A 230,686-nucleotide genomic window follows, 5' to 3' on the forward strand; every position below is an offset into this window, starting at 1 on the left:
GGGGAGAACAGTTTCATCGACGGGATCTGCGTCCCTAAAGATGCTTCGTTTTCCCGGCTACCACCATCGTATAACACTTACAAAAATAGGCCAACCAGAATTCTCTGGCTGACCTAATAATACGAAAGATGCCTCCAAAACCACTTTTCCTTTTCAGTGGTTTTGGAGGCATCCCTTCACATCATTTGGGACTGACTTATTGGATATTGGACTGCTGGTTGCTGGCTATAGAATGCGCTCTGCTCCGCAGTGCCGGTAGACCGCTTCGACGATGCCGCTTCTGGTGGGATCCGGGCCTCCATTGCCGCCCCCGGCACCCGTCTCGACACCGACTACATAGCCGCCGCCGACAATGACATCTCTGCACAGGCTTGCCTGACTGCCATTCAGCCCTAAAGAAATGAGCGCTTCCTCTATATTGCTGTTCTCATTGATTCTGGCTCTTCCTGCCAGCAGATTCATGCCTCCATAAGGAGCCCCGCTGCCCATCATTCCTGCCACGCCCGCTCCATATACTCCGCCGGGAGATTGCGTCATCGTACCGGCAAACAGAATATCGTTCGCAGCCTCTTTATCGTCCGCTTCCGACCGTGTTTCCACCAGCTCGCGCAGTTCATCGGCATGCACATCGGTTTGCCTCTCGATCCGGCGTGAATGCTCACTATCCTTAACCAGCACCTTGAGCTCATTGCGCGTGAAACCTTCCTGCTCCAGTGTCTCAATCGCATGGATAACCTGCTGCTCCGTCTGGAAAATGCCCAGCTTAATAGCCATTATGGCGGCCTCCTTTTTACCTTGCATTTCTTACTCTTGGTATACCCTGTTTCTGTAAAAATCAATCAACTTTCAACATTCTGTTTCAGACCCCGGGCGCACGGGTATACAATGTTATTAGCATACTGCTTACATAAGTAGGTCAGGTAATGACATCATTAACTTTGGTAACAGGAGAGGACTTTGTATGAAGCAATCCGACAAATTATTTCTTCGCACCGAGAATAAAGAGGGCAAGTGTACTGTATTCGTCGGAGGGGAGCTGGACTTGGAATCTGCAGCGCAAATGCGCGCCGTAATGTCGCCGCTCGTCGAGCTCTCTGACCGTGAACTTGCGCTCAATCTTAGAGAACTCCGTTATGTTGACAGTACAGGCATCGGCATTCTCGTCTCCGTGCTTAAAGCCCGCCATGCCAAGAACGCACCGTTCGTAGTAGAAGCTGTACCGCCAAATATTCGCAAACTGTTCGACATGACGGGCATTACGCCGTTTCTGCTCAAGCAAGCCGGGCAAGCATGATCGTCACGAAGAAAGGAACGAGAACGCTATGAAAGCGAATGAAGAAATCGTAACCCTTAAAGTACCAGCATCCGCAGAATATATTGACCTTGTCCGGTTGACACTGTACGGACTCGCTGTCAAAATCGGCTTCTCTTACGAGGAAATCGAGGATATGAAGGTAGCCGTATCGGAAGCCTGCAACAATGCAGTCCTTTATGCTTATGGAGACCTGCCATCAGGATCTACTGTATCCGCCCCGGATGTTGCCCCTCATATCGAGATCCGGTTCATCAAGCAGACAGATGCGTTGTCCATCGTAGTTAAGGACGATGGCCGCAGCTTTGACGCAGCAGCGGCTGCGCAAAGAGCAGCGTCGCTGCATGGCAAGTCGGTTGATGAACTGCAGGCGGGAGGCCTTGGCCTTTATCTCATGCAGGCGCTGATGGATCAGGTGCAGGTCAATAGCGACGCAGGAACAGAGGTTGTCCTGACCAAACGTCTGCTCAAGAGTGGTGAGATGGCATGAGTGTCCACCCGGCCAAGCAGCCGCCATTATCCAGTACGGAGCTCATTCTGACTTACCAGAATAACCCGAACAATGATACGGCGACTTTGCTTATAGAGCATTATGAGCCGATGGTTCGAATGGCGGCCGGAAAAATATCGCGAAATCGCCCGGATTTATACGAGGATCTGATGCAGGTGGGACAAATTGCGCTGCTTCGCCTGTTCAGCCAATTCGATGTTTCACTCGGTGTCCAATTCGAACCCTATGCCATGAAAAGCATTATCGGCCATATGAAAAACTACCTGAGAGACAAATCATGGTACATTCAGGTGCCCCGCCGCATCAAGGAAAAAGGAATCGCCGTCCAGCAAGCGGTTGATGAGCTCACCGTCAGGCTGGAACGCTCCCCCAAGATTGAGGAAATCGCGGAATATATGGAGCTGTCCATAGAAGAGACGACCGAAATCCTCGGCGGCCGGGAGCTGTACCACTATGTCTCGCTGGATACACCGATTTCCGAGGAAGAGAACACGACCACGCTTGGCGATTTGATCGGCTCACCTGCCGATGACTTCGACACGCTGGATAAGAAGCTTGATCTGCAGGCGGCGATCTCCCAGCTTAAGCCGCAGGAGCAGCAGGTGCTGCTGCTTGTGTATGATGAGGGACTGCCCCAGCGGACCATCGCTGACCAGCTTGGCGTCTCGCAGATGAGCATCTCCCGCATTCAACGCCGCGCGATTGAGAAGCTCAAGCAGCTGCTCAGCGACAATGCGGACAGGCCCCCCGAGCAGGATGGCCGCAAGCTGGAAGGCAATTAGTTATGCATATCGACCCAGGAATAGACTGAGGCATGCCCTACCCGGACACCTTTCCGAGAAGCGGCATGTCTTTTTGATAGCGCCGAATTGCCATGAATCTGTGCCGCGCAGTTGTGCAACAGGCTTGTTCGCGTTATGATGGTAGCAATAGACAGTAGCAGGAACGGATTAGCAGGAGGATCACAAACTATGATGCATCGAATGCTGCGCTTCTCGCCCGACTGGGAGTGGCATGTGCTTCTTGAGCAGCGCCCGGCTACGACCGGATTAAGCCGCCGCCATAGAACGAATGAGATGGATACCAACGCAGCTGCCGTTCATACCGATGCACAGGCGGATCGCATGGAATCCATCCGGGCAATTAAAGCCGCTCATCCTGAGGTTGCCAATTGGCTGGATGACTCGGAGAGCTGCCAACATAATCATATTGTCGTATCCGAGCTGCCAGGCGGAGAGCCTGTCCTTCATGGAACATTGCTGTATCAAGCATCTGATGAGCAGCAGGATGTCGTCCCCCTTCATTTCTGGATGAACAATGATAAGCTCGTCACCCTTCATTCCGATATGCGGCTGTCCATCCGGCTGCAGCTTGAGCCATGGGAAGAGAAGCTGAACCGCTGCAAGACGGCGCCGGAAGCCTTCTTTGTTATGCTTGGCGCAATTCTGGAGACCTTCCATACCGGACTGGATGATTTCGAGAAGCGTCTTGGCGAGCTGGAGCAGACGATGCGCCTTAGCAATGGCAAAGGGCTTATGAACTCAATTTTTGAACGCCGCTATGACCTGCTGCATTGGAATCATCTGTTCATCGCCATCTATGAAGTCCATGGAGCCGCCAAGGAAGCCTTCATGGAAGCGTTGACGGAGCAAGAGGAATTCAAGCGCATGGCCTTCAAGCTGCAGCGCATACAAGCTCTGCTTGATCAATACGCGCTGGAGATCGATACCTTGCTGACGATGGATGACGCCATCTCTAATTTTCGCGGCAATGATATTATGAAGACACTGACCATATTCACGGTCCTGCTATCTCCGGCCACGGTAATCGGCGCAATGTGGGGCATGAACTTCGAGCTTATTCCGTGGGCGCGGCAGACATGGGGATTCGTGGCGATGTGCCTCATCACTGTCATGATTACAATCGGGATCTACTGGTGGCTGCGCCGCAAGGGCTGGACAGGCGATCTTCTTAATTCCACGGCCTCCAAGAAGGAAGCCCGGAAGAAGCTGCGCAGCACCAGAGCCATCGCTGCGCCCAAGCAGACGGGAGATGCGCCTCTAAGCAGGCGTGGCCGTGCAGCATCCCGCGGCGGGGATGACGATGACAGCAATAAGGGAAATTCGCATATTGGATAACCGATGGAGAGCTGTGCTCCACGATCCAAAGCGAATTTCCCTTTGTTATTTGATGTCGATCATGACCAGACATCTGTCGTCTGACCGATTGGAATCATGCTGCGGATGAAACAATGCCTCTTCCAGCTTCTCTCTGGATATGCCGCTGCGGAAAGGCTGCAGAGCCGCCCTCAGCCGCTCCATCTGATTCTGCTCAATCTCGCCGACCAAGTCCAGTATGCCGTCGGTTACAAGCACGATGCGGTCACCGCTGTTGATTGGCAATGTATGCTTCTCCACCTCAATCTCCTCGAAGATCCCGATCGCCACACCGCCTTGCGCGAATGTTTCCACTTCATCGCTGTCGCCTCTTATCAGAAACCCGGCAGGATGGCCTGCATTCACATATTCCACAATTCCTTTATCCAGGTCGATAAGCAAATATAGCGCTGTAAAATAATACTGGATCAGCTGGTCGGCAAATTGTAGCTGTCCCGTCCGGCGGTTCAGCTCGCTTATTACACGCTCCGGCTGGATCTGCTTCGTCATTGCCTCTTTCAGTACAGATGCGATGAACATGCAGACTAACGAGGACGAGATACCGTGTCCCATCGCATCGATAACCGCAACGCCATACCGGTGCTCATCAATCCGATGCCATGCGTACAGGTCGCCAGACAGCTCATCAGAAGGTCTGTAGATCGCATCGACGGATATGCCTTCATCATCCACCGGCTGCGGCAGCACCGCGCTCTGCACCTCACGGGCAAGCTGCAGTTCCTCCCGCACTCTCCGGTCGCGCTCCTTATGCCAGTCCTTCTGTTCCTTCAATCGCAGGGCGACTCTAATGCGGGCAAGCAGCTCGATCCGGTTAATCGGCTTCGTTACATAATCTATCGCACCGGCATCAAGCGCTTCGGCCAGCTTCTTCGAGTCTCCAATTGCGGTAACCATAATAATCGGAATATCTCTAAGCCGCTCTGCTTGCTGGATGGAATGGCATACGGAAATCCCATCCACACCCGGCATCATCATATCGAGCAGAATTAAATCGATGTCATTCCCGCTGCTGCTCGCGGGCATATCCGGCTCATTGCCGAGCGAGGTGAGCCCAAGCAGCGCAAACAGCTCCATGCCCGACGCCGCTGTTGCTATATCTGTATAGCCTGCACGCTTCAAAATTTCCTGCACAACGGTTATATTCATAGGATTATCGTCAACAATTGCAATACGCATCTTCCATCTCCTAGCCAAGCTTCTCTTATTCTTCTCACATTCTACTTCTAACAATGCCCCGTACACAAGCAGAAACGGCTAAAGCCGTCATCTGACGGCCCGCAGCTTCCCTTGACAGGACTTCTATTCTATCGTCTTGCAAATAATCGGGCGACATGAACCCCTGTCTCCATCCAATCCAGCCAAGCCGGCGTTTGCTTCGCTGCGGCAGTCTCGGCCATTACGATCGGATCTCCTCCGGCAGCATAACGCTCGACACGAACATTCCTTCCGTTCGCCTCTGCCAAGGAAGCAGCCTGCATGCCTGCTATCTCCCTCTCATCAACTCCATTGAGGAAGCCTTCTGTCGAAGCTGCCGCATATGCCGCCTGCCGCTCTGCTTCTTCAGCGCGCACGGCCTCCTTCGCGGCAGCAGCCTCCTGACGTCTGCGAAGCCGCGAGGTCCACACCGATGAGAAGCCGTGGGCAACGCTGGCGACCTCATGGAGCGCTTCTCCCGCTTCTTTCACCGTTGCCATCAACGGCTCCACTGCGGCAAGCTGGCCATCGGCACGATCAGCAATTCTGCGGGCGCTGCCGACGAGCTCCGCCACATCACCCTTCCAGGCATGAATGGTATGCTGAAGCTCCACGATTGTTTTGCTTGCTGCATCAATCGATGTTTGCGCCTTGCGCAGTGTCTGTACCAGCACAACTACAAGAACAGCTACTGACAATCCAATTATGATCATTGCTACATCCATCATCATCGTTATCCCTCCGCTACTTATAAATTGCTGTGCGCATGCTTCTCCGACCTGACAACCATGCGCCGCGTTCTGTAATTCGTATACCCGCTGCTGGCTGCTTTGAATCCTTTGTTTCAACCGAAACGGCTTGCGGTTAAAGTCCCCTCAAGCACGACGGAAGGCAGTTTGTCCCCTCCCCCGCTAACGGATGCAGGCAGGACAAGCCCGTCAAATTGAAGGATGAAAGGATTGTGATCGCTATGTTACGCTGGGCAGCTATCTTCTTTGTTATTGCGATTATCGCGGCTGTGTTCGGATTTGGGAATATCGTAGAAAGTGCGGCGACCATCGCCAAGATCTTGTTCTTCGTATTCCTCATTCTATTCGTAATCTCTCTCATTACAGGGCGCAGAAACAGCTTATAACGGGAGTCATCAGCCCTCGATAAGCCATATCTCCAAGATTGGGGCTGGCTTGAAGCCCTATTGGGATTTGCCAGCCCCCACTTAGATCCAAGTTACATTGCGAACAGAAGCCTCCTCTCCCACTTCCCAACTTCCGAAGTCGGTTTGGAGGCTTCTTATTCCTGCGGCCCGTCGGCGGCGGCAAACTTTCCTGCGAATCAGCATGCTTTTTCTCTTATCAGCCTGCTGAGGAACGAATGCCTGCCAACGCGCAGGCTTTTCGCCCTGTTTGCCCGATAGCGGCCCAATCCGCCATATATTCCTGCCTAATCGCAGGCATTCTACCGTCAAAGGCTACTTTTAGCCGAAATTCCTGCTCTTTCGCAGGCTTCCTCTCACTCTACTAGCCGGATCTGTTGCAGTCAGTCGCTCCCACTTTCCAAGTCGATTTGAAGGCTTCTGTCAGCTTATTTTGGGGATCGGATTTGCTGGTGTTGCTCATTTGGGACATCCCCGCTGCGTGAGGTGACTCTGAAGTCATCCCAGCGGCCCAGCGACCCGACGGCCCGTCGGCGGAGGCAAACTTTCCTGCGAATCAGCATGCTTTTTCTCTTATCAGCCTGCTGAGGACCGAATGCCTGCCAACGCGCAGGCTTTTCGCCATGTTTGTCCGATAGCGGTCCATACCGCCATATATTCCTGCTTAATCGCAGGCATTCTACCGTCAAAGGCTACTTTTAGCCGAAATTCCTGCACTTTCGCAGGCTTCCCCTTCCCATTCCCCTTCCCTTCTTCTCACTCTACCAGCACGATCTGTTGCAGTCAGTCGCTCCCGCACGTTGAATCCTAGTTTGAAGCCTGGTTGGAAGCCCAGTTAACAGGAAGCCCGCCGATTCTTTCCATGAGCGAACCAGTCTCCAGCAGATACGGGACATCCGCCTAAAGCATATCCGCCTACACCCGCATACAATGCTGCAGGAGCGTGAGCTGGAATGAGCAAGAGCAATGAGATGGACATTCGAACCGCATTATTTCTCTCTGCTATCTGTGAACAGACCACGACGCAGTTTAATAATGCCCGTCACTGGTTTCTTGTCCCCTCTACCTACAGAATCGTCGGCACATTTGAAGCAGATGTCTACAGCAATATGAAGGAGCTGTTCGGCTTTCTGCTGGAATCCGATAAAGCGGCCATTCTTGCCTTTCGCGGATCTGGCTCTGCTGTAGACTGGGTTAATGATTTTATTGCCTATCAAGTGAAATTCACCCCCGTGAGCGGCGGCGGCAGCACACACTGCGGCTTTACCAATGTCTATATGTCCGCGCGCGACCGTATTATGGGGCTGCTGGACAATATTCCGCGCGATAAGCCGCTCTTCATTACAGGCCACAGTCTGGGCGGCGCTTTGGCTACCTTGGCCGCTCTTGATATTGCCTCCAACCGCGGGCCCGAAGGAATTATCGTCTACACATTCGCCTCTCCGCGGGTTGGCGATCCCCAATTTGCGCGCACCTATAACCGCCTCCTCCCCAACACCTTCCGTATCCAGAATGAGCATGATATTGTCCCCCATCTCCCGCCGCTGATCTATCAATCGCCAACAACCAAAAAGAATTACTTGTATATGCATGTTAAAGGAGACGTTAAACGAAGTTTTCGGATGGGGTCCGTTGCGGGTAATCATATTTTGTACAGTTATTTTGTCGATTTGGCTCAGGATGCGCCGCATATGGCCACCGCTATATGTGCGTACCCTCCGGGGTGGTGTCCGTCCTCTGACTAACGAGGTTTCGCAAGCAGTTTATGGCATGCACACCCCTATTTCTACCTGTCGACTTCCAAAAATGAAACATTTATACTAGTTTTAGATCAAAAAATAGGTCTAAGTACTTACTTCAGGCTGTGAGGAGGGAAATATGAAGATCATCCTTCTGTCCGGTGGTGCAGGCAAACGACTGTGGCCTCTGTCCTCCCATTCACGATCCAAACAATTTCTTCAGGTGCTGCAAGACGATTCCGGCAGGCAGCTATCGATGGTGCAGACGACAATGGAGCATCTGAAGCACCTTGGGCTTGAGGGAGATGTTATTGTTGCCTCTACCAGCGATCAGATTCAGCAGCTTCACATGCAGCTGGGAGCCCATATAGAAACCGTCATCGAGCCGGAGAGAAGGGATACTTATCCCGCTATTCTCCTGTGCGCAGCTTATTTGCACGCGGTTCTCCATGTTGATCAGGATGAAACCGTCATTATACTGCCTGTTGACCATATGACCGATTCATCCTTCTACAATATGCTGTTCCAACTAGATAAGCTTGTCCAGTTGGAGCAAGCGGCAATTGGCCTCATCGGCGTGAGGCCGACCGAGCCCTCCAGCAAATTCGGATATATGGTGCCTTCAACAGGGCAAGCTCACGAACCGGGCCCAGGCTCAGGCTCATCCCCTCTGCATCTCATTGAACGCTTTGTCGAGAAGCCGGATGAGCAGACCGCCATATCCCTTATTGCGAAGGGGGCGCTATGGAACTGCGGTGTATTCGCCTTGCGTCTGTCCTATTTAATCGAGCTCATTCAGGATCTGGAGCTTGAGGCTGACTATGAGTGGCTCCGCAGCCGGTACAGTCTGCTGCCTGCCATCAGCTTTGATTACGCCGTTATTGAGAATGAGCGTGAGCTGATGTCTCTTGTATACAAGGGCCTCTGGTGGGATCTCGGCACCTGGGATGCGCTTTCGCAAACGCTGGAGCATCCTTTGTACGGGCGGGGAATAGTAGCTCCTAACTGCAGGGACACGCATATTATGAATGAGCTGCCCATCCCTGTTCTCGTATCCGGCATTGACAATGCCGTCATTGTTGCTGGCGACGAAGGCATACTTGTGACAGCAAAGCATACAGCAAGCGAGCTGAAGCCTTTAATCGAGCAGACACTCGAGGAGGCGCAGCAGCCGGACCGCACAGCCGAATACGGCTGGTCGAGAACGGTCGATCGCGTGGACAAGCGCGGACAAGCCGCCTCCATTACAAGGCGCATGCATATTCGTTCCGGCCAGCAGCTCTGCTGCAAGGAGACGAAGGGCGAGACCATCTGGATTATATTAGCCGGACAAGGCTTGTACAGAGCCGGAGACGAAGATCTCAGCATTAAGGAAGGCAGCACGGTCAAACCCTACTATAACTGCTCCTACGAAGCTGCAGTATCAACGGAGCTGCTTGAAGTTGTTCTCACCGGCACATGAGACAGCGCATACTACCCTCGGAGGAGGTATTCTTATGTCCAAGCAAAAGCGTTCTCTCGGAGGATATCGTCCCCAAGAAGTTCAACGTTATTTGGAGCTGCTTCGGCTGGAGCTGACCATTATTAAAGACCAGCTCGCGAGCGAGCAGGCCAAATTCGAGGAACGGCTTGCAGCAAGACTCAAGAACAATGAGCAAATAAGAGCCGAGCTTCAGGATGCCCTCGCCCAGGAACGGCGAATCATTGAAGATGCTGAGCCTGAAGCTCCCAATCCATCATGAAAAGATTGCCTATAGCCCTGCTCGGTGTAAGCCGGCGAAGGGCTAACCGTCAAATAGATCGGGAACGGGCGCTTCTGGAGCAAGCCAGAGCGCAGCTTGAGATACAAAGGGCGGAGCATGAGCTTGCGATCAAGCGGCTGGACACAGAGACGGAGCAGTTGCGCAGCCGCTTGGCCGAAGCAATCGTCCGGATTAGACATCTGGAAGCTGCCCGCCTCGTTAATCCGGAACAGGCGGATAAGACCGTGCCCGCCTCTGACATGGGCCTTGCTGCAGCAGCACCCCATCCTTCAGTGCCGCTGCGAATGGGCGACTCCCTGGTGAATGCGGGAATAATTACAGCCGCACAGTTGGAGACCGCGATGACCGCACAGAAGCAATTCGGCGGCAGACTTGGTGATATTCTCATTGATATGGGCTTCGCTACTGATGAACAGGTGAGCCGGCTTATGTCAGACCAGCCTGATAAGGGGCGTCTTGGCGATCAGCTTGTGGAAGCCAGGCTTATAACAGAGAATCAGCTCCGGCAAGCGCTCCAGTTTCAACAGCAGAGCGGCGGCCTGCTCGGAGATATCTTGCTTTCGCTGCAGCTCCTTGAGCCTGAGGATCTCTATAGAGCAATTGCCACTCAGAACAATATCGGACGCATCGGCAGCGAGCTTAGTATCAACACCCCGGTACGGCTGCCGGAGACCCTTGCGCGCGAGCTGGAAATTGTCGTCATTCACCAATACATTAACCGGTTCCTCGTCGCGATCAGCCATCCTCTATCGACGGAGCAAGTGGAAGAGGTGGAGCAGCATCTGGGGATGCCTATAGAGCAGGTGCTTGCAACCAAGGATGAGATGGAGCGGTTCTGGCGCGATGTCTACGGCTCTGAAATGCTGCACGAGAGCACCTCGAAGCTTGCCGACGAGCAGCCGCATAATTCAGCGCTTCAGACCTTCACCCGCATGCAGCTCGGAGTCTTTATAGCAGCTGTAATGATACTTGCTGCCGGCCTATCCTTTCAATTCTGGGCCACGCTGCTTACGGTGAACCTTATCATTCAGCTCTTTTATTTTGTCATGTCGATGTTCAAGTTCACGGTCATTCTCGTCGGCTCCAGGCGCGGCGCCCAGTTCCGGTATACTCCGGAGGAGATCGCCCAGATAGATGAACGCGAGCTGCCGGTCTATACCATCCTTGTGCCGATGTACAGGGAGGCTCAGGTTGTTCCCCATCTGCTGCACAATCTGGAGCGGCTCGATTATCCCAAGGCCAAGCTGGATGTGCGGCTTCTTATTGAGGAAGATGACGACGAGATGCGGACCCTTCTGGCGGAAATGAACCTGCCGCCCTATTATACGGTGCTGATCGTGCCCGATGGATTGCCCAAGACGAAGCCTAAGGCATGCAATTACGGCCTTATCCGCGCACGAGGGGAATATGTCGTGATCTATGACGCAGAGGATCAGCCCGACACGGATCAGCTTAAGAAGGTATTCCTGACCTTCAAGCAGTGCCCGGAGGAGTATGCCTGCATTCAGGGCAAACTCAACTATTTCAATAGCGACCAGAACCTGCTGACCCGCTGGTTCACGCAGGAATACAGCATGTGGTTCGAGCTGCTCCTGCCTGGCATTATGCAGCTGAATGTGCCGATTCCGCTTGGCGGAACTTCGAATCATTTCAAGATGTCGGTGCTCAAGGAGCTCGGTGCGTGGGATCCGTACAATGTCACTGAAGACGCCGACCTCGGCATTCGGTTGTACAAGCACGGCTATAAGACAGCTATCGTAGATTCCCGCACATGGGAGGAGGCCAACAGCAAGACCGGGAATTGGATCAGGCAGCGGTCCCGCTGGTTCAAGGGCTATATGCAGACATGGCTTGTCCATATGCGGAACCCTTTCAAGCTGATTAGAGAGATTGGCTTCAGAGGCTTCGTCGGTTTTCAAGTGATGATCTTGGCTACGCCCCTGCTGCCGCTGCTCAACCCGATTTTCTGGCTTATGCTGGTGCTGTGGTTCGGCTTTCAGGTAGGCATTATACGGGAGTTTTTCCCCGGCTTTATTTATTATTTGGCCAGCTTCGAATTTTATGTTGGCAATTTCCTGTTTATTTTCAGCAATGTTGCAGGTGTCTATTGGGTTATTCAGGAGCTTGAGCGCAGAGGCGACCGAAGCTTCTCCTACAAGCTGGTCCGCTATGCGCTGCCAACGCCGATCTATTGGGTGCTCATGAGTATTGCCGCACTCAAGGCAGCCTGGCAGCTCATTACGAAGCCCTTCTATTGGGAGAAAACAGAGCATGGATTAACAGAGCCGCCAGCCATGCCGACATCGGATTCCATTGGAATCCCGCACACTGTCCCTCAGCCTCAGCAGAGGGGAGAGCAATCGGCAAAAACGGCCTCACCGCCGCAAAGCTAGCAGCCAAATCAGCCAGCTGCAGCTATGCTCGCTGCGGCGGCACTAGCTGCGGCAGATGGCACCCGCCATTCATGCGAGAATGCAGCAGAAGCTTACGGACAAGGGGGAATGGTCAATGAAAGAAAGGATGCCACTGCCGGAGATTTCTGTCATTGTACCGGTATATAACGAAGCCGGACATATTGCCGCTTCTCTCCGCGTCATAGCAGCTGCTGTCGCAGCCATGACGGCCCGTTTCGAGCTGATCGTGATCGATGATGGTTCAAAGGATGGGACGTGGGAGCAGGTCGCCGCCCTCTCGCATGAGCTCGAGCAGCTGACAATTATGCGGCTTAGCCGAAATTTCGGCAAGGAGCTGGCGCTATGTGCGGGGCTGGAACATGCACAAGGGCAAGCGGTCATTCTGATGGATGGAGATCTCCAGCATCCCCCTGAGCTGATTCCGCAAATGATAGCTATGTGGCGAGAGCAAAAGCTGGAAGTCATTGAGTGCGTGAAGGAGAGCCGGGGCAAGGAATCTGCGGGCAAGCGGCTCGGCGCCTCCCTTTTCTATTATGTGCTGAACGGTCTGTCCGGATTCAATCTGAGAGATGCATCGGATTATAAGCTGATGGATGCCAAAGTGGTCGCCGCATGGCGGTCCATGCCGGAGAGAATCCCCTTCTTCCGCGGCATGTCGGCTTGGCTCGGGTACAAGCGGGCCACAATCTCGTTCCGCGTCCCTGCAAGGGAAGAAGGAAGCAGCCGCTTCGGCCTCCATAACCTGACGAAGCTGGCCGTTCATGCGATCGTTGCCTTCTCGACGATCCCGCTGCGGCTTGTCAGCCTGGTCGGCATTCTTTTCCTGCTGGGCTCCGCCCTACTCGGCATCAATACGCTTGTCCAGAAGCTGCAGGGAGTGGCCGTTACAGGCTTTACGACGGTTATTCTGCTGCTGCTTATCATCGGCAGCTTCCTGATGATCTCGCTTGGCATTATCGGCGAATATATTGCCGCCATCTATCATGAGGTCAAGGGACGTCCCCGTTATCTGATTGCGGAGCAGCATGAAGGGGCATACTCAAGCACGACTGGCAGAGAAAGGCTGCAAAGCGATGCTTACTTTTCTGCATCATCCCATCGTTAAAGGAGGCTGCCTGCTGTGCTTAAGCGCCATCGGATAGCGCTCATCCTGTTTGCTGCTATCTTCTTTGCAGAATTCGCACTTGGCTACTATTACAGCTCCATTGTCGGATACATACATTCCGATGCGATAAGCCGGGTGGCGAATGCATTCTATGTGCTGTACAGCCGCGACCCTCATCTGGGTGCAATCGGCTTCGTCTGGAATCCGCTGCCGAGCCTCGTGGAGCTGGGCATATTAGCCTTTTACCCTCTATTCCCTGCTCTTGCCTCTGAGGGACTTGCAGCTGTGCTGCAATCCTCTCTATTCGCCGGGCTGTCTGCCGTCATGCTGTATCATGCAGGCAGACGCTTCGAGCTGTCTGCGGCAATGAGCATTCCTTTCGCCCTGCTCTACAGCTTGAATCCGTTTATATTCCTGTTCGGGGCCAATGGACTCAGCGATTCGCTCTATGTCTATTTCCTGATGATGACGGTCATCCAATTCTCGCTATGGCTCAAGGATCGGGGGACGCATTCACTTATTGTAGCCAGCTTTGCCCTTGCGCTTGCATTCTGGACGCGGTATGAGGCCGTTCCCTTCGGCTTATCGCTGGCATTCGCTGTTCTGATTGCGCTTCTGTGCATACGGCATGCAGCACAGAATAACACCAGACCATGGAGGGAGAAGCTGTACAAGGTAGAAGCGACCTGGGTTCTGCTGCTCCTCCCGGCTGTATTCTCCGGGCTGTTGTGGATTTTCTTTAATTATCTTATCATGGGCAATCCGCTGTACTTTCTCAATTCGGAATACTCCAATGTGGCGCAATCAGAGGCGCTTAAGAACGACGCGGCCTTCCGGCAAATTTTCGATAGCCCGCTGCTTGCCTTAGCGTTCGTTGTCCGCAAAACCTTATGGTTCTCGATCCCGCTCCTTGCCATTCTGGTTCTTCGCTTATTCAGCCGCAGGCTGCTGAGATGGGATACAGTCATTCTGCTGCTGCTGTTCGCTGCCGTACCCGGATTGCAGTATGCACTCTTGCTGCGGGAATCATCCTTCGGATGGTTCCGTTATTTCATGTATGTATTTCCGGTAACGGTCGCCTGGATTCCTTATGAGCTGTCCAGATTCCGCAAAGGTCCGAGGCAACGGCTAGCCTTCACAGCCATGGCCGCAGCCATGCTCGGGACAGCGGCCTTGCTTTCCTATGCCATGACTGATCCTCTTATCGCGCCGGATGAGAATAACTTCTTGAAGCCGCAAAGCCAGAACGAGCATTATGTGGCACAATCACGGGAACGGAGCATCGCCGCCTATATGGATGAGCATTATCCCGATGCTACCGTGCTGACAGATTCCTATTCTGCCTATAACATCCTGATCAGCAGCCGCTATCCCAAGAAGTATCTCATCACCAGCGATTACCTGTTCAAGCAGGCTCTTAACGATCCGCCAGGCAATAATATCGACTATATTCTCATCCCTAAGCCGCTGCCCGGTATCCCTAAAAGTGCGGTCAATGCACGATATCCGGATATGTTTCAAGGGGGCATCTATTGGGCGACGCTTGAGCATGATTTTGAAGGCCAATGGAAATTATACAAGGTGAAAAAATGGCAGCCAAACGCTCAATAATACGATTGCGCTACGAATTGATCGTGGAGGACTGTTTGGAGACGCTAATCCGATTCCTCTCGACCTTCGTCAATCCCTTGAACACAAGGTCATAGGAGTGGCTGATCATGTCTTTCAACTCCTCCTCAGGAATTGATCCGTCAATTGCAATCGTATTCCAATGCTGCTTGTTCAAGTGATAGCCAGGCTTTACCGCTTCGTATTGCTCCCGCAAATTCGCTGCGATGACAGGGTCGCATTTTACAGAAATGCCGCCCTCCGTAATAAGCGCAAACATTCTTCCGCCAACCTTGATCACCATCGGCTCCGGCCCGAACGGATAAGCCTTCACAGCCCCCTTCTTCGACAAACAAAATTCCATTAGCGATTGCATCGCTTCTTCCCCTCTCTCCTTCTCCTCCTCAGCACGAGACTTGTGCTGCAAGCGGGATTGCTCCACCCAATATAACACAGCACGCTTCTCAATTCTCCATCCTCTCTCCAACAGGAACAGCATTCCAAACAAAATTACACCCGCAACAATAATGAACTTAGGATCTATCCCATATGCCATAATCATGCTTTCATCTCCTCTTCTTCTCGATTAGTTAAAATCTTATCCACCCGTAAGTTCATGATACATGAACTTTGTCTTCTATTTTACCGTCTATTCCCAGCGATTTCAACCCATAATAACATGTATCGTGAAGTCACTCCCTTTATCGATTACGGTCACTCATTATGCGTGTACAATTGAGGAGGAACAACCCAAATCCATTTCATTAAGAAGAGTTGATGGACCATGATTGGTAAACAATTGCGAGAGCTGCGCAAAAGCCGCTCCATGACGCAAGTGCAGTTGGCTACCTTGTTGAATACAGCCAAATCGACCATTTCTCAATATGAGAATGATATAAATGAGCCTGACCTTGAGACGCTGATTCGAATAGCTGACTTCTTCGAGGTGACCCTTGATGAGCTTGTAGGACGCGAGCTGCCTTATCCAACGCAGAGAGATCGAAGCTCTGGATTTCAATTGATGGAATCCTTGACTGAGGAAGAAGCTCATTACTTGCAGGATAGCCTGTCCATCTATCGCAAATGGATAGCTGCTGCCAAGAAGCAAGAATAATTTCCTTACGGGATACTTACATCGTACAAAGTTCAACCTCATTTGGGGAGGACTAAAAACATTCCCCTTCCAGAAATAACGAAATTTATATGATGTTTTGGTAAACGTCCTCATCATCCACTTAGACACAATTAACATTGCTTTTACTAACTCCCTCCTTCTTTTCAGATTATACTGGCACCCAGTTCAATTCCCTCCCTCCGCATGGACAGAACACCAACAGATCAACGAAACTACGGGCACCGAGCCTAGAGTCGCAGAGTACCTGCAGTTACCGTGCATTATCGTGCAAACACAATTATCATACACTTACAGCTAGTTTTCTCCTGTAGGACGGTTTTTTCGCGTCTCATGCGGAAGAAGAGAACTGCTGGCTCTCTGCAAGCGGTTTTCGTCCCTTTTCAGCTTGGGAGAATACAAAACGTATGGCTGGTTTTCCTCTCCAAGAGCAGCTTTCACCAAGTTCCGCAGGGGAATTCGTCATGTTTCGCCGAGCTTCACCAGGTCTCACCGATGAACATCTCAACTGGTTACAGGTGATTCGGCCCATATCCTGCACCGCACACAACGTATATCTCCATGCCGGCAGGATGGCGATATGTATTTAAAATTACACCCGCAACAATAATGAACTTAGGATCTATCCAAATGCCATAATCATGCTTTCATCTCCTCTTCTTCTCGATTAGTTAAAATCTTATCCACCCGTAAGTTCATGATACATGAACTTTATCTTCTTTTTTATCTTCTATTCCCAGCATTTCAACCCATAATAACATGTATCGTGAAGTCGCTCCCTTTATCGATTACGGTCACTCATTATGCGTGTACAATTGAGGAGGAACAACCTAAATCCATTTCATTAAGAAGAGTTGATGGACCATGATTGGTAAACAATTGCGAGAACTGCGCAAAGGCCGCTCCATGACGCAAGTGCAGTTGGCTACCTTGTTGAATACAGCCAAATCGACCATTTCTCAATATGAGAATGATATAAATGAGCCTGACCTTGAGACGCTGATTCGAATAGCTGATTTCTTCGAGGTGACCCTTGATGAGCTTGTCGGACGGGAGCTGCCTTATCCAACGCAGAGAGATCGAAGCTCTGGATTTCAATTAATGGAATCCTTGACTGAGGAAGAAGCTCATTACTTGCAGGACAGCCTGTCCATCTATCGCAAATGGATAGCTGCTGCCAAGAAGCAAGAATAGTTTCCTTACAGAACACTTACATCGTACAAAATCCAACCTCATTTGAGGAGGACTAAAAACACTCCCCTTCCAAAATAATGAATTATATTATGGTTTGATAAACCTCCTGATTTTATTAACTCCCTCCTTAATCTCAGGTTATACTGATACCCCGTTCATTCTCTCCCCTCCGCATGAACAGAACATCAACGAAACTGCGGGCACCGAGCCTAGAGTCGCAGAGTACCTACTTCCCACTTTCGCAGTGCACTACAGCTACTGAGCAATTCATCTACTGAGCAATTCATCTACTGAGCTCTACAGCTACTGAGCTCTACAGCTACTGAGCTCTACAACTGAGCAATTCGTCTACTGAGCACTGACAGGGGCTAGCCTTGTTCTGTAAGACGGTTTTTCCGCGTCTCATGCGAGGAAGAGAGCGGCTCGCTCTCTGTAAGCGGGTTTTGTCCCTTTTCAGCTCGAGAGAACACAAAACGTGTGGCTAGTTTGTACTCCAAGCGCAGGTTTCACCAAGCTTCGCAGGGGAAGCCGTCACGTTTCGCCGAGCTTCACCAGGTCTCGCCGACGTACATCTCAGCTGATGCAGGGGTACCCGCCCATATCCTGCACCACACGCAGCATACAGCATACAGCGCGCAGCTCCAGTACCAGCAGAACGGCGATACGTACTGACAGATGTGCTAGCCAACCAACAACCAACATAATCCCACACACTCATCCAAAATAAAAAGAACTGAGGCCTAATGCCTCAGTTCTTCGTGGTTGTCCTTTACTACACACCCATCTTTTTGCGTTGATTGTTGACTTTCTTCGTATTCTGGCTCTTCATGACTTGCTGGTTGCCGCCAGGGCCGTGCTTCTGTTTGTTGCCGTTAGCCTGCTCTTGCTTCTTCTGAGCCAGCTTCTGCTTCACTGCCTCAGCAAGCGAAACCTTCTTAGGCTCCTGCTTGGCTTCTGTTATTTGTTCTGTTTCTTTCTCTGACACGAGATCACCTCATTTATGTGAACTACTTGTATTGTATCCCTTTTTCGCTTCTTTTTCCAGCCATGAAATGATAGACATCCGCTATTCCCTAAGCGCATCCTTCAACCTGGTGGACATTGTATGTCCATCACGGCTTCGAAGAAGACCGCGTAATTTGGCTGTTTCCCGTTTAAGCCCGTCATTCTCCGCCTGCAAGGCTGCTATTAGCTGCTTGGCCTGCTCCAGCTCGTCTATCAGCAGCGCTATCTTCTCCTCCATTTTCTCCATCCTCCTTACCACTCACGATTACTTAATCAGCTTCACCCGCATCTAGAGGCAGCCGAATAATTGCCTCTGTTCCTACACCCTTCTCGCTCTTGAACTCCAATGTGCCCTCCATAGCCTCAATAATCCGGAACGTCACCAGCAGGCCAAGACCGGTACCCTTCGACTTATTAGAGAAATACGGCTTTCCTAAAAAGGCCAGTGTGCTCTCCTCCATCCCTTCTCCGGTATCATGGATATGAATGACGGCATTTCCTTTATCCTCATAGGCCCATATGCGAACTTTGCCTGTGCCGTTCAGCGCTTCAATGCTGTTCTTGATCAGATTGATCAAGACCTGCTTCATTTTCGAGGAGCTTCCCCTCACATACAGACTCTCCGCAATATGAACATCAATGATCCCGCCATGCAAATTGGCAAGCGGCCCAATCATATTCACGATATGCCTTAGCTCTTCACCAAGATCAAACACCTGAATATCCTCAAGCTGCGGCTTTGCAAAATTCAAAAAGTTCGTAATAATCGACGACGCGCGATCCAGTTCCTCAACAGCCATACCAAGGTAAGCAGCTTCTCTCCCTTTAGTCCCGAGCTTCTGCTCCAGCAGCTGCAGGAAGCCTCTTGTCACTTGCAGCGGATTGCGGATTTCATGAGCAACCGAAGCTGCTAGTTGACTAATTATCTCCCGTTTCTCGGATTGCTGCATCTCCTCATTGTAATGCTCCAGTTCCTTGGAGTATTGAATGACAAGCCGATTCTGATGCGCATACCGTCTTCCAAGAAGCATGATCAGCGACAGAATGAAGGCCACAAGCCCCCATTTCCACAGAAACAGATCGTATGCTTGCGAGGACAAATAGTACCACATCAGCTCTCCTGCCCCTATCGTTGCGAATATGCCGAACCCGAAGCAAAGAATAAGGGAGTCCCGCTTTCTCTGCACGATATACAGGACAGTCGAAATCGAAATAATGATGAATAGCGTTACCAAAGCAAGATTGGCTAAAGTGACCGAGATGAAAATATAGACGGATAAATATTGATCATCTGTCGCCATGTTGATAATCGAGCTGCTGAGATAGATAAAGGCATACACCAGAAGTGCTATGCGGAATAGCCGCACAATGCCAAATATCCCCTTGCCAAAAACAGCTTCAAAGAAGTATATAAACGCCGGCATAAAAACAGCCATCGCGATGTCAAAGAACAGCTGGAACAGATCATTGTACTTCCCATAGAACGTGTACAGGAACGGTGAATAGAAGATCATAATACCGCCGATGGACAGCACAACCAGACAAAGCGGAACCCAGCTCCTGCGCTGGCTTTTCTCCAAGAATAGCGAGCTTATCAGCATAACGACAGCAGAGAATATTAATGCGCTGCCCAGAATGATATCCGTTATATCTTTTATCGTATGCGCTTTTGCAAGATCATAATAATCCCCGATGACAGTTCCCGGGCCCAGGCCGAGGTTCTCCGTCGTGGATTCCAGCCGAATGAGCAGCGTTTGCCCGGAATCGGACTCCTTGAGCGGCAGCAGAATCCGGTTCAAATCAATCCAATAGATGCGCTCTGACTGGAATTTCAAGTCGTTATTCATGTACACTGCGACCTTCTGCGCATACAGCTTCTCCAGATATAGACCTGCTTGGCCGTCAACGTCAGGCAGCACCAGCTTGATCCACATGATTGTTACCCCATCCGGCCGCTTCGTGGCCGCTTCATTCCTGCCAACCGTAATCCAGTCTCCTTCGTCCCCTATTCCTCGGCCCAGAGCACTAGGTTCGGAGTCCTCAGCCAGATACCTTATTTGCCAACTTTCAATAGGCCCTGAGAAAACAAGCTCAGAGCCGTCAGCATGGACGGTTAGATTGGGCAATAGCAGTGCAGCAATTATGAATACTGCAATCATGTACCGTTGGGATAACGCTTTCATATGACACCTCAGACTGTCTTGAAGAACATTAAACTATTATACCACCATGATTCCTGATTAAACATATGCCCGATCACGTTTTTCAGACAACCGAATGTTTGTTACAGTTTAGAAACAATCTCAATATATTAACGAAATAGTTGCCTACTAGAATGGGTAATAGAGAGTAAGTCATTATTCATTCTAGGAGGCTGAAACTATGAAGCGCACATTGGCTTCTATCGCTGTCATTACAACTTTGACGGCTTCTCTGGCATTATCTGCTGCTGCTGGGCCGGTCAGCAAGTCCAGCGGTTCATCACTATCCAGCTTTCTTCATCAAAATGCACCTAGCCGAACGATCAAGAACAGCTCTTCCGGCAAGGCTGTTGTGACGAATACAGGAAGCACAGTCGTGCTGGTCAATAAGAAACGGCCGTTGTCCTCCCTGTACAAACCAGGCGATCTTGTCGTCCCGAATGTCCCCTTCTCCTTCTCCGGCAATAGCGAGAAGAAGCAAATGCGCAACATAGCAGCTGCCGCGCTGGAGAAGCTGTTTGCGGGTGCCAAGGCTGACGGCATATCGATAAAAGCAGTATCCGGATTCCGCTCGTACAAGACGCAGGAAGCCATCTTCAATCGCAATGCTAAGATTAAGGGAGCAGCCGTAGCGAACAAGACTAGCGCCCGTCCGGGTCAGAGCGAGCATCAGACCGGCCTGGCAATGGATGTATCCAGCGCCAGCGTGAAATATGGACTTGAGCAAAGCTTCGGATCAACGAAGGAAGGCAAATGGCTGAAGGCACATGCCGCAGAATATGGCTTTATTATCCGCTATCCGCAAGGGAAAGAGAAAATTACCGGGTATTCCTATGAACCATGGCATATTCGATACGTAGGCGTCTATATTGCAGGGCAAATAACGAAGCAGCAATTGACGTTGGAGGAGTATATGGCCAAGCAAGAGTAAACAGTGTGACTATGATCAGGCCACAGGCTGCACAAGGAAAAAACCGTACGATAAGTTGCGATTGCACTTACCGTACGGTTTTTGCTATACTTTGCTGCTATTATTTGCTCATGATATCGACAACAACTTTGTCGAGTTTCTCAAGCAATTGGTCTCTGTTGATTTGCTTGCTTTGGTACTCTTGCATTGCAGCACCCCAGCCTTGAGTCGTTCCGTCTGGGAAACGATCCCAGTGCCAGCCAAGTGCGTCACCTGCTTTTTCACTTACGCCTACTGCTACTACGCCGATATCAGCTGCAGTTGCTTCGATGTCAGTCATAGCTGGCATGAACTTGAATTCTTTCGTGATGAAGCTCTTACCAGTGTCGGAAGTAACCATCCAGTTCAAGAATGCTTTAGCTTCTTCAGGGTTAGCGGATTTGCTGTTAACGATCCAGTTGTTCGGAACGCCAACATATACGTGACCAGGTTGGTCGTTGATAGGCATTGGAAGTACGCCAAGGTTCATGTTAGGCGTTACTTTGTCGATATCGCCTTGTGTCCAGTTACCTTGTTGCATCATAGCAGCTTTACCGCTAGCGAAGTTAGCAACTTGAGTTGCGTAGTCCGTCGTCAGCAGGTTGTCTTGTGCATTGTTGAATACAAGGTCAACCAGGTCAAGCCATTGTTTGAAGATTTCGTTGTCTTTGATTTTTACAGTACCAGCTTTAAGATCTTCTGCGAATTTAGCAGGATCCGGCTGGTTAGCGAATGCTACGTTAAGGAAGTGAATACCAAGCGACCACCACTCGTTAGTGGACATGAAAGGCGTGATACCAGCAGCTTTCAGCTTCGCTACAGCGTCTGTCAACTCAGGAAGAGTCTTAGGCTCAGTCGTGATGCCAGCTTTAGCGAACAGGTCTTTATTGTAGATGAAACCATAACCTTCAGTGTTCATCGGCATACCGAACAGTTTGCCGTCTACAGTTGTTGGAGCTTTCGCTGCATCAACCGTGTTGCTTACCCATGATTCGCCGGAAAGATCAGCAGCGCGGTCCATGTAAGGAACCAGACCAGTGAATCCGCCGTTGTTGTAGATTTCTGGCTCGCCGCCGCCTGCAAGCTCAGCTTTCAGCAATGCAGAGTAGTCTTCGCCGCCACCATGCGTTTCGATTTCTACCGTTACGCCGGTTTCTTCTTTATACTTCTCAGCCAATTTGCCGAGAGCTTCAGCAATTTCCACTTTAAATTGGAACATTTTGATCGTTACATCTTTTTTAGGCTCTTCTTTGTTCGTGTTCGTTCCTGTGTTCGTTCCTGTTTCTTTCTTAGGCTCATTAGCGTTATTGCCGCCACAAGCAGCTGTAATAAGCAACAATGCTGCAACTAACGCCAGTAATGTAAACCTTTTCATTTGAAGACCTCCCTATGTTTGTTTGAATTCATACCTTCATTATAGGTTGTGTTTTATTGTCTCAAAATAGACGATGTTGACCTAAAAGGTGGAACTTGTTGATTATTTCCACCCCTTTTGTCGAACACCGGTCTATCCTTTAACCGATCCTGCGGTAATTCCTTCAACAATATGCTTCTGTAAGAAAAGGAAGAAGATAAGGATTGGAGTGATGCTGACTGCAAGCGCGGCAAGCGCCAAGTCCCACTGCTTCGTATATTGTCCGAACAATCTTGTTATAGCAAGCGGCAGGGTCGTCAGATCCTTGTTGCTTCCTATAACGAGCACGGGCAGCAAGTAGTCGTTCCATATCCATAACGTATTGAGAATAACTACAGTAATGATAATCGGCTTGAGAAGCGGGAATACAATCTTCCAGAATACCCCGAGCGGCGAACAGCCATCAACGACGGCTGCCTCTTCAATCTCAAGCGGCACAGTCTTAATAAAGCCGTGGAACAAGAAAGTGGATAGTGCTAAGCCGAATCCGATATAACAGGCGACGACACCATAGAAATTGCCTCTTAGCTCCAATAGACTGGTAATTCGAACCAGCTGCAGCATGATCGATTGAAACGGAATGATCATGGATGCGATGAGCATCGAGAACAGGATTTTGTTGAACAATGTCGCTCTGCGCACGAACCTGTAGGCAGTCATCGTACTCACAACAACGATAAGCGATACACTGACAATTACAATGGATACGGAATTGAACAGTGCTTTCGGGAACTTGATGACTTCCCATGCTTTGGAATAGTTTGCCCAGATGACTTCTGAAGGAAAGGATGCGGCGTCGACCAGAATCTCCCCGAGTGTCTTAAGTGAATTGATCGCTACGAAATAGAAAGGAACCAGGAATAGCAGGCCCAGTATGATCGCAACAATCTCCATAACGAATGTACTGCCGCCGTATTTCTCTTCTTTTTCCATTAGGCCTCAACCTCCTTGCGCTTAGTTAACCAGACCTGAGTAACGGTTATAAGCGAAACAGCGAAGAAGAAGAGCATCGCTTTGGCAGTTCCTAACCCGTACTTATTGTTGATCAGAGCCTCGGTATAGATGTTATAAGCCAGTGATTGTGTCGATGTTCCCGGACCGCCTTTGGTCAGCGTCAGGTTCAAGTCGAACATCTTGAATGCACTCGAGATCGTCAGGAACAAGCAGATCGTAATCGCCGGCATAACCATTGGCACCAGAATGCTGCGCAGCAGTTGTCCGTAGCCTGCACCATCGATTTTGGCCGCTTCGATCAAGTCCTTAGGCAATCCTGCGAATGCGGCTATGTAGATAACCATCATATAACCGGCTGTCTGCCATACGAATACAATGATCAAACCCCAGAAGGCGGTTTGCGGCGTTCCAAGCCAAGGCAATTCGAAGAAGGAGAACCCTGTCTTCTCGCCCACCGTGTAGAAGCCTTTAGTAAATATAAACTGCCAAATGAAGCCGAGAAATATACCCCCGATTACGTTCGGCATGAAAAATACTGTCCGCAGTATCTTTCTTGACTTGAGCGGTCTTGCAAGCACCAAAGCCAGCAGGAAAGCCAGTACATTGGTGGCGATCACCGTAATCACCGTAAATTTCAAAGTAAACCAAAGCGAATCCCAGAACTTCTCATCGTTCGTAAAGATTTTGCGAAGATTGTCCATCCCAGTCCATTGCGCCTTGTCCATATCAAGCCCGTTCCAGTCCGTAAAGGAATAATAAAAGCCAAGCACGAAGGGAATAAGCACAATCACAGTAAAGAACAGGAACCCCGGGCCCACAAATATCGTCTGTTGGAGCCACTCACTTACCCTTTTCTTTCTCATCGTTTTCTCTCCTTTCACACAACGATCATTCTAGAGCTGTACAAACAGTATAAAATTGCAAACCCTCCGATACCACCGATATTGATGATGGTTATGGTGGAATTTATTGATCTTTGCTTGTAAAATGGGGAGTGAGAGCGCTTGTAGAAAGGATGCCGCCGACTATATGTTCAGAACAAGCATACGCAACAAACTGATTGCACTTCTACTCGCAGCTACAATTATTCCCATTATGACCTCTATAGCCATATCCTATTTCTACACGAAAAGCACGGTATCCGAAGAATCCATTCAAGAGAACCTGGATCTCATTCAGCTTGGAACTGACAACATTGAGAACTACCTCACCGTCATCGAACAAACGTCCAAAAGCGTGTACCGCTCCATGAATGAGCCTGAATCCCTATTCGGCATTATTGAACGCGAAGTGAACAAGAATGCTGAAAGGCAGGATTTCTCATCCATATATAAGACCAGCATATACGGCCATTTGCTTAACATGTACCAATCCATGAGGGATATTAGTCAAATCCATCTGCATACGCTTGCCAACGACCAATCCTATCTGATCGCACGGGGACGCTTCCGCGATCCGGATACGATCCCATACACGCCGCCCTACCCGCCTGGCGCGGATAAATTGCGTCCCTTCCTGGAAGCGACCCATGAAAGCCATACCTTTGGCGTGCCATGGAATGTTTACCTGCCCAGCACGAATGTGTTCACGCTCCATCTGCCCATTGTTGCTGCGCCTTCGACCAAAGTGCTTGGCTATCTGTCCATCGATGTGAAAGCGAATGAGCTGTTCAAGATCAGCAAGCAGCTGTACCGTAACGACGAGGAGAATCTGTACATTATCGACAAGCAGGGAATCGTCGTCTTTGCGCAGAATCCGGAGCTGCTTGGCAAGCCGCTGGAAGAGAACTGGGTGCCGAGCGTTCTCGATTCCAGCTCGGGGAACGGCTATCTGGAATGGAACACGAAGGACAAGAACAACTTTACCGGCATTATATTTTACGACCAAATCAAGTCAAATTATTCGGAGTGGACGATCGTCAAGATGCAGCCTTACTCCTATTTACACCGAAGCGCGAATCAAATCACACAGATTAATGCGATAATCGCTGCCATTTTTCTTGTTATCGTCGTTGCTGCGACGCTATATATCTCCTATCATTTTACAAATCCGATCAAGAAATTGATCAGCTCTATGAATCAGATCCAGTCCGGCAATCTGAAAGTGGATATTGAGGTCAAGGGCAATGACGAGTTCAGTATTCTCGCTCGCAGGTTCGACTCCATGATGCAGACGATAACCGACCTCATTATGCGGGAATATAAGCTGGAGATTGCCAACAAGACGAACCAGATGAAGGCGATGCAAGCGCAGATCAACCCTCATTTTCTCAATAATGCGCTGCAATCGATCGGAACGCTTGCTCTTCACCATCAAGCGCCCAAAGTATATTCCCTCATCTCATCACTTGCCAAGATGATGCGCTACGGCATGAACACGAATGAGGCGATTGTGCCGCTCTCTGAAGAGATCAGCCATGTCAAGGCTTATATGGAGCTTCAGAAGCAGCGTTTCGGCAACAAGCTGATGGTGAGCTTTGATATCGAAGAGGGAACATTAGGGATACAAGTGCCCAAGATCATTCTTCAGCCGCTCGTCGAGAATGTATTCAAGCATAGCTTCGAGCCGCTTGGCGAGGTGGGCGAAATTCTGATCCTATCCAAATGGTCAGCTGAGCATGAATTGGTCATTATCGTTCAGGATGATGGCCTTGGGATGGAAGCCGGGCGGCTTGGAGAGCTGCAGCAGAAGCTCGATAAGCCTTCCAGCCAAATGATGCCAGACGGTCAGGACAACATTGGACTTAGCAATGTCCTGCTTCGTCTGCGCTTGCACTTTAGCGAGGATGTGCGGATGATCGTTGCCAATCAGCAGCCAAGAGGCTTCTCCGTCACCTTGCACATTCCGTATCCTATAGGAGGACAAGAACATACATGAACGTGCTACTCGTAGATGATGAACAGCATGTCCGGGAAGCGATCAAGCTCCTGGTTGATTGGGACTCCCTCGGAGTCGAACGTATAATTGAAGCGGAGAACGGCTCCCTTGCCATCGAGCTTGCCAAGCAGTACCGGCCAGCCATTATCGTAACCGATATGATGATGCCCGTTGTAGGCGGTGTTGACCTGATGGCGTGGATTCATGAGCATCTGCCATCAACCCGCACGATCGCGATAAGCGGGCATGACGACTTTGATCTGGTGCGCGGCACGATGAAGTACGGGGGACTTGATTATATTCTCAAGCCGATAGATCCTGAGGTGCTGGGCGAAGCGCTCAAGAAGGCCAAGCTCTCCTGGGAGCAGGAGGAATCAGCCCGCCTCTACCAGAACCTGCAGAAGATTGAGATGAACCAATTGAAGCCCGTTTACTGGGACAAGCTGTTCTCCAATCTGATCTCCGATGTGAATTACTATTATTCTGTGAAGGATGTCCTCCACAATGAGTTTCAATTATCCAGGGAGCAGATGCCGCAATGCCAGATTATTATTATCGGACTGGAGTTTGTGGAGCGCAAAATAACCGAGAAGTTCAACAATCATCGCGATCTGCTCTTCTTCGCGCTCACCAATATATGCAATGAGCTGCTCAGAAGCCGCCACGCCGGGTATGCCTGCAGATATTGGAACAGCGAATCCGAGATCGTGATCTTCTATTGGGACCGGTTCGATGAATTAAATGACCTATTGGCCGAGATTAACAGCTGCTTCTACCGTTCGCTTCGAGCCCGCTTCGATTTCGGCGCCGGCTTGGCCCACCCTTTTCCGGAAGGCTTGAAGAACTCCTATGATGAGGCCAAGAGCGCTCTTAAGCAGCGGAATATGCTTCAGAATATTAACTGGCTTCATGTCTATGAAGCATCAGGAATGCGGACAGATGCCAATGCCGGCAAGCTGCACCTCTCGGACTACGAGGAGCCCTTCCGCATGGCGCTCCTCAGCAGCAGCGAAGCTGAGATAGCGGTAGCCGTTAATGACTGGCTGGAGGATGTGAAGCTGCTCCCCGCCATCTCGTTCGAGCAGGTGGAGCTATGGCGCCACGAGTTCACAGTAATGCGCTCGCAGTGGGCCAAGCTGCTGAGCAGCGATGCGGGCAGCGGCTCGGCTGCAGAGCTGCCCAGCCTTGCGCTGCCGATCCCGCTTGATGATCAAGGCAGGCTATCGCTCTCCCTGTGGCAGACGGAGCTGTCCGACGTCTTAATGAAATATTCTGACGTATTGACATCGTCGAGACAGAAGGATCGCAGCCCGATCAACGACATCGTCAAATATATCGAGCAGAATTACAATCAAGGCATTACGCTGCAGGATATCGCCAGCCGCTTCCATTTGAGCCGGGAATACATCTCTCGGCGGTTCAAGCAGGAGACCGGAGGGAACATGTCCGATTTCCTTGAGAAAACCCGGATAGACAAAGCGAAGATGCTGCTGCAGAACCCGCATCTGAAGATCATCCAGATTGCAGAGATGGTGGGATATCCGGACGAGAAATATTTCAGCAAAGTATTTAAGAAATCAACAGGCTGCTCTCCAGGACAGTATCGCAAGTCCGTACAATGAGTACGGTCTGGACCGCAGGCAGACGCTGCCCGCCATATGAAAAAGCGTAGATGCCGCTTGGCTCTACGCTTTTCTTTTCGTTGGAGGATGTGGTTTTTTCAGCTCCCAACGTGCGTTGTTTTGCTGCATAGCATGACGGCGGTCGGTGGCCACATCAATGTGCAGCTAGCTGGCTTGCCGCTATGCTACTAATAGACTGGTTGGATTTGTGCGCTATGAACTGCATGACTTGCCGTTAATGTAATACGCTGATTCCTGATAGACCTTGAATGCGACCTCCACTTCTGACAGTCCCAACGATAGGACATGCTTCGTCAGCGCCGCTGCGAACCGGTCACGTATCTGATCCCCACGCTCGAACCAGCCAATCTCAATGAAGGGATAGGTAGGCACCTTCTCCCCGCCGAATACAGAGGTTGTTGCCAGACAATCAATGGTGAAGTTGTCATTTCCGCACTCGCATATCCCTGCTAACTCTTCCACAAGCGCGCCGCTAATGAGCGCCATCCGATGAGGCTCAATACCTCGAACAAGCAATTGTGGCATGTTCTCTCTCCTTTGCTCTTTCATTCTGCGTAAATCGATTCCACTACGAGTATACCATCCACCCCGCCAAACGAGAGGGAAGCCTGCGAAAGTGCAGGATTTTCGGTTAAAAGAAGCCTTGAAAGGCAAAGTACCTGCGATCAGGCAGGCATTTAGGGCGAAAATGGTTCATTGGGCCATATACAGCGAGAAAGCCTGCTCTATGGCAGGCTTTCTCGCTTCAGAAGGCTGGGACGAGAGAAAGGCTGCCTTTTCGCAGGAATTCTCTCGCCTCGCACGGCTTTGCATCGACTGGCATGGCCTGGATTTGCACCGCCTGGCCTGCATGGCTTCGCACGGCTTTGTACCGCCTGGCCTGCATGGCTTTGCACGGCTTTGCATCGTCTAGCCTGCATGGCTTTGCACCGCTTTGCACCGCTTTGTACCGCCTGGCCTTGCACGACTTTTCATGGCGGCGGTTGACCCGCCTTCAATCTTTCAACAGCCTTCGCTGCTAATGATAGATTTGTCTCGGAATATATACAAAAATATTAAAGTCTCTATACGTTGTGCCATCGGACACAGTGACGGTAAGCATCGCGTTTCCATAAATCCGATTGCCATGGACGGATTTCGCGGTGAGTGACAGCATAGAGCCGTCTATATCATAAGAATCTATAATTGAGCTTTCGGATACCGAAACCGTGTACGGTCCTGTCAATCCATTCAAGTGGGACGCGATATCAACGGTTGAAGTTAGCTCCTGACTCTCCCCGTGAGCATCGGCAAACCTCACATAATCCCCCATACTCTCCAGTACAGCGAGCGGAACACCAAAGTAATGAAGGGAATAGGGAGTAGAATGGCCATCGTCGGCATTCAAATGAATCATGGTTTCCCCCACCTCTTCCCCAATGAGCGGTATAATCGATCCGTTAGCTGGTTTAACGGTTACATTGTTTGCATCATCTACTTCGGCGCTAAACGTCATCTCATGGCCATCCGCGTCCTCGAACCGGACAGGATCATTCATATTCAGCAGATAGGTCTGGCCCTTGATGACGATAATCGGTTCCACGCCGCCGACATATTGAGGCGAATAATTCATTATAAAATGGAGCTCGTACTCCGATTCTTGTCCGAATTCATTCCTTGCCCGCACGGTTACCGAAGCCGGATCCGCAGCCGTAGACATCACTCTCAGCATACTGCCGTAAGCAGACCCGAACCAGTCGTGCAGCGGCCTGTCCGTAGTGACATGATTGACATCCTCAATCCCGGTCACTTGATATTCAACCGCACCGTAGAAAATCTCGCTAAGATCTATATCCGCAAAAATACCGACCTCATAATCATCGTTCAAGTATTGGGTGCCGATATCATGCGGCAGCCATTCTCCGACATAGACGATGATTTCGTCCATGATCACGCCGCCATGTCCATCGTCGACATTCACACTAAGTTTCGACGCGCCGTCCGCGAGGCCGCGAAGCGTGAGAGACGTGCCCGCTAACGATGAGCTGAGGCTGCCATTGTCTGCATCCTTGCTCGCCACGGACAATGTCCAATCATTCAGCCCGCCAAGGTCGAAATATTCGGCCAGATCCAGATCAACCGGCGACTCCGGGTCCGGAGTTATCCGCATATTGGCCAGGTCATCCTCCTCAGTAACAACCACTCTAATGGGATAACTGAACCATTCACTATTTTCCACGTTCTCTTTAATTTTAAGATTAACAATAAAGGGACTCTCTGACACTTCATGCCTTCCAGCAATGGTCAAGTAGTTACCCTCCATAGAGACATCCAGCCGGTCGTCATACGTATAGCCGTATTCCACACTCTTGTTGTCCGGATTGCTGAAGATGCGCTCCATATCAATTTCGATCTTCTGATTCAATCTGAGCGTTACTGCCCCGTCATTGTTGATACCGACTTTGTACTGCGGATGGACGACAATATGATCCTCGACCGGTTCAATGTGTACACTGACTTGAGCCGCCGCTGAATAAGCCGTGCCATCACTGACCTTGAACGTGAACGTATCGGGACCATTGGCATTAGGGTTCGGCACATAGGTGTACGCTCCCGTGCTTGAATTGGTGATCGTCACCGTTCCCTTGTTTGCCTGGCTCTCGAGACTATAAGTAATAGCATCACCATCAACATCTGTACCAGACAGCGTACCCGTTGCGGCCGTATCCTCTGCTAAGGACAGCGTTCCGGCATGTGCGACCGGGGGATGATTGCTTTTGAGCACCGTTATTTGAAAAGTCCTCGCCGTCGCTGCTGTGCCGTCACTGGCAGTCACAATGGCATTCACAGGCTGCTGGCTGTAGTTCAAAGCTTTAACCTGGAGCATCCCGTTACTCTCCATAAGCAGCTCTACGATGCCATTATTGAGAGGCTGAGCTTCCACTGTGAAAGTCAGCTGGTCCCCGTCCTCATCCTGAAATAATTCATTCATGTCCAGCCTGGTTTGTCCTCCCTGGAATAAGTACAATTCCGACAGGGCGCCATCCCTCTTGGCCGGAGCATGGTTAGGCATGGTTACCGTGCTGCTTACCGCGGCCTGCAGCAGATTACGGTAGTCTTCAATGCGGCTGAACTTCTCCGGATGCGCCTTGAAGTATTTTACGACCTCATCAATCCCCGCCCCATCTCCGTTCGCATCCAGACTCGAATTCGCACTGGCTGTAAGACGGAACTTCTCGACGAAATGCTGCCCCTGCTTTTTGGCCGACAAAGTAACCATTGTCGTTCCTTGCTTCTTGAGACCGATGCGCAGATTGGTTGTATCATCCGCTACCTTCACATCCGCAACGCTGGCATTCTGCACCACAACGGAATATTCCAGCGCCCCCGGCTCATCAAATATAGCATTCAAATCGATCGTGAGATTATCCCCCGCCCGCAGCGTGCCAGAGAAGTGATCATCGAGATAGTCCTGAACGCGCTCATTCTCGATTAGAATCGTCCCTCCTCCCCCGCCAGGAGGAAGGGATGCAGCCGCAATGGCCGGAATTCCTACCGCCAATGCCGCTATACCCGCCGAAGCAATCATTAATTTGGCGAACCTGCTAATGGATCCCTTGTGCTTCTTTTCCGTCTTCATAGCTAATATCCACGCTCCCTTGCAATATATCGATCAGAAGACCCGCTAATAAAATGCTATATATAAAAAAATATGTAATAAAATCACTGCTGCTACAACACTATGCTACTCTATGAATACTCTATGAATACTCTATGAATACTCTATGAATACTCTATGAATACTCTATGAATACTCTACGAATACTCTATTTTCTACTTTAACATACCCTGTTATATTGTGGAACGAATTTGATTGCAATTTTTGTCGAAGACAAGTGGAAATTAGCGAAAATTTGCCCTGCAGATGCAGACAGCTCCCCGGCAGCTTACCCCAAAGTTAGCTCATCATGGTGGTACTGCACATCTGTTAGCTGGTTTTTCGGTTTACAGCATGTTGCTCCCGATTTCCCCCTCCCTGTAGCATGGATGTTTCTGTTTACAACATTGGCGAAATGGTGATTTTGCGACACCCTCCCACTTGTAAAATGGTTGTATCGGTTTACAGCACATCGCTCCCCTGTTTTCCGCACTGTAGCATGAAATTATCCGCTTACAGCGATTGCCTAAGTTGGATTCTGCACAACACAGGCATGAGGCTGCCCCAAATAGTCATTTTGGGCATACTCAGCTCCTGCTCTTCAAGTGATGCTCGACTAAAAAAGGAACCCTCATCTCCACTTTCAAAGTGGTTTTGAAGGTTCCTTTGCATCCTTTATGGGATTCGATCATCATTATTAAGATCAATACACAGTACGCAGAAACTGAACCGTCTCTGCAAAGGCTTCGTCCAACTCGCGAGTCGCCCCTTCATAAGGATGCACTGCACCAAAAGTATGATCGCCGCCTGCAATGGATACGAAATGCTGATCGGGCGCGATTTCCTGCAGCCGCTTATTGTGGGCCAGCAATCGCTCGTTGTCATTCGTCCCTTGCACAAGAAGAGCTGGCACAGACAGCGATTGAAATTTATTCGCAACATCAAATCTCGCTTCATTGCTCTCTATGTCCGCAATAATCGCCTGATCGTGATAGGAAAGCTGTTCGCCATTCCCGCCCGCCGGAAGAGCCGGTGTGCTGCCGCCGTTCCATACAACTACTGCGCCGACTCCGGGATGCTCGGCAGCATAGATAATGCTGCTGCTTCCCGACCGGCTGTGTCCCAATATCGCCAATCGTTCCGGATCAGCTTCATTCGCAAACGGCAGTTCGCCTTTACGCACTGCATTCACTACAGCCTCTATGTCGCGCACCTCGCGGCTAACGGTACTGACTGCTGCCACTACACGCTCGTCTTGTCCTTCATTGCGTGCATGAATTCTCGCAAAGTCATAGCTTATCGTATAAAAGCCTTCCTCTGCGAAGCGCCGGGACACCTCCGGCCAGAACCCCCAATCCTTATGACCCTTGAAGCCATGGCTGAGAACTAGAACAGGCTTCACCGTTCCATCATCTACTGCTTTCACTTCACCATGAATGAAATGTCCGCCTCCCAGATCGATTCCAAAACGCTGTGCCGCAATAACTTGATTGCTCATGGCCATCTCTCCTGTCTATTCTCTATTTGTATACAAGCTCTCCACTCTCTCTATTCCACGTGGGGTACAGCCGTCCCACAAGCAACCTTCTCCGCCCGTTGGTCTGCTGTACAACAAAGAGACATCCTCGTATAGAGAATGTCTCCGCATGAACGGTTGACCGTTATTCCAATTCATATATATCCAATAAGTTAAGTCGGATATATTGCTATTATAGCACCTTCTCTTGTGCTGTCAACTATAGATTATTGCTTGCTGGTTGGCTGGTTGGATTATCGTTGGCTGGTTTATCGCTCGCTGGTTGGATTGCCGCTTGCAATAACCTCCCGTAACACGACAGCCTTCGCCGCGAGGTTTGACCGCCGAAGTGTGACCGAGCACCGCATGCTGCTGCGATGGCACCGCACACCTCGATGGCACCGCATGCTGCTGCGATGGCACCGCACGCCGCGATGGCACCGCACGCCGCGATGGCGCCGCATGCCGGGATGCACCGCATACCGCGATGGCACGCATGCCGCGATGGCACCGCGCGCCGGGAGGTGCGCACGGTTCACGCGCAGCTCGCAGCACGCGATGCGACGATCATCCTTTACGGGATACACGCCTTCCGGCCCTTCGTCCTACTGCCACTTCGGATAGCCGGTGAACCGATAATCCACACCTACCTTGCTCATATCAACATCAGCAAATTCAACGGCATCCTTCATCTTGTCAATCCCGGCCCCTTCCAGAAATGTAGGAGCGCCTCTGCCTCCGATAAGCTTAGGCGCGATATAGAGGATGAGCTTGTCCACGAGCTTGCCCGCCATGAAAGACGCATTCACTTCTCCTCCGCCTTCTACTAGCAGGGAAGAAATATTACGGCTGCCCAGTATGTCCAGCATTTCGGACAAATCGACGGTATCGCTGCCTTTGGTTGCAAAGACGGATACGCCAAGAGCCTCAAGTTCCGCTCTTCTATCCTTGGAATGATTGGCGCTTGTGAACACCCATGTATCCGCCTTGCCATCTGCAACTACCTTGGCATCCAGTGGAATACGCAAAGTGGAGTCCACAATAATTCGCAGCGGATTGCGACCGCCTTGAAGCCGTGTTGTCAGCTCCGGGTCATCCTTCATAACCGTGTTTACTCCCACCAATATGGCTCCGTTCTCATTGCGCAAACGGTGCACGTCAGCTCGCGCGTCCTCGGAGGTGATCCATTTGCTGTCAGATGAGGCCGAGGCGATTTTGCCATCCAGCGTGGTCGCAGCTTTCATCGTCACGAAGGGACGCCTCTGGACGATAAAGGTGTTGAATACTTCATTCATTCTCTTGGACGCTTGCTCGCAGATACCAACCTCAACCTCGATGCCCGCTTCCTGAAGAATGCGGATGCCCCGGCCGGATACGAGCGGGTTCGGATCCAACGTGGCTACTACCACTCTGCTGATTCCTGCCTCGACTATCGCTTCCGCGCATGGCCCTGTTCTGCCATGATGGGAGCAGGGCTCAAGCGTAACGTAGATCGTCCCGCCGCGCGCGTACTCCCCGGCCATTCGAATGGCATGAATTTCTGCATGCGGCTCTCCTGCTTTCAGATGAGCGCCAATTCCTACGATGCGATTATGATTGACAATAACGGATCCGACCAGCGGATTCGGTTCGGTCTGGCCTTTGGCCGCTGCGGCCGTCTGTAACGCCAGATTCATGTATATTTCATGATGGGTACTCATTTCATCTTCCTCCGATCCACTAACAGAACCTTAACATATACACGTAATATACACGTATTGGAAAGGCTAGTCCAATGCTTGCTGCGCCATGCTGGCGGGGCAATCCTTACAAACTCCGCGCAACACCAACAAAACCAGGGGAATCGCCACTGTTTTCGCCCATTTTTCTCACCTGCTCCTAATACCAGCCTTTAGATAACGAAGACTAGATTTGTAGGTTCCCGATACCATGAAAGACGAGAAGAATGGGTTCTTTAGTTGGAATTGACTTCTTTTGGAAGACGATTCTATAATTAAGGCACACCTTGTAGCAGACTACCTTGGATGATAATTTGAGGGAAATGCTTTGAAACCTTCGCGGTTTTGAACAACCCCGGGATTCCTAATCGGAAGCCCGGGGTTGCTTGCATTCAAAGGAGGGATAGGCGGCAAAAGAAGTGCCCTATTGTATTTTGCTGGGAGAGGATGGACTGTCGCGTTTTATAGACTATAAAAATTTAGGAGTGATGAGAAATGCAAGCTACAAGAAAAATGGGAACTTTATTTATTGCTTTTGCTCTGTTACTAAGTTTTGGATTTAGCGCTTCATTCAGTGGTGAAGCCAATGCTTATGACCCTAACGTCCAGCTGTCCTATGCACATACGAAAACCATAATAGCAACTCCAAATAATCTTTCCCGTCTATCGGGCAGCGTGGAAGTGACGAATTTGTCGCCAACCAAGCAAGTCAAGGTTGTGTACACGACAGGCGGCGGTATATGGCAGGAGCAATCCGCTTCCTATACAGCCACTCTTGCCAGCGGAAACGAGGCTTGGAATTTTAATATAGATGCCCCGCTCTCTACAACATTTGAATTTGCTATTAAATATGAAGTCAACGGCCAGACTTACTGGGACAACAATAATAGCAGCAACTACAAGGTAGGAGGAGCTTCCGAGCCTGACAAGATTCTGAGCAAAGCTGCTCTGAAGCTGTATGAATCCTCCTATTACTCCAACCGTTCCGGACTCTATGTTGGCGGCAAAATCTATCTGAAGAACCTGGCGCCGACAAAAACCGTTACAATCGTCTATTCCTATGACAACTGGGCCACAACCCAGACAGCGAACGCGTCTTATGACAGCTTCGTTGCCAACTCCGGCAATGCGTTCGAGAATTGGAATTTCAACTTTGCTGCCACCGGACAGCCGATTAAATTCGCAATCTCCTACACGGTCAATGGCGTAACCTATTGGGATAACAACAATGGCGCCAACTACTCTTTAGTGTTCTAATCTTAGGAACGGACGAGGGGCTGTGAGGAAGTCCTTCTTGGAAATCCTCAGCCCCCGCTTTAAAGAAGCTGAACGATGCAGAATGCCTGCAATCATGGGACTGTTGACGTCTCCTCGCCAGAGGACGATCCATCATTCAAACGCCAAAACATGCGCGATGCGAGCCATGATCTAGACGAAACATGCGAAACGGCATGTATTTGCTCGTTTCTGGCCCCATGAAGGTGAAATACCTGCAAGAGTGCAGGTATTTCACCTTCATTTCTCCTTAACGGCCGATTCCCCCCAAAATTCATGCATGATTGCAGGCATTCTACCATTATCGTGTCTTGCAACCGAAATTCATGCATATTCGCAGGCTTCTTACTCCGTCACGCTACCGTCAAACCACGCTTGGAGAAGGGGTTGTCCGGAAAGTTATTGGATGATTTCAGAATCCCCGCCAAGTCCCCCGTAGATAATGAAAAAGATGCTTCCAATCCCTTTTTAGTGGTTTGGAGGCATCTTTTCACATCATCCGGGACTGACTCAGGCAGCTCCCTGTTCAGTTCTTGTCGTAATGCTCCGCGCAGAAAGCAGCTACAGCCGTTTCTTCCTCAGGGTCCAGTACGAAGTCAAGGTACCGGTCTGTCGTTCGCTCATACAGATCATACTTGACGATTTCCCTCCGGCTGTCATCCACTAGATAAATAACCTTCGCATACACCCCGTTCTCGGAATACAGCTCATCATCCTCCGCGATTTCCAGATCCAGTACAAATTCAAACCGCTGGCCCGTTAATATCCCGAACGGATCTTTAATCAATTCCACACTGTATTCGATTACCTGCAATGTTGTCATCCTCCAATTTGAGTCCGTCCACCCGATGCCATATATCGTATTGCATTCCAGGAGAGATGTAAAGCTTGGCCGTCTCTTCCCGGCTTTGCCGCATGTCCGGCAGCGGAGCACTCGCCTATTCGGTCCCTTTTGTTGTACCATAAACGGTAGTTATGGCATCAAGCCGAAAGGACGGATCACCGCAATGAGCTTCCAACTGACTGAGCAGGCCATCAAAAATTTATGCGGTCACGCTTCTTATAATAAAGGTGCCGCCTATTACCGCTCGGGTAAAGTCACCTTGAATCACTATCAATCCGAATCGGGCATCTATAGAGCAACCGTTAAGGAAAACGGCAGCTACCAGGTCAGTGTGGAAATCGCCCGGGACGGCAGTGTGGATGCGGAATGCAGCTGCTCCACCTTCTTCTCCTATGACAAGCACTGCAAGCATATTGCTGCTGTCCTGCTTAATATCCGCGCTGCAGGGCAACTGCCGGTTCATTCGGCCAACCTGGAGCAAGAGAACTCTGCAGCAGAGCTTGCGAGCAGCATGGTGGCATTATTCGCCGATAGCCGCACACCCGTTCTTCCAACCACCGCGAGAACCCATTTTGAATCCAGAGCTGATCTTAATGTCACCTTCACCTGCATGCCCCTGCCATATGGCAATGGCAAGTACATGTTCGGCCTTGAAATCAAGCTCGGACTCAAGCGGCCGTATATCGTGCAGCATATAAAAGATTTTCTGGAACAGATCGACCGCCGGGAGGCCTATGTATTCTCCAGCCACTTCACATACGATCCGCAGCTTCACAGCTTTCGCAAGGAGGATCATGCTGTCATCGCGCAACTGATCGGAATCTACCGCAACGAGCAGATCTATCAGGAGGCTGCAAGCCTCAACACTGCAGCTGCCAAGAGCAGCAGGAAGAGCAGGAACAACGACCGGACACTGATCATCCCTCCCGTCTCATGGAAAGCGCTCCTCCCTCTTCTTGCCGAGGCTCCATCCTCCCAGCTGGAACAGGACGGCCTTCTGTCAGACGGGCTTCATCTCTCGAACGAAGCGATTCCGCTGGCTTTTCATGTTGATCAGGCACAGCATAAGGGGGAATATCAGCTCGACATCCACGGCTTCGAACGGATTATTGTGATGGAATCCTACGGGCTTGTCCTTGCCGGCGGCAAGCTGCTGAAGCTGCCCATCGAACAATGCAGGCAGCTATCGGAGCTGAAGGGCATGCTTGAAGATTCCCGCGAGCGCCAGATTCGAATTCCGCCCCAGCAGATGGAGCCTTTCATGGAGAAGGTCGTACCCGGCTTGATGAAGGTCGGGAGGGTTCATATCGCCAAGTCGATCGCCGACCGAATCGTGCAGCCGCAGCTGAAGGCCAAGCTCTATCTGGATCGGGTGAAGGACCGGCTTCTTGCAAGCGTGGAATTTCAATACGGCGACATCATCATTAATCCGTTGGAGGACGCAGGAAAGCGGCGCGGCGAGGAACGGATTCTCATGCGTGACGGGGATGCGGAGCGGCAGATTGTGGAGCTCATGGAGCAGGGCGACTTCGCCAAGACCGAGAGCGGATATATTATGAATGGCGAAGATTCCGAATTCGAGTTTCTGCACCATATCGTACCCCAGTTGGAGAAGCTGCTGGATGTATATGCTACCTCTGCTGTGAAGGCAAGAATTCATCCCGGCCCCCTCTTTCCCAAGGTAAAGGTTGATGTGGATGAACGAACCGAGTGGCTGGATTTCAAATTTGATATCGAGGCTATTCCAGAAGGAGAAATCCGCAAGCTGTTGAAGGCGCTCGAAGAGAAGCGCAAATATTACAAGCTGCCAGGCGGGGCGATGCTGCCGCTGGAGACGTCGGAGTTTCAGGCGATCATCCGGTTCATGAACGAGGTAGGTCTGCACAATTGGGATCTGAGAGGGGGAGAATTCCGTCTTCCGGTTGCGGCTGGCCTCCACCTGATGAATTCCCCTGAAAGGGGCAATACCGTCAAGCTCGGCCGGTCATTCCGCAAATTATTGGATCACATGCGAAATCCCGATCATCTGGATTTCCCTGTGCCAGGCACGCTGGTTCACGTCCTTCGGGATTATCAGGCCTATGGCTATCAATGGATGAAGACACTCGCCCACTATCGCTTCGGCGGTATTCTTGCGGATGACATGGGACTGGGCAAAACCGTGCAAAGCATCGCGTTCCTTCTCTCCGTACTTCCGGAGATTAGAAGCCAGGCGCTGCCTGCTGTAATTGTCTCTCCCGCTTCTCTCATCTATAACTGGAGCAACGAGCTGGCGAGATTCGCGCCGGAGATCCGGACGGTGATTGCTGACGGCAGCACCGCCGAGCGGGAACGGCTGCTGAGCAATGCGTCTTCGGCAGATGTGATCATCACCTCCTATCCGCTTCTTCGCAAGGATATTAAGCTGTATGCCCGTCAATTGTTCCATACGCTTATTCTCGACGAGGCGCAGGCCTTCAAAAATTACACGACACAAACAGCACAGACCGTGAAGGGAATCAGGGCCCTGCATCGTTTCGCGCTTACCGGCACTCCGGTAGAGAACAGACTGGAGGAGCTGTGGTCCATCTTCGACGCTGTATTCCCGGCGTTGTTCCCAAGCAGGAAGGACTTCAATGAGCTGTCGCGGGAGGTTGTCGCAAAGCGAATCCGCCCGTTTCTGCTGCGGAGACTGAAGACAGATGTGCTGGAGGAGCTGCCGGAGAAGATCGAGATGCTGCAAGTATCCCAGCTGCTGCCGGAGCAGAAAAAGCTGTATATCGCTTATTTGGCCAAGCTGCGCCATGAAACGGTGAAGCATCTGGACAAGGAGACCTTCCAGAAGAACCGGATCAAAATTCTTGCAGGCCTGACCCGGCTTCGCCAGCTCTGCTGCCACCCTGCCCTGTTCGTCGAAGGCTATACCGGAAGCTCCGCCAAATTCGAGCAGCTGATGGAAATAGTAGAGGAGTGCAGGAGTGCGGGGAAGCGAATGCTCATCTTCTCGCAATTCACCGAGATGCTGGGACTGATCGGACGGGAGCTTGGCTATCGCGGCGTATCGCATTTCTACCTGGACGGCCACACTCCTGCCAGGGAGAGGGTCGAGCTGTGCAGCAAGTTCAATGAAGGTGAACGCGAGCTGTTCCTGATCTCGCTTAAAGCCGGGGGCACCGGACTCAATCTGACCGGAGCGGATACCGTCATTCTCTATGATCTATGGTGGAATCCCGCCGTAGAGCAGCAGGCCGCAGACCGGGCACACCGGATCGGACAGCAGAATGTCGTGCAGGTGATCCGCCTCGTCTCCCAAGGGACTGTCGAAGACAAGATGAATGAGCTGCAGCAGCGGAAGAAGGCTCTCATCGATGAAGTGATCCAGCCCGGGCAGGAGGCATTATCCTCCCTCACGGAGGCGGATATTCGGGAGATTCTCATGATCGAATAGGTTCAATCTGCACGCAAGAAGGGCTGCGCCGACGGTAGTACGAACATCTACCATGCGGTGCAGCCCTTCTTGTCGAATAAGGATTAGCGGTTATCGATCTTCTCGGGATAGAGATCATGATTCATGAGGCGATATTCCGCCATCTCCTCATATTTGGTGCCCGGCTTGCCCCAGTTGCAGTAAGGATCAATGGAGATCCCGCCCCGCGGCGTGAATTTCCCCCATACCTCGATATAGCGGGGGGCCATTAATGCAATGAGATCATTCATAATAATGTTCATGCAATCCTCATGGAAGTCGCCATGGTTGCGGAAGCTGAACAGGTACAGCTTGAGCGATTTGCTCTCCACCATCCGCACATCGGGAATATAGGAGATATAGATCGTAGCAAAGTCCGGCTGGCCAGTGATCGGGCACAAGCTGGTGAACTCCGGACAATTGAATTTGACGAAATAATCCCTGCCTGGGTGCTTATTGTCGAACGCCTCCAGAATGGACGGACTGTATTGGAACAAATAGGCAGTGCCTTGATTGCCCAGATGTGTAATGCCGTTAAGCTCTTCCTCTTGTCTACCTGGCATGGATGCATTGCTCCTTCTCTATATAAAGGGATCATGAACCGTAGAATCGCACGTAGTATACCATGATTGGAGGCAGAGGTCTAATGGTTTCCATATAAATTGGAAGGACATGCGACAGCCCTCTCAGCCGTGCAGGGGTGCCGGATTCATATCCTATTGAAAATATTGGCAGTAAAAATAGCAAAGGGATTCCGCTCCATCTCCACTGACCGTAGCTGTCAGTGAACCTCCACTATAATACAAGCTAAGAACGACAATCACACGATTAATGGAGGAATGCGGTATGTTTAGAACCGTTAACGATTTCACTCAGGAATGGGAGGCAGAGTTTGCGATTACAGCGCGGGTGCTGGACACCCTTACCGATGAGTCGTTGGGGCAGACTGTTGCGGATAATTATCGTTCCTTGGGCCAGATCGCCTGGCATTTGGTGAAGACCATTCATTTTCTGACATCCACGGGACTCACCTTCGATGAGCCGCCAGCAGAGGAGCTTCCTCCTGCATCAGCCGCCAGGATTGCAAGTGAATATCGCCGATTGGGGCAAGCTTTGCTGCGTGCTGTGAAGAGCCAGTGGACCGATGAGACAATCAGGCAATCCGTAACGATAATGGGCGAGGAATGGCAAAATAGTGCCACCGTACACTACTTCCTCAAACACGAAATTCATCACCGCGGGCAGATGACCGTGCTTATGCGCCAGGCAGGCCTGCCTCTGCCCGATGTGCTGGGACCAACGCGCGAATCCTGGATCGCCAAAGGCATCGAGCCTCATGCCTGACCTGCATCCTCTGATGCAATCGCCACGGTGACCGCGGCGGAGCTCCTATTCCCGCTGGAGCAGCAGACGGAGTAAGAAGCCTGCGAATGTGCATGAATTTCGGTTGCTAGACGCCATACATGGTGAAATGCCTGCGATCATGCATGGATTTTTGGGAAAATCGGTCGTTGAGGAGAAACTGAGGTGAAATACCTGCTCGCTGGCAGGTATTTCACCTTCATTGGGCCAGAAACGAGCAAATACATGCCGTTTCGCAGGTTTCGCCTGGCTCGCAGCTCGCTTGTCACTTTTTCCGTACCGTGCATGTCTCCGGGCGGCGTTTGAATGACGGATCGTCCTCTGGCGAGGAGTACGTCATCAGCCCATGATCGCAGGCACTCCACATCGTGCAGCTTCTTAAAATGGGAGCTGTCATTCCTAAAAATTTCTGGACAGCCCCTTCCCGTCGTTATGCTTTCTCGGCCTTGAAAGTAAATTTCCAATGGGCCGTATTACCAGAGTAACGGCCTCTGTTCTCCACTACCTCGACATTCAATACATATTCTTTGGTACCCGATATTGAAGAAGCCTTGATCGACTTTTCCGCTGATCCTGTATCGGGAATTTTATCCTGCTCCTCTGCCGATGCTTTGAGCTTGAAAGATCCAGTAGATTTAATGCTGAACGTCTGACTTCCGCCTTCTTCCATAGCCTTGCCGTTAACTGCAGCAGCAGTAGCCCAATCATTGCCTACATGATTGTTTTCCACAAGCTCTACACTCACCAGTGTTACTTTGACCTTCACATCACTTGATTTCTTCGCAGCAAATGCCGGTTGGCAAGAAATCGCGATGATGAGAAGCATACATAGCCATACTTTAGCAGCATGATGACGCATATTCCCACCCCTTAATAGATAGATAGATAAATAATGAATATTATACTTAAATAAACTATATTTATCCATAAATATAAACAATCTCTAGCGTACTGAAATTCATATTCCGCTGTTTGCTCAGAATCCCCGCTTAAAGTAACCGTACTGCTCTTTTTATCTCAAGCAATAGCCAACTGATAATAGTCGGCAATCGATTTAAGAGGAAGGTATATCCTGCCTTTGATTAAAATAATCTCGGAGCCAAGTTCAACCTTCTCTCCATTGGCAATAAAATAGTCTCGCTCCGACTGAAACTGTAAGTAATTGCTTTGATCCCCCAAATCGGGATAAATTGATAGTGTTTTCGAATCCGGTTCCCAACTGACACCTTTAGCATTCACTAGAAACGGAAGACAATTCAACAAACCGAATAGATCGACATACGTCCGATTATTAATCACTTTACCCGTAAAGGTCCTGTCTTCGAGAACCAAGCTGTGAATCATAATCCCATTATGAACCGCAGAATTAGCCTTTGCAGGTGCAATCCATACAACACCTAGAAATACAACCGCTACCAGCGACAACACCATCTTCTTCATCATGCAGCACTCCCTGGCATATATTGTTGCTTAAACTATGGACTCTAGAAATTTCGCAAAAGTTGCAGCATTGCATCCGGTAATGATACTCACTAGCAGTAGCTTGTTCCGGCAACAATACGGATGGAATTTACCTCGAAGGCACCCATGTAAAATTATTTTTTATATTTACTATAAATATACTAGTTATCATATAAACTTAGTGCTACTATATGATCACGGCGTTTGGTAGAAACGCCAACAATAGTAAATAGAATGGAGTGTTGTAGAGATGAGAAGAATTTGGTTAATGGTATTGGCGGTGCTTATTAGTGTGAGCTTATTGTCCGGTCAAGGAACTGCTGAGGCAGCGACGACAACAACAAGCGGTGCGATTGATCGGACCGAAGGAGGAACGATTGCGGTAAGCAGCGACCAAAGCCCGGATTTTGAGGGCAAGGAAAAGGCATTTGACAACAATCCCTACACCAAGTGGCTGGTGTTCTCCGGTACCGCCTGGATTCAATACCAATTTGCCGGCAGCCAGACTTATGCTATCAACAGCTACTCGATCACTGCGGCAGATGACAGTCCCGAGAGAGATCCGCTCAATTGGACCTTGAAAGCCTCGAATGACGGCACGAGCTGGACGACATTGGACACGCGGCAAAATGTGGATTTTGACTATCGGTACAAGACCTTGTCCTTCACCTTTACGAATACAACGGCCTATAGCTACTATAAGCTGGAGCTTGTGAACAACAGCGGGTCCATCCTCCAACTGGCGGAGATCAAGCTTTATGACGGAACGCCATATACGACCATTCACCCTACCGTTACAGCGAGCGGGGAGAATGCACCTAATGAATCCAAAGAAAAGGCAGTAGACGGCACCAGCACGACCAAATGGCTGACTTTCCAGAATAGCGGCTGGCTGCAATTCGATTACGGCACCCCTGTCACGATCGACGGATATGCCATCACCGCTGCCAATGATGCGGAAGAGCGGGATCCTAAGCAATGGATTCTGAAGGGCTCCAATGACGGCATCCAATGGACTGACATCGATACCAAAACCAATGAAAATTTCATTAAGCGGCATCAGCGCAACCATTATTTGTTAAGCCATAACACTGCCTACCAATATTACAAGCTGGAGCTGCAGAACAACAGCGGGTCCATCCTGCAAGTAGGAGAAGTAGAGTTCTCCCTTGTGAATGACATCTGGCATCTCGTTAATCCGGTCGTACAAGTTCAGAATCTGGACACTGCCGGCAACGGTTATCTGTTCGAACAAGCACTGCCCAATCCGGAACAGCATGTAAAAGCAATTGTGCGTAAGCTCGTCAGCATTCTTTATGCGAATCCGGGTGAATTGCCTTTCCATCTCCAAAAGATTGTCATCAAAATTGTGGATGAGCCGGGCGTCGCATGGAAGTCCGGCAGCGCAACCGAGGCTCACATCGGTTTCTCCTCCGGATATCTCAAAAGCTACTATGACTCCGGCCAGCCGCTAAGAGAGGAAATTATCGGCATTCTCTATCATGAGCTGACCCATGCCTATCAGTTGGATGACAGTCGCTACGGTGAGATTGGCTATATGGTGGAAGGAATGGCCGACGCAGTACGTTTCGAGGTCGGTTATCATGATCGTTACCATCAGCAGACGCTAGGAGGCAATTGGCAGGGCAGCTACGGGGTAACGGGCAACTTCCTGCGCTGGATCAGCGAGCATAAGCATCCGGGATTTCTCCGCGACATCAACGCCAGCCTGAGTCCGTTCGATGGGGTCAACTGGACGCCGGACGCATTCCAGACCATTACGGGAACTCCAGTAAACACCTTGTGGAATGAATACCAAGGGTTGGATGCGCAGGCTCCGACAGCACCAACAGCGCTAGCATCTCCTTCTCATACGGATACAACGGTGAATCTCTCCTGGACAGCCTCGACCGATAATGTCGGCGTGACGGGCTATGACATCTATCGTGATAACGTGAAGATCGATTCAGCGGCAGGCACAACTTATACAGCGACAGGATTAACGGCGGCTACAGCGTATAGCTTTGCGGTCAAGGCGAAGGATGCTGCCGGCAATGTGTCGGCGGCAAGCACTGCAATTACAGTAACGACGAACCCGACTAGCAGCCAAACAGCAACAATCTATTACAAGCGCGGCTTCGCAACGCCATATATCCATTATCAAGTGGACGGCGGCTCCTGGACGACTGCCCCGGGAACAGCGATCGCCGCTTCGGAAGTGAACGGCTACAACAAAGTTACGATCAATCTGGGCTCAGCAGCAGGCTTGACGGCCGCTTTCAATAATGGCAGCGGCACCTGGGACAACAATAACGGACAGAACTACCGTTTCACGGCGGGAACCTGGACCTTCGTCGGCGGTACGATTACGCAAGGCGTGCCGCAAGCCGACAGCCTGACCCTCGTCGTAACCGTTCCATCGAATACGCCAGCCAATGCGGATGTCTATCTGGCATCCAGCTTGAACAGCTGGACTCCGAATGATGCGAGCTACAAGCTGACCAAAAATTCGAATGGCACGTACAGCATCACACTCAACATCGCCGCATCCACGTCGATCCAGTACAAGCTGACCAAGGGCACATGGGCATCCGTCGAAGTATACAGCAGCGGAGCGGAGCGCCCTAACCGGACGCTCACAACGACCGGAGGCACGCAGACCGTGAATCTGACTGTGGAGCGCTGGAAGGATCAATAGTACGAATGAGCTAAACAAATGAAGCAGCATTAGCAAAGGACCGTCCCCTCGAGCATCATTGCTCTTGGGGACGTTCCTTTGTCATTTATTCCGTTTCATCTGCAAGATGCTTAATCTATTCTACAAAATCAAGCTCTTTCAAGGCTCTAAGCAGTATAACAGCCCCCTGCGCACGGGTTGCATTGTCCGCCGGAGCAAACGCGCCCGCAGTGCTGCCCTGCATGATGCCTTTATCCACTAGCAGCGCCGCTCCTTCTGCCGCCCACTGCGGGATAGCCGAGGCATCCTTGAATTTGCCCAGAACGGATGCACGGCTGCCAGCCTCCGGCTTGCCCTCGGATTGAACGGCCGTAATGGCACGGGCGATCATAACGGCCATCTCTGCCCTTGTAATCCATGCGTCCGGTGCGAATTTGTCCGCCGTCTTGCCGTTTATGAGACCGAACTTCACCGCTGCGCTTACTGCCCCGGCATACCAGGCATCTGGCGCAACATCCGTGAACATCGCGGCTTCACTGCTCAAGCTTAGACCCAATCCGCGAACGACCATCGCAGTAAATTCCGCTCTTGTTACCGCCTTGCCTGGAGCAAAATCGTTCTCATTGACGCCGTTGACAATGAGCTTGGAAGCCATCGTCTCAACATCTTTCTCCGCCCAATGGCCGCTCAGATCAGCAAAGTCCTTCTTGAAATGAATGACCGAGTAGATGCTGTTCCCCGGACGCTTCATCTCCATTGCAGGCTTGCCATTCACTACAGCCGCGACACCTGGAACGAATACCCATTGGCCTGCAGCTTCATCATACATGACTGCCGCAGCCCCAGCGGGGTTCGCAGAGGATGGCAAGTAGATGAAGCGGGAGACATAGGTTTTGCCGAAATCCTTCAGCTCCTTCTCTCCACCGCCGGTCGCTATCGCAACCTTGAATTCCAGCACCGCTTCAAGAGCGGCATCCGCTCCGAGCGCCTGAGCCTTCGCCTTCAGCGTCTCAAGCTTGCTGCCTTCGACAGGTGTGATGGATACTTTGACGCTTGTACTGCCGAGGCTTCCGCTTTCCGCAGTGTTCAGGTTAAGAACGCTGAGCGGAAGCTCGTAGCTTGCAGCTCCGGTATGAATTACGATCACAGCTTTAATCGTTCCGCCAGCCGCTGCCGCCAGCGCTTCTGCTGGAAGCTCGACCTCTGCCGCTCCAGCCGCTGCAGGCACATTGACAACAACCGCCGCCGCTCCACCGGATGACGTCCCGGCAAGAGCTTTCGTTAACGCCGCTTTCAGCTCTTCCGCTTTGACCGCGACTTTATGAATCGTTCCACCCGCTTGGTTCTTGGTCTCGGTAATTTGCAGCGCAGTGCCGGACAGCTCAATTGTACCTGTACCGCTGCCAGTATCCGGCTTGGGATCTGGCTTCTGCTCCGGATTCGTGACCGGAGGATTAGAACCGCCATTACCATTGCCATTGCCGTCTCCGGAAGACTTCGCTTTCTCCACAATGCGGCCTTCAACGGCAGGAGCAATGGTGCCTCCCAGCGAGCTTACATATTCCATGAATATTTCATAGTCGGGATAACCGAGATCCTCATGATAAGCGCCGCTTGCAATCGACTTGGCGAAGGAGGCATAGCCGTCCCCGCCGCCTGCAACAAAGCTGTTCGTCGCAAGGCGGTAGGTTGCTGTGAGATTAATCGGCGTGTAGCCGCTGCCGCTCTTGATCTCTACATCATAGACCTTGCTGCCCGCAGGCTGGCTCGGATCCCACTTGAAGCGCATCCCCGCCACTTGCGGGAATTTGCCAGGCAGATCACTCAGCTTCGCGCCGCTGATCCCGTTCTCCAGACCATCCTTGAGCGCTTGGCCCGTCACATCCAACACATAAAGCGTGTTGCCGAACGGCATTACAGTACGCAGCTCGCCCATCGTAATATCGCCTTCGTCAATCGAAGCGCGGATGCCTCCGCCATTCATAATCGCAACATGCGCATTTTTTAATGCCTTTGCTCTGGCCAGCATGCCATCCGCGATGAAGTTGCCGAGATTCGTTTCTTTGGCGCGCACATTTTTGCGTTCACCATCCAACACGACAGCCGCGCTGCCGATAACCTGCTTCTTCAGCACTTCCAGCTCCGCATCGTACGGCGCCAGCATGCTCTTGGCGGTCTCGTCCTCTGCTACCGAGCTGTTCACTGGAAGCAGACTTCCCTGCAATTGTCCGTCGCCCGTGAGCAATATGCCCTTGTTGTCGAATGACAGATCGACACGTCCGAGAAATTTGCCCCATTCATTGGCCTGCACGACTACCGTCGGCGTACCGAACACGCTGTCTGTAATTATATCCGGCGCATCCAGCTTCGTGTGCGTATGTCCCCCGACGATGAGGTCAATGCCTTCTACGACATTCGCCAATTCCTTGTCTCTGCTGTAGCCCAGGTGGGACAAGGCAATAATCATGTTAATGCCCTCTGCTTCCAGAGCAGCAACCGTATCGGCAGCTGAGGCCGCGGCCTCGTTGAACACAACATCCTTGCCTGGGCTGGAGGTCTCCTTCGTATCCTCGGTCGTCAGACCGAATACCCCAACCTTGCGGCCATTCACATCCAGCACCACATAGGGATACACTCCCGCCACATCCACTGTTCCAGAAACGCCCGCACGGATCGTTCTCGGTGCCTTGAGCAGCGGGCTCATATGGCTGTCCTTCGTAAGGTCGACATTCGAGCTGACAATCGGGAACTGCGCTTGGGAGACGAAACTAGCCAGCACTCCCGTTCCCTGGTCAAACTCATGGTTGCCGAACGTCATTGCGTCATAACCCATGTAATTCATAAAGGCCAGATCGGCAAGGCCGAACCACTTCGTAAAATACAGATCGCCGGAGAACACATCGCCAGCATCCAGCAGCAGGCTGTCTCCCGCCTCTTCGCGCACCTGCTTCACCAGCGTCGCCCGTCTCGGAGCGTCAGCCAAATGCGCATGCGTATCATTCGTATGCATAACCGTCAGCTTCCACGGGCCTACCGTAACGGCTGCTTCAGCCACGCCGAAGCCATCGGCGCTTACCGCTCTAATAACAGCGGTTCCTTCTGCAACAGGCGTTACCCTTCCGCTTGCATCAACGACTGCCACATGATCATCTGAAGAGGACCATGTTACAGACGATGCGCTGCCAGCTGCAGGAATGACGGTGGCATTGAGCTGTACGGGCGCGTCCCCCGGCGACAGCCAGAGCGACTCCTTATCCAAGGCCACCTTCGTTACGTTCAACTGCAGCACGGTAACCGTGCCGCCTACCTCGTTCGCTACGAGCAGCAGCGGCAAGCCTGTCGGACTGTCCTGTGCAGGAATGAATTCGAGCCCTTCCGGTCCTGTATCGGTGTTAATATTATCCTTGGGCGCAAACACGCGCGTATTGATGTAATTCGCAAACACCGGATGATTCGGGTTCGTCACATCATAAGTCATGACGCCGCCTATGCGCTCCAGCCCTACGAACGCGAGCACTTTATTGCCCACCTCGCCGACGGCCACATATTCCGGTTCAGGACCTTTCTTGCCGCTTCTGTCATCCATAGCGGTCTTGCTGTTGCTGGCATTGAAGCTGCCCGGCAGGCGCTGCGCGGTAATGGTCTCCAGATCATTGCCGCTGTCATAGACCTGCGCCATCGTGTCCGCATCCCAGATGGAGAAGGAGCGTCCGCCGTACATATATACAGCATCCTTGCTCATGTCTCCGGCAACCTCGACTTTATCGTACGCAGTCTTGCCATTCAAAAAGACAGCAGCGGGCGAAGCAGGATCGAGGCTTGCCTTCAGATCCTTGATCGTCGTACCGCCTTCTCTGCCCGGCCATTCCGTTACATCTCCTTCATTGGCACTGAACAGGTAAGTCTTGCCGTTATAAGTATGGGACGCAATGCCGTCCGGCATATACATGCCGAGGAAAGGAACATTTTCGAACTTGATGGCGTCATCCTTCACCAGATCCAGCGTATTGGCCGGGTCGTTCAGATTCTTATAGCCAAGGCCTTTGACAGCCGTAACCGACTTGGCCGGAATATCGATGACTGCAATCGCGTTGTTCTCCTGAAGCGAGACGTAGGCGACCGTATGGTCCGCCGAGAGCGTAATATATTCCGGCTCCAGATCGAACAGCGCATCCGCCTTATTGGTGCTGCTGCCCGTAATCTTGCCCGTCACAGGATGGGATGCGCCCCGGATGTGAACAAGATCGTCAATGACGGTCGGATCGTCAAATTTCACATGTACAACCGCATCTGTCGTTGTATCAACAATCGTCACACTGCCCTCCGGGTCGCCCGCTGCAGTGCGGGGCTCCGCTTCATTGGCGGTCAGCACATATTTGCCATCGGGGGTTGCCTTGATCATGTCAGGCTGAACGCCCGTCTCGTAGGTCTTGAGCAGATTGCCCTCGTAATCAAGAACGAGTATTTTCCCGTTCGCCATATGATCGGCTTCCTGCACAGCAAGGAAAATTTGCTTCGTGCTCGTATTAATATCAACGCTGGTCAAATCGCCGAATGTGAACCCGCTCGTCTCCGCAAGCGGCTTAACGTCAACGGACTTCTCCTTCTGGAGCGATTGATCCGCGGCAAGGGTAACAATATCCAGTGTCGGAGGCACTGTCGCTCCGTTCACCAGATAGAACTTCCCGTTGTCTTTGTTATACTTCACAATCTCGGCAACACCGCCGTCCTTGTTGGTGACACCTACCGAATAGCGGCCAATCTGCTCGACGCTCAAAGTGTCAGCAATGCCCGCAGGCACGGCTGGCTTGACGTTCAGAGATAATGTCCGGCTCGTTGCCGCAGGAGGAGCACTACTATCGGTTACATGAATCGTAACCGCTGCGATTCCCTCCGTCCCCGGAGCAGGAGTCCCCGATATAACCCCTGTCACCGCATCGATTGCAATACCGGCCGGCAGTCCGGTGCCGCTATAAGAATACGGCGCAGTACCGCCATACACAGCAGCAGCAACCGTATACGGCGTACCTACATTGGCATCAGCCAGCGTCTCTGTCGAAATGCCGAATGCCGGCGCAGCTGCGGTCCATGGGCCGTCAGAGCTGCTTCTCGGTCCCTTTGCGCTCAGTACGGACGGAGTTGCCTCCAAGTAGTCGATTTGTTCAAAATCGGCCTTATTGTTGTCGGTATCCGCCAACGTCTTGCGGACGATCCCCTTCTTCTTGGACTTGCCCTCCGCATCCCCGGTCGGGTAGGCGTATTCATAGCCGTCAATCGCACAGCCCGGATCATTGCCGCCTGTGCCCACCATATCCACATAGCCCTCCGGCCTTGGACTTGCAGCGAACGGATTAGCTTCTGACAGCGTATTCTGATTGCTCATCAAAGCAACCTTCATCGACTTGCTGTAGATCATGCGATCAAACGGCTGGTCGCCCTTCGTCAATAGATGCAACGCAGGAGCGCTTGCTCCGGTTGCTTTGCCTGTAATTAAATAAGAAGAGTGCGCTTTAATCGTACCCGTCAGCTCCAGCTTCTCCCATGCGCCAGTCGTTCCGGCAGCATTCTCATCGGCATTCGCCGCATAATGGAGCGACCATCCGTCCAGTACGACATCACTTTCAGTCGGATTGTACAGTTCGATGAAGCCATTGGACACAGATGCTCCGGTATCCAGCGAGCTGTTCTTATTGCCGCCGTACACTTGGTTGATGAAGATGTGAGGAACAGTAACGTCATAGCTGCCATTCGCTGCATAAGGCGTTCCTGCAAGAGGCGAGGCCACTGCCATAGCAGTGCCTCCGGCCAATATAGAGCCCGCCAGCAGCTCCGCCGCCAACAGCAGCGAAAGAATTCTTTTTCCTCTCTTTTTCAAACCGCAACCACTCCCTATATGTTTTAATTCTTGTCCATTGTACGGAGCAATTGTTAACGTTAGCACCCGGGTACTATTTAGTTATTGTAAAAGCTGTTCCAGGAGTCTTGTCGGGGTATGCAAATGACAAAAGAAGCCTCCGTTCCACCTTGGTCGTGGTTGCGGAAGCTTCTTCATAGCCATTTCCTCATGCATTATGTTCTTATTAGGATCGAACGCATCTGAATTGCTACCTGATACGATCCCTCTCAAGCATAAACAACTTCGAATGATAACAAGAGTTTATCCACAACCTCTTCTTCCATTTTCTTCACCGTAAAAAGTTCCTTTAAATTTTCAACAAGTTCAAGATCAACCGCACTCTCTGAAGCTTTTCCGGTATGTAACTTCATTAATACTTTAAGATGTTTATTTCTAATGGCCAGTAGTTTTCTTTCAACCTTAGCGTACTCGTTATAAATAGATTCACCGTCTCGAATTACTTGTTTATTGGTAAGATGTTTTATCCGCAGCAGCATCATTTTCTTATGTTCCCATAGTACATGAATTATTCTTATATCCTTTAATACTACACTCGCACTTGTTGCTTTCTCAAAAATGTGATCGTACACATTTAGTCCAAACACAGCTTCTGAAGGATGATATAGCACCTTGAAACTATTTTTTGATTGTCTATAATCCTCTAGAGATTGGTATATTTTATCGACATTTAATTCAAGGTCATGTTTATAGCAATGCAAATAGAAACCTATATCATATCTATTGAGAGTTAAATACGGCTCTGGCTCGGTGTTCTGATATGCTAATTGAAAATCTTCAAAACCAATATCTAAATTATCAAATACTCCCAATTTATTAAAACCTAACGCTTTGAACAGCTTGTTTTCTTTATCATATCCATATACTAGGTTTTGATGGTTATAATTTTTAATTTTATAAAACTCTTTATTCGGAAGATAGTACTCATTCAAATGAATCTCACAGTAACACTTATCGTCTATACAATTCATAATATAATCGATGATATTATCTTTCATCTCGGAATTTACTTGATAATTAATCATATATCCTTTTAGTCCAGGATATTTCAACCCGTATTTACCCTCAGGGGCATAAAAATCAACTCTGAAATCAAATCCTTCAGAATTATAATCGCTATACAATTGAATGAAATTACTGAAAACCCAATCATTATGATCACCGTTTGACATCGTCATAGCTAATTGGTATCCGTAATGAAGCAAGCCATGGATCGGCGGAGTAACCATCGGTAATATAGTAGATATCGTAAAAACCTCACTTTCATGGAATAATATAGACAAATGAAACGCTGCCGATTTCGTTGTTTCCTTCCCCTCAATCACCTTCCAATTATTTGATATATATATTACTTCTATCAATCTTTCATATTTCCTGTAATTAATATAAAAAAATACCCTCCAAAATGGAAGATTTCTCGCTATCTGGTTCTGGATCACTGCAATACGACGGATGGAACCATGGCGCGTGATCCTAATCCAATAAAATAAATCGCGATTGCTATAAAACACCTCAACAACGAAAAACCGTCCTCACAGGACGGTCCCTTCAACAAATTTTATATCCATTCTATCGCTGCTCCACTCCAGTAACATGATCTCCCTGAATCATTCTGGGCGCACCCGAGAAGGTGACGGATATCGCTTTGGAGGTGAAGAGATCCGGGCCATCCGATACTTGAAAATGCAGATGAGGCTCGCTGGAATTGCCGGAATTGCCGCACAGGCCTATCTCCTGTCCCTTCTTGACGGTTTCCCCTTTCTTAACCTTCACCGTACCCTTCTTCAGATGCGCCAAGTAGCTGTACTCCCCATTGCCGTGGTCGATGACAACATAATTGCCCGCAGGCTGGCTGCTGTTCATCGTGCCCACCGGTTCATTGTCGGCAATATCGTTCACCGTGGCGGCAACCTTCCCATCCGCCGGAGCCAGCATGGCCTCTCCGAACGCATAATAGCTCTCGTTCTTGGTGCGGTCTCCCTCGTAGGATTTCCCGTCCTTCTCCTTCACCAGATCATAAGCATATCGCTGGCTCTCAAGGGCGTAATGATAATTGTGCATTTCATTATCGCCACCCCAGAACACAAGCCACTCCCCCTTAAAAGGTAAACCGTAGCTGATTTTGGTTCCGGCCTCATCGGTCTCCGGGTGGGATGTTACATTCTGAATCTGAATGCCTACGATTGTATCTGATTCATCGTAGGTGGCTGTCAAACTTTTTGTCCCCTCCGTATTCATCCAGACATAGCGGGCCATACCATTGAGCGCAAGTACAGACGGTTCCCGAAACGCCTTAACATCGTTCAAAAACTCCCTGCCCATCGCTTTGAAGTCGGCTGCCGGTACAGCATCCTTCAGTTCCTGGCTGAACTGGGTATACAGACGCTCATACTCCCCCTTCATCATCGCATTCGCTGTCTCCTCCGGCTGTATCCGCTCCTTTGTTCCTCCCTGCACGTCATTCCCCTCCTCCTCCGTTTTGTCCCCACGACGAGTACCGTTAGTTTTATCCCCATGATTAGTCCCATCGTCACCGCCAGATCCACCAACTTCTACGCCGCCGTTGCCGCTGCTATCTCCATCAGTCTTCCCGCCGCCGTTGCCACTGCTATCCGTCTTGCTTGCAGGCCCATTCGCTCTGTTAGCACCATTCTCGTTGCCCCCACACGCTGTCAGCAGCACGATCATCACCAGCAATCCCACTCCAAGTTGATTTACAGCGCCGGCAGCTTTCGTCGTTCTTATCCTCATTCTCTTCGGCCTCCAATATGTTATGAATGAAAACAGGGCTCAATTTCATTAACAGGGGTCGATTCAAATCTAGCAGCGGAATCCCGTTCCTATGATGACTGGTCTAGAGGAGAGATTCCTCAAACTGTGAGAATTCCTGCGAAAACGCATCCTTTCACCCGCAGAAGCATGCTCAGGACCAAATGCCTGCCAAAGCGCAGGTATCTCACAGCAATTGGCCCATTTCGGCCGATCCGGCTTCATATTCCTGTAGAATCGCAGGCATTTCCGATATTATGGCTTCTTTTACCCAAAATGCCTGCACATTTGCAGGCTTCCCTTCGCAATCTGCCGAACGGCGAGAGTCCTGCAGCGCGAAGCGCCAAATGTTGCAAGTAGCAAGCGGCGAATCAAGCCCCCGATTTTGTTTTGAGCTCCTGTAATTGTAACCTTTGAAGCTTGCCACAGCCGAAACGGCAGGTTACTGGAAGCTTAATTTATCCCGAGTATGCGGGAGCAAATTAAGGTACTCTTAAGATTCTGTTTATTCACAGTCAACTATTACATGGTACGATTACTTTGGAAACAAACAATCTTCTCTGAGGTGAAGCATGTTGAATGATGCCAAAATACTGCTAGTCGATGACGAGGCAACGATCCTACATATGTTAAAAACAGTGCTGCACAAAGAAGGATTCGCTCAAGTGGATACCGCTACGAGCGGAGAAGCTGCTATCTCCTTCTGTGAGAGCAAGCACTATGATCTCATTGTGCTTGACGTCATGCTCCCGGGACAAAGCGGGATTGAGATCTGCCCTTTCCTGCGGAAGACGACGGATGCGCCGATTCTATTCCTTACAGCCCGCACCTCCGACTTTGATATATTAACCGGATTTGCCGTTGGCGGGGATGACTATATTACGAAGCCTTTTAATCCGCTGGAAGTTGTAGCCCGTATCAAATCCCAGCTGCGGCGGCACTTGAAGCAGCCTGCTGCGGCAGAGCCCCGTCCGGACACCGCCTTTGATTTCGGCAGGTTTCAGGTCGATGAGAAGACTGGCGTGCTGACGGTAGACGGGGAGGAATCACACTGTCCCGCGCTCGTATTCCAACTGCTGCTCTTCCTATGTCGGCATCCGAACCGGATCTTCAGCAAGAACGAGCTCTACGAGCGCGTATGGGGCGACGGAAGCGTGAATGACGACAACACGGTCATGGTCCACATCCACCGGATTCGGGAGAGGATTGAAGCAGATCCCAGCAAGCCTGAATATCTCGTGAATGTACGGGGGCTTGGCTATAAGCTGATCCGCAAGGGAGAGGCTCGATGAGCATTAAGCGGCGGCTCACCATCCGCTATATTCTCCAGTTGGCCCTTGCAGGCCTGTTCATTCTCATATTGGCCGCGCTCACGATGTACTGGATGTTCCAGAAGCTGACTGATATCGAGATAAAGCGTGATTTTGCTTCTGTCGGGCTGTCCATGCTGATCTCCACCTCCACCATAGGGCCGGATGGGCTTCAATTCGATCCGGAGCTGCTGAACCAGGTGAAAGCTTCCGGCAGCTGGCTCCAAAGCATGGATGAACAGGGACGCATAACGAAGAGCTACTTCACGCCTGGCGATGTGCCCTCATCCTATGCTCCCGGCGAACTGATCGATTACTGGAACGGGGCCAAGCCCTTCCCCTACCAGCTATCCCTATGGATGGAGGAAAAGGAGGGCCGCAACTATACGCTGATCTACGGCTCCCGCTCCAGAGCTTACAGCATGCTGCAGGAGATCGTGACGCAGTATGAAACTCAAGGGTCTCCTGTCATTAGCTCAGGCACAGCTCTGAAGCTGCCGGAGCAGCTGACTGCGAATATTGACCGCTTGCGTGCCTGGGTTCAATTGCTTGACAACAAAGGAGAGGAGATCGCTTCTTATAATAAGCCGGGGGACGCCCTCACCCGTTATAACGCTCAGGAGCTGGCGCTTCGCACCCAGTACAGAGACAACTACGGCATAGAGCTGGCTTCGCATTATGACGCGGAGACTGGACAGACCTGGGTCTTGAATATACCTGAGCCTGACAATATAGGGCGGTCTTCCCCGTCCTTCCTGCTCTCTCCCGAGCTGAAGGTGCTTCTGATCGGATTGGCTGCGCTGATCTCCACATCTTTTATCGTGTTCGTTCTGCTGTCCTTGTGGTATGGACATCGATTCGGCGCGCCTGTGCTGTACATGATGAATTGGATTCAAGCTCTTGGACGGGGCAATTACGGCGAACCTCCCGATCGCAAAGGAACCAGGAAGAGAAGCAGCGGCAAGCGGAATGGCTGGGACAGGCGGTACCGCGTATATTCGGAGGTGCTGGATTCACTGGAATCACTGTCGAGCACACTGCGCAGGGACGAGGAGCATCGCCGCATCGCCGACCGTACAAGAGAGGAATGGATCGCGGGCGTTACTCATGATCTCAAGACACCTCTTTCTTCAATTATGGGCTATGCCCACATGCTCGAAGCGGAATCGTACAGCTGGACAGAGACGGAGGTCCGGCAATTCGCTCATACGATCACGGAGAAGTCTACCTATATGGATGTGCTTATCAATGATCTTAGTCTGACGTACCGTCTGCGCAATGGCGACATCCCCTGCGAGAACACTCAGGTAGAGATGAGCGCATATTTGCAGGAAGTGGTCAATCGCGCGGCTTCGAACCCAGCCTATGGCGGTGATCGGGTCATTTGCCAGACAAGTGATAACCCTCATATTGCCTTCATTCATCCCGCATGGTTCGAGAGAGTCGTGGAGAATCTTGTGGCCAATGCACTGCTTCACAATCCCCAAGAGACCGTTCTTGTCGTGACCCTTCACACAAGGAGCGGCGGGGGCATGGCAGTGACGTTCAGTGATAACGGGAATGGCATGGATGCAGAGACAGCGGATATTCTGTTCGAACGCTACTACCGGGGCACCAGCACAGACATCTCTCCCGCAGGCAGCGGACTTGGAATGGCCATCACCAAGGAGCTTGTACAGGCGATGGGGGGCAGAATCGAGGTCAAGACTAAGCCCGGAAAGGGCACGAATATTTCCCTTATTTGGGATTAATGTTCAGACCTTAGTCCAGGCCCGAAACAAGCCTCAAGCCTGAATTTTTCCGGAGATGAAACCTTTAGGATAATAGAGACGGATGGAACAGCTATCCCATCGTGCTTTTCAGGAGACCTGGATTCCTGTTTGACCTATATAGACTGCCAACGATGAAGGAGGTGCAAGCTTCGTTATGACAACTTTAACGTGTGAGAGATTGTATGCCATAGAGGGCTCGCAGCAGGAATATGAAGCATTGATTACGCCCCACTTGAGCGCATTGCACAAATACTGCTCTTATTTGACGCAATCCAAATGGGATCAGGAAGATCTGGTACAGGAGACGCTGTACAAATCGTATGCCTATTACTTGCGCAATCCGCTGATGAAGGATGCCAAGTCATTCCTGCTCTGCATTGCCCGCAATACATGGATTGATCAATATCGGCGCGTAAATAATCAGAGAACTTCCACCGTCTTCTGGCATGAGCCTGCCACTTATATCGATTCCGATTATGCTGAGGTCATCAGCATGCTGGAATGGTTATCGGAGCGGCTGCCCGAGCGCAATATCCGGATGTGGCTGCTTGCGGAATATTTTGACTACTCGATGCAAGAGATCGCCGACGAGATGAATACGACCATGCCGACTGTCAAATCCGTCCTCTTCCGCACCCGCGAGCTGCTGCGTGGCAAGAAGAAGTACGGGCGCCACAAGGTTATACAGCTCAATGTGGAACGATGGTGCAAGGCAGTTATGCAAGAACGCCCGCAGGGCATTGTTCAAGGAAGCTGACACAGCAAGCCTGATTCCTGCCAGCAGGTACATAATCATGAGGATTCATTAGAAGCGGAACGGGAGGATAACCGATTGAAAGCATTAATTAGCTTTTCTATGAGCAAGATAGCGGCGATGCTTATTATCATTGCTATTTTATTCGGAGGCGGTCTCTATTCAGGGAGCTCATTGAAGATTGAGAACATGCCTGATGTATCATTTCCAATTGTTATGATCACAACCTCCTATCAAGCCTCTCCACAGGATGTTATGAATCTCGTTACTAAGCCAATCGAAGACAAAATCGCCAATATCGCAGACCTCGACACGATCTCTTCCACTTCAAGCGACAATATGTCCGCCATCATCGTTCAATTCAAGCAGGATGGCGTCGATATCGATAAGAAAAAGCAGGATCTGGAGAGTCTCGTACAGGAGGTCTATCTGCCCTCCAAGGCTGACAGACCGAAGGTATCAACACTTGGCTACGCCTCTATCCCGGCCTATTATCTATCCGTTAATGCCGAGGAAGGCATGACCCAGTCCGAGCTGGACCGGATTTATGAAGAAGAGCTGAAGCCCCGCTTCGAATCCATAAAGGGGATTGACCATATTGATTCCATCGGCAGCCGCACCTCATCGCTGGACATCCAGCTGGATGCCAATGCCCTTATCGCATACGATATGACACTTCCATACATAGCAGAAGCGATACAAGCCGCCCTGCAGAACGGCTCCATCGGTACGGTCAAGCTGGACGGCAATACCCAGATTGTCCGCGTCAAGGGGGATCTCGACAGCGTCTACAATCTTGAGAATATGGAAATCACCGCACCCGCCGGACAATTGCTTCAATTAAAGGATGTATCCAGCATCAAGATGATCAGCGATTCGCCATTCGTCGCCCGTCTGGACAATATGCCGGCGATCGGTGTCCATCTCTACAAGTCGAGCGCTGCCAATGCAGTCGAGTTCTCGAATGAGACGAATGATCTGATCAATGAATGGACGCAAAAGTATCCCAGTCTCAGAATCAATAAAATATTCGATAGCGCAGACGAGGTCAACGAGTCCATCAGCGGACTGCTTCGCGAGGGCTTCATCGGAATCGCGCTGGCTTCTCTGATGATTCTGCTATTCCTGCGCAATATGCGCATGACGCTGATCGTGCTCGTATCAATTCCGCTCTCTATTCTGATTACGCTCATGATGATGCATGCGATGAACATCACCCTCAACGTGATGTCCCTGGGCGGCATGTTCATTGCGGTTGGGCGAATTGTAGACGATAGCATCGTTGTCATCGAGAGCATCTACACCAATTTGCAAAAGGCGCAAAAGCGCAATGAGTCCGTTATTCTTCTCGCAACGAAGCAGGTGGCGATGGCGATCAGCTCCTCCACCTTCGTAACGGCTGGCGTATTCCTGCCTATCGCTTTCGTAAGCGGCATTATCGGCGGCTTCTTCCGTCCATTCGCCCTGACGGTGGCCTGTGCGCTGATGACCTCGCTCCTGGTAGCGCTGACGGTCATTCCGATGCTGGCGAAGCTGATGGTGCTGCGGGAGGGCAAGTCCGTTCAGACGCATGAGCATAACGATGGCAAAATGGTCACCCTGTACGAGCGCATCCTTATCTGGTGTCTGACCAATCGAATCAAGACCCTGCTCGTCTCCGGGCTTCTGCTCATTGTGACGATTGTGGCAACCGTTCCGAATCTGGCTATCACCTTCCTGCCCGATGGCCAGGTTACAAGACAGATGAACTACTCAGTCAAACTGCCTTATGAAACCCCGTTCGATAGCACGAACCAATTGGCGAAGACGATTGAAACCAAGATGGCTGCTGCCAAGGGCGAGGACGGCAAGCCGCTGTTCAACTTCGTGGAAGCCTTGGTCGGCTATGACTGGAGCGAAGAGCGGGTGCCCTACGCCATTGAGATTATTACCGAGGTTCAGGAGAATGCCGATCCTGCTGCAATCAATGATCAGTATCAAGCGATTATCGCTGCCGACCTGCCCTCAGGCTCCAAGGTCATTCCCGGCTCGCTGGCAGGCGGCAGCGGATATACGGCTACGGATTTCTCTTATGTGCTGTACGGCACAGAGCAGCAGCAGCTTCAGCAGGCCGCCGCGATGGTAGAGTCGAAGCTCAAGGAATTTCCGGAGATGAAGAGCATTAAGACGAGTCTGGGAGATGCCAAGACGGAGCTTCAGATTGCAGTAGACGGGCCGACTGCCCGCATGCACGGCCTAAGTACAGAGCAGATTCAGGCCACCGTTGGCGGCTGGATCGCACGGCATGACCTTGGCGATCTGCGGTTCGATAATGTCGTCTACAAGACCAAGATCGAGCTCGCGCCGAGAGACAAGGATACCATCGAGCTGATCGGCCAGCTTCCGATCAAGACGCCTTCAGGCGGGACCGTATACTTGAACGAGGTCGCCAAGCTGAAGAAGGTGCTCACCCCGCTTGCGCTCGAACGCGAAAGCCAGAAGCAGATGGTTAAAGTAACGGCCTCTATTGATTCCCCCGACAAGGCAGCCGTCAGCGCCCGAATATCTGAAGCGTTGGACGGACTGGAGCTTCCGGCAGGTGTAACGACGGAGCTTCAAGGGGTTACCGAAGATATCAATGAAGGCTTCGGCCAATTATTCGCCGCAATGGCGGTAGCTGTTGCCATCGTGTATTTGATTATGGTGCTTGCCTTCGGCAATGCGGGTACGCCCTTCGCCATTCTATTCTCCCTGCCGCTGGCTGTTATCGGCGGGCTGCTCGGCCTGTTTGTCGCGAATGAATCCATCAACATCACCTCGCTAATCGGCTTTATGATGCTGATCGGAATCGTCGTCACCAATGCCATCGTCCTTCTCGACTGCGCCCAGCAGCTAAGAAGAGAAGGCTATACAGCGAGAAATGCCTTAATCGAAGCAGGCAAAATACGGCTGCGTCCCATCATTATGACCGCAGGAGCAACGATAGCAGCGATGATCCCGCTCGCGCTGGGCTTCTCGCATGGCACCCTGATCTCCAAGGGGCTGGCTGTTGTCGTGATCGGCGGACTGATTACCTCAACACTGCTCACTCTTGTTGTTGTCCCTGTCGTATATGAATGGATTGAGGCATTCAAGGAGCGGATGGGCAGAATGTTCAAACGGGATAAAGCTAAACCAACAGCTGCTACCCTCAAGCTGTAGATGATGAATGGAGGAGAACCCATTGATGAAGATAGCACCGCATAAAACGACCAAGCGACTTAAATTGCGAACATTGAGCCTCCTGCTCGCATTGACCGTGCTGGCGGCAGGCTGCTCACAGGCTGCGGACAAAACGGAAGAAACAGCGCAATCCGCCAGTACGGTGAAGACAATGATTAAAGTCGAGGAAGTCGGCAAGCACAGCATGGGCGAGCCGCGTGAAGGGGTGGCGGAGGTCAGCGCTTCTGTCAAACTCGATATAACAGCCAAGACCTCGGGAACGATTGTTTCCCTGATCAAGAAGAATGGCGCACTGGTCAAGAAAGGCGATGTTATTGCCCGCCTGGATGCCCGCGCCGCCCAGTTGGAGAAGGAGAAGGCGGTGCTGGCGCTGAGCAGCGCCAAGCAGTCGATGGCCGGCGCAGCTGCAGAGTTCAAAGCCAACCGTCTCAAGATGGTTAACAGCATTAAGCAGCTGGAGGATCAATTAAAGCAGCAGACAAGACAAGATGAGACGGTTATGGAGGAGACGAAACGCAACCTTGATATTGCGAGGCAGCAGCTTGCTGCGCTGGATGAGACAAGTCCCGTCTCTTCCCATGAATCATCCGTCGCATCGGCAAAGCTGTCGCTGGAGACAGCAGAGCTGGCACTGGAGCAGTACAATATCGTCGCTCCGGCAAGCGGACTGCTGTCAGACATCAAGCTGCAGGCGGGAGCCGACGTCTCTCCCGGCACTATTGTCGGCTCCGTGCATAATACAGACAAGGTCAGTCTCAAGGCCAGCCTTACCGCAGCCACTGCCGATCTGGCGCGGAATAAATCGGATCTGATCTACTATGCGTCCGGCAATGAAAGCGTGCAGAAGAAAGCGCAAGTCGTTCATATCGGCGCACTGCCTGATCCCACGACAAGATTGTATGCCCTTGAGCTGGAGGCAGACAACGGAGACGGCATGCTCAAGGCCGGCTCGCGCGTGCACATCCAGCTGACCACGCCGGAAGAAGAAGTCGTTACGGCCATTCCTTCTCTCAGCATCATTCGCGAAGGCGATGCTGCTTATGTCTTCGTGCTGAGCGGCGGCAAGGCCGCCAAAAGAACGATCACCCTTGGACGGATTAACGATACCTTCCAAGAGGTGCTCACCGGGCTGAAGGTCGGCGAACAGCTCGTAACCTCCGGCCAGCAGTCGCTCAAGGACGGGCAAGCCGTAGAAGCGTCTCAGCTGGAAAAGCAGCAATAGCCGTTCCGGCAGCCAACCGCAAGTTGCGAAAGGCGAGGGACGCCCGCCAGCGGCATGGATCGTGAAAAACGAGGCGCACAGCCACAGGCGAAGGCTGGCTTTCTCAACACGAATGTTGGGAGCTAAGGAGCGCGGCAAGAGCCGGATCGGCGTGGGTGCGTGTCAACGAAGCGCATTCCTGCGAAACTGCAGGCTTTCTCTTCGTTCCAGCCTGCTGAACATGAAATGCCTGCCGGAGGGCAGGCATTTTTCCATTTTTCCCCTTGCCGGACAATTTCGCCGCCATATTCCTGCATAATCGCAGGCATTCTTGCTCAGCGGCTTCTTTTTACCAGAAATTCATGCACTTACGCAGCATTTCTTCTCGTCCCGCCAAGCAAGTGAACTCTATCGCCTATTCACAATTGCGGGAAAGTCCATTCCGCCAGGCTTTCTTGCCAGCGTCCTGCACAGCGGTGGTACCACCGTGGCAGGCAGTGCCCATATTGCCATCCCTCCCGCTTTCCCTTATGATCAGATCATCATAGACGAGCGTCAGAATCCATCAATCAGCAGCCAGGAGGAACTATGCCACGATCAGCACCAGCAGCCACAGGGGATCAGCTATATCGCTCCTTCTATACGAAATCCCGCTACATTACAGATTACATGGTCGATCGGCTGAAGCCTGCATCCGGCCATAAAGTTCTCGAGCCTTCTGCGGGCGACGGAGAGTTCATAGATGCGCTGCTTGGTGCCCATCCCGGCCTTGATATTACTGCGCTGGATATGAACCCGGAGGCGATTGCCTGCTTGCAGAGCAAGTACGCCAGCTCCAGCAATATGAAGATCGTTCATACCGATACGCTGCTGGATTCCGATCTCGATCAGAAGGCAGCCGGCAACGGGTATTATGACCGCATTATCGGCAATCCTCCCTATGGCGCTTGGCAGGACTATGAGAAAAGAAATGAGCTGAAACACCGCTACGACGGCTTCTACGTGAAGGAAACCTATTCCTTATTCCTGCTGCGCTGTGTCTCGCTGCTGAAGATGAACGGCAGGCTTACCTTCATCATTCCGGATACGTTTCTGAATCTGCACATGCACAAGCGGCTTAGAGAGCATCTGCTCCTTCATACCAGCATGAAGGAAATTCTGTTAATTCCCTCAAGCTTCTTCCCTGGTGTCAAATTCGGCTACGCCAACCTGGCTATCCTTACACTGGAGAAGTCTACACAGGAGATCGCGCTGCAGAACCGGATTACGATCATTAACGGGCTTAAGAAAGTATCCGACATCGAAGAGATTACGAGGGGAAATTTTACTGCGGGGACTGCGAATGCAGTTGTCATCAGTCAGAGGGACATCTATCAATCGAAGGACTGCGCATTTCTGTTCAAATCCCATCATGGCATCCGCCATTTCATTAACAACACTACCACTACTTTAGACGATATTGCTGATTGTGCGACCGGCTTCTATTCCGGCAATAACCGCGCTTTTCTTAAAGTCGCCCATTCTTCCGTAAGAAATTTAAGCGGCTGCGAAGTGATCAGGCCAGAGGAGATCAATCCTGATTATCGGGCCGCTCCTTCCCTGCTTGACGGACTTGACTCCAGCAGCTCCTACATCCCAATCGTAAAGGGCAATGTCAAAGGCTATTTGCGCGAAGATAATTGGTTCGTTGATTGGAGCCGCGAAGCCGTTCGCCATTATAAGACGGATGCCAAAGCCCGCTTCCAGAACGCGTCATTCTACTTTCAGGATGGAGTCGCTCTGCCGATGGTGAAATCATCCAAGGTAAGCGCCAGCTTAATCCAGCGGCAAATCTTCGATCAATCCATTGTCGGCATTTTCCCGCGGGACAAGAGCCTGCTGTATATTTTGCTATCCTTGATGAATACGGCGATCGTGAATACCTTTATTCATACCATTAATCATACAGCGAATAATTCAGCCAACTACATCAAGAAGATTCCTGTCGTCATCCCGGCTGATTCTACGCTTGAGACCATCCGCCAACTAACAAAAAACCAGCTCCTGCATTGGCAGCGGGCCGGTTCTGCTGATCAAGAGATCGATGATGAGCTGAATGGAATCTATAACAGTCTCTATAAGCTATAGCGGCAGCGGTCAGCCTTGCTGCGCTCGCGATTGCATGTAGTCCGCTTTCAGAATTCCGTAGATTTCCAGATCTACAACACCTTTGCCTGACCACAGCTCTGCTTGCCGAAGCAAGCCTTCTCTCAGGAACCCATTCTTCAGAAGCACCCGCTTGGACGTCTCATTGGGCGGCATCACCTCGGCTTGTATCCGGTTGAACCCTGCTGTGTCGAACAAGAATGATACCAGCACTTCGAGCGCTTGCGAGGCGATTCCTTGTCCCCAATACGATTCTTCCAGATAATAGCCAATTGTCACCATGTTGACCTTCGAATTGAAGTGAAAGGCTTCTATAATGCCAACCAGCCGGTCGCTGTCGGTCTGCAGGAATATCCCCCACTTAATCCGCGACCTCTTCTTATAGTCCCGCTCAAAATGGCCAATCATGTTCCGAACGGCCGCCTTGTTGTGCTTGGGAATAATACCGCAATATTGAAACACACGATCATTGCTGTATATATTGAACAGATCATCAAGGTGATGATCCTCTACCTGCTTCAGAACAATATGCTTCGACTCCAGAACAGGAAACTGTGAAAAAATCTCGTTCATGCCCCTTAACCCCCAGCTTTTGAATGTCCGATTATTGCCCAATAGGCTTCATTAATGTCAATTAAGACGGCTTGCTGTACAAATAGTCAATCACTTGCTGCAATTGATCAACGGCCCCGATGGGGGCAACTCCTCTTTGCGCCATTTGTTCTATAGAAGTCCGGTAGCTTATAAAAGCGATTCCCGCTCCGGCTGCGGCTTTGCCATCAATCCAGGAATCCCCGATAGAAATCCATTGATGACTTGGAATATAGGGAAGCCGCTCAAGCACATAATGGAACCCTGCGGGTGCCGGCTTGAGCGTCCCCATCTGCTCCCGTCCGACAATGAAGCTGAACCGATCTATAATGCCGGTGCTGCCAAGCGCCTTAACTGCAGCGCTATGCGCGTTATTAGTCACAACGACCAGTTCGTGGCTGCCTTTCAGATGATCCAGCAGCTGGGCAGCGCCTTGCTCCAATCCGGCGCCTTCCATTCCGGCGACCTCATGCTTGGCAGCAATGGCCCACACCTGCTGCAGCTGCGCCTCACTCATCCCATTCTCAGCAGCAGCAGCGATCAAAGTCGATGAGGTATGCTGGGACAGTGAAACGGTCTCAGGGATCAGCTTGCTCCCCGCCAGGAAGTGGAATATTTCTGTCTTCATCGCAAGGAAATCAATGCTGGAACGCAGCAGTGTATTATCCATATCAAAAATAATGCCAGCATACCGGCTGGCTTTCCCCATAGTCCCACCCCTTGTGGCTTTTGCTCATGGGCCGTCCACTCTTAGCCTCTATTCGCACTGCTGTGCAGCCGTACTTCATTAATCTGCTCTTTCGCTGTCCGCGCAGCATTCTTAATGGCCTGAAGCATCTCCTGCTCCGTCGTTGCCTCCCCGTTCTCTCTTCCCTCCCGATAGCTGTAGATGATTGCTCTTGAAGAAGAGATAAGCGCCCCGTTCCCATTCTCATCGAAGAAGACATCCAGATCTTCGGCCTTGCCTCCCTGAATTCCGAAGCCGGGAACGAGGAAGATGCAATGAGGCAGCAGCCCTCTAATCCTCTCCGCCTCAGCGGGATACGTCGCTCCAACAACTGCACCGATGAAGGAGTAGCCATTCTCTCCGGCGGTTGTGCGCATCAGCTCGCTCAGATCCTCAGCCAGCTTGAAATAAAGCAAATCGCCATTCTGGAGCGTGAGATTCTGAATCTCGTGGGAGGAAGGGTTAGAGGTCTTGAGCAGCAGGAACAAGCCCTTTCCTTGACGCTGCGCCTCCTCTACGAAGGGCAAGTAACCGTCACTTCCCAGAAAAGGATTCACCGTCACCATATCGCCAGCCATCGGACCATCCGCGAGAAATGCCTTCGCATAAGCCTCCGAGCTGGAGCCGATATCCCCCCTCTTCGCATCATTAATGACGAGAAGGCCTTTGGTCCGGGCATATGCAATGGTCTGCTCCAACGCATGGATACCATGGCTTCCGTACACCTCATAATAAGCAAGCTGCGGTTTCACAGCGACAACTTCCTCCGCAACGGCATCTATCACAATCCGGTTGAAGGCCAAGATTGCAGCCGCTATCTCTTCATTAGTCCGCGATTCCATACGGTTAAGCAGAAATTCCGGGAAATACCGGGGATCAGGATCCAATCCTACAACGAGTACACTCTTTTTCTCTCTGCTTTGCTCAATTAACATGTCAGCCAGATGCTTCACGAATACAACTCCCTTATGTAAAAGAATGCCATAATAAAGCCTTTGCTACCATCATGCTAGCAAAGGCTTCCGATTGTCAATACTTCACTTCCTGCAGAGCAGCCCGGAACAACCTGTCCAGCTGATCATCCATCGCTCCCTCCGCCACTGATACGGTGGATGCTGCGCGTTCATAGTACGCAATGCGCTCCTCCAGAAACTCATGAATGGGATTAATTCTCGGCTCATAATCCAGCTCTTCTCCGGCCTTCTTCCTGATCAGAAGCTCTTCGATGGCAGTCCTGAGCTCACTGCCTGCCGGAACAAGGCGGTCTACAAGCAGATCGAACTGGAGCGGCGGCATCGACAGATAACGTTCGATCCATCCGCAGGCCAGGATCGGCCTGAGCACATAGAAGTACTTTTTGATTCTGACCTGCTCGCCTTGGAGGTATTCCCGGAAATTGCCCTTGGCCATATGAAGATAGTGGTACAGGCAGGATCTAGGCGAGAAGGCAATTGGCGATATCCGGCGAATTTGCTCGGCTACTGAATACGGCTCCATATATAGAATAGGAGAATGCAGCCATTCCATTAACGGCGGATTCGACTTTCTGAACAGATTGAGCGCCTTCTTCAGATCCCATCCGTTAATATCCAGCAGATTGCTAATAGGCCTCTCGATGACATCCCTACGCTCGAAGATCGATAAATACCAGTCCTCCGGACGGAGATAGATGAACCGGACATCATAATCGCTATCCTTGGACGGGAATCCCCATGCCCGGCTGCCCGATTCGCAGGCATACAGGATGACCACATTCTCCTCCTGCTCTATGTTCCGCAATTGCGCAATGATTTCTTCACGATAATCCCTCATAGCTCTAGCCCCCTTCTGCCCCCTATAATCGCACAATACCGGTAGAACGAACACGGCAAAAGTATTACAAGCGCAGCCTTGAATCCGTCTTCTCAGCAAAAGCTCTACCATCTGCTGCACCACAGAGAATGTGCAATGATACTGAATACGCAATAACGCTGCGTCGCTCATTGGATATGACAAAGACCTCCCGGATGTGCAGGAGGCCCTTCCCTTGGTCCGCCAATTCAGCGGGCCGCTTATGCGATTATCTTTTCCACACGGTACCGTCGGAAAACGCGACTTTATCAATTTTAATATTGCTGATCTTGGTCGTGCTGCTGTATGAGAACAGGTCCCATACGAAGGTGGCGGATTCGCCAAAAGCCAGGTCTGCATTATTGGATACGCCGTAGAAGCGATTGCTCTTCGTGAATGAACGGTTAACGGGATCATTATAAGCATCATAGCAGCTAAAGGACAGCTCGAAGGAAATGATTTTCTTCTCCGTCAAGTTCTCTACTCGAATATTGGCATCCGGATAATTAAGGGAGTTAAAAGAGACGCTGGAGCTTACGATTTTCAAAGGTATATTTTTGTTTTTGACAAGCTCCTGCTTCATCTTCTTCTTAAAATCCGCAATCTGCTTGTCGTACATCGCCATCAGGCTATCCTCGAATGCTGTCCCTACATACATCTTGTCTGCATACTCATAGCCCGCGCTTGCCTGCTCCACATCATTAACGGTTACGCTCTTCACGACTCTGCCGTAGTAATCATACTTCTTATACTCTTCCGTCAGGACATCTCCTGTCACAGCGGATGCATTCTCAAAGGCGCCTTTCTGGCCGGGGGCAAGCTCTATCGTCCACGTCGTGCCGTAAATGCGCTTGTCATCATACAAGTACTTATATTCCTCATAGGTGACAGTAATCGTTTGATCACTTAGGTTTTTAACGGATGTGTTCGTAATCTCAAGCGGCAAGCCGGTATAGAACTTGCTTTTCTCCTTGGCTGCCGTTGTAATGCTGAGCGTGTCGCCCTTCTTCTGCATCGAAGCTCCCAGACCGTCAAGCAAAAAGCGCAGGGGCACCATAATGCGGCCATTCCGCTCCACTGCCGGGGTTCCCAGAAACAGCGATACGCCATTAACCGTTCCCACAGGGGCGCCGAGCGTAAGGGCAAGCGTCATCTCGCCGTTCGATCCGATCACCCTCTTGTTCGCCTTGTCCCAGCTGAATTGCAGCCCCAGACCCTCGATCGTTTCTCTTGCCGATACAAGCGTCGTCCCGTTCTCCGTAATAGGAGGCTGTGTGTATTTGATTTTCGCCCCATTAACGAAGACGCTCGTCTCTGGCTTGGCCGCATCGGCGGTTGCCGGAGCCAGTACCGGAATGAATAAAGCTACTACCACAGCCAATAGGATTGATTTGATTGAATTACCCATCATGATTCCCCATTCCCCTTTACTCATATGTATGTATTTGTAAGTCACAAAGGCTATTATAGTATAGTCATTTGGAAAATAACAGCTCTATGTTGATAATAATACAAACGAGATTGGGAATATTCAAAATATATCCATATAAATATTTTTTGTTGGGAAAATAAGCAATGGGGCTGTCCGAAAAGTCCAATATCCAATGAGTCGGGCCCCGATGATGTGAAAAGATGCCTCCAAAACCACTAAAAACTAAAGAGTGGGACTGGAAGCACCTTTTTTATTGTATATAGGGACTTAGCGGGGACTCTAAATCATCAAATTACTTTATGGACAACCCCTTCACCAACTATTAGGTTTGACCGCCGACATGTGACAAGAGCACCGCGTGCCGCGATGGCACCAAAGGCAGAGTGACGGAGTAAGAAGCCTGCAAATGTGCATGAATTTCGGCTACAAGACGCCATATTGGTTAAATGCCTGCGATGAAGCATGAATTTTGGGGGAAATCGGCCATTAAGGGGTAACAAAGGTGAAAAACCTGCTCTCTGGCAGGCATTTCACCTTCATGGGCTCAGAAACAGGAAAATAACTGCCGTTTCGCATGTTTTCGCATGTTTCGCCTAGCTCACAGCTCGCTTGCAACTTTTTTCCATACCGCACACATCTCCCGGCGGTGTTTGAATCGCGGATCGTCCTCTGGCGAGGAGTACGTCAACAGTCCGATGATCGAGTGGGGGCTGAGATTTCCAAAAAGAACTCTCGGGACAGCCCATTGCACGGACAAGTGATTATTGTGCTTCAGAGACGAGTGTGAAGCGTTCATTGAGATGCTGAGGATTCTCAATCTCATCCAGCACGGCGATTGCATAATCTGCGTAACTGACATAGCTGTCGCCTTTGGCATTCACAATGAGGTTGTCCTTGCCCTTCTGGTAGGAGCCTGTTCGAACGCCCTCCGGATCGAAGAATGCCGCCGGACTGATGAAGGTCCATTTGATATTGGGCGCGCTCTGCAAATCCTCAAGATTGCGGGCCTGGTTAGAGGCAGTTGCCTTGTATGCTGCGGGAAATTCAGGCGTATCGATCAATTGTGTCGTCTTCGCTTCGTCCACATATAAGCTCCCCGCTCCTCCGACAACGATCAATCGGGTTGCTGGCGCTCCTTGGAGCGCACTGATGATGATCCGGCCCGCATCCACATGCAGATGCTCCTTCCCCAATGGAGCGCCGAACGCATTCACAATCACGTCGAATGACTGAACATCCTCGGCAGTAAGATCGAACACATCCTTTTCCAACACTGCCGCCTTAGGTTCCGTTACTTTGCCCGCTTGACGAACTATCGCTGTCACTTCATGTCCTCTCGCAAGAGCCTCCTTCAAAATTTGCGCCCCGGCTTTGCCGCTTGCTCCGATAATTCCGATTCTCATGAATAACGACCTCCTTATTTGCTTCAGTCTTCCATCGTCAACTAATATAGCACTATCCATTACAGCCACAAGCTATTCCATTGCATGAAATAATTCGTTGAATAATTGGTTATAACAATAATAGTTACAACCAATGTTTATGTCAACTTAGTCTGTATCCGCACGCGATATTCGGGGCGGATAAACTTTATTCGAACGTCTCCAGTCCATCCGTCCACTCCGCGCTATCGTTCAACTGCTCTTCATCAGCAATGCTCTGGATCTCTTCTGAACCGATACATATGTAGCGATAGCCTTCATCGTGATGCTTCTTCAAGGCCCGTTCTCTGTAGAAACGCGGGCTGGCCTCCCCCGCATCCTCGTCATAGACCAGCAGGATGCCGTCTGTCTTTGCGAACAGCACATCGTCCCGGTTGCGCAGCTGCCTCACATCGACATAAGGCTGCTTGCTGGTCGCTCCGTAATAGTCTACTCCCTTCAATACTTCCTGATAATACGTCTTCCGCTCTTCCTTCCAGCGCTCCTCCGGATTCGAGTAGGCTGCAAGAATCGACAGCTTCAGGTGAGGATAATCGGATTTCAATTCAATGACCGCCTCGCACGCCCATAGATCAACACCATATTGACCGGGTGTTATGACCCATTCCAGCCCTTCTTCAATAATGGGAATCAGCTTGCTCGCAATCGCCTTCTTAATATAGGGAATGCCCTTATGCTTGCCGTCGTAGATCGACAGCTCGTGGGCGCGGTAGCCGGTGACGAGGAGATTCTTCATATATGCAGCTCCTATAGTTCAATAATCAGCGGCAGGACAAGCCTGCCTTCCATTCCTTATTCTATCACAAGACAGCAGCGCCGCCGTCCGTGCTATTCCTATGACCTCTCCATTAAGATAAAGCTGCTGTCCAACAAGCGTCCGCATCAAAAGAAGCGCTCCAGCACTCGCGCGACTCCGTCCTCGTCATTAGCGGCTGTCGTCTCGTCGGCAAGCTCCTTCAGCTCCTTGATTGCGTTCCCCATCGCCACCGAATAGCCGCATGTCTGGAACAAACCGATATCATTATGGTCATCGCCGAATACGATCACCGACTTCATATCAATGCCTCTTCGTCTGCACAGTTCGCTGACAGCACCTTCTTTGGATGCTTGCTTCGGCATTATTTGCACAACTGTGCCGTTATCAGTGACCAGTATGTTGACTTGGCGGCCGAATAACGGAATGAGCGCCTGCGGATCTTCTATATTCGTAAGCAGTATCTTCGTTGCCTCGTACTCCTTCAACTCCTCAATCGGCTTAACAACGGGATTGGCTCTTGCATTCATCACAGCCGAGTAGTCCAGCTCCTTCAGACTGTACCATTCGTCCCGCACCTCCATGGACAGATGGCCTCCCGAATAATTAGCCGCGCAATAATCAAGGATATCCGCTGTCAGCGCGACCGGAATGGATTCATGCCATTCCGCTCGGGAAAGGGTACACACAACCTGCGCCCCATTGTAATAAACAAAGCTCCCGATCCCCAGCAGCTCCTCCGGCAAAAACCATTTCACTGCCCGTGGAGGACGTGCTGTTGCGAAAACAATGCCCATTCCGCGCCGGTGACATTCTATTACTGCGGCGAGATTTCTTGCAGAAACCTCCTTGCTTCCGTTCAAATAGGTGCCATCCAAATCCAGTACAACTGCCGAAAATTCCATTCCGCTTAACCTCCATGAATTTAATTCGTACCTCTTGCTCCAACTTGGCACAGACTTGTACAGACTTGTACAGACTTGTACATACTTGTACATACTTGTTCCAATATGGAACTGTTATGTTTCTTGTTGCGGAGGAGGTAACGAAATCCGAATCCTCTGCCGGAAATGTGAATCTACTGTGGAGGGCATTCTCGCCTTGGGCGCGTATTGCAGGAGGATTTTTCCTGCTTACAAGGTGTGTATGCTTCGAGATGGGCACTTTAGGCAGGCTTTATCCGCTTACAGCTTCTTGATACCGGACAATATAGTGTAGTTTCGCGCTTTAGTAAGATTTTTCCTGCTTACAGAGTGTGAAAGCTCGGGGATTGGAGGCTGTAGGCCGGTTTTATCCGCTTACAGCCATTATTGCTGCCATCCTTGCGGAGGTTGTTCACTGAGTCTCTCTCGCTCTTAGATGTTCATTTCGACTATTCCACAATCTGCTGCCCAGCGTAGAATGCCTGTCTTCTGCCAGTGCATGCAGATTGTCAGCTTGTTCATCTCATGAACAAGCTGTATACATCTTAATTTTATGACAGAATCAGCCGATAGTAATGAAAAAGAATCATTATAAAGAAATATATGGAATTATGAATTTCATCTTGGGAGGTTGTCATCATTCGAAGCATAGAAGCTTCGCTGCAGCAATGGAATAAGGCCGATGCAGCTACAGCACAACATGTCTTTCCACCTGCCTTATACGCATCCAGAACACAGCTTGATATTATTCTTACTTACAATCAGACATTGATTGCCGTCTTTACTAAATGCATCTCTGACCTTCAGGAGCATCTGAACGGAACCTTCCTGTTTCTGTTGACAGATGCCCATGGCATGCTGCTGGCGATGCAGTACAGCAAGGATCTCGAAGCCGCCATCGGCCGTTCTTCCCTCCGGCCTGGCATGTATTTCACAGAGGAGAGCTGCGGCAGGAATGCCGTCTCGGAGGCGATGGCCCAAGGCGGCCCTGTGTATCTGCACCCGGAGCAGCACGGCAGTCCCCTTTTTCAAACCTGGCACTGCTTCTCCACCCCTTTAACTTATCGCAGCAAAAATATCGGTTATCTGGACGTATCAACCATTAATGAAGCGATGAGAACAGAGCTCGTCGCCATCACCAAGCTTCTGCCCGACCATCTGCTCAGCAGCTACCGCCAGCAGCTCGTTCCCGAGGTCAAGGGGTCGCTCAGCGTCCAGCTTACAGACCGTCAGCTGCATATTCTGAAGCTTATCGCGCAAGGAAATACCGTCAAGTCGATTGCGCTGGAGCTTGAGATTAAGGAAAGTACGGTTAATCATCATAAACGGGCTATTTTCGATAAGTTTGGCGTCCAATCCAGCACAGAAGCTGTTATGAAGGCTTCGCGGCTATCATATCTTTGACAATTCCCTATATAAAATTGTAGCTGGAACTTATATTGTTCTATGTTACAATCTTAGGGTACAAAAAAAGAGCTGCTATTTCAGGAGGGTAACAATTCAATGAAGAAGTTTGCAAAGTGGTCTGTCATCATCATGTTCATGCTCGTATTCGCAACAGCTTGCTCCAACGCCAATGAAGAGAAGAAGGTTGATCTGGGGAAGGTCGAGAACGGCACTTATACGAATGATTATTTTGGATTCTCATTGACGGTTCCGCAGGGCTGGCAGGTGCAGGATGCAGAAACGATGAATGAAATTTCCGAGATGGGTAAAGATGCCATTGCCGGTGGCGACGAGGACAAGAAGAAGGATCTTGATCTCGCTGAGAAGAAGACGCTTAACCTGCTGATGTTCTCCAAGTTCGAGATGGGTTCTGTTCAATTGAATCCGAATTTCCTCTCTACCGCAGAGAAGGTAAGCAAGCTGCAAGGGATTAATTCAAGCAAGGACTATTTGGAGATCCTCAAAAAAATGCTGACTGATTCCCAGCTGCCTTACACATTCGGCGAGACTTCCACGGTTACAATCGGCGGCCAGGAATTCGAAACCATCGACGCTTCCCTCAATACAGGCGAAGTTACCGTATCCCAGAAATATTACTGCGCTATTATCGAAGGCTATGCACTAAGCTTCGCAGCCACGTATATGGATGACGAGTCCAAGGCTGATATGGACAACATTGTAAATACGATCAAATTCAAATAATTGCAGGCAGGCGAAAGCACCCCCAAAACCACGCTCAGGGCTCAAGGTGGAATTGGAGGTGCTTTTGTCATTAACAGCAGAATCAGCGCCTGCTCAAAGTTTGTTAAACAATTCCCTCTCCTGCAACGTCTATAGGTAAGATGACGATAACCTTAATAAGACAACAAAGAGGAGCCGTGAATCATGAAGCTGCTTTATTCCCTTCTAGCAGGAGCTGCAATGATAGTTCTAACAAGCTGCGGAGCCACTGCCAATGAATCACCCGCCAATCCTGCCGCAGCCATGGAGCAGAACACAGAGCAGCAGGTTGCAGCCGCTCCACACAGCGATATCCGCGAAACAGTCGCCTTGCAATTCAGCGCTTATGAGGCATCCAGCAATCCTCTGCCCTTGAGGAGCCTTGCAGCAGACGAATATACACGCATAAGCACAAAGGAAATGAGCCGTTATGCCATCGAGATCTATAAGAAGGCAGGCGATGACGAAACCATCTATGCCGCGCTCCAAATCGGACCCGATGCCTATGAGATCGGTCAGATCGGCTATCCCTCGGCCCCGGATGATCTTTACACCGTTCAAGACGTCCAGGCTTTATCTGCGGAATACATCAAAGTAACCGGGGTATGCGGCGCAAATTGTCCGATCACATACTATATAAAGTTGAATGACCAAATTCCCGTCCTTCACTCCCGGATAGATGCACATACGGCAGAGGCCGATATTAATGGGGATGGGAGCAATGAAATGATAGCAACGGTTGGCACAGCGGCGGATACAACCATCTATCAAGCCAGCGGAGATGATATCGTCGCGGCCAATGTGAATGAGGCACTGGACGCGCAAGCCGTCCTCTATCAGTCATCGGCGAATCTGTTTCAGTCCTATGCTGCTGGAGAGCTGGAGCCGACGAATTGGAGCTTCAAGGAGAATGCGCTGCACCGGGTTCCATAACGATGCGGCCACCCCGTAATGAATGAAGTCTGCCATGCAATCCAATACTGGTAATAGAACACGCCGGAACAGCGCGGATATTGTTTCAGCACCTGCAGCGTGCGTGTAACTTCTTTATATTAGCTCTACTTTCTTGGGAAAAGAGGATCAGAATACCAATGCCGCACCCGATGAACGATAGCTCAGCTTCTAACAGGAGCATGTTAAGCAAGGGAATTCACGCCGCCCTTCAGACCTTGCTCATCGCCCTTCTACTATACATGTCCCTCTCTCCATTCCTGCCGCCGTCAAGTGTGCCGGATACCGCGCCTCAGGACGTCTTCTCGTCCGGGCGGGCGATGCACCATCTGGAGCAGATCTCCCGGCAGCCTCATCCGACCGGCTCCAAGGAGCTTCAGCGCGTGCGGGAATATATTATCGCCCAGTTGAAGGCGCTTGGCATTGAACCGGAGATCCAGCAATCCAAGGCAACGGTTAATGGGCAAGCACTCGATGTCTATAATGTGATCGGAGAGATTAAGGGTACGCACAGCACGAAGGATGTGCTGCTCAGCGCCCATTATGATACTGTGCCGGAGAGCAATGGCGCCAGTGATGACGGCTCGGGGGTTGTCACGCTTCTCGAGACAGCCAGACTAATCAAGTCAGGCCCCCCATTGGCTAATAATATCATCCTCCTGTTCACTGATGGGGAAGAGATCGATCTGCTGGGGGCCCAAGCATTTGCCAAGCAGATGGCCAGCCTGGCGGATATTGGAATCGTCATTAATTTCGAGGCGCGCGGCAATGGCGGCCCCTCCGTTCTGTTCGAGACAGGGACGGATCGCAATTACAGCCTGATGCGTGATTTTGCCAAGACAGCTCCTTATCCAATCGCCTATTCATTCGTCTTTAATCTGTACAAATATATGCCTAACAGCACGGACATGAACGTATTTAAGGCGAGCGGCATCCAAGGCTTGAACTTTGGCTTTACGTTCGGGCTGGATGCCTATCATACCGATTCGGATACGATTGAGAATATACATGAGGGGAGCCTGCAGCATCACGGCTCGCATGCAGCTTCAATGGCCCAGTATCTCGGCAATGCCGATCTGAACGCGGTCATAGAGGGGGAGAAAGCAACCTACTTTAATATTGCCGGCCATCGCATCGTTGTCTATCCGCAGCAATGGGATCTCTATTTGATGATCGGCGCTGTCATCCTGTTCTACTGGACGATGTATTCCGGTGTGAAGCGGGGCAAGATCCAACTGGCGCAAACGCTGAAATCCAGCTATTCCTATCTATTCTCCGCATTCATCGTCATGGTTATGATCGCTGCATTAGGATGGGTGCTGCGGATAGTCTTTGCTTATCATAAGCAGCAGTTCAATGATCCTGAAGCCAGCATCTATCTGGGAATAGGCATGCTGCTTCTCTCCGTTGCGCTGCTGGCCAGAAAGTATGCAACCCTAGCCTTAGCGGGCAGAACCAGCCTGCTCAACCTATATTTCGGCATTGCGGCGGTGCATCTTTCCCTTGCTATCCTTACGTTCTTCATCTTCCCTGGCGGAACCTACATGTTCCTGTGGTCTGTGATCGGCATGCTGACAGGGCTCACAATCGTGTTCAGACTTCAAAACGCCAAACCGCCTATGATTCAGTCGATCCTGCTGCTATGCGGAGTTCCGGGCTTGCTGGTCGCGATCCCTTTCGTCGCGATATTATTTATGCTGCTGCCGTTCACGCTCTGGTTCGCCTTCTTCCTGGCTTGCCTGTTCCCGCTGGGCTTACTGCTCCCTTACTTCTCCTTGTGGAGAAATATCCACGGCAGGAGCGTTCCGCTGTTCTCCTCTGCTGCCGGTCTCCTCTTCCTCTTCATCGGGCTGCTCAGACTGATGTAATGAGTTGTCACCTCAATCTTAAAATCAGGGGATGGCTTTACCCGCTTCAATTCACAGCGAAGGGGCGGAGGGATTCTGGAGAAACGGCAAGCCCTCTGAACCCGCAGCGGCTTCATGACCCGTCAACCTCTGAATGCAACTTATCCTTCCGGCTGAACGTATTAAGGGGAGAATAAGGAGGGATTACGAATGATTAAGCCAAAGCCCAGCAAACGCGATAAGCTATCCGACTTCCTATTCGAGCTTTTTGTGGAAACGATTCCGATGCTATTCAGAATGATTGGCAGGTCGTTCCGCAATCTGTTCGATTTCCTGACTTGAACGCTCTGATTAGAGGGAGTACTTCAGACAATTCGTCAACGATGCCGTCAGCCTCATCAGGCGTCTCCCACTGGGAGTCCCGCTTCCAGATTCCTTTCATCCCGACATTCCGTGCGGCCTGTACATCATTAATGGGATGGTCGCCAATGTACACACTTTCTTCGGCCATTACTCCCAGCTTATTTAATGCGCTTAAGAAAATAGCGGGATCCGGCTTCTTAATCCCCTCCCATCCTGAGATCAGCAGTACGGAGAAGTAGTCTTCAATCCCTAACGCTTGAATATTTCTATACTGGAAATCACCATGAGCGTTCGTAATTAAACCAAGAAGCAGCTGCTCCTTCTTCAGTTCCTCCAGCATCTCAATCAGGCCGGGATACGGCAAACAGCTGCGGTGGAACTCACCGACATAATCATCCAGCAGTTCCTCCCACGTCAACCCGTGAATACTGAATTCATCGATAATCTGCTTATAGACGCGATCCTTCCAGACATAACCCCGATTGTCCAGTTCAACAAATCTCGATATATACTGCTCCCTGGGTATGTGTGATAGACAAGTGTGCAATCGCTCATACTGCGAATCAACGAACTGCTTCACAGACGCATCTCTATTTAATAGCGTTAAATCCAGATCAAATAATACGGCCTTGATCATCACTTATCCCCCCTCGATCAGCTTGATATGGACATCGATCCTGCCTCAGCCCATTTCTTGATAAAGCATTCTGCCAGCAATAGATTCGGCACCCACGACAGCCATGAAATGATTGTATAGCTCCATTCGAACCGCTCCTCGCCGAATACAAGTACAAATATAAGCAGCCACAGCCTTAGCGTTACGGCCGCAAGAGTGAGCGCATAATTGCGGATCATCCATCTTCGATGGCTCTCCACCCTCTTGCCCAGAATATTCCGCAGCGCCTGATAGGCGGTGTAGAACCATAGAATCGACAAGGAGCCGAAGCCGAATGTCGATACGATTCCCCCAGTGGCGTAGAAAGCCAAATAAACGCCTGTTCCACAGCCGAACAGAATACCGGTCAAGTAGATTCGCCCCATGATGCGATGCCGGTTCAGATGCTTCGCTCTAAACTTGGAGGATAGCGTGAACGGCCCCAGCATTAACGAGGTTACACTAGCCATGACATGGATGGCAATCATCGTATACCACAAGGAATTTAATTTGATTTTGAGCAGCTTTTCTTGCACGAAGCCCGCTGAATCCGCTCCAAGCACCAAATACTGCACGATGCCGTACCCCGCTATGGCAAATGCGAGAATCGTCATGGTCATCCATAATCCTTTTCTCACTCTACGCACCTCGCAATCTTCGATTATGTTCGCCGGTCATGGTTATCAGCCAAGCCTTCTCATAATGTTGCGTGCTATAGAAGGACTGATGCGCAGCAGCCAATACAGCAGCCTCGTCTTCGACACGTAGATTTCGTTCTTCCTCCCTTTAATCGAGCGGATAATCGCACCGGCAACTGTCGCAGGCGAGAGCTTGTTCCGCCCTCTTCCCGCCGTCATGGCCGTATCCACTACTGGCGGAAGCACTTCAATGACGCGCACCCCTGTTCCTTGAAGTTGATTCCTCAAACCTTGCGTGAAAATTCTCAGCCCGCCCTTAGAGCTGCAATAAACGGCACTTTGAGTCTTGGGAGCGAGCGCCAGACCTGAGGTAATATTGACAATAGCGGCCTCCGGCTGCCCCTTCAGAACAGGGAGCAGCGCACGTGTAAGAAGCAGAGGGGCTAACAGATTCGTCCGCAGCTCACTCTCGATGGTTAGGGGCGTAGATTGTTCTGAATCGAACCGGATATCGAGCTGAGTCCCGGCGTTATTGATTAGCACTTGCAGATCAGGATGCTCAAGACTGAGCTTACCGCCAAGCTCGACCACAGCCTCCGGACTGCCAAGGTCGCAGACATATGTGCCAGCAAGCTCGTACTTGCTGGAGAGCCCCGCCAATTTCCCCGCGTCTCTGGCAGCTACTATTACATGCGCGCCTTCCAACAAAAGAGCCTCCACAGTATGCAAGCCGATACCTGAGGTTCCGCCTGTGAGCAGTACTTTGACACCTTGCAGCTTCATCGCTATCACTCGCCTTCTTCATTCACTAATCTAATGAATGTGATATGCTTATCTTACTAGGCGAGCGAGCCTGCAATCATTAACCTATGTTAATAATGGTTCATTAATAATGGGAATATGAGGGACAGTGGCAGCCCAAGGCTGCATCATTGGGAATCCGCTTCTGTAAGCGGACTTTTCCTACTCTCAGCCACAATGGAGGTTAGTTCGGGGATGTGTAAGCAGGTTTTTCCGTTCTAAAATCATGTTGCGCGCGGGTGAGACTGGTTTTCTTACAGCTGCAGCACGGCAATTCCTGCTTACAACGCACATACGTGTTGTCGCTCCATGCTGCAGCACGATTTTACCCGCTTATAGAGGGGAAATCAAATGACTTCAGCCCAGATCCAACCCGGCTAGAAACACTTGATCCCCGGCGGCGATCTCCCCCGTCTTGATTACCGATGCATATACACCATACTTCAGGTCGAGCTTCTCATTCACTACTTTAAGCAGTGAGGCGTCACGAGCCAGCGATTCCGGATCGAAGGTAATCATAGAGCAGCGCTCACACGCGGTATCCACGGAAAGCACGACATTGCGGCCGATATGCAGCTGCTTGCCTATGAAATCCTGCTCCCGACACGTCATTCCCTCTCTTATCTTAATGATCAGATTGGCGCGAAATCTGCGCGGGTCCAGCCCCTTGCCCCACAGCTTCTCCAGCTCTCGGAGCGAGCTGTCTGTGATGATCAGGACACTTCCCAGATCGACAGCCAGCAAATCCGCACTAACAGGCTCATACTGAATCATGGACAGCTTTATCGCTGAATAAGCCTGTATCTCTTTCAGCAAATGCTCGTCCCAGTCGAAGACATGTCCCTCCGGGGAGGTTACTTTAACATCAGGGAATCGGCTCCCATCACCATTTCCCATTAATTGGGCCTTGTAGCCGAGCATTTCAGGAATTCTTCTCGCGGTAATAAATCGTTCCCAGTCATCCTCCACCGTCTCATCCACAAAGGCATGGCTGCGATCTCCATATATGCCGTAATTCGCAATCTCTATACGCGCTACAGATTCCCCGGCAAAGGACTTTACCGGATATCTGCTAATTTGCATAATCTCACCGACTTGCTGCATATCAATCCCCCCTATGATTCATCATTCCTCTGCTTTGCAACTCATCCTAGCATGGAATCTGTTGGAAAATCAATTAAGCAGGATTGGATATCTACGGAATACGTATATATCTTTTATAATATAAACCATATAAAATGACCACGGAGAAGAAACAAACAGCAGACATCCAATGGTTGAGCGACAAAATGAAAATAATAATGAATAGCAGCGTAACATTCCAATTCCAGAGTGAATGCCGATAATGTTTGTCGAATATGTGTTCCATAGATTGGATAAATACGATTAGAAACAATACAAAGTTAAATACATTAAAAAATATCCACACCTTGTTCCGCCAATCATTATCTGTATCATAAATAAAGTGCAACAATAAAAATACGCTAAGCGCCATCATAAGTGCAAAAAAAGTTAAGATCATCGGTGTAATAAATGATTTAAAGTTACCCATAAAATACTCAAAGTTGCCCATTGTGCCTTCCCCTCTGAAGATAGGAGAGCGGTTGGACTGCTCATATTTATGCTGGGCTATTTCTTTGGTCAGAGCTTCCTGAAAGGCATTCGTTTCGTCGATCCGATAAGACGCTTCTTTGACAACAGTCCACTTCTTGAAGAGCTTTCTGGAGATATACGGATAGGCGTTTGCCATCTCTTCGCTCATTCTCTGCCTATTCTCATCGCTCTGGTCATTCCGATATCTGTCGATCACCAGTTCGAGCTGCCCGTATACTTCCAGCAGTTTGCGAATTTCATCATTGGCAGCTTCCCCATCCTTGATATACTTCGTTCTGATCTCCTTGAATACCCATAATATAACCCAAATAAATAAGGTCCAAAATAACACTTCAATCTTGCTGTTCATAAATAAATCGATTAATATCTTCTCCATAAATCATCATCCTAATTGGCGTATTATAAATCTATTACATAAGGAATTATTAACTTGTAATAGAATACCAATTACTTGTAATATTGTCTATTATACCGATGCGGACAACCCTCAATGAAATCCATCAATCGAATCCGTTTCTTACTGGGGGAGAAAATGAAAAGACCAAAGGTTTCCTTAGATATTGAGACGATACCGCCAACAATTAGACCGTATTTAAAAGGAGCGACATTTTATAATAGCAGTTGTTCCGAGCAGGCAAAAACGCTTTATGTTGTAGGAGCAGACCGTGCTTTCTTGAAGATAAGCAAAAGGGGCACTCTGGAACGAGAATATAAAATGACAGAATTTTTGCATGGGCATCATCTTGCACCGAAAGCCATTGCCTATGAATCCGATCCGGAGAATGATTACTTGTTCTCAGAAGCGGTTAGCGGTGAGGATGGAACAGCAGATCAGCATTTTGAGAACCCTGGTAAGCTCGCCGCTGTATTCGGTGAATATTTGAGAGTACTGCATTCTCTTCCAACTGCCGGCTGTCCTTATACGAATCGAACTGCTGAATTGTTAGTTGACGGGGCAGGCAAGGGGATCGACCTTAGTCAATTAGATGAATTTATGTATTCAGCTAGCGATAATGTCATCATTCACGGGGATTACTGCTTGCCCAATATCATTATGGATCATTTTTCACTCAAAGGTTTCATCGATCTGGGGTACGGCGGGGTAGGTGACAGACACTTCGATATATATTGGGGGCTATGGACGCTTCATTATAATTTGAAGACAGATATTTATAGGGATATATTTCTGGATGCTTATGGAAGAAGCGATGTAGACCTTGACGGGCTGAATTATTTTGCGAAGCTGGTAGAATTGATGGACTGAATGTTGGATACGGACATCATTCCATTTTTTCTACCCAATCTGCGATACTTAAGATTGATTTTAGCGATTTGCCAAAGCCTGAACAACTTCGATTATTCCAAGCGATACAAGAAACTCTCTTTCCTGAACCCAAAGAAGATATTGCCAACATGGTTGGCGACATACGAGAAGTTCGTTTCAACGGAGGCTTGGCTTGTGTTCACTGTGGAAGTATAGCCATTAACCGTTAGTCATATGGAGAGGTGAAATTATGGTCGATTATGATAAGGTAATGGATACCATTTTGAACCGTTATGTTAACAACCGACTCATACTTGGGATTGACGGGCTAAGTCGTTCTGGAAAGACCACATTGGTAGCGGAATTAAAAAACAGGCTGGTTCAATACCAGAAACCTGTTTGCATCTTTCACATTGATGACCATATTGTGGAACGCAAGAATAGATACGACACTGAATTTGAGCAATGGTACGAGTATTACAATTTTCAATGGGATGTTGAACTTTTGCGTAACCAGTTATTTTCAAAGTTAAACTATGCAGAAGTCGTAGAGCTTCCCTTCTACAACTCCGTTTTGGATAAGTTAGAAATAAAGACTGTTACCATACCAAACAACTGCATTCTGATTGTTGAAGGTGTGTTTCTTCAACGACCAGAGTGGCGAGATTTTTTTGACTTCATCGTGTACTTGGATTGCCAAAGGGATAAACGATTCGAACGTGAATCTGCATCTGCCAAGGAGAACATTGAAAAATTCAGGTCAAGGTATTGGAAAGCGGAAGACTTCTATTTGGATTCGATAGCTCCGTTAGCCAACGCCGATATGATTATTAGTTCCTAAAGAATGTCTACTTGAACCCATTACATACGGTCATTAGCAACAATTTTTACGAAAAGAGCCAAAAATAAAGAGCGAACGAAAGACTTCTTGTCTTATCGATTCGCTCTTTATTCAAATTTTTTCATGCTGCGGCTGCTTCAAAGCCCCAATAAAAGCTCCATCGCTTCTTTTTCTTCCCGGGCGATATGCAGCAATAGTTTGGATGCTTGATTCAGATCGTCCATCTGCCCTGTCCTTCCCGCTTTGTCTATACAAGCAGAAACTTCATTCCATAGCGAAGCAATTTCTATGAATGATACGTAGGCTCGCTCAATTTTTGAATCGCTGCATATTTCCTTGCTTTCCTTGAGGAAATCCCGGTATAAATTGCGGAAAAACGCGCCCCCGGTCCCCCCTTTTTCCATGAGTAATGCTGTCAAACATAAATCGTGGGCCATATTTTGGCTTCGGGAAGGCCACTTGAGTATTTCGGCGCTCATTTTTTCAATCCCTTTTAACCCAATATTGCGGATCGGTGGATTCAAATAATGATAAGCGTTGCTTGAAATCGACGCTCGAATGACGGAATCCAGCGGCGGGAAATCATTTGTTTTTTCGATTGCGAAGGAGAGATTTTTGGAACTCATGGAGCCCTTTTCGTTTCTAGCCAGCGCCAACGTTTCCAAGCGTGTTTTGACCTCGCCTCCCTGTTGGGATGTATCGATCAAATAAGCATATTCGTCATCGTATCCGTACATGGCGACATAATGTGCTGCAAAATGAATTTTGTTAGTAAAGTAATCCAAGTGATAACAATCTAATTTCAAGCCTGTGGGAACGCCCCGATCGATGTTTGTTTTGATATTGTTCCATGCTTTCTTCACAGAGGCAGTTTCCTGTATCGTGAGGGTCAAGTTTAGACGGGACGCAATCCGGGCTGTCAGTTCATCAGGTTTGATCCTGCCTCCGACAAACGGAAAATCCATTCCCTTCATATCCCAGTAGATAAACCCCAAGCCTTCCCCAATCCCGAACAAAAGCGGTTCAGACAAACGAACGCCGGCATGGGAGAGCAGATTGCCCATGGCCGTTGTCTCACAATGTTCCCCCATGAACGGAATAAAATGTTTTATGATCATCAAGTGATTCCTCCAAATAAAGCCCAAACGTGCTGCGGCAGCCTTTCTCCTCCTTGAGCTTCATATTTTCCCCTGATATGCAGAGACGCTTCTCGCAAAAATTCACGCCGTCTCTTCAACGCTTCCAATCAAAGGGCCTCATAAGGTACTGCGCCGCAATTCATAAAAGTACTGCACGATGGGATGCTTTAACTTCATTTTATCGGACATGTTTAAAATTCGCTTTTTTCCAACCCGTCTGTCCACCAAAGCTAGAATATTCAATAAGATATCGTTGCTCTCTATGCTTTCCTCTATTGAAACGGATAAAAACTTATTAGCTGCAACGATAAAATCTGATTTGCTTAATGCTGACTGCGCGGACAAAAGCTCCTTTGCATGTTCTGTTATTTTTCTACTTCTTACAATTACTTTTAGACGATCCTCTGGAACTCTCCCCTGGGTATCCTTTCGCATCGCTTCTATTTCTTCATTGTTGATTGGAATTTGTATATCGGGATCATTCTTAATTTCCAACTCCGTCTGATACCATCTGATTAAGGTAGTTGCATCACTCATATTGAGTAGATTCTTTTTATCTACAGCTATATAACAATGTCCTGCTTTATCAGGTAAATAACGATAGCTGGTTGCACGGTATTCAACCCTTCCATTTAACGCGGGACAGAGAAAACTTTCCAGATGCTGCTTCAATTTGCTCCAGGACATGTCTTCCTCCTATGCTCTATATGATAAATACCTATTGAGGCAGTCATTATCCATCATACAATAGCGAGCGAGCAGAAGCCAAAAAAGCCATTTCGTATAATCAGAAATATTGGCCTTAGCGGTAAACACCACTGTTGCTTCAGGAGTTAAAAATGCGCGGGGGTGAGGAAAAATTCCGTAAACGTTGAACATTCCTGCGAAAATGCAGTTTTATTCTCGTTACAGCCTGCTAATGTTGAAATGCCTGCCAGAGTGCAGGTATTCTCGCCGTATTTACCTCTATCGCCCTATTCCGTGTTATATTCCTGCATGATCGCAGGCATTCTGCCACCTGGAGCTTCTTTTGATCAGAATTCCTGCGCTTTCGCAGGCTTCTTTCTCAGCCCGTTCGCCACACTTTCTCGACAAGTTTTTTTGTGCATTTAAGATACTAATTGTCTACAAAAAAGAAGCCAAAGCTGTTCACCTTGACTTCTCATGTATACCCTTATTCCTCTTGGAGCGGAAGACTATCCCTCGTAGGCCTGCTTCAGAGCCGCGATATCAAGCTTGTCCATTTGCAGCATCGCCTGCATCACTCGCTGCGCTTTCCCAGCATCCTTGTCTCCGAGCAGCTCGCCCAGCACCTTGGGAATGATCTGCCATGATACTCCAAATTGATCCTTCAGCCAGCCGCATCTTTGCTTTTCTCCGCCTGCGGAGAGCTTCTCCCACAGTTCATCCACCTCTTCCTGCGTTTCGCAATTCACGAAGAACGATACCGCTGGCGAGAAGGTGAAATGCGGGCCGCCATTGAGCGCCATGAACTTTTGTCCAGCAAGCTCGAATGTCCCGCTCATTACAGGCCCCCCTTGCCCTTGGCGGGAGATACTCTCAATCATGGAATCTTTAAAAATCGAGGTGTAAAAATTCATCGCCTCTTCAGCCTGGTCGTTGAACCACAGGAATGGTGTAATTTTTTGCATCTTCTTTTAGCTCCCTCGTCATATTATTGGCTGTGATGCCATCCGGTAACTCAGCTGCAAACGACACGATCCTTGAAGTCACCACCGTTAAATAAATATTACCATAGCTATGACGCCGTTCTTTCTTCTGGATTGCTATATGTGTCCCTGTCTTTATCGGAATTGTTCGAATAGAACTTGCCTGGCTTCGTTAAGATTGCTGCATATGTAATCGGGCGTAATGCCTTCGGGCTTAGGTTTATTCAGCCGATTCAACCAGATCGTAGCAATGCCCACACTGCCGGCACCGGCAACATCGCTTGTTATGGAATCCCCGATGTGAACGACCTCGTGCGGCAGCAAGCCGTATCGGCGCAGCGCCTCAAGAAACAGCTCCGGCCTCGGTTTATAGGAGCGCACGTCTTCGCTGGTGATGATGTCAGTAACGGCAATGCCGTGGCAAGCCGCTGCTTCAATAAGATCCGGGGTATCTATGTTGGAGAGAATGTATAGGGGCAGAACGTTGAACTGTTCGATGAATGGAAGAGTATCCTCATAGATCCTGGGCTGCTTCCAATGGGCGAACTGGGGCTTAATAAGCTCATCGGCGATGCAGTTGGAATTGAAGTGCGCGATGGTTTCTGCCAATGATGCAATTCCAAGCTCCCTCTGCGTCTTGAACGATTCTCCGAAGCTGTTCTGGAACATCCCGGAGAAGACTTTCCACCAGTGGCTGCCGATCGCTCTGCTATCGCATTGTTGATCGGCGGAGCCCAGCTTGATTTGCTCGCATATAATCGGAATGATCTCATCATCCTCATGAACTAATGTTCCGTAGAAATCGAGAAATATCGCTTTGAGACGCATAGGAGTTCAACCTCGCTTTTTCCATGATATATTTCAAATGATAGCCGACCGTCAGCGCTATTGCCTATAGCAGCCGCCAACTGCTAACCCCGCTTCGCCTTCTCAATAATATCCGTGATAAAGGGATGCTTGGCATTGGTATATGCGGCCCGGTCATTGCGATGCTTCTCGGCAAGCTCTTTCTTCAACTGATCGTATTGCCGCCGCACCTCCGGATGCTTAATTAAATAATCTCTGAACAAAATATTGTTGTTCCACTCCAGGCCCCTATACTTATAGATGTGCAGATGATCCGTGCCCGCTCTCCACTGCCCCTTTCTAAAGAAACGCCTACTCGGAAATTCCCTATGTACAACATGCTCATATCCAATACGCCGCAAAGGCTCAACCCATTCATCAACCTCTGTCAGTTCTTCAACACCAACCATGATATCTATAGTGGGCTTAGCGCCCAGTCCTTCAACAGATGTACTGCCAATATGCTCAATTGCGATCGTACGACCGCCCAGCACTTCTCTTAATATCCGTTCCTCCCGCTGAAATCTCAACGGCCATTCAGGGTTATACTCAGCAATTACAACAGATGTTTCCATATACCCTCCTGTTCGATCACTGCACAAAAATTCACAACGCCTGCGGTCATGCATCCTTTTTCCGGATAATGCTCTTATTTCGGAATAAAAGGCTATAACTCCTGCATCATCGCAGCTTTTCCTCCACATAGCCGCTTACCATCTGAAAAATACCTCTACACAGGCATCTGCCCTCAACCGCCCCTTTCAGCCGAAATTCATGCTCTCTCGCAGGTTTCCCTCTCTTGACCAACCGATGTGTTGTAGTCAGTCACTTGTACACGTTTGGAGCGGCGTGCGGCTCCCAGCGCGGAGGGAGAACGGTTTGAGTGTCATCGCTTAGTTGACGGAGATTCCACCTTCTCAATTGCCTGCGATTAGGCAGGCTTTCATATTATTTGGTCAGCCAAAGAGCGAATGCCTGCCAATCTGCAGGTATTTCGCCGTGTTCACCCCATATCAGCCCAATCCGCCATTTATTGCTGCACTTTCGCAGGCATTCTGCCCTCAACGGCCCCTTTTAGCCGAAATTCATGCCCTTTCGCAGGTTTCCCTCTCCTGACCTACCAACCGGATGTGTTGCAGTCCACGCACACACACCGCCTGCTGCCCCGAACGATTAACAGCCCCGCCACCACGAAGGGCGACGGGACTGTCGGTCTGTTCGATATGCCGATAATAGACTAGTACTGCATTAACAGCGAGACATTCTGCCATCCGGCGCCTACGGTCCAGAAGACCAGGTAATCGCCGCGGGCAATCTTTCCTTGCGAAACCGCTTCGTACAGCGCCAGGAAGGGGCTGTTGGATGCGGTATAGCCGTATTTGTCGCCAATATAGACAGCCTTGTCCACATTGATGCCAAGACGCTCGGACACCTGCTTCACATTCCCGATGGAGAACTGGGAGAACAAGAAGGTTCCGATCTCCTCCTTGGCGATGCTGTTGAGCTCCAGCAAGGTTTTGACGGAATCTACAGCAGAGTCTACACAGACAGAGTCATCGAAGGGGATGAACTGAACTTGCGCATCCTTGGCCGTATACTCTTCGCGATACAGATTGGACAAGCCATGAGCCGGGAACAACGAGTTGTCGATTACCGAGGTGTCCGTCTGATAGACGGAATCGATGAAGCCGCGTCCTTCGCCATTTTTGTCCAGGATGACCGCCACCGCTGACTCTGCAAAGTTGGAGTAATAAACAGGCTGATCCGGACTGTGCACCGATATGTAGTCGGCCCCGACCACCAACGCGCGATTGATGCGCGGATTCGCCATCATGTAGCGGCTCGCTTGCTCCACCGCCACAAGCATGCCCGCACAGTTCGCATTGATATCGAAGCAGATCGTGTTCAGGTCGCCTCCAAGTGCATGATGCAATTTAAGCGCCACTGACGGGAGCAGATATTCCGGTGTCTGTGAGGTGAAGATTATCAGATCCAGATCCTTGCCCGACAGCCCGGAGCTGCGCAATACATTGTTGGACGCTTCGACCGCCATGGTGAGCGTATTCTCATCGGGATTGTCGATCATATAACGTTTCTTGCGGCCCAAGGCTGCGAGCAGACCCGTTACATCAGTGCCCTGCTTGCCGAATCGTTCTATAAAAAACTCATTGTCGACCTCATTCGCAGGGTGATAGACTCCAATATCGCTAATTCGAACAGCTCCCATTTACTCGACTCTCCCTATTATCTATTTTCTATTCTTCAACAACCTCATAGTTCGTCAGTTGGACACTGCGGGCAATCCGGTTCAGCTGCATCTTGAGAATCGGATTTTTGGCAATTCGGAGCTTGATATTCTTGAAGCCGTCTTTCTTGTACAGCTGAAAGCAGCCCTCCAGAATCGGCAGCGTGTCAGGAGCAGATACGTTCAATTTCGTGCAATCAATATCGATATCGTATTCAGGAACAGAGATGGACGCCGTGCTTTTATGATAGGCCTCCACCGAGCTCATCGCATCCTCCGTAGAGAATGTTCCCTCTACTTGCACCTTCATTACTTTACCTGCTTGATCCAGCTGAATGTTGAAGCTTCCCATCATTAATTCCTCCTAGTTGTTTGGTGTGATGGCTTTGAGAACTGTGAAAAGCATGAGAAATGCATCTATAATTGCTACTTCACCAGCGCCTTCAATCTGTCTAGAATAGGCGCCGGCTCGCTGCCATCCGTATTGACCTCAATGACACAAGGCCCTTCCATTCCTCTGACGAATGCCGGAATGTACGCAACTTCCTCTAATCGATTGATGGACATTGCATTCACGCCCGCAACACGCATCATTTCTGCAATCGAAATACGCTCCTGCTTATAATCAGGAATACTGCGCTTATATAAGAACTGCTGTCCTCGATCTACATAGGAGAGCATGGCATTATTGATGATAAAATAGGTGATCGGCATCCGGTACTCTTTGGCTGTCATGATCTCCATGCCGTTCATGAAGAAGCAGCCGTCTCCGGCCAGCACTGCGACAGGGCGGCTTGGATCCGCCGCATGCAGGCCTGCGCCGCCGGCTATGGCTGAACCCATAGCTCCATAATCCAGATTCATCTCGAAATCCCCACCCTCCGGAATTTCAAGATACTTCAGGACAAAGTTGGAGAATTCCCCGATATCGCATACATAACGCGTATCTGACGGCATAACCGATCGCAGCTTCTCCAGAAACAACCGCAGCGACAAGCCCGTATGATTCCGCTGATACGGCTCATTCAAGAGCGCCGGCTTCTGATAGCGCGCCGTTGAAGCAGTGGTGCTTGCGATAAGGAACGGGAGCACGTCCTTGAGGTCCCCGTGAATGCCCTCGTCGATCTTGAATACTTTGCCTAGCTCCCTGGCATCGCGATCGACATGGATGACGGTTCTCCCCGCTACAAGCACCTCATTGAAATTACAGGTCGAGGCTTCCCCCAGGCTCGTCCCCAGAATCAATACGCAGGACGGCGCCTTGGAATTAACATATTCGCTGGCTGCATCCGTGCTGGAGAATCCATAGTTGCCGAGATTCAAGGGGAAATCCGCAGGGACTATCCCTTTGCCTGCCGGCGTAGTTATGATCGGCCATTGCAGACGCTGGCTGAGCTCCATGATCTCTGCCGAGAAGCCCCGTCCGCCGCGTCCAACCATAATAAGCCCTTGGGCGGATTGGTTAAGCAATGCTGCCGTTCGTTCCAGTTGAGCCGGATCCGGCTTAACGGCCTGCAGCTCAGACAGCACTGCCGGCGCAGGAATACTGCCGCTGACATCCATCCGCTGTACATCAATTGGAATCGATATGTATACCGGGCCGCAGGGCGGAGTCAGGGCAATTCTGACCGCTTTATCAAGCTCGGTCAGCACATCGGCCTCTTCCATAACCGTATTGCTGTATTTGGTCACCGACCGCACCATATCCTGGCCGTCCAGCTCCTGAATCGCCCCCTTGCCCATTTGCCAGCGGTTAATATAACCGGAGATAATGAGAAGTGGCGCCTTTGCCCGCATTGCATCTGCAATACCATTCATCATGTTGCTGACGCCTACTGCGCCAGCTCCGACACATACCCCCAGCTTGCCCGAGGTACTGGCATAACGAGCTGCCATATAAGCGGCTCCCGCTTCGTTCTTCGTAATGATCGGCTGAATCCCGACATCGATCACAGAATCATAAAGCGGGCCGATGATGCCAGCCGGAATCCCAAAAAGAAACTCGACATCACTAGCCTCCAAATATTTCATTATCCCATCCGCCAATTTCACTAATCCACTCTCCTTTTCTACGTTTGAAATACACTGCGATATCGCTCCAGCAGCAGCTCTGCTTTCCTGATCTCCTCCTCTGTAAATTCATGCAGCCCCCCGATGGAAGCTACCGCCACAATGCCCCGCACCACTCTGTTATTCAGCACCGGCAAAATAAGTATGCTGTCGATCCCAAACAGGAAGAACTCGTCCGCAGAACGGGGATCGTTCTTCACATCCTGCACAGCGAGCGCACGCGGCTCGCGCATCATCTCGCTGAGCAGTTTATCATGCTCCACATAGACCGGACTTTGAGCGTGAACGCTCCTCCACTTCTCAACACCAAGCACATCCGTGTTCGTCTTGAGCACGGGGCTCAGGCGGCCATCCTTTATCTCATGGTAGGCAATGTCTCTAACCCCAGTAAGCTCATTAAGCTGCTGAAACAATTCATCTAATCGTTCTAAGTCCATCCTTGCTCCTTCCGGCCCTTCAGAATCATTCAATAGCCGATGCTGGCTTGCATTACACAGCGAATGCATCAATCCGGCCCTTCAACTGCTTCGCTTGCTCCTTCAAAAAACGGGCTGATTGCTGCGACTCCTCCATTGCCGTGAGCTGCTCCTCCGAGCAGGCTGCAATTTCCTTCGTCCCTGCAAGGGCAACCTCCGTAATCGTTACCGTTTCCCGTACCGAGCCCAGGATCTGCTCTGCGCTTGCACTTACCTGCTGCGTGACGCTCGATACCTCCTGCACCTTGTACGATACCTGCTCGGTCAGCTGCACGATCTGGTGGAACGATTGTCCGGCGCCAGTCACAATCTCCGTTCCGGATTCGACCTCGACCATCACCTGATTCATCGCTCTCCTCGACTCGATCGAGCCGGAACGAATATGGGCAACCGTCTCGGCAATCTCCCTGGCGAAGGAGGAGGACTGGTCAGCCAGCTTGCGGATCTCGTCGGCTACAACGGCGAAGCCGCGTCCATATTCGCCTGCGCGTGCAGCCTCAATCGCCGCGTTAAGAGACAGCAGATTAATCTGCCCCGCGATCTCCGTCATGATGACCGTCACACGGTCGATCTCTTCCGTCCGCTGATCCATCTGCACGACAGCCTCAGTAGAAACTACCGTCGTCTCAAAAATCGTTTTCATCTGCGAAATGGCCTGATCGATCAATTGGGTGCCATCACTTGCCTGAAGGGCAGCCTCGGCCATCTCGCCAGCTAAAGTCTGGGAGGATTCCGCAATATGCTCCATCCCTCTGCTGACTTCCTCCAGCATAAGCATGTTGCCCCGCGCACTCTCGGCAATCGTCTCACTCCCCAGGGAAATATGCTGGATCGAGTCCGCGATGCCTACTACCATATCCGTACAATATTCTGTATTGCTGGATAATTCCTGTGACGTATTGACTACGGTGTCTGAGAGCTCCGAAATATGGCTGACAACCTCCCGCAGTTGGATCGCCACCCCCTGGAAGCTCTCCGCCAATTGCCCGATTTCATCCTTGCGGCCAGCTTCTACCTCGAGGGTCAAATTACCTTCAGCAACTGCTTTGGCATTCTCTACAAGCCTGTGAAACGGCCGGAGGACTGTTCTGACAATGACAAACGCTCCGATAGCTCCAAGAATCCCGAACAGCAAGGAAGCACCTGCTCCTCCCCAAGCGATTGCGGCCTTGAAGCTGCTAATATCCGATGCGTCTATGTCTGGAGAGACGTAAGACGTAACGACAGAAGAAACCGTGGCATACAGGATGATACTGATCATGATAGATAATGCCGTAGTAAATAGAGCCAACGACAGCGTCAACTTCCCGGCGACACTGTCCTTCATGTGTAATAATTTCATTACGGTTTCTCCTCTGCAAATGTCGTAATCAGCGCACAAACTTCAAATACTCCTGCGCTGACCTGCGGCGTCCACGCTGTCAGTAAACTGCTCCTACCACCTCCGTTATGTAATAGTCGGCCAAGACCAGGGAACGAATACCCACTAGAGCACGAAAAAAGGACTTTCTACACAGAAAGCCCTTGCTGCCAATTAAATCACAACAACAATCATAAGATTGGCAACCCGGCGATCATGGTAGAACCTCTAGAACCGTGGCTTTGCACCGCTGTTTTCAACAGGTTTGCGATTTACACCTATTCAATTCTTTGTCTTTTCTATCGGATGCAAAGCAACAAACTATTTATAATATCGTTCTTTTTGTTTAAAATATCAATATATTTTGTGAGTTTCTACAAACTTTTCATGCATTTTTTTGCAAAGTTAGTAGTTAAGAACTAGTCATATAGGTCTATAGTAGAATGTTTTTGTAAGATAAAATGGAGCGTGAACGAGGATGGAATCCTCCCATGCCTTCCGTTCGCCGCAAATCATCTGCTGCTGAATATTAAAGGGGCGGCGGCTGGCATATAAGGATTGGGGGGCGTTCCTATTTGCCGGAATGATCAGCTCGCAGCGATGCCGAAAGAGACAGCAGACACATTTGCCGCCTTAGTAACTCGGCCATCCTGTAAGCGGCTTTTTCCGGCTTTCGACGCACCGCACCACCGCCTCCCCATCCTGTAGCTTGGATTTTCCCGCTTACAGCATTTGCGGCAGTGATTCTCTATGGCGCATGACCAGCTATAAGCGCTTCTCTGCGGCACACCGCCGAACATGATCAAAAAACCTCCGAAACCACTAAACATCTAGACATCTAGACATGTGGCGCGGAGGTTCTATGGGGGTTATTTCACTTGAACCAGCCCTTCTCCCGGAATCGTTTAATTGCTTCGATCCGGTTGTTTACATCGAGCTTGTCGAGAATGACGGAGATATAATTGCGGACCGTTCCCGTTGTAATGTAGAGCTGGCTCGCTATTTCCTTCGTATTCTTGCCGTCAGCCATCAGCACCAGCACCTCGTTCTCCCGATCCGTCAGCGGGCTCTCCTGGCTGTATGCCTCATCCACCAGCTCCGAGGCGTAGATGCGCCTTCCGGCGATGACGCTCCTGATCGAGCTTGCCAGCTCCTCGCTGGGGCTATCCTTGAGCAAATAGCCGTTCACGCCCGCCTTGACCGCACGCTCGAAATATCCGGGACGGGCAAACGTCGTCAGTATAATGACCTTGCAATCGAATCCCTTCAGCTCCTCTGCAGCATCGAGCCCGCTCTGGCCAGGCATCTCAATATCCATAATAACAATATCCGGCTTATGCTGATGAACCAGCTTCACAACATCCTCGCCATTGCCCGCTCTTCCGACAACCGACATATCCTCCTCCAGCTCCAGCAGAGCGGCAAGCGCGCCAAGAAGCATCTTCTGGTCCTCGGCGATTACGATTCGTATCATACCTCCTTCTCCTCCTCTTCCGGCTGCTGGTAGACATTCGGCACTTTGATAACGATCATGGTACCTTGGTCTGAGACGACCTCCACGCTCCCGTTTACGAATTCAAGCCGTTCCTTCATCCCCTGAAGTCCATTCCCTCTAATGCTCGTCCACGGGTCTGCAATACCGATACCATTGTCCTCTATCTTGACGACCAGTTCGGTCCGCAAAGGCTCGATATGGATAGCGCAAGAAGTAGCGCTGCTGTGCTTCACTACGTTAGTAACAGCTTCCTTCATACACATGCTCACGACATTCTCGGCGATCAGAGAAGTATTGGTTAGCTTAGGATCACCTTCCACTGTGCATTCGACCTGCGCCGCCTTCAGAATTTGCCGGACCCGATAGATTTCATCCTCCAGCTTCGTTCCCCGCATTCGGGTGACCATTTCCCTGACTTCCTTGAGCGCTGTTCTGGCTGTCTGATGGACATCGTTCATTTCCGCCTTGGCTCGGTTCGGGTTTTTCAGTATTAATTTGCCCGCCAGATCGCTCTTCAAGCCGATTAATGACAGCTTCTGTCCCAGTGTATCGTGAAGATCGCGGGCAATCCGCTGCCGTTCCTCCAGCTTGACCAGCTCGGAGATCCGTTTATTCGCATCCTCCAGCTGCCCCTGCAGCCTGTCTTCCTTATTCTTGTTATAGGTGTTGACCGGAAGAAGGATAACGGCGATCAGACTGAGAAATACGAACGGAAACTGGGTGAAGAATACGGGATTCTTCGTCACAAATCCATAATTGATCGTAGCAAAGGTACTGATGAGATGTATCGAATATAGTGTAAAGAAAGCTTTGCGGTTCTTGAGATTGCCGATAAAAAAAGCCAGGAAGAGGGAAAAGTACACATAGCCGAAAAGCATGCTCATCGCGATTGAGATGGCGATTTGCACGCTTGTCCAGAAGTATACGATCCAGCCCTTGGATATAAAGGACAGCACATAGCAGATGAAGAACACGATAATCAGCGTGATGCCGATAATAACTTGACTGGTAGATGAAGAATAGATGATGAAGTAGAATGGGAGGATGTAAAAGACGACCCATACATAAGGACTAAGCCCCGTGTTTTTGCGAGACATTTCATTCCAATTCCGCATGCTGCCGCTCCTTTGCAAGCACCTCTCAACTTACTGCTATTGTAGCATAAATGTTCACAGCAGCGTTATTTGCCCTGCAGACTTGTCCTGCGGCCCGCCATCCCGTCGAGCTGGCCCTTCACCGCTTCCGCCACTCCGTCGGACTTCGGCAGACGCCGCTTGACCGCTTTGAAGCTGACGAATGTCTTGGCCTTCTCGTCCCATAGACGGTAACGAAGCGCCTTCAGGCTGCTCGCGATTGTAATGGTTGTTGCCTCTTGAAGCGGCGGTGCAGCGTCATGCGCCTTCTCCAAATTGTAGTTAGGCACTTTAGGGCTCAAATGATGAACATGGTGAAACCCGATATTGCCGGTTATCCATTGCAAGGGCTTAGGAAGCTTGTAATAGGAGCTGCCCTCCACGGCGGCCTGCACAAAGCTCCACTCCTCCTCGTTCTCGAAGTAGGAATCCTCGAATTGATGCTGCACATAGAACAGCCAGATCCCCAGCAAGCCCGCAATGAAAAAGACCGGGCCTTGAATCATAAGGAATGCCTGCCATCCGATTGCCTGGCACAGCAGCGTGTACAGCGCAGCAATTGCAATATTGGTCACGTAAGTATTAATCCGCTCCTTGCGCCGCGCTCCTCTGCGGTTAAAGCGGTATTGCAAGAGAAATACAGCAATGGGGCCAAGCCCAAGCATGACAAGGGGATTCCGGTAGAATCGATAGAAGATTCGGCGCCATAGGGGCGAGGCCGCATATTCATCTACAGTAAGGAGCCACATATCCCCTGTTCCTCTTTTGTCGAGGTTGCTGCTCGTCGCATGATGAATGGTGTGGCTGTGCTTCCACTGCTGGTAAGGAACAAGTGTGAGCACACCTGTAATCGTTCCTAACAGATCATTGGCCAGCCGGCTCTTGAAGAACGACTGGTGGCAGCAATCGTGAAAGAGAATAAAAGTCCGGACCACGAAGCCGGCCGCAACCACTGTAATCGGCAGCGTCAGCCAATACGATACAGACAAGCTTAAATACGCGGCATACCAGAGCAGAATCAGCGGTCCGATCGTATTTACGATCTGTTTGATGCTTGTTCTCGTATTGATCTCCTCATAGGGAGCGACGGCCTTTTTCAGCTTAATAATAGGATTGGGTTGATTCATCGCCTATGATCCTCCTCTGTCTTGGCGCCAGACATATGTATCCGAGCCCCAGCAGCATAACTATATCCTCATTATAGAAAATACAGCCGCGGTATTTAAGGCATAAACGTCAAGGAGTGGGTATGACAAATGTCATATAAGATGATCCATCATCGCAGGCATTTGGCCATTATGGCGTCCTGTAACCGATATTCATGCACATTCGCAGGCTTCTTACTCCGTCACTCTGCCCTCTAACCACACTTGGAGAAGGAGTTGTACAGAAAGTTGTTTGATGATTTCAGAGTCCCCGCTAAGTCCCCTAAATACAATAAAAAAGATGCTTCCAGCCCCACTTTCAGTGGTTTTGGAGGCATCTCTTCCCATCATTCGGGACTGACTTATTGGATGTTGGACTTTTCGGACAGCCCTTCTTTGAAACGTTTGGGTTAGATTCTATCCGCTATAGTAGTAGCGTTTAAGGCGCGTAATCCCCGTTGTAGCTGACAAGCGCAACGTCCTTCACGCCGTCGAATGAGGACAGCTCGGACACGAATGCCGTGTTATCGTCTTTAAGCCGCAGCTCTACCGTCATCTCCGTCATATCCTTGCGGATCGTCTTGGACTTCAGCACATGCTTGATACGGCGCAATGTCACCATGACTTGCTCGTTCGCTTTGCCTTCGTATTGAATGACCAGCAGATAAGGCGCGTCCTTCCCTTTGCGCTTGGCCAAGAAGAACAGCACAGCGCTAATAGCGATCGATCCCAGTATGGCGATCGGATAGATCTTCGCGCCAGTTGCAATACCTACCGCCACTGCCCAGAAGGTGTACATAATATCCATCGGATCCTTGACCGCTGTACGGAAACGCACAATACTGAGTGCGCCGACCATCCCGAGCGAGAGTACGATATTCGTACTGATCGTCATGATGATCAGCGTGGTCAGCATCGTCATAATAACGAACGTTACATTGTAATTATGGCTGTAAACGACACCGCGGAACGTTTTGTAATACGTCCAATAAATAAACATTCCCAGCGCAAAAGCAATTAGAAGCGCGATGACGATTTCCAGCAGCGCCACCTGCTTAAATGATTCAAGCTCAAGCACGCTTTTCTTAAATAAATCTCCGAAATTAGTTATTTCTCCCATTTTGAAACTGTTCCTCCTATACGCTTAATCCGCGTAGCTTTTTCTTCTTTCCCTGCAAATGACATACTTGGAAATCGTGGAGCGCTGATGTGCGGACATCTGAATGAGCCCGTAGACAAAGTCCGGCAGAAACTGATTGTATTTCACTTCGAGTATCGTCTTGGGTCCCTCTATCGATTCTACCATCGGCAGATTGACATCGAAGATATCAAGAGATTGAATACTCGCCTTCAGCTGTTTGTCGAATGTAATCCGCACATCGCTGATAGGAAAGATATACGCTTCGCGAACATAATCGACGACGACGCCCGGCTTCATCAGGCCGTGCTTGCAATCATAATAGAAATCCCGGATTAGCTTATGCTCCGCATCTCTCATAAAATCGATATCGCCGCTTATGATCCTCTCATACTCTTCCCGGGTCATGCTGGCCGATTCCTTGGCGATATAATCGTGATACTTGCTCTTGCGCTCCAGCTTGATCACCGCATCGCTCTTGTTGTAGATGCGAATCCGGTATTTTTTGCGCCGAAACACGCCGTTGTTCTTATCAAGCAGGGAGGTCTCGTGCATATCGTCAAAATATAGACTGCGTATATGATACCCTTCCCGACCGATGGAGTTCTTGTCCATCATCAGAACTGCGCCAACCCGATCCCGCAATGCCTGCGCCTCATGATAATGGATATAATACTTCATTTCATGGCGGAGCTTCTTTCCATCGAATTGCATGCTGATCCGCAACCTCCCTTCTCTACCCGTTGTAATAACTGCTCGAATGATTATGCTGCGTTAATCTACATTAATTCTCCGCACACCGAAATGCGGGGTATTATCCGTATCTGTATACTCATCGAAGGCCGGTGTTTCATTCCCATTGGAATCTCTTGCCACTACCTTCCAATAATACATGCCTGCGGGCAGTTTCTCCGCCGTTACTGTCAAACCTGACAATGTCTCATCCATAATCGGATTCGTGAAGTTCGGGTTCTTGGCAAGCTGGAATCGGTAGGTCAAGTCCTCGCCTTCAAGATCGTATGACTCTCCCCATTTGAAGACCGTGTCACCGTTCTCCTGCACTATATCCGCCAAGTAGAACGGCATCGGGTTATCCAGTACTTTTTTAAACTTCTCGACTGCCGTTACCGACAATTGCTTGACCTGCTCGATCTCATCATCGATTTCATTCAGATCTTTGGGCAGGAACGACAAGTCCGGATCTCTGCTGATATACCGTTCTACAGTAGGCCAGTACGATTCAATATACTTCGATGTTTGCTCAGGAGTGATAATGGTTTGCAGCTTCTCAATCTTGTCCGTCAGCTGCTGCACATTATCAGGGTTTTTGAAGAACCGCTTCTGCAGCACATTCCCCCAATAGTTAGCTATCCCTCTCTGCCATGAAGCGCGTCGAACGGCACTAACCTCGTTGAAATCGCGATCTCCCCAGCCGCCGTCATAATCCCATGGCATGAAGAACCATTTGTTCGAGTTCAATGGAGAGTACAGCAAGAAATTCTGGTTGATCGTATCATAATTATCCATAATAATATTGACCGCCATCCAGGTTAGAAAATTGTCACGGTCAAAATGCTTGTCGAACACCTCGTCAAACGGGAGGGTGTAGTTGTTGATTTCATCCAGCATCGTCAGAAGCTTCTCGTGATTGTCGCTGCCTTTGGTTTCGAGAATCATGTCAAAGGCCTGCTTGTTGTATTCAGGGTCATCCTTCTTCTTCAGAGCATCCCCGTAGCGCAGAAATTCAAAGTTGACCGCTTTATACAGATGTCCGTTAGGGTCAAGGCCATGCGATCGCAGGAACGATTTGTTCGGCTGCTCGATCTGTGTATAAAGGCCATAATCCTTATATTTGGCGTTGCTGCCCGCTGTCAAATCCTTCACATACAAGTGAACGAATTGGGTACGCAAGCTTGTAAAGTCGGGAATCATCTTGAAATAATCAAAGCTTAGCTTGTTGCGCAGACGGGTGGAATCAAAAGCATGCTTGACCAGATTGATCGTTTTTTGATTGCGCCATAATCCCGTATCATCGAATAGCTTGATTTTGTAAGACTTCTGATCCCCTTTAAGGGTGGACTTTCCCCGAATGGTTATTTCACCATTGGCATGCGTATCGCCAAAGCCGAACATCCCGCTCTTGGTGCCTTCCTCTGTCCCCTGCTGCAGCAGGACATCCAGCTTATTGTCCTCGGTATTGTCTTCTACACGTCTAACGCTGTTGAACTGGCTCCATGACAACGGATGATCCGCAGTGAGGTTATGCTCCGATACCGTCAAATAAAAGGTGACGATATCTTCGTTCCCATCCTCGGTGTAGACGCTGCGGTCTTCAACCAGCTTCGTGCTGTAGGCAGCAGCGAGTTCTTCCTTGCTTGTTACTGTACTGACTGGTTGTGTGGTTGTGGTATCATTGACTTCCCCCGTGCACCCGGCCACTGCCAGCATTCCGGCAGCTGCCAGGCACACACCTACCCAAGACTTAATCGATCGTTTCATCTGTTCCTCCTGTATCCAATAAATCCAGCCTATTCTTCTTCCTTGCTCCGCGCCAGCATCCGCGTGTATTTGTTATCGTATTCCTTCGCCACAAGCGGCTGGGCGCTAAAGGTGAAGTAATCCAAATTGCTCAGCAAGTAAATCAACCGCCAAAGTGTCAGCAATAAAGTCAAGAACGACGCCATAAAGAAAGAGAAGCCCTGATCTCCCAGAATGACCGAAAGCGTTGAGAAGCCGACATTGAGCACAAGGAATGCAGCCGCCAGCCATAGAACACCCTTCCGGTCATCGAAATACAGCAAGACGAGAGACAGAACGCTGTATATGATGTACGAGAAGAATCCCATGACCAGAATGTTGTACACATCAATCTGTGCGGATGTAAATCCGATGAATGGCAGAAAGCGAATACCAAGCGCAACCGCCATGATGGAGAAGAAGAACTGAACCCCCATGATCAGCGTCAGCTGCTGGACGATGACATGATAAATGCCCTTCTTCGCTTCGTTAATATCTGTAATGGACCCTCTGGTCAGAATCGCATCGTAATAGCCGCGGAATTTGTCATAGAAGACGGTTTCCAGTGACACCACGAACATGATCAGCGTCGGGATCGCGGAGATAAAGGCGTAGAAGACCGCAATATCGTACTCCGGGGCCATCCAGAACGTATTTCCGACCAGCCTTCCCGCAGAGCCTGCCCATTGCAGCATCTGGTGGGAATATAAGCCGAGCGCAGTCAGTCCGCCGATTGCAATGAGAGAAGGATATTTGCGCAAGTAGCCAAAGAATGAAAAGCTCGGCAGCGACTTGCCTGTCTTGAAGAACCGCTCGATCTGGATGAACAGCATCCCTGCCGAGACACCAAACCCGATATCAATGGCGAAAAGAATAGCCGACACTGTGCGGATCTCCAGCACTTCCAGCACACCAATGACCAGGAGCAGAGCCAGCAGAGCGCCAACGAGAAAGGCGATTCCAACCTTGCGGTAATCCTTCATCGCCGAAACAAAGATGGTCTGGGTCCATAGTGTAATGAGCGTCATATAAAGCAGGAATAACGCCACCTTCGCCGCGAGCGGCAGATCGGTAAGAAGCAGGAATATAACCGCAGGAACGCCGCCGATCAGGAAGTTAACTTTGATGCTGCCGTGATAGGTCGAGAGCAGCGCATCATAATAGCCTTGATAGATAAAATCCGAGAAGGCGCGCGTAACGAACATATTAAGCAAATTCGTCGCGATATAGGAGAACATAAACGCATAGGTGACACACGCGAGGAAAAGTTCACGATCCACGAACGAGACCTCATAATCAATCAACAGCCACTGCACGACCGAAACGAGCAGAATGCAGCAGAGCATAGGGCCAATCGTCACAAGGGAGGAATAGGTGAAGGCCTTCACTTTATTGACTAGTCCGCTTTTGTCGTATAGCTTCTTTAGTTCAAATCCTATTCCGGCCATTGTCCCGCCCCCCGTACTGTTGATACAACGCTTTGTAGCTGTCAATGAATGCATCATGGCTATACTTGTCCTGGGCCCGCTTCAATCCGCTTGCCCCGAATTCCTTCCTCAGCCGCTCACTGCGGCAGAGCTGGATAATTGCTTGGCCAATCTGCTCATAGTTCATGACCGGCACGACATAACCGGCTTGCCCGTAATCATCATCCACACCGTAAAGCAGCTCTTTGCAGCTCCCTACATCTGTCGTGACAAAAGGCTTGCCCGCCGCCATCCCTTCCAGCACCGCTAATGGCTGGCCTTCGCTGATGCTCGTCAGGGCCAGAATATCCATCTTGCCAATATACGCCTTGATGTCGATGCTCCCTGTGAACACGACATCCTGCAAATTCAGTGCTTCGACGAGCCCCATACATTCCTCGTAGTATTCCATGTCCTCTTCGTAAGGACCCATAATGAAGAACTTGGCCTCTGGCACCTCGTGCTTCACTACCTGGAAGCTGTGGAGCATCGTCTTGATATCTTTGATCGGCACCACCCTGACAAGTCCCCCGATCCATATCGGTTCTTCCTTGGCCTTGACGTCGAGCCCCTGGAATCCCTCTATACGAACACCGTTGGGTATAATGCTGATCTTGTTCTCGTCACAGCCAAGCTCCGCTTGTATTTCCTGGTTCCGCTTGAACAAGGTGATAACATGATCCGAATATTGATAGGCGCAGGCTGATAACGTATAGAAATACTCGATCCACACATTCTTAAAGTATCCCTTAACCCATTCAGCTTTAATAATTTCTTCTTCGCGCTCCCGTGAATAGATGCCATGCTCGGTCAGCAGCATCGGCTTGTTGTGCAGATGCTTGCCAAGCGCGGCAATAACGCCGGAGTAGCCCGTCGCAACAGCATGATAGATATCCGCCTCAGGCACCGGCTCCCGGATTGTAAGCAGCAGCGGCAGGATCATCGAGCGTACCGTCCAGAACATCTCGGTAAACGGAATCTGATCGTAGTTCTCCACGCAAAGCTCGCTCATAACGTCAAAGTAATCCTTGCTCATGAGAAAATCAGCTGCGTTCTTGAGTTTGTTGTTGCGCAGCACTTCAAAGATCGGTTCCCAATCCACCTGTTTGCCGCCGCCGATCAATGACTTGATCGCACCCTTCTGAACGGCATTAAGCTTAATGCGGTGTCCCCACTCGCCTTCCACGCGCAGATACTCATCCAGGAACACTTCCCGCACCTCAACCACATTCGACGGCAATGCATATTTGAATTGCCCCTGCTGCTTGCTCTCGGCAGCGATGGCATAAATGATAAACTGATGCTCGGGCATATTCGTGATCAAAGAATGAATCCAGCTGGAAACCCCGCCCGTGATGTAGGGATAGGAGCCTTCTGCAACCATACAGATTCTCAAAGTTATCCCTCCAATCCAATGGTAAAATGTTCATCTTCAACTTCAACCAGATAGGTCTCATCATCAATCCGGGTGACGGTGCAGTTATCTTCGCGGGTAATTTTCTTATCCGATCGAAGATAGTAGTACAGCTTGCCGCCCGCATATTGATTCACATAGCCTTCGATACGATCCGGCTTATAATCAAAGTGCGGCTGACTCATGGAGTATCGTTCCAGTTCAATGCCCGCTTCCGTAGCTGTCGTACTTCTAAGCCAGCCGTATTTGTTATGAACAATGTCCATAAACTTTTTGAGCATCCCGTAAAGCTGCTCCCATGTATACGGGAAGCTTCGCTCACGGTCCAGAATATCATCGGGATGGATAAAGTGGGAGAACACGCCAATCGATGTAGCCGCATTCGCCATTGCCCATTCGTTAAACTCATCTTCAAGAAAGCCAGAAGTAATACGTGGCAGCTCTACAATGCCATCCGGAGCTACTTCGAATTCTTGCACATACCCCAAGTTGTTAGCATCCTCACTGTAGATGGAGGATATTGACTTGAGCCCCGGCCAAGCCGCCTTCAGCGCCTCCCTGCCTTCCTTGCTCAGCACATTGGATGGGGGGACATAATTATGAAGCTCGTTCATCGGCAGTGTAGAATCAACAAGGGAGACAACGGTCCGAATCGATTCCTCCATACTGGAGACAGAATCCCACTTGCTGTAGCCGAATGCCTCATGCGCTCTCGGGTCAAAGGTCAGCGATTGGTGATTGTAGCCGTGAATGCCGATCTCTCCGCCGCGCTTCAGCACCTCTCTGCCATAAGTAATCAGATTCGTATTGTCCGATACCGCATCGAAAGGCGCCTTGGTGTTATTGTCATAGCTCTGGATAACAACACCGGTATACTTGAGATCGTACTTCGTCTCCAGGCGAACCATATCCGGCCACCACACCTCTTTGAAGAACCGGATCATGCTTCTTTTATAAATCTGAAAGATATCCTCTTGATATCCGATAGGGAACGGAGCCGGGAAGTCATCAATGTATACCAGCTTCGAGTTAATGACAGGATATAGATTATCTTCTTTCAATAAACTAATCGCGCCCGTCAAAAAGCCGCGGCTTGTCTTCTCCTGCAGCATCGTGCCGTTAAACACGACAAATAGCCCTTTGCCATATGGAATATCCCACAGCAGCGGGATTCTCTCCTTTGATTCCGCATGGAGACGGGTTGCTGCACTGATATGGATCTGCAAGGAGGTATTCTCGATGATTTTCTCGGAGAACTCCTCATTCTTGTAGTTAACAAGTATGTTCGTCTTGGTAACCAGGCCTTTGGATATCGCATAGTCGCCTACTTCATCTATACCAAGCTTCCGATAGATCCGGTAGAAGGTGCTGCCCACGACTGGTGTAGCCGCAAACAATATCCGGCCGCCCTCTTCTACGAACTTCTCCAGCCACTCATTGTCAGACAGCTTCTCCAAATTACTGAATGTAATAATAATACTATCGTAGCCTTCTCCAGCGCCTTGATAGTCCTTCACATCAACAAGATCTCTCTTCTTCTTCATGTAGCTCAGCAGTTGCTCGGTATGCCCCTTAATCCTTACGCTATACTTCTCTGCCGCATCGTAAAGAAGCAGGATCTTCTCTTCATTGAGACTGGCAACATCCTGCTCCGACAAGGGATTGACCGCATTCGCAGCCGATATCGATTGCCAGCCGTTGAGCTTTCCGCCAATTTTCAGAAGGGAATCCATCCGGGAGGTCTGGATAACGAGAGCTAACACAAGGACAAACCCAAGAATCAGATAAATTTGCCGGCTCAGCTTAAATTGTTCTTTCATTCACACATCTACGCACCTTTTGCAGACCAATACCGGATAATCGTTAACGCCGAATTGGATACACGAATTTTTAAAGCCTTCAATTGCTCCAGCGTCTCAAAGAACGCTTCCTTCATTTTCAACCTGTAATACAGATCCAAGGCCGTGACATAAGCTTTCTCGCTCTCCGGATAGTGCTTCCGGAACAGCTCGCTGACACGCAAAGCTTCACTGTAGTTGGCAAGCTCCATCTCACAGTTCAGCTTCTCAACAAACAATGCTTCGCTTCTGGCTTCCGATTCGATCAGCTGGCTCAGCAGGCTGGCATAGGTTTTGCGGTACGTATTATGCATCCTGCGATCCATAAACCCGCTTGTCATATATTGCTTAACCGCATGGGCATATTCCAGAACGACTCCAGAGTCGTCCTTGTTATTCTGATATTCTACAGACCACTTCTGAACGGAGAGCATCAGCTTCCGCTTGATCTCCATGACCGCAGTTACCGCGTAATGCGAGGTTTCGGTGTCCTCATTATTCACAGCCTGCTCCAGCAGAGGGATCATATCTTGATCGATATCCTCCTTCAGCACATCCAGCAGCAATCTGCGTCTGGTGAAGAGATCATTGACAACAAGCCCTTCTTCAAGAGGAACCATATTGACCTCCTTCTTGACATCGACCCGTTCGAAAATCCGATCCTCGTGATCAACCCGCTCATGCTCCTTGAATCGCTCAATGCCTTTCAGCGGCTGTCTACGCTCTGCAAGGAGCTGCAGCAGGGATAGAAACAATCCCAGAAACGGGAGGCACAGGAGCAGTGCCCCAGTGAATGCCGGCCTGGTTAATTTCCACTTCAGGCATACAAGCCAATATACAACAGAGACCGCATAGTAGACGATGAGCGCCAACTCAAGCATACGCTTCCTCCTCGTTGATCACTTCTGTCCGAACCCCATTCTTATTCAGCCTCTGAATGACGATATCCGCCTCTGTGTTGTTGGAATTGGACAGCAGCAGAACAATCCGATCCTTCAGCATGCCCAAATAGTCAGAATCACGCAGAGACCCGGAGATGCGTTCCGAAAGGCCTTTAATTGGCTGGCCGGAGGCTTCAACACCGAGCAGAACGAAATCGGTGTTATGCTGCTGCTTCGCCACGATCTTGGTTTGCAGCACTTGAAGGAATACAGATTGCGTGAGCACCGCTGTTTCATCGACGAAGCGGTCTTTGTGAGTTACGCCAACATATTGGAATGCGCGGGACAACGAGCCCGAGATCAAATCCACGCTTACTTTGAACAAGTTCTCGTAGTGCAGGTTCAGTCTGTCAAATGCTAGATCATGAACGGCAACAACAGCTATAACTTGACCTTCATGCACAATCGGAGCGGCTAGTACCGGCTGATCCGCATGCAATGATTTATTCGAGAATATCTTCCCTTTGGTCACAACATCATGCAGATAGTGATGCTCGGATAAGCGAAGCGTCTTCGGCAGTAAGAAATCCGGGGCGTTCGAGCTGATCATGAGTCGAAGAAAATCGGAGTTGCTGACGGAATATACGGAGATTCGCTCCGTTTCCAGCAGATTCTTCAGTACGCCAACAGAGGAGGTAACGATCTCTTCCGGCTCCAGGCTTTCAAGCGACTTGATAATGCTATGGATGCGGCCAATACTGTCCTTGCTGCTGATCAATTGGCGTTGCAATTCTTCCTTCACTGTACGGGTATCCTTGTAGACGCCCTTCAAGAAGGCATATTTCTCATTAAGCACAGCGAGATCGCTGTTGATTCGCTGATTATCGCGCCGCCCTTTATCCGATACGAATCCAACGATAAGACCGAAGAACAGATACATGGCGATCACAAACAGCACTTCCGGATCATACAGAAGCGAGATAACTTCCCTGCCGTTGCTCAAGCTCTCAAAGATATACAGTCCGGAAGCCAGAATAGCCGCGAGTGTAGACTGGCGCGTGCCATAGAAAACACCTAACAAAATAACATAGATCAGCTTCAAGTCGATGCTCGTATGAAGCAGCTTGTCAGCACCAAACAGCGTAATGCCGGCCATTACCGCAAAAGCAAGCAGGTTCTCCGCATACGCTTTGACATCCGGCCACCACTTCGGCGCGGATATCTTCTTCTTTTCCTTGACCTCGCTGCTGGAATCCTGGCTTTGCTGGAACCATTCCAATGTGCGGGACAATCCCTCTTGCAGCGAATAGATCGGCACCCAGTCCAAGTCCCGCTTCACGCGCGTGTTATCAAGACTCGAACGATAGATGTCTCCCTGGCGGGCATCCAGATAGTTGGTCTTCTCTATCGGATGCAGACTTCCCAGCACCGCGATCAGTTCATTCACGCTTGTCTCCGTATTCGTAGACAGATTATAGACCCCGCCCAACTGACTGTTGGCGCCTCTGTAGATCCCGTCAACCAGATCCTCGACATAAATAAAGTCCCGGGTCTGGCCTCCGTCGCCATACACGTTGAATTCCTTGCGATCCCGCAATCGTTCCATGAATATGGATACGACCCCGCCTTCGCCCACACTGCCTTGACGTGGTCCGTATACATTAGAGAAACGGAAGCATAGCGTCGGCAGGCCGTAGAGCTGCGTCCATTTGTCACAGTAGTACTCGCCCAAATATTTATTCATGCCGTAAGGAGAGACCGGGCTGCAATTCAAATCTTCTTTAAGAGAAACCTCATCATAAGGGCCGTAAACAGCCGCCGAAGAAGCAAATACGAATTTGCTCACTCCCGCCTTGCTGGCGCTTCTGAGAATGTTCACTAGTCCCAGAATATTGGATTGCGTGTCCACATGCGGTCTGTTGACAGAAGTATTGACATCGACCTGCGCTGCCAGATGGACAACAATGTCCGGCGATATGCTCTGGATGATCTCATCACATTTCTGATCTTCAACATCCATTTGGTACAGCTTGTGTGGCACGGTTACATTTGATTTTTGACCTGAGGACAAATTGTCGATAATATAAATACGATGTCCCTCTTTATGAAATCTTTCCGCCACAAATGAACCGATGAAACCACAACCGCCCGTAATTAATACATTCACTTAGTAACCCTCCGCATAAATAAATAGATGACTTGGCAAAAAAAAAATATTACCAATTTCATTTTTTATGTTAAATTTATATTAGCTTTACAATTTCAACACATTACCTCTATTGTAAGCCCTATTTCCTGTTAACGTAAACCCTCATTTTATTTACAACTAAGAAGCGATGGAGGAATTATGAGATTACACACGAGAATTTTGCCTAAAATTAGAATTTTCTTACTTTTAATCATCTGCTCGCTTATCGTAACGAGCACAGCGTCCCTGGCGCTGCAAGGCACGCCCCCCGGTTATCGCTTGCTTATTTACTACGGCACGCCCGCAGGAGTGAACAAATTGTGGGAGCCCAAAAAAGCCGCCGCCGTATTCAGTGGCTATGATTATGTCGTTTTTGGCGACAAATTGCAGTTCCCTGAGGCTGTCCACCACACATCGACTTTGCAGGTTATCAAGTTTACGAAGGAATTAAATCCGGATATAAAGCTGTTCGGATATGTCGATCTCGGAGTTACGACCGACAATCTGTCCATGGATGAGATCAAGAAGAGGGTTAATCTGTGGAGAGACATGGGGGCAACCGGGATTTTCCTCGATGACGCCGGATTTGATTACAAGGTCAGCCGCTCGCGCCTGAATACAGCTCTGGGCTATATTCATTCACTTGATATGCCGGCCTTCATCAATGCTTGGCATCCCGAGCAAGTGATGAGCAACGCTCCTCACTCCGTCTATAATCCGACTGGCGAGAAGACGCTGATCGGCAGCAATGATTATTATTTGCTGGAGGATTTCCTTCAACCGACCGATATTACGATCCCGAATCAGGAAAGCGCATTCACAAGCGCCTTCCGCACCAAAATAGATAAAGTGATCGCATACCGGAAAACGCTGGGCGTTAAACTGCTTAGTGTAAGCGTTATCGATTACTCCACCTACTCAGCCCAAGCGGTGCGGAAATTTTTCCGAATGAACGAGACAACTGCCGCCGTCTTCTCATTGGATGGATTCGGCTTGGCGCCTGCAGAATACAGTTCGTCCAAGATCAGCTCTGATGAAGTGCGTACTTTCCCTTATATTCTGAACTACATGGACTATTATACGAAGGATGTCACCTACGTCGCCAAATACAACAATCAGGATTTCAGCAGCAGAGGCTTCCGCATTCATTCCGTTACGAACGAGCATTTCTATAATTATCCTGCAGATGTCGTGTACGAATAATTATTCCTTGGACTGGGCATCATAAGCAGATCGATCTTATAACGACGAAGCAGAACACTGGGCAACCCGCATTCTGCTTCGTCGTTTGTTATATGTGAAAGCAATAACCCGCCCTGCTTGTTCGCAGTGGCGGGTTATGATTAGCCGGCACGATCTGCCCGGTTAATTCAATGGATGGATTAAACCATAATCTTGCACAGATCATTCGTGAAGGCTACAGGATCCTGGATCGGCAATCCTTCAATGAGGAGGGCCTGATTGTACAACAGGTTGGTGTACAGGTTCAGCTTCTCCTTATCATTGCTGTAAGCGTCCTTCAACGATTGGAACACCTCATGGTTAACGTTGATTTCCAGAACCTTGTCAGCCTTGACATCCTGGCTGTTCGGCATTGCCTGCAATATTTTCTCCATCTCGATCGTCAGCTCGCCCTCGGTAGACAAGCATACCGGATGGGATTTCAGCCTTTTGGAGGCTTTGACATTCTTGACTTTGCCGGACAGAATGCCCGCCATATGCTCGAAGAGCTCCTTGCTGTCGTTCTCTTCTACCTCTGAAGCATTCTCCTCGCTATCGCCTTGGAGACCCAGGTCGCCGCTTGATACCGATTTGAACTCCTTCTCCTTGTAGCTCATGATCATCTTGATAGCGAATTCGTCGATGTCGTCGGTGAAATACAGAATCTCGTAACCCTTGTCAGCTACCATCTCGGTCTGCGGAAGCTTCTCGATTCTGTCGATCGATCCTCCGGAAGCATAGTAGATGTACTTCTGATCCTCAGGCATTCTCGATACATATTCGTCCAGCGTAACCTGCTTCTTCTCCGTGGAGGAGTAGAACATCAGCAGATCCTGCAGCACATCCTTATTCGCTCCATACTCGCTGTATACTCCGAATTTCAGCTGTCTGCCGAACGATTTGTAGAATTGGTCATACTTCTCTCTTTCTTCCTTCAACAAGCTTTGCAGTTGGCCCTTGATCTTGTTCTTGATGTTCTTGGCGATCAGCTTGAGCTGTCTGTCATGCTGCAGCATCTCTCTGGAAATGTTAAGCGACAGATCCTCTGAATCCACCATCCCTTTAACAAAGCTGAAGTAGTCCGGCAGAAGATCCGCACATTTGTCCATAATGAGCACGCCGTTGGAATAGAGCTCCAGCCCTTTCTCGTATTCCTTCGTGTAATAATCGAAAGGCGTATTCTCCGGTATAAACAGGATCGCATTATAGACCACTGCGCCATCGGCGCTGATGTGGACATGCTTGATCGGCTTGTCGAAGCCGTAGCGCTTCTCGAAGTAGAAGTTCTCATAGTCTTCCGCTGTAAGCTCATTCTTATTCTTGCGCCAGATCGGGACCATGCTGTTCACGGTCTGCTCTTCCTGATAGTCCTCAAGCTCATTCTCGCTGCCTTCAACAGGACGCTGTCCCTTCACATCCATCTTGATCGGATAGCGTATGAAGTCGGAATACTTCTTGATGATCGACTTTAAGCGGTATTCTTCCAAATACTCGTCATACTGATCATCCTCAGTATTCTCTTTAATCGTGAGCGTGATCTCCGTACCGACAGCATCCTTCTCGCATGAGGTGATTGTGTATCCGTCCGCGCCCTTCGATTCCCATCTGAATGCCTCGTCACTGCCCAGCGCTCTGCTCGTTACTGTAACCACATCAGCCACCATAAAAGCAGAGTAGAAACCTACCCCGAATTGGCCGATGATGTTGTGCCCATCCTTCAATTCATTCTCTTTCTTGAACGCCAAGGAGCCGCTCTTCGCAATAATCCCCAGATTATTCTCAAGATCCTCCTTCGTCATGCCAATACCCGTATCTGTTATAGTCAACGTCCGACTTGCTTTGTCAGCCGTAACTTTGATGTAATAATCTTCTTTGTTGAATACCAATTGGTCGTCAGACAGCGCCTTGTAGTAGATTTTATCAATGGCGTCACTGGCGTTGGACACAAGCTCTCTCAGGAAAATTTCTCTCTGCGTATAGATGGAGTTGATCATCATTTCCAGCAGTCGTTTCGATTCTGCCTTAAACTGTTTTTTTGCCACGAATAAGATCTCCTTTCAAATTCAGAACATAAAATCCATACGGATGCCGCAGGATCTGTTAGCACTCATCTTATTAGAGTGCTAATCCCTTCTTCTATTAAACACAACCTGTTTTTTGATGTCAATATGTTACAGCAAAAAAAGCAGCATCCAGAAGGGACGCCAACTCCGATTGCGCAGCTGGACTGGCTTGTTTGGCGCGCACGTGCATTTGCGCTTTACAGCGGGCGAATGCATCGATAACTTATCGCTGCAGGGGCTTCGACAGTGAAGCTGGGGTACAGTGAATTGAGCAGCTGGGATAGCGAGACTTACATGGCGAATTTATGTTTTGTGATGCCTCGATAGCAAATATTCCTGCGAGAGTGCATCTTTTAACCGCCTTTATTCCCTTCAACGGTAACATTCCTGCATTTGCGCATCTTTTTCCCTTACTAACCTTATATTTGGGGTAATTTCATTGGAAAGCCTGCTCATTCGCAGGCTTTTCTCCTATTTGATGATTTATAGACGAAATGCCTGCTTTTACGCATCTTTTCCTTCCTAGCTCACATTTGGAGCATTACCATTGGAATGCCTGGTCAACCGCAGGCTTTTCTACAACTAGATGGTTTTGGCGGTAATGCCTGCATTTGCGCATCTTTTTCCCCTTTTAACCTCACATTTGGAGCAATTTCATCGGAATGCCTGCTCATTCGCGCAGATTTACGGACCAGACGTTGGACGCAACCACCCAGTATACGGCCTTGCCTTTCATCAAACTGGTGATTGCCCGGGACTCTCTGTTATTCTCGCTGGCAGAGCAGACTCTTGTTATCGGGCTATTACAATGGTAGACGAAAAGCGGAGGACAAATACATAGTCAGGCTGGAAATCGATACATATATTACTGGTAGCAGTTAAGAGGAGGATATAGGAGATGAGAGATTTTAAGGGAACCAAAGGAAACATTACGATTAATATTACTTTTAATGTTATTAACCAGCGGGCAGAGGGTGGCGGACAGATCAACAAACATGTCGGGGTGAATGCCAACCAAGGCGGTCAGAACGCGATCAAAGGCAGCCGCAGCGCCAACAAAAATTCGCAGTTCGCCAATGGGAATGGACGCAGCGGTATTGCCGGGAAGAAGAATGATGAGCAAGGCGGACAAGAGGCTGTGAAGTTCATCAAGAAAACAGTGGGGAAAAAGTGGCGCAATAGCAGGCACCGCTAATCGTAAGGCAGCGCTGACCGTATTGCATTCCTACTTTCTCTCCTTGAATTTATTCAGACAGCTCCTGCAAATGCAGGCTTTCCCTAATTGATCCACTGGCACTGTGCTGAATATGCCTTCCGGAAAATATTCCTTGCTGCACCAGCAAGCTCCTTGCACTTTGCCGGCAATATTGCCGCAGCTGTTGTCACCGCCGCAGATGGGACATTTCCCCGCCGTATCTGCTGCCATCGTCATTACACTGCACCCTCTTTCCAAGCTCCAAGCGGACACCAAGCCGCCTCTTGATTATGAAGCTTTCTTCGTTTGTAATATTCGCTGGTCGCGTTGCCGTCTCCTGCCAGCAGTCCAGCGAAGCGGGCGTGCATAAGAACCTTCAGCTCCACTTTTATAGCGGGGTTGAAGGTTCTTTTGTCCCTTTGCGGGGCTTATTTGACTGCCCAGAGTGTCTCAATTTCCTCCAGTGATTTGCCTTTCGTTTCGGGAATCATTCGCCAGGTGAACACCACTGTAATCAAAGCCATAAGCGCGAAAATCCAGAAGGTCACTGCCGGACCTGACGTATGCAGCAGCGGGGGGAACGATTGGGAGACCGCATAATCGGCAACCCAATGCGCCATGGTGCCAATTGCAACAGCTTTGCCGCGGATATGGCTTGGGAAGATCTCCGATAGAACGACCCACAGCACAGCGCCTAGCGATATTGCAAAGGATGCCACATAGAGCAGGATGAAGAGCAGCACCCATGGCCCAGAGGTATGATCGGTGTAGAAAGCGAGCCCAATAACCGTCAGGCAGACCGTCATCGAAGCAGATCCGATAAGTAGCAGCGCCTTTCGGCCGACTTTATCGACCAGCCATAGCGACAGGATCGTAAAGGCCAGATTGACGAAGCCGATCAGGATCGTCTGAATTAGCGAAGCATTCGCGCCCATCCCCGCTTCCTTGAAAATTACCGGCGCATAATACATAACGGCATTAATGCCCGTAACCTGCTGGAATACGGCCAATCCGACACCTGCGATCAAGGCCAATCTCAGACCCGGCTTGAACAGCTCGCGTATCGAGCCGCCGCGCTCCTCCTGCCTGGAGACCTGCTTAATGTCCAGCACTTCCTGTCTGGCCAACGTTTCTCCATGGATTTTGAGCAGAATGGGCAGTGCTTGGTCCGGCTTGCCCTGCTTGATCAGCCACCTCGGACTTTCGGGCACGAAGAACAACAGCACCATAAACAGCAAGCCTGGGACGATTCCGGCACCGAACATCCAGCGCCAGGCACTGGAGACGTCCCATGCGTCATCACCATAACCGGTAATCGCCAAATTCACAAAGTACACCAGAAAGATTCCTGTCACGATCGCAAGCTGATTCAAGGCCACCAGACGGCCGCGATAGCGGGCAGGGGCAATCTCTGCATTATAAAGCGGACAAAGCGCAGAGGTAATGCCGATTCCAAGACCGCCGATTATCCGTGCGATAATGTAGCCGGAGAACGTATCCGGCAGGGCTGATCCCACAGTGCCGATAATGAAGATGCCTGCGGCTGCGATCAGCACCTTTTTCCTGCCGAAACGGTCGGCCAGCATGCCAGACACTGCTGCACCCGCAATGCAGCCGATAATAAAACAAGATACAGCCCACCCCAGCTGCATTCCGTTCAAGTGAAATCGCTGCTCCAGAAAGCCGAGCGCTCCCGATACGACAGCTGTATCGAATCCGAAGAGAACACCGCCGAGTGCAGCCACAATGGATACAAGAGTGACAAACCTCATATTCGGCTGTTCCGTTGCATCGGGATGTGACTGCCCCGCGTCCTCCTTGGCTTGCAATAGTTGTGCAGCATCGGCATGCGACTGCTTCGCCGCCTTCGTGTATTCCGCTTGCGACTCATGTGCCGCAGCCGGAAGCTGCTCTTTATCGATGACGAGTGACAATGTTATAGTCCCCTTTCCGGCATGCATCCTGCATGCGTCCAGTGAATTATAACATCCGCTGTTCTCTTCCAAGGCAGCGATCGCCTGCACTTTTCGGTGTTCTTCCTGTATTATAATATCCAGGCCCAGGCTGGTTCCCACACGGGGAGCGGACTAGTACATTTTCGTCCCGCTGACCACAAAAAAGTCCAGATCAAGCGCTCCATAAATTGGCTCAGCTGGTTTCGCTGCTGCGGTACTCGGACGGGGTAATGCCCGTCACCCGTTTGAATACACGGCTGAAATAATTGGGATCCTTATACCCGACCTCGAAGCATATCTCCTTGAGGCTGAGCGACTTCGAAGCTATCAGCCCCTTGGCCTTATCGATCCGCAGACGGGTAAGCAGGTCAATGAAAGTCTCCCCAAACTGCTGCTTGAGAATTTTACTGAGGTAGTAAGGATTCAGATGGACGTAATCCGCCACTTCCTCCAGTGACAGATCCTCGGTGAAGCGCTCCTCAATAAAGGCTTTGGCCCGGTCGAGCACGGATAAGGTTTGCTGCTCGCGCTCCTCGCGGATGCGGTGCAGAGCGGATGCTACATAGGACCGATTCAGTGCATCCTCATCCTCTGCGGCGGCCATCCCAGGCACAGGAATTGCGGCCTCTTGTCCCCTCTTCAGATCGTCAAAATGGCATACCTTCCCGCCCTGCTCGAAGCAGGCGGAGGCGAATACGGCTTCAAAGTAGGATTCGTGCAATCCCTCCGCCCCTTGTCTTGCAGATCCGATCCCCACCGTTATCGCCATACCAAGCTGACGCTCTGCCAGCGAGCACAGTTCTCCGCCGAACTGCACGGTCTCCTGCTTCCACACATCCGTCTCCGCCCCAGGCGGAATCCGCAAAAAAATCGTCATGTGGCGGTCAATTAGCGAGCTGACGATGCAGGGAGTCCCATTCGTCTTGGCGAAGCTGCGCATGGTGTCATAGATCTTCTTGTCCCGCACGTCTGCAGCCCTCGGGAATGCCGCGACAACCGCGCTGCCTCCATCAAGCGGAAAATCCAGCCATTCTGCCAGCTGCCCGGCATCCGCATCCATAACTTGCCGGACCATAATGACCAAGGCCAGCTCGCTCTCGACTAACGGCATCAACTGGGATACCCGATGTCTCAGCTCCAGCTCCTCGGCACGCTTGCTCTTCTCCCGGTCCAGCTCCTCCATTAGCCCCTGCAGCGTTGCCACAACCTGCGTCCGCTTGGCCGGCTTCACAATATATTCCTTCACGCCAAGCGTAAGCGCCTCCTTCGCGTAGGCAAAATAATCGTAGGCCGTCACCAGCACGAACTTCGTATCCGGCAAGCGCGATTTGATCTCACGAATGGCGTCCAGGCCCTGAATGCCCGGCATGTTGACATCCATGAGCACGATATGGGGATGATGCTCCTCCGCCCGTTCTATCGCGATCCGGCCGTTCTCCGCATGGAACACCTGCAGCTTGCCCTGCAGCATGTTCCGGGCAATCCATTCCAGACCTTCCCGTTCAAGCGCTTCATCATCTACGATCAAAATTCTGTACATGGATTGTCCCCGCCTCCTTCCCCAAAGGAATCCGAATCGTCACCCTGGTTCCCCGGCCCGGCTCGCTCCAGATGTCCACAAGGTTGTCCTCCCCATAGAACAGCTGCAGCCGCTTGAACACATTTCTCGTGCCGATCCCTGTGGATTGCTTGCTGTCGGCCCCCGCTTCGAGCCTGAGCAGAGATTGGCGCGCCGATTCGCTCATGCCAGCGCCATTATCAGCGACCATGATTCGGACATATCCTGGTATGAGCGCTACTTCCAGACGGATAACTGCGCCCTGCTCCATATCCGCAATGCCGTGCATATAGCAATTCTCCACAACCGGCTGCAGCGTCAGACACGGGATAAGCGCCTGAAGCGCGGCCGCATCGACCTCACTCTCGAATCTTACACGCTCACGAAATCTTGCCTGCTGAATCGTTATATATTCCTTAATATGGGCAAGCTCGTCACCCACCGTTACGGGTTGATCGAGCTGGCGCAAATTGTAGCGCAGCAGGCCCGACATCGACACGATAAGATCACTCGTCTTCTCCGCTCCCTCCAGCAGCGCCAGCTTGGAGAGCACATTCAGCGTATTGAACAAAAAATGCGGGTTGATCTGGCTTTGCAGCGCCTGAAGCTCCAATTCCTTGACCAGCCGGTCCTTCTCCAGGCTTGCTTTATCCTTGTTGATCAATACGATCAGATCAGCCGACATTTGCTTGAATGCATCCGACAAAATTCCGAGCTCGTCATTCGATCTCTGCTGCGGCTCAAGCTTCAGGTTCCCTGTAGAAACCTGCTTCGCCATGCCGACAAGACGGCCGACCGGTCCCGTAATGCTGCGGGAGATCCATACCGCGATCACAATGCTCATAACGGTGTTAACGACGAATACCGCCGCTCCCAGCCTATTGATGCGTCCGGTCTCCTCTTGGATTTGCTTATAGATCAATTGGTAATCCTGCAGCTCCAGATCGACAAGCTGCTGCCCCTTCTCCCGGATAAAAGCAATCGTTTTCTCAGCTTGCTCGTAGTGATGGAGCGCGGCGCGCGAAGAATCTGCCTCTGATGCCGCAAGCGCCGCCTGCTCCTCCTCCACAAGCGTATCCAGCATATGGACATGCCCGGTCAGCGCTTGGGTCAACGACGCATTCACCGATGACGCTGTGTCCGCAAGCTCATCCCGAGCCGCAAGAAGCCGCTCCCGCGATGAGAACAGCTCTGTATACTTGCTGGATACCGGGTCCAGCAAATAGTTATTCAGCTTTTTCAGATGGCCTTCAGCCGTCCGGGCCGACTGCTTGTACAGCAGGATGCGGCTCATCATGCCTTCATAGACCTGCTGAACGACGCTCCCGCTCTCGAATAAAAAATAGGTCACCAAGTTCACGAGCAGCACGAGCAAGGGAATGAACAGCAGCAGCTTCATTCGTATCGTCATGGACAGCTTCCTCCGGTGTCGCTGCCGCTCTCACCGCTGGTCAGAACCGTTGCTTCGGTGAAACGCTGCTGCTCCGGCTTCCTCCCCTGAAAATAATCATTCAGCATGGTTATTGCTCCATATCCCATTGCATAAGGCCGCTGGACAATAGTGGCCCTGATTCTACACTGCCGGATTGCCGCTTTCGTTTCGGCCAAATCATCAAAGGCAAGAATGCTTAGTCGTTGTGGATGCACATGCTCCGCGGCTTTCAATATCCCTATGCTGTCCAAAGCGCTGAAGCCGATCATCGTATCGATCTTGCCAGCATGCTGCATGAGCATCTCCTCGGCTTCCCGGGTCGCTTGCAGGCGGGAATTGTTCGACGGACGCACATCAACAACGGTAAGCTCCGGATACCGGCTAAGAACTGAGCGAAAGCCGGCAAGCCTAAGCTGCTGGCTGTACGACTGCTCATTAGCGATTAATACGCCAATGCTGCCCTTGGTGCCAGCGGCGGCTTGCGCGACTAGCTCGCCCATCATTTTGCCGGCTTTCAAGTTGTCTGTGCCTATGTATGACAGCCGATGGCTGTCCGGCTCATCCGCATCAACCGTAATGATTGGAATACCCTGAACGGCAGCCTTGTCAATTAGCAGCCGCTGCTGCGGGTCATTGATTCCCTGCACCATAATGGCATCCGGCTTGGCCGCTATGGCTCTCTCCAGCAGTCTGATCTGCTCCGCCGCATGGATGCGTATCGGACCGGTATATTCGACGTCCATGCCATAGTTGTCAGCTGCCTCCCGAACACCTTGCTCGATAGTCCGCCAATAGGGATTGTCCACCTCTTGCGCAATCAGCACAACATGGCGGGAACCATTCCCGATCCCATTATCCCCTGCGGGCTTTACCAGCTCACGGATATGCTGAGTAGAGAAGAAGAACTGCAGCAGCAAATAGGAAAACAGGACAAACAGGACCGCGATTGCAATATTCCATCCTCGGGACATCGTGCAGCCCCCCTTGCGTCGTTAGCAATTACATGGACCACCGTTCCTGCTTATGTATATTTCTCATTTCTCTTGGCAGTTCTTATATTTTTTCATCATCACTGGCTCCTTATTCAGCCCGCTTATAAAGCTATTCTATACTTTCTGATAAATTTAAAAATAGCGATGCGGGAAGTGGTTCCCGCATCGCTATTTCCGTTACACACTACTTATTGTTTAAAATGCATACGCTTTAAAGATCGTATAATAGCCGTCGCTTTCTAGGCCGTATTTAACCCATCCATTGGGGATCGGGTTAGTGCTATGAGGAAAATACGGATTGTTTTTCAATTTCACAGAAGCATACCATGGTGCTCCGTTAAGATTGATGATCTGTTTGCTCGTGCTTGTCGCATCATAGACTGCCCAGCCGGAAGGAACCGGTGCTGAGAGGGCTATCCATTGCTTCGCCAAATAAGCATAAGGCGGGCATACGATTACATACGGATAAGTTTGAGGCGTACAGGTCGAACCTCCACCATTCCAAGGATCATTCGCTTGCGCTGCAGGAGCTACGATCGCTATTGCAATCAGAGCAGCACCTACAGTTGCACTAATCTTTTTTTTGAACATCATCATCATGACACCTCTTCTACGAATTTTTTTGTGTATCGATACTTTAAAATTTTTAGCAAATGCATCAGCAATTTGATATTAATGTATCCGCTTACAAATCGGAATGGGCCGCTTGATTCATTTAGTGCGAGACGAAACGTAGGCCCTCAAACATGGAAATATGACATAATTCGACAAAATAAATACCGTATTATCTCATACCTGTTAAAAATCAAATAACCCTTAGTCCTAGGACTAAGGGTTATTTCTGCTATTTACCGCCCGGCTCGACTACTCGTTCAGCTTATGACCGCATTCGGAATTCCGGACAGGATGGGCTGAATTCGTCGTCCAAAACAGAAACAACTCACCGATGTTTTCAAGGAGGGGAACCTTCCATTCTCTCTGTCCTGGTCTGAAAAAAGAGCTTTAGGTAATAATCGTGATGGTCGGTGCGGATATGGTTGGCTGGGTTGTTATGTTCGATGATGTGTTGGTAAAACTGGCGATCTCTAGCAAAACAGGAACTCCAACAGAAATATCCGTCGCTCCCAGAACCAACTCAGTCGTAGTGATTGTAGATAAGGAGCTCTGCTGCAAAACGCCATTCACGTAGACGTTGGCATAATCGTCCGCCGTCAGGGCAGGCAAAGTCGTTACGGGATCCTCGGCGTCATCAATAAAGCTCGCTGCCGGAATGGTCGTATCCGTAGCACCAATCATCCCTGCAGTTATTGTGGCAAAGAAACGGGATACGACTGGATTTACAGTGGTCGTCACAACTCCGCCTGTAGCGACTGGAGCTGTAGAAATTGCCGTGTAGACTGGTTTTATAACGGGCATGCTGTCACCTCCTCTACAAGCAGTAATACCGAATGAATGCTTCGGCACTTAAGTAGTAGATGAATTCATTGAAAGGGTAGAAACGGCTTATTTACTATAAACCTGACATTTATTTCGAGGTGTGTGTCTGTCATAAGCGGCTTGGGCAAACGAGTATCGCTAGAATAGTTAGATGTCCATTCCTTCACATAACTTCATGACATAAGATAATAAAGCTGGGTGAGGGGGCCGGAAAAATTGAAATGTCTTAGGTTCCGCAGAGCTTCAGGCCGGAAAAAAGCGCGAAGGAAAAAAAATCGAGTGCAGCGGCAGCGCCAGCATTGCTGCTCTAAGCCACGGTCGAAGCGTAGGTGCTCGAGCTGTAAAAAACCGTCTGTTGCACGCATCGTGCGCCGCTCAAAAGTAAGGAATGCTGCTGCGAGACGATATGGTGCAGCGGGTAAGCGGGGGCCAGCGGGACCGCAGGGGCTGCCAGGCATGCAGGGATTGCAAGGCATTCAGGGGATTCAAGGCTATGGAGATAGAGAATCACAAGAGGAAGCCGGCGTTGCCGGATCGCAAGGCATACAAGGCATCCCGGGGGTACAGGGAGTCCCGGGGCCTGCTGGGTCCGCCGGGCCTGCCGGGCCTCCAGGAGCTCAGGGGATTCAGGGCGTTCAAGGACCCGTCGGACCGCAGGGCGAACAGGGCCCTACAGGGCCGCCAAACATACAGGAAGTTTTGATTACGCCAACCGCCCGAAGATATTTCTATTCTGCAACTGCAGACATTAATCTTCCGATAGTAATTCCGGCCAATCAATTTATGAACGATAACGGCGCACCCGCGATTGAATTTATCGGCATTGGACCAAGCAGCTATGCGAATGTTTATATTAACGGAATTCTGCAGCAAGGCAGCTTGTACACAGTGAGTGCTCATGCACTGACCCTCTCTCTTGAGCAAGGGGATATCATTTATCAGGGAACGCCTATCATTCTTGAAACGATACAATTCAGCGCCCAAATCATTGTATGATCATCCGTGTTCAGACGAGCCGATACCGGTCTGCTTCACTAATCGGTTATTGTAGTTGTAACCGCAATATTATTGGTTGATGTTGATGAAGCGGTTGAGGTGAAGTTGACAACCTCGACGACTACACTCGCGCCAATAAGAAGCGCTGTACTAATAATCAAGCTCGTCGTCGATAATGTGCTCAATCCACTGCGCTGCAGCACGCCATTCACATATACGTTATAGTAACCGCTGCTTGTTGGAACCGTAAGACCGCCCGCGGGAAGTGCTGCGCCGTTATCGCCAGTAAAGCTCGTTGCCGGAATGGTTGTCGTCCCTCCCAAAATGTTGCCAAGCACAACGGTTGCGGTATAACGTCTTACCGTCGGAACCACACTGGTTACCGTCGTGATCGTAATCGTACCGCTCACTACGCTCTCCGCCTCAAGATGTATTTTAATAACAGCCATAGACTCTCCCCCATTCCCAACATTCAAGAGTACTATATATTATGCTGTCTATTATCGTTGGCTTGGACGAACATCGGATAGAAGGGCAGCTGCACAGGGCTGCAGATTTGTGCGTATGTCAGCCTCTGGATTTACAACGGCTTCAATGGCCATACATGCACATCTATTCTTTTACAATAATGAGCGCAATACGGCGCTGCTATATCTATTCCGGGCAACTGGAGCATCGTATTGTCTCTGATCTCATATGCAGCATCCTGCAGCTCCCAAGGCTCATGATTGATTTCCGACATAAATATTCGATTGCGAGACTCGCTATATAGACAATACCTTTCAACCAGCCAATAATCCAATGACCCTGCCTCTGCGCGATACACTTCAGATGTTGGTTGATAGCTTCCCTTGAATATCGAGCCGCCGCCATTTCTGAAGCTTTCATAGACGATCTTCTCGCCTGCCTGACGCTCCAAGCTCATATTCGCGTAATAGTAGGGCAAGTGATAGAATTTTCTGCCAAAGAAAACACCTACCGTGCTCTCTGCATCCAGACTGAAGAAATAAACGCCGGACTTATCTCCAACCTTCACATAGGTTCGTACATTCAACTCTGGAAATTGCGACACATAGGGCACAGACGGGGTTCCTCTGAACCGGATTCCGCTCATCCAGAAAGGCACAATGCTGATCCATGCCTTCTGATCATAAGTATCAAGCTCCAGCCCCGCAGGAATATGCGGACTTAGCCATTCCGGTTCTACTGGATAATGCAAAAACAATAGATCACGCCAGCTTTGTTTGATCATCCAGGAACTGCGCGGTACAGGCCACGGTCTCTGCGTGTTCGTTATCATCCGAATGCCCCTTCATCATGGTAATGGTAATCATTGCTCCAGCATACCCATACATTCTGTCAGGTTTATTTCGGGTTGCAGGATGTTTTCTCCTGCTTGGGTAGTGGACAGGCTGGACAAAGCTATCTATCGGCCTCGCCGGATGGCCACTGCCCGGCCTTCAGCAGTCAGGGGACTGTCCAGTCCCCTTCGGAAATCTCAGCCCTCACTTGAAGAAGCTGCACGATGTGGAATGCCTGCGATCATGGGATGTTGACGTACTCCATGCCAGAAAACGATCCGTCATTCAAACGCTAAGACAAGCGAAATGCGAGCTAGGCAAAACATGCGAAACCGCAGTTTTTTTCTCCTTTCTGACCCCATGAAGGTGAAATGCCTGCCAGAGTGCAGGCATTTCACCTTCGTTTCCCCTTAACGGCCGATTTCCCCTCACATTCATGCATTGTCGCAGGAATTTTACCGTTATGGCGTCTTGTAGCCGAAATTCATGCCCATTCGCAGGTTTCTCTCTTCTTACGCCGTCACACTGCCTTCAAACCACTTGGAGAATGGGTTGCCCCAGAATTGATGAAGAGTCCCCACTACGAGCCTCCTATATAAAAAAGATGCTTCCAGTTCCACCTTTCAATTTCAATGGTTTTGGAAGCATCTTCTCACATGATTTGGGACTGACGCATGGGATATTGGACATTCTGGACAGACCCCTCAATTATTCCGATTCTTGAACAGCAAATAAATAAAGAATGGCGCACCGATGCCAGCGGTAAATACACCTGCCGGAATATCAAGCGGAAGAAAGGCGGTTCTGGCAATAATATCCGCTGCACACACGATTAATCCGCCGATCATCGCACACACCGGAACTACACTTGCGAACGAGCGCCCCACTATTTTCCGTGAAATATGGGGAGCGATTAAGCCGACAAATCCGATTCCTCCGGCATAAGCCACGGCGGATCCCGCCAATGCCACACTGATCAGCAGCAAGCAGAACCGGTCCCGCTGGACTCTTGCTCCAAGACCAATCGCGACCTGGTCTCCCAGCTCCTGCACATTGACAGATCTTGAGAAAAAGAGCGCAAGCGGCACACTTATCAGCAGCCATGTCAGCATGGAAGTTACTTCATTCCAGTTGGCTCCGTACACACTTCCGGTCATCCATATGTAGGCCTGATTCAATGAAGCTGTCGAGCTAAGGACAATCATCATCGTTGTACAAGCACCCGTAGAGGCTGCTACTCCGATTCCGATCAGCACAAGCCGTATAGGTGTCACACCTTTTTTCCACGCCAGAGAGTAGATAAGCAGGGAGATGAGCGTCGCCCCAAGTATGGCTGCGAGCGGCAGCCATTTCATGCTTAGCGCAGCTGAGAAATAAACGATGAAGATAACCGCCGCCACTGACGCGCCGCCTGTAATCCCGATAATATCCGGAGATGCCAGCGGATTGCGGACGATCCCCTGCAGAATCAAGCCGGATACGCCAAGCGCCGCTCCAACAAGCAAGGAGAGCAGCATGCGCGGCAGTCTTATTGTATCAATAATAAAGTTGTATTCACCGGTTCCCATGCCCAGCAGATGCTTGAATACTTCTACCGGGTGAAGCATCGTACTTCCGATCGACAGCCCCGCAATGAACAGCAGCAATAATAAACCAAACAACAGGACTGTTGTCATTACTGCTTTCTTATCGATAAGGAAGGAGAGCTTGCCCCGGCGGCTTCGTATTGCCGTCATATTGTTCATTCCCGCGTAAACCCCCTGCGTGCAATGTAGATGAAGAACGGTGTCCCAATGAACGCTGTCATGACGCCGATAGGCATTTCCTGAGGCATAATGACAAACCTGGCCACGACATCCGCCAACAGCAGCAGGCTCGCGCCAATCAGTGCGCAGTAAGGAACAATCCAGCGATAATCGATGCCGACAAGTGAGCGCACGATATGCGGAACGATGAGTCCTATGAAGCCAATGGAGCCGCCTACCGCGACAGACCCTCCTGCCAGAACAATAACAACAACGGCAATCAGCAGCTTCACCAGTATCGTCCGTTGTCCGAGGCCTTTGGCTACATCATCCCCTGATGTCAATATATTAACCGGACGGCCGAGAAGAAAGGCCAGAACGGCGGCACCGGCCATGAACGGCAATATTGGCAGCAGCATGTCGAGCTCTCTACCTGCAACCGAGCCAGCCAGCCAGAACAGCACCCCCTCCAGATTTTGCTCGCTGATGACGAGCAGCCCTTGGGTAAAGGAGACGAACAGGGCAGAAATCGCCGCACCCGCCAGTACAATTTTGATAGGAGTCAATCCATCCCGGCCCAGCGACCCCAAGCCATAGACAAGGACTGCCGCAACCCCTGCCCCTATGAACCCGATCCACATGAAATGAGTCAGTGAGGAAACGGAGAAGTAGGTAGCAGCAAACACGATAAAAAAGATCGCGCCTGCATTGATCCCGAAAATGCTGGGCGACGCAAGCGGATTCCTGGTTAGCGCCTGCATGAACGCCCCTGCTATCGCAAGACTGGCTCCGATGACTGTCGCAATAACTGCCCGCGATATTCGCGTTGTTGTAATGACAATATGCTCCGTAGAGGAAGGATCATAATTCACAAAGGCGTCAATCGTCGTTCCGAAGGGAATCGGAATTTGGCCAAACGCGATGCTGGAAACAAATGAAATAATGAATAGACATGAAGCGAAAACAAAACCCCAGATTTTCCATGATGTACGGGGGAATAAAGGTGTCATTATGTCCCTCTTCTTTCTTAGTTTGAGAAAAAACAAAAATAGGAGGGCTTTCGCATCCGTCCTATTCTTGCGTCTTCTTATAGATACTGCCAGGCCTTATTTGGCCAATTCAAAATGCTCATATACCTCATCCAGCATATTGTTGGCGGAAAGGATGCCGCCCGCATTATTCCACGTAACCTCATTGACCATGTAAACCTTGTTATTCTTCACAGCATCAAGATCCCTCCACAATGGATGGCTCGTCCATTCCTTGAAGGTTTTCTCGACAGCCGCATCCTCTTCAGCATCAAACTTGAAAATAAAGAACAGCTTCGAATTCATGCTGGGAATGCTTTCTTTGCTCGTCAGCTTGAGGACGACTGTACCCTTGTCCACCTCCGCCTGATGCGCCGCCGGACGAACAAAACCAAGCTCCTCCAGAATATCACCAGCGTAACCTGTCACATAAACGCGGGCATGATCGGCTCTAAAGTTCAGAATAGCTTGCTCCAGCGGCCATTGATCGCCCAGCTTTTCCTTGATCTTCACTTTGAAATCAGCTACGCGCTTATCCCAATCTGCGAGAAGCTTGGCAGCCTCGTCCTGCTTGTTCATCGCCTTCCCCATCAATTCCACTGTATCCTTGAACTTATAGACCGTCTCATGGGTAACTGTCGGCGCGATTTGAGAAAGCTGCTCATAAATTTCCTCATGCCGCAGCTTGGTCGCAATGATCAAATCCGGCTTCAGCTTGGCGATCTCCTCCAGATTCGGCTGTGTTTCCAGACCGACATGCTGGACGCCTTCCAGATCCGCTCTCAAATATTTGTACATGGGCTGCTCTGCCCATGAATCAACAACCCCAACCGGCTTTACGCCCAGAGCAACCGCGACATCAGTCGCGCCCTGATACAAGGTTACGATCCTTGTCGGCGTTCCTTTTATTGCTGTCTTCCCCATGGCATGGTCAATGACGCGAACCGTGTCGGCATCCTCTGCGGTGCCCGTGCTGCTTGTGTTATCCTTGCCGCCAGTCGTCTCCTGCTGGTTCCCCTTCGCGGCCGATTCCTCATTCTTGTTCGCACCGCAGCCTGCGATAACGAACACAACCAACATAATTGCGGCCAATGCCACTAATGCTTTTCTTGATCTGTACATTTTTCTGTCCCTCTCCCTGTCTGTTCCTGTCTAGATCCTCTATTGATATTGATTCTCATTGATAATTATACGGCAGATCTTCGCAATGAACATGGACATTTAAGACTGGCATTTGGACGAATCCGACATGAGCAGCTGCTGCGCTTTATCCAGGAACAGATCATGGGTCAAGGAAGTATAGCACGTATAGAGATGCTGACTGTCGTACATCGCATAGACAGCCCTGTTGCTGACAGCCTTCAAGGCAAGCCATTGTTGATTCGCCCACAACGCCTGGACTTCGCTGCGAATTGCGCTATCCATATGAGCTGTGCCGTCATGCTGAAAGCTGGTCAACAGAATGCGATCCCCCTCGAATGCGGCCAGTTCCTCAAGCGTCGCAATCTCCTTGTAATGATCAATTTCCGCTACTCCTCTCGGAACGCCCAGCTTCAAGTCGCCATAGAGAACCGTCCCAATGTTGCGCTGCCCGTACACGCACATTCTGCCTTCGCCAATACCGACAACAAGAATCGTCTCATCTCCAATACGGGCCTTCAATTGCTTCTGAATCTTCTCCGCCTTGCATTCATACCGCTCCAGCCAATCGCTTGCCTCATTATCCTTGCCTACAATCTTGGCGATCGTCATGAAATGATCGCGCCAGTCCTGATAATAAGGAAGCGTTATCGTCGGGGCGATTTGATCATAGATTTTCTCTTTCTGTGATTTTTCATAATCGCGGAACTCACTCGTAATGATCAAGTCCGGCTTGGCGCTCATCAGCTTCTCCAGATCCGGCTTGAAGTCACCGAGCGCAACCGTGTTGCGGAATCTTGTCGTTACCGGATACGCATTATTAATGACAGCGGCGTAAGGCTCGATGCCAAGCGCAATCAGATGGCCGGTGAGCAGATGCTTAAGTGAGGCGATCTTGTCCGAATATTTGATTTTTTTCACATAGGAGGTCGGCGAGCGGCCTGTCGTCGCTTTGAATTTGCGGCTAAAATAAAACTCATCGCTAAAGCCGACGCTCTGGGCGATCGAACGGAAGGAATCGCCAGTGAGCAGAAGGGATTGCTTGGCCTGTCTGATGCGGATATCGGCCAAATATTCCATCGGGCTTTTCCCGACCTTCTTCTTGAATGCGCGCGAGTAATAATCTGCACTCATGCCCGCCATCTCGGACAGCTTCGTTCGCGTAATGTTCTGATGATAGTTGCGCTCCATATAATCCATCGTCACGCTAATCGCCTGGTTCCAATCCGGCTGCTGCTGCTCGCGAACAGCATCCTGGAAGAGAGCCGCTATCATCTCCTGGAATATAATATTCGCCTTCATGCTATCCCAGCTGTTCCCGCTGCGCAGCTTGCTCTCCATCTCATGAATCCAGTCCATTAGAATTTGAAAATGGGCAGGGAACAGCTCGACTGGACAATCCAGTTCTGCTGGCTCATAGCAGCCTTGCTCCACCGCTTGCAGAGCATGAAACCGTATATAATAATAATCCGCCCTATCCTCCTGATGAATCCTGAGCTTGACAGCCGCATGGGGTTCCAGAACGAAGACCTTATGACGTTGCAGGGGATAGCTTCGTCCGCTGATAACAACATCTCCCCTTGCTTCCTTCAGCAGCAGCAGTCCATAGGCCGAAGTCTCCACATGAATGGGGGAAGGATTCGAGGCGGCATGTTTCATATAGTCTAGTCTATATAGATAAGAAGCGAGTTTATCCGAAAGATTGTTGCTGCTCTTCATTGAACCCAGCCCTCTCTATGTTGTAAATGATAATTATTCTCATTATAAAGGATTGGTGCAATAAAATCATTACTTCGGAATCCCTTTTCTGGTGCGTATAAGCAATAAAGGGCTGTTCGAAAAGTTCAATATCCAATGAGTCAGTCTCAAATGATATGAAAAGATGCCTCCAAAACCACTAAAAGTGGGAATGGAAGCATCTTTCATTGTATAGGTGGGACGTAACAGCCCTCCTTGGTTTTCCGCCATAACCTGCATCGGCTGGGAGGTGCCCCGGCGTCGCCTTTCCCCACTCCAAGTTGAAGGCAGAGTGACGAAGTAAGAAGCCTGCGAATGTGCATGAATTTTGGTTACAAGACGCCATAATGGTTAAATTCCTGCGATGAAGCATGTATTTGAGCAAAAATCGGCCGATAAGGGGAAACGAAGGTGAAATACCTGCACGCTGGCAGGCATTTCACCTTCATGGGGCCAGAAACGAGCAAATACATGCCGTTTCGCAGGTTTCGCCTGGCCCGCATCTTGCATCTCGTATGTCTCGGCGTTAAAATATGCAGTCCGGCGCTACGAGAGCTCTTGCTTGATGGCATCTGCGACGGGCCTGCCGAAATCCGGCGTGCCGTCCTCTCTCCATGTAAAGGCTTGCGCCCGTGTATGACGGTTGGGATCATAGAGCGGGTCACCCGTAATCTCCGTGTAATTGCGGGCATGATAGACCATAATGTCCTGACTGCCATCGCTGGATACCGTGAAGCTGTTATGGCCCGGACCGTAAGCCCTCACTTCAGGATGGCTCTGGAAGACCGGGGAATCCGACTTGCTCCAGGAAGCCGGATCCAGCAAATTGCTGCCCTCGGAAGCCGTCAATATTCCCATACAATAATGATGATCGGTTGCACTGCCGGAATAGGTGATGAAAACTTTGCCGTTCCGAATCAGCACAGCAGGCCCTTCGTTGACCAGAAAACCGATCATCTCCCACTCATGCTCCGGCTTGGCAATCATCACTTGGGGACTCTTGATCGTCCACGGATTCTCCATCTCCGCGATATAGAGATTGGAGTTCCCTGCAATCTCCGGATCTTTCTGCGCCCAGATCAGGTATCTGATCCCCCGATGCTCGAAGGAGGTAGCGTCCAGAGAAAAGGAATCGATATCCGTATGAATTCTGCCCTTCTCCGTCCACTCGCCTTCAAGCGGGTTCGCCGATGCGTTCTCAAGCACGTACATGCGATGATCGAACAATTCGTCGATAATGTCCGTCGTTTGTGACGCTGCAAAATAAATATACCATTTGCCATCAATATAGTGCAGCTCAGGAGCCCAAATCAGTGCGCTCATCGGCCCGGAATCATGCTTCCTCCAAGCAACGACAGGCTCAGCGCTTCCGATACCCTGTATCGTTCCTGCGCGGCGCAGCTCAATCCGGTCGTATTCCGGCACAGAAGCTGTGAAGTAATAGAAGCCGTCCGTATGCTTGTACATCCATGGATCAGCACGCTGCTCCAGTACCGGGTTAAGGATCCTTTCATTGCTCAGCATAGGTTCTCTCTCCATTCCCATAGGTTCTCTCTTTCGTTTCTCGTACATGGTTTCGCTCTAAGCCTTTCTCCGTCCCAGCCGGATCACGTTCCAGGAATGCTTGGACAGCTCAGCCTTCACTCTGCCGTCTTGAACGATGGCATTGCCGTTGTTGTGAGGCCTCACCGCTTCATGCTCCGCAGTGTTTACAGCCTTCAAATCGTCATGCTCCAGAACGATATGCTCGATGATTGCATAATCCGCAAAGCTTCTTATATCACATTCCAACGTCAAGCTCTTCTCCAGGCTGCGGTTGATGGCGAAGACCGTCAGCTCATCCTTCTCCGGATGATGTACCGCAATGGAATCCAGATAAGGAACATCTGTAAATTCCTTGGAATCGTATTTCGGCGAGGAAACGACAGGCTGCAAGGCAACGCCTCTTCCATAGACAGACGCATGCAGGTAAGGATAGAAAATCGTTTGTTTCCACGAGGCTCCGCCGTTCGCCGTCATTATTGGCGCAATGACGTTAACAAGCTGAGCCATGCAGGCCATCCTCACCCGATCGGAGTGGCGCAGCAGCGTAATCAGCATGCTGCCTACGAGCAGCGCATCCTCAAAGGTATAGATATCCTCCAATTGAGGCGGTGCGATGGCCCATGGTTCCAGCCGTTTATCCGCATCATTGGAGTGAAACCATACATTCCATTCATCAAAGCTTAAGAACATCGTCTTCTTGCTGCGCTTCTTCGCCTTCACGTAATCGCAAGTGGAGATAATCGTCCTTATAAAATGATCCATATCCATCGAGTAGGCCAAATAGCTTGCCGTATCATTGCTCCGATTGCCGTAATATTGATGCAGGGAAATGAAGTCAGCCGCTTCATACGTATGCTCCAGCGTCGTAGCTTCCCATTGCGGGAAAGTAGGCATGGCGGTGTTGGAGCTGCCGCACGCAACCAGCTCCAGACCAGGATCCACCCATTTCATCGCCTTGGCGGTCTCCACAGCCAGACGGCCGTATTCGTCCGCAGTCTTATGCCCGATCTGCCACGGCCCATCCATTTCATTACCCAGACACCAGGTCTTGATCCGATGCGGTTCTGCATAGCCGTGCTGCTTGCGCAGGTCGCTCCAATACGAGCCGCCCTGATGATTGCAGTACTCGACCAGATTTCGGGCTGCATCTATCCCTCTCGTTCCAAGATTGACAGCCATCATCACCTCAGAGCCCGCTTTCTTCGCCCAATCGACGAACTCATTCGTGCCGATCTGGTTCGTCTCCGTTGTCCTCCAAGCCAGGTCCAGCCTTCTCGGCCGCTGCTCCCGGGGGCCTACGCCATCTTCCCAGTTATACCCCGATACGAAGTTGCCGCCAGGGTAACGGACGATAGGAACCTGCAATTCTTTGACCATCTCCAGAACGTCCTTGCGAAAGCCCTGTTCATCGGCCAATGGATGGCCCGGCTCATAAATGCCGTTATATACCGCTCTCCCCAAATGCTCGACGAAGGAGCCGTAAATTCTTGCGTCAATAGTGGAAATAATGAAGGCTTTATCTACGATCATCGTTGCTCTCAAAGAATCCGTCATCTTGCGTTCACCTGTTCCTTTCAATTTGAGATGAACAAAGAGCCGCTGTGCTGGGGGAATGTTCTTGCGATCGCTGTTGTTCCCGGAATTCTTGAATTTAGATTCTCAATGGTGGAATTCCGGGAACAAAGGCGAGCGCTAGCGCTTCTCCAGAATCATTCCCCCTGCTCCGCTCTGTTGCACTTTCTAAAGTTCAATTTCTATTAAGAAAATCCCAGCCATTATTCATGTTGATCCATCGCAAGCCTGTACTGCGTTCCCTCAATAGAAAGGCTTCCTTCAAGGAGCGTTCTACCAAGCTGCTGCCGATGCCCAGCTCTTCCGGCGTTGTGGGCGCGCCAACGGCATGGAGCAAGGCGGCAAGCTGCTCCGGCTGCGGAATGTCCCGGAATATCGCACCGTATGGAAACCTGTCATCCTCCGCCAGTCCTCTGTACAGCCTCGCAATGATGATTGCGGCAACGCCTACTTTGGCGCCATGCAGAAGCTGCTTCTTCCCGTTCCTTATACCGTCCATCTCCCAGTAATGGGACAAATGATGCTCCGCGCCGGACGCCGAGCGGGAGTGATCTGCCAGGAGCATCGCGAATCCCGAGATCGTCAGCGCTTCGAACAGCTTCCGAATCCCTGCTTCTGTACCGCAGGCGATCTCATCGATAGCTTCTACACAGCAAGCCAGCGCCTCTTGTGTAAGTTCATAGACAACAGGGCAAAAGGGTTCGTTCGCTGTTTCTCTTGAAAATTTCCAGTCCGCAAGAGAGGTGTATTTGCCAAGCATATCGCCGAAGCCTGCGGCCGTTAATGACTTGGGCGCTTGCATCATGACATCCGTATCCGCGAACATGGCAGCTGGCGATGTCGTCTGAATCGTCTTCTTCGTTCCCCGAATGATCAAGGGAGCCCCTGCCGAAGTAAATCCGTCAACGGATGCTGCCGTAGGAACAGAGATAAACCTTTTATGAAGCTTCGCGCATACAAACCGCACCAGATCATGAATCGTCCCCGGCCCCACTGCCAGGATGCAGTCTGTCTCCGAAGTCGTCTCCAGCATAATTTCCACTATCGACTGCTCGTCTGCAATGACATCTCCTAGGGCATCAGGCGCAACTGAGCATACTTGATGCGACAATCCGGCCTGCTGCAGCATCCTGGCAACCTTTTGGCCCGCTGCATGCCACGTATTGGAATCGCAAACGATCAATACATTGCGGCATTGCACCTGTGTCAAATAATCTGGCAATTGCAGCAAGACTCCCTGGCCGATGCTGCAATGCATCTCAATCCGGACATGGCGGCCGCATGGACAATGCTCCGCCTTCCGGTTGATTTCCTGAATAAGAGTGTTCACCGTATAGACTCCTCTCCCAGCCTGCCCACACCAACAAGGGGACAAGCTCGTGCTCTCTATCAGCCTTTAACCCCGCCCGCTGTCATCCCTTCAATAAAGTATTTCTGGAAGAAGATATAGAAGAGCAGAATCGGTATAATCGCCAATACCGAGCCGGCAATCAGGATGTCGTAGTTATTTCCGTAAGGCGTCAGCTTCGTGCTGAGACCAATCGGAAGGGTCAGCATTTCATTGGATTTCAATACGATGAGCGGCCATAAGAAATTGTTCCAGCTTCCAAGCGCCTGCAGAATCGCCATGGACGAGAACGCCGGCGCCATCAGCGGCATCATAATCCGCAGGAATATGCCGATCTCCGTACATCCATCCACCCGTGCAGCATCCAGAAAGTCCTTAGGCAAACCGCTAACATATTGACGGAAAAAGAAGATCGGCAGCGGAGCCACAACGAATGGCAGAAATGCGCCCCACAGCGTATCCATCAAGTGAAGGCTGATCATAAGCTTATATAAAGGAAGCATAATAATTTCCAGCGGAATCATCATAACGACCAGCACGAGTGCAAATATTACATTGCGCAGCCTGAACTTGTACACGGCCAGCCCATACCCGACCATAGAGGAGAACAAAAGGCTGAGCACCGTGAATAAAACCGTAATCATAATGCTGTTCTTATACCATGTAAAATAAAATGGATCCTTAAACAAGCTGATATAATTCTTAAACGACATGACAGCCGTATCGATATTCAGATTCAAGCCAAACCTGAGCAGCTCAGTGGAAGGCTTCAATGAACCCAGAATAATAGCGAACAGCGGCAGCAGCAGGAGCGCCGAGAGCAGCAAAAACAAGACAAAGAGAGATACCGAGGAAAGAGTCCATTTTGTTCTCTGGTGGTTCACAGGCTATTCCTCCCTCTTGAACATGCCGAAAAATTTCAATTGAATAAAAGTGATCGCGAGTGTGAGCAGCAGCAGCGTGATGCCAACTGCAGAGCCAAAGCCAAGCTCGCCCTTCTCCAACCCGGTCCGGTACAGATATCCGACAATGGTAAGTCCGATATCATTGGGAGACTTGTTTCCTGCATACAGCATGTAGCTCTCTACGAACATCGAATAACCGCCGTAGATGCTGATCGTCAGCACATAGATCGAAATCGGCTTCAGAAGCGGCATCGTAATTCTCGTAAACTTCACCCATGTGGATGCGCCGTCAATCTCAGCGGATTCGTATAAGCTGTGCGGGATGTTCTGCAGCCCTGCCAGGAAATAAAGCAGATTGACGCCAATCCAGCGGAAGGTCGCAATGACAAGCAGCACGAGCATGCTTGTACTGGCACTGTTCAACCAGGCTATCTTCTCCAAGCCGAACAGGCCGATAAACTGATTCATCAGCGCCGTCTCCTGCCCGCCAAACATCAATCTGAAAATGATGCCAAGCACAACAATCGAGATGAGCGCCGGGATGAAGGTAACGGATCGAAAGAAATTTTTGGCCTTCATCTTTTTGGAGTTCAAGAAAACAGCAAGTACGAGCGGAACAGGGATCAATACGAGCAAGGTCAGTACCGTGTAGATCGTGCTGTTCTTCACGGCCTTGAAGAAGGTGGGGTTCCACAGCTCCTTGTAATTGTCCAGGCCAACGAAAGTCACCTGTCCGGGGAAGACCTCCTGAAAGCTCATAATGACCGTAGAATAGACCGGATAGGCAAAGAATAAACAGAACGAAATGATAAAAGGCAGTACAAATATATAAGGAGCCAGCTTTTGCGAGTACAAAATATTATTCCGCTTGGTGACCTGCTTGCCGCCCGTTAAGGAGGACTCGGCACGTGATCCGCTGCGAACCATAGAAGTTGCTCCTTTCTTGAATAGAGCATCACCGGCAATACCCGGATTGCCAGTGACACTCCCTCTGCGCTGCGAGATTACTTCAATTGCGCTGCAATTTCCTTCAATACAGCAGCCGGGTCTTCATTATTCACAAGTGCGCGGAATACGATCTGTGTATCGATGGCATCGAATACTTCAGGTGTTTTCTCACCGATGTTGACGCCTTCAATCTCATCCTTCACCTCAGTCAATACATTGAAGATGCCATCTCCGAAATAATCTGTAAATTTATTGGCTTCTTTCAATTCCGGCATATCCCATACATCTGTGCGAGGCGGATCGAAGCCCATCTGTTTCCACAATTGAATATTGCCATCTACAGAGAGTTTGGCGAAAGCAAGAAACTCTTTGGCCAGCTCCTGATGCTTGGATTGCAGCGTTACTACTGTGCCCGTGCCGCCCATCCCTGCGGAGCGCGGTGCGCCTTCACTCCAGGCCGGCATCGGCTTAATTGCGATCTTGCCTTTCAGATCAGGCATATACTCGATAAATCTGCCCATATACCACATCGGCATCCATACAGAAGCCGCACCGCCCTGGTTCATAAAGCCGTAATACTCCTCCGCATGGTGGATATTGCCTGGTGCCGCGACAGCAATGCCTTGCTTGATCAAGCTCTGCTGGTACTCCAATACTTTAATAATATCCGGGGAATCCAGATTCACTTCGCCGTTCACCTTCAACAAATCATCAGGACCTTCAAGCTGTGCTACCTGCGGCCAGAAGGACCATTGGTCAGCTACTTCGAGCGTCGTCATCGGCTTGCCGGTTTTCTCAAGGACGGTTTTGCCTGCAGCTTCGTAATCCGCCCATGTTTTGATATCGTCGGGATTGATGCCCGCTTGTCCTAAAATTTCTGTGTTATAATAGATCACGGAAGCGCCTACATGATAATCAATGCCATAGTACTGCCCTTCCTTAGCGTAAATATCGGCTCTGGATTTCACATAATGGCTGAATTCCGGCTCAAGCACATCATTTAATGATGCCAATTGCGGCTTGCCTTTCAGGTAGTTCGGGAACTTGCTAAGTTCAATGTCCGCCAGATCGGGGGCGCCTGTTCCAGACTGAAGCGCAACGAGCAGCTTGCTATGAGAATCCTCGAACGGGAAGGTGCTTCCCTTCAATTTAATCTGCTTATCAGGGTTCTTCTCATTCCATCTTGCTGCCATGTCTTCGAAATACTTCTGGTGCAATTCATTAAATGTCCAGAACGAAAGCTCGGTAGCACCTGCGCTCTCTCCTGCTCCTCCGCCATTGCCCGCTTCACTGCTGCCAGAGTTGTTGTTGCCGCTGCAGCCAGCCATAACCAAAGTGAACGCCAGAACAACAGAGAGCACGAATGTAAATCGCTTACGCATAGCATTTCCCCCTCAAATAATTTGTATATGCTTAATCCTTAAAGGAATAAAGCCAATAGATGTAAAAATGTGAATTGATTTAGGTTTTTATAAAACAATTCGTGTTTTCATGATATAATGCCGCTTTTTATCTGTCAATCTTTTTTTGTATGCGCTTTCTATTCTGTTATGTTCACAAAAATATAAACTAAATGACATCCCAAATTCAACAACTCCCTTATTTTGTCATGATCCAAGCCATTTTATTCGCCATATTCTCCTTATGCACGGCCTGTATCCCTGCTTTCGGCATCATTTAAAACTGAATCTTTTCTTTTTATCTATATTGTTTTATAATTTTCTAAACATAATAGTTGTTTGCGATAAGGGGTGCCGTCATGATTCATATAAAGAAGCTGCGATCCGGCTTGAACATATTTAAAGCGCTCAGCTCTGAAATTCGCATTGAGATTCTGGAGCTGCTGAACAAATACGAAAGCATGAATTTGAATGAAATTGCCGAAAAGCTGCAGCTGACCAACGGTGCGGTTACCATGCATATCAAAAAGCTGGAGGAAAGCGGCTTGATTGATATTACAACCGCAGTGGGCAAACATGGCATTCAGAAAATTTGCTACTTGAATGAGGACATGCTTACTGTGGAGTTAATCAATAAGGAGCCCGAGAACCTATATGAGTATGAGATTATGGTGGGGCATTATTGCGATTTCTATGCTGAGCCTACTTGCGGATTGGCTACAAAGGACAGTATAGTGGGTGAATTTGACGATCCCAGATACTTCGCCGACCCTCAGCATATTAATGCGGGTATCGTATGGCTGAGCAAGGGATTTCTGGAATACAGAATTCCTAATTACTTGAAGGCGAATCAAGAATTCAGCGAGCTGCAGTTTATTATGGAGCTAAGCTCCGAGGCCCCATCCTATAATAACAACTGGCCGTCGGACATCCATTTCTATATCAACGATATCGAGCTTGGATACTGGACTTCTCCCGGAGACTTCGGAGGGGTGAAAGGCAAGATCAACCCGGACTGGTGGCCGCCTCACTTGAACCAATACGGATTGCTCAAGCTGCTTAGAATCAATAAGGAGGGCTCCTTCATTGACGGGTGCCGCATTTCCGATGTGACGCTGCAGGATATCCAGCTGACAATGAAATCGGATATCAAGTTCAAGCTGGCTGTCTCCGAGACCAACAACAGCGGCGGCTTAACGATCTACGGCAAGTCCTTCGGCAATTACAATCAGGATATCATCGCCAGAGTCATCTATAATGTCATTGACTGACAAAAAGAAACAGTCCCCTTAGGCATCTTGAGGATGTCTTCGGGGACTGCTGTTTTGAGTCTTTCTAGGAATCGTCGCTTGCCCGTAAAGGGGAATGGAGCATGATCCGATCAACAGCGCAACCGTTTTAAGCGTATACGGCTTTGAAGGCCTCTTCCACTTTCGGGAGAATCGCATCCCACTGCGCATCCGCTGTCTTGCTGATCGTAACAAAATCTCTAATCCCAAAAATGTTATCAACACCCTCGATGCTAAGCAGAGCACGGGCCAAGGGGTGATCGGTTTCATCTCCGGCCTTCAGAGAAGTGCTTCTGGGACCTTCAAATATAGTTTGATTCGCATTAATCTTCATCGCATTGGGATTCGGTGTTTCCTGAGGGTTAATTTCTATTGCCATACTGTGTGGTAACTCCTTCTATACAGATTGTTGTATTAAATTGCTTACCTGGTCCGCAGAGACGCCCACGTTTCCTGGAGCCATTCGTCAAAGCCAGCACCCTTCTCGCCTTCATAGGTGTCATACACATCGCTTCTCATCTTCTGCAGCTTTTCCTTGAATTCCTGGAACGCATGGCCTTGCGGCAAGCTCTTCTTAATTCTGATCAGTATTTTCGCAGTGCCTTTTATCCGCTCGCCTTGTTTCCTTGCAGGCATTTGAACATCCTCACCCAACTCCTGAAGCTTGCGGAAAGCAGCCTCTTGCACGGTATACACGGGATCGTTATTCATCATACGTGTAAGAACTTCGATGACTTGACCGGTATTCCACTGGCTGAGCGCGTGAACAGCTTCCAGACGCTCTCTCCAGTTAGCCGATCGATTAGCAGATTTGATGACTCCCTCATAACTCGGCGAAAGCTCGCCTTCTTGCTCTTCTATAGGATTCAAACGATTCTATCTCCTTCTGTTTGCAGGTTGATTGTCCTACACCGATTTGTTGTCTGGCTTGCCGCTGGTGCTCTTCGCGTCATCCGCTTTCTTCGTACCCTTGCTGGTGTACGGCTTAGGGGCGTTCTTCGCTCTCTTGGCGCTTGCTTGCCATCGATTCCAGCCCTTGCGATCCGTTCCTCTGCCTGTCCCGCCCTTGCCCTTCGCTTTGCTCAAAAGATCACTCCATTAATAACAATAATCACTACTCTACAGGTATTGAGCAGACAATTCAAATAAAAAGAATGTTTGCTAATTCCCAGATCGCCAGTCTTAGCCCTGTTCATTTCCATTATATCCTTCGCATCCATCACCATTTCATTGATCTGGCTAATGATACTTCTATCGCTTGTAGGGGCATAACTAATCTCTCCGGCGTTGTCCAGATATCTGTCAACCAACGCTTGATCGATTTGATCTGCAAGCATATTCTCGGAGATATGCTTTACAAGCAGCTCGCCGAATACAATGGGTTAGCCTGCTGCGGTTTTTCACTTGCGATGGGAGCGCCGAGTTCGCCCGCCAGCTTTTTGGTACACTGCACGATGATCATGACGGATTAACCTCATTTCTCGAACTTTAATAGTGCGAACATCTGCTTCTGAAATAAGGATGTCCCATGTGCATCTCATTAGCATGGAGCTTGCATATATAGGTTCGCACCTCATTATATCAAAAAGACCTGTTGATAGGATCAAACAGATCAGGATGTTGAGAAAGTACGGCGGCATTTCGACTTATAAAGGGGAGCCAATCGATAGACAGTCGATAGCCAGCGATGACTTCAACTCGGCAGGTAGAGCAGGAAGCCTGCGTAAGTGCAGGCATTCTGGTTGAATAAGCCTTAGATGGCAAAAAGCCTGCGAGAAAGCAGGAATAGTAGGCGGAATCGACCGATAGAGGGGAAATCCGGAAGAATGCCTGCACTTTGGCAGGTATTCGGTCTTTCAGTAGACCAGAACTCGAAAAAGCCTGCGCTTTGGCAGGCATTCAAATTGTAGCGTGGAGCTGTACGCCAGATTGGTTTGATCTTCGCATTCAAGTTAACGTTCAGTACGAATGCCGCAGCTTTCTCGAAAGTCGGGCCTGTTGATAGAATCAACAGGGCCTGATCTTGTTCGCTATTCTAGCATTCCTTGCGAATAATAACATTCTCATAATAACCGTACCCCGGAATATACGTCCAGATCGACTTCATTACCCAGACACATCCTGCATTAGCGGTCGGGGCAGCAACCAACATCGACGAAGCGACCATAATAGTTGCTAGACAAAGTGACAATAGCTTCTTTTTCATCTGACCGTTCACCCTCCTCTATTCGCAGATTTGCTTCGAAATAATATATTGGACATAACCAACCCCAGGCACATAGTTATAACCAATATAAGTGTAACCCGTGCATGTCTTCCCCGGCGTGTGCAGGTCCGCACTCACAGTTGAAGGTTGAAAGAGAAAGACAGAAGAAGCCAGTGCTGCAGTCAGACAAATTGTAAATAATCTCTTTTTCATAAATTCTCCCCTTTTCATTATGATTCATCGTCAATGCCACAATTCGTATATTCTACCGTTAGGAAAATATTTCTCTTTTACATTTTAGCATATGAATTTCAATTATCAACCATTTTATAACTATTTAACCTATTCGTATTTATAGATTAAAGATTTAGAAATTCAAAAAAAGCCCCGATATTTGGTAGAATGGTATTTGTCTGAACAACCCGCCTTAACCATGCCTTGAAAAATTTCGGTTTTGCAAAAGCAGCTAATCTACGGGGGCATTGTCAATACTATTTTCCATTAATTAAGGATCATGTTGAGTTCACAAAGTGGTTCGGTCATTATCAATGAAAGAGGTATTTTTATGTGCAAATATGGATTTATGAATCTAGAAGGGGATATCAAAATTAAGATGGAGTTTGACAGTGTGACGATTTTTTCTGACGGCTATTCACTTGTCGAGAAAGAGGGGTGTTTTTATTACCTTACACTTGAGGGCGAATTAAAAGTCCCCACTCCCCATCGCGACTTCACTCAGTTTAGAGAGGGGCTTGCTAGCGTTAGAGATGAACGGAACAAGGTCGGATTTATTGATACATCGTTCCATTTACGGCTTCCGAACTTGTACGATGATGCTGGGTCTTTTCGTACAAACCAGTCCGTGGTAGCACTCGGAAAGAAAAAACATGTCATTAATAAACAAGGTGAAATTCTGTTATCGGACCCACGCCTTGAAGGCGGCTTATACAACAATCGTGCAGTTATACGATCAGACAGGTTCCTTGGGTATATCGACAGCGATTCGAATGTTGTCATCCCGTGCGAATATCAATTTGCATTCGACTTCGATGGAGGAGTAGCTATTGTATTTAATGATGGGACGGCGCGGCTGATCGATACTGAAGGGAAGACAGTGAACCAAGGCAGGTACAATTATATTGGGAGATTTTCAGAGGGCTATGCCGTCGTTAGCAGAGGGAAAAAGTTCGGTTTCATCAATAAAGAGGGAATAGAAGTTATTCCGTTGCAGTACCGGGAAGCGGCAGAGTTCTCCAATGGACTGGCACCCGTAAGAATAAAAGGCAAATGGGGCTACATCAATCCGTCGGGGGAATATGTTATCGAACCTCAGTTTGAGTATGCGGAACGCTTTTTTGATGGATATGCAATTATTCGTAACCATAATTATGATTATGGAGTGATAGACACCAAGGGAGATGTGCGAATATTCCCTGGATTTGAATATGTGGGTATGCCTACTGAAGGTTATTTTGTAGTTCGTAAATAGTGGAGGATGAGAAATGAAAGATTTTTAATACAACTGTATATTTACCAATTAATACCTGCATGGTCATTTAGAATATTCTACCCGCCTTATAAAAAAAGGTTATCCTGCAGCAGTCTCACATGACTGTTACAGGATAACCCCTCTGTATCTTCCGACAAATTAGATGAAATCAGATTGTTGAAGCAATCGCTGTATGATCGCGGCAACCTCTGCTCTGGTGATGTACGCCTTTGGTGCAAGCTGGGTGCTGCTGCGGCCGGAGACAATTCCAGCCTGCAAGCTGTCGGCAATACTGCTCTTGGCCCATGCCGAGGCATCAATAGCATCTGTGAATGTACCCATCCATTCATCTGCTGCTTTGGTCGGCAGCTTGGCCTTCAGCCCGGTTATCGTCATTGCCTTGGCTATGATGACCATCGCTTGCTCTCTCGTAATGTTGTCCATCGGACGGAAGGTACCGTCCCCATAACCGTCGATGAGTCCGTAGGAATAGGCTGTTTCAATCACATCATTGTACCAGGCCGATGCGGTCACATCCGAGAACGAAGCACCTCCGCCTTCCAGCTTCATCCCCAGTCCACGCACGATAATCGCCGCGAACTCAGCCCGGGTAATATCAGCATCGGGATTGAACCGTTCATTGTCGATGCCGTTGATGACCATCCGTGAGCCCATGTCGTTGACAGCATCCCGCGCCCAATGCTTGGCAACGTCCGCGAACTCAACCGGATGCCAGACAATGGAATACGTGCTGTTCGTCAGACTGTTCACTTTAGCGTAGTATTTGCCATCAATGACGGCAATTTTAGTTGGCACATGGCGAACGGTTCCATCTGGTTCTACGACGATGCCCGTTGTGATTTTATTAGGATCAACGCCATCCGGTATCGCAATGGTTCGTTCCACGAAAGCGTTGAAACTGGACACTTCAATCGTTGTTTCATTGTATGTCGCCTTCACTGTGAAATGGATCGCTGGTGCAACAATCGTGAATTCTCCACTGAGCGCCGCGCTTTCCACGAGCTTGAGCATGTCTGCTGTCGGAGCAGAGAGCTCAATGTGCAGCTTGATGTCCTGAAGATTCGCAGCGCCGCCCAGCTTCTTAGCCACTGCAGCGATATCGATTTGCTGAGCAGGCAAGGTATAGGCCGCTCTCTCCGTTTTGATCTCGACAATCGCCTGCTTCTGCTCCAAATCCCGGATCAGCTGACCATTGAAGTCTACGGAAACAATATCCGTATTCATATTGGCCTGAATCGTAATCAACGCCTGATCAGCCTCGGATGCCAGACGCTGTTGCAGCTTTTTCTCGTCCACGGTAATGCTTGTTTTGGTCTGACCGTTAACTACGCTTGTCGCAACTGCTCCCGCATTTTCCAGCTTGCCGTTAACGAGTATATCGACTCCCTTGGCCGTATTCGGCTCACCAGTTGGATAGTTATAATCAGTGGATGGCGCACTCGGGACAACAGCATTGGATGCAGTGGACGCTTCGCTGCTTCCTGCACCATTGATCGCCTTAACTGTAAAGGTGTAGCTCGTTCCATTGGACAACCCGGTAATCGTAATCGGGCTTGCCGACCCGGTCTTTGTAATATTTCCTGGTGAAGCCGTTACTTCATACGATGTAATCGGACTTCCGCCAATGTCGGATGGAATTGCAAAGCTAATCGTTGCACTTCCGTTGCCACCTGCTGCTGTAACATTAGTGGGCGCTGAGGGAACGGATACCGGTGTGGCACTCGCTTCATTGGAAGCTGCGCTTAATCCTCCTGAATTGCCCGCTTTAACGATAAAATAATACCCCGTGCCATTCGTCAAGTTATGCACGCGATAGGCAGTATCCGTTACGACTCCGACCGGCACGCTATCGTACTGCTCGGAGGCGGTTCCCATATAAATATTGTAATAGTCAGCTTCTGTTACCGCGTCCCAGCTCAGATCAGCTTGGCGATTCCCGCCTGCTGCGACGAGACTCTGCGGGCTCGCCGGTGCAGGCGGGTTAACCACTTGCGTAACCGTGAACGCCACGTTCGTCATATTGGTTGCGGATAAAGTAACCGTTGCTGTATGCGTCCCCGCCTCCAAGCCGTCTTTCGCTTTGACTGTGAAAGTCGTCGAAGGAACAGCATTATTAAGAAGCGTATCCGCAGGCTGTGTAAGGATAAAATCGTCGGCGTTCGTGCCGCTAAGTGCTGCACTCAGATTGTCCAGTGCGGCGTTGCCTGTGCGTGTGATCGTTATCGTCTTCAATTCCTGTGTGCCCGGGAGATAACCATACATCAGTGTCGTTACCGTTTGGTTGCCGATGGATGCTATGGAGTACGTCGGAGCGGCATTCACCGTAAAGCTCACATCGAAGCTCTCGTTGATGCCATTGTCCGCCGTAATCGTCACGGTCTCCGTGTATGTACCTGCCGCTAGCCCTGTCTTAGGACGCAGCATGAACACGGTGGAGAGAACACCCGCTCCCAGCGAATCCGGGAGTATAGTGCCCAGCAAAAACTTCGTGCCAGCCCCGCCGCTCAGGCTGACGCCCAGGTTCGTGATCGGTGCGATTCCGACTTTGGTAAGTGTTATGCTCGCCGGAGTCGTGTAGAATGAATAGCCTTCCGTTCTCGGAGCAAATGTCAGCGTCCCTGTCTCCGACACCGTCATCGTAGATGGCGGAGCAGCATTCACCGTAAAGCTTACATCGAAGCTCTCGTTGATGCCATTGTCCGCCGTAATCGTCACGGTCTCCGTGTATGTACCTGCCGCTAGCCCTGTCTTGGGACGCAGCATGAACACGGTAGAGAGAACACCCGCTCCCAGCGAATCCGGAAGTATAGTACCTAGCAAAAACTTCGTGCCAGCCCCGCCGCTCAGGCTGACGCTCAGGTTGGCAATCGGTTCCGTTCCGACTTTGGTAAGTGTTATGCTCGCCGGGGTCGTATAGAACGAATAGCCTTCCGTTCTAGGGGCAAATGTCAGCGTCCCTGTCTCCGATACCGTCATCGTAGATGGCGGAGCGGCATTTGCTTGGGCAGGAATCAAGCCTGCCATAAGAAGGATTGTTAATAAAAGTGCAATCATCTGTCTTGCCCGCACTGTACAGCACTCCCTTTCTTTCATCCCTATTAAATGAAATCCCCTATCAGATTCAGGAATATTATAGCATATTATTCGACAAATAGTGACAAATACCTATGATTGCATAAATAGCAAGGCTCCCTTCATCAGGAATAGCATTTCGCCCGCAATTGCTCGAGCAGCGCCCGATCCCCCTCATCTAGAGGGAAATCCCGCTTCATTCCTTCTGCCAGCAATTCGAACGACTCTGCCAGCTTGCCTACGGCGGCAATGTCCAGACTGAGGAACCGGTACTGCTTGTTTGTCGGATTTTGCCCACCCAAGTATTCGGCAGTCTCGAGTGACTCTATATACCGTTCTAATTGGAGTAAGGCCAGTGCTCTGGAAATAACCAGCGTGTCGTGCCTCCAGTCCATGTGCAGCACTTCGTCTGCTACTATTTCGTAAAAAGTCTTCGATTTACGCGGTTCTGTAGAGGATAATGCATCACCTATGAGCAAGGAAGCCCGGGAATAATTGTTATTGGCGATCAACGCTGCCAGCTCAGCTGCTTGATTGTCCGGCAGCCCGGTTCCTTCCACAATTCGGGGCACATACTGAGCGAGAATCGCGAGCAGCGGATCGCAGTATCGAGACTGGCTGTATGAAATATACAGATGGAATGATCCATTTAATTTCAGATAGCTCATCATCGTCAGGCAAACAACAACTTGCTGAAAGACCGTCATCGTTTCGAGCTTCCGAAGTACGAAGGAGCTTATATCCGATGCAGCCGCCTTCCGATTCAGCGTCCTGACGCCATGATGTCTAACGTCCAATTTCACCAGTGCATGCAGCGCCCCAATCGCTAGATCAAGATCAGAGGAGAGCGCCTCCCGCTTCAACAATTCGATAGCCCCGGTCTCCCTCCTATCTGATAGCCTGTACAGCAAATCTAGCATAAGCAGTCTGCATTGTTTATCTGTGTAAAGGTCATATTCTGTTACCAGCATTGCGGCAAGAATGTGAGAGGCGCCAACGTTCTTCATGGCAATGATCTGATAAAAAATATGAAGATGCCGCGGATTGCCCCGATTCTCGGCAAGTCTGCTCTGGACAAAAAGCTGGGCCACATTGTAATGGTGAAATTCGGTCCATGACGAAGTGTGGTCGCCAGTGGCGGACGTCCTCGTCCTGCCTGTCTCCAATTCTGGCGAGTGGATTAGCGCTTGGGAGAAATAATCTGTGCTTTCCTGTATATCTATGCCAGCCAGCAGCTTGTCCCAATATTGATGCAGGGTTGCTTCATCAAATTCCGGAACCTCGAATTCGGTCGGCGGCATGGAGTGTTCGTCATAGGCTGCTGAAGGCTGATAGGACATGCCATATACACCGCTAAGACGATCATTGGGCAGCTGCGACATAACCAGTGTCCTGTCAGTCTGGCATACTTTGAGATACAACTGATGCATATGCTCATATAGACCAAAGAGCTCCTTCATCGACAACCCGTCTAATGAATGGCATAAATCCGTTAAAGGACGCACCCCGTCGATATGAGCGCAAATGACATGGCGAATTTGGCGAATCGCTTCGATCCGTTCCAGGATACGTGTGTTCAGCTTTGCCTCATCAAAGAGAGCGACGGCAGCCGAAATGTTATGTCTGGCTACGATTGTATCCAAGCCTTCCATATGTTGAACGGCATGCGCCCCTACCGGACGTGTAAACAGAACATCGCCGAAGTTGACAACGTCCACAACAGCCAGCGTCTTGATGGCCATGCCGGACACTTTGTCCCGCAGCTCCTGCAACAGTGCAGCTTCATGCTGCACAATAATTCGCAAAGAGTTCAACATAGCAGGCTTTTCTTGCAAATCCCCCATGTGCAGCGTCCCTCCTGTATTGAATCGGGTAAGCGCCAATATATCATTGCCTATCCGGGGGGCGTCCTCCAAATCATGCAGTGCCGAGATACGCTCAATTACCATGACATCATGAGGATCCAGATTAGCCGTTGCAGGATGGGAAGGATCAAGTTCTGCAGCAATCTCCACAGCATGCCGGACGAAGAAGAGCATGCTGTCTTCCTTAATATTCCCCCACTGCTCAATACGCTCCGCGAAGTCCCCTTCCTTGAAATGTCCGGCGAATTGATGCCGCAGCTCTGACAGATAATCATTATAAAGCTGCTGCAGCGCTGCCAGATCCCCCTTCACCTTTTTGTATTGGGCAGAGGGAGGCGCAGTCTTAAGCTCATTATTATAGCGCTGTGCGAAAATAATAAAATCAGGCACCCTCATCAGAATAAGACGAGCGATCGCCCGCTTAAAAAAGCTGCCGACCTTTAGTTGAAGCATCGCTTCCGCGATCCTCATGCTCTGCAAGCTGTAGTGCATTTTCTCTCGGTTCATGGTTACGTTTACCCCTCTATGTCCGGATGGATCGATTTCCTGGAAGCAAATGCGCATCCTGCGCAATTTGCCAGTGTCCTCCAAATGGAGTCCAACCTATCATTATTTCGACCTGCGATGTATAATATTGTATATTTTTTATCAATGGGTATACAAGTAATAGGAGGCAGCGACATGGGATACATTGAATCGCTCCGGGAAATGATCGGCAATACACCCATCATTCTTGTGAGACCGAGCATTCTGATTTTGAATCCAAAAGGTGAGATTTTATTAGTAAAGCACGTTGATGAGACATGGGGGGTTCCAGGTGGATTGATGGAGCCAGGTGAATCGGTAGAGGAATGTGCCATTCGGGAGGCGGAGGAGGAAATAGGATTAAGAATTAAAAATCTCAAGCTCTACGGGGTGTTCTCCGGACAAGAATTACATACAAAGTTGAGAAACGGGCATGAATATTACAATGTCGTTATTGGTTACATCTGTACGGAATTTGAAGGCGAACTGCGACCGGATGGAATAGAAGTCTTGGAAGCAGCATTTTTCAATCCTGATCATCTGCCCGAGAGGACAAACCCGTACATAAAAATGAAGATCAAAGAAACCGCAGGACGCATCGGGAGGCTGCTGGCAGAACAACAATAAGCTGGACTGTCCGCTACAGCTGACATTGTCGGCAGACATAAGTATAAAGAGGGGCTCCGCCCCTCTCTTTACTTCTTCGCTTTACTCTCCGCCCGCTCTATATTCTCAGCCACTCGGAATGCGACGATTCTGCGTATTAAATCATAGGGCAGCGGCTGATCGATAGGGAATTGTACGGAGCCCTTTGCCCCTTTATATGGGGATAACTCCTGTTGAAAGGCGAGAATCCCGCTTGGGGCCGGATAGAATCCGATATGCTTATTATAAGCGGCAAAATGCACCAAATTTCCATGCAGCGCAAAGGTAGGCATTTGATAGCTTATCTTTTCCTTGGCGTCCGGCGCCGACTCTCTTATAACGCCTCTTAACGTTTCCAGTATTTGCTGAACCTCCGGGGGAAAGCCCGCTATATACTGTTCAATCGTTTCATAAGTGGTGTTATTCCCTTCCATAGTCTCACCTCTCCTGTATCCATGGGTTGCATTCATCGCTTCCTGAGTTTAAGTTCGTTATTTCTCCCAAAGCTCGACCAGTCGACCGTCAGGATCTTCAATCCAAATAAACTGTCCAAATTCACTACTCTCTTTTTTCTTTGCAAGAGGTACACCAAGCTGTTCAAGATGCTTAATAGTCTCGTTCAGATTATGTACTTGGAAATTTAACATCACCTGTTGTTCTGTTGGAAAATAACTGTCATTCTCGGTGAAGAAAGAAAAGATCGTCCCATTTCCTGATTGGGGTTGTATTACAGTCCCATTCCAATCTTCTATTTCAATCTTCAGCACTTCACTGTACCATTTTTTTGTAGTTTCAACATTCTTGGTTCTCCAAAATACTCCTCCGAAACCTTTTATCATCGTATCCAACTCCTGTCTGCCACCAAATTTTAACTATCCGATTATATTAGATATTCGAGATTTATATTTAGGTTCCTTTCTCAACTATACTGCCTGATAGTGTAAAATGCTGCTCGCGGCACGAAACATCGAACAAGCCTGCGAAACCGCAGGCTTTCTCCCCGTTCTGGCTCCCTGCGGACGAAATGCCTGCGGAAGTGCAGGCATTCCGCCGTAATTGCCCCCTGTCGCCTAATTCCGTCTCATATTCCTGCCCTATCGCAGGCTTTCTGCCATATACGGCTTATTTCAACCGAAATTCCTGCACTTGCGCAGGCTTCCTTCGAAACCTGTCGGGATGAAGCCCATCGCTGCTTTTCGTTGGGAGCCCAACACCTAAACCACCTAAACCACCTTAACCACCTTAACCACCTCAAATACCTCAAATACCTTAACCACCTATATCGTTAATCCCCTAATCGCGCCACGATCCCATCCACCTCGTCCACCGCGCCGCAATAGCGTACGATCCCATCTTCAATATACAGCAGGCTATTGCTCGTTGACCGCTCCATTTCTTCCAGCAAATGCGTGCTCATAACAATCACGCTATGGAAGGCCAGCCTATTCAGCGCATGCTTGAAAACCAGCTTCTCCCGGCTATCCAACCCGTCGAAGGGTTCATCCAGAATACATAGCCGCGGCTGATTCAGGAGTGCCTGAATCAACCCCACACTTTGCAGCTGCCCGCCGGAGAGCGACCGCAGCTTTCTGCTACCAAGCTCATATAAGCCGCTCTCTCTCAGCCACTTCTCTATCGCAGCTTTCACTAGGCGATGCGGGATGCCTTTATGAAGGGCCATATGGGTCAAATATCGCTCGATGGTCATATCCGAATATCCGGTAAAATGCTGGGGCATAAATCCGATCATCGTTCTAACTTCCTCGACGCTTAGCTGCTTGCGGTACATCCCTGCTTGATCATCTGTTATCAACCTCGTATAGATTACGCTGCCCCGATCCGGCGCAACCGCAGTGGCAATGAGCTTCAAGAGCGAGCTCTTGCCCGCTCCATTGCTTCCGACAACATAAGTAATTCCCGTCGTCAACGTGCATGTCGCATCGGCTACGAGTCTGACAGCCCCGCTTGAATATCCTGCATGGTTTAAGGTGATCCGCAAACTCATCTGAAGCCCCTCTTGGTCCCATTTTTGTACAGCACGCTGCCCAGCAACAGACAGGAAATCCCCAATAGTCCGCCATTCATCCACAGGAACTGCTCATTCCCCGGCAGCTGAAACAGAGAAGCAGCTTGGTATCCCCCATCAAGCAGCATTTGGCTGAACCAAATGAACAGCGTAAGGATGACGCCAATTTTTGGCCCCAGCCACATTGCGCTGCTAAACCCGACAACCCCGAAGAAGAAGATCGGCACGAAGGAACCGAATATATACAATAACGAGCTTTCTCCTCCCACTATAAAAAAGCTTAAAGGCAGCGTCATCACTAATTGCAGCGCCATAATGATGATGAACCGAGCGAACATTTGCTGGATCAAGGAATGGTAGCTTAACTGCTCGATAATGTCGTTCCCTTGGTTAGTTGCACGGAATGCGTAGCCCATAATAGCAATCATCACGAGTGAAATCCACTTCATCCAGGCCAGCAGGCCGGTTATCTCGTTCTGCGCGCTTACACTGATCATAACGGTTAATAGAAGCATGACGATTCCCGTCAGCAGCCAGCTTCGCATGCCATAGAAATTCCATTGGGACAAGAACAGATTCGCCAGCTTCGAAGCAGCGGATTGCCTGGCTTGGACAGCCTCAAGCTCAGCCCGCAAATCCGCCGGACGCATCGCATCCGTCTCTTTTATTGCAGCAAGCAGCTGGAATGTCTTCTCTATCGTTGGTTCGGGGGACGTATAACGGTCAAACCGCTGCTTCCAATCCTTTTCCAAGCGGGACAACTCCTGGTCTTCATTCATTGGCCCTTCACCCCTTCTCGATCCTCATGTTTTAATATGCGTTCCAAATATTTGAGACCGCGTGAAATCCGAACTTTGACGGTGTTGACGGGAATATCCAGGGTCAAGGCAATCTCTGCATACTTCAAATCCTGATAGAAGCGCAAATAAAGGACGGATCGATATTCAAAGGATAATTGGTTCAAGGAATCGATCATCCACTTGCGCTCCAACTGGCGGTCGATGATGTGATGAATTCCCTCCATGCCCTCCAGGCTCTTGTCCATACAATGCTCCCGCTGCGTGGAGGCCTTCTTCCAGTAATCCTTGCATCCGTTCGTCGCTATTTTGTACATCCATGGCTTGAACTGCTCGGGAACGCAACCTTTTTTGCCTTGCTGATAAATTTTAAGAAAAGTCTCCTGGACAATATCCTCCGCCAGCTTCTCGTCCTGCAGCAATCGATAGGCATACCCGTACACTAGTTTGTGATACCGGAACACAAGCGCGTCCAAAGCCGAGTCGTTGCCGAATGACAGCTGGCTCATATAATCTTCATCCTGCATTCCCGTACCTCCATTTCCTTAGCGTCCTCAACCGGATCTCCGATTGATATGCAGGATCGATAACACCGATAGCAGCAGACCGAGGCCAATATAACACAACCGATTATAGAGGATCCAACGATTCTCCCCAGCCAGCAAATTGCCGCTCACATATTCATATAAGCCAGGCAAAGCCAGCAGATGCGGCCTTATATACAGCGAGGAGGCTCCACCATACAAGGATAGAATCCATACTGCCAAGCCTGCACAAAGCCCGCCAATAGAATGCCTTCCAATTACTGTACCAAGAACGACGACGCCTCCTATCCCTGCATAGACGGGTATCGAGAGCAACAGTCCCTTCCATATATAACCCCCTGCAAAGAAGGCCAGCCCGATCGAGACAAGACACATTAAGCTGATAAAGAGAAGCGATGCCAGCAATGCTCTCTCCGCAATGATCCTCCACCGGGCAATCGGGTATGTCAGCAGCTGCCCAACAAATTTCGAGTCATAATCAATCGAGAAGCACCATTGCAAAATAAACACAACCACAAGCGGCGCTGCCCTTTCATAAAATAGGCTGGTGAAGAATGCGAGCCTGTACGATGACGCCATATATAGAACATACGCCGCGACTGGAAGCAGCAGCATCAGAATAATGGCAGGCAGTGATGTGAACCACAGCTTCAGCCACAGCTGCAACCGAATAGAGAATCCGCTCATCGGCTTCATTCTCCTTCATACCTTTCCAATTCAGCCAGCAAATTAAATTCCGCTTTATCCTTGTGCCCCTCGTACTTGTTATAGAGGTACTTGACCATTTGCTTGAATTGTTCTTCACCGAGCTCATCATACCGGTTCATTCCAGCTATTCGTTCCGCCGATCCCGCAGGCGCTTCGGATGAACCCTCCATCGCAGCATACCAATCGCCGAAGCGTTCATATTCCGTCTCCATCCGGGCATGCTTCATCAATCCCCACGTAATTGCACGCTGCAGCACATGCACATCCTCGCCAAAGGATGGATTCCCGTGGATTAGCTCATTCGCTAAAGCATAGACCATAACCGCAGAATCTACATATTTAATAGCATAAAAGCTCCATGCGATGAACTGTTGACTGGGTGTAGATTCCGTCAGCCTGCTGTGATCGTCATTCATGACATAAATGACATCCGGCGCCATTGGGATTCCCAGCCAGCTCTCGATATAATTCCAATAGTCCATATAGATTCCGGCCGTGTTACGGGCGCCTTCCATAACCTCGGGATGGCTTACAATCCTCGTCGGACCGACCACGTCCTCCTCCAGATTCCCGCCGATCAGAGACAATCCATATTGAGAGGTGCCCTTATAAGAGCCATCCGGTTCACGCGGTATCGTCAGAGCCATCGGAACACTGTCACCATCACGCTTAATCGTAACGGCAAATTCGGTCGGCTGATCCTCAAGCAAGGCTCCGTTCCTCACTTCAAACTTTGCATAAGTCTCATCAGGCCCGCCATAAGTACTTGCAGCCAGCTGCCGTTCGCCAATTAACGGATACCAGCCAGCTTCCTTGGGAAGATAGATCCGATCGTGTTCAACAAAGGCCTGCTGCAGCAACCCATCAGAACGGTATTGCCTTACATCCCCCTCATAACTCAATTTCAAGTCGAGCTGAGCATGGGGTTTCATCCCCTCTTGAAGGTGAATGTGAATATAGTCATCGTCCCGTGAACAGGTTATTCCCGCAGTGCTTGAGCAGTCCGTTACTTTGAACTGGCGATGCAAGGTGAGCGAAACATCGTTTGCCGCCACATCCCCGTTATACGTTATTGCCAGCTCGCTATCGACTCCAATCCGATTATCGGATGATAGCCGGATATTCAAACGCGTACGATCCATTGAGAAAGCATAGTGCGGACGCTCACCATGGATAGCGTTGATGGAGTACGCCTCCTGTGATAACGAGTATTGTTGTCCCATAAGGAGATATTGTTCAAGCGCGCTATTATATTGCGTATACCGGATTCCTCCGACGATGACAACAGGAATCATCAGAGCAAGCACCAGCGCCACAGCGCCGTTCCTCTCCATTCTTAACCTGCGATGGGGATGAAACAGCAGTATTGCGGCAAGTATGACGATTGCTCCTGTCAAGACAACGACCAATTGGTGGAGAACTGCACCCTCGAAGACGCCATTGATCCCCCATATCGTTGTATAAGGAGTGGCGATATACATCGAATCATAAGGCGTCAGCAGGTTCAGCCTTGGATTGACATAAGCGAAGCCGTAGCTGTTGGCCTGAAGCAGGAACACCGCTCCCAGCAGTGCAGTAAGACAGATGTAGGACAGCATATTTCGAATCAGAATACCGAGCAGAAAGCCGAAGGAGATAATGATGAAGAAGGCTCCCTCCATTTGGACGAATAGATAGACAAGATTCGTATATCTTTCTCCCATACTGAGGCTGCCATTCAGAAACCAGATGCCCTGAATAAGCAGCGTCATCATTGCGAAGCAGAGGCCATACGTTTGCGCAACCAGCCATTTGCCCAGTACCCATTCCGTATTTCTCACCTTATAGGTGACGACTAATAATTCAAATTCGCTATCGCGATCCTTTCCCGCCACGTAGACAGCATATAAGCCAACCAGCAGCAGGTTCACCATCATGATCCATTGGAAGTTGTTGTAGAAGACGGCGGCGATCTCTTCATAATGAATGGATTCATTCTCGTATGTGAGAATAATATATCCCCAGCAAAGCGCAATAGAAATCAATGGTATCGCCATAAAAAGGTTACGGCATAATAGGCGCATTTCATTGCGATATACAAGCTTGATGCTGCTCATCCCGTCACCCCGTTAATGACAGCCATATATCCATCTTCTATGGTCGGCTGCACGGCCACGGCTTGGAGATGCGGCGGTTCTTGTGCGATTACCCGAAAGACGGCATGATTCATTTCTCTTCTGCTGGCAATAACCGTATACTCCTTCGCGTAATGATCATACTCGGCATAAGGCACCTGGAGCTCCCAGATGCAACCTGCCGCCCTCTTCGCCAGATTGACGGTTGTTCCCTGGTATCGCACGCTGCCTTTATTCAAGACCGCCACCTTCTCACAGCTGGTTTCGATATCGCTAATAATGTGGGTGGAGAGAATGATCGTATAATCGTTGCCCAGCTTTTCGATCACGTTGCGGAACCGAATTCGTTCAGATGGATCAAGTCCTGCTGTAGGCTCATCGAGAATGATGAACTTGGGATCTCCGAGCAGCGCTTGCGCGATGCCGAGCCGTCTTGTCATGCCTCCCGAGAAGCTTTTAATTTTTTTATCGGCATGGGGCAGAAGATTGACTTCCTCCAATAACCGTTCCACTTGGCTGGTTCTTTGCCGCTGATCCGTGAGCCCTTTCATCGATCCCACATAATGCAGCAGCTCTCTGCCTGTAAATTGCAAGGGCACGTAGAAGTGCTGCGGCAAATAACCAAGTAATCCCCGCACCTTCTCTCCTTCCTTGGCCAAATCCAGATCATAGATCGTCACCCGCCCCTCCTCATAAGGAAGAACGGTGCTCAAAATTTTCATCAGCGTCGTCTTGCCTGCGCCATTGGGTCCAAGAAGGCCAAATAAGCCCGTTCCCAGTTCCAGATGAATATTCGATAATGCCGGAACGCTTCTGTATGTTTTGTTTAATCCCTCTACTGTTACCGTGTGCATTCGCTTCTCTCCCTGCTATAATTCTTACCTTAACACGAACAGGGGGGAGAGATTGTTACATAGCGGCAAAAAAAAAATGGGGGTCCGAAAAGCCCTTTTCGGGAAATCTCATCCCCCGCTTTAAGAAACTCTACGATGTAGAGTGCCTGCGACCACGGGACTGCCCACGTGCGCCCCGCCAGCGGACGATCCATCGTTCAAACGCCGAGACAGGCGAGATTCGAGCAAGGCGAAACATGCGAATCTTGCGAAACAGCATTAATTTTTTCGTTTCTGGCCCCATGAAGATGAATGCCTGCCAGAGTGCAGGTATTTCACCTCAGTTTCTCCTTAGCCGCCGATCTCCCCAAAAATTCATGCATGATCCAGACTGCCCAGAAAGTCATTGTTTTCACTGAATCATACAAAATGGGAGAATGAAAAGCGTGAAATCTACAGACCGGATGTTCGGTACTCAGTTACTCTTGCAGCACGCGGTGCACGGTCACACGTCGGCGGTCAAACCTCGTGCGGCCATGTCAGTTGGCGGAAAGTCCGCCCGACTTTCTCAAAAGCCTGCGAATAGGCTGGCTTTTTATCCTTTCTGTTTGCTAAAGACCGAATGCCTGCCAAAGCGCAGGCTTTTCGCCATGTTTTCCCTCTAGTGGCCCGATCGTCCATATATGCCTGCGCAATCGCAGGCATTCGGCCTATAAGGGCTACTTTTAGCTGAAATTCCTGTGCTTTCGCAGGCTTCCCTCTCACCACCAACCGAATGTGTTGCAGTCACTCACTCTCATACGCTTAGAAGCTTAGCTAACGGAAGCGCTCCAACAGACTTTGGGCAGCCTGATGATCGCAAGCATTTCACCATTTATAGCGTCTTGTAACCGAAATTCATGCACATTCGCAGGCTTCTTACTCCGCCACTCGTCCTTCACACCACACTTGGAGAAGGGGGTGTCCAGAAAGTTGTCTGATGATTCCAGAGTCCCCATATAGAATAAAAAAAGGATACTTCCAGTTCCACTTTTTAGTGGTTTAGAAGCATCCCTTCACATCATTCGGAACCGACTCATTGGTTATTGGACTTTTCGGGACAATCCCTTCGGTCTACACGATGGCTCAGCCGCTCAAAACCGGAATCGTTGATGACCAACGGCCTCCATATGAGTGATCCCCTCCAGCGCAAGGAGCTCTTTCTTCATTTGGAGTCCCCCTCGAAACCCTGTCAACGTCCCATTGGAGCCGACAACCCGATGACAGGGTAAAATAATCGGCAGCAGATTGCGCCCAACCGCTGTACCTACCGCTCGAACCGCTGACGGCTTGCCAATTGTATTCGCTAGCTGCGTATACGTCCATGTTTCTCCATGTGGGATCTGGCTTAACGCCATCCATACGCTTTGTTGAAACGGTGTTCCTTCTAGATCCAGAGGAACTCCCTCGAAGCTGACGGGCCGCCCTGCAAAATACTGCTCCAGCAAGTCTATGATGCCAAATTCAACGAACAGGCCGCGATCCTCGATCTGCCCTTCATTGTGAGTGATCGCTTGCTCCAGCCCAGCCAGCGATGCAAGATGAGGCGGATAGATCAGCTGGCTCATTCCGTGCCTACTGGCTATAAGCGTCCATGGCTGATCAAAGCCCCTTACCGTATAGCGATATTTCTTATTGACTGTCATAAGAATCCACTCCTCTCGCTCCATTCCGATACTCCGTAGGAGAAATACCCATTCTCCGGCCAAACCAGGTCGTGAAATGAGACGGGCCGTTGTAGCCCACAGACATCCCAATCTCCGCGATGGTGGCATCGGACTCCAGTAATCGCCTCTGTGCATGCTTCAGGCGGACACGCTCGGTTTGTTCCGCAGGTGAATGTCCTGTCACTTGCTTGTAAATTCGCTGCAGATGATAAGGGCTTATTGCAAGTGAAGCCGCCAACGTTGCCAAAGTCAGCTTCTCGTTATACCGGTCCTCAATCATCGCATCCACCTGAGCAGCCAAGGCCGCATCCGGCCGAAGCGCTCCGTTCGCTTCAGGCTTGCATCGCTTGCAGGGCCGAAAGCCTGCGCGAAGCGCAGCTTCCAGCGAGTGGTAGAACGTCACATTGGTTGCATGAGGGGTTCTGGCCCGACAAGTAGGCCGACAGACAATCTTCGTTGTCCTTACCCCCGTATAATACACACCTTCATAGGTTGGTTCCCGCTTAACCACGGATTCGTAGACCAGGTCAAACAACTTTTGATCCATACGCTCACCTCGCTCATACAAGTATAAGCCATTCTTTACTCCGGTTGCATGAATCCTGAATAGGATAGCAATATATCGACAGCGAACAGACTACAGGATGGTACTTCCTTCCGTAAGATGATTGACATATATTTTTTAGAATGATATTGACCGACGGTCGGTCGTTGAGTTATAATTTTAAAAAATTGGAAAGAGATGTGATAATCGGTGGTCAGGACACGTGACGAAGGGTTTAACGAAATTATACAAACGGCCGAACGTCTGTTTTTGGAAAAAGGCTTCGAAAAAACAACGGTTCAGGATATCGTGCTACGAATGGGCATTGCAAAAGGAACGTTTTATCATTATTTCAAATCGAAAGATGAGTTAGTGGATCACCTGCTTCAGCGTTATTCTGATCGCCTTATTCACGAACTGGAAATGACTGCGCGTAACAGTCAAATAGATGCACTTCATAAATTGGAACAGATGGCCAAATCTTTTATTTATTTTGAAGGTTGGAATAGCGACCTCATGCGATACATCCATCAAAATGAAAGTTTAGTGCTGAATCATTTGTTCGAAACTCGATGTAATAGCGAAATTAAGCCACTTGTACAATCTGTTATCGAAGAAGGTGTTGAGGCCGGTTTGTTCAATGTGGAATTTCCAAAGCAAACCGCTTTTATGATCGTAGCGGTATTTGACTGTATTTTTGACGAAGACTGTTTACGATCGGGTATTTTTGATCCAGAGGTTCTTGCTGCGATGGAAGATTTTTTAAATCGATTACTAGGGGCGAAACAAAAATTCAATCTATCAAAGGATGAATGACAGTGGTTACAGGCAACTGAGACTGCAGGACAACAATGTTTGCAAAACAAGAATATGATAGAGATGGAGACGGTGGCGAGTGAACAATTTGAGTAGGGGTAGAACAATACTCATCTTTATTGGAATTATTTTAGGGTATTTTATCGCACTGCTGGATACAACGATTGTAAATATTGCATTGCCGAAAACGGCTGAATATTTTAATCGTGATGTGAGTGATATTAGTTGGATCGTGAATGGATACAATATAGCATTTGCAGTATTGATGTTAACGGCTTCGCGCATAGCGGATCAATTTGGTCGCAAAAAACTTTTTCTCATCGGACTAATTTTGTTTACGTTAACTTCTTTTTTGTGCGGAATGGCTTCAACACTTGATTTACTCATATTGTTTCGTGTGTTGCAAGGCTTAAGTGCGGCCATTATTGTACCTGTCACCATTCCGCTTGCCATTCAGCTTTTTCCGAAAGAAAAACATGGCGCTGTTCTAGGGATCTGGGGAGCAATAGCAGGCGTGGCTAGTGCAAGTGGGCCAGCACTAGGAGGAATTTTGACCGAGTACTTCAATTGGCAGTCTGTATATTTCGTAAATCTTCCAATTGCTATCGTTTCGTTTATCGTTTCTTACTTATTAATAAAAGAGTCTTACGACAAAACCGCTAGCAAAAACATGGATATTGCAGGAATGTTAACGATTTCAGCCGCCATTTTTTGCTTCACATTAGGATTAATAGTGACATCGGATTATGGTTGGAGTTCCTTCTACGTCTTATCGTTATTCGCAGGATCATTATTGTCACTTCTATTGTTTATCGTTGTTGAAAGAAGATCAAAAGATCCGATGCTCCCCTTGTCATTGATGCGTATTTCAACCTTTAACGCTTCTTCCGCTGGACTATTTTTTACTTCGATTGGAACGGCTGCTGGAAGTTTTTTAATCGCCTTTTACTTAACGAGTTTACGTGATATGTCTGTGCTTGAAGCGGGAATGACGATCATTGCAAGCTCTTTGACTGCAACGGTATTTTCGGTAGTTTCCGGACCGATGTCTGAAAAAATAGGCGGCCGCTTTTTGGCAAGTATCGGTTTGACCATTATCACTGTATCGGTTTATTTATTTGGCAGCCTGGATGCGGATTCGTCTCGCTTTGACGTGATGTGGCGACTTTCTCTGTTAGGTGCAGGGCTTGGTATATCGGTTGTGCCGCTTTTTGGTTCAGCTGTTAACAACATTCCTGCCGACAAGCTCGGGATTGTTTCAGGAGTTAGCAATGTGGCTCGTACACTCGGGATGGTAGTCGGTGTCGCTTTATTAGCTACGATGCTGAGCAGTAATATGAAGAACGAACTTTCAACGGCTCGTGACAAAGTTATACAAACGGTTCAAGCTTCCACACTTGATACGTCTATGAAAGACGGAATGATTACAAGTATCCAATCAATGAACAATGAATCGCTACAAGAAGGAAACGCCCAGCAAAAGATGACATTAGAGAAAGTGTTGGAACAGGTCGATCAACGTGAAAAGGAAGCATTACTTCAAGCACCAAGTCAAATGCAGGAAACTAAAGCAGCTTTTGATCATAATCGAGAACAGATTAAACAGTTGTGGCCAAGTATCCATGCTGAAATACGATCGTATATGGCAAAGGGATTTAGCTCAACTTTTCATTTTGTTAGCTTCTTACTTATTCCAGGCATTATCATCGCTCTCTTCTCGGATCGACGAAGGCCAAAGGTCAAAGGTGAAACCAAGGCTGTCCTTTCACATTAAATTAGGGCTGAAAGTCGTTAAAAGTTTATTCAAAGCTCGCGTTCACCGACGCGCAAATGAATGGGAGGAGAGTAAACAGATGGATGATTGGAATCGATCCAGGCGAGCCAAGAACGGCAAATTCCAGAACGAAATCCCAGTGATCGTGAAATTTAGTGCAGGAGACATTGTATCCATGCTTCGCGAATTCCTATCCGCTAAGACTCAGAGAAGGCCGAAGCAGCCGCTTCCTATCGTCCCCCTTCAGCGTGGCACGCTAAGCGACAGAAAAGACAAGATCTTTTGGTTCGGACATTCGGCGTCCTTGCTGCAGATTGGAGGCAAAACGATCCTGCTTGATCCGATGTTTGGCAAGAACCCGTCGCCGCTTCCTTTCTCCCGCAATCGCAGATTCAGCGTCAAGCTGCCAATTACAATAGAGGAACTTCCTCCGATCGATATCGTTGTTCTGTCTCACGATCACTACGATCATCTGGATTCTTCCTCTATCCGCAAGCTTATTCAAAAAACGGGCACTTTCCTCGTTCCGCTCGGAGTCGGTAAGCGAATCTGGAAAAGAGGAGCGTCGCCCGATACCGTCATCGAGCTCGACTGGGGAGAAGAACGGATCATTCAGGGCATTCGCTTCACTTGCACGCCGGCGAGACATTTCTCGGGAAGAGGGCTGTTCGATCAGGATACCACCCTATGGTGCTCGTGGGTAATCAAGACAGAGAAGAGAAGTCTCTTCTACAGTGGGGACGGGGGTTACGGTCCTCACTTTAAGCGAATAGGTCGTAAGCACGGACCGTTCGAACTGGCCTTTATGGAATGCGGGCAATATATGGAATGCGGGCGATATGACAAGCGGTGGAGCGGCGTGCATATGCTTCCGGAGGAGACGGTACAAGCTCATCGTGACATCCAGGGAGGCGTTCTGCTGCCCGTACACTGGGGTGGGTTCGCTTTGGCGCTGCATGATTGGAACGACCCTGTAAGAAGGTTATCGGCCGCAGCCGAAGAGCAGAGCATCCCATACCATATACCTAGAATCGGCGAAGCGGTCTATCTGGATCAGATTCCGCTCTCTCCACAGCGGGATGTTTGGTGGAAGGATATGGGAATGAAATAGAATAAGGATTCCATTTGCGGCCGATGCTCCCGAACAACAACTCCCTCCAACTCAGAACCGACATTCTAAAGAGTCATCGCATTCCCATATCTCTCTAGAAACGCCTGCTTTTCCTTATAATCCGGCATCATACTGCCCACACGCCTCCAGAATGACCGGTCATGATTCATATGAAGCAGATGGCAGAGCTCATGAATAATTACATAATCGATCACTTCAATCGGTGCCATGGCCAGGCGATAATTGAAGGTTAATTTTTTATCCGAGCTGCAGCTGCCCCACTTGGTTATCGATTCTACGATCTCAATGGTTTTGGGCTTTACCTTCAGCTGCATTTGATAGAGCTGTATTCGTTCTCCTACAATCTTCTTGCAGCTTGAGAAATAGAACTTCTTGAGATTTCTTCTAAGCTCCTCTTCATTCAATCCGTTCGTCTCTATTAATTCATGAAGGAGATGCTCTTGCCCGAGATGAAGAAACTTTCCATTCTCATGATACTCTCTTATTCCGGAGGTTTTCCGAGCCTCCGCCATGCGCTGGGAGTTGTCCAGTATCCATCTCCCATGCTGCTCCACTACGGCTTTAATCGTCTCTTCGCTTGTAGCATTAGGAACTTGAACGGTTATGAGCCCCGAAGGGTCAATTCCGATCGAGATTTTCTTCCTGCTGCCATATTGAACATGGACATCGATGATGTTATTTTCAAACTCAAATTTCATGGATAGGACATCCAAATCGTATCTCCCACGACCTCAAAGCCCTGCTTGTACCAAAAGTTCCGTGATTTATCCAATGTGTATACGTACATTTTTTTATTCGGATATTTCGCTTTAAGCCAGTTTATAAAGTAAGCGGCATAGCCCTTCCCTTCATGCTCTTTCAAGACATCCAATACTTCAATAAATACAAAATCCGTTTCGTTCTTAATTGCAATATAAAAGTCCTTTTCCAGATACTTCTCATCCGCGTGAAAATAATCCTTCTCCGCCTTATGAATTAACGGTTTCCCATTATCGTACTCCCAGACCACGCCATACCCGACCATTGCGCCTTCAGCTTCAATGATATAGATCTCTTCTGGTATGTCCGATTTGTCCTTCTTGCTCAATTCCGCTGCATGATAAGCAGATTGTATTTCGCCTAACTGAGTCTGTATATCCTGATCAAATGGTTTTGCAATAATTGTTGGCATTTTTTGTCTCCCTTTTCGAATGGCCGCTTAAATCAATCTGTTAAGAATTCGAAGGCTGCAATAAATCTAATGGAGCTCTCGCAATTCTTGGGCATATCTATAACTAATCGGTTGTTTGTCTACTGTTTCTAACCATCCCATTTCATTATGTGCATATTCACTAATTTTCCGGGAACCATAATCTCTAAAATGTGCTTCAATTTCCCGCATTGTCTCTAATTCATCATCAGAGAAAATGGTTGAATCAAACGGCTCAGAAGCTTTAATCAGCATCATAGTCCAACCTTCGTCATTCGTGCGTTCATCAACTTCAATCACATTCATATGTTGTAAATGAGCTAAAGCGATCTCGTGATTTTTGGGGACCGGACCGTATGGATATTTAACATAAGTTGCACCTGTTATTGATACCGTTTGTCGTTTGAAATACAAAAAATCACTATACCACATCAATTTCATAAGCTTTGTTTTCAACACACCATTTGTTGTAAAATATAAAATCATATGAATGAACTTTTCTAAGGAAAAATCACTATAGCCAGCCAAATCCGTTATTTCATGAGGTTTATAAATAGATTCAATAATTTGTTCATCTGTTTGAAATGATTGTTCAGCGATTGTCCAAGCATCAAGTGATGCTTCCGCCATTTTTAATTCCCTACTAGATAGTGAACCTTTATTTCTGCTGAAAAATTCCAATATAATATGTGGATGTTGCTGCAGCCGCTTATAAAGCTCTAAATGGGTCGCTTGCGGCAAACTCCCAGATTCATATCTAGTTACACTCGCAGGCCCAATATTCAACAACTTAGCAAAGGGCCTAACCCCCAATTTATATTGCTGCCTCACGTTCTGAATCTCTAGTGATGTCATACCATACTTTTCGGTATAAATTCGCGCTACATTAGCCATTGTCTCGGTTTCCAACTCTTCCACATCAATCAATGAACCACAATTGTTACAAAAAGCTATCCTTCGTTCAAGCTCAATATCCTGCCCCCTAAATCTAAATACCTGAAGTTCTTTTTTCACGGTATAAGTATGCTCTGCATGACAAGATTCACAATAGTTCATTGTTGTCATTACTATCCCCTCCTACTATAGGTCGGAATTTATATAAAATTGAGGACGAGGCTTCCGAGAAACCCCGTCTTCCTATGTATTTTAATTTTGTGTATATCCTTCAGGATGAAACGAGATGCACATACACAGGTTTTGATCTATGGTTAACTTTATGTATGCGATTTGCCCATTAAGCTCTTTCCTAAAGAACCAGACCAACTCTTCGGATCCTCTACGATCCAACTCAGGCGGCTTATATTGATCACTAGGCTTCAACTTCATGATCTCCCGCCACGCTCCCTTTCTGTCTTCGATACCTAAATCAAAAAGTGCTTGGACGGTGTCATAATCGTTCCGCTTGGAAAAATAAGTGCGTCCGCTAGAAATGAGTGCTTTCGCTTGCCGTAAAAATTCCGCCGTCGTCATCTATATGGTTCACCCCCTACAAATAAATTATACTATCCTCGTCATTGAAGTGCAATCAATTGATTACATTTTAACGACGCGGATAGTGCCTAAGCGACTCAATCCTCTTTCAATCTGTAGGATTCATCTCACATACAGCATGCATCAACTCGAACTTCTTGTTCATCCTTACGTCCAACCATAAAAAAAGCCAACCAGCCACTGGTTGACCTCATAATACAAAGGAAACTCGGATACGACCTCGGCCGACACTTCCGAATACGACGGCTTCTGACCGCTGTTGATCAAGAACGATTTGATGGATTAGGCTGAACCTCTTCATAATGCTCATGCACAAATTTATAAAACAACGATTTCACCTGTAGATGGTCCAGCCCCTTCTCTTGCTGCCACAGTCGATCCATCCTGCGCAAGCTGTCATACAAGGAAAACGGCTCCGTAGGCACCACATGGTACGATGTTTGAAACGGACGCACTTCATCTGCCAACTGCTGAAGCTTATGTCAAACTTAAGTGTGACTTGTTCCCTCCAGCAAGACGATATCTTCTCCTTGTTGCTGCCTCATCTTAATATTTTCTTTCCCCCAAGAACACATAACATCAACGATATTGTTGGCTGTAACTCCATATTCCGTGAGGGTATATTCGACTTTGGGCGGCATCTGCTGGTAGACATATCTTCTTACGAGTCCATCCCTCTCAAGCTCGCGAAGCTGCTGGATGAGAACCTTTTGTGAAATGCCCTGAATATTGCGCTTCAATTCGCTTGTTCTCTTGGCACCGGACATCAATACGCATATGATCAGCGATTTCCACTTGCCGCCGATGATTTCAAGTGTTGCCTCTATGCCCAGATGATATTGTTTCATCGACTAACACCTCGTCTATGCCATTCTTATAAAGTCGGCTAAAATTTTATTGTTTCATAACTTTTATTTCGAGTCCAGTACGCACTTTGAGGTAACCATCTTACTTTATTGTGTGTATTTTCTTTTTTTCAAACCTGCCAGATAATGATGGTATTCAATAAAAATGAGTCGAGGCACTTTGAAGATACATTCTTGAATAGGGGCCTGAGAAGGGAATTTTCATCATGAAAACACTCGTAATTGTGGCACATCCGAACCTTGAGGTTTCAAGAGTCAACCAGCGATGGAAAGAAGAATTACTGCAATATCCGAACGATATTACAATTCATGAGATTTACAAAGAGTATCCTGACTGGAGCATTGATGTTCCCCGAGAGCAGAATCGATTAGAAGCGTATAACCATGTTATTTTGCAATTCCCGCTGTATTGGTACAGCTATCCGCCTCTATTGAAAAAGTGGTTTGACGATGTTTTTGCCTACGGATGGGCTTATGGATCAAAGGGTGACAAGCTTAAAGGGAAAATGCTAGGTCTGGCCATGTCCATCGGCGATAAAAAAGAAAATTATTCGCCAGAGGGCTCTGTTTCTTTTACTGTGGATGAAGTGATTACACCCTTCAAAGCCAGTATAGGCCATGTAGGCGCAGTGGCATTGCCCTATTTTGCTGTCTTCGGCGCTTCATTTCAAGCTAGCGATGAGGAAATCAATCACAGTGCAAACGAATATATCAACTATATTTTTAAGTATCAACAGTAATCGGGTTCTTCCGTGCCAGATGCGTAAGATCATTGACAAAGTGAGCTCGCCTTCGAATCGGCGTTCGATTTTGGGTTCAATGTTGGCAACTTACTTCTTCATACGGTTTCCCTCCATTCCGTTGTCTGAAAAAAGGCATGAAAAAAGACCGCTCAAGTGAACGGTCCGCATGTTTTCCAGAAGTCTCGTTGATCCGACTAATCAGTTAGCAATTCATTTATCTTTTCCTTAACCTGGCTTACAATCGTTTGATTGACTCGGCCGAATTTTTTGACCACGATTTGCTTGGACAACGTATAAATCTTATCTGCCCTTATACCTGAATCAACCTTCAATTGCCCTTGTTCCAAATCGTTGGTGGTTAAATGGATGAGATATGTGCGATCCGATAAGTTGGAAGTAATGCCCGCTACCAGGATATCCTGTTGAGACCCGTTATACGCGGAATTGGATAAAACAAGTACCGGGCGTTGCTTAGTGGATGACAGATCGCTGAACGGGAAAGGAATAAGTAAAATATCGCCTTGCTCATACATGATTCCAAACCTCGTCATCAATTGGGTTGTTCCAGAATTCGGTGCTCGAAGCACTTGCTTTTTCAAGATCACGGAAGGATTCACGTTCCCGCTTCATCTTTAAATAACCTATAAAATCAAGTACTTCAGCCGCATCCTGTTCAGGTATCGTATCAATTAACTTTTTTATCTCTTCTTTGTTCGCGCTCAAAACAATCGACCGCCTTTCCTTGTAAACCTTATACATACTATTATACCATGACTGGTGGCGTTCAGACATATGCGACGATATCGTCTTCGATAAAAATAGGTTGCTATCGCCGCGCACGTTGCCTCGTGTCGAGCCATTCCATGACTTCTTTAAAAGGAGGTTCTCCTGGCCCGGCCTCCTCGCAGCCCTAAAAAAAAGAACTGTCGCAATGACAGTCCTAAGAATAAGCTTTCCATATTAGTCCGGATTCCGTAATTACTAAGTCCCCGTCTCCCTTTAACCGCTTGCTGTCTCTACAATGATAACTCCATAAGGCTCAAGCATGATCGTCCCATCGTACCGTTGTTGAGTCAGAATATCCTCTACCTGGTGTTTGAACGTAATCTCCGCTGAATCACTGCTGAAATTAAGCAGGAATAAGAACTTCCGATCCCCGGATTGGCGTATGCTGACCTCCACTTCCTTCGGAACGGTACAATGCTCTTGAATCGGAGAATGTATCCCTAACCTCGCGATCATTTCATAGATCACATATTGGTTAAATGATGCTCCGTAATACCACGCAAACCCATTGCCGACTTTATTTCTGGTCAGCGCAGGCTTCCCCTTGTAATACTTTGAAGAATACTCCGCCACAACCTCTGCCGAAGGGGATTCTAGACGAATCACCTCATTAAATAAATCGGCGGTATAAGCGTCCTGCCCACCGCTAAAATGAATTAGTGTCGCTTCATCGGAAGGAATCACATGCGTGAAATCTTCCACTGATATGCCGCATAGCTCAGCAACTGGACCAGGAGACAGCCGCATATTGCAATGGCCGAACTTATTTTTGTAGCCTGTACGGCATCCGAAAATAACCGTCCCGCCCCGCTGCACATATTGCTTCATTAACTCAGCCGTTTCCTCTGTCATAATAGCAGGATGCGGATACACGAGGACCTCGTATTTCAGCATTTCCTCCAAAGCAATCCCCGAATGGAGATACAGGAAATCGGTTGGAATGTGCGAATATTGCAGCGCCTTGAACCATTCCAGCGCACTTTGCTTGTCCATCGGACCATGCCAATTGTCCAGCTCTCCATCCCATTCATTGTCATAATCTCTGACGATCGCAATCTTCGCCGCATACCGGGTTCCGGCAATTTTGCCACCGATTCTTGCGCATTCCGCTCCAACCTGTTGAAGCTCCTCGATCCGTCGGTTCGATTGATTGTGAGGATCATTAATGCCGAACCAATACATCTCTGTGCCAACCGTTGCCGTTCTCCAGCGAAAATACGATATCAAATCGGCGCCATGCGCGATCGACTGATACGTCCATAATCTGAGCTGTCCTGGCCGGGGCGACGGAACCCCTACCCGATTCACCCATCCGCCGGGGCCCGCTTGCTGTTCCATGACACAGAAATTAGGCGAGACGGACCGAACAGCCGATAGATTCATGCTCCACTTTCTGTCCAGCAACGGCTTATCACCTGGCTCGGGGCGCACTGTCGAGAACAAAGGATAGGAATCATAGGACAAGAAGTCCAATGCCTCTCCTGTAAGCTCATGATAGTTCAAATGGCCAAAAAGCGTGTTCGTCGTTACCCATTGATTATGGACAACCTCGCGCACAATATCAGACTGCAATTTGGCGAACGAGATCGTGTTGTCAGATATGAACCGCTTCTCATCCAATGCCTGATGCGGATTCGGCGAATGGGATGCCGTCGGACGCAGCAGATGCACCTGCTCCCAATCCGTATAGGTTTGGCTCCAAAAAGTCGCACCCCATGCGTGGTTTAACTGGTCTAGCGTACCGTACTTCTTCTTCAGCCATTCTCTGAATGCCCGATGATCCGCATCCGCGTAGAAAACGTTGACCTCGCAGTTCAGCTCATTATCGATCTGCCAGCCGATAATCGCAGGATGATCCTTATAATTTTCCGCCAGTTTTCTTGTAATGACGGAACATAATTCCCGGTACTTCGTACTGCTGTAATTATAGTGCCGGCGTCCCCCATGCTGATAAGTGATTCCGTCATGGCTCGCATTCAACGCCTCCGGGTAACGCTGAGTCAGCCAGGCAGGCGGCGTAGCTGTCGGCGTCCCCATGATGACCTGCAATCCGAACTTGGCGGCAAGATTCACGGCTCTGTCAAACAGGCTAAAGTCAAAAACGCCCTCTTCCGGCTCCATGAGCGACCATCCGAACTCACCGATCCGTATAATAGAGATGCCTATATCGCGCATTCTTCGAAAATCGTCCGGCCACAGGGATTCATCCCAATGTTCAGGGTAATAGCAAACACCTAATCTTAATTCATTCAATGTTAATGATTTAGACATTCGGCAGTACCTCCCCCAGCAATACGAACCCTACCACTCCGCGATCGATCCGTCACGATGGCGCCAAACCGGATTTTTCCAGTTGTGGCCGACTTTCGCTCTTTCCCGCACATAATCCTCGTCAATCTCAATCCCCAGACCCGGGCCTTTTGGAATTTTCACATAGCCGTCGTTATATTCGAACACACTTCGATCCTTAATATAATCGAGAATATCATTGCCGGCATTGTAATGAATGCCAAGACTCTGCTCCTGGATAAACGCATTATGCGAGGTCGCATCCACCTGCAAGCAGGCGGCAAGGGCAATCGGGCCAAGAGGGCAATGCGGAGCCAGCGCTATATCGTACGCTTCCGCCATCGAGGCAATTTTTTTCACTTCCGTTATCCCTCCAGCATGGGACACATCGGGTTGAATAATATCAACATAACCGTCAGCCAGCAGGGATTTGAAATCCCATCGGGAGAACATTCTTTCCCCTGTGGCAATCGGAATATGCGTGCTGTTCGCAATATCTCTTAGCGCCTCATTATTCTCAGGGAGAACAGGCTCCTCAATGAACATGGGGCGGTACGGCTCCAGCTCCTTGGCCAGAATTTTGGCCATGGGCTTATGCACTCTTCCGTGAAAATCAATCCCGATCCCGATTCCTTTGCCGACTGCTTCGCGAACGGTTGCGATTCGTTCGACAACCTGGTCGATTTTTTCATACGAATCCACATACTGCAATTCCTCGGTGCCATTCATCTTAACCGCTGTAAATCCGGCATTGACAACATCTTTGGCTGCCTGTCCGACATCAGCCGGACGGTCGCCTCCAATCCAGGAATAGACACGGATCGAATCGCGGCAAGCGCCGCCCATTAATTCATGGACCGGGGCTTGATGATACTTCCCTTTAATATCCCACAGCGCCTGGTCAATGCCCGCAATGGCGCTCATCAGGATCGCGCCGCCCCGGTAAAATCCTGAACGATACATCATATTCCAATGATCCTCGATATGAAGCGGATCTTTCCCATGGAGCGATTGCATCAGCTCTTCAACCGCAGCCTTGACTGTATGCGCCTTGCCTTCAATGACAGGCTCTCCCCATCCGACAATGCCTTCACTCGTTTCGATTTTCAGAAACAGCCATCTGGGAGGTACTGTAAACAGCTCATAACCGGTAATTTTCATTCTCATATCCACCTCTGCATAGCCATTGATTATTGTATCCGATTCGCCATCTGACCCATTTTCAAATTGCCGATTTCAACCGCGCCGATGATCGTACACATGGCCACCTGTTCATCCGTCGCTTCCATTACATTGGGATACTGCAAATAGTTAAGAATATGTGTAAAAGACCCGCGTAAAGGATTATTGCCTCCAACGACAATCCAATCCGGCTTCATCTCGTTGTACAAGGACTGGAAGGAACGGATATCGGAGGCCAGTACGGCGCCGACAAAAAAGTTAGCCCGCTGATTGAGATCCATTTTCTCGAATAATTGCAGCAGCCGAAGCTGATATAAAGCACGCGCCAGGCCATTTCTTTGGCTGGAATGAAACCCTTGGATTAACGCATTCGTATCCGTTGTCTCGATAAGCTCTTTCGTTATCGAGTCTGATAGAATCGTATCCTTCTGAATCGCGTACAGCATTTCTCCGCTTAATGTGGACAGGCAGGACAATATTTCACTGTCATCCGTCATCACATATTTCGTATGCGAGCCTGGCAGGATCATAATTCCCTTGCGTGACAAGTCAAGCTGACGGATTAATCCGAAGGTCTCGACCTCTTCGCCCCGCATCACATCCAGCTTGTCCAGCTCCTCGCCAAACGATAATTGCGGTTCGGGAGAAAAGGAGTTTTTCATGCCAGGGATAAAAATGCACGGGATGTTAAGAAACTCCGGCAGCCGCTGCACCACCGAGCCAGTTGAAAAATCATCCTTTTGACATGGCCCCGTCACATGAGGAACCTGTACGATACCAAGATTAGAAGTAATCATCCCGGCAGCCGCGATATAAGCAATATCCTTCGGCTCGCAATTGTTGCGACGGATGATCTCTTCTATTCCGCTGGATAATTCCCGCTTCAACTCGTCTGCTGATCCGTGGATTGCTGTATTCTTCACTCCGACATTTTTCTTGACCAGATCAATAATTGAATATGCGGAGTCTTCTACTAGATAAATTCTGGTGTTCGTTGTTCCCGCATCAATGGTTATAATATACATAGTTACCACCGCTCATATTCAAAGTGTGTCCGATGTTTCACGGTTAAATTGGTCGACAATACCGACAAGCTGTCTGGCGCGGCTTTCAATTTCAACAAAATTGCCTTCCTTAATAAGCTGATCGTTCACTAAAGTCGAACCCATTCCCAGCGCTAAGCTCCCGGCCTCCAAATATTGCTTGGCATTATCTGCTGTAATCCCTCCCATAGGGACGATCTCCACATGCGGCAAAGGGGCTAATATATCCTTCAAATATTTCGGCCCTAATGAGCTGATCGGGAAAATCTTCACCGCTTTGGCGCCATATTCATACGCCGTTATAATCTCTGTCGGTGTCAGTACACCGGGGATAAAAGGAATATTGTAACGATTCGCCATCCCAATCGCCTCTTTATTCAACACCGGCGACAACAGGAAGGAAGCGCCCGCCATAATCGCCGACCGGGTAGTTTCCGCATCCAGAACCGTTCCGACCCCAATTAAGGCATCGGGATAATTTTGTTTGATTGTCTCCATATGCTTCAGAGCATTCGGCGTGTTCATCGTAATTTCAATGACCTTCACACCGCCGCTGTACAGGCTCGCCACAACCTCTGCAATATGCTCTTCGGATTGAACTCTGATCGCCGAAATAATTTTGTGCTGTCGTATAATATCCAGTACGGTCGTCATCTGTATCTCTCCTATCCTTCGCATCGCATCATTCGCGAGTGGTCTGTTTCATTAATTCAAAGGGAGAAGTGAACCGATTGGAGTAAGGCTTCCAGCGCATCGCAAATTCGAAATTTCCACTCTCCAGCTTATATTGATCCAGCACGTCGGGGCCGCAGCTGGACGAGCCTAGTCCATGCTGCCGATGATCCAGATGGACCGTAATGAACTCCTGCTTGATCAGATCATAGGTATGCTTCGCTTGATCCAGGTTCTCCATGGTGTAATAGCTCGCGCCAAAATCCAGCTTCGGCTGCCCGATTACGACAAAGCCCTGTCCATGTGGATTGGTGAAAGAAACCCATCTCACATCATGGCGGTTGCCGTTCTCCTGAGGATAAACATATGGCGTGTGCAGCTCGTCCGCTTTTTTCAACCACAGGCCAACAGGATTGGCTTCCTTGCTGTCAGCATAAGATTCTCCCGGACCACATCCATACCAGGCCACTTCATCGAATGTCTTGGGAATTTCCAGCTTGAGCCCGATTCTCGGGAATGTCGCAGGAGGTGTTCCCTGGATTTCTCCCTTCACTTCAATGAACAGGTCTCCGCTCGAATAAACCGTGTACGTATAGGTGACCGCAATTCCCCATTTGAGAATTGGAGGAGCAACTCGCGTCATGACTCGTATCTCAACAGCATTGTTGTCATCGGAGAGCGTATGCTCAACCCGGTCAATCCGATGCTGCAGCCAGTGCAGGCCATATTCCTTCCACTCCACAATCGAAGGAATTTCCTTCCAATGCTCTTGCGCCCACAAATCATTATCAATGGAAGCTCTCCACAGGTTGAGTCGAGGACCTTGCTCGATCAGATTGTCGCCCTGATAGATCCATTCCTGCAGCTTTCCATCATGCTTGTTCATCGTTAAGCTGAAATCCTCGCCCTCAACCATCAAGCGATCTTCATCATCTTTCACCTTCAACGGCTGACAGCTTGTGAATGAGAGCTTCGTTTCTTCGCTTTTGACGACAGGCAATTCCAGCTGCGCCCAAGCAATTTCGAATCCGGCCTTAGCCCATGCGGTATCCGCTGCCAAGGTGAACCTGACGTTCAGCCAGCCATCGTTTCCCTTACATTGGCTCATATCGACCGGCAAGGAAATAACCTTGCTCTCTCTTGGCTTCACATCGGGATTCGTGATGATGCCGCCGTCTATCACTTTGCCCTCAGACATGATCGACCAGCTCGCATGCAGATGCGCAAGAGAGCGGAAATCATAATGGTTCGTTATCGCAATCTTGCCTTCTCTTAGATCGACCGCGCTTACTTTGACCGGTTCTATTACCTTCTTATATTCCATAAGTGCAGGTGAAGGCGTGCGGTTCGACATAACAAGGCCATCAATGACGAAGTTGGAATCATTCGGCGAATCGCCGAAATCTCCGCCATAGGCAAAGAATTCCTGACCGTCATCAGTCAATTGGCGAATCCCGTGATCCATCCATTCCCATACAAAGCCGCCCTGCAATCGGTCGTATTGATAGATCGTTTCCCAGTATTCCTTCAGGCTTCCGGGGCCGTTCCCCATCGCATGGGCATATTCGCACAGAATATGCGGCTTCGTTAAATCCGTTCTTCTCCCCAGCTGTGCAAGCACATCAATCGCGGTATACATCGTCGTGAAGACATCCGATGCTTCCGGCTCGCGCTTCGGATCGTAGAAGCTCTCTTCCCGCAGAATGACTCTGCATTCTCCTTCGTAATGAGTGAGTCTGGTCGGATCATACTCCCTTGTCCAATCCGCGATAGCCTTTAAATTCTCGCCATATCCCGACTCATTGCCAAGCGACCACATAATAATGGACGGGTGGTTTTTGTCCCGGTGGACCATTCGCTGCATCCTGTCCATATAGGCGTCTTTCCACGCGGGGTCATCACTGATTTCGCTGATGTTTCCCGTCAGCACAAACCCGTGGCATTCGATGTCCGCTTCATCTATCACATAAAGTCCGTACTCGTCGCACAGGTCATAGAACCTTGGATCATTCGGATAATGAGCCGTTCGAACCGCATTAATGTTATGCTGCTTCATCAATTGGATGTCTGCAATCATCCACTCCAGCGGGACAGCTCTCCCCAGATCAGGATGATGCTCATGACGATTGACGCCTTTTAGCTTGATCGCCGCTCCATTCACTAACAACAGACCGTCCTTCAGTTCCACACAGCGGAACCCGACTCGAATCGGCACCACTTCAATGACTTGATTGTTCCGGTCCTTTAATGTCACTAATAATTTATATAAATAAGGGTGCTCAGCCGACCATTTATTCGGACGTGTTACCGTCATCTCTGCCATCATCAAGCGCTGATTGACATGGCCAGACCATACATCCCCACCGTTTTCAACTCTCACAGGCTGATTCTCGGAATCTAGAAGCTGCAGCTCTAGCTGTATACCTGAATCAAGCGCATCCTCGCCAATCTCAATGGCGGTCGCCACTTCGATCGCTGCATGCTCATAGTTCTCATCCAGCTTTGTTTGGACAAACACATCTTGAATATGAACGTTCGGCAGTGCCAACAAATAAACATCCCGGAAGATCCCGCTTAACCACCACATGTCCTGATCTTCCAGGTAACTTCCATCCGACCATTGGTAGACTCGAACAGCGATTCTATTGCTGCCTTCACGAAGGAAAGGCGTAATATCAAACTCTGAAGGCATACGGCTGCCTTGACTGTAGCCGACTTCCTGTCCATTAATCCAAACATGAAAAGCGCTGTCTACGCCTTCGAACCGCAATACGATCTTCCTGTCCAGCCAATCGCCCGGCACAAAAAATGTTCTGCTGTAGCAACCGGTCGGATTCCCACTCGGCACCTTCGGAGGATCCACCGGGAATGGATACGCCTGGTTCGTATAATGCGGCTTGCCATATCCATGCATTTGCCAGGAAGACGGGACGGCCAATTCATCCCAATCGCTGTCATCATAAGACTCGGCGTAAAACGCTCTGGAAGCTGCATTCTCACTATCTGAATAATGAAACTTCCATGTGCCGTTTAATAGTTTTACAAAGCTGGAGCTGCCTCTTGCCATTGATAACGCACTCGCTTTATCTGAATAAGGAATAAAATACGCCCGATCCTGCAACCGATTCCGTTGAAGGACATTCAGATTGTCCCAATCCCTGGTAGCCAATGTCATTCCTCCCTGCTATCCCTTAACCGCTCCGCCGAGAATGCCGGAGACAAAATGTTTTTGCATGAATAAGAAAATAACAATTACGGGCAATACCGATATGGTCGTCCCCAACATCGCTTGACCATAATCAATACTGTCTTGTCCGGCCAATGTCGAGAGAGCGACCGGCAACGTGAACATATCCTTCGTATTCATAACGACCAACGGCCACATGAAATTATTCCACTGATGGTTGAACAGGAATATCGCAACGGCCGCTAGAGCAGGCTTCATCGTAGGCAGCGCAATTCGGAAGAAAATATAAAATTCTCCCGCACTATCGATTCTCGCCGCTTCTAACAACGAATCCGGCAGCGCCTTCATATTTTGCCTCATCAAGAAGATCGGGAATACATAGACAAGCTGCGGCAAAATGACGGCGGAATACGTGTTCATCCAATCCAGCTTCGCAAACAGCTGGAACAACGGGATGATGGTCGCTTGATAAGGGATCATCATCGACAGGAGCAATACAATAAAGATGACATTTCTTCCCTTGAAATCAAATTTCGCAAACGCATATCCTGCTGACGCACACAATAACATTCCAATGAGGGTGTACGTAATTGCAATGAACAGAGAGTTGAATAACGACTTCCATATTAGAATGGATTCATTCAAATTCGTTAAATTGTCTAACAGATTCGATCCTGGCAGAAAGGTCGGCGGGATGTTGAACACATCTCCCGACTTATTGGTTGCTCCGATTATCATCCAATAAAAAGGGATGATCGTAATCAGAACACCGATGATCAGAGCGAGATACAACAACGTTTTCTGTAAAGTCTGATTCCTCTGTTTCAATCTTTATCACCTGCCAGCTTAAATTGCACAATGGATAGGATGGCGACAATAAGAACGACAGCATAAGTGATCGCAGATGCATAACCAAAATCAAAATACGTAAATCCATGTTGATAAAGGTACAGCGTCAATGTCAGCGTTCGATTGTTCGGCCCCCCGCCGGTCAACGTATACGGCTCATCGAACAATTGAAAGCTTCCGATTGTCGACATAATAAACGTGACCAATAATACAGGCTTTAATTGCGGAAGCGTGATATAAAAGAATTGTTTGACCTTGCTGGCCCCATCTATACTTGCGGCTTCATACAAATCATTGGATATATTCTGCAGTCCCGCCAATAGAATAACCATGTTGTACCCTGCCCATCGCCAAGTCGTTACAATAATGAGCGTCACCAGCGGCCAATACCCGTCAGACAGCCAGCCAATCGGCTTGAGGCCGATTGAAGTCAAGACGTAATTCAGCAGTCCATAGTCTTTATTCAGGAGCAGCATGAAAATAACCGATGCCGCTACTAACGAGGTAAGGACAGGCGAGAAAAATCCGATGCGGAATAATCCCTTCAGCTTCAGGAATGAAGAATTTAAAGCTACCGCCATCAGAACAGCCAGCGTAAGCATCAATGGAACTTGAATAACCAAGATAATCATGGAATTCCCCAGCGCTTTATAAAAGATGGGGTCCTGAATCATTCTTGAATAGTTTTTCAAACCGGCAAATACATACTCTCCGCGTACTCTTGTTTGAAAACTTAATAGTACGGAGTAGATAATCGGATAAACATAGAAAATCGAAAATAAAATGAGTGTTGGAGCCAGTAACAGATAAGGCATCGTTTTTGCTGTTACGAATTTCGTTTTTCGTTTGCCCTTCACTTGCCCATTGCCTTTAGGCTCATTATTCTCGGCCAAAGAATACTGCATAAACCAGACTCCTCTCCCCGAATTCATGGAGTCATGAATTCGAATGCTTTCAGGCAAGTCATCGGCATCAAGCGCCTATCGGCTACCGATGACTCTCCCTGTCTCATTGCCTACATGTTCATTAATTGGCTTCTCTTCCCGTTTGCTGCGATATTTGTTTCTTCATATTATCAATGACCTTTTCCGGCGAAGCGCCTTCCAGAATCAATGCGCTTAATTGGTCTGTCGCAACTTGTCTGGCCACCAGATTACTTTCCGTAAAGTTGACTGGCGGGATCTCTTTTACCACTTCAGCAAATTGCTTGAATACCGGCTGATTATTAAAGTATTCCTGATTTTGATTGAAATACGGTTCGTCGTATACCGCTTTGTAAGCCGGGAACAAGCCGTGATTCTCCAATGCCTTCAACTGCATTTCTGTATTAGCCGAAGCAAACTCCGAGAACAGATAAGCCGCTTCTTTATTTTTGGAGGAGGAGAGGATCGTCAGCGCCGAACCGCCGTTATCGGCGGCGTGCACGCCGCCTTCTTTGAATACCGGCAGCGGGAATGTTCCCCACTTGCCGGACAGCTCCGGCATTTGATCCAGCATCGTGCCGCTCCACCAGACAGCATCCGGGTTGGTAGCCACTTTACCGTTTTTCATTGCCGCCACTTGTCCATCCCAGTTCGAAGTATTCAACAGAATGCCCGCTTCATTCATTTCTTTAATCTTGGTCAGCGCTCTATTCATTTCAACCGTACTTACATCGATTTTGCCCTCAGCATCAAAATAATATTTGCCTTGCTGCTGCAGCATAATGCGAAGGATATCATCCTGATTCCCGATCCGGTTGCCGATCATCGAAACGCCTGTTTTTTCCTTTACTACCTTGCCGGCTGCGATATAGTCATCCCATGTCACAATCTTGGACGGATCTACACCTGCTTGTTCAAAAATATCTACCCGATAAAATACAGCGACCGGGCCCAAATCACGAGGGAAAGCAATCACATTGCCATCAAGATTTTTTACAGCCTCAATGGTTGATTCCGGGAAATCACCGATGTGCTTGTCAAAGCCCATGTTGGATATTTCCTGGAATCCTTTGGGGAATTGATTCACGAACGTAGGCAGTTTATTGACCGCGATCTGTGTCACGTCCGGAAGACCTGAGCCCCCGGCAGCAAGACCGGCCGTTAATTTATCATAAATCTGGTCATTACCGATCGTCTCCATGTTCACCTTAATAGTGGGATATTGTTTGGCGAACGCCGGAATGACCGTTTTGGATAAGTATTCCGCTTCAAGAGCCCATGCCCAGACAGTAATATCGCCAGATACTTCACCAGGATTATCAGAAGGAGCTGCAACTTCATTATCACTATTGGAATTACCGCTACTACAAGCGCTTACAATTAACAGCGTAATTAACAGCATCGTGAAAAGCTTGAACCGTTTCATTTAGATCGACACTCCTTTTTTGTTCTGAAGGATTTTAATCTTTACTACAATGACACCCCGATGGTTGAACCCCTTCTACAGAATCACCTCCTTAAAAAGGATTTATTCATTGTTCCGTATTACGGAACACTGTTCTAATATATGGTTAAAATAAAAGAGAGAGGGAAAATGATTCTACAATCCCATTTCTCTAGAAATCTCCATCGCAATTTGTCTCACTTGCGGCCCGATCTGTCTCATCCGCTCTTGCGATATGCGAGTAGTTGGGCCGGCAACACTTATGCCTGCGATTACTTTATTCTCAAAATTATATATCGGCGCCGCAGCACAACGCACTCCTTGCTCATGCTCTTCATCATCAAAGGCATAACCGTTCCGGTTGGCTTCTTTAAGCGCTTCCATAAGTTGCCCTCTAGTGATTAGAGTCGTCTCTGTGAACTTCTGCAGCCCTTTAGTCTCAATGACACGGTCGATTTCTTCAACCGGAAGGCCAGATAGCATCGCCTTGCCTAATCCTGTACAATGAGCAGGGGCGCGCAAGCCAACCTGGGAATACATTCGGATCGTCGCAGTGCTTTCGAGCTTGTCGATGTAGACAACTTCCCCTTTCTCGTAGATCGCCAAGTGAGTTGTTTCGCCGGTTAAGTCCACCAGCTTCTTCAAATAAGGGGTCGCTATACGCCTTAAATCCATCGATTTCGCAACTTCATTGCCCAATTGCAGCAGCTTTAATCCAAGGCGGTATTGATCCGTTTGATTATCCTTTTGAACATAACCTTCTTCCAGCAGCGAGAACAGCAGCCTGAAAGCGGTACTCTTCGCTACATCCAGCCGATTAGAAATTTCAGTAACGCCCAGACCGTCCGGATGATTCCTTAGAATCTCCAATATACTCAAAGCTCTTTGTACAGACTGGATCGATTGGCTCGACATGTTCCACCTCTTATCCTGTTCCGCATTAAGGAACGGCGTTTCGATATTTATAATTATAAGGTTGGGGTGGCTGGTTTGTCAATCCGGGAAGAAATAAGCAGCCTTCAATCCGGCTGACCGAATCGTACTGGCACAACCCATGTTGTCTTGATCACTCGGCCTTCATCCTTCTATAATCAGCGGGGCTTACGCCTAATTGCATTTTTATAAACTTGGTGAAGCTGGACGGTTGTTCAAATCCGAGTCTCTCCGCGATCAGATAAATGGGGTCTTTGGTCGTCGCGAGCAATCGTTTGGCAATCTCCAGCATGTGCAATTTAATAAATTCCTGTGCCGTTTTCCCCGTTTCTTTCTTCAGCATATCCGAAAGATAGTTCGGGGAGTACCCCATCGCTTGCGCCAGTCCTTTAACACTGGGCATCCCTTCCTCTTCAATAGCTTCTGTCGAGCATCGCTGCTGCAGGAGCTTGTCAAATTTGGCAACGGAGTCTTTGACGACGGCCGTCCTTGTAATAAATTGCCTCCCATAAAAACGCTTCGCATAGTTCAGCAGTACTTCCAGATTCGATATGAGCAGGTCGTTGCTGTAGACATCCAGGTTTCCGCTGTATTCAACCTGAATATGGCTAACGATGCGATCTACAATTTCCTTTTCCTGGTCAGAAAGATGCAAGGCTTCATTCGCCTCGTATTCAAAAAAGCTGTATTCCGGCATTTTGTGCCACAATGCACTGCCTCTGATCAAATCGGGGTGGAAGCATAGCATCCATCCCTCCGATTTCTCATTGCTGTTGCGGTTCCCCTTTGCCAGAACTTGTCCCGGCGCAGCAAACATCAGACTGCCTTCATGGAAGTCGTAATATTCTCGTCCATAAATAAGCTCACATTCGGCATTCTGTTTCAAGGAAATCATATAGAAGTTCAGCTTGAACGAGACATTGTAATCGGAAGCGCGAGGATTGATCGTATTGTAATCAATCAAGGTGATCAATGGATGTCTGGGTTTTGCGCAGCCCAGAATGTCATGCAGCACAGAGATCGATTCGATAGTTATCATGTGTCAAAACTCCCTCCAAGCAAGGCTCGAAATGAGCTCGCCAAATCCAAACGCAAATGTCATTATACACCCGAATTTGCGCCCTATACATAGTCAAATCCACGATAATCTTGTGCCGATTACGGATACGATCCGATCAGTGATTCAGACAACATGTTCTGTAATCCGGATATGTAACCATATCGAGTTTTCATTTATTGTACAGAATAGAAACACAAAAAATAAGACCTTCCCTTGGTCACAAAAAGGAGAATGCTGTATTATGAAGGATTTTACATTCTACAACCCGACGAAAGTTGAATTCGGAAGAGATAAAGAAAACTTGATCGGCAGCTACATGGCACCTTACGGCGTAAAAAAAGCTCTGCTCGTATACGGATCGGAGCGAATTAAAGCATCCGGCCTGTTCGACAGAGTTGCGAAATCGCTCGGCGAGAACGGAATTGAATTTGTCACCCTGAGCGGGATCAAAAGCAATCCGGTCATCAGTAAAGCCAGGGAAGGCGTACGTATCGCCAAGGAGAACAGCGTGGATGCCGTTCTGGCCGTAGGCGGAGGCTCCGTACTAGATACGGCAAAGGTGATTGCTGCTGGGGCGGTATACGATGGCGACGTATGGGACTTGTGCAGCTACAAGAAATACCCGGATGCTGCCTTGAAAATTTTCGACGTACTGACTTTATCGGCAACCGGCAGCGAAATGAATGCTACGGCGGTCATTACCAATGAAGAAACGACGGAAAAATTCGGCTTCTCCAGCCCGGCCGCTTTCCCGACGGTGTCAGTTATTAATCCGGAGCTCCAGGAGACGGTTACCAACGAATATTTGGCCTACTCCGGCGTTGATATTTTATCCCACTGCATGGATTTATATTTTACGGCCTCCTACATTCCGGAAATGACAGCGAATCATATCGAGAACATTATCAGAACGGTCATTCGAACCACGGACATCTTGCTGAACAATCCGGGAGACTATGAAGCAAGAAGCGAATTGGCATGGGCTGCGGCGCAAGCCCTGAACCGAACCACCTTCGCCGGGGTGGAGGGGAATCGCTATGACACCCACTTAATAGAGCATTCCCTATCTGCCTTGTACGATGTGCCTCATGGCGCCGGTCTTGCTGTCGTTTACCCGGCATGGATGAATTGGCATCTTCCCATGAACCCGACTAGATATGAACAATTCGCACGTACTATATTCGGCTTGCAAACAGCCGAAGAAGGCATCGAGGCGTTAACGAACTGGTTTGTCAGCATCGGCGCTCCAGTCAAGCTGGAGCAAGTTCATATCGACAAAGACAAAATCGAAGAGATTGCCTCCCATATTTATCGAACCATTGAAATGGCCCGGATGCAATCCCTTTACCCGAAGGAAACGATTGTCGAACTGCTGAATCGGATGTAGTCAGCTTCTCGAAGGGGCTGCTGTCAAATATTAAAAAAAGCGCGAGCTTGAGGGCCATTCACCCCCGTTACTCGCGCTTTTTTGCTTCTTGCTCTCCTACTTGAGTCGTCCCCAACTCCCCTAACCACTTAGCATCTTCATTGTGCCTTGAGCGGCTATCACGACGGAGCCCTTTTCTATTATTTCTACATGGACTTGTCCATACCTGGATAGGTATCTGGTGCATACGTCTTCAATTCCGGAAAGAAATAAGCAACCTCCGCTTCATATCTATCTTGTGCCGACAGGCAGGTGTCCAGCAAATATCCTTTTTCTGAGGAAAACTCCTTCAGGCCGCGGTAATAAAACAGCTTATGCTCGTGGTCGATGATAAAAGGGAGTAAGCCATATCTCAAACATTCCTTGAACAAAATAATCCTGCCGACACGACCGTTTCCGTCCTGAAAAGGATGGATACTTTCGAATTCAAAATGGAAGTCTATGATGTCCTCAAACGAAATATTGGGCTTTTCGTGATATGCAGCGAGCAGCCTCCCCATCGCGCTTGCTACTTTTTCCGGAGCAGTCGTTTTCATATCTCCCACCACATTGGGTCTGGCTTTGTAATCCCCCACGCGGAACCAGTCTTTTCTTTCATCTGAAGTATTTCTTTTTAAGATTCTATGGAATTCCTTGATCATTGCTTCGGACAAGTCCTCCGCCGCATGAGTCAGCATATAGTCAAAGCAGGCGAAATGGTTAACCGTCTCTATAATATCATCAACGCTAGCGGTTTCCTCCGGCTCTACGCTTATTGTGTTGGTTTCAAAAATATATCGTGTCTGATCCTCAGATAACCGGCTGCCTTCGATACGGTTGGAGTTATAGGCAAGCTTAATTTGGGTCTGATGGTACAGCCCTCCCTTAAGCCCCATCTTCATTTCTTCCTGTAAGAGTTCTACTAATGATCTATGTTCCATCAACATTCCTCCCAGAATGATCCGCGTATCCTAAAAATCAAAATCGTCTTTATTGGCTGTTATCATTATAGCATTCTCTATTGTAGAATATGCAGTTGCGAACGACGATTCTGTCTCAGCTATAACTGTTGAAGTATTATCGAATTTAAACAAAGGGGGACGCGAATCGCGCGCCCCCCTTTGTTTAAATGGAGTTCAAAACATCAATAATACCAATTTGATGCGGCTTTCTATCTGTAGATTCACTTATGAATCTACTTGGTTGCTCTCCATTGCTTCATGTTTCTGTTCCCTGCGCTCGAAATGGTGATGCAGCCTGTAAAGGCAAATGTCTCTCGTCCAGCGATGCAAAATCGACCGATGCTCGGAGGCAGGTTCAATCCTTAGACTAAACACCCCATCCTCGAAGCGAGTCATACTTCCTTTGGCCGAGCCCCACTTCGTCATCGGCATTCGCTCAATAAGCTGGCTAACTCCTGTTTCATTGTACTCCCAGAGCCGTTTCGAATCCTTATCCGAGAAATCAATTCTCCTCCGGTATTCCTTATCCATAAGGTAATTGTGGAAAAATAGCGCTGCCTCACGGGAAGTGACAGGTCCCGCCCAACGTTCTGGACCACGTTCGAGCATATAAAGGAGGACGATCATTTTGTAGCTCTTGTTCATGGCCGTCTTCTCGACATCACGAATCCAAGCCTCATATTGAAGATAAACGTCCTCTTCTTCCTTCGTTAAGCATTCAGCCCATTGAAGAAAACCCACATAAGAACCGAATTCACCGCGATATTCCCAGCTGTTTGCTCCTCCGTACAAGTGAAGCTCCAGATAAGTAGGGATTCGTCCCAGTTCATTCTTCAGCTCAAGGAAGGAACGGTGCAAGCTTTCGCGGTGCGGCAGCTTTTTACGGCTTAATTCATCGAGCAGATTGATAACTGCCGTCTCCAATTGGAGCTCGCATCCGTCCGGTACAGATGGAATGACCGCTTCCCTGGCTGTTCCCTTTACTTCCTGATCACTTGCGAATAATCGAAGCTTCACATCTGCATTTCGGTAATTTCCTATTAAATCAATGATCGTGCAATGCGACTTCTGCTCCGATAACCGCAGGCCCCGGCCAATCTGTTGGGTGAAAACCGTTAATGATTCCGTCGGACGGACAAATAACAGCGTATCTACGACGGGAATATCTACACCCTCATTGAACAAATCGACTGTAAATATAATCTCCAGATCCCCTCTGGTTAGACGTGTTATCGCCTCTTCCCTTGAGATGCCCGCGGCTCCAGAGTGAAGACTGATTGCCAATACTCCCCTGCCTTGAAAATAGCCCGCCAAAAAATCCGCCTGCCGAATAGAAGAGCAAAATCCAATCGTTCGTGTTTGCTTATGCTCATTCCAGGCATCATAGATCTTGTCGGCAAGTGTTTGTTTTAATTGTGCTGCCGTCAACTGTTCATCATCATAGTGCGTTCCAAGCCATCTGATCGATGAATAATCCGTATCATCATAGACGCCAAAATAACGGAACGGGGACAGCCAGCCACGTCGGATGGCTTCAATGAAATGTATCTGGTAGGCGACATTCCCGTCACAAAGAGCATAGACATCCTTTCCGTCCATCCTGTCTGGTGTTGCCGTTATGCCAAGCAAAAACTTCGGTTTAAAATATTGGATGACCGATAAATAAGACGCTGCGGCAGCATGATGGAATTCGTCCACCACGATAAGATCGAACCGGTCCGGGGTGAAAGATTCACGGTGCTTCTTCATCCCGAGAGTGTAAATCGAAGCAAACACGCAATCCACATCTCTCTCTTTCATAGCTCCGTTATAAATTCCGAAGGTTTTGTCCGGCATGATGCGCTGGAATGACCTTCTCGCTTGAAGGAGAATTTCTTCACGATGCGCTACGAATAGCACCCGTTTAAACCGCTGCGCAAAAAAGCCGGCAAGATAGGTCTTTCCGAGTCCGGTCGCCATGACAACCATAGCTTTGTCATATTCCTCTTCTACCGTTCTCTCTAATGCATCCAGTGCATCGATCTGAGCAAATCTGGGGTGAATAGGCGACTGTTCGTCGTCCGCAACCGTTTGTTCTGCGGGATTGCCTGTATTTTCGGCGCGGTATTCATCCTCCTCCATCTCCGTAATCATGCGGATTAACTCCGGATTTTTACGATGACAGGTTCGATACTCCTCTTCATAGAGAGCAATCGTGTGCTCATTTAACGGCAATGTGGAGCTGTGATATAAGTTCTGCATGAACTTGTCCATGGCTACTTGGAAGGTATATGGCTCGGCTTTGGCATTCATCGCCAAGTTCCATTCCATCCCCATTCTCATAGCAGACATCGAGAAATTAGAGGAACCGACGATAAGCAGCCCTTCGCCGTTCTCGTAGTCGAACAAATAGGCCTTAGGGTGAAAGGACGTTCCCATACTCCGCCATAACCGCGCTTCTAACCGGGAATCAATATCTCGTAATGCCTGCAGCCCTTCCGGCTGCGTCACAAATAGATAGTCCCCGGCCAGAACCTTCACGTCGGCCCCTCGTTCTATCGCTTCTTTCAGATGAGGCGCCAATAAGCGCACCCCTGACTGCATAACGAAGGAGGTCATAATATAGATACCGGAAGCATTTTGCATTCCGATGATTAACTCGTCAGCCAAGTTTTCTGTAATTAGCTTGACATTAAGCGTTGTCGTCGACATCGATTAGATACACCCGCTCCTGAAATCCGCCACGTTGTTCCGCCTTCTTCACTCTCAAAGCTTCAAGCTGCTCCCATGACGCACCATGAACGGAGGCTAATGCCCGAATGACCTCAAGCATATCTGCAAGTTCTTCCAACGATTGTTTCGGATCTATGGAGGCAAAGTATTCCTCCGACTCTTCCTTGAGCTTTATGGCAAGTTCACGTTGATAATCTTCTTCATCCAGAATACGTGTGCGGCATTCTTTGCCACTGGATTTAATCACTTCTGGAATAAGATCACGAACAAGCTTGTTATAAACCGGCATGGGGTATCTCATCCTTTGCATGGTTAATTATCTATTATTGTATCATAGACAAAGGGAATGGAAGAGATTAGTGCAAACCAGAACAAAAAAGAACTGCCGCAAGGACAGTCCAATAATAAGCTTTCCGTATACGTATAGCCCGGATTCTGTAATTATGCATCCTTATCGAAAGCAGCCAACGGATCGAACAATAGCGCAACCGCAAGCTGCACACCATCCCTCATTCCTTGCAGATACAAGTGTTCATTCTCCCCAGCCCGCTTCATATGATGCTTGTCCTCCCATGCCATGAATTCCGGTGATTGCGTTATATCTATACCGGAAAATATCGCCTCAAAAGCTTTCTTCTCCTCTGCGTGATATTTGCTCAGCTCGGGATTGCGCTCGATCTGAGCTGCAACGTATTCCAACCGCCGCTGAATCGCCCTCTGGAACCATGACGGAAATTCCATGACCTCTCCTCCTCGCAAGCCAGCCCTAACGCAGCCTTCGCTCTCCCCCGGCCCTTCCTCGATGGAATCGGACAATCAATTCGTCCACCTTCCGGCTCTGAGCTTGGACCGCTTCGTTCTGAGCAAGAGGAACTCCCTTCTCAAGCGAGTTCTGGCCCAGTTCGTTCAGCCTCTGCTTTTCTTCTTCATATTTGCGCAGCAGTTCGTTCATGGGTTAGGCCTTGTCTCCTTTCAACCAAATTGTATGCGAGGATAGCAAAGTTTTAATGCGAATATCGAATATAAATAAAATAAACCGATTTTGCAGTAAAAATGAGGGCTGGTGGGCGAGGAATCGGAGTGAATTACCCTTAAAGCTATTTTGAACAGGGCATTTAAAGTCTCAAAATGCCCATTTGAGTTACAACTTGGGGCTTGCCCGATGTTGAGCGCAAAAACTGGCGGCAAACTCCCTGATATCGTATTAATTGAGAAAGCTTACGCTCATAACATATACCTCCATACAAAATCAATATATTTCTAATTTATTCCTACTAGTTGAATACTTTATCTGTCGTGGTTAGTATAACAGATTGATAATGGACTTAAAAGGAGAAATTTTCCTTGCGTGAACAACCCATTATCATTAAACAAATCATCGGGAAAACCGTGAAAGCTTTACGCATCAAGCAAGGCTTAAGTCAAGAGGATTTGGCACATGAATGCGATGTGGATCGCTCCTATATTTCCATGATCGAAGTCGGAAGAAATGAACCTTCAGTGACGAAAATTTTCGATCTATGTAAAGGTCTTAAAATCCAGCCGTCAGATTTCTTCAAGCTGATAGAGATAGAATATGATAAGACTAGAGAGAAGGGTTAAGAACGGAAATAAGAGCGGGACGGAAGGCTTAGTAGCCTGCGTCCCGCTTTGAAATCGTTGGGTATTGGAATATACTATCTGATATTTTCATTACACATGACTTCCTTGCCACCTATGGAATATAAGAAAACGACAGGGAACAAACAGGGATATTATTGGGAACTATCCGTGGTCTTTTCGAGTGATTGTTTGATTCTATTCCCCATCATTTTTTATGGATTCAAGCATTTGCAATGATCACCACTGTCGTTTAGAGGAATGATTAATCCTCAATCGTCCATATAGGTATCTGAGCAATAAGAATTGCTATCTTCTATAGTTCTTCAATACTCAAAATTTGCCTTTATTAAAGGCAAACCTTCCCGAAAACTGATCTAATAAATTTGTGTAATCTGAAGCATTTTCTGTACCTAACGGAATACTCTTATGATTTATTCTTAATAATATAGTTTACATTGTATGTGATATACTGGATCTGCATCTGTCTATTCCTTTTTGTTGTTGGTGGGGACTTACAACAATACGGGATTGGCAGTTGCTTTTCCATTTTCAACCGTAGTTTAGCGCGTCAAGAACTGATTTTGGTTTTGATCCTTTTTTTATTTATTTTTTTGCTATCTTAAAGTTCATTGTTGATTTTTAAGCCCTAGAAAAAACCGCCTCCTTCAAGGCGGTTGGATTGAAATGATTGAACAAAAGTTCTCCGTTATTGTAATGAAAATTACCGAACGAAGCGTAGACGACCTAAGAATCAATTATCCACTAATTCTAATAGTGCGGCTGGTCGAGGTGATAACGGCGTTTTCTGCATCAACATTTGCACCTCATCTGCACTCAGCGACAAGTCGTTTACAGCTGGTAAATACAAATCAACATTACAAAATGTAATACGGTTCTTTTTGTTACTACGCACAGTATTAATCGACGCCATATTAATTCCATAATGGTTTATTGTTAATAACATTAACCAAAATCTTAATATATCGTAATCATCCAAAGGGCGCATGTCTTTTATAAGAAATGGCATTTCGTTAAAAACATATCCAGTTATTACGGCGGCAGTGATATAGGCTCTTATATCAGACAAATCTCGATTTTCTAAGATTGTAATTGAGTGCTGGATGGCATTTATAACTTCTTGTGACAAGGGTCCTGACAAAACATAACCGATATATGTATCTTGTAAATACCCTTCTGTTACCTTCTTTACTTTTTTCAGATACTCTTCTGGTGAATTGGAAAGAACAGTAAAGTTATGCTTGTTCGCAGCACAACGTCTGTATCCCTTTCGCTTAACAGTTAAAATTAATGCCGATTCTTCTGTGACGTTTTTTACCACGACAGGAGAATGGAAATTCGATATGGACTCAAAATTACTCAAAGAACGTATGCCATATTGGTGAACAGATTTTTCTATTTTGCCAAAAGAGTTGGAGGTGTACTGCATAACCCATTCTAAATATTTCGCATCTTTATTGTCATATCCACGTTGCCAGGAAACATTGTTAAATTTCTGACCACTTCTATGAGTATGACCAAATATACGCCAACTATTGTCACCTTTAAGCTTAGTTGTAGAACTCCACCAACAATCTTTATCTTCTTTCGTGAAATTAACCATAGGGAAATGGGTAACTATCAATACCTTTTCTTCTTTTTTTAATGCATTATTGGCGAAAGATACCCACTCATTGTGCAATGCTATAATATTTTCAGGACTGAAATCCTTTACTTTTACGGCATCAGGAAGACCCCAAAACTGCTCCAGCTCCACTTGTCGTTTCCCCCGTCGAAAACTCGTCCAACCAGTATCTCCAATAATGCAAATATCGTTAAAATAGTATTTACGACCAGTAACAAGGAATCTGAAATATTGATTATTTTTTGTTTTATCAGAAAACAGATTGATAATATCCTGATGACTCATTGTGCCATTGTTCCAATAGTCGTGATTTCCAAGAACAAAAAAACCTACTATTTGATTTTTCTCAAGCTCTTTTACAAACGAAAGTGTCTTTTTATAGTTATTGAAAAAATCTCCTGCCAAGCATAATATGCTATCTGAATAACGCTCTTTTACAAAAGCAATAAAATCATCTTTCATTTGCAAAGCTGCCTTCGCATTGAATTTTCTTTTCGTGAAATCAAAATGTAAATCAGATATGAATACAATCGGATTCTCAGTTGATTTGATAGGCATATTGTTACTTGAGATTATAAGGTCGTTCATTCGAACTCACTCCTGATATTCTTATAATATATAATACTAATTTTTATAATGAGTTACGCTGGTTAGACAGTAAATAATGAATTGTTAAACTATCCTGCCTGTGAACTTAATGTAGTAAATCAACAACGAAGTTTAACAAAGCCTTGTTTACGAAGCAACTTCATTTCCAAGCATTCGGACAAGCTCGTCTCGGTTTATGAGTCGGACCCCTGCTTTGGTGGCTAACTCGGTAGCTGCTTTTGTAAAGTATGATGTTGTTATTACGTAGCATTCTGTACAATCGTACATGATTTTGCCGGCGATAGCTTCTTGAACAGCAGAGTTTCCTACAGAATTTTTCCGGTCATATCTTTTGGCTTGAACTGCAATTCGAACGCCATCTTTTTGAATAACCAAGTCAGCTCCGTGGTCCCCGGTCACCGCTGTGTCTTTAACAGAATAACCACAACTCTGGAAGTAGAGTGCCAATCTTTGCTCGAATTGAACGCCGGTCATCCTGTCTATTTCATCAATTCGACTTGTTCGTCTTAACCGTATACGTTCTAGAGCTTCTGCTTCTTCCTTGTCCATCTTCTCTATAAAATTCAGAGCTTTTTGTATTTTCTCATGTTCAGAAATTTGGTTCTTAAATATTTCTTCAGCTTGAGTTTTTGGTGAAATGAATTTTCTAAATACAAATCGCATTATAAATGCCAGCAAGAAAAATACGAGCATTATGTACATGAAGCTCTTAAAAGTAAGCCATTCGTTGAATATTCCTATTGCAACACCCAAAAATAGAAACCAGGTGGGTATAGCAAAAGCGTCATTCCAACTTCTTATTTTATAAGTTCTTTTGTAATTGTGTTGCTCATGTTCAACCACACAGTTGTTGCAATAATTCGGATAGTATCCGACGGGTGGGTAATGTCGCAAGTGTAGTTGTTCTTTGAATACAGAATTAAATCTGTTCTTCTGAGCAAATTCGTCAATTTCTTTCTCGTCGTACTTTAATTTTTGACCAGGTTCAATGGTGAGATGCCGGAATCGTTTTTCGACTTCAACTCCACATGCCCTACAATGACCTAATCTATAAACTGTTTTTGGTACCGGAATTTCCTCTTCTTCAATTCCATTATCAGCTCTTATTTTGTCATTCCGACATTTTTCGCATTTCGACTTAACGTATCCGAATTTGACTCCGTGATAGCACTTTTTAAAAATCACATCGTCAATGAGATAGAGTTTTATAAATACTAAAGCCATCAATCCAATTAAACCAAATCCCAACACCGAAGAAATTGTATCTACATAGTCTGGAAATCCAAAATATTCTTTCAACGAATCGTACAATTCCGGTCACCTTCTACACAAATTTATAGAAAAAAGCTCTAGGGGGATTCCTTCCCTCCATAGAGCTTGTACTTTGCCGATGCTTTCAGTCTAGAATATTTTACCACGTTAATGGAAAAATGGGAATAGTACACCTTACCGCTTACCAACTTTTTTTCGTTCGATTTCAAGAGTTTCTCGAATCAAATAGAACTGCTCGAGCACGTCGTTCCGGAAGTGACCGCTGTCTAAACTGGCAAGGAATACCGCATTTTCGTAATGATGAAGCGCTCTGTCTCCTGATTTTCGATTCTTATTGATTCGTTCAACCGCCTTCGGATACTTCTTCTTCACTTTTTCATCCAGAATCCGCTCGTCCAGGTGTTTTTGCTGCTCCGCAGCATCCAAATTGTTGTAGAAACTGAAGCTTTCATTTACAAATGTCTTCCTCGCTGTGTGAAAGCTTGCTGTTATTCGAATTTCTGTTGTTCTGTACTGTGCATCTACCTGTCAGCGAGTATATGTTCGTACTTCCATACAATGAAAAAAAGAACAACCCATAAAGTGCAGTTGTTCTTATCTGAAGCACCCTATCGCCTTCAGCGCTGCTGTTATCAATGACGATTAGATGGTCGATCAGATGCAGATTGTTTTTCTAAAGTTGGAGTCTGCCATCAGTTAATGGGTTGCAGCGCTTTGATTTCTTCTACAGACAACCCCGTTGCTTCCGCAATGGTTTGCAGATCTACGCCCCTATTCAAGAGCTTGGCAGCAATTTCAGTACTTGTCTCTGTTCTTGCCTCCGCTCTTGCCTCCGCCCTTGCTTCCGCTTTCGCACCTTCAATACGCGACTTCTCATCGCTAAGCGCCTTCATCCGGGCATCATAAGCCATGCGCGCTGCCGCATCCTGACTTAAAAACTCCAGCGTGTCCATCGCTTTTTTCAGCATCGGCTCTTTCATCGTCAACACCTCCCAATTTGATTTGTCTACCCCCTTCAAAAATAGCAGCCAGTTTACCAAACCGCCTTCCTCCAACTCCGCCGCAAATTCATTCAGCTTCGTCAGCTCAATCACATGAATCTCAATATCGTCCAAGAGCGGAATGCCGGTGTGATCCTCACGCAAATGAAAAACACTGTGGTAGCGGTTGTTGGGCAGACAGGAGTAGTTCAAGATATTGATGGTCACGCACTTCTTTAATGTATTGTAATTGCTGCCCTTCGGAATTTGATGGTAGTACATCTCAGACCAGTAAAACAGCGTTCGCTTTTCCATATGGTACGGGTTAAAGAGTTGCATCTCGATATTCAGCAACTCCCCCTTGTCAGTCTTGGCCTTGATGTCCATAATGGATTGCTTGTCATCAGGACTATCCGCTTCTGTATATGGGTTGAGCAAGACAATCTCCGTCAAGGGTGACTCGCCTGCGTCCCGAAAAGTGCTGTTCAAAAACGCTAGCAGTACATCCTTATTATGCTCACTGCCAAAAATACGCTTAAAGATGACATCGACACGCGGATCAAGCAATTCCAACATGAGCATCTCACTCCATTCCTTCACTACTTTCATTATAGCATTTCCTTACACTTTGATGAATAGCAGGAATCCCCTCGTTGTATTCCTATTACTTACTCCTCATGTATTGAGCACTTAATATTGACGTAAGATTAGGAATGGCTAATGACCAGCCACCATCCCTCTTATAGGGAAATAAGGCTATCCTGCACGCTGGTAAGCACATGCGGGATAACCTTAAGTTAGCGAATAGAAATCCATTAGCGGTTCAGGGCAGCTTGATTGAAGTGCTGGAATTAGATAAGTCGATGTTTAACCGCAATCATCAGGAAGTGATCGATGCATTAAGCGAACAAATTCAAAATACGTTTGTGATGATTGAAAATCTGATGACGAATACGATCAAATTTTCCGAGCGAGGCGGGACAGTTCTGGTTAGTGCTATACGATGCGTTTGCCAAGCGTCTAGTACATTGGCAGCTCGAGCATAATGGGGTTCGTCAAGCCATTCAGATTTCTAAAAAGCTGGTACGGCGCAACGAATTGGATGAAGAAGCGAATATGCTGCTTATGCACGGGTTTGCTGCCTTGAAGGACAGGCTGGCTCTTCAATTGCATTACAAGCAGTATGAAGCGCTGCTCAACCAAGAACTCAATATTCAGCCTTCGGCAGAGCTAGCAGAGTGGTACGGTCGATTGTAGCTTGGACCGACAGATTCGACACAGTCGTCCGGGCAGAATGTATAAAGAGAGCGCCCGGCAACAGGTGCTCTCTTTATACTAGACCCTTAAAGAGCCACGGAACCCTCTAGCACCATAATAGGATTCTGCTCCATTGTGGTACACGAAGACGGTGTCATAGCGACGATCGCAAAAGATGGCCCCGCCGAGCTTTCTAATATTATCGGGTGTTTCCACCCAGCTAGACGTTTTCAAATCGAAGCTTCCAAGCTTCTGCAGCCCCCGGTATTGTTCTTCTGTCAGAAGATCAATGCCCATGGCAGCCGCCATTTCTACCGCATTATTTTGCGGTTTATGTTCTTTCCGTGACTCCAGCGCTTCACGGTCGTAACAAACACTTCTGCGACCTTTAGGACTTTCCGCTGAACAATCGCAAAAAATGTATTCGTCCGTCTTATTGTCATGACCAACAACATCCGGTTCACCGCCAGTCCCTTCCATTTCATGAAGCGACCATAGTTTTTCTGCTTGAGCTTCAAGCTTTGCTTGTACGTTAGCCCATTCAATACCTTGATGACGGGTCATGTTTTTCTCAAAACGGGCTTTCAATGTTTTAAGCAGCCCCTCACGTTGTTCCGATGGTAACTCCTTTATATGGCTATTTGGACTAGTTGCCATGTCTATTTCTCCCTTCAAATATGCTGCTCCTTAGTGACAAATACCACGCACTCCACATGACTTAAGTCATAGCTTCATTCTCATTAAAAGTCTCAGCACTTTTACGAATGTCAGCAAGGATAGCCCCATGAGTTCCGTTTCCTTCACGCTATGCTGACTGCACACATGTTTTCCATGCTTATAATAGTTGCCGTATACATAGCCTTTGCGATAACGGATGTACCATAGAGCCTTGCCACAATCTGCACAGTAGAGATAGTTAGTAAACTAAACATGTGCTTCTTAGCCTTTGGCTTCGCTTGTTGTCGCTTTTTTATTTAGAAGCAGGCAATATGGACTCCTTTTTTTCCCATTCGGAAGAACCGACTTTATCCCAATAATCACCAGTCTCTTTATCGAAAATGATAAAGTAATCACTTGCTATTGTAATGAATTCGTATCTATTTTGTACGTCTTGTCCAGAAGCTTGCTTGCTCGGTGTCTCGACATCAACTTTTTTCGTTTCTAAAGATTGTGATATAAACCATGAACTCAAAAGAAGACATATACCTAAAAATATTACTGATAAAAATTGAAGATTTTTACTCACTATACGACCTCCTACATGTAGTATTACGAATTCAAGAACAAAAAAATACTTTTCTAATTGTGGTATTTGTCTCGCTTACGGCAAACAAACACGACGTAACTAGCATATTTTTCTTATTCGATATTGTGATCTCGTATTCCTTGCTGTCTAAATAACGGAACCATGACAAATAATGTTGCAAATATTGGGTTGCCACACCATTAAAACGGTCCATCCATCTTTTTAGGCGGCAATGGTAGCTGTTTACGTTCTGACGGAATAGTATTTGCTCAATGAAGGAACGGCTGATATCAGTCGCTCTTTTATTATCCCCCCCAGTGCCTGATGAACGAACTAGTCATTACAACTTCTTTAATGTATTGTAATTGCTGCCCTTCGGAATTTGATGGTAGTACATCTCAGACCAGTAAAACAGCGTTCGCTTTTCCATATGGTACGGGTTAAAGAGCTGCATCTCGATATTCAGCAACTCCCCCTTGGCAGTCTTGGCCTTGATGTCCATAATGGATTGCTTGTCATCAGGACTATCCGCTTCTGTATATGGGTTGAGCAAGACAATCTCCGACAAGGGTGACTCGCCTGCGTCCCGAAAAGTGCTGTTCAAAAACGCCAGCTCGATAAGATTAGAATGGCTAATACCAGCCGACATCCCTCTTTATGAAAAAATAAGGTTATCCTTCACGCCGATAAGCACACGCGGGATAACCTTAAGTTAGCGAATATCAGATTAGATCAGTCAATCATATCAAGCTGACGCAGCGTACGAATCAATACGACCGCCGCCTGCGCGCGTGTTGTTGCACCCTGGGGACTAAATGCATCCTCGTCTATGCCTGTCATGATCTGAAGCTTCACCATCAAGCGAACATCCTCCAGATAAGACGCGTTCACGCTCTCGATATCCTTGTATCCGTCCAGACTCGCATATTCCTCGATAATCGGCTCTTCATGAATGACAATCGCCGCAGCCAGTATACTCGCCATTTCTTCGCGGGTGAGCGGCTGATCGGGCTTGAAGCTGCTGCCGCTCGCGAAACGTAACAATCCTAGCTCCTTTGCGGCTGACACAGCTTCAAAATACCATGCATCCGGAGCTACATCATTATAAAATCCGCTTCCGTAAGTGGCGGATCCCCGTGTCAAAGTCCGCACGAGCATCGCTGTAAACTCTGCTCGCGTTATGACTCGATCGGGGTCAAACTGCCCTCCGCCGGTTCCTTCAACTAATCTTTTGGCTGCAGCAAGCTCTACCGTGGATTCGCTCCAATGCCTCTCCACATCGGCAAAGCTCACCGCATTTGCCGCAGCAATATACACACTGTTTGTATAAGAACGGATGGCAGCATACGATACGCCGTCTTGCTTCAGCATCTTCGCGGGGACAAACTCAAGCTTCTTCGTCGCCTCATGATATCGGAACGCCCCCCATAGCTTTGGCAATCCGGCGGTGTTGTTCGGAAGCGGAATCCATCTCGTCAGCGGCTTTTCGAACTTGTCTGCCGTCCCGATCGCAAGGCCAGTCTTCGTATGGACGATATCGATGCGGAAATCCACAATCGGCCCCAGCACTTGGCCGTTCGGCAATGCGTTCGCGATCCCGGCTTGCACGTTCTTGTCGCCGGATTTATCGGCCAACGTAATTCTAAAGCTGATATCCCCCGCTTGAAGCTTGTTCTTCGCAAGCAATTCCGGCAGCTCAGGAATAAGCAATGCCAGATTGGCCGGTACTTGATAGCTGCCATATGGCGTCTTGATTACTACGTAAAAGTCGGCATTTCTTACGGCAAAATCCGTTAAAATAGCCGCCGGAATACCGACAACAACCACACCGTCTGTCGGCACAGCTTCAGCTTCAAGTGTGACAAACGGCTTCCCGGTATCGATGCCGGAAGGGTCCAGCTCCCGGCCGTTCAAATCGATAACAGGCTTGCCCGTGACAGGCTCGTTCACGACCGGCGCTGATCCGCCGCCTCCAGTATAGGGCGGCGCTGAAACAGGTGCCTCCCGGGATATGACGACCTTGTACGTCCTTGACGAGCCATCCTGTGCCGTCACAAGGATGGAAACTGCATTGTTACCCACGTTAAGCGGCTGCGATGCGGATGCAGCGCCGCTTGTCACCGGCACGCCATTCACGGTCACTGCCGCGTTGCCATCCGCGACCGCCGGCGTTACTGTAATGCCGCTTACGCTATTTCCTACGTTCGCCGTGTAACTGGTTGTTCCCGACCCGAATGACGGGCTCAGCGTACCGTTCGACAGCGTTAATCCGCTCAAATTCACATTGCTGCTAGCCGCTCGCGTTACCGTTACCGTGTACGTCTTCGCCGTGCCGTCCTCTGTTCTGACGAGGATCGAAATCTCATTGTCCCCCACGTTCAGCGGAAGTGAAAAGGCTGCTGTGCCGCTCGACATTACAAAGGGTCCGTTGATGGGCGTACCAGCGCCATTGTAGACGCTCGCCGTCGTTGCAGCCCTGCCGGCATCAGACATTCCCATCGTTACCGTGACGCTATTGGCGCTATTGCCCACACTTGCCGTATAGCTAGTTGTGTCCGGTTCAAACGCTGGGCTCAGTGTTCCGCCCGACAGCGTTAATCCGCTCAAATCTGCACTGCTGCTTGCCGCTCGTGTTACCATTACTGTGTACATCCTTGTCGAGCCGTCCTGCGCCTTCACAAGGATCGAAATCTCATTGTTCCCCACATTCAGCGGCAGCGATGGAGAAGCTGCACCGCTCGTCAATGCGTGCGGGCCGCTCACTCGCGTTCCGCTGCCATCATATACGCTTGCCGTGACGGAGGCGCTTGCGGCATCCGACAATGCCGTCGTTACCGTGACACTGCTCACACGATGCCCCACGTTCGCCGTGTAAGTACCCGCAAACGCCGGAACCAGCGTTCCGCTCGACAGCGTCAAATTGCTCAAATCCGCATTGCTGCTCGCTCCTCGTGTCACAGCAACCGTATATGTCCTGGTCGTTCCATCCTCTGCCGTGACCACGATTGTAATTGTATTATTCCCCACGCCGAGCGGCAGAGATGGAGATGCCGTCCCGCTCGTTACAATATTGGGTCCGCTTACTAACGATCCGCTGCTGCTGTAGAGACTGACCGTGACCGTGGCATGGTCCGTATCTGACACCATCGGCGTCACCGTGACACTGCTCACCTGATAATCTACGCTCGTCTTGAACGTATCCGGTATGAACGATGGAATTAATGTGCCGCTCGACAGCGTCAAATCGCTCAAATCCGCATTGCTGCTCGCCGCTCGTGTTACCGTGACGGTGTACGTCTTCAACGTCCCATCCTCTGCCGTGACCTGCACCTCAATCGTATTACTCCCCACGTTGAGCGGCAGCGCTGCGGAGGCAGCGCCGCTTGCCGTCGGCACGCCATTCACAGTCACTTCCGCGCTGCCGTCCGCGACCGTCGGCGTTACAGCAATGCCGCTCACAGCATTTCCAACGCTCGCCGTATAACTGGTTATTCCCGATCCGAACGACGGACTTAGCGTGCCATTCGACAGCGTCAGCCCGCTCAAGTCCGCATTCGCGCTTATCGTTCTCGTTACATTTATCGTGTATGTCTTCGTCGTTGTTTCATCCTGCGCCGTCACAACGATCGTAATCTCGCTGCTTCCCACGTTTAGCGGAATCGGATGAGATGCCGCACCATTCGTCACTGCCGTCCCGTTCACCTTCACGTTAGCCAAAGGATCAGCCATAGTCGGAGTTACCGTAATCGCACTCTGACTTGCGTCCACTGAGTAGCTCGTCGTATTCGAAGCGAACGCCGGGCTTAGCGTGCCGCTCGACAGTGATAGCTGACTCAAATTCGCATTACTGCTCCGCAATCGTTCTATCGTTATCGTGTATGTCTTCGTCGTTACACCATCCTCAGCCAAGACCGCCAACGTAATCGTATTATCCCCTACATCCAGGTTGATGTCTCCTGACTGGGCTCCGCTTGCGACACTCTCGCCGTTCACCTTCACCGTCATGAAGGAATCCGCCGTCGTCGGCGTAACGCGAATACTGCTCACGCCATTAACGACACTCGCTGTATAGTCGGTCGTGCCGGATGCAAACACCGGGCTTAGCGTACCGCTAGACAGCGTGATATTGCTTAAGCTCGCATCGCTCGAAGGGATATATGGCAATTGCTTGCGTATCGCATAGTTGTATTTATCAGCGATGTACAGGTTGCCGCTGCTATCCACCACTAATCCGCTCGGAGAGTCTATTTCTGCAAGCATACCCGGCCCGCCGTCTCCCGAATAATTAGCAGCACCCGTCCCCACTAATGTCGTAATATTGCCATTCGGGTTCACTTTCCTTATCCGGTTGTTGTCCGTATCGGCGATATACAGGTTTCCGCTGCCGTCAACCGTTACGCCTTCCGGCTCATTCAATTGTGCGCTAACGGCCGGTCCTCCATCTCCGGAATAACCATCGACTCCCGACGACCCAGCCACTGTGCTCATTATCCCGCTCGTATCTACTTTCCTTATCCTGTTGTTGTATGTATCGGCGATATATAGATTTCCGTGACTATCCGCCGCCACTGCGTCCGGGTAATATAATCTTGCCGTAATTGCCGACCCGCCGTCTCCCGAAAAACCGCTATCATCAGATCCCGCTACCGTAGTGATTATGCCGTCAGCATCTACCTTCCGAATCCTATGATTGGATGTATCGGCGATATACAGATTTCCTTCGCTGTCTACGGCTACCCCGCCAGGACTGCTTAGCTGAGCCGCAACGGCAAGACCTCCATCGCCCGAATAATCATTCCCTCCCGTTCCCGCAATCGTGGAAATAATGCCGCTCGTGTCTACCTTCCGTATTCTGTTGTTATACTTATCGGCGATATACAAATTGCCTTCAACGTCCACAGCCACTCCTGACGGACTGCGCAGTTGTGCGCTAGTAGCGAGATCTCCGTCTCCTGAATAATCATAGCCTCCCGACCCAGCCACTGTAATAATCGACCCATTCGTTAATACTTTTCTTATCTTGTTGTTACCTGTATCGGCGATATACAGATTCCCGCTGCCGTCTACCGCTACAGCTGATGCACCTGATAATTCAGCATCGACGGCCGCTCCTCCATCGCCCGAATCACCATACTCTCCTCCCGCAACGGTATAGATCTCTCCTCCGGTCCCTGCATACGCACGTTCGCTGCCATATGGCATTAATCCTGATAATAGCCCGAAAACGAGTATACAAACTACCAATAGCGCCGTCCTGCGACGAAAATTGAACTCCATCGTTGTTCTTTCCCCTCCATCTCTGATGTAACGATTCAAATGAATGCCATGTTTCCAACTGAAGTGCTGTTAACGCCTGTTTCAGGTTCACTTCCATGTGAAGAGAATTATATCAACTGTTCATTCTGCCGACTCTTAATGTAATCTTAAAGGATTCAATACTAGCGTCGTTCAAATGACAAATTGCAGAGCAGACATGTTATGATCGAGTTAATCTAAAATATTTTGGCGGTGACAACAATCATATGGAACGAATACTCATAGTTGACGATGACCCGCAAATTCGTGAAGTGATTCGCACTCATATCGAGCAATCCGGCATGCATGCGCTCGAAGCCGAGTCCGGGCGACAAGCGATTGAGCAGTTGGAATCCGAACAGGTGGATATCATCATACTTGACCTCATGATGGATGATCGCGACGGATTCGAGGTGCTGCGCTACTTGCATACTCGCAGATTGGACATCATGACTATCGTGGTCAGCGCAAGAAGACAGGAACAAGATAAGATCACCACGCTTGGACTCGGGGCAGACGATTATATGACGAAGCCCTTTAGTCCAATGGAGCTAATGGCCCGCATTCAAGCCGTTCTGCGCAGACGGTATCCTAAATCCAGTCATTCCTCTTTAGTCCTTCGTCTGAGCCCTATGATTCTGGATATCGATAACTATACGCTGCTCATCTATAACGAGAAGATTTCCTTAACGATGATAGAGAACGGGCTGATGCAGCTCTTCATGCAGAATCCTGACCGCGTCATGACAAAGATCGAAATCTATCAACAGGTCTGGCAGCATGAACGGTACGATGATAATAACCTGAGCGTATATATAAGCAGGCTGCGCAAACAATTGGAACAGGCTCAATCCTCTTGGGAAATTCAAACGGTACGCGGCGTTGGTTACCGATTAACGGGGGCTGGAATATGAAATTGCGCACCAAGCTATGGCTGTCCCTTGTGCTTAGCGTTGCATTGAGTATGGTGCTGTTCGGCTTTACGACTGTCTGGATCGGGAAGGCGGCGAATAAAGGGTACGCGTTATTCGAGTTAAATCCACTCGCCCAATCCATTGTTGATTCTATTGAGGAACAGCCTGAATTCGGGAGAGACGCACTGGAACAAACCTTGGATCGCGCGCACGCAGAGCACCCTGCCATTCGATGGGTGTGGCTGGACGATCAAGGCCAATCCATTTATGATACGGCAGGGCTTAATCCGACATTTACATTCCATGACTTGGCGATGCTGATGCAGAATATGCCCGAGAAATACTTATCGGAAGACGAGGTTCATGTTCTCACGCCCTCGACCAAGAACGGACAATCACATTTCCTGCTTCTTAGCATACCCGCCTCCGCGATGAAGCAAGGCGAGGTTTATTTTCTCATTCGTACGTTGAAATCGTTGCTCTCCTTGGTTATTCCGCTTCTTCTGTCGTTCTCATTGCCTTCACTGGTAGCCTTATGGTTGTTCTCATCCTTGAATAAAAGAATTCGCAGACTTAACCATGCCCTGAATGAGCTGAATATCCAGAGCGATTCTCCCCTTGTAGAGCTGACCGATACATCCAAAGACGAGCTTGGCCAGCTGACGAAGCATTATAATTCCATGGCGCGGCGGATTCGATCTCAATTCGCGGAAATTCAGCAGTTCGAGAGCAAGCGCAAGCTTCTGCTATCCAATCTGTCGCATGATCTGCGAACGCCTCTGACGACGATGCTCGGCTGTGCCGAAATGATTCGCACCGGCAATTATAAGGATCAAATTGAACTCCAGACCAGAGCCAAAATCATTCTTCAACGCTGCAGATATATGGATAAATTGCTGGATCAAATGCTGGATATCTCGCGCCAGGATGCGGATAATCTGACCATTCACTTGGCGGATCATAATCTATCCGAGATCGTTCGCAAAATCGCGGTCGAATATATCATGATACTCGACGGCGATCAGATTCTGCTCGATGTCGATGCCCCGGATGAGGATATTCATATCTCTATCGATGCTCCTCTTATGGAAAGGGCACTGCGCAATCTGCTCGATAATGCAATTCGGTACGGGAAAGATGGACGGTACCTCGGCATCTGGCTGACAGCGGATGATCAATCCGTGAATATAATCGTGAAGGATAAAGGAAGAGGTATTCCTCCGGAGCATCAAGCGCATATTTTCGAACGCTTTTACCGGGTAGATGGCGGAAGAAAGGGAGAAGGATTGGGGATTGGCCTCGCTATTGTCAAGGACATCGCCCTTGCCCATCAGGGCAATGTGGAGATGAGCAGTACACCGAACGTGGAAACGGTGTTTCGGATCAAACTGCCTCGTTAAAAAAGACGCTTCCATCTCCACAAATACTGTTACATCAGGCTGCCTTCATTTTAGTGAAGGCGAGGCATCAAGCGCAATCTTAAAGTTTTCTTTATGTTTCATAGATGGACTAATCTACCATGATAAAATTGAAGGAGGAAAATCGATATCATACTTCAGGGGGACAAACGATGAGGAAAAAAATTGTCGGATTATTGATGGCAGTGCTGCTGTGCTTTCATTTTTCCATCAGCTTTGTAGCAGCCGCTACGAAGACTTCAGCCGACTTTACGGACTTGAAGGATCTGGATGCAGCAACGAAAGCCAAGTTCGACGCGATGATCTCCGCTGGTGTATTCAACGGTGTGAGCGATAGCAAATTCGGTATCAAGGAAGAGATGAACAGAGCTCAATTCGCTAAGGTTGCAGCATTGATTTTCGGTTTGAAGGTGGATACGGACTTAAAAATGTCTTCATTCAAAGACGTCAAAGCCGATGATCTTGCGAATGGATATGCGTTGCCGTACATTGAGGCGGTGAAAGCAGCAGGGATTACGGATGGCTACGGCAATGGGATTTACAATCCTGCCGGTAAGGTGACGAAGGAGCAGCTCGCGACGTTCCTTGTTCGTGGACTCGACATGAACGAGGAAGCCAAGGCAACGCCAGGCGTGAATGATTCTACTGTATCTAACTGGGCGGAGGGATATGTCGCCTTGGCGTTGAAACTAAAATTGTTGGACAACGGAGCGGACGGAAAGTTCGGCGGTCAAGCCAACGCCACGCGTGCTCTGCTTCTTACGGGCGCATACGAAGCCAAGGGGCAATACGTAGCACAGGTAGAACAGAAGAAGAAAGAGGACGAAGAGAAGAAAAAAGAGGAAGAACAGAAGAAGAAGGAAGAAGAGAAGAAGAAGGAAGAAGAAAAGCCGACAACCGATACAACAAGCACGCCGAACGTTACGACCCCTGTACAGATTCTCGCAACACCGACAGCCAATCCTGCAAGCGGAGCTGTCGTGTCAGGTACGCAAGTATCGCTTAGCGCAACGGGTGGCGCAACAATCTACTATACGACAGATGGCAGCACGCCGACGAGGACGAATGGCCTCGTATATAGCGTTCCGATCGTAGTGAATAGCGCAATGACGGTCAAGGCTCTTGCGGTACAAAATGGCATGAGAGACAGTGACATCATGTCAGTGTCGTACACGATTAGCGTGCAGAAATCGGCACTAGATTGGATCAATGAAGTATCGGCTTCGGGTGAATGGGACAATGTTGATGCAATGACTTTTGCCAATGCAGGAATTACGGGCGTCACCACATCCAATGTATCAGCTGTTAAAGCCGCGCTGGACGCGGACGGAACGGCCCCGTGGACAGTTTCGGAAATTCAAGCCATCGTCAATGCAGTTATCGACGATATTACGAAGCAAGCGGCACTAGATTTGATCCATGCTGCATCGGCTTCGGGTGAATGGGACAATGTTGATGCAATGACTTTTGCCAATGCGGGAATTACGGGCGTAACCACATCCAATGTATCAGCTGTTAAAGCCGCGCTGGACGCGGACGGAACGGCCCCGTGGACAGTTTCGGAAATTCAAGCCATCGTCAATGCAGTTATCGACGATATTACGAAGCAAGCGGCACTAGATTTGATCCATGCTGCATCGGCTTCGGGTGAATGGACCAATGTTGATGCAATGACTTTTGCCACTGCTGGTATTACGGATGTCACATCAGATAACCTATCCGCCGTCCAATACTATTTGGAAACCAGTGCAACGCCACTTCCAAGAACATTAGCTCAAATTCAAGCGATTGTTGTTGAGACTATTCAAGGAATGATGGTAGATGCAATCTATGCTTATTTGAATCCTTACGGTGGAGGATCTGCCCCTGACGAAGAAGTATTCAATCTTGCTGGAATAACCGGAGTGACAGCTTCGAACTTAAGTGATATCTTAGATGCCCTTGTATTTGCCTATCAGGATTCCAGAAGCAATCCTTTTGGAACACCTATGTCTACTAAACAAGATATTCAGGACGTTGTTGACCTTTACTTATTATAAGGATTAAGGAAGGTCATAATCGTAACACTGCTAAGGGTTCGCACATTCAATCTTGAGTTCAGGGCAGCTCTCGAACGAAAATATGATTTAAACTAGCACAATAGCGGTGTAAGGGAGGTTATCCCTTCACCGCTATTGTTTAATGCATTCGAGCTTTAGGTTTTAGTGGGGTGACAGTGCCACCAACCTTAACGCTATGTTCGCGCTTGCAACGCACTTCTGGCAACCAGCATATATCCGGCCCCTCGAATCGTAATGATTCTCTCAGGATTGGCAGGGTCAGCCTCGATTTTTTTGCGTAAATTACTGATGTGTACAGCGACCGTTCTCGTATCCTCCAGACTCTCCATTCCCCAGATGAGCTGAAACAACGCATCACTACTAACGACACGATTCACGTTTTGTGCCATATAGGACAGTAGACTGAACTCTTTTTTCGATAAAAAGATGGTTTCACTACCCATGTTGACAGACTGTGCGTAGAAATCCAGCGTCAAACCCGGTAACTCCAGCAGTTGTTCCCTTCTGCCCGCCGACACCCTGCGAAGATGAGCCTTAATCTTGGCCATGAGTACTCCCGGACTGAACGGCTTCGTCACATAATCGTCGCCGCCATAGGATAATGCTTTGATTTTTACCTCGTCTTCCTCACGGCTGCTCAGAAACACGATCGGCGCATTCGTGTAGCTGCGTGCGTTCATGCACCAATCAATGCCGTTTTCATTAGCCAGCATTACATCCAGTACAATCAAATCTGGCTCGAAAGACGCAAGCAGCTTCATGGCTTCTGTTCCGCTATGACTGTAGGAGAATATGAAACCCTCCCTCTCGCAATACACCTGAACAATCTCGCATATATGGGGATCATCATCGACGATCATTATTTTGTGCGTGTCCACCACACCGTCACCTTCCTTCATCTACAATACAAGGAAGCGATACATAGAATATCGACCCCGTCTTGCCGTCGCTCTCCGCTCGAACCGTCCCTCCATGCGCTTGTACGATTTCCCTGCAAATCGCCAGCCCGAGCCCGCTGCCCTCTACGCCCTTCTCCACGCCCGGTCGATCATACTTGTAATTGCGATTGAAAATTTGCTCAAGCTGATCTGGAGGAATACCCGTGCCAGAATCTTGTACGCTAATGATCGCATAGCGGGTATCATTCACCTTGTCCACAGCTAGCGCAATACGCAACAGCCCCTCCCTAGAGGTGAACTTCATCGCGTTCGACACTAGATTAAACAAAGCCTGCTCTAATCTTTGCGCATCCATCTCGACAACAGGCAAGCCAGGTCGTTGATCTTCCGCATCTCCGATATCCAGCATGAAATCCAATCCTGCGTCACGCACGACCAGCTCATATTGTTCAAAAAAACCACGCAAGAAGGGAATCACATAAACCGGCTCCATTCGGTACGAGACTTGTCCCGTCTCCAAAAGCGACAAGAAGGACAACTCCTCGATCATGCGATTAATCCTTATCGTGTTATCTCGGATATACTTCAGGTACTGTTCATTACGTTCCGGCTTGACCCGGTCCTGCACAGCTTCTACATAACCAAGCATGCTGGACAGCGGCATACGCAGATCATGTGTAATATAGGCAAGGAGCTTCTTCCTCCCTTGCTCGGAGTGAAGCAACCGGTCATACGAAGTGCGGAGATCATCGTGAGCTGCGGATAAGGCCTGTGTGCGTTCCTGCACGGTCCTCTCCAAATTCATATTCATTTCGGTCAGCTTGTTGTTAGCGTCCTGCAGCTCGCGTGCAATCCTTTCCTCGTTCGATGCCGCCCTCGTAAATCTTGAAGAGAGCAGAATCATCTGTGCGATCGTAAATACCAACAGACCAAGCGGAGATGTATCTCCAATCAGCGACCATTCGTTGTAATATAAAAAATCGTTGATAACCGTAACTAAAGTAACCACCGACACCAACAGGAAGATCAGCGCTCCCTCTTTACGCCGCACAGCCGCTTGGACCAGCCCAACCATCAGATACACCATGTGCAGAACAACGATCACGCCGATCATCAGTAACATTTTTGAATATATTAGTGCAGGGGTTACCACAACAGCTAGACATAGTGCGCCGGTTGCGATCCGGGTGCCAAGACGAAACCATCGCGACACATAATTCGGGAAGATGCAATCAAAATACATTGTGACGATATAACCACTGATGCAAAGAATCAGATACTCGATCTTGAACTGCAATTCCCACGGAAAATGAGGAAACAATTGTGTAATCATGAGCTCGCCGACCAGCAATGATCGGATTCCGAACAACACGGTGAACAGTCCAAAATACAACGGCGCCCTGCCCTTGCGTCGCTGCACGAACAACAGCAGATTATACACGCCAATCACCAGCAGGCTTGCAGTTATGAACATCTCTGAGGCAACTCTCACATTGGTCCTGACTGTTAACACGTCACTGCCACCCAGCTCTATATACTTGGTGATGCCGCCTCGCTTATGATGGAAGTTCGCTACCTGCATAACCAGCTCTACTGTGTTGTTCTCAGGCTGGAAGAACACCAGCTTCGTTGACAGATGCGGTGTCGCGCCACTCTTCTCCTGACCAACCACACCGACTTCGGCCAGCAGTTCTCCATTAACCCATAATTTATACGCATGATAAATGGTAGGCAGCCGCAGAGCAAGTCGCTCATTCCTATCCTGCTCGCTAAGCTCAATGACCAGCCGAAAGGTTGCAAAGCCTGTACCGTTCAGCTGCTGACCATCTAACCGATAGCCTAGCCAGGAGCTCGGGATGCTGATCCAGCGGTCATTATTTCCGTCCCTTGCAGAACGAATCTGTATGTCCTCAGGCGACAGCAGCTCTTGCCAGTAAAACGCCCACTCCCCTTTTAACTTTAGCGGATTCTCACTGACATGAACCTGTGTTAAATCCAGAATGCCTTCTTCACTTTGGATCTTAGGGGAGTCCGGTGCATAGATGACGGCATAGCTTGCAACCAAACCAACAACAACGGCAGCAGCTATATGAAGCAAGATCGTACGAGAACCGAATCGGAAAATACCCCTCATTATGAACCCAACCCCAATCTACAAGAGCGCAATGAGCACGTTGATTATCCAAATAATATCATCATTAAAGGAAAATGTACCCTGCAAATATCTGCTAGGCGTTGAACACAAACATCACAATAAGGTCTTTTTTTGAACGTAAGAAAAACCATCCACCCCCGGACGGTTCATTAACGTGTAAACCCAAGTTTTAAACATGAAGAAGGGAACGGGTTACGAAGCAGACTCACCGATCACAGCGGTAGATTCAGACGCCGTTCTCTTACCCCACAATGTGGCGTCTTGCTTCGAGGGAGTGCATCTTGCTTGGCATATACCTGTCAGCGAGTATATGTTCGTACTTCCATACAATGAAAGAAAGAACAACTCATAAAATGCAGCTGTTCTTCTCATTTGAAATATCTTTTTTCAACCTGTTCGACCCAATCAGGAATCCAATCCACACGATGTGAAGCAAATTGTTTTTCTAAAGCTGGAGTCTGCCATCAGTTTATGGGTTGCAGCGCCTTGATTTCTTCTATAGACAGCCCGGTTGCTTCCGCAATGGTTTGCAGATCTACGCCCCTGTTCAAGAGCTTGGCGGCAATTTCAGTGCTTGTCTCCACTTTGGCCCCTTCAATACGCGACTTCTCATCGCTCAGCGCCTTCATCCGGGCATCATAAGCCATTCGCGCTGCCGCATCCTGACTTAAAAACTCCAACGTGTCCATCGCTTTTTTCAGCATCGGCTCTTTCATGGTTAACACCTCCCAATTTGATTTATTTACTCCCTTCAAAAATAGCAGCCAGTTTACCAAACCGCCTTCCTCCAACTCTGCCGCATATTCATTCAGCTTCGTCAGCTCAATCACATGAATCTCAATATCGTCCAAGAGCGGAATGCCGGTGTGATCCTCACGCAAATGAAAAACACTGTGATAGCGATTGTTGGGCAGACAGGAGTAGTTCAGGATATTGATGGTCACGCACTTCTTTAATATATTGTAATTGCTGCCCTTTGGAATCTGATGGTAGTACATCTCAGACCAGTAAAACAGCGTTCGTTTTTCCATATGGTACGGGTTAAAGAGCTGCATCTCGATATTCAGCAACTCTCCCTTAGAGGTCTTGGCCTTGATGTCCATAATGGATTGCTTGTCATCAGGACTATCCGCTTCTGTATATGGGTTGAGCAAGACAATCTCCGTCAAGGGTGACTCGCCTGCGTCCCGAAAAGTGCTGTTCAAAAACGCTAGCAGTACATCCTTATTATGCTCACTGCCAAAAATACGCTTAAAGATGACATCGACACGCGGATCAAGCAATTCCAACATGAGCATCTCACTCCATTCCTTCACTACTTTCATTATAGCATTTCCTTACACTTTGATGAATAGCAGGAATCCCCTCGTTGTATTCCTATTACTTACTCCTCATGTATTGAGCACTTAATATTGACGTAAGATTAGGAATGGCTAATGACCAACCGGCACCCCTCTTATCGTGAAATAAGGTTATCCTGCACGCCGATAAGCACATGCGGGATAACCTTAAGTTAGCGAATAGAAATCCATTAGCGGTTCAGGCCCGCTTGATTGAAGTGCTGCTCAAGCAAGAACTCAATATTTAGCCTTCGGCAGAGCTAGCCGAATGGTACGGTCAATTGTAGCTTGGATCGACAGATTCGACACAGTCGTCCGGGCAGAAAGTATAAAGAGAGCGCCCGGCAACGGGTGCTCTCTTTATACTAGACCCTTAGGGAGCCACGGAAACCTCTGGCACCATAATAGGATTCTGCTCCATTGTGGTAAACGAAGACAGTGTCATAGCGACGATCGCAAAAGATGGCCCCGCCGAGCTTTCTAATATTATCGGGTGTTTCCACCCAGCTAGACGTTTCAAATCGAAGCTTCCAAGCTTCTGCAGCTCCCAGTATTGATCTTCTGTCAGAAGATCAATACCCATGGCAGCTGCCATTTCTACCGCATTATTTTGCGGCTTATGTTCTTTCCGTGACTCCAGCGCTTCACGGTCGTAACATACACTTCTGCGACCTTTAGGGCTTTCCGCTGAACAATCGCAAAAAATGTATTCGTCCGTCTTATTGTCATGACCAACAACATCCGGTTCACCGCCAGTCCCCTCCATTTCATGAAGCGACCACATGCCTTGTATCCTTATACTGTCATTGGATTGAACTCATTAGCTCGTGGAAGTATTTAGGTTCATGAGTTTTATTAAGACGATACCAAGCGTCTAATGTTTTGGGAGAAAATACATCTAGCGCTTTTAAAACATGAACAGAAAATTCTAATGGAGCTACTCCGGATGCAGTGATCAATTCCCCATCGGTAACAGCAGATTCCACTTTGTAATATTCTTCGCCCGTGTAAGAATGGCAGATCATTTTAAGGTAGGCCAAATCATTGCTTGTGTGCCAACGTGAATCTAACAATCCTGCTTGAGCAAGTCCTAAGGTAGCACCGCAAATTGCTCCAACGACTATCCCTTCCTTTAAACACATCTCGGCCATTTTTAATATGGGTACGTGAACAGCTTCTGTCCATGTATTTCCACCAGGCAAAATCAGTGCATCTACGCTTTTAATGCTGCACTCATCCACTTTGATGTCAGGCATTATTTTCAATCCGCCCATTGTAGTTACTGGAGTCTTTTCTATCCCAACGGTGACTATTTTGGCAGGAGCCAGCCCCTGTCTGAAGTATCTTCCAGAGTTCAGTTCGGCGGCTAAATAACCTATTTCCCAATCGGACATGGTATCAAACACATAAAGATATACGGTATTATTCATTTCTAAGTGCTCCTCATCAGGTTTATTAGGTAACAGCAACCATTCATCTGTAATGAGTGGTTATCCTTATAATAAAACAACCTCACTGACAAATGCTGTCAGTGAAGCTGTTAAACTTGATAATATTCCATTAACTCTGAAGCAACCGCCACAAGTTTATTCTTTAGATTCTGTGGCTCTATAACTCGAATGGATTTCCCATAAGGAAGAATGATTAACGGAACATGTGTATACAGTGCTTCTTCCTCAAGTAAAAAAATGGCTTGCGTCGATGTCCGCTCCTGCAAATGATGCTCCAAAAACCAATGTATGCATAGATCATCCAACGCCTCTGCCTTGCCACTAATAATTAAAGAAATGTATCCGGATTTACCTGCTGCATCTGGTAACAGATTATTCATAAAAAAAGTACGCGCTGAAAATTCATTGGGACGCCTAAATGAGAATGGCTTGCGTGTGATGCTCAGAATTCGTTCTACCCGAAAGCTGCGGATCTCATTCCGCAGGTGGCAGAATGCAATGGTGTACCACTTATTGTTCCAATTAACCACGCCATAGGGGTCTATTACCCTATTGGGGGACTGCTCTTCATGACTGTTACGATAAGAAATTTCTACAGACCATTCATTTGCTACAGCGTGCTCCAATTCCTGCAATACCGGCTGTACAGCGGGGTATCCCCTGCGGTTTATTACTTCAAATCCGGCTAAATGATGGCTTAGTAACCTTTCCTGCTCCTGATTCGAATACATTTTCAACTTGGATGTTGCATTCTCTAGTGCCTCACTCAAAGGATACCCGGCTTCTTTTGCAAATAGGGCAGCATGAAGCAGTGTCTTTTTTTCATCCATACTAAATAACAGAGGAGATTTGATAAAATTGTGCAGCAAGCTATACCCGCCATTGTGCCCGGTGTCGGATATGATAGGGACGCCACTGGCACATAATGCATCCATATACCGATAAACTGTTCTTATATTTATCTCCAATTTTTCCGATATTTGCTTCGCAGTCAATTTCTCTTCCGAATTCAACATCCATAGAATGGTTAGCATATTATCATTTTTTGGCATAACATAACCCTCACCTTTGATTAACACTATAATTAAATTCTAACAAACACTTTAAGTGTTTGCTAATCAACTGTATTCCTTTATTCTAAGCCTATGCTAGCGTTTCAACCGAATAAAAGGAGCGTCCACTTTATCATTTAATAATTCTTGATATGCACTAACTTTTCTAAACGTATTTCCCATCATATCTCTATTTCGATAGTTTCTTAATTCCTCTAAATCAAATTTGGCTAGATAGAGACCTTCTGTCACATTATCCGCTAACATAATTGTATTCTTTACCGATTTCCCATTCATATCCCAAACGATTGGACTAAATGCACATGAACATCCAGCATCTTCACCAGGTGGGTTTGCCATTACAATACCAACCATATTCTCATATGCTCTTGTCGAAAGAACTTGCAATCGAGGTTCCATGCACCCGCAATCATTAGGAACCAATATTATTTCAGCACCTTTTAACATCAATAATCTTGCACTTTCCGGGTACTCCCTGTCGTAACAAATCATGATACCGATCTTCACACCATCAAAATCGCATACTTTAAATTCGGTTCCGCTCTCTAATATACGTTCAGCAGCGAAATCACAAGTATGGACTTTACTATACTTTAATAATATCTCTCCGTTCCGATCAATGACAAACGCCGAATTTTGTGGGCGTTTTATTCCTTTTGTAAAGCTTGTTATAACAATTCCAATCGATAATTCTCTTGCAATATCTTGAAAAGATTTTAGCCAAGGACTGTTATCGTCAATTGCAGCATCATACCACGCTCTAAAATCCGGATGATTCTCTATCTCGTGTGACGGCAAATTTGTTTCTACAATATCAGGAAAGGCATAACCGGTTATCCAGCATTCGGGAAACAAAACCATATCTGCTCCACGATCTTTCGCTTCTTTAACATACGCCAATCCAATTCTTGTGTTTAACTCTGGATCAGGAATACTACAATTACATTGAACAGTTGCTGTACGAACTCTACGGAGCGTTGATTGTAAGAGGCAAATATACTTGATATTCTAAATTTACAGGAGGTGGACAATATGGATTGCATCAAGGTGGGACGGCTGATTCAGAGTCTTCGTAAAGAGAAAAGAATGACTCAAAAAGAATTAGCCCATCTTATGAATATTAGTGATAAGACGATTTCCAAGTGGGAGCGCGGTTTAGGATGCCCGGACGTGTCCTTGCTTGGCGAGCTATCCAACATATTAGGAGTAAATATCGAGAAGATTCTATCCGGAGATCTAAATCCGAATGAGCAGGACGGAGGAAATATGAAGAACGTGAAATTTTACGCGTGTCAAAGCTGTGGCAATGTTATGACCAGTACAGGGGTAACGAGCATTTCATGCTGCGGCAGGGTACTGGAGCCGCTGCTGCCCCAATCGGAGAACGATGAGCACGAAATAACCGTTGACGAAATTGAAGAGGATTACTTTGTTACCATTACGCATGAGATGAGCAGAGACCATTACATCTCTTTTGTAGCCTACGTTTCGTATGACAGGGTGATGCTCATCAAATTGTACCCGGAACAACTCGCAGAAGTACGCTTCCCAATCATGTACGGCGGAACGTTGTATGCGTATTGCAACCAACATGGACTATGGAAATATGAGAAAAAGAAATCAGATTCAAGGAGGGTCATCTGAGATGACAAAGGCGCTACTAATTATTGACATGCAGGTTATGCCATTTATATGGAAGGACTATGGCGGGAAACCTCTTTACCAGGAAGAGAAACTGCTAGAAAATACTAAGCAATTAATCGATAAAGCTCGAAAGGCAAATTCACCCGTATTCTACGTCATGTTTACTGAGCCGCAGGGTTCCCTAAGATCGGAGAATCAGCCGCTATGGCAAGTACATGAACAGATCGCTCCCCTTGCACATGATCCTATCATTATTAAATATTACGCGGATTCGTTTCTAGATACCGAGCTCAATCACCAGCTGCGTGATCAAGGTATTGACACTCTAGTCATATGCGGCGTACAAACCGAATATTGCGTGGACACAACGGTGAAAAGTGCTTATTCGCACGGCTACAAGGTAGAATTGGCAGAGAATTGCCACAGCACTTATGATTCAGATCATTTAACCGCAGAACAAATCATCAACCATCATAATAGCATTCTAACCCAATTTGCTACAATGGTTCGCACGAGCGAAGTCCAGTTTTAGAATGCAACTTCTCCTCTTATATAGAACGACTATTAGCAGAGCAAGCACTTGTTGTTACGGAAAACGGTAGTTTATCGGGTAGAAGAAAAAGAGGGACAGCCCCTCTTTTTTATTATATTCTCCAATACATCTCAAACATTAGTCGTTTCTGAACGGGTGCGGTACAGCCCCCTGCTTCGAGGGGCAGAGCTCGAATATGTCATATTCCAGCAATGGCTCGATCTCAAATACATCAAAGTAGGATCACCAGCCAGTCGGAGCAACTCTTCCTTACGGATTGGGCTTCCGTTCAGCGTCAATACACGATCCTTCAGTTGATAACGACTGTGTCCATCTCTTGTTGTTCGTAATGCCAAAAAACCGCGCAAAAAAGAGCCCTCTTGATGAAAAGCCGCCTCTCTTGAGCAAATGAGTTATTCTTATGGCATAATGCCAGATTGCATACCAAGTATCTTTGACTTAGACTCTGCCGATATCGTCTCACATCCGTTGAATAATGCAAAATTTTGAAAACAAATGTTCAAGGCTATCCGCAATTGCTTTGTTGGCTTTATGCCGTTCTCGTACCAGATGTTTTTAACAACGAGCGTCCCGGTTTTTCGCTCCACGATTACCTCAGCTCGTCCGATGAGGCTTTCTCCGTATAATAAAGGCAGCACATAATAGCCGAATTTCCGTTTGATTGCAGGCGTGTAAATCTCCCAAGTGTAATCGAATCCAAACAATTGGTTGATCAGCTTTCTGTCCCATATCAAGTTATCCAGTGGGGCAATCAGCTCGCAGCGCAATTTCGGTTCCGGATTTTGCAGGACGGCTTCAATAAGCAGCAAATCCTCCGCGCGGCAGTACAGGGTATCCTTCATTTGTTCCACGGCAACAGCAACAATGCGAGCCTCATGCAACAACTGGCGGAAAACCTCGTTTCGCTGCTCCGCTTTCAATCCCCATATATTCAGCCAGGCATCAGATGCACGATCCCACAAAAGTCCAATGGCGCCTATCCGGCGCAATACCCGCCACTTGTGATGCTCAAGGTCGCTCTCCAGCGGCTCCGACGCATTCATCAAATTAGGATGTATGTACTTCTCGGCGATATCGTAATATTTACGTGTTCCTTTTTTGTGATGGATAATTAACTCGCCTGTCGAGTACATCTGCTCCAGCACCGACCGAGATGTATTGTTTCCGCCGCTCCAGTGAATGGCTGATCGCCAAGCGAAATTTCCATCCAATTTCAAATCATCCGAACTAAGCGCACCGTGACTTTGGATGTGTGTCCGTATTTGCTCTGTCAACGCCTCCATTTCGGGATAGCGCTTGGCATGTTGTCGGGCAGCTTGCCTATATCGGTCAAAATAAGGCCAGTCTTCGATAGGGAAAATAGCCAGATTCTTGTCGGGATAATCGATCAGGAATCTATCTTTATACAACAACTCATCAAGCATGTTCTTTGTAAATCCTTTGATTCGCGACTGCAGCACCAGTTCAGCGTTTTTTCCGCAAACATCAATGGGATCGTATTGAATACAGCCGACTTGCCGTACAAAATCCAATACGCCCTGCTTTCCGGTAAATTGATATTCGCCTAACAGCCCGTGCTTCAATAACAGAAATTGCCGTGCCTGGCGGTTCGTCAATTGGATCATGTATGCATCGGCTCCTTAACGAAACAAGCGGGAGATTCATTAGCAACGCCCTTTCCTAATACCGAGAATTGCTCTATTTCAACGATTTCCATCACGCCTATCCCCCTATCCGTAGATAATACCAAAACAAACACATGTTCCCATGATATTTTACCATTGTATAGAGAATAGAAACAAGAAATATTGAAAAACAACATTTTAGAGGAAAATAGCCTCCAAAAGATTGATAGTCGAAGATAATTCGAAATAAGAAGTGATTCCCCTAACAAAAGTAAGAGCGCCTAAACAGGCGCTCTAGCAAGCATTATTAGAGAACATCATCATACTCATTTTAACGCCGCATTTCGGACAGTCTGCATGGATTTTCAAATGAACTATTTTTCCATTCGTCCCATTAGTCGTTCCTGTAGCAGTAACCGTAGCAGTTACTCCTATAGGCTAACTCCTTCCATGCTGCTCCGTACAAAGCATTTAAGCGATACTATCACATCTCAGTCATTACGAACCATCAATATTACCGACTCCACATGTGCTGGGCCGCCACTATCTCCATAGAAAAAAATAAGGGGACTAGACGGTAAAATTATAGATGATCGTGCAGTCCCCGTTCTCCTTCACTTCGATGCGTTTGATTAAAAGCAGGGCCAGTTGGCGGTCAAGTTGGTTGATGTTGGTCAGCTTCGCAATGTCGGGAAGCGTGAGCTTCGTGCTGTCTTGGGCTTTTTGCAGCTTGAGAATCGCTTGGCGATATCCTATTTAATCACAGCATCCAGTGAATACACGAAAAGCCGCCTCCCCAAGTAAAAGTGAGAGAGACGACTTCGCTTAAATCAAGTTATATTTTTAAAAGCGGTACTTCTAATTCACTCTGAACAAAGCTCATATCAGCATCCCTAGATACTACTATGAGATTATTAACCAGAGCTGTCGCAATAATAAGCGCATCAGGAGTTTTCAACTTCCGGCCCTTGCCCTTCTGGTCTCTGCGAATAGATCCGGCCAGTTTCGCAATGTCAGAGGTAACGTCTATACATCTTTTTGTTGTAAACAACTTCTCTGCGCGAAGCTGTTCCTCAGGTTTTAACCCAGCAAACACTTCACATTCTGTAATTGTAGAAAAATAGATCTGCATTTTATCACGAGGGGCTGCTGAACAAAATCGACAACGTTACCTTCATTCATAAAGATTGCAATCGCAATATTCGTATCCAACAAATAACCGTTGCTCATGCATTCCATTCCTCGCGCGATCTTTTCACTTCTTCAAGAAGTTCTTTTCCTCGTTCTGGAGATAGTACACCGGCTGCTTCCAAAATATCATCAACGGAGTAGTCGTCCTCTTGCGCCTCCACGGTCTGTTTATCAAGATCAATGAGAACACGTGCATTATTTATGTTGAATTTTTGAAGGATCGATTTAATTGCGCTAGCTGTTTGTAAATCCATTTTTTTAGGAATCATTTTTATCATTCCTGTCATCGTACTTATTAGATTTATTATACCACACCTACCGTTGTTCCAATAACTGTTACTTTTCTCCCTTCCTTAAAGGGATGCCGAAGCCCTTATTTGGGAATACCGCTGTCCGCGCACACGTCGCCTCGTGTCGGCTTATTGAAGGGAGATTAGGCGACTGTTCCCGCAATAAACCGTAAAATGCCCGCTTTTTGAGCGAGCATTTCACTTGCCTATTAACCCGACCTCCCTGTCTGGCCTCCCAAAGCCTTACAGTTCCCATCATTTGTAATAATATAGTGATACACAACACTCCACATGCACCGTCCAAGGAAACATATCCACCGGTTGCACCTCAACCGTCCGGTACCCGCCGTCCTCCAGCACTCGCAGATCTCTCGCCAAGGTGGACGGGTTGCATGACACGTACACCACGCGTTCCGGCTGCATCGCGAGTATCGTCTCCAGCAGCTCCGCATCGCAGCCCTTGCGCGGTGGGTCTACAACGATGACGTCCGGCACGATGCCTTCCTTCCGCCAGCGCGGAATGACCACTTCTGCGGCCCCTGCCTCAAATGTCGCATTCCCGATGCCATTCAGCTCCGCATTGCGCTTCGCATCCTCGATAGCCTCAGGCACAATCTCCACCCCATACACACGGCCTGCGCGGCGTGCCAGGAACAACGAGATCGTACCGATCCCGCAGTACGCATCAATAACCGTCTCGGTGCCTGTCAGTCCTGCATAGTCCACCGCTTGGCGGTACAGCTCCACCGTCTGCGCCGGATTCACCTGATAGAACGACCGCGCGGAGATCGCGAAACGAATGCCGTCCAGCTCATCATATATAACATCACTACCCCAGAGCACACGGGTTTCATCGCCAAAAATAACGTTCGTCTTCCGCGTATTCACGTTCTGCACAATACTCTTCACGCCCGGAACGCTCTCCCGAATCCGTTCAATCCAACGTTCCACCGCAGGGATCTTCGATCCATTCGTCACAAGCACGACCATCATCTCGCCAGACAATACGCCAACGCGAGCCATCACATGGCGCAGTAATCCCCGCCCTGTCTCCTCACTATAAGCCGTCACGCCAAGCTCACGCCCAATGGCCTTCACGCGGGCAATGATCTCATCATTGCTGGAATGCTGAATGAGGCATTCATTCATATCGATAATTCGATGGCTGCCCCGCGCATAGAATCCGCCGATCAGGCCTGAAGCTTCCATCCCCATCGGCACCTGTGCCTTATTCCGGTAGCGCCAAGGATCATCCATCCCAATCGTCGGATGCACGACAACGCCCGCATTCACGCCGTCAGCCGAAGCTCCAACTCCAGCTCCATTATCCGCTGTCCCTACCGAAGCTCCAACTCCTGCTCCATCGCCCGCCGCTGCCGCCACCACACCATCACCAGCAACCCGCAGCTTCGCAATCCGCTCCAGGTTGTCCACCACATGCTGCCGCTTCCAGCTCAGCTGGGCGGCATAGTCCATATGCTGCAGCTGGCAGCCGCCGCACTGCTTATAGATCGCGCAGGGCGCATCCACACGTTCCGCGCTCGCCACGACCATCTCCATCAGCTTGGCATAGCCATACTGCTTCTTCACCTTCAGCACCTTCGCCCGCACGCGCTCGCCGGGAAGTGCCCCCTGTATAAAAAGGGTAAAGCCGTCTGCGCGGCCTACCCCTTCGCCATCATGCGTCAAGCCGACAATGTCGACGACAACCTCGTCATTTTTACTAACTGGCACTACACTCATGTGAACTAATCGCTCCGTTACACTCATTTATCTGCTTACAAACACTTGCACTTCCTCGATACCGATACTAGCCCTGCCCGGGCCGAAAGCCTACCGACTACCGATACGTCGACTCCCCTGCCTCATCCACAAAAATCTTCAAATGCGACGGCAGCACCGTGAACGTGCACGGCAGCGTGCCGCCGTATTCGCCATCCAGATTCAGCTGCACATAATCGGGTGTCGTCACCGTCAGCTCCCTGGTCTGGAAATGCACCACATGCGGATCGTTGAAATGCTCGCCGCGCAGCGCCAGAGACGCAATACGGATGAACTCCGCCAGATTGCATTTCTTCAGCACCACCACATCGAACATGCCGTCATCGAGCTGCGCATCCGGCGCCAGCTTCTCAAAGCCCCCGACCGAATTGCTGTTGCAGATCAGGAACAGCATAATCTCCTCGTGGATCTCGCCGATCTCCTTAGCCTGCAGCTTCAGCTCGGTTGGCCGCAGCCGGGTCATCTTCTCCAGACCCTTCATATAATAGGCCAATTGCCCGATCATCGTCTTCAGCTTGCTCGGAACCTCATAGGTCAGTTCTGTCAGCGAGCCGCCACCGGCGATATTGATAAAATACCGCTGGTTCGCCCTGCCGAGATCGATCGGAGCCGCATACTGCTGCGTAATCAGATCAACCGCGTATTCCCAATGCTTCGGAACGCCCAGCGCTCTTGCAAAATCATTCGTCGTCCCCAGCGGCAAAATCCCGAGCGGCGGCCGGAACTCCTTCTCCGCAAGTCCGTTAATGACTTCATACAGCGTGCCGTCTCCGCCTGCCGCAATAATCATGTCAAAGCCGCGATCTGCCGCATCCTTTGCCGCAATCGTCGCATCGCCCTCACAAGCCGTCGCATGGCAGCTCGTCTCAATGCCGCCCTGCTCCAACCGCTGCAAAATATCCGGCAATCGCCGCTTGATCTCTTCCCGTCCCGATGTCGGGTTATATATCAATCGTGCCCGCTTAATAGACATTGTGTCCGCCCCCATACCATTCCAATCCGCTCATGAACGGAATCCGCTACGAGTACACTTACCCCATTCTTCCCGCATCCATTCATTCTACTGCTGCACCAATCCAGCCAGCCATCCGTCAATCTGCCGAACCATCCAGCGTGCAATACAGGGATGAGGCAGCATCGACTGTCCATTATAACGGTACGTCAGCTCGCCGAGCCGCTCTGGAATAACCGTCCGTGTAAAATAACCACTGCTCAGAAACAGCGGCACTACGATTACCGCACTGTCCGGCTGCTTGCGCAGCATGACGCGCAGCTTGCATGCCGCTTGATTCGGCAGCAGCATCGCGATCTCCGCTCCCGCGAATCCGCCCAAGCTACGCAGCCGCCCTGCAAGCTGCGTCATCCCGCTGCGCCAGCGGCCGTAGAATCCCGCTTCAACGGAGCCATGCGCCACAAGCAGCAGCCGCTCCCGCTCCGGTGCTTCCGACAGCTCCCGAATGTTCGAGAGCAGCAGCTCCGCAATCTCCGGATCATCATCAATCGGCTGGCCGAAGTGCACCAGCAACCGCAGTGGCCCGTCGACGCAGTCCCCGCGATTATCAGCAGCGGCACCTGCCCCACTGCCAACCCAGCCATCCGCTCGGCCATCCAGCCGGAACGGCGCCAGCTCGCCCTCGCGAGCCGCCGATACGGGCGGCAGGCCGAACGCCTGCGCAATGTCGTCCACGTGCGTACTGCCGGACGACACAAAGAGCGGAAGAACGTACACATCCGTTACGCCTTCCGCTGCAAGCCGATCGATTCCGTCTTGAATAAGCCGACCCTCGACAATTTCCAGAAACGACGAGACGACCGGCACGGAAGTCATCGTCAACGCCGCCGAATCGTGGTCGTCACGACCGACTGGCCATTGCCCGATAGCCTCGGCGACTTCCGCTACCGCTTCGTCCACAAGGCGCACCCATTGCGCTTCACGCGACCCGTGACTGATTACGAGTACTCCTGGCTTCATCGACTTAGCGCCCCGCGCGCTCCAGCGCCATCCGGTAGCCGTCATTGCCATAATTCAGGCAGCGCTTCACCCGCGAGATTGTCGCCGTGCTGGCGCCCGTCTCCGCTTCAATCTGATTATACGTCGAACCTTTGCCCAGCATACGCGCCACTTCAAGGCGCTGGGACAGGGACTGAATCTCATTCACCGTGCACAAATCATCAAAGAAAACATAACATTCCTCTACCGTCTTCAGCGTAAGAACCGCTTCGAACAGCTGGTCAATCGTCTTGTCGTTCAGTTTCTTAAGCTGCATCGCTTGCTCACTCCTACGAGAACTAATTATTCTTTTCATTGTATCGGTTTCCTACCTACTTTTCAAGCGTCACCGTATTCACGCTTTACCGGATAGAAGACCATCCACCCGACCGTCTGCTGTCTGCTGTCTCCCGTCTGCTGTCTGCTGTCTGCCGTCTGCTGTCTGCTGTCTGCCGTCTGCCGTCCGCTGTCTGCTGTCTGCTGTCTGCCGTCTGCTGTCCGCTGTCGCTGTCTGCTGTCCGCCTTCCGCCACTCGCAGTCCGCTGTCCGCCTTCCGCCACCCGCAGTCCGCTGCCCACCGCTAACAGCTAACAGCCAACAGACTAACAACCAACAACCCAGCAAGCATCAACAACCCAACAAAAATCATCATTGGACGCTCATGAGCCCCGCAGCAAAAATCCTGCCGCAACGGGCATTAGTCCAATCCTTATGTTTGCCTACCCCATAGACTAATACCAAAACCACCCAAAGGTTGTGATCCGCGTGAAATACCGCTACGATCCGTACATGAGACGCTCAGAGCCGCCGCTCGCGCACTATCGCCAAAGTGAGAACCCGTTTCCCGGCATCTCCATCTCTGAACCCTTCTTCAACAGCGGCGGCAGCAGCACAGGATCTGGCTTGCCTACACCCTTCGACTCCTCGCAGCTTCAATCCAGTACACCGTCCATAATCATTCAGCCGGCAACAACACCGATCAATCTCTTGCCCTCTGCTCCGACTCAGGCTGGCGAGCTTGTCGAAACAGCCAAAGAATCAGGCGGCTTCTCCTTCGGCAACAGCTTGAATGACATCAAGGGCTTCGTAGACCGCATCGGGGGAATCGACGGCATCGTCAACACCATGACGAAGGTGCAAAAGGTCGTCAACAGCGTCTCCCAGATGGCCCCGCTGATCAAAGTGCTTGCCGGCTCCTTCGGCAAGAAAGGCGATTCCGCCGCTATCGCCGAGGATGATACAGACGGATTAGCCGCACCCCCGCGCCGCAAGAAACGCCGCCGGACCGGCAGCGGCGCCAAAGCTGGCCAGCGTCGCCGTACCCGCCCGCGCAAGCGCTAAACCAAGCAACGCAGCACCCCCGCTTCCTAAGCAAGGAGCTGTCCCGATTCGATTCCCCGCTATGCAAAACATGCGAAACCGCATTTTTTCTTTCGTTTCTGACCTGATAAAGGTGAAATACCTGCCAGAGGGCAGGCATTTCACCTTCGTTCCCCCTTATCGGCCGATTCCCCCTCAAATTCATGCGCGATCGCAGGAATTTTACTTTTAAGGCGTCTTGAAACCGAAATTCATGCACAATCGCAGGCTTTCTTACTCTGTCACCCTACCTCCAAACAACCACACTTGGAGAAGGTGAAGGCTACGCTGGGGAACCTACAGGGCACACTTATTGCCGTTGCAGGTTATGGCGGCGGAGAGAGTTGCTGCTGACTGGTAGAGGATGATGGTACAGCCCCTGCATAATAAAAAAGCCGGACAATCGGCAAGCAGCGTCCTATGAAGACGTCTTGCCCGCCAGCGTCCAGCTCCCGAAATTTACATAAACAATGCCATAACCTTGTATACGAGTGCAGCGATAACCATCGTAATCGGGATCGTGATGATCCATGACATGACGATCCGTCCCGCCATTCCCCACTTCACCGCCGAGAAGCGCTTCGCGCTGCCGACACCGAGAATCGACGATGTAATAACATGCGTCGTACTTACGGGCAGATGCGCCAGCGTAGCGGTCAGAATAACCGAGGCTGACGTAATATCTGCGGCAAAGCCGTTAATGGGCTCGATTTTGAAAATTTTCGTACCCATCGTCTTTATAATTTTCCATCCGCCGAGAGAAGTACCGAGCGCCATTGCGAGGGCAGCCGATACTTTAACCCACCAGGGGATAACATTGATATCTTCATGCAATTCCGCCGCTACAAGCGCGAAGGTCATAATCCCCATCGCCTTCTGCGCATCATTCGTACCGTGCGTGAACGACTGGAATGCCGCTGTAATAATCTGTCCTGTCCGGAAGCCCTTGTTGATCTGATGCGGACTGGACTTGGCGAAGATCTGCTTCAAGAGCCACATCACGGCGAATCCCCCGGCAAAAGCAATGAGCGGCGACAGGATCAGCACCTGAACGATACTGATAAATCCGCTTGCGTTGATGCCGTCCATCCCGTTCGCACTAACGACAGCACCCGCAAGAGAGCCGATAAGCGCATGTGAGGATGAGGAAGGAATCCCGAACCACCATGTGATGAGATTCCATGCAATCGCGGAGATGAGTGTGGCGATAATGACCTCAACCCCGTTATCGATCGTTGTGGGGTCCGCCACACTGCCGCCGATCTTCTTCGCTACCCCTGTGAACAGAATGGCGCCTACGAAATTCATGGTCGAAGCGATAACGATGGCCAATCTCGGGGACAATGCCCGTGTCGATACCGACGTTGCAATTGCATTAGCCGTATCGTGGAAACCATTTATAAAGTCAAATGCCAAGGCAAGAAAAATAACAATACCAACCAACAAATAAATATCCATAGCCGCCTGTCACCTGCTCCTTAGCTGTTACGCATGATGATCGTCTCGAGTGTGTTGGCGACATCTTCACAATAATCTGTCGTCTGTTCCAAGCGTTCGTAAATTTCCTTGCGTTTGATCAGCTCGATCGGATCCTTCACTTTAGCGAACAGGCCCTTCACGCATACACGCAGCAGATCATCGGCTTGATTCTCAAGCTCATTGATATGGATTGCGGGCTCGCGCATTGCAAGCAGCTTCTTCTCTGTCAGCAAATAAATCGCTTTCTTGATTTGCTGGGCACAGCGGAGAATATTGTCCGCGAACAATTGAATGTACTCGTCTGGCTCGCGAATATCGTACATCTCAAAGCGTGACGCACAAGCTTCAATGCCATCCAGCACATCATCCAGCGAGGTGGTAAGTGCCATGATGTCCTCACGCTCGATCGGCGTAATGAACGTCTTGTTGAGCTCCGTCAGAATCGTATGTACGTGACGGTCACACTTGGTTTCGAACTCTTTCATCGTTTTTGCAAACACAGTGACATCTTCGATTTTGGAAACATTCTGTTCGAAATATTCCACTGCTTCGAGTAGAATGTCCGCCATTCCTTCCAGCGTCGTAAAAAACACGTCTTTTCTTTTGAACATCGGTAAGATATCCCCTTCGTCATCTGCATTATAACGTTGTCGGCACACAAAGAACCGACAATATCTTAACATAGTTTACCTTTCAATTGTTAAGGGATTGTAAATGTTTTATGACAATTTTCGGATTTATGCCATAAAAACGAGATTTGCTTGCTTCCGTACCCCTATTATTTTCTAACGGAGCGGTTTTTAACCGCTTCTTGACGAAGAGCCGCAAGCGGCACATGGCACCGCTCGCGGCTCCCCTGACAAGCATGGATCCGAACAACCGCACTCAACCAGCTGCGTTACAGTTTCTGCTCCCTGACCCCGAGCCCTAGCTGAGCTTCACATGCTCTGCGAAGGTCGGCTTATTCGGAACGATATGATAAAATGTTTTGCCCGGCACAAGCGGAAGCTCCTTGCCGTCCTTCATCAGCCGGATGACGCCGTCACCACCGCGCTCCCACGTGCAATCCACCGCCCGCCCTCGCTGGATCAATATTGCCGAACCGCCGGATTCCAGATCAATATCCAATCTCCCAACATCATCATAGACCTTATGCGAAGCGCCCAGCACAGCGATATTCGTTGTCGTCAGCTGCTTCTCTGTCGTCAAATCCGTATGCGGCTTATCATTAATGGAACGAGCATATAAGTTCTGTGCGGCATCGTACACGTACGAAACCTTATAATTTTTGAGCAGGAAGTTAATTTCAACATTCGTCGCCACTGTACCGGAGCCCGTCGCACCCTCCTCCGAGAACGGATAGGTTGGGATCGCCGTCGTCTCCGCGTATTTCTTCTTCGCAGCGCCTGCGCGAAGCTTCTCCAGATTGGAATACAGATTATGCGGCGCCTTGCGGAACTTCTCCCGCCAGAAATAACTGCCCGCATTAGTGATCTCATCGAGATAATCCTTCTTCTGCCGCTGCAGAATCGCATAGCCGTCCGGACTTCCGCCCGCATGGGTCAGCACCGCTCCGAATGACTCGCCAAGCGAGATCAGATATGGCCTGATGCTGCGGATCGGCCCGATAGAATCCGTGAACTCATCACTTTGAAAGATCGCCACAAGCCGCGTTATTCCCCCCTCAGCCAGCACCTCCCATACCATATCGGCATGAGGCAGGCCCGATTGCGGACGCGCAGCGGAGTAATTGTTAATCATGACCGCGATAGGCCGCTTGACCGCTTCCTGCTGCAGCCCAAGACCAGTAAGCGGAGCCACATAAGGGAGTGCAGCGTTATCAGCAGGCGGCGGCTCCTCTCTCGGCATTTCCTCCGGCGTAAGCCTATTTTCTTCGATTATCCTGTCATGTTTTTCCTCAATGGATTCCGAACAGCCAGCTAACAGGGCCATAAGCAGTATGACCGTTAATCCAATGCCGGTTGCGTGACGAAAGCGGTTCCAGATTCCTTCAATCATATGTACGCCCACCTTCACATCAAGTTGCCCGGAATATTCCGGTTCCCTTATTAAACCATACGAATCCTGACATTGTCTCGCATTTCATCTGGGCCGCTGAAAAAAATAAAAGCCGCAATTCCTCCCAGCCAGAGAAGGATACCGTACAATAGACAGACAAAAAAGCAGCGTAGAAGTATGACTCCGAAGGCTGCTTCGCATACTACCGAGAAGATGTTGTCACCGTATAAATAGGAGGTTCGCCTGCATATGCCACAATTCTTCGACTGGATCGCCCGCCACTGGCTCGGATCAGCTCTTATCCTCGTAGCGGCTCTGGCCGTCACCTTCATTGTCACCAAGCGCAAATCGCTTTTCTACAAAGAATAGCCGATTATTCTTTATCGCAATCGCTCTCCTGTAAGGAATAGCCGCGAGCAATCAATCGCAATCTTGCTTCTCCTGCTGCTCTGGCGGCTGCTGAACGAGCGGAAGCTCAATCGTTACCGCCGTTCCTTCTTCAATGACACTATCGACTCGAAGCGTACCGCCATGCAGCTCGACAATTTCCTTGCAGATCGCAAGGCCGAGCCCGCTCCCTGTGCGCTGGCTGCTCCCCTTGTAGAACTTGTCCGTAATGTGGGGGAGATCCTCCTCTGGAATGCCGCAGCCTGTATCTGCAATGCTGATGCGCGCCCAGCCAGGCGTATCGACGGCAGCGACAATCGTTATTTCACCACCGGCTGGCGTGAACTTGAGCGCATTATCCAGCACATTGATGAATACCTGCTTCAATCGGTTGGCGTCCGCTTCCACCATCAAGGGTGAAGCGCCCAGCTGCCCCGACAGCTTGACGCCCTCCCGCTGTCCGCGAACCTCGAACTGCCGGATCGTCTCCCGAACGGGCTTGAGCAGGTCCAGCGCCTCCGGGTGAAGGACAATGCTTTTCGCGTACAGCTTGGAGAAATCCAGCAGATCCTCCACAAGTCCGGACAGGCGATCCGTCTCACGATCAATCACCGCAAGACCAAGCTGCAGCTCTTCCACATCGGCGGGATCGCCGGAGGCCAGCGTCTCGCTCCAGCCTTTAATCGAAGTAAGCGGAGTTCGCAGCTCATGCGAGATGGACGAGATAAAGTCATTCTTGAGCTTCTCCCGCCTGGTCAGCTCTGCCGCCATCTTATTCAGTGTCTCAGCCAGCCGCCCGATCTCGTCACGCTCATATAGAGAGGCACGGCGGGACCAGTCCCCTTCGCCCATCTGCTCGGCGACTAGTGTCAGGTTACGGATCGGCCTCGCGATCCGGTTCGCCAGCAGCACACTCATCGTGAAGAAGAGCAGCACGACGACAACGCCGACGAGAACGGTCAGCCACAGCATATTCCTTACTATCGCATCGACTCGCTCCAAAGAAGCCGTGTAGCGAAACATCGCTACAATACGTCCATTATCCTTGACCGGAAGAGTAACCGCGGCGATCCGCTCATTCGTAGACTGGTCGATCCCGCGCCATGTCCCTGTCTCGCCCTGCATCGCCTGCTGCACATCCTCCGTTTGCAGAGCAACCGCCGGGCCTGCAAGCCCGTTGCTCTCCATCATGATGCGGCCGGTATAATCCAGAAGCTGCAGATGAATGGAGCCCTCTGTCATATTTTGCAGCATGTATTCGGCCCTTATCTCCATCGAACTGGACGCGATATTGCGGTTATGAAGTGCCGCTTCCGTCTCCGCACGCTGCAGCAGCGCTCCAAGCGCACTGCCGTAATAATAATTCCAGACAAGCGTCACGAACAGCGTGCCGAGCATGACAACAACGAGCATAATAAGGACGCCATAGCTCCAGACCATCCGTGAACGCAAGCTGCTCATTGCCCTGCGCTCCGTTTCCATCTATAGCCGTAGCCCCACAGAGTCTCGATATATTTCGGCTCGGATGGCTCATCTTCAATTTTTGTGCGAATGCGCCGGATGTTCACATCAACGATCTTCAGATCCCCGATAAAATGACGCCCCCACACTTCATCCAAAATATCATCCCGGCTAAGTCCTGCGCCTTCCCGCTCAAGAAGAAGCTTGACGAGTGTCCACTCCGTTGGGGTCAGCACGATTTCTACGTCATCCTTCCATAGCCTGCGCTCTACAGCCGACAAGCGGAAAGGTCCTGAGCGCAGCTCGTTCAGCAGCGGGCGTACAGGCTGCCTTGATTGGCCATCGGCATTGTTCCCCCCAACTTGTGCTGGAAGTCCCGCGACGTCGCCCATTATCGGCATGCCGGAAGCTTCCGCCGAGATTCGCGCGATGTCAGCGTCCGCAGCGGCTGCAGCAGCCGCTGCGGACGCTCCGTCTATGCTGTCGCTGGCTCCATTCGCCGCCCCGGACACTGCGCCGCCATCGCTCGCTTCATAGGCTGCCCCGGACACTGCGCTGCCGCTTGCACCATGGGCCGACCCAGACACTGCACCGCTGCTGCTCGCTCCATGGGCCGCCCCGGACACTGCGCCATCCACTACGCCATCGGACTGGCTTGGTGGTGAAGCCTGCTCCGGCCAGGTCAGCCCGCCTGGCATCATTCGCCGATGCAGCGACTTGAGCCGCGCGACCAGCTCACCTGGACTGAACGGCTTTTGCACATAGTCATCCGCCCCGAGCTCCAGCCCGCGAATCTTATCTTCCTCCTGGGACTTAGCCGTCAGCATGATGATTCCCATACGCGGGAATCGCTCACGCAGCCGCTCACATACATCGAAGCCGCTGATCGTTGGCAGCATAACATCCAGCAGCGCAGCATCGAACGGAGGGGAAGCCGACTCCGCCAATGCCAGAGCAGCTTCCCCATCCTCCGCTTCAACAACCTCCATCCCGTTCCGTTTCAGATTGATCCGCACGAAGCCCCGAATCGCTTCCTCGTCCTCAAGCAACAAAATCCGCATTGCCGCAACCCCCCTCCTGTCCGACCGGCCTTATTCCGCTGCCTGTCCTATTCCAACAAAAACTGTCCAACAACGTCCGCTACTCGGAAGGCAGCACTTCGAACAGCCGCTTCAATTCCGTCTTGTCCGGCTTCACCTGGCGGTACCGTTCCTTTTCCTCCCTGCTCCATAGAGCAGGAGGCTCACCCCATACAGCGGCATATTGAATGCCGGCCGCCGTGACCAGCTCCGCATATTGAACGCCTCCATCCTGCCACTGCTGCTCGATATCGCCCCACTCGGCGAGAGGAACCGGATGAATCGTAAACAAGGCCGCTCTTTCCTTCGTTATGACATTATAGTATTCGAAGACGATACCCGTCTCCTCCTTCGCACGAGGCCGGCTAATCGTATACATTCCCTGCCACGCCAGCGGAATATCGATAGCATAGCCCTGCGTATAATCGGCATACCGCTCCTGAATCTGCTGGAACTCATCCCTGCCATTCCACTGCAGATACTGCTGAATAAATAATGTCTCGGCATAAGAGATTTCCGGGTTCTGACCAGGCGCCTCCTGCATAACATGCAGATCAAGAATGCCATCCTTATTCCCGTCGCCCCCCTCAGTTGAATAAATGTTGTATCCCTCACCTGGCGAGGACGGTCTGGCAGACGGGTAAACCTTCATTAAATTTCCTTCGCTCCACGCAAACATCGTCGTTGCTGAGGAGTGAGCGCCGATGCTGGCATCCGTTACTAGCCCGTAACGGTCCGCCGCTATTTTGCCTACAGCCAAATTATAATAACCATTCACCGCCCCGCTTAGCGGCACTGAGGCTGCTCGATAGACCGTATTCTCCTTCGCCCGGTACACCTGAAGAGAAGCTCTCATCTCTTCCCGATCCAGCAAAATCAGCACAATCTCCGAATGCCCATCCCCATCAACTTCACCAATCTCAAGCGTGTTATAGGGCAGCTTGGCAGCAGGCAGCAGCGGTTCCTCGCCCGTATAATCTTTGCGGATCTGATAAATATTCAATTGATATTCCGGCTGTCCATAAAGACCCCAACCGATCAGCACCTCCGGCTGCCCGTTATCATCCATATCCTCCACCATAATTCGATCGATCCCGTAGCTGGACATTTCCGCAATCGTAAACCAATATTTCCAGCTGCCATCATCGCTTGCTCTTAGAAGCATGACCTGCTGGGTGCCGTTCTCATTCATGAACGTAACGACTGCCTCTTCCCGCCCATCGCCGTCCACATCTTGTTTATTGACCGCCGAGATCGATTGCGCTTCCAATGGCAGAGACAGCTTCGCCTTGGGAGGCAGCGCATCCTTCACTGCAGAAGCGAGTCGTTCATTCTCTGGCGTAGACCGCGGATTCAGCAAGAGATCAGCAGGAGTGGCTGTATATTGACACCCTGTCAGTATCATGAGGCTCAACAAGCATAGGCCTGTCAGCCGTTTTCTCCACCCCCAGCGCAGTTGCTTCATCCTGCTTCTTCCCCCATCTGTACTCATCATTGCCCGATTATTTGTTCTTACTGGCCGCTCCGGCATTATGGCGATGCTCATTGGCAGACAGCAGCTCGTCCACCGTAACGAACGTATAGCCCTTTTTACTCAAATCCTCAATAATAAGCGGAAGCAGTTCCACCGTATTCTTCAGATGCTTACTGCCAAAAGAATGCATGAGGACAATACCGCCAGGCTTCGTATTCTTGTTCACATTCGCCCGCATCTTCGCTACCGACTCTCCGGCCCAATCACGAGTATCTACCGACCAGCCGATCAATTCGCGCTCATTGTCCTTCATAATATTTTTAACGAGCGGAGACACCGCGCCGTATGGCGCCCGTACCAATCGGGGCACAAAACCGACCGCCTCTTGAATCAGTGTGTCCGTCCATTTAATTTCCTCTTTAATCATCCTGCTGTCAAGCTTGGATAGATCGTGATGATGATAGGAATGATTGCCGAGCGCATGACCATCCTTTACAATTCGCTGAAGAATATCCGGATATTTCTTTACCTGAATGCCAACCGTGAAGAACGTCGCCTTAACATCCTTCTCTCGTAAAATGTCCAAAATAGCCGTTGTATATTTTTTGTCCGGCCCATCATCAAAGGTCAATGCCACCAGCTTCGATCCATCCGCTGCCACGTAGTCAACAACCGGGGAAGTCGCCCTGTCAAGCGCTGCCGAAGGAGGCCTCGGCTTCGACTCGGCTGGCTTCGACTTGTTTGGCTTTCCCTTGCCGGGGTCTATCTCGCTTTGCTGGCCGCTATGTCCCGAGGCACCCTTTGAACCGTCAGGAGCAGCTCCCCCATTGGCTGCGCTGCCGGTATTGCCGGTATTGATCGCGTTGCCGTCCTTGCCGGTGCTTCCGATATTGATCGGATCACCGTTACTGCTGGTATTTCCGGCATTGCCTGCAATCGAGGATGTGCCTTTCCCACTTTCACCTTGACCATCGTCGTCTTCCCCATTGTCGTTCATCCCTGCCTGTTCCTTCACACCACTAGACAAGCTTCCTCCAGCCCATAAACTGAGCACATTGTTAGTACTGCATCCAGCCACTAAAACAATTAGAATGACCATAAGCACAATAAGGAGCAATCTACGGTGTCTTTTCTCTCTGCTCATTCTGCCAACTCCTTAAGCTATCCTTCACTAACATCGTAAAGGAGACCGCTTAAGAAGTCGTTACAAACTAGTAACATCCTCATATTGCATAACAGACTAATAGAGCCAACTGATAGAGTTCAATCCAATCAAGATTCAGCTTGAACATCCGGTTTTTCAATAGTCTTGCCATGGACTTTCTCACCAAACCTGCCGATAGTGCAGGAATTTTGGTTTAAAAAGCGATAGATGGAAGAATCCCTGCAATTATGCAGGCATATTTAGCGGATTCGGCCGATAGGAGCGAACTGAGATGAAATACCTGTACTTTGGCAGGAATTCAGCCTCCAGCAGTCCAAAACGAGTGAAAAGCCTGCACTTTTGCAGGCAATCATAAGGAGCGCATATTCGGATCCTCAATTAAATTTTTGAAATTTTGGCGCAAGAGTTGCTCCGATTCATATTTGCTGTTCACATTCATTGTTGCGCTTATCGCTTCTTTCGACGTATCTGCTTATACGCCACTGCTGCTGTAAGCGGATTTTTCCTGCTCTCAGCAGGTCGGGGAGGTTTGTTGGGGCGCTGTTAGCTGGTTTTGAATGCTTATATCTTCCTTCGACGCGTCCGCTCATACGCCACTGCTGCTGTAAGCGGATTTTTCCTGCTTTCAGCAGAGGTCGGGGAGGTTTGTTGGGGCGCTGTTAGCGGGGTTTGAATGCTTATCTCTTCTTTCGACGCGTCCGCTCATACGTCATTTGCGCGGTAACACCCATCAACGGGCAAATACCAAAAAAAGTGGCTGCGCAGGCCCATAAGCCTGTTTAGCCACTTTTCAAATACATGCAAAGGTTCATTCCACCCATGCAGCCATTATAATTATGAATTAGCTCCTTGCAGCGCCTTAGCGGCAATATCGGAGCGGATGTGCATCCCCTCGTACGAAATAACAGCCGCAGCTTCGTAAGCGCGGGCCCGCGCTTCAGCGATATCGCGTCCACAGCCGACAATACCAAGTACACGTCCGCCATTGGTCACAATGTCACCGTTGCTCTCTGCCGTTCCGGCGTGGAATACGAGCGCTCCCTGCGCCTTCGCAGCATCCAGCCCTTTAATAACCTGCCCTGTCGGGTACGGACCGGGATAACCTCCGGATGCGGCAACTACGCATACTGCTGCCTCATCGCTCCATTCAATATCAATCGCGTCCAGACGGCCGTTAAGCGCTGCCAGAATAATATCCACCAGATCCGTCTTCAGGCGCGGAAGCACTACCTGTGTCTCCGGATCGCCCATGCGCGCATTAAATTCTATCGTCTTCACGCCGTCTTTTGTCATAATGAGACCCGCGAACAGCACGCCACGGAACGGACGTCCTTCGCTGACCATTGCTTTGGCCGTCGGCTTAATAATGTTCTCGATCGCATCCTCGACCAATGCCGGGTCGATATGC

Annotated in this window: 197 protein-coding genes, 4 pseudogenes and 1 riboswitch (1 of these 202 cut by a window edge); of the genes and pseudogenes, 54 read left to right on the top strand and 147 right to left on the bottom strand. The window is 49.2% G+C overall.

The features are described from left to right. Positions 1-225 precede the first annotated feature (225 nt). Complete coding sequence (locus tag K0T92_RS07885) at positions 226-774, bottom strand: general stress protein (RefSeq protein ID WP_219871915.1); 549 nt, start codon at positions 772-774, stop codon at positions 226-228. Positions 775-961: 187 nt separating this feature from the next. Here K0T92_RS07885 and K0T92_RS07890 point away from each other — a divergent pair, with 187 nt between their 5' ends. The 4 genes from K0T92_RS07890 (at position 962) to K0T92_RS07905 (ending at position 3,961) form a co-directional block, all read left to right on the top strand. Continuing rightward, positions 962-1,294, top strand: a complete 333-nt coding sequence (locus K0T92_RS07890) for an STAS domain-containing protein (protein WP_219871916.1) — start codon at positions 962-964, stop codon at positions 1,292-1,294. Between the two features lie 28 nt (positions 1,295-1,322). Next, entirely contained in the window at positions 1,323-1,802 is a 480-nt protein-coding gene (gene rsbW / locus K0T92_RS07895) for an anti-sigma B factor RsbW (RefSeq protein ID WP_219871917.1), read from the top strand. Next, on the top strand, positions 1,799-2,605 hold the full coding sequence (locus K0T92_RS07900) for a sigma-70 family RNA polymerase sigma factor (RefSeq protein WP_219871918.1): 807 nt from the start codon (positions 1,799-1,801) through the stop codon (positions 2,603-2,605). The genes rsbW and K0T92_RS07900 overlap by 4 nt, the downstream gene beginning before the upstream one ends. A gap of 189 nt (positions 2,606-2,794) precedes the next feature. Continuing rightward, positions 2,795-3,961, top strand: coding sequence for a magnesium transporter CorA family protein (locus K0T92_RS07905; protein ID WP_219871919.1), 1,167 nt, complete (start codon positions 2,795-2,797; stop codon positions 3,959-3,961). A gap of 45 nt (positions 3,962-4,006) precedes the next feature. On the opposite strand, the gene K0T92_RS07910 is transcribed toward K0T92_RS07905, so the two are convergent. Together K0T92_RS07910 and K0T92_RS07915 are read right to left on the bottom strand one after the other, a co-directional pair. Beyond that, positions 4,007-5,176 (bottom strand): PP2C family protein-serine/threonine phosphatase, encoded by a 1,170-nt coding sequence (locus K0T92_RS07910; RefSeq protein ID WP_219871920.1) that lies wholly within the window; start codon positions 5,174-5,176, stop codon positions 4,007-4,009. Positions 5,177-5,304: 128 nt separating this feature from the next. Continuing rightward, positions 5,305-5,925 (bottom strand): DUF948 domain-containing protein, encoded by a 621-nt coding sequence (locus tag K0T92_RS07915; protein WP_219871921.1) that lies wholly within the window; start codon positions 5,923-5,925, stop codon positions 5,305-5,307. A 239-nt stretch (positions 5,926-6,164) separates the two neighbouring features. Between K0T92_RS07915 and K0T92_RS07920 the strand changes: the two genes are divergently transcribed. From K0T92_RS07920 to K0T92_RS07950, 7 genes are all read left to right on the top strand, one after another. Then, complete coding sequence (locus K0T92_RS07920; protein WP_219872155.1) at positions 6,165-6,329, top strand: DUF1328 domain-containing protein; 165 nt, start codon at positions 6,165-6,167, stop codon at positions 6,327-6,329. 971 nt (positions 6,330-7,300) lie between these two features. Further along, positions 7,301-8,092: a lipase family protein gene (locus K0T92_RS07925; RefSeq protein WP_246627988.1), complete on the top strand. Its 792-nt coding sequence runs from the start codon at positions 7,301-7,303 to the stop codon at positions 8,090-8,092. 133 nt (positions 8,093-8,225) lie between these two features. Then, the gene (locus tag K0T92_RS07930) at positions 8,226-9,548 is read left to right on the top strand and encodes a sugar phosphate nucleotidyltransferase (protein WP_219871922.1); all 1,323 of its coding nucleotides are present in this window, start codon (positions 8,226-8,228) and stop codon (positions 9,546-9,548) included. Positions 9,549-9,582: 34 nt separating this feature from the next. Next, on the top strand, positions 9,583-9,828 hold the full coding sequence (locus tag K0T92_RS07935) for a hypothetical protein (RefSeq protein ID WP_219871923.1): 246 nt from the start codon (positions 9,583-9,585) through the stop codon (positions 9,826-9,828). Then, positions 9,825-12,242 carry a cyclic di-GMP-binding domain-containing protein, MshE-related gene (locus K0T92_RS07940; protein ID WP_219871924.1) on the top strand — a complete coding sequence of 806 codons (2,418 nt, stop codon included), beginning with the start codon at positions 9,825-9,827 and terminating at the stop codon, positions 12,240-12,242. The genes K0T92_RS07935 and K0T92_RS07940 overlap by 4 nt, the downstream gene beginning before the upstream one ends. Before the next feature lie 115 nt (positions 12,243-12,357). Next, positions 12,358-13,368 (top strand): glycosyltransferase family 2 protein, encoded by a 1,011-nt coding sequence (locus tag K0T92_RS07945; RefSeq protein WP_219871925.1) that lies wholly within the window; start codon positions 12,358-12,360, stop codon positions 13,366-13,368. Between the two features lie 15 nt (positions 13,369-13,383). Then, positions 13,384-14,979: an ArnT family glycosyltransferase gene (locus tag K0T92_RS07950; RefSeq protein ID WP_219871926.1), complete on the top strand. Its 1,596-nt coding sequence runs from the start codon at positions 13,384-13,386 to the stop codon at positions 14,977-14,979. 10 nt (positions 14,980-14,989) lie between these two features. Here the strand turns inward: K0T92_RS07950 and K0T92_RS07955 are convergent, their stop codons facing one another. Next, positions 14,990-15,352 carry an MmcQ/YjbR family DNA-binding protein gene (locus K0T92_RS07955; RefSeq protein ID WP_219872157.1) on the bottom strand — a complete coding sequence of 121 codons (363 nt, stop codon included), beginning with the start codon at positions 15,350-15,352 and terminating at the stop codon, positions 14,990-14,992. 408 nt (positions 15,353-15,760) lie between these two features. Here K0T92_RS07955 and K0T92_RS07960 point away from each other — a divergent pair, with 408 nt between their 5' ends. Continuing rightward, positions 15,761-16,090 (top strand): helix-turn-helix domain-containing protein, encoded by a 330-nt coding sequence (locus K0T92_RS07960; protein ID WP_219871927.1) that lies wholly within the window; start codon positions 15,761-15,763, stop codon positions 16,088-16,090. Positions 16,091-16,972: 882 nt separating this feature from the next. Further along, positions 16,973-17,302, top strand: a complete 330-nt coding sequence (locus K0T92_RS07965) for a helix-turn-helix domain-containing protein (protein ID WP_219871928.1) — start codon at positions 16,973-16,975, stop codon at positions 17,300-17,302. Between the two features lie 772 nt (positions 17,303-18,074). Here K0T92_RS07965 and K0T92_RS07970 read toward each other — a convergent pair. From K0T92_RS07970 to K0T92_RS07980, 3 genes are all read right to left on the bottom strand, one after another. Then, positions 18,075-18,287, bottom strand: a complete 213-nt coding sequence (locus K0T92_RS07970) for a hypothetical protein (protein ID WP_246628033.1) — start codon at positions 18,285-18,287, stop codon at positions 18,075-18,077. An 81-nt stretch (positions 18,288-18,368) separates the two neighbouring features. After that, positions 18,369-18,545 carry a hypothetical protein gene (locus K0T92_RS07975; RefSeq protein ID WP_219871929.1) on the bottom strand — a complete coding sequence of 59 codons (177 nt, stop codon included), beginning with the start codon at positions 18,543-18,545 and terminating at the stop codon, positions 18,369-18,371. 31 nt (positions 18,546-18,576) lie between these two features. Beyond that, positions 18,577-20,490, bottom strand: a complete 1,914-nt coding sequence (locus K0T92_RS07980; protein WP_219871930.1) for a sensor histidine kinase — start codon at positions 20,488-20,490, stop codon at positions 18,577-18,579. 199 nt (positions 20,491-20,689) lie between these two features. Between K0T92_RS07980 and K0T92_RS07985 the strand changes: the two genes are divergently transcribed. Continuing rightward, a complete protein-coding gene (locus K0T92_RS07985; RefSeq protein WP_219871931.1) occupies positions 20,690-21,439 on the top strand; it encodes a M15 family metallopeptidase in 750 nt (249 codons plus the stop codon). A gap of 100 nt (positions 21,440-21,539) precedes the next feature. Here K0T92_RS07985 and K0T92_RS07990 read toward each other — a convergent pair whose 3' ends face one another. From K0T92_RS07990 to K0T92_RS08000, 3 genes are all read right to left on the bottom strand, one after another. Beyond that, on the bottom strand, positions 21,540-22,832 hold the full coding sequence (locus K0T92_RS07990) for an ABC transporter substrate-binding protein (protein ID WP_219871932.1): 1,293 nt from the start codon (positions 22,830-22,832) through the stop codon (positions 21,540-21,542). A 132-nt stretch (positions 22,833-22,964) separates the two neighbouring features. Then, the gene (locus tag K0T92_RS07995) at positions 22,965-23,804 is read right to left on the bottom strand and encodes a carbohydrate ABC transporter permease (RefSeq protein ID WP_219871933.1); all 840 of its coding nucleotides are present in this window, start codon (positions 23,802-23,804) and stop codon (positions 22,965-22,967) included. After that, positions 23,804-24,688, bottom strand: coding sequence for a carbohydrate ABC transporter permease (locus K0T92_RS08000; protein WP_219871934.1), 885 nt, complete (start codon positions 24,686-24,688; stop codon positions 23,804-23,806). The genes K0T92_RS07995 and K0T92_RS08000 overlap by 1 nt, the downstream gene beginning before the upstream one ends. Before the next feature lie 166 nt (positions 24,689-24,854). On the opposite strand from K0T92_RS08000, the gene K0T92_RS08005 reads away from it, so the two are divergent. Then, positions 24,855-26,702 (top strand): cache domain-containing sensor histidine kinase, encoded by a 1,848-nt coding sequence (locus K0T92_RS08005; RefSeq protein ID WP_219871935.1) that lies wholly within the window; start codon positions 24,855-24,857, stop codon positions 26,700-26,702. Then, positions 26,699-28,324 carry a response regulator gene (locus K0T92_RS08010; protein ID WP_219871936.1) on the top strand — a complete coding sequence of 542 codons (1,626 nt, stop codon included), beginning with the start codon at positions 26,699-26,701 and terminating at the stop codon, positions 28,322-28,324. Before K0T92_RS08005 ends, K0T92_RS08010 begins: the two co-directional genes overlap by 4 nt. A gap of 213 nt (positions 28,325-28,537) precedes the next feature. Here the strand turns inward: K0T92_RS08010 and K0T92_RS08015 are convergent, their stop codons facing one another. Next, positions 28,538-28,870 (bottom strand): DUF1904 family protein, encoded by a 333-nt coding sequence (locus K0T92_RS08015; RefSeq protein WP_219871937.1) that lies wholly within the window; start codon positions 28,868-28,870, stop codon positions 28,538-28,540. Positions 28,871-28,961: 91 nt separating this feature from the next. Between K0T92_RS08015 and K0T92_RS08020 the strand changes: the two genes are divergently transcribed. Then, positions 28,962-29,258 (top strand): hypothetical protein, encoded by a 297-nt coding sequence (locus K0T92_RS08020; RefSeq protein ID WP_219871938.1) that lies wholly within the window; start codon positions 28,962-28,964, stop codon positions 29,256-29,258. A gap of 105 nt (positions 29,259-29,363) precedes the next feature. On the opposite strand, the gene K0T92_RS08025 is transcribed toward K0T92_RS08020, so the two are convergent. From K0T92_RS08025 to ribD, 3 genes are all read right to left on the bottom strand, one after another. Next, complete coding sequence (locus K0T92_RS08025) at positions 29,364-31,964, bottom strand: Ig-like domain-containing protein (RefSeq protein WP_219871939.1); 2,601 nt, start codon at positions 31,962-31,964, stop codon at positions 29,364-29,366. A 721-nt stretch (positions 31,965-32,685) separates the two neighbouring features. Then, complete coding sequence (locus tag K0T92_RS08030; RefSeq protein WP_219871940.1) at positions 32,686-33,480, bottom strand: alpha/beta hydrolase; 795 nt, start codon at positions 33,478-33,480, stop codon at positions 32,686-32,688. 623 nt (positions 33,481-34,103) lie between these two features. Then, positions 34,104-35,198 (bottom strand): bifunctional diaminohydroxyphosphoribosylaminopyrimidine deaminase/5-amino-6-(5-phosphoribosylamino)uracil reductase RibD, encoded by a 1,095-nt coding sequence (ribD, locus tag K0T92_RS08035; protein WP_246627989.1) that lies wholly within the window; start codon positions 35,196-35,198, stop codon positions 34,104-34,106. Between the two features lie 513 nt (positions 35,199-35,711). Here ribD and K0T92_RS08040 point away from each other — a divergent pair. After that, on the top strand, positions 35,712-36,473 hold the full coding sequence (locus tag K0T92_RS08040) for a carbohydrate-binding protein (protein WP_219871941.1): 762 nt from the start codon (positions 35,712-35,714) through the stop codon (positions 36,471-36,473). Between the two features lie 544 nt (positions 36,474-37,017). Here K0T92_RS08040 and K0T92_RS08045 read toward each other — a convergent pair. Continuing rightward, the gene (locus K0T92_RS08045) at positions 37,018-37,314 is read right to left on the bottom strand and encodes a DUF6509 family protein (RefSeq protein WP_219871942.1); all 297 of its coding nucleotides are present in this window, start codon (positions 37,312-37,314) and stop codon (positions 37,018-37,020) included. A 184-nt stretch (positions 37,315-37,498) separates the two neighbouring features. On the opposite strand from K0T92_RS08045, the gene K0T92_RS08050 reads away from it, so the two are divergent. After that, a complete protein-coding gene (locus tag K0T92_RS08050) occupies positions 37,499-40,762 on the top strand; it encodes a DEAD/DEAH box helicase (protein WP_219871943.1) in 3,264 nt (1,087 codons plus the stop codon). A gap of 83 nt (positions 40,763-40,845) precedes the next feature. On the opposite strand, the gene queF is transcribed toward K0T92_RS08050, so the two are convergent. Next, the gene (gene queF / locus K0T92_RS08055) at positions 40,846-41,343 is read right to left on the bottom strand and encodes a preQ(1) synthase (RefSeq protein WP_219871944.1); all 498 of its coding nucleotides are present in this window, start codon (positions 41,341-41,343) and stop codon (positions 40,846-40,848) included. A gap of 283 nt (positions 41,344-41,626) precedes the next feature. Between queF and K0T92_RS08060 the strand changes: the two genes are divergently transcribed. Beyond that, the gene (locus K0T92_RS08060) at positions 41,627-42,124 is read left to right on the top strand and encodes a DinB family protein (RefSeq protein ID WP_219871945.1); all 498 of its coding nucleotides are present in this window, start codon (positions 41,627-41,629) and stop codon (positions 42,122-42,124) included. Positions 42,125-42,572: 448 nt separating this feature from the next. On the opposite strand, the gene K0T92_RS08065 is transcribed toward K0T92_RS08060, so the two are convergent. Together K0T92_RS08065 and K0T92_RS08070 are read right to left on the bottom strand one after the other, a co-directional pair. After that, the gene (locus K0T92_RS08065) at positions 42,573-43,001 is read right to left on the bottom strand and encodes a hypothetical protein (RefSeq protein WP_219871946.1); all 429 of its coding nucleotides are present in this window, start codon (positions 42,999-43,001) and stop codon (positions 42,573-42,575) included. Positions 43,002-43,159: 158 nt separating this feature from the next. Further along, the gene (locus K0T92_RS08070) at positions 43,160-43,585 is read right to left on the bottom strand and encodes a stalk domain-containing protein (RefSeq protein WP_219871947.1); all 426 of its coding nucleotides are present in this window, start codon (positions 43,583-43,585) and stop codon (positions 43,160-43,162) included. 268 nt (positions 43,586-43,853) lie between these two features. Here K0T92_RS08070 and K0T92_RS08075 point away from each other — a divergent pair, with 268 nt between their 5' ends. Beyond that, positions 43,854-46,301: a basic secretory protein-like protein gene (locus K0T92_RS08075; RefSeq protein WP_219871948.1), complete on the top strand. Its 2,448-nt coding sequence runs from the start codon at positions 43,854-43,856 to the stop codon at positions 46,299-46,301. Between the two features lie 115 nt (positions 46,302-46,416). Here K0T92_RS08075 and K0T92_RS08080 read toward each other — a convergent pair whose 3' ends face one another. The 3 genes from K0T92_RS08080 to K0T92_RS25285 form a co-directional block, all read right to left on the bottom strand. After that, positions 46,417-52,155 (bottom strand): choice-of-anchor I family protein, encoded by a 5,739-nt coding sequence (locus K0T92_RS08080; RefSeq protein WP_219871949.1) that lies wholly within the window; start codon positions 52,153-52,155, stop codon positions 46,417-46,419. A 248-nt stretch (positions 52,156-52,403) separates the two neighbouring features. After that, positions 52,404-53,555: a hypothetical protein gene (locus K0T92_RS08085; RefSeq protein ID WP_219871950.1), complete on the bottom strand. Its 1,152-nt coding sequence runs from the start codon at positions 53,553-53,555 to the stop codon at positions 52,404-52,406. Between the two features lie 208 nt (positions 53,556-53,763). Further along, positions 53,764-54,945 carry a peptidoglycan DD-metalloendopeptidase family protein gene (locus K0T92_RS25285; RefSeq protein WP_281423127.1) on the bottom strand — a complete coding sequence of 394 codons (1,182 nt, stop codon included), beginning with the start codon at positions 54,943-54,945 and terminating at the stop codon, positions 53,764-53,766. A 593-nt stretch (positions 54,946-55,538) separates the two neighbouring features. On the opposite strand from K0T92_RS25285, the gene K0T92_RS08095 reads away from it, so the two are divergent. The 6 genes from K0T92_RS08095 to K0T92_RS08120 all read left to right on the top strand — a co-directional run bounded on the left by K0T92_RS08095 (position 55,539) and on the right by K0T92_RS08120 (position 65,328). Continuing rightward, complete coding sequence (locus K0T92_RS08095; RefSeq protein ID WP_219872161.1) at positions 55,539-56,255, top strand: response regulator transcription factor; 717 nt, start codon at positions 55,539-55,541, stop codon at positions 56,253-56,255. Beyond that, on the top strand, positions 56,252-58,024 hold the full coding sequence (locus K0T92_RS08100; RefSeq protein WP_219871951.1) for a sensor histidine kinase: 1,773 nt from the start codon (positions 56,252-56,254) through the stop codon (positions 58,022-58,024). The genes K0T92_RS08095 and K0T92_RS08100 overlap by 4 nt, the downstream gene beginning before the upstream one ends. Before the next feature lie 175 nt (positions 58,025-58,199). Beyond that, a complete protein-coding gene (locus K0T92_RS08105) occupies positions 58,200-58,802 on the top strand; it encodes an RNA polymerase sigma factor (RefSeq protein ID WP_219871952.1) in 603 nt (200 codons plus the stop codon). Between the two features lie 75 nt (positions 58,803-58,877). After that, positions 58,878-61,979: an efflux RND transporter permease subunit gene (locus tag K0T92_RS08110; RefSeq protein ID WP_219871953.1), complete on the top strand. Its 3,102-nt coding sequence runs from the start codon at positions 58,878-58,880 to the stop codon at positions 61,977-61,979. A 25-nt stretch (positions 61,980-62,004) separates the two neighbouring features. Further along, entirely contained in the window at positions 62,005-63,222 is a 1,218-nt protein-coding gene (locus tag K0T92_RS08115) for an efflux RND transporter periplasmic adaptor subunit (RefSeq protein WP_246628012.1), read from the top strand. A gap of 567 nt (positions 63,223-63,789) precedes the next feature. Beyond that, positions 63,790-65,328: an HsdM family class I SAM-dependent methyltransferase gene (locus tag K0T92_RS08120; RefSeq protein ID WP_219871955.1), complete on the top strand. Its 1,539-nt coding sequence runs from the start codon at positions 63,790-63,792 to the stop codon at positions 65,326-65,328. Positions 65,329-65,337: 9 nt separating this feature from the next. Here the strand turns inward: K0T92_RS08120 and K0T92_RS08125 are convergent, their stop codons facing one another. From K0T92_RS08125 to K0T92_RS08160, 8 genes are all read right to left on the bottom strand, one after another. Next, positions 65,338-65,919 carry a GNAT family N-acetyltransferase gene (locus tag K0T92_RS08125; RefSeq protein ID WP_219871956.1) on the bottom strand — a complete coding sequence of 194 codons (582 nt, stop codon included), beginning with the start codon at positions 65,917-65,919 and terminating at the stop codon, positions 65,338-65,340. 61 nt (positions 65,920-65,980) lie between these two features. Beyond that, positions 65,981-66,646 (bottom strand): HAD family hydrolase, encoded by a 666-nt coding sequence (locus tag K0T92_RS08130; RefSeq protein ID WP_219871957.1) that lies wholly within the window; start codon positions 66,644-66,646, stop codon positions 65,981-65,983. 41 nt (positions 66,647-66,687) lie between these two features. After that, positions 66,688-67,617: an orotidine-5'-phosphate decarboxylase gene (gene pyrF / locus K0T92_RS08135; RefSeq protein ID WP_219871958.1), complete on the bottom strand. Its 930-nt coding sequence runs from the start codon at positions 67,615-67,617 to the stop codon at positions 66,688-66,690. Positions 67,618-67,693: 76 nt separating this feature from the next. Then, entirely contained in the window at positions 67,694-68,476 is a 783-nt protein-coding gene (locus K0T92_RS08140; RefSeq protein WP_219871959.1) for a nucleotidyltransferase domain-containing protein, read from the bottom strand. Positions 68,477-68,723: 247 nt separating this feature from the next. Further along, complete coding sequence (locus K0T92_RS08145) at positions 68,724-69,905, bottom strand: stalk domain-containing protein (RefSeq protein WP_219871960.1); 1,182 nt, start codon at positions 69,903-69,905, stop codon at positions 68,724-68,726. A 782-nt stretch (positions 69,906-70,687) separates the two neighbouring features. Then, entirely contained in the window at positions 70,688-71,329 is a 642-nt protein-coding gene (locus tag K0T92_RS08150) for an NAD(P)-dependent oxidoreductase (protein ID WP_219871961.1), read from the bottom strand. 187 nt (positions 71,330-71,516) lie between these two features. Beyond that, a complete protein-coding gene (locus K0T92_RS08155) occupies positions 71,517-72,104 on the bottom strand; it encodes an SLOG family protein (RefSeq protein ID WP_219871962.1) in 588 nt (195 codons plus the stop codon). A 146-nt stretch (positions 72,105-72,250) separates the two neighbouring features. Further along, positions 72,251-73,027: an HAD family hydrolase gene (locus tag K0T92_RS08160; protein WP_219871963.1), complete on the bottom strand. Its 777-nt coding sequence runs from the start codon at positions 73,025-73,027 to the stop codon at positions 72,251-72,253. An 873-nt stretch (positions 73,028-73,900) separates the two neighbouring features. Between K0T92_RS08160 and K0T92_RS08165 the strand changes: the two genes are divergently transcribed. The 4 genes from K0T92_RS08165 (at position 73,901) to K0T92_RS08180 (ending at position 78,030) form a co-directional block, all read left to right on the top strand. Continuing rightward, positions 73,901-74,449 (top strand): response regulator transcription factor, encoded by a 549-nt coding sequence (locus tag K0T92_RS08165; protein WP_246627990.1) that lies wholly within the window; start codon positions 73,901-73,903, stop codon positions 74,447-74,449. Positions 74,450-74,548: 99 nt separating this feature from the next. Beyond that, positions 74,549-75,193 (top strand): DUF1795 domain-containing protein, encoded by a 645-nt coding sequence (locus K0T92_RS08170; RefSeq protein WP_219871964.1) that lies wholly within the window; start codon positions 74,549-74,551, stop codon positions 75,191-75,193. Positions 75,194-75,412: 219 nt separating this feature from the next. Further along, on the top strand, positions 75,413-76,144 hold the full coding sequence (locus K0T92_RS08175; protein WP_219871965.1) for a hypothetical protein: 732 nt from the start codon (positions 75,413-75,415) through the stop codon (positions 76,142-76,144). 200 nt (positions 76,145-76,344) lie between these two features. Continuing rightward, positions 76,345-78,030 (top strand): M20/M25/M40 family metallo-hydrolase, encoded by a 1,686-nt coding sequence (locus K0T92_RS08180; protein WP_219871966.1) that lies wholly within the window; start codon positions 76,345-76,347, stop codon positions 78,028-78,030. A gap of 271 nt (positions 78,031-78,301) precedes the next feature. Here K0T92_RS08180 and K0T92_RS08185 read toward each other — a convergent pair whose 3' ends face one another. The 5 genes from K0T92_RS08185 to K0T92_RS08205 form a co-directional block, all read right to left on the bottom strand. Then, positions 78,302-79,009 (bottom strand): HAD family hydrolase, encoded by a 708-nt coding sequence (locus K0T92_RS08185; protein ID WP_219871967.1) that lies wholly within the window; start codon positions 79,007-79,009, stop codon positions 78,302-78,304. A 17-nt stretch (positions 79,010-79,026) separates the two neighbouring features. Beyond that, a complete protein-coding gene (locus K0T92_RS08190) occupies positions 79,027-79,665 on the bottom strand; it encodes a DUF2306 domain-containing protein (RefSeq protein WP_219871968.1) in 639 nt (212 codons plus the stop codon). Positions 79,666-79,710: 45 nt separating this feature from the next. Then, a complete protein-coding gene (locus K0T92_RS08195; protein ID WP_219871969.1) occupies positions 79,711-80,448 on the bottom strand; it encodes an SDR family oxidoreductase in 738 nt (245 codons plus the stop codon). 375 nt (positions 80,449-80,823) lie between these two features. Further along, entirely contained in the window at positions 80,824-81,570 is a 747-nt protein-coding gene (locus K0T92_RS08200; protein WP_219871970.1) for an MOSC domain-containing protein, read from the bottom strand. 91 nt (positions 81,571-81,661) lie between these two features. Next, positions 81,662-82,456 (bottom strand): hypothetical protein, encoded by a 795-nt coding sequence (locus K0T92_RS08205; RefSeq protein ID WP_219871971.1) that lies wholly within the window; start codon positions 82,454-82,456, stop codon positions 81,662-81,664. 114 nt (positions 82,457-82,570) lie between these two features. Here K0T92_RS08205 and K0T92_RS08210 point away from each other — a divergent pair, with 114 nt between their 5' ends. From K0T92_RS08210 to K0T92_RS08215, 3 genes and pseudogenes are all read left to right on the top strand, one after another. After that, positions 82,571-83,344 (top strand): aminoglycoside 3'-phosphotransferase, encoded by a 774-nt coding sequence (locus K0T92_RS08210; protein ID WP_246627991.1) that lies wholly within the window; start codon positions 82,571-82,573, stop codon positions 83,342-83,344. A gap of 44 nt (positions 83,345-83,388) precedes the next feature. Further along, positions 83,389-83,571 (top strand): annotated as a pseudogene (locus K0T92_RS24945) (IS1595 family transposase); the annotation flags it as partial. A gap of 23 nt (positions 83,572-83,594) precedes the next feature. Continuing rightward, positions 83,595-84,185 carry a kinase gene (locus K0T92_RS08215; protein ID WP_246627992.1) on the top strand — a complete coding sequence of 197 codons (591 nt, stop codon included), beginning with the start codon at positions 83,595-83,597 and terminating at the stop codon, positions 84,183-84,185. A gap of 137 nt (positions 84,186-84,322) precedes the next feature. On the opposite strand, the gene K0T92_RS08220 is transcribed toward K0T92_RS08215, so the two are convergent. The 21 genes from K0T92_RS08220 to K0T92_RS08320 form a co-directional block, all read right to left on the bottom strand. Further along, on the bottom strand, positions 84,323-85,303 hold the full coding sequence (locus K0T92_RS08220; RefSeq protein ID WP_219871972.1) for a BtrH N-terminal domain-containing protein: 981 nt from the start codon (positions 85,301-85,303) through the stop codon (positions 84,323-84,325). Positions 85,304-85,441: 138 nt separating this feature from the next. After that, positions 85,442-86,011 (bottom strand): SF0329 family protein, encoded by a 570-nt coding sequence (locus K0T92_RS08225; RefSeq protein WP_219871973.1) that lies wholly within the window; start codon positions 86,009-86,011, stop codon positions 85,442-85,444. Between the two features lie 509 nt (positions 86,012-86,520). Next, positions 86,521-86,976, bottom strand: a complete 456-nt coding sequence (locus K0T92_RS08230; RefSeq protein WP_219871974.1) for a VOC family protein — start codon at positions 86,974-86,976, stop codon at positions 86,521-86,523. Positions 86,977-87,129: 153 nt separating this feature from the next. Beyond that, positions 87,130-87,822 (bottom strand): HAD family hydrolase, encoded by a 693-nt coding sequence (locus K0T92_RS08235; protein ID WP_219871975.1) that lies wholly within the window; start codon positions 87,820-87,822, stop codon positions 87,130-87,132. 83 nt (positions 87,823-87,905) lie between these two features. Next, positions 87,906-88,415, bottom strand: coding sequence for a GrpB family protein (locus tag K0T92_RS08240; RefSeq protein ID WP_219871976.1), 510 nt, complete (start codon positions 88,413-88,415; stop codon positions 87,906-87,908). Between the two features lie 662 nt (positions 88,416-89,077). Beyond that, positions 89,078-90,067, bottom strand: a complete 990-nt coding sequence (locus tag K0T92_RS08245) for a ketoacyl-ACP synthase III (RefSeq protein WP_219871977.1) — start codon at positions 90,065-90,067, stop codon at positions 89,078-89,080. 28 nt (positions 90,068-90,095) lie between these two features. After that, on the bottom strand, positions 90,096-90,440 hold the full coding sequence (locus K0T92_RS08250) for a hypothetical protein (protein ID WP_246627993.1): 345 nt from the start codon (positions 90,438-90,440) through the stop codon (positions 90,096-90,098). 71 nt (positions 90,441-90,511) lie between these two features. Then, positions 90,512-92,137 carry a thiamine pyrophosphate-binding protein gene (locus K0T92_RS08255; RefSeq protein WP_219871978.1) on the bottom strand — a complete coding sequence of 542 codons (1,626 nt, stop codon included), beginning with the start codon at positions 92,135-92,137 and terminating at the stop codon, positions 90,512-90,514. 17 nt (positions 92,138-92,154) lie between these two features. Beyond that, positions 92,155-92,592 carry a GAF domain-containing protein gene (locus K0T92_RS08260; RefSeq protein ID WP_219871979.1) on the bottom strand — a complete coding sequence of 146 codons (438 nt, stop codon included), beginning with the start codon at positions 92,590-92,592 and terminating at the stop codon, positions 92,155-92,157. Positions 92,593-92,644: 52 nt separating this feature from the next. Continuing rightward, positions 92,645-93,973: a methyl-accepting chemotaxis protein gene (locus tag K0T92_RS08265; RefSeq protein WP_219871980.1), complete on the bottom strand. Its 1,329-nt coding sequence runs from the start codon at positions 93,971-93,973 to the stop codon at positions 92,645-92,647. A gap of 216 nt (positions 93,974-94,189) precedes the next feature. Then, positions 94,190-94,271: riboswitch (cyclic di-GMP riboswitch) on the bottom strand. A gap of 594 nt (positions 94,272-94,865) precedes the next feature. Beyond that, positions 94,866-95,465 (bottom strand): response regulator transcription factor, encoded by a 600-nt coding sequence (locus K0T92_RS08270; RefSeq protein ID WP_219871981.1) that lies wholly within the window; start codon positions 95,463-95,465, stop codon positions 94,866-94,868. Next, positions 95,462-96,601, bottom strand: coding sequence for a sensor histidine kinase (locus tag K0T92_RS08275; RefSeq protein ID WP_219871982.1), 1,140 nt, complete (start codon positions 96,599-96,601; stop codon positions 95,462-95,464). Before K0T92_RS08275 ends, K0T92_RS08270 begins: the two co-directional genes overlap by 4 nt. A gap of 65 nt (positions 96,602-96,666) precedes the next feature. After that, positions 96,667-97,746 (bottom strand): Delta(5) desaturase DesA, encoded by a 1,080-nt coding sequence (gene desA, locus K0T92_RS08280; protein WP_219871983.1) that lies wholly within the window; start codon positions 97,744-97,746, stop codon positions 96,667-96,669. 457 nt (positions 97,747-98,203) lie between these two features. Beyond that, positions 98,204-98,884, bottom strand: a complete 681-nt coding sequence (locus tag K0T92_RS08285; protein WP_219871984.1) for a DUF4956 domain-containing protein — start codon at positions 98,882-98,884, stop codon at positions 98,204-98,206. 24 nt (positions 98,885-98,908) lie between these two features. Then, positions 98,909-99,616 carry a polyphosphate polymerase domain-containing protein gene (locus tag K0T92_RS08290; RefSeq protein WP_219871985.1) on the bottom strand — a complete coding sequence of 236 codons (708 nt, stop codon included), beginning with the start codon at positions 99,614-99,616 and terminating at the stop codon, positions 98,909-98,911. A 60-nt stretch (positions 99,617-99,676) separates the two neighbouring features. Continuing rightward, positions 99,677-101,401 carry a CotH kinase family protein gene (locus K0T92_RS08295; protein WP_219871986.1) on the bottom strand — a complete coding sequence of 575 codons (1,725 nt, stop codon included), beginning with the start codon at positions 101,399-101,401 and terminating at the stop codon, positions 99,677-99,679. Between the two features lie 29 nt (positions 101,402-101,430). Further along, positions 101,431-102,867, bottom strand: a complete 1,437-nt coding sequence (gene pelG, locus K0T92_RS08300) for an exopolysaccharide Pel transporter PelG (RefSeq protein ID WP_219871987.1) — start codon at positions 102,865-102,867, stop codon at positions 101,431-101,433. Next, positions 102,848-104,281, bottom strand: a complete 1,434-nt coding sequence (gene pelF, locus K0T92_RS08305; protein WP_219871988.1) for a GT4 family glycosyltransferase PelF — start codon at positions 104,279-104,281, stop codon at positions 102,848-102,850. Before pelF ends, pelG begins: the two co-directional genes overlap by 20 nt. Positions 104,282-104,283: 2 nt before the next feature. Continuing rightward, complete coding sequence (locus K0T92_RS08310) at positions 104,284-106,119, bottom strand: DUF2194 domain-containing protein (RefSeq protein ID WP_219871989.1); 1,836 nt, start codon at positions 106,117-106,119, stop codon at positions 104,284-104,286. An 8-nt stretch (positions 106,120-106,127) separates the two neighbouring features. Further along, complete coding sequence (locus tag K0T92_RS08315; protein WP_219871990.1) at positions 106,128-107,018, bottom strand: hypothetical protein; 891 nt, start codon at positions 107,016-107,018, stop codon at positions 106,128-106,130. After that, positions 107,011-109,185 (bottom strand): NAD-dependent epimerase/dehydratase family protein, encoded by a 2,175-nt coding sequence (locus K0T92_RS08320; protein WP_219871991.1) that lies wholly within the window; start codon positions 109,183-109,185, stop codon positions 107,011-107,013. The genes K0T92_RS08315 and K0T92_RS08320 overlap by 8 nt, the downstream gene beginning before the upstream one ends. A gap of 180 nt (positions 109,186-109,365) precedes the next feature. Between K0T92_RS08320 and K0T92_RS08325 the strand changes: the two genes are divergently transcribed. Then, entirely contained in the window at positions 109,366-110,409 is a 1,044-nt protein-coding gene (locus K0T92_RS08325; RefSeq protein ID WP_219871992.1) for a hypothetical protein, read from the top strand. A 179-nt stretch (positions 110,410-110,588) separates the two neighbouring features. On the opposite strand, the gene htpG is transcribed toward K0T92_RS08325, so the two are convergent. Further along, positions 110,589-112,469 (bottom strand): molecular chaperone HtpG, encoded by a 1,881-nt coding sequence (gene htpG / locus K0T92_RS08330; protein WP_219871993.1) that lies wholly within the window; start codon positions 112,467-112,469, stop codon positions 110,589-110,591. 919 nt (positions 112,470-113,388) lie between these two features. On the opposite strand from htpG, the gene K0T92_RS08335 reads away from it, so the two are divergent. Further along, positions 113,389-113,685, top strand: coding sequence for a hypothetical protein (locus K0T92_RS08335; protein WP_246627994.1), 297 nt, complete (start codon positions 113,389-113,391; stop codon positions 113,683-113,685). Positions 113,686-113,715: 30 nt separating this feature from the next. Here the strand turns inward: K0T92_RS08335 and K0T92_RS08340 are convergent, their stop codons facing one another. The 8 genes from K0T92_RS08340 to K0T92_RS08370 form a co-directional block, all read right to left on the bottom strand. Next, positions 113,716-113,922, bottom strand: a complete 207-nt coding sequence (locus tag K0T92_RS08340) for a cysteine-rich CWC family protein (RefSeq protein ID WP_343223665.1) — start codon at positions 113,920-113,922, stop codon at positions 113,716-113,718. Beyond that, complete coding sequence (locus K0T92_RS25290; protein WP_281423128.1) at positions 113,922-114,053, bottom strand: hypothetical protein; 132 nt, start codon at positions 114,051-114,053, stop codon at positions 113,922-113,924. Before K0T92_RS25290 ends, K0T92_RS08340 begins: the two co-directional genes overlap by 1 nt. Positions 114,054-114,113: 60 nt before the next feature. After that, complete coding sequence (locus tag K0T92_RS08345) at positions 114,114-115,619, bottom strand: sugar porter family MFS transporter (protein ID WP_246627995.1); 1,506 nt, start codon at positions 115,617-115,619, stop codon at positions 114,114-114,116. A gap of 214 nt (positions 115,620-115,833) precedes the next feature. Continuing rightward, a complete protein-coding gene (locus K0T92_RS08350) occupies positions 115,834-117,180 on the bottom strand; it encodes an AraC family transcriptional regulator (protein WP_219871995.1) in 1,347 nt (448 codons plus the stop codon). Next, positions 117,155-118,609: a sensor histidine kinase gene (locus tag K0T92_RS08355; protein ID WP_219871996.1), complete on the bottom strand. Its 1,455-nt coding sequence runs from the start codon at positions 118,607-118,609 to the stop codon at positions 117,155-117,157. Before K0T92_RS08355 ends, K0T92_RS08350 begins: the two co-directional genes overlap by 26 nt. Beyond that, positions 118,606-119,601, bottom strand: coding sequence for a substrate-binding domain-containing protein (locus K0T92_RS08360; RefSeq protein ID WP_219871997.1), 996 nt, complete (start codon positions 119,599-119,601; stop codon positions 118,606-118,608). Before K0T92_RS08360 ends, K0T92_RS08355 begins: the two co-directional genes overlap by 4 nt. A 216-nt stretch (positions 119,602-119,817) precedes the next feature. Then, on the bottom strand, positions 119,818-120,222 hold the full coding sequence (locus tag K0T92_RS08365) for a hypothetical protein (protein WP_219871998.1): 405 nt from the start codon (positions 120,220-120,222) through the stop codon (positions 119,818-119,820). Positions 120,223-120,624: 402 nt separating this feature from the next. After that, a complete protein-coding gene (locus K0T92_RS08370; protein WP_219871999.1) occupies positions 120,625-121,038 on the bottom strand; it encodes a DUF4183 domain-containing protein in 414 nt (137 codons plus the stop codon). Between the two features lie 477 nt (positions 121,039-121,515). Between K0T92_RS08370 and K0T92_RS08375 the strand changes: the two genes are divergently transcribed. Then, positions 121,516-122,055: a DUF4183 domain-containing protein gene (locus tag K0T92_RS08375; protein ID WP_219872000.1), complete on the top strand. Its 540-nt coding sequence runs from the start codon at positions 121,516-121,518 to the stop codon at positions 122,053-122,055. A 38-nt stretch (positions 122,056-122,093) separates the two neighbouring features. Here K0T92_RS08375 and K0T92_RS08380 read toward each other — a convergent pair whose 3' ends face one another. The 12 genes from K0T92_RS08380 to K0T92_RS08435 form a co-directional block, all read right to left on the bottom strand. Beyond that, positions 122,094-122,504: a DUF4183 domain-containing protein gene (locus K0T92_RS08380; protein ID WP_219872001.1), complete on the bottom strand. Its 411-nt coding sequence runs from the start codon at positions 122,502-122,504 to the stop codon at positions 122,094-122,096. 131 nt (positions 122,505-122,635) lie between these two features. After that, complete coding sequence (locus tag K0T92_RS08385; protein WP_219872002.1) at positions 122,636-123,355, bottom strand: YqjF family protein; 720 nt, start codon at positions 123,353-123,355, stop codon at positions 122,636-122,638. A 705-nt stretch (positions 123,356-124,060) separates the two neighbouring features. Beyond that, entirely contained in the window at positions 124,061-125,101 is a 1,041-nt protein-coding gene (locus tag K0T92_RS08390) for a FecCD family ABC transporter permease (protein WP_219872003.1), read from the bottom strand. Beyond that, positions 125,098-126,111, bottom strand: a complete 1,014-nt coding sequence (locus K0T92_RS08395) for a FecCD family ABC transporter permease (protein WP_219872004.1) — start codon at positions 126,109-126,111, stop codon at positions 125,098-125,100. Before K0T92_RS08395 ends, K0T92_RS08390 begins: the two co-directional genes overlap by 4 nt. A 96-nt stretch (positions 126,112-126,207) precedes the next feature. After that, the gene (locus K0T92_RS08400; RefSeq protein ID WP_219872005.1) at positions 126,208-127,251 is read right to left on the bottom strand and encodes an ABC transporter substrate-binding protein; all 1,044 of its coding nucleotides are present in this window, start codon (positions 127,249-127,251) and stop codon (positions 126,208-126,210) included. A gap of 99 nt (positions 127,252-127,350) precedes the next feature. Further along, the gene (locus K0T92_RS08405; RefSeq protein ID WP_219872006.1) at positions 127,351-128,988 is read right to left on the bottom strand and encodes an AraC family transcriptional regulator; all 1,638 of its coding nucleotides are present in this window, start codon (positions 128,986-128,988) and stop codon (positions 127,351-127,353) included. 564 nt (positions 128,989-129,552) lie between these two features. Then, positions 129,553-130,530 (bottom strand): glycoside hydrolase family 43 protein, encoded by a 978-nt coding sequence (locus tag K0T92_RS08410; protein ID WP_219872007.1) that lies wholly within the window; start codon positions 130,528-130,530, stop codon positions 129,553-129,555. A 57-nt stretch (positions 130,531-130,587) separates the two neighbouring features. Then, on the bottom strand, positions 130,588-132,105 hold the full coding sequence (gene arfA / locus K0T92_RS08415; protein WP_219872008.1) for an arabinosylfuranosidase ArfA: 1,518 nt from the start codon (positions 132,103-132,105) through the stop codon (positions 130,588-130,590). Between the two features lie 193 nt (positions 132,106-132,298). Then, positions 132,299-133,453 (bottom strand): sn-glycerol-1-phosphate dehydrogenase, encoded by a 1,155-nt coding sequence (locus K0T92_RS08420; RefSeq protein WP_219872009.1) that lies wholly within the window; start codon positions 133,451-133,453, stop codon positions 132,299-132,301. Between the two features lie 59 nt (positions 133,454-133,512). Then, positions 133,513-134,355 carry a carbohydrate ABC transporter permease gene (locus K0T92_RS08425; RefSeq protein WP_219872010.1) on the bottom strand — a complete coding sequence of 281 codons (843 nt, stop codon included), beginning with the start codon at positions 134,353-134,355 and terminating at the stop codon, positions 133,513-133,515. 3 nt (positions 134,356-134,358) lie between these two features. Next, positions 134,359-135,303, bottom strand: coding sequence for a carbohydrate ABC transporter permease (locus K0T92_RS08430; protein ID WP_219872011.1), 945 nt, complete (start codon positions 135,301-135,303; stop codon positions 134,359-134,361). A gap of 77 nt (positions 135,304-135,380) precedes the next feature. Then, the gene (locus K0T92_RS08435; protein WP_219872012.1) at positions 135,381-136,706 is read right to left on the bottom strand and encodes an ABC transporter substrate-binding protein; all 1,326 of its coding nucleotides are present in this window, start codon (positions 136,704-136,706) and stop codon (positions 135,381-135,383) included. Positions 136,707-137,083: 377 nt separating this feature from the next. On the opposite strand from K0T92_RS08435, the gene K0T92_RS08440 reads away from it, so the two are divergent. Beyond that, a complete protein-coding gene (locus K0T92_RS08440) occupies positions 137,084-137,995 on the top strand; it encodes an ArsR/SmtB family transcription factor (protein WP_219872013.1) in 912 nt (303 codons plus the stop codon). A gap of 127 nt (positions 137,996-138,122) precedes the next feature. On the opposite strand, the gene K0T92_RS08445 is transcribed toward K0T92_RS08440, so the two are convergent. From K0T92_RS08445 to K0T92_RS08460, 5 genes are all read right to left on the bottom strand, one after another. Then, complete coding sequence (locus tag K0T92_RS08445; protein ID WP_219872014.1) at positions 138,123-138,392, bottom strand: NifU N-terminal domain-containing protein; 270 nt, start codon at positions 138,390-138,392, stop codon at positions 138,123-138,125. Positions 138,393-138,436: 44 nt separating this feature from the next. Continuing rightward, positions 138,437-138,874, bottom strand: coding sequence for a HEAT repeat domain-containing protein (locus K0T92_RS08450; RefSeq protein ID WP_219872167.1), 438 nt, complete (start codon positions 138,872-138,874; stop codon positions 138,437-138,439). Positions 138,875-138,919: 45 nt separating this feature from the next. Beyond that, positions 138,920-139,099 carry a DUF3934 family protein gene (locus tag K0T92_RS08455; protein ID WP_219872015.1) on the bottom strand — a complete coding sequence of 60 codons (180 nt, stop codon included), beginning with the start codon at positions 139,097-139,099 and terminating at the stop codon, positions 138,920-138,922. Beyond that, a complete protein-coding gene (locus tag K0T92_RS25610; RefSeq protein ID WP_425517641.1) occupies positions 139,096-139,392 on the bottom strand; it encodes a DUF6933 domain-containing protein in 297 nt (98 codons plus the stop codon). The genes K0T92_RS08455 and K0T92_RS25610 overlap by 4 nt, the downstream gene beginning before the upstream one ends. A gap of 656 nt (positions 139,393-140,048) precedes the next feature. Beyond that, the gene (locus K0T92_RS08460) at positions 140,049-140,219 is read right to left on the bottom strand and encodes a hypothetical protein (RefSeq protein WP_219872016.1); all 171 of its coding nucleotides are present in this window, start codon (positions 140,217-140,219) and stop codon (positions 140,049-140,051) included. Between the two features lie 565 nt (positions 140,220-140,784). Here K0T92_RS08460 and K0T92_RS08465 point away from each other — a divergent pair. Further along, entirely contained in the window at positions 140,785-141,708 is a 924-nt protein-coding gene (locus K0T92_RS08465; RefSeq protein WP_219872017.1) for a WG repeat-containing protein, read from the top strand. Between the two features lie 159 nt (positions 141,709-141,867). Here the strand turns inward: K0T92_RS08465 and K0T92_RS08470 are convergent, their stop codons facing one another. Further along, the gene (locus tag K0T92_RS08470; protein WP_343223666.1) at positions 141,868-144,798 is read right to left on the bottom strand and encodes an S-layer homology domain-containing protein; all 2,931 of its coding nucleotides are present in this window, start codon (positions 144,796-144,798) and stop codon (positions 141,868-141,870) included. A gap of 128 nt (positions 144,799-144,926) precedes the next feature. Next, positions 144,927-147,173 (bottom strand): hypothetical protein, encoded by a 2,247-nt coding sequence (locus tag K0T92_RS08475; RefSeq protein WP_219872018.1) that lies wholly within the window; start codon positions 147,171-147,173, stop codon positions 144,927-144,929. Between the two features lie 174 nt (positions 147,174-147,347). Here K0T92_RS08475 and K0T92_RS08480 point away from each other — a divergent pair, with 174 nt between their 5' ends. After that, positions 147,348-147,818 carry an NUDIX hydrolase gene (locus K0T92_RS08480; protein ID WP_219872019.1) on the top strand — a complete coding sequence of 157 codons (471 nt, stop codon included), beginning with the start codon at positions 147,348-147,350 and terminating at the stop codon, positions 147,816-147,818. Between the two features lie 68 nt (positions 147,819-147,886). On the opposite strand, the gene K0T92_RS08485 is transcribed toward K0T92_RS08480, so the two are convergent. The 10 genes from K0T92_RS08485 to K0T92_RS08530 all read right to left on the bottom strand — a co-directional run bounded on the left by K0T92_RS08485 (position 147,887) and on the right by K0T92_RS08530 (position 157,112). Then, positions 147,887-148,270, bottom strand: a complete 384-nt coding sequence (locus tag K0T92_RS08485; protein WP_219872020.1) for an iron chaperone — start codon at positions 148,268-148,270, stop codon at positions 147,887-147,889. Between the two features lie 57 nt (positions 148,271-148,327). Then, entirely contained in the window at positions 148,328-148,675 is a 348-nt protein-coding gene (locus K0T92_RS08490; protein ID WP_219872021.1) for a VOC family protein, read from the bottom strand. A gap of 446 nt (positions 148,676-149,121) precedes the next feature. Beyond that, complete coding sequence (locus tag K0T92_RS08495; protein ID WP_219872022.1) at positions 149,122-149,841, bottom strand: ATP-binding cassette domain-containing protein; 720 nt, start codon at positions 149,839-149,841, stop codon at positions 149,122-149,124. After that, on the bottom strand, positions 149,838-150,641 hold the full coding sequence (locus tag K0T92_RS08500; protein WP_219872023.1) for a hypothetical protein: 804 nt from the start codon (positions 150,639-150,641) through the stop codon (positions 149,838-149,840). Before K0T92_RS08500 ends, K0T92_RS08495 begins: the two co-directional genes overlap by 4 nt. Then, positions 150,638-151,186, bottom strand: a complete 549-nt coding sequence (locus K0T92_RS08505) for an RNA polymerase sigma factor (protein ID WP_219872024.1) — start codon at positions 151,184-151,186, stop codon at positions 150,638-150,640. Before K0T92_RS08505 ends, K0T92_RS08500 begins: the two co-directional genes overlap by 4 nt. 27 nt (positions 151,187-151,213) lie before the next feature. Beyond that, positions 151,214-151,891, bottom strand: coding sequence for a hypothetical protein (locus K0T92_RS08510; RefSeq protein WP_219872025.1), 678 nt, complete (start codon positions 151,889-151,891; stop codon positions 151,214-151,216). 5 nt (positions 151,892-151,896) lie between these two features. After that, positions 151,897-154,008 (bottom strand): ABC transporter permease, encoded by a 2,112-nt coding sequence (locus K0T92_RS08515; RefSeq protein ID WP_219872026.1) that lies wholly within the window; start codon positions 154,006-154,008, stop codon positions 151,897-151,899. After that, positions 154,005-154,880 carry an ATP-binding cassette domain-containing protein gene (locus K0T92_RS08520; protein WP_219872027.1) on the bottom strand — a complete coding sequence of 292 codons (876 nt, stop codon included), beginning with the start codon at positions 154,878-154,880 and terminating at the stop codon, positions 154,005-154,007. The genes K0T92_RS08515 and K0T92_RS08520 overlap by 4 nt, the downstream gene beginning before the upstream one ends. A gap of 1,112 nt (positions 154,881-155,992) precedes the next feature. After that, positions 155,993-156,544, bottom strand: coding sequence for a methylated-DNA--[protein]-cysteine S-methyltransferase (locus K0T92_RS08525; protein WP_219872028.1), 552 nt, complete (start codon positions 156,542-156,544; stop codon positions 155,993-155,995). After that, entirely contained in the window at positions 156,531-157,112 is a 582-nt protein-coding gene (locus K0T92_RS08530) for a bifunctional transcriptional activator/DNA repair enzyme AdaA (RefSeq protein WP_219872029.1), read from the bottom strand. Before K0T92_RS08530 ends, K0T92_RS08525 begins: the two co-directional genes overlap by 14 nt. Before the next feature lie 207 nt (positions 157,113-157,319). On the opposite strand from K0T92_RS08530, the gene K0T92_RS08535 reads away from it, so the two are divergent. The 3 genes from K0T92_RS08535 to K0T92_RS08545 all read left to right on the top strand — a co-directional run bounded on the left by K0T92_RS08535 (position 157,320) and on the right by K0T92_RS08545 (position 160,810). Further along, positions 157,320-157,925 carry a TetR/AcrR family transcriptional regulator gene (locus K0T92_RS08535; RefSeq protein ID WP_219872030.1) on the top strand — a complete coding sequence of 202 codons (606 nt, stop codon included), beginning with the start codon at positions 157,320-157,322 and terminating at the stop codon, positions 157,923-157,925. 79 nt (positions 157,926-158,004) lie between these two features. After that, the gene (locus K0T92_RS08540; protein ID WP_219872031.1) at positions 158,005-159,699 is read left to right on the top strand and encodes an MFS transporter; all 1,695 of its coding nucleotides are present in this window, start codon (positions 158,005-158,007) and stop codon (positions 159,697-159,699) included. 79 nt (positions 159,700-159,778) lie between these two features. Continuing rightward, positions 159,779-160,810, top strand: coding sequence for an MBL fold metallo-hydrolase (locus tag K0T92_RS08545; RefSeq protein WP_219872032.1), 1,032 nt, complete (start codon positions 159,779-159,781; stop codon positions 160,808-160,810). A gap of 65 nt (positions 160,811-160,875) precedes the next feature. On the opposite strand, the gene K0T92_RS08550 is transcribed toward K0T92_RS08545, so the two are convergent. The 5 genes from K0T92_RS08550 to K0T92_RS08570 all read right to left on the bottom strand — a co-directional run bounded on the left by K0T92_RS08550 (position 160,876) and on the right by K0T92_RS08570 (position 164,359). Next, on the bottom strand, positions 160,876-161,529 hold the full coding sequence (locus K0T92_RS08550) for a M48 family metallopeptidase (RefSeq protein ID WP_219872033.1): 654 nt from the start codon (positions 161,527-161,529) through the stop codon (positions 160,876-160,878). After that, positions 161,526-162,002, bottom strand: a complete 477-nt coding sequence (locus K0T92_RS08555; RefSeq protein WP_219872034.1) for a GNAT family N-acetyltransferase — start codon at positions 162,000-162,002, stop codon at positions 161,526-161,528. The genes K0T92_RS08550 and K0T92_RS08555 overlap by 4 nt, the downstream gene beginning before the upstream one ends. A 66-nt stretch (positions 162,003-162,068) precedes the next feature. Further along, positions 162,069-163,085: a type II TA system antitoxin MqsA family protein gene (locus K0T92_RS08560; protein WP_219872035.1), complete on the bottom strand. Its 1,017-nt coding sequence runs from the start codon at positions 163,083-163,085 to the stop codon at positions 162,069-162,071. An 81-nt stretch (positions 163,086-163,166) separates the two neighbouring features. Continuing rightward, the gene (locus tag K0T92_RS08565; protein WP_219872036.1) at positions 163,167-163,490 is read right to left on the bottom strand and encodes a hypothetical protein; all 324 of its coding nucleotides are present in this window, start codon (positions 163,488-163,490) and stop codon (positions 163,167-163,169) included. Positions 163,491-163,999: 509 nt separating this feature from the next. Then, complete coding sequence (locus K0T92_RS08570; RefSeq protein WP_219872037.1) at positions 164,000-164,359, bottom strand: winged helix-turn-helix transcriptional regulator; 360 nt, start codon at positions 164,357-164,359, stop codon at positions 164,000-164,002. 224 nt (positions 164,360-164,583) lie between these two features. Between K0T92_RS08570 and K0T92_RS08575 the strand changes: the two genes are divergently transcribed. Then, positions 164,584-165,117 (top strand): NAD(P)H-dependent oxidoreductase, encoded by a 534-nt coding sequence (locus K0T92_RS08575; protein ID WP_219872038.1) that lies wholly within the window; start codon positions 164,584-164,586, stop codon positions 165,115-165,117. A gap of 197 nt (positions 165,118-165,314) precedes the next feature. Here the strand turns inward: K0T92_RS08575 and K0T92_RS08580 are convergent, their stop codons facing one another. The 12 genes from K0T92_RS08580 to K0T92_RS08635 all read right to left on the bottom strand — a co-directional run bounded on the left by K0T92_RS08580 (position 165,315) and on the right by K0T92_RS08635 (position 179,467). Next, positions 165,315-165,653: a type II toxin-antitoxin system PemK/MazF family toxin gene (locus K0T92_RS08580; protein WP_219872039.1), complete on the bottom strand. Its 339-nt coding sequence runs from the start codon at positions 165,651-165,653 to the stop codon at positions 165,315-165,317. Beyond that, positions 165,646-165,843, bottom strand: coding sequence for a DUF2281 domain-containing protein (locus K0T92_RS08585; RefSeq protein ID WP_219872040.1), 198 nt, complete (start codon positions 165,841-165,843; stop codon positions 165,646-165,648). Before K0T92_RS08585 ends, K0T92_RS08580 begins: the two co-directional genes overlap by 8 nt. Positions 165,844-166,119: 276 nt before the next feature. Beyond that, positions 166,120-168,177 (bottom strand): beta-galactosidase, encoded by a 2,058-nt coding sequence (locus tag K0T92_RS08590; protein ID WP_219872041.1) that lies wholly within the window; start codon positions 168,175-168,177, stop codon positions 166,120-166,122. Positions 168,178-168,207: 30 nt separating this feature from the next. Beyond that, entirely contained in the window at positions 168,208-169,356 is a 1,149-nt protein-coding gene (gene dgoD / locus K0T92_RS08595) for a galactonate dehydratase (protein ID WP_219872042.1), read from the bottom strand. Positions 169,357-169,385: 29 nt separating this feature from the next. Continuing rightward, positions 169,386-170,402, bottom strand: a complete 1,017-nt coding sequence (locus K0T92_RS08600; protein ID WP_219872043.1) for a 2-dehydro-3-deoxygalactonokinase — start codon at positions 170,400-170,402, stop codon at positions 169,386-169,388. A gap of 18 nt (positions 170,403-170,420) precedes the next feature. Beyond that, complete coding sequence (locus K0T92_RS08605; protein ID WP_219872044.1) at positions 170,421-171,074, bottom strand: bifunctional 4-hydroxy-2-oxoglutarate aldolase/2-dehydro-3-deoxy-phosphogluconate aldolase; 654 nt, start codon at positions 171,072-171,074, stop codon at positions 170,421-170,423. Between the two features lie 28 nt (positions 171,075-171,102). After that, entirely contained in the window at positions 171,103-174,267 is a 3,165-nt protein-coding gene (gene lacZ / locus K0T92_RS08610; protein ID WP_219872045.1) for a beta-galactosidase, LacZ type, read from the bottom strand. Between the two features lie 9 nt (positions 174,268-174,276). Next, positions 174,277-175,107 carry a carbohydrate ABC transporter permease gene (locus K0T92_RS08615; RefSeq protein ID WP_246627997.1) on the bottom strand — a complete coding sequence of 277 codons (831 nt, stop codon included), beginning with the start codon at positions 175,105-175,107 and terminating at the stop codon, positions 174,277-174,279. Next, positions 175,104-176,033 (bottom strand): carbohydrate ABC transporter permease, encoded by a 930-nt coding sequence (locus K0T92_RS08620; protein WP_219872046.1) that lies wholly within the window; start codon positions 176,031-176,033, stop codon positions 175,104-175,106. Before K0T92_RS08620 ends, K0T92_RS08615 begins: the two co-directional genes overlap by 4 nt. A gap of 121 nt (positions 176,034-176,154) precedes the next feature. Beyond that, the gene (locus K0T92_RS08625) at positions 176,155-177,477 is read right to left on the bottom strand and encodes an ABC transporter substrate-binding protein (protein WP_219872047.1); all 1,323 of its coding nucleotides are present in this window, start codon (positions 177,475-177,477) and stop codon (positions 176,155-176,157) included. Between the two features lie 174 nt (positions 177,478-177,651). Beyond that, positions 177,652-178,410 carry an IclR family transcriptional regulator gene (locus K0T92_RS08630; protein WP_219872048.1) on the bottom strand — a complete coding sequence of 253 codons (759 nt, stop codon included), beginning with the start codon at positions 178,408-178,410 and terminating at the stop codon, positions 177,652-177,654. Between the two features lie 151 nt (positions 178,411-178,561). Beyond that, entirely contained in the window at positions 178,562-179,467 is a 906-nt protein-coding gene (locus tag K0T92_RS08635) for an AraC family transcriptional regulator (RefSeq protein WP_219872049.1), read from the bottom strand. A gap of 262 nt (positions 179,468-179,729) precedes the next feature. Here K0T92_RS08635 and K0T92_RS08640 point away from each other — a divergent pair, with 262 nt between their 5' ends. Further along, positions 179,730-180,875 (top strand): iron-containing alcohol dehydrogenase, encoded by a 1,146-nt coding sequence (locus K0T92_RS08640; RefSeq protein WP_219872050.1) that lies wholly within the window; start codon positions 179,730-179,732, stop codon positions 180,873-180,875. A gap of 185 nt (positions 180,876-181,060) precedes the next feature. Here the strand turns inward: K0T92_RS08640 and K0T92_RS08645 are convergent, their stop codons facing one another. From K0T92_RS08645 to K0T92_RS08665, 5 genes are all read right to left on the bottom strand, one after another. Continuing rightward, positions 181,061-181,834 (bottom strand): Fic family protein, encoded by a 774-nt coding sequence (locus K0T92_RS08645; RefSeq protein ID WP_219872051.1) that lies wholly within the window; start codon positions 181,832-181,834, stop codon positions 181,061-181,063. A 246-nt stretch (positions 181,835-182,080) separates the two neighbouring features. Then, positions 182,081-184,546, bottom strand: a complete 2,466-nt coding sequence (locus K0T92_RS08650; RefSeq protein ID WP_219872052.1) for a DEAD/DEAH box helicase family protein — start codon at positions 184,544-184,546, stop codon at positions 182,081-182,083. Beyond that, on the bottom strand, positions 184,527-184,856 hold the full coding sequence (locus tag K0T92_RS08655) for a nucleoside triphosphate pyrophosphohydrolase (protein ID WP_219872053.1): 330 nt from the start codon (positions 184,854-184,856) through the stop codon (positions 184,527-184,529). Before K0T92_RS08655 ends, K0T92_RS08650 begins: the two co-directional genes overlap by 20 nt. A gap of 152 nt (positions 184,857-185,008) precedes the next feature. Then, complete coding sequence (locus tag K0T92_RS08660; protein ID WP_219872193.1) at positions 185,009-185,308, bottom strand: hypothetical protein; 300 nt, start codon at positions 185,306-185,308, stop codon at positions 185,009-185,011. Between the two features lie 25 nt (positions 185,309-185,333). Then, positions 185,334-185,519: an aspartyl-phosphate phosphatase Spo0E family protein gene (locus K0T92_RS08665; RefSeq protein WP_219872054.1), complete on the bottom strand. Its 186-nt coding sequence runs from the start codon at positions 185,517-185,519 to the stop codon at positions 185,334-185,336. A gap of 392 nt (positions 185,520-185,911) precedes the next feature. Between K0T92_RS08665 and K0T92_RS08670 the strand changes: the two genes are divergently transcribed. Beyond that, a complete protein-coding gene (locus K0T92_RS08670) occupies positions 185,912-186,169 on the top strand; it encodes a helix-turn-helix domain-containing protein (protein WP_246627998.1) in 258 nt (85 codons plus the stop codon). A gap of 751 nt (positions 186,170-186,920) precedes the next feature. On the opposite strand, the gene K0T92_RS08675 is transcribed toward K0T92_RS08670, so the two are convergent. The 3 genes from K0T92_RS08675 to K0T92_RS08685 all read right to left on the bottom strand — a co-directional run bounded on the left by K0T92_RS08675 (position 186,921) and on the right by K0T92_RS08685 (position 191,248). Beyond that, entirely contained in the window at positions 186,921-188,399 is a 1,479-nt protein-coding gene (locus tag K0T92_RS08675; protein WP_219872055.1) for a metallophosphoesterase, read from the bottom strand. A gap of 147 nt (positions 188,400-188,546) precedes the next feature. Continuing rightward, positions 188,547-189,731, bottom strand: coding sequence for a restriction endonuclease (locus K0T92_RS08680; protein ID WP_219872056.1), 1,185 nt, complete (start codon positions 189,729-189,731; stop codon positions 188,547-188,549). A gap of 653 nt (positions 189,732-190,384) precedes the next feature. Continuing rightward, on the bottom strand, positions 190,385-191,248 hold the full coding sequence (locus K0T92_RS08685; RefSeq protein WP_219872171.1) for an Rpn family recombination-promoting nuclease/putative transposase: 864 nt from the start codon (positions 191,246-191,248) through the stop codon (positions 190,385-190,387). 417 nt (positions 191,249-191,665) lie between these two features. Between K0T92_RS08685 and K0T92_RS08690 the strand changes: the two genes are divergently transcribed. Further along, entirely contained in the window at positions 191,666-191,929 is a 264-nt protein-coding gene (locus tag K0T92_RS08690) for a BTAD domain-containing putative transcriptional regulator (protein WP_219872057.1), read from the top strand. A gap of 78 nt (positions 191,930-192,007) precedes the next feature. Here the strand turns inward: K0T92_RS08690 and K0T92_RS08695 are convergent, their stop codons facing one another. From K0T92_RS08695 to K0T92_RS08720, 5 genes and pseudogenes are all read right to left on the bottom strand, one after another. Beyond that, a complete protein-coding gene (locus K0T92_RS08695) occupies positions 192,008-192,586 on the bottom strand; it encodes a DUF4256 domain-containing protein (protein ID WP_219872058.1) in 579 nt (192 codons plus the stop codon). 66 nt (positions 192,587-192,652) lie between these two features. Further along, positions 192,653-192,841: pseudogene (locus tag K0T92_RS25615) on the bottom strand (recombinase zinc ribbon domain-containing protein); the annotation flags it as partial. A 58-nt stretch (positions 192,842-192,899) separates the two neighbouring features. Then, a complete protein-coding gene (locus K0T92_RS08705) occupies positions 192,900-193,175 on the bottom strand; it encodes a hypothetical protein (RefSeq protein WP_343223669.1) in 276 nt (91 codons plus the stop codon). A gap of 340 nt (positions 193,176-193,515) precedes the next feature. Continuing rightward, the gene (locus K0T92_RS08715) at positions 193,516-193,824 is read right to left on the bottom strand and encodes an Rpn family recombination-promoting nuclease/putative transposase (RefSeq protein WP_219872059.1); all 309 of its coding nucleotides are present in this window, start codon (positions 193,822-193,824) and stop codon (positions 193,516-193,518) included. An 83-nt stretch (positions 193,825-193,907) separates the two neighbouring features. Beyond that, positions 193,908-198,452, bottom strand: a complete 4,545-nt coding sequence (locus K0T92_RS08720; RefSeq protein ID WP_219872060.1) for a cadherin-like beta sandwich domain-containing protein — start codon at positions 198,450-198,452, stop codon at positions 193,908-193,910. A gap of 245 nt (positions 198,453-198,697) precedes the next feature. Between K0T92_RS08720 and K0T92_RS08725 the strand changes: the two genes are divergently transcribed. The 3 genes from K0T92_RS08725 to K0T92_RS08735 all read left to right on the top strand — a co-directional run bounded on the left by K0T92_RS08725 (position 198,698) and on the right by K0T92_RS08735 (position 202,841). After that, positions 198,698-199,384, top strand: a complete 687-nt coding sequence (locus K0T92_RS08725) for a response regulator transcription factor (protein WP_219872061.1) — start codon at positions 198,698-198,700, stop codon at positions 199,382-199,384. Further along, entirely contained in the window at positions 199,381-200,784 is a 1,404-nt protein-coding gene (locus tag K0T92_RS08730; RefSeq protein ID WP_219872062.1) for a sensor histidine kinase, read from the top strand. The genes K0T92_RS08725 and K0T92_RS08730 overlap by 4 nt, the downstream gene beginning before the upstream one ends. Positions 200,785-200,954: 170 nt before the next feature. Next, positions 200,955-202,841, top strand: a complete 1,887-nt coding sequence (locus tag K0T92_RS08735) for a chitobiase/beta-hexosaminidase C-terminal domain-containing protein (RefSeq protein ID WP_246627999.1) — start codon at positions 200,955-200,957, stop codon at positions 202,839-202,841. 194 nt (positions 202,842-203,035) lie between these two features. Here K0T92_RS08735 and K0T92_RS08740 read toward each other — a convergent pair whose 3' ends face one another. The 7 genes and pseudogenes from K0T92_RS08740 to K0T92_RS08770 all read right to left on the bottom strand — a co-directional run bounded on the left by K0T92_RS08740 (position 203,036) and on the right by K0T92_RS08770 (position 210,785). After that, complete coding sequence (locus K0T92_RS08740; protein ID WP_343223670.1) at positions 203,036-203,743, bottom strand: response regulator transcription factor; 708 nt, start codon at positions 203,741-203,743, stop codon at positions 203,036-203,038. Between the two features lie 4 nt (positions 203,744-203,747). After that, entirely contained in the window at positions 203,748-205,895 is a 2,148-nt protein-coding gene (locus K0T92_RS08745; RefSeq protein ID WP_219872064.1) for a sensor histidine kinase, read from the bottom strand. A 485-nt stretch (positions 205,896-206,380) separates the two neighbouring features. Then, complete coding sequence (locus tag K0T92_RS08750) at positions 206,381-207,208, bottom strand: Rpn family recombination-promoting nuclease/putative transposase (RefSeq protein ID WP_219872175.1); 828 nt, start codon at positions 207,206-207,208, stop codon at positions 206,381-206,383. 413 nt (positions 207,209-207,621) lie between these two features. Next, positions 207,622-208,040: pseudogene (locus K0T92_RS08755) on the bottom strand (DUF4256 domain-containing protein). A gap of 19 nt (positions 208,041-208,059) precedes the next feature. Continuing rightward, positions 208,060-208,686 carry a type 1 glutamine amidotransferase family protein gene (locus K0T92_RS08760; protein WP_219872065.1) on the bottom strand — a complete coding sequence of 209 codons (627 nt, stop codon included), beginning with the start codon at positions 208,684-208,686 and terminating at the stop codon, positions 208,060-208,062. Between the two features lie 110 nt (positions 208,687-208,796). After that, the gene (locus K0T92_RS08765) at positions 208,797-209,759 is read right to left on the bottom strand and encodes a helix-turn-helix transcriptional regulator (protein ID WP_219872066.1); all 963 of its coding nucleotides are present in this window, start codon (positions 209,757-209,759) and stop codon (positions 208,797-208,799) included. Positions 209,760-209,855: 96 nt separating this feature from the next. Beyond that, positions 209,856-210,785 carry a carbon-nitrogen hydrolase family protein gene (locus K0T92_RS08770; protein WP_343223677.1) on the bottom strand — a complete coding sequence of 310 codons (930 nt, stop codon included), beginning with the start codon at positions 210,783-210,785 and terminating at the stop codon, positions 209,856-209,858. Positions 210,786-210,812: 27 nt separating this feature from the next. Here K0T92_RS08770 and K0T92_RS08775 point away from each other — a divergent pair, with 27 nt between their 5' ends. Continuing rightward, on the top strand, positions 210,813-211,424 hold the full coding sequence (locus K0T92_RS08775) for a helix-turn-helix domain-containing protein (protein WP_219872067.1): 612 nt from the start codon (positions 210,813-210,815) through the stop codon (positions 211,422-211,424). A 1-nt stretch (position 211,425) separates the two neighbouring features. Further along, entirely contained in the window at positions 211,426-211,956 is a 531-nt protein-coding gene (locus tag K0T92_RS08780; protein WP_219872068.1) for a cysteine hydrolase family protein, read from the top strand. A 419-nt stretch (positions 211,957-212,375) separates the two neighbouring features. Here K0T92_RS08780 and K0T92_RS08785 read toward each other — a convergent pair whose 3' ends face one another. After that, positions 212,376-213,602, bottom strand: coding sequence for a winged helix-turn-helix domain-containing protein (locus tag K0T92_RS08785; protein ID WP_219872069.1), 1,227 nt, complete (start codon positions 213,600-213,602; stop codon positions 212,376-212,378). 648 nt (positions 213,603-214,250) lie between these two features. On the opposite strand from K0T92_RS08785, the gene K0T92_RS08790 reads away from it, so the two are divergent. Next, the gene (locus tag K0T92_RS08790) at positions 214,251-214,406 is read left to right on the top strand and encodes a hypothetical protein (protein ID WP_219872070.1); all 156 of its coding nucleotides are present in this window, start codon (positions 214,251-214,253) and stop codon (positions 214,404-214,406) included. 31 nt (positions 214,407-214,437) lie between these two features. Here K0T92_RS08790 and K0T92_RS08795 read toward each other — a convergent pair whose 3' ends face one another. From K0T92_RS08795 to K0T92_RS08825, 7 genes are all read right to left on the bottom strand, one after another. Further along, a complete protein-coding gene (locus tag K0T92_RS08795; protein WP_246628000.1) occupies positions 214,438-214,734 on the bottom strand; it encodes a PIN domain-containing protein in 297 nt (98 codons plus the stop codon). Positions 214,735-214,828: 94 nt separating this feature from the next. Beyond that, entirely contained in the window at positions 214,829-215,062 is a 234-nt protein-coding gene (locus K0T92_RS08800) for a hypothetical protein (protein WP_219872071.1), read from the bottom strand. 276 nt (positions 215,063-215,338) lie between these two features. Then, a complete protein-coding gene (rlmD, locus tag K0T92_RS08805) occupies positions 215,339-216,826 on the bottom strand; it encodes a 23S rRNA (uracil(1939)-C(5))-methyltransferase RlmD (protein WP_219872072.1) in 1,488 nt (495 codons plus the stop codon). Positions 216,827-216,923: 97 nt separating this feature from the next. Beyond that, positions 216,924-217,838: a diacylglycerol kinase gene (locus tag K0T92_RS08810; RefSeq protein ID WP_219872073.1), complete on the bottom strand. Its 915-nt coding sequence runs from the start codon at positions 217,836-217,838 to the stop codon at positions 216,924-216,926. An 87-nt stretch (positions 217,839-217,925) separates the two neighbouring features. Continuing rightward, on the bottom strand, positions 217,926-218,837 hold the full coding sequence (locus K0T92_RS08815) for a sirohydrochlorin chelatase (RefSeq protein ID WP_219872074.1): 912 nt from the start codon (positions 218,835-218,837) through the stop codon (positions 217,926-217,928). 4 nt (positions 218,838-218,841) lie between these two features. Beyond that, complete coding sequence (locus K0T92_RS08820) at positions 218,842-219,132, bottom strand: YerC/YecD family TrpR-related protein (protein ID WP_219872075.1); 291 nt, start codon at positions 219,130-219,132, stop codon at positions 218,842-218,844. 62 nt (positions 219,133-219,194) lie between these two features. Then, entirely contained in the window at positions 219,195-219,464 is a 270-nt protein-coding gene (locus K0T92_RS08825; protein ID WP_219872076.1) for a hypothetical protein, read from the bottom strand. Between the two features lie 156 nt (positions 219,465-219,620). Between K0T92_RS08825 and K0T92_RS08830 the strand changes: the two genes are divergently transcribed. After that, positions 219,621-220,196: a hypothetical protein gene (locus tag K0T92_RS08830; RefSeq protein ID WP_219872077.1), complete on the top strand. Its 576-nt coding sequence runs from the start codon at positions 219,621-219,623 to the stop codon at positions 220,194-220,196. A 477-nt stretch (positions 220,197-220,673) separates the two neighbouring features. Here the strand turns inward: K0T92_RS08830 and K0T92_RS08835 are convergent, their stop codons facing one another. From K0T92_RS08835 to purD, 9 genes and pseudogenes are all read right to left on the bottom strand, one after another. Next, entirely contained in the window at positions 220,674-221,672 is a 999-nt protein-coding gene (locus K0T92_RS08835; protein WP_219872078.1) for an inorganic phosphate transporter, read from the bottom strand. Between the two features lie 20 nt (positions 221,673-221,692). After that, positions 221,693-222,304 carry a DUF47 domain-containing protein gene (locus K0T92_RS08840; RefSeq protein WP_219872079.1) on the bottom strand — a complete coding sequence of 204 codons (612 nt, stop codon included), beginning with the start codon at positions 222,302-222,304 and terminating at the stop codon, positions 221,693-221,695. Positions 222,305-222,620: 316 nt separating this feature from the next. Further along, entirely contained in the window at positions 222,621-223,712 is a 1,092-nt protein-coding gene (locus K0T92_RS08845) for a DUF3048 domain-containing protein (protein ID WP_246628001.1), read from the bottom strand. 420 nt (positions 223,713-224,132) lie between these two features. Further along, positions 224,133-225,560, bottom strand: a complete 1,428-nt coding sequence (locus K0T92_RS08850) for a sensor histidine kinase (protein ID WP_219872080.1) — start codon at positions 225,558-225,560, stop codon at positions 224,133-224,135. Then, the gene (locus K0T92_RS25480; RefSeq protein WP_343223678.1) at positions 225,557-226,261 is read right to left on the bottom strand and encodes a winged helix-turn-helix domain-containing protein; all 705 of its coding nucleotides are present in this window, start codon (positions 226,259-226,261) and stop codon (positions 225,557-225,559) included. The genes K0T92_RS08850 and K0T92_RS25480 overlap by 4 nt, the downstream gene beginning before the upstream one ends. Next, positions 226,253-226,621: pseudogene (locus K0T92_RS08860) on the bottom strand (response regulator transcription factor); the annotation flags it as partial. The gene K0T92_RS25480 and the pseudogene K0T92_RS08860, both read right to left, overlap by 9 nt. A gap of 79 nt (positions 226,622-226,700) precedes the next feature. Beyond that, on the bottom strand, positions 226,701-228,104 hold the full coding sequence (locus K0T92_RS08865) for an FG-GAP repeat domain-containing protein (protein WP_219872081.1): 1,404 nt from the start codon (positions 228,102-228,104) through the stop codon (positions 226,701-226,703). Between the two features lie 37 nt (positions 228,105-228,141). Then, on the bottom strand, positions 228,142-229,257 hold the full coding sequence (locus K0T92_RS08870; protein ID WP_219872082.1) for a polysaccharide deacetylase family protein: 1,116 nt from the start codon (positions 229,255-229,257) through the stop codon (positions 228,142-228,144). 855 nt (positions 229,258-230,112) lie between these two features. After that, on the bottom strand, positions 230,113-230,686 hold the final stretch of the coding sequence (purD, locus tag K0T92_RS08875) for a phosphoribosylamine--glycine ligase (protein ID WP_219872083.1). It continues 704 nt past the right edge of the window; the window shows 574 of its 1,278 coding nt (coding positions 705-1,278); its start codon lies off the right edge, out of view; the stop codon is at positions 230,113-230,115.

Origin of the sequence: Paenibacillus oenotherae, from assembly GCF_019443105.1 — a bacterium.
Classification (GTDB): domain Bacteria; phylum Bacillota; class Bacilli; order Paenibacillales; family Paenibacillaceae; genus Paenibacillus_Z; species Paenibacillus_Z oenotherae.

What these genes read in the sequence shown, in the direction of transcription:
- K0T92_RS07885 (WP_219871915.1), bottom strand. Translation starts at nt 774, where the DNA reads ATGGCTATTAAGCTGGGCATTTTCCAGACGGAGCAGCAGGTTATCCAT.
- K0T92_RS07890 (WP_219871916.1), top strand. Translation starts at nt 962, where the DNA reads ATGAAGCAATCCGACAAATTATTTCTTCGCACCGAGAATAAAGAGGGC.
- rsbW (WP_219871917.1), top strand. Translation starts at nt 1,323, where the DNA reads ATGAAAGCGAATGAAGAAATCGTAACCCTTAAAGTACCAGCATCCGCA.
- K0T92_RS07900 (WP_219871918.1), top strand. Translation starts at nt 1,799, where the DNA reads ATGAGTGTCCACCCGGCCAAGCAGCCGCCATTATCCAGTACGGAGCTC.
- K0T92_RS07905 (WP_219871919.1), top strand. Translation starts at nt 2,795, where the DNA reads ATGATGCATCGAATGCTGCGCTTCTCGCCCGACTGGGAGTGGCATGTG.
- K0T92_RS07910 (WP_219871920.1), bottom strand. Translation starts at nt 5,176, where the DNA reads ATGCGTATTGCAATTGTTGACGATAATCCTATGAATATAACCGTTGTG.
- K0T92_RS07915 (WP_219871921.1), bottom strand. Translation starts at nt 5,925, where the DNA reads ATGATGATGGATGTAGCAATGATCATAATTGGATTGTCAGTAGCTGTT.
- K0T92_RS07920 (WP_219872155.1), top strand. Translation starts at nt 6,165, where the DNA reads ATGTTACGCTGGGCAGCTATCTTCTTTGTTATTGCGATTATCGCGGCT.
- K0T92_RS07925 (WP_246627988.1), top strand. Translation starts at nt 7,301, where the DNA reads ATGAGCAAGAGCAATGAGATGGACATTCGAACCGCATTATTTCTCTCT.
- K0T92_RS07930 (WP_219871922.1), top strand. Translation starts at nt 8,226, where the DNA reads ATGAAGATCATCCTTCTGTCCGGTGGTGCAGGCAAACGACTGTGGCCT.
- K0T92_RS07935 (WP_219871923.1), top strand. Translation starts at nt 9,583, where the DNA reads ATGTCCAAGCAAAAGCGTTCTCTCGGAGGATATCGTCCCCAAGAAGTT.
- K0T92_RS07940 (WP_219871924.1), top strand. Translation starts at nt 9,825, where the DNA reads ATGAAAAGATTGCCTATAGCCCTGCTCGGTGTAAGCCGGCGAAGGGCT.
- K0T92_RS07945 (WP_219871925.1), top strand. Translation starts at nt 12,358, where the DNA reads ATGAAAGAAAGGATGCCACTGCCGGAGATTTCTGTCATTGTACCGGTA.
- K0T92_RS07955 (WP_219872157.1), bottom strand. Translation starts at nt 15,352, where the DNA reads ATGCAATCGCTAATGGAATTTTGTTTGTCGAAGAAGGGGGCTGTGAAG.
- K0T92_RS07960 (WP_219871927.1), top strand. Translation starts at nt 15,761, where the DNA reads ATGATTGGTAAACAATTGCGAGAGCTGCGCAAAAGCCGCTCCATGACG.
- K0T92_RS07965 (WP_219871928.1), top strand. Translation starts at nt 16,973, where the DNA reads ATGATTGGTAAACAATTGCGAGAACTGCGCAAAGGCCGCTCCATGACG.
- K0T92_RS07975 (WP_219871929.1), bottom strand. Translation starts at nt 18,545, where the DNA reads ATGGAGGAGAAGATAGCGCTGCTGATAGACGAGCTGGAGCAGGCCAAG.
- K0T92_RS07980 (WP_219871930.1), bottom strand. Translation starts at nt 20,490, where the DNA reads ATGAAAGCGTTATCCCAACGGTACATGATTGCAGTATTCATAATTGCT.
- K0T92_RS07985 (WP_219871931.1), top strand. Translation starts at nt 20,690, where the DNA reads ATGAAGCGCACATTGGCTTCTATCGCTGTCATTACAACTTTGACGGCT.
- K0T92_RS07990 (WP_219871932.1), bottom strand. Translation starts at nt 22,832, where the DNA reads ATGAAAAGGTTTACATTACTGGCGTTAGTTGCAGCATTGTTGCTTATT.
- K0T92_RS07995 (WP_219871933.1), bottom strand. Translation starts at nt 23,804, where the DNA reads ATGGAAAAAGAAGAGAAATACGGCGGCAGTACATTCGTTATGGAGATT.
- K0T92_RS08000 (WP_219871934.1), bottom strand. Translation starts at nt 24,688, where the DNA reads ATGAGAAAGAAAAGGGTAAGTGAGTGGCTCCAACAGACGATATTTGTG.
- K0T92_RS08005 (WP_219871935.1), top strand. Translation starts at nt 24,855, where the DNA reads ATGTTCAGAACAAGCATACGCAACAAACTGATTGCACTTCTACTCGCA.
- K0T92_RS08010 (WP_219871936.1), top strand. Translation starts at nt 26,699, where the DNA reads ATGAACGTGCTACTCGTAGATGATGAACAGCATGTCCGGGAAGCGATC.
- K0T92_RS08015 (WP_219871937.1), bottom strand. Translation starts at nt 28,870, where the DNA reads ATGCCACAATTGCTTGTTCGAGGTATTGAGCCTCATCGGATGGCGCTC.
- K0T92_RS08025 (WP_219871939.1), bottom strand. Translation starts at nt 31,964, where the DNA reads ATGAAGACGGAAAAGAAGCACAAGGGATCCATTAGCAGGTTCGCCAAA.
- K0T92_RS08030 (WP_219871940.1), bottom strand. Translation starts at nt 33,480, where the DNA reads ATGAGCAATCAAGTTATTGCGGCACAGCGTTTTGGAATCGATCTGGGA.
- ribD (WP_246627989.1), bottom strand. Translation starts at nt 35,198, where the DNA reads ATGAGTACCCATCATGAAATATACATGAATCTGGCGTTACAGACGGCC.
- K0T92_RS08040 (WP_219871941.1), top strand. Translation starts at nt 35,712, where the DNA reads ATGCAAGCTACAAGAAAAATGGGAACTTTATTTATTGCTTTTGCTCTG.
- K0T92_RS08045 (WP_219871942.1), bottom strand. Translation starts at nt 37,314, where the DNA reads ATGACAACATTGCAGGTAATCGAATACAGTGTGGAATTGATTAAAGAT.
- K0T92_RS08050 (WP_219871943.1), top strand. Translation starts at nt 37,499, where the DNA reads ATGAGCTTCCAACTGACTGAGCAGGCCATCAAAAATTTATGCGGTCAC.
- queF (WP_219871944.1), bottom strand. Translation starts at nt 41,343, where the DNA reads ATGCCAGGTAGACAAGAGGAAGAGCTTAACGGCATTACACATCTGGGC.
- K0T92_RS08060 (WP_219871945.1), top strand. Translation starts at nt 41,627, where the DNA reads ATGTTTAGAACCGTTAACGATTTCACTCAGGAATGGGAGGCAGAGTTT.
- K0T92_RS08065 (WP_219871946.1), bottom strand. Translation starts at nt 43,001, where the DNA reads ATGCGTCATCATGCTGCTAAAGTATGGCTATGTATGCTTCTCATCATC.
- K0T92_RS08070 (WP_219871947.1), bottom strand. Translation starts at nt 43,585, where the DNA reads ATGATGAAGAAGATGGTGTTGTCGCTGGTAGCGGTTGTATTTCTAGGT.
- K0T92_RS08075 (WP_219871948.1), top strand. Translation starts at nt 43,854, where the DNA reads ATGAGAAGAATTTGGTTAATGGTATTGGCGGTGCTTATTAGTGTGAGC.
- K0T92_RS25285 (WP_281423127.1), bottom strand. Translation starts at nt 54,945, where the DNA reads ATGAGGATAAGAACGACGAAAGCTGCCGGCGCTGTAAATCAACTTGGA.
- K0T92_RS08100 (WP_219871951.1), top strand. Translation starts at nt 56,252, where the DNA reads ATGAGCATTAAGCGGCGGCTCACCATCCGCTATATTCTCCAGTTGGCC.
- K0T92_RS08105 (WP_219871952.1), top strand. Translation starts at nt 58,200, where the DNA reads ATGACAACTTTAACGTGTGAGAGATTGTATGCCATAGAGGGCTCGCAG.
- K0T92_RS08115 (WP_246628012.1), top strand. Translation starts at nt 62,005, where the DNA reads ATGAAGATAGCACCGCATAAAACGACCAAGCGACTTAAATTGCGAACA.
- K0T92_RS08120 (WP_219871955.1), top strand. Translation starts at nt 63,790, where the DNA reads ATGCCACGATCAGCACCAGCAGCCACAGGGGATCAGCTATATCGCTCC.
- K0T92_RS08125 (WP_219871956.1), bottom strand. Translation starts at nt 65,919, where the DNA reads ATGAACGAGATTTTTTCACAGTTTCCTGTTCTGGAGTCGAAGCATATT.
- K0T92_RS08130 (WP_219871957.1), bottom strand. Translation starts at nt 66,646, where the DNA reads ATGGGGAAAGCCAGCCGGTATGCTGGCATTATTTTTGATATGGATAAT.
- K0T92_RS08140 (WP_219871959.1), bottom strand. Translation starts at nt 68,476, where the DNA reads ATGAGGGATTATCGTGAAGAAATCATTGCGCAATTGCGGAACATAGAG.
- K0T92_RS08145 (WP_219871960.1), bottom strand. Translation starts at nt 69,905, where the DNA reads ATGATGGGTAATTCAATCAAATCAATCCTATTGGCTGTGGTAGTAGCT.
- K0T92_RS08150 (WP_219871961.1), bottom strand. Translation starts at nt 71,329, where the DNA reads ATGAGAATCGGAATTATCGGAGCAAGCGGCAAAGCCGGGGCGCAAATT.
- K0T92_RS08155 (WP_219871962.1), bottom strand. Translation starts at nt 72,104, where the DNA reads ATGAAGAATCTCCTCGTCACCGGCTACCGCGCCCACGAGCTGTCGATC.
- K0T92_RS08160 (WP_219871963.1), bottom strand. Translation starts at nt 73,027, where the DNA reads ATGGAATTTTCGGCAGTTGTACTGGATTTGGATGGCACCTATTTGAAC.
- K0T92_RS08165 (WP_246627990.1), top strand. Translation starts at nt 73,901, where the DNA reads ATGCTGCTGGCGATGCAGTACAGCAAGGATCTCGAAGCCGCCATCGGC.
- K0T92_RS08170 (WP_219871964.1), top strand. Translation starts at nt 74,549, where the DNA reads ATGAAGAAGTTTGCAAAGTGGTCTGTCATCATCATGTTCATGCTCGTA.
- K0T92_RS08175 (WP_219871965.1), top strand. Translation starts at nt 75,413, where the DNA reads ATGATAGTTCTAACAAGCTGCGGAGCCACTGCCAATGAATCACCCGCC.
- K0T92_RS08180 (WP_219871966.1), top strand. Translation starts at nt 76,345, where the DNA reads ATGTTAAGCAAGGGAATTCACGCCGCCCTTCAGACCTTGCTCATCGCC.
- K0T92_RS08185 (WP_219871967.1), bottom strand. Translation starts at nt 79,009, where the DNA reads ATGATCAAGGCCGTATTATTTGATCTGGATTTAACGCTATTAAATAGA.
- K0T92_RS08195 (WP_219871969.1), bottom strand. Translation starts at nt 80,448, where the DNA reads ATGAAGCTGCAAGGTGTCAAAGTACTGCTCACAGGCGGAACCTCAGGT.
- K0T92_RS08200 (WP_219871970.1), bottom strand. Translation starts at nt 81,570, where the DNA reads ATGCAGCAAGTCGGTGAGATTATGCAAATTAGCAGATATCCGGTAAAG.
- K0T92_RS08205 (WP_219871971.1), bottom strand. Translation starts at nt 82,456, where the DNA reads ATGGAGAAGATATTAATCGATTTATTTATGAACAGCAAGATTGAAGTG.
- K0T92_RS08210 (WP_246627991.1), top strand. Translation starts at nt 82,571, where the DNA reads ATGAAATCCATCAATCGAATCCGTTTCTTACTGGGGGAGAAAATGAAA.
- K0T92_RS08215 (WP_246627992.1), top strand. Translation starts at nt 83,595, where the DNA reads ATGGTCGATTATGATAAGGTAATGGATACCATTTTGAACCGTTATGTT.
- K0T92_RS08220 (WP_219871972.1), bottom strand. Translation starts at nt 85,303, where the DNA reads ATGATCATAAAACATTTTATTCCGTTCATGGGGGAACATTGTGAGACA.
- K0T92_RS08225 (WP_219871973.1), bottom strand. Translation starts at nt 86,011, where the DNA reads ATGTCCTGGAGCAAATTGAAGCAGCATCTGGAAAGTTTTCTCTGTCCC.
- K0T92_RS08230 (WP_219871974.1), bottom strand. Translation starts at nt 86,976, where the DNA reads ATGCAAAAAATTACACCATTCCTGTGGTTCAACGACCAGGCTGAAGAG.
- K0T92_RS08235 (WP_219871975.1), bottom strand. Translation starts at nt 87,822, where the DNA reads ATGCGTCTCAAAGCGATATTTCTCGATTTCTACGGAACATTAGTTCAT.
- K0T92_RS08240 (WP_219871976.1), bottom strand. Translation starts at nt 88,415, where the DNA reads ATGGAAACATCTGTTGTAATTGCTGAGTATAACCCTGAATGGCCGTTG.
- K0T92_RS08245 (WP_219871977.1), bottom strand. Translation starts at nt 90,067, where the DNA reads ATGGGAGCTGTTCGAATTAGCGATATTGGAGTCTATCACCCTGCGAAT.
- K0T92_RS08250 (WP_246627993.1), bottom strand. Translation starts at nt 90,440, where the DNA reads ATGATGGGAAGCTTCAACATTCAGCTGGATCAAGCAGGTAAAGTAATG.
- K0T92_RS08260 (WP_219871979.1), bottom strand. Translation starts at nt 92,592, where the DNA reads ATGGACTTAGAACGATTAGATGAATTGTTTCAGCAGCTTAATGAGCTT.
- K0T92_RS08265 (WP_219871980.1), bottom strand. Translation starts at nt 93,973, where the DNA reads ATGAAATTATTACACATGAAGGACAGTGTCGCCGGGAAGTTGACGCTG.
- K0T92_RS08270 (WP_219871981.1), bottom strand. Translation starts at nt 95,465, where the DNA reads ATGATACGAATCGTAATCGCCGAGGACCAGAAGATGCTTCTTGGCGCG.
- K0T92_RS08275 (WP_219871982.1), bottom strand. Translation starts at nt 96,601, where the DNA reads ATGCGGAATTGGAATGAAATGTCTCGCAAAAACACGGGGCTTAGTCCT.
- desA (WP_219871983.1), bottom strand. Translation starts at nt 97,746, where the DNA reads ATGAATCAACCCAATCCTATTATTAAGCTGAAAAAGGCCGTCGCTCCC.
- K0T92_RS08285 (WP_219871984.1), bottom strand. Translation starts at nt 98,884, where the DNA reads ATGGGAGAAATAACTAATTTCGGAGATTTATTTAAGAAAAGCGTGCTT.
- K0T92_RS08290 (WP_219871985.1), bottom strand. Translation starts at nt 99,616, where the DNA reads ATGCAATTCGATGGAAAGAAGCTCCGCCATGAAATGAAGTATTATATC.
- K0T92_RS08295 (WP_219871986.1), bottom strand. Translation starts at nt 101,401, where the DNA reads ATGAAACGATCGATTAAGTCTTGGGTAGGTGTGTGCCTGGCAGCTGCC.
- pelG (WP_219871987.1), bottom strand. Translation starts at nt 102,867, where the DNA reads ATGGCCGGAATAGGATTTGAACTAAAGAAGCTATACGACAAAAGCGGA.
- K0T92_RS08310 (WP_219871989.1), bottom strand. Translation starts at nt 106,119, where the DNA reads ATGAAAGAACAATTTAAGCTGAGCCGGCAAATTTATCTGATTCTTGGG.
- K0T92_RS08315 (WP_219871990.1), bottom strand. Translation starts at nt 107,018, where the DNA reads ATGCTTGAGTTGGCGCTCATCGTCTACTATGCGGTCTCTGTTGTATAT.
- K0T92_RS08325 (WP_219871992.1), top strand. Translation starts at nt 109,366, where the DNA reads ATGAGATTACACACGAGAATTTTGCCTAAAATTAGAATTTTCTTACTT.
- K0T92_RS08335 (WP_246627994.1), top strand. Translation starts at nt 113,389, where the DNA reads ATGAGAGATTTTAAGGGAACCAAAGGAAACATTACGATTAATATTACT.
- K0T92_RS08340 (WP_343223665.1), bottom strand. Translation starts at nt 113,922, where the DNA reads ATGACGATGGCAGCAGATACGGCGGGGAAATGTCCCATCTGCGGCGGT.
- K0T92_RS25290 (WP_281423128.1), bottom strand. Translation starts at nt 114,053, where the DNA reads ATGCACGCCCGCTTCGCTGGACTGCTGGCAGGAGACGGCAACGCGACC.
- K0T92_RS08350 (WP_219871995.1), bottom strand. Translation starts at nt 117,180, where the DNA reads ATGTACAGAATTTTGATCGTAGATGATGAAGCGCTTGAACGGGAAGGT.
- K0T92_RS08355 (WP_219871996.1), bottom strand. Translation starts at nt 118,609, where the DNA reads ATGACGATACGAATGAAGCTGCTGCTGTTCATTCCCTTGCTCGTGCTG.
- K0T92_RS08360 (WP_219871997.1), bottom strand. Translation starts at nt 119,601, where the DNA reads ATGTCCCGAGGATGGAATATTGCAATCGCGGTCCTGTTTGTCCTGTTT.
- K0T92_RS08365 (WP_219871998.1), bottom strand. Translation starts at nt 120,222, where the DNA reads ATGATGATGATGTTCAAAAAAAAGATTAGTGCAACTGTAGGTGCTGCT.
- K0T92_RS08370 (WP_219871999.1), bottom strand. Translation starts at nt 121,038, where the DNA reads ATGCCCGTTATAAAACCAGTCTACACGGCAATTTCTACAGCTCCAGTC.
- K0T92_RS08375 (WP_219872000.1), top strand. Translation starts at nt 121,516, where the DNA reads ATGCAGGGATTGCAAGGCATTCAGGGGATTCAAGGCTATGGAGATAGA.
- K0T92_RS08380 (WP_219872001.1), bottom strand. Translation starts at nt 122,504, where the DNA reads ATGGCTGTTATTAAAATACATCTTGAGGCGGAGAGCGTAGTGAGCGGT.
- K0T92_RS08385 (WP_219872002.1), bottom strand. Translation starts at nt 123,355, where the DNA reads ATGATAACGAACACGCAGAGACCGTGGCCTGTACCGCGCAGTTCCTGG.
- K0T92_RS08390 (WP_219872003.1), bottom strand. Translation starts at nt 125,101, where the DNA reads ATGAACAATATGACGGCAATACGAAGCCGCCGGGGCAAGCTCTCCTTC.
- K0T92_RS08395 (WP_219872004.1), bottom strand. Translation starts at nt 126,111, where the DNA reads ATGACACCTTTATTCCCCCGTACATCATGGAAAATCTGGGGTTTTGTT.
- K0T92_RS08400 (WP_219872005.1), bottom strand. Translation starts at nt 127,251, where the DNA reads ATGTACAGATCAAGAAAAGCATTAGTGGCATTGGCCGCAATTATGTTG.
- K0T92_RS08405 (WP_219872006.1), bottom strand. Translation starts at nt 128,988, where the DNA reads ATGAAGAGCAGCAACAATCTTTCGGATAAACTCGCTTCTTATCTATAT.
- K0T92_RS08410 (WP_219872007.1), bottom strand. Translation starts at nt 130,530, where the DNA reads ATGCTGAGCAATGAAAGGATCCTTAACCCGGTACTGGAGCAGCGTGCT.
- arfA (WP_219872008.1), bottom strand. Translation starts at nt 132,105, where the DNA reads ATGACGGATTCTTTGAGAGCAACGATGATCGTAGATAAAGCCTTCATT.
- K0T92_RS08430 (WP_219872011.1), bottom strand. Translation starts at nt 135,303, where the DNA reads ATGGTTCGCAGCGGATCACGTGCCGAGTCCTCCTTAACGGGCGGCAAG.
- K0T92_RS08435 (WP_219872012.1), bottom strand. Translation starts at nt 136,706, where the DNA reads ATGCGTAAGCGATTTACATTCGTGCTCTCTGTTGTTCTGGCGTTCACT.
- K0T92_RS08440 (WP_219872013.1), top strand. Translation starts at nt 137,084, where the DNA reads ATGATTCATATAAAGAAGCTGCGATCCGGCTTGAACATATTTAAAGCG.
- K0T92_RS08445 (WP_219872014.1), bottom strand. Translation starts at nt 138,392, where the DNA reads ATGGCAATAGAAATTAACCCTCAGGAAACACCGAATCCCAATGCGATG.
- K0T92_RS08460 (WP_219872016.1), bottom strand. Translation starts at nt 140,219, where the DNA reads ATGAAAAAGAAGCTATTGTCACTTTGTCTAGCAACTATTATGGTCGCT.
- K0T92_RS08465 (WP_219872017.1), top strand. Translation starts at nt 140,785, where the DNA reads ATGTGCAAATATGGATTTATGAATCTAGAAGGGGATATCAAAATTAAG.
- K0T92_RS08475 (WP_219872018.1), bottom strand. Translation starts at nt 147,173, where the DNA reads ATGAACCGAGAGAAAATGCACTACAGCTTGCAGAGCATGAGGATCGCG.
- K0T92_RS08480 (WP_219872019.1), top strand. Translation starts at nt 147,348, where the DNA reads ATGGGATACATTGAATCGCTCCGGGAAATGATCGGCAATACACCCATC.
- K0T92_RS08485 (WP_219872020.1), bottom strand. Translation starts at nt 148,270, where the DNA reads ATGGAAGGGAATAACACCACTTATGAAACGATTGAACAGTATATAGCG.
- K0T92_RS08490 (WP_219872021.1), bottom strand. Translation starts at nt 148,675, where the DNA reads ATGATAAAAGGTTTCGGAGGAGTATTTTGGAGAACCAAGAATGTTGAA.
- K0T92_RS08495 (WP_219872022.1), bottom strand. Translation starts at nt 149,841, where the DNA reads ATGAGTTTGCGGATCACCTTAAACCATGCAGGATATTCAAGCGGGGCT.
- K0T92_RS08500 (WP_219872023.1), bottom strand. Translation starts at nt 150,641, where the DNA reads ATGAATGAAGACCAGGAGTTGTCCCGCTTGGAAAAGGATTGGAAGCAG.
- K0T92_RS08505 (WP_219872024.1), bottom strand. Translation starts at nt 151,186, where the DNA reads ATGCAGGATGAAGATTATATGAGCCAGCTGTCATTCGGCAACGACTCG.
- K0T92_RS08510 (WP_219872025.1), bottom strand. Translation starts at nt 151,891, where the DNA reads ATGAGCGGATTCTCTATTCGGTTGCAGCTGTGGCTGAAGCTGTGGTTC.
- K0T92_RS08515 (WP_219872026.1), bottom strand. Translation starts at nt 154,008, where the DNA reads ATGAGCAGCATCAAGCTTGTATATCGCAATGAAATGCGCCTATTATGC.
- K0T92_RS08520 (WP_219872027.1), bottom strand. Translation starts at nt 154,880, where the DNA reads ATGCACACGGTAACAGTAGAGGGATTAAACAAAACATACAGAAGCGTT.
- K0T92_RS08525 (WP_219872028.1), bottom strand. Translation starts at nt 156,544, where the DNA reads ATGACAGTCAATAAGAAATATCGCTATACGGTAAGGGGCTTTGATCAG.
- K0T92_RS08530 (WP_219872029.1), bottom strand. Translation starts at nt 157,112, where the DNA reads ATGGATCAAAAGTTGTTTGACCTGGTCTACGAATCCGTGGTTAAGCGG.
- K0T92_RS08545 (WP_219872032.1), top strand. Translation starts at nt 159,779, where the DNA reads ATGGATGATTGGAATCGATCCAGGCGAGCCAAGAACGGCAAATTCCAG.
- K0T92_RS08550 (WP_219872033.1), bottom strand. Translation starts at nt 161,529, where the DNA reads ATGAAATTTGAGTTTGAAAATAACATCATCGATGTCCATGTTCAATAT.
- K0T92_RS08555 (WP_219872034.1), bottom strand. Translation starts at nt 162,002, where the DNA reads ATGCCAACAATTATTGCAAAACCATTTGATCAGGATATACAGACTCAG.
- K0T92_RS08560 (WP_219872035.1), bottom strand. Translation starts at nt 163,085, where the DNA reads ATGACAACAATGAACTATTGTGAATCTTGTCATGCAGAGCATACTTAT.
- K0T92_RS08565 (WP_219872036.1), bottom strand. Translation starts at nt 163,490, where the DNA reads ATGACGACGGCGGAATTTTTACGGCAAGCGAAAGCACTCATTTCTAGC.
- K0T92_RS08570 (WP_219872037.1), bottom strand. Translation starts at nt 164,359, where the DNA reads ATGAAACAATATCATCTGGGCATAGAGGCAACACTTGAAATCATCGGC.
- K0T92_RS08575 (WP_219872038.1), top strand. Translation starts at nt 164,584, where the DNA reads ATGAAAACACTCGTAATTGTGGCACATCCGAACCTTGAGGTTTCAAGA.
- K0T92_RS08580 (WP_219872039.1), bottom strand. Translation starts at nt 165,653, where the DNA reads ATGTATGAGCAAGGCGATATTTTACTTATTCCTTTCCCGTTCAGCGAT.
- K0T92_RS08590 (WP_219872041.1), bottom strand. Translation starts at nt 168,177, where the DNA reads ATGTCTAAATCATTAACATTGAATGAATTAAGATTAGGTGTTTGCTAT.
- dgoD (WP_219872042.1), bottom strand. Translation starts at nt 169,356, where the DNA reads ATGAAAATTACCGGTTATGAGCTGTTTACAGTACCTCCCAGATGGCTG.
- K0T92_RS08600 (WP_219872043.1), bottom strand. Translation starts at nt 170,402, where the DNA reads ATGTATATTATAACCATTGATGCGGGAACAACGAACACCAGAATTTAT.
- K0T92_RS08605 (WP_219872044.1), bottom strand. Translation starts at nt 171,074, where the DNA reads ATGACGACCGTACTGGATATTATACGACAGCACAAAATTATTTCGGCG.
- lacZ (WP_219872045.1), bottom strand. Translation starts at nt 174,267, where the DNA reads ATGACATTGGCTACCAGGGATTGGGACAATCTGAATGTCCTTCAACGG.
- K0T92_RS08620 (WP_219872046.1), bottom strand. Translation starts at nt 176,033, where the DNA reads ATGCAGTATTCTTTGGCCGAGAATAATGAGCCTAAAGGCAATGGGCAA.
- K0T92_RS08625 (WP_219872047.1), bottom strand. Translation starts at nt 177,477, where the DNA reads ATGAAACGGTTCAAGCTTTTCACGATGCTGTTAATTACGCTGTTAATT.
- K0T92_RS08630 (WP_219872048.1), bottom strand. Translation starts at nt 178,410, where the DNA reads ATGTCGAGCCAATCGATCCAGTCTGTACAAAGAGCTTTGAGTATATTG.
- K0T92_RS08635 (WP_219872049.1), bottom strand. Translation starts at nt 179,467, where the DNA reads ATGATAACTATCGAATCGATCTCTGTGCTGCATGACATTCTGGGCTGC.
- K0T92_RS08640 (WP_219872050.1), top strand. Translation starts at nt 179,730, where the DNA reads ATGAAGGATTTTACATTCTACAACCCGACGAAAGTTGAATTCGGAAGA.
- K0T92_RS08645 (WP_219872051.1), bottom strand. Translation starts at nt 181,834, where the DNA reads ATGGAACATAGATCATTAGTAGAACTCTTACAGGAAGAAATGAAGATG.
- K0T92_RS08650 (WP_219872052.1), bottom strand. Translation starts at nt 184,546, where the DNA reads ATGTCGACGACAACGCTTAATGTCAAGCTAATTACAGAAAACTTGGCT.
- K0T92_RS08655 (WP_219872053.1), bottom strand. Translation starts at nt 184,856, where the DNA reads ATGCCGGTTTATAACAAGCTTGTTCGTGATCTTATTCCAGAAGTGATT.
- K0T92_RS08660 (WP_219872193.1), bottom strand. Translation starts at nt 185,308, where the DNA reads ATGGAATTTCCGTCATGGTTCCAGAGGGCGATTCAGCGGCGGTTGGAA.
- K0T92_RS08665 (WP_219872054.1), bottom strand. Translation starts at nt 185,519, where the DNA reads ATGAACGAACTGCTGCGCAAATATGAAGAAGAAAAGCAGAGGCTGAAC.
- K0T92_RS08675 (WP_219872055.1), bottom strand. Translation starts at nt 188,399, where the DNA reads ATGAACGACCTTATAATCTCAAGTAACAATATGCCTATCAAATCAACT.
- K0T92_RS08685 (WP_219872171.1), bottom strand. Translation starts at nt 191,248, where the DNA reads ATGTTGGAATTGCTTGATCCGCGTGTCGATGTCATCTTTAAGCGTATT.
- K0T92_RS08695 (WP_219872058.1), bottom strand. Translation starts at nt 192,586, where the DNA reads ATGGCAACTAGTCCAAATAGCCATATAAAGGAGTTACCATCGGAACAA.
- K0T92_RS08715 (WP_219872059.1), bottom strand. Translation starts at nt 193,824, where the DNA reads ATGTCGGCTGGTATTAGCCATTCTAATCTTATCGAGCTGGCGTTTTTG.
- K0T92_RS08720 (WP_219872060.1), bottom strand. Translation starts at nt 198,452, where the DNA reads ATGGAGTTCAATTTTCGTCGCAGGACGGCGCTATTGGTAGTTTGTATA.
- K0T92_RS08725 (WP_219872061.1), top strand. Translation starts at nt 198,698, where the DNA reads ATGGAACGAATACTCATAGTTGACGATGACCCGCAAATTCGTGAAGTG.
- K0T92_RS08730 (WP_219872062.1), top strand. Translation starts at nt 199,381, where the DNA reads ATGAAATTGCGCACCAAGCTATGGCTGTCCCTTGTGCTTAGCGTTGCA.
- K0T92_RS08735 (WP_246627999.1), top strand. Translation starts at nt 200,955, where the DNA reads ATGAGGAAAAAAATTGTCGGATTATTGATGGCAGTGCTGCTGTGCTTT.
- K0T92_RS08745 (WP_219872064.1), bottom strand. Translation starts at nt 205,895, where the DNA reads ATGAGGGGTATTTTCCGATTCGGTTCTCGTACGATCTTGCTTCATATA.
- K0T92_RS08750 (WP_219872175.1), bottom strand. Translation starts at nt 207,208, where the DNA reads ATGTTGGAATTGCTTGATCCGCGTGTCGATGTCATCTTTAAGCGTATT.
- K0T92_RS08760 (WP_219872065.1), bottom strand. Translation starts at nt 208,686, where the DNA reads ATGAATAATACCGTATATCTTTATGTGTTTGATACCATGTCCGATTGG.
- K0T92_RS08765 (WP_219872066.1), bottom strand. Translation starts at nt 209,759, where the DNA reads ATGCCAAAAAATGATAATATGCTAACCATTCTATGGATGTTGAATTCG.
- K0T92_RS08775 (WP_219872067.1), top strand. Translation starts at nt 210,813, where the DNA reads ATGGATTGCATCAAGGTGGGACGGCTGATTCAGAGTCTTCGTAAAGAG.
- K0T92_RS08780 (WP_219872068.1), top strand. Translation starts at nt 211,426, where the DNA reads ATGACAAAGGCGCTACTAATTATTGACATGCAGGTTATGCCATTTATA.
- K0T92_RS08785 (WP_219872069.1), bottom strand. Translation starts at nt 213,602, where the DNA reads ATGATCCAATTGACGAACCGCCAGGCACGGCAATTTCTGTTATTGAAG.
- K0T92_RS08795 (WP_246628000.1), bottom strand. Translation starts at nt 214,734, where the DNA reads ATGCAGATCTATTTTTCTACAATTACAGAATGTGAAGTGTTTGCTGGG.
- K0T92_RS08800 (WP_219872071.1), bottom strand. Translation starts at nt 215,062, where the DNA reads ATGATTCCTAAAAAAATGGATTTACAAACAGCTAGCGCAATTAAATCG.
- rlmD (WP_219872072.1), bottom strand. Translation starts at nt 216,826, where the DNA reads ATGAGTGTAGTGCCAGTTAGTAAAAATGACGAGGTTGTCGTCGACATT.
- K0T92_RS08810 (WP_219872073.1), bottom strand. Translation starts at nt 217,838, where the DNA reads ATGTCTATTAAGCGGGCACGATTGATATATAACCCGACATCGGGACGG.
- K0T92_RS08815 (WP_219872074.1), bottom strand. Translation starts at nt 218,837, where the DNA reads ATGAAGCCAGGAGTACTCGTAATCAGTCACGGGTCGCGTGAAGCGCAA.
- K0T92_RS08820 (WP_219872075.1), bottom strand. Translation starts at nt 219,132, where the DNA reads ATGCAGCTTAAGAAACTGAACGACAAGACGATTGACCAGCTGTTCGAA.
- K0T92_RS08835 (WP_219872078.1), bottom strand. Translation starts at nt 221,672, where the DNA reads ATGGATATTTATTTGTTGGTTGGTATTGTTATTTTTCTTGCCTTGGCA.
- K0T92_RS08840 (WP_219872079.1), bottom strand. Translation starts at nt 222,304, where the DNA reads ATGTTCAAAAGAAAAGACGTGTTTTTTACGACGCTGGAAGGAATGGCG.
- K0T92_RS08845 (WP_246628001.1), bottom strand. Translation starts at nt 223,712, where the DNA reads ATGATTGAAGGAATCTGGAACCGCTTTCGTCACGCAACCGGCATTGGA.
- K0T92_RS08850 (WP_219872080.1), bottom strand. Translation starts at nt 225,560, where the DNA reads ATGAGCAGCTTGCGTTCACGGATGGTCTGGAGCTATGGCGTCCTTATT.
- K0T92_RS25480 (WP_343223678.1), bottom strand. Translation starts at nt 226,261, where the DNA reads ATGATGCCAGGCGGGCTGACCTGGCCGGAGCAGGCTTCACCACCAAGC.
- K0T92_RS08865 (WP_219872081.1), bottom strand. Translation starts at nt 228,104, where the DNA reads ATGAAGCAACTGCGCTGGGGGTGGAGAAAACGGCTGACAGGCCTATGC.
- K0T92_RS08870 (WP_219872082.1), bottom strand. Translation starts at nt 229,257, where the DNA reads ATGAGCAGAGAGAAAAGACACCGTAGATTGCTCCTTATTGTGCTTATG.